At 43.4% G+C, this 230,686-nt stretch carries 174 protein-coding genes (2 of these 174 running past the window's edge); 60 read left to right on the top strand and 114 right to left on the bottom strand.

The window, feature by feature from the left end:
- Together FSB76_RS24950 and FSB76_RS24945 are read right to left on the bottom strand one after the other, a co-directional pair.
- Nucleotides 1-230 carry the start of a TonB-dependent receptor gene (locus FSB76_RS24950; protein WP_147058244.1) on the bottom strand. Its footprint begins 3,160 nt before the window's first position, so only the first 230 of its 3,390 coding nucleotides appear in the window; its start codon is at nucleotides 228-230; its stop codon lies beyond the left edge, outside the window.
- 207 nt (nucleotides 231-437) lie between these two features.
- Nucleotides 438-1,397, bottom strand: coding sequence for a FecR family protein (locus FSB76_RS24945; protein ID WP_147058242.1), 960 nt, complete (start codon nucleotides 1,395-1,397; stop codon nucleotides 438-440).
- 249 nt (nucleotides 1,398-1,646) lie between these two features.
- Here FSB76_RS24945 and FSB76_RS24940 point away from each other — a divergent pair, with 249 nt between their 5' ends.
- Nucleotides 1,647-4,322: a DUF7133 domain-containing protein gene (locus tag FSB76_RS24940; protein ID WP_147058240.1), complete on the top strand. Its 2,676-nt coding sequence runs from the start codon at nucleotides 1,647-1,649 to the stop codon at nucleotides 4,320-4,322.
- A 202-nt stretch (nucleotides 4,323-4,524) separates the two neighbouring features.
- Here the strand turns inward: FSB76_RS24940 and FSB76_RS24935 are convergent, their stop codons facing one another.
- Nucleotides 4,525-7,092 carry a M1 family metallopeptidase gene (locus FSB76_RS24935; RefSeq protein WP_147058238.1) on the bottom strand — a complete coding sequence of 856 codons (2,568 nt, stop codon included), beginning with the start codon at nucleotides 7,090-7,092 and terminating at the stop codon, nucleotides 4,525-4,527.
- A gap of 869 nt (nucleotides 7,093-7,961) precedes the next feature.
- Here FSB76_RS24935 and FSB76_RS24930 point away from each other — a divergent pair.
- The 6 genes from FSB76_RS24930 (at nucleotide 7,962) to FSB76_RS32375 (ending at nucleotide 14,495) form a co-directional block, all read left to right on the top strand.
- Complete coding sequence (locus FSB76_RS24930) at nucleotides 7,962-8,693, top strand: polysaccharide deacetylase family protein (protein ID WP_147058236.1); 732 nt, start codon at nucleotides 7,962-7,964, stop codon at nucleotides 8,691-8,693.
- 3 nt (nucleotides 8,694-8,696) lie between these two features.
- Complete coding sequence (locus FSB76_RS24925) at nucleotides 8,697-9,776, top strand: glycosyltransferase (RefSeq protein ID WP_147058234.1); 1,080 nt, start codon at nucleotides 8,697-8,699, stop codon at nucleotides 9,774-9,776.
- Nucleotides 9,763-11,052, top strand: a complete 1,290-nt coding sequence (locus FSB76_RS24920) for a glycosyltransferase family 4 protein (protein ID WP_147058232.1) — start codon at nucleotides 9,763-9,765, stop codon at nucleotides 11,050-11,052. Before FSB76_RS24925 ends, FSB76_RS24920 begins: the two co-directional genes overlap by 14 nt.
- A gap of 2 nt (nucleotides 11,053-11,054) precedes the next feature.
- The gene (locus FSB76_RS24915; RefSeq protein WP_147058230.1) at nucleotides 11,055-11,948 is read left to right on the top strand and encodes an aminoglycoside phosphotransferase family protein; all 894 of its coding nucleotides are present in this window, start codon (nucleotides 11,055-11,057) and stop codon (nucleotides 11,946-11,948) included.
- Nucleotides 11,949-12,027: 79 nt separating this feature from the next.
- Complete coding sequence (locus FSB76_RS24910) at nucleotides 12,028-14,127, top strand: ATP-dependent nuclease (RefSeq protein ID WP_147058228.1); 2,100 nt, start codon at nucleotides 12,028-12,030, stop codon at nucleotides 14,125-14,127.
- Nucleotides 14,128-14,327: 200 nt separating this feature from the next.
- Nucleotides 14,328-14,495, top strand: coding sequence for a hypothetical protein (locus tag FSB76_RS32375; protein ID WP_192910098.1), 168 nt, complete (start codon nucleotides 14,328-14,330; stop codon nucleotides 14,493-14,495).
- Between the two features lie 271 nt (nucleotides 14,496-14,766).
- On the opposite strand, the gene FSB76_RS32260 is transcribed toward FSB76_RS32375, so the two are convergent.
- The 12 genes from FSB76_RS32260 to FSB76_RS24855 all read right to left on the bottom strand — a co-directional run bounded on the left by FSB76_RS32260 (nucleotide 14,767) and on the right by FSB76_RS24855 (nucleotide 28,610).
- A complete protein-coding gene (locus tag FSB76_RS32260; RefSeq protein ID WP_158642978.1) occupies nucleotides 14,767-14,925 on the bottom strand; it encodes a hypothetical protein in 159 nt (52 codons plus the stop codon).
- 2 nt (nucleotides 14,926-14,927) lie between these two features.
- Nucleotides 14,928-15,392: a DUF6934 family protein gene (locus FSB76_RS24905; protein WP_147058226.1), complete on the bottom strand. Its 465-nt coding sequence runs from the start codon at nucleotides 15,390-15,392 to the stop codon at nucleotides 14,928-14,930.
- Nucleotides 15,393-15,955: 563 nt separating this feature from the next.
- Complete coding sequence (locus FSB76_RS24900; RefSeq protein ID WP_147058224.1) at nucleotides 15,956-17,137, bottom strand: NRAMP family divalent metal transporter; 1,182 nt, start codon at nucleotides 17,135-17,137, stop codon at nucleotides 15,956-15,958.
- A complete protein-coding gene (locus FSB76_RS24895) occupies nucleotides 17,138-17,899 on the bottom strand; it encodes a LamB/YcsF family protein (RefSeq protein ID WP_147058222.1) in 762 nt (253 codons plus the stop codon).
- Nucleotides 17,880-18,893, bottom strand: coding sequence for a 5-oxoprolinase subunit C family protein (locus FSB76_RS24890; protein WP_394349419.1), 1,014 nt, complete (start codon nucleotides 18,891-18,893; stop codon nucleotides 17,880-17,882). Before FSB76_RS24890 ends, FSB76_RS24895 begins: the two co-directional genes overlap by 20 nt.
- Nucleotides 18,894-18,928: 35 nt before the next feature.
- On the bottom strand, nucleotides 18,929-19,645 hold the full coding sequence (pxpB, locus tag FSB76_RS24885) for a 5-oxoprolinase subunit PxpB (protein ID WP_147058218.1): 717 nt from the start codon (nucleotides 19,643-19,645) through the stop codon (nucleotides 18,929-18,931).
- Nucleotides 19,646-20,035: 390 nt separating this feature from the next.
- Nucleotides 20,036-21,754, bottom strand: a complete 1,719-nt coding sequence (locus FSB76_RS24880; protein ID WP_147058216.1) for a tetratricopeptide repeat protein — start codon at nucleotides 21,752-21,754, stop codon at nucleotides 20,036-20,038.
- Between the two features lie 137 nt (nucleotides 21,755-21,891).
- Nucleotides 21,892-22,482, bottom strand: a complete 591-nt coding sequence (locus FSB76_RS24875) for an RNA polymerase sigma-70 factor (RefSeq protein ID WP_147058214.1) — start codon at nucleotides 22,480-22,482, stop codon at nucleotides 21,892-21,894.
- Nucleotides 22,483-22,660: 178 nt separating this feature from the next.
- A complete protein-coding gene (locus FSB76_RS24870) occupies nucleotides 22,661-25,198 on the bottom strand; it encodes a phosphocholine-specific phospholipase C (protein ID WP_147058212.1) in 2,538 nt (845 codons plus the stop codon).
- 102 nt (nucleotides 25,199-25,300) lie between these two features.
- The gene (locus FSB76_RS24865) at nucleotides 25,301-26,425 is read right to left on the bottom strand and encodes a TIGR03364 family FAD-dependent oxidoreductase (protein WP_147058210.1); all 1,125 of its coding nucleotides are present in this window, start codon (nucleotides 26,423-26,425) and stop codon (nucleotides 25,301-25,303) included.
- Between the two features lie 82 nt (nucleotides 26,426-26,507).
- Nucleotides 26,508-27,839 carry a DUF5690 family protein gene (locus tag FSB76_RS24860; protein ID WP_147058208.1) on the bottom strand — a complete coding sequence of 444 codons (1,332 nt, stop codon included), beginning with the start codon at nucleotides 27,837-27,839 and terminating at the stop codon, nucleotides 26,508-26,510.
- A gap of 192 nt (nucleotides 27,840-28,031) precedes the next feature.
- Nucleotides 28,032-28,610 (bottom strand): helix-turn-helix domain-containing protein, encoded by a 579-nt coding sequence (locus FSB76_RS24855; RefSeq protein ID WP_147058206.1) that lies wholly within the window; start codon nucleotides 28,608-28,610, stop codon nucleotides 28,032-28,034.
- A gap of 267 nt (nucleotides 28,611-28,877) precedes the next feature.
- On the opposite strand from FSB76_RS24855, the gene FSB76_RS24850 reads away from it, so the two are divergent.
- From FSB76_RS24850 to FSB76_RS24825, 6 genes are all read left to right on the top strand, one after another.
- The gene (locus tag FSB76_RS24850; protein ID WP_147058204.1) at nucleotides 28,878-29,462 is read left to right on the top strand and encodes a phosphonate degradation HD-domain oxygenase; all 585 of its coding nucleotides are present in this window, start codon (nucleotides 28,878-28,880) and stop codon (nucleotides 29,460-29,462) included.
- 180 nt (nucleotides 29,463-29,642) lie between these two features.
- Nucleotides 29,643-32,939 carry a SusC/RagA family TonB-linked outer membrane protein gene (locus tag FSB76_RS24845; RefSeq protein ID WP_147058202.1) on the top strand — a complete coding sequence of 1,099 codons (3,297 nt, stop codon included), beginning with the start codon at nucleotides 29,643-29,645 and terminating at the stop codon, nucleotides 32,937-32,939.
- A gap of 13 nt (nucleotides 32,940-32,952) precedes the next feature.
- On the top strand, nucleotides 32,953-34,527 hold the full coding sequence (locus FSB76_RS24840) for a SusD/RagB family nutrient-binding outer membrane lipoprotein (protein ID WP_147058200.1): 1,575 nt from the start codon (nucleotides 32,953-32,955) through the stop codon (nucleotides 34,525-34,527).
- Between the two features lie 72 nt (nucleotides 34,528-34,599).
- Nucleotides 34,600-37,350 carry a phosphoesterase gene (locus tag FSB76_RS24835; protein ID WP_147058198.1) on the top strand — a complete coding sequence of 917 codons (2,751 nt, stop codon included), beginning with the start codon at nucleotides 34,600-34,602 and terminating at the stop codon, nucleotides 37,348-37,350.
- 59 nt (nucleotides 37,351-37,409) lie between these two features.
- The gene (locus FSB76_RS24830; protein ID WP_147058196.1) at nucleotides 37,410-38,225 is read left to right on the top strand and encodes a glycerophosphodiester phosphodiesterase; all 816 of its coding nucleotides are present in this window, start codon (nucleotides 37,410-37,412) and stop codon (nucleotides 38,223-38,225) included.
- A gap of 228 nt (nucleotides 38,226-38,453) precedes the next feature.
- Entirely contained in the window at nucleotides 38,454-39,845 is a 1,392-nt protein-coding gene (locus FSB76_RS24825; protein WP_147058195.1) for a Gfo/Idh/MocA family protein, read from the top strand.
- Nucleotides 39,846-40,084: 239 nt separating this feature from the next.
- Here FSB76_RS24825 and FSB76_RS24820 read toward each other — a convergent pair whose 3' ends face one another.
- From FSB76_RS24820 to FSB76_RS24790, 7 genes are all read right to left on the bottom strand, one after another.
- On the bottom strand, nucleotides 40,085-41,698 hold the full coding sequence (locus FSB76_RS24820) for an IS1634 family transposase (protein WP_147058193.1): 1,614 nt from the start codon (nucleotides 41,696-41,698) through the stop codon (nucleotides 40,085-40,087).
- 390 nt (nucleotides 41,699-42,088) lie between these two features.
- Entirely contained in the window at nucleotides 42,089-44,398 is a 2,310-nt protein-coding gene (locus tag FSB76_RS24815; protein WP_147058191.1) for a glycoside hydrolase family 3 N-terminal domain-containing protein, read from the bottom strand.
- A 485-nt stretch (nucleotides 44,399-44,883) separates the two neighbouring features.
- A complete protein-coding gene (locus FSB76_RS24810; RefSeq protein WP_147058188.1) occupies nucleotides 44,884-46,905 on the bottom strand; it encodes an HRDC domain-containing protein in 2,022 nt (673 codons plus the stop codon).
- Between the two features lie 624 nt (nucleotides 46,906-47,529).
- Nucleotides 47,530-50,712, bottom strand: coding sequence for an error-prone DNA polymerase (locus tag FSB76_RS24805; protein WP_147058186.1), 3,183 nt, complete (start codon nucleotides 50,710-50,712; stop codon nucleotides 47,530-47,532).
- A gap of 3 nt (nucleotides 50,713-50,715) precedes the next feature.
- On the bottom strand, nucleotides 50,716-52,218 hold the full coding sequence (locus FSB76_RS24800; RefSeq protein ID WP_147058184.1) for a Y-family DNA polymerase: 1,503 nt from the start codon (nucleotides 52,216-52,218) through the stop codon (nucleotides 50,716-50,718).
- A complete protein-coding gene (locus FSB76_RS24795; RefSeq protein WP_147058182.1) occupies nucleotides 52,211-52,939 on the bottom strand; it encodes an ImuA family protein in 729 nt (242 codons plus the stop codon). The genes FSB76_RS24800 and FSB76_RS24795 overlap by 8 nt, the downstream gene beginning before the upstream one ends.
- Nucleotides 52,940-52,944: 5 nt before the next feature.
- Nucleotides 52,945-53,322 (bottom strand): hypothetical protein, encoded by a 378-nt coding sequence (locus tag FSB76_RS24790; RefSeq protein ID WP_147058180.1) that lies wholly within the window; start codon nucleotides 53,320-53,322, stop codon nucleotides 52,945-52,947.
- A 393-nt stretch (nucleotides 53,323-53,715) separates the two neighbouring features.
- On the opposite strand from FSB76_RS24790, the gene FSB76_RS24785 reads away from it, so the two are divergent.
- Nucleotides 53,716-54,324: an alpha-ketoglutarate-dependent dioxygenase AlkB family protein gene (locus FSB76_RS24785; protein ID WP_147058178.1), complete on the top strand. Its 609-nt coding sequence runs from the start codon at nucleotides 53,716-53,718 to the stop codon at nucleotides 54,322-54,324.
- 733 nt (nucleotides 54,325-55,057) lie between these two features.
- Complete coding sequence (locus FSB76_RS24780; protein ID WP_147058176.1) at nucleotides 55,058-55,987, top strand: hypothetical protein; 930 nt, start codon at nucleotides 55,058-55,060, stop codon at nucleotides 55,985-55,987.
- A 6-nt stretch (nucleotides 55,988-55,993) separates the two neighbouring features.
- Here the strand turns inward: FSB76_RS24780 and FSB76_RS24775 are convergent, their stop codons facing one another.
- The 6 genes from FSB76_RS24775 to FSB76_RS24750 form a co-directional block, all read right to left on the bottom strand.
- Nucleotides 55,994-59,332 (bottom strand): FG-GAP repeat domain-containing protein, encoded by a 3,339-nt coding sequence (locus FSB76_RS24775; protein ID WP_147058174.1) that lies wholly within the window; start codon nucleotides 59,330-59,332, stop codon nucleotides 55,994-55,996.
- An 8-nt stretch (nucleotides 59,333-59,340) separates the two neighbouring features.
- Nucleotides 59,341-62,643 carry a VCBS repeat-containing protein gene (locus FSB76_RS24770; RefSeq protein WP_147058172.1) on the bottom strand — a complete coding sequence of 1,101 codons (3,303 nt, stop codon included), beginning with the start codon at nucleotides 62,641-62,643 and terminating at the stop codon, nucleotides 59,341-59,343.
- A 73-nt stretch (nucleotides 62,644-62,716) separates the two neighbouring features.
- A complete protein-coding gene (locus tag FSB76_RS24765; protein ID WP_147058170.1) occupies nucleotides 62,717-64,264 on the bottom strand; it encodes a RagB/SusD family nutrient uptake outer membrane protein in 1,548 nt (515 codons plus the stop codon).
- 10 nt (nucleotides 64,265-64,274) lie between these two features.
- The gene (locus FSB76_RS24760; protein WP_158642977.1) at nucleotides 64,275-67,187 is read right to left on the bottom strand and encodes a SusC/RagA family TonB-linked outer membrane protein; all 2,913 of its coding nucleotides are present in this window, start codon (nucleotides 67,185-67,187) and stop codon (nucleotides 64,275-64,277) included.
- 567 nt (nucleotides 67,188-67,754) lie between these two features.
- Entirely contained in the window at nucleotides 67,755-69,326 is a 1,572-nt protein-coding gene (locus tag FSB76_RS24755; RefSeq protein WP_147058166.1) for a DUF6377 domain-containing protein, read from the bottom strand.
- 274 nt (nucleotides 69,327-69,600) lie between these two features.
- Nucleotides 69,601-70,590: a LacI family DNA-binding transcriptional regulator gene (locus tag FSB76_RS24750; RefSeq protein WP_147058164.1), complete on the bottom strand. Its 990-nt coding sequence runs from the start codon at nucleotides 70,588-70,590 to the stop codon at nucleotides 69,601-69,603.
- 425 nt (nucleotides 70,591-71,015) lie between these two features.
- On the opposite strand from FSB76_RS24750, the gene FSB76_RS24745 reads away from it, so the two are divergent.
- From FSB76_RS24745 to FSB76_RS24705, 9 genes are all read left to right on the top strand, one after another.
- Complete coding sequence (locus tag FSB76_RS24745) at nucleotides 71,016-71,657, top strand: DUF6377 domain-containing protein (RefSeq protein WP_147058162.1); 642 nt, start codon at nucleotides 71,016-71,018, stop codon at nucleotides 71,655-71,657.
- 44 nt (nucleotides 71,658-71,701) lie between these two features.
- The gene (locus FSB76_RS24740) at nucleotides 71,702-73,054 is read left to right on the top strand and encodes an MFS transporter (RefSeq protein WP_147058160.1); all 1,353 of its coding nucleotides are present in this window, start codon (nucleotides 71,702-71,704) and stop codon (nucleotides 73,052-73,054) included.
- Between the two features lie 51 nt (nucleotides 73,055-73,105).
- Nucleotides 73,106-75,058: an amylosucrase gene (locus FSB76_RS24735; protein ID WP_147058158.1), complete on the top strand. Its 1,953-nt coding sequence runs from the start codon at nucleotides 73,106-73,108 to the stop codon at nucleotides 75,056-75,058.
- A 140-nt stretch (nucleotides 75,059-75,198) separates the two neighbouring features.
- Nucleotides 75,199-76,053: a universal stress protein gene (locus FSB76_RS24730; protein ID WP_147058155.1), complete on the top strand. Its 855-nt coding sequence runs from the start codon at nucleotides 75,199-75,201 to the stop codon at nucleotides 76,051-76,053.
- A 607-nt stretch (nucleotides 76,054-76,660) separates the two neighbouring features.
- Nucleotides 76,661-77,842, top strand: a complete 1,182-nt coding sequence (locus tag FSB76_RS24725; RefSeq protein ID WP_147058153.1) for an acetate/propionate family kinase — start codon at nucleotides 76,661-76,663, stop codon at nucleotides 77,840-77,842.
- A 9-nt stretch (nucleotides 77,843-77,851) separates the two neighbouring features.
- Nucleotides 77,852-80,236 carry a phosphoketolase family protein gene (locus tag FSB76_RS24720; protein WP_147058151.1) on the top strand — a complete coding sequence of 795 codons (2,385 nt, stop codon included), beginning with the start codon at nucleotides 77,852-77,854 and terminating at the stop codon, nucleotides 80,234-80,236.
- On the top strand, nucleotides 80,236-80,643 hold the full coding sequence (locus tag FSB76_RS24715) for a hypothetical protein (protein ID WP_147058149.1): 408 nt from the start codon (nucleotides 80,236-80,238) through the stop codon (nucleotides 80,641-80,643). Before FSB76_RS24720 ends, FSB76_RS24715 begins: the two co-directional genes overlap by 1 nt.
- Before the next feature lies 1 nt (nucleotide 80,644).
- A complete protein-coding gene (glgP, locus tag FSB76_RS24710; protein ID WP_147058147.1) occupies nucleotides 80,645-82,297 on the top strand; it encodes an alpha-glucan family phosphorylase in 1,653 nt (550 codons plus the stop codon).
- 128 nt (nucleotides 82,298-82,425) lie between these two features.
- Nucleotides 82,426-83,586, top strand: coding sequence for a L,D-transpeptidase scaffold domain-containing protein (locus tag FSB76_RS24705; protein WP_147058146.1), 1,161 nt, complete (start codon nucleotides 82,426-82,428; stop codon nucleotides 83,584-83,586).
- A gap of 40 nt (nucleotides 83,587-83,626) precedes the next feature.
- On the opposite strand, the gene FSB76_RS24700 is transcribed toward FSB76_RS24705, so the two are convergent.
- The 6 genes from FSB76_RS24700 to FSB76_RS24675 all read right to left on the bottom strand — a co-directional run bounded on the left by FSB76_RS24700 (nucleotide 83,627) and on the right by FSB76_RS24675 (nucleotide 92,160).
- The gene (locus FSB76_RS24700; protein ID WP_147058144.1) at nucleotides 83,627-84,712 is read right to left on the bottom strand and encodes an efflux RND transporter periplasmic adaptor subunit; all 1,086 of its coding nucleotides are present in this window, start codon (nucleotides 84,710-84,712) and stop codon (nucleotides 83,627-83,629) included.
- Between the two features lie 160 nt (nucleotides 84,713-84,872).
- Nucleotides 84,873-87,872: an efflux RND transporter permease subunit gene (locus FSB76_RS24695; RefSeq protein WP_225976303.1), complete on the bottom strand. Its 3,000-nt coding sequence runs from the start codon at nucleotides 87,870-87,872 to the stop codon at nucleotides 84,873-84,875.
- On the bottom strand, nucleotides 87,869-89,266 hold the full coding sequence (locus tag FSB76_RS24690) for a TolC family protein (protein ID WP_147058142.1): 1,398 nt from the start codon (nucleotides 89,264-89,266) through the stop codon (nucleotides 87,869-87,871). The genes FSB76_RS24695 and FSB76_RS24690 overlap by 4 nt, the downstream gene beginning before the upstream one ends.
- 90 nt (nucleotides 89,267-89,356) lie before the next feature.
- Complete coding sequence (locus tag FSB76_RS24685) at nucleotides 89,357-90,196, bottom strand: chromate resistance protein ChrB domain-containing protein (RefSeq protein ID WP_147058140.1); 840 nt, start codon at nucleotides 90,194-90,196, stop codon at nucleotides 89,357-89,359.
- A 164-nt stretch (nucleotides 90,197-90,360) separates the two neighbouring features.
- Nucleotides 90,361-91,053 carry a TapB family protein gene (locus tag FSB76_RS24680; protein WP_147058138.1) on the bottom strand — a complete coding sequence of 231 codons (693 nt, stop codon included), beginning with the start codon at nucleotides 91,051-91,053 and terminating at the stop codon, nucleotides 90,361-90,363.
- 156 nt (nucleotides 91,054-91,209) lie between these two features.
- Nucleotides 91,210-92,160 (bottom strand): helix-turn-helix transcriptional regulator, encoded by a 951-nt coding sequence (locus FSB76_RS24675; protein ID WP_147058136.1) that lies wholly within the window; start codon nucleotides 92,158-92,160, stop codon nucleotides 91,210-91,212.
- Between the two features lie 130 nt (nucleotides 92,161-92,290).
- Between FSB76_RS24675 and FSB76_RS24670 the strand changes: the two genes are divergently transcribed.
- From FSB76_RS24670 to FSB76_RS24660, 3 genes are read left to right on the top strand one after another with little or no spacing between them, the layout of a single operon-like run.
- Entirely contained in the window at nucleotides 92,291-94,357 is a 2,067-nt protein-coding gene (locus FSB76_RS24670; protein WP_158642975.1) for a TonB-dependent receptor plug domain-containing protein, read from the top strand.
- A 36-nt stretch (nucleotides 94,358-94,393) separates the two neighbouring features.
- On the top strand, nucleotides 94,394-95,002 hold the full coding sequence (locus tag FSB76_RS24665; RefSeq protein ID WP_147058132.1) for an HmuY family protein: 609 nt from the start codon (nucleotides 94,394-94,396) through the stop codon (nucleotides 95,000-95,002).
- A gap of 53 nt (nucleotides 95,003-95,055) precedes the next feature.
- On the top strand, nucleotides 95,056-95,979 hold the full coding sequence (locus FSB76_RS24660) for a DUF6607 family protein (RefSeq protein ID WP_147058130.1): 924 nt from the start codon (nucleotides 95,056-95,058) through the stop codon (nucleotides 95,977-95,979).
- 156 nt (nucleotides 95,980-96,135) lie between these two features.
- Here FSB76_RS24660 and FSB76_RS24655 read toward each other — a convergent pair whose 3' ends face one another.
- From FSB76_RS24655 to FSB76_RS24635, 6 genes are all read right to left on the bottom strand, one after another.
- Nucleotides 96,136-96,924 carry an HAD-IIA family hydrolase gene (locus tag FSB76_RS24655; protein WP_147058128.1) on the bottom strand — a complete coding sequence of 263 codons (789 nt, stop codon included), beginning with the start codon at nucleotides 96,922-96,924 and terminating at the stop codon, nucleotides 96,136-96,138.
- Between the two features lie 238 nt (nucleotides 96,925-97,162).
- Nucleotides 97,163-97,720, bottom strand: a complete 558-nt coding sequence (locus FSB76_RS24650) for a 2OG-Fe(II) oxygenase (RefSeq protein WP_225976302.1) — start codon at nucleotides 97,718-97,720, stop codon at nucleotides 97,163-97,165.
- Between the two features lie 592 nt (nucleotides 97,721-98,312).
- Entirely contained in the window at nucleotides 98,313-98,618 is a 306-nt protein-coding gene (locus tag FSB76_RS24645; RefSeq protein WP_147058126.1) for a hypothetical protein, read from the bottom strand.
- A gap of 733 nt (nucleotides 98,619-99,351) precedes the next feature.
- A complete protein-coding gene (locus FSB76_RS24640; protein ID WP_147058124.1) occupies nucleotides 99,352-100,023 on the bottom strand; it encodes a DUF3800 domain-containing protein in 672 nt (223 codons plus the stop codon).
- Nucleotides 100,024-100,026: 3 nt separating this feature from the next.
- The gene (locus FSB76_RS32255; protein ID WP_158642974.1) at nucleotides 100,027-100,167 is read right to left on the bottom strand and encodes a hypothetical protein; all 141 of its coding nucleotides are present in this window, start codon (nucleotides 100,165-100,167) and stop codon (nucleotides 100,027-100,029) included.
- Nucleotides 100,168-100,259: 92 nt separating this feature from the next.
- On the bottom strand, nucleotides 100,260-101,453 hold the full coding sequence (locus FSB76_RS24635) for an FRG domain-containing protein (protein ID WP_147058122.1): 1,194 nt from the start codon (nucleotides 101,451-101,453) through the stop codon (nucleotides 100,260-100,262).
- Nucleotides 101,454-102,215: 762 nt separating this feature from the next.
- Here FSB76_RS24635 and FSB76_RS24630 point away from each other — a divergent pair.
- Genes FSB76_RS24630 through FSB76_RS24620 form a run of 3 tightly spaced genes read left to right on the top strand, consistent with a single transcriptional unit; the run spans nucleotide 102,216 to nucleotide 109,841 of the window.
- A complete protein-coding gene (locus FSB76_RS24630) occupies nucleotides 102,216-104,948 on the top strand; it encodes an AAA family ATPase (protein ID WP_147058120.1) in 2,733 nt (910 codons plus the stop codon).
- A 10-nt stretch (nucleotides 104,949-104,958) separates the two neighbouring features.
- Nucleotides 104,959-106,179 (top strand): exonuclease SbcCD subunit D C-terminal domain-containing protein, encoded by a 1,221-nt coding sequence (locus tag FSB76_RS24625; protein WP_147058118.1) that lies wholly within the window; start codon nucleotides 104,959-104,961, stop codon nucleotides 106,177-106,179.
- On the top strand, nucleotides 106,176-109,841 hold the full coding sequence (locus FSB76_RS24620) for an AAA family ATPase (RefSeq protein WP_147058117.1): 3,666 nt from the start codon (nucleotides 106,176-106,178) through the stop codon (nucleotides 109,839-109,841). Before FSB76_RS24625 ends, FSB76_RS24620 begins: the two co-directional genes overlap by 4 nt.
- A 5-nt stretch (nucleotides 109,842-109,846) precedes the next feature.
- On the opposite strand, the gene FSB76_RS24615 is transcribed toward FSB76_RS24620, so the two are convergent.
- From FSB76_RS24615 to FSB76_RS24595, 5 genes are all read right to left on the bottom strand, one after another.
- Nucleotides 109,847-110,827, bottom strand: a complete 981-nt coding sequence (locus FSB76_RS24615) for a nucleotidyl transferase AbiEii/AbiGii toxin family protein (protein ID WP_147058115.1) — start codon at nucleotides 110,825-110,827, stop codon at nucleotides 109,847-109,849.
- Nucleotides 110,828-110,829: 2 nt separating this feature from the next.
- Nucleotides 110,830-111,549 (bottom strand): DUF6088 family protein, encoded by a 720-nt coding sequence (locus FSB76_RS24610; protein ID WP_147058113.1) that lies wholly within the window; start codon nucleotides 111,547-111,549, stop codon nucleotides 110,830-110,832.
- A 230-nt stretch (nucleotides 111,550-111,779) separates the two neighbouring features.
- A complete protein-coding gene (locus FSB76_RS24605) occupies nucleotides 111,780-112,736 on the bottom strand; it encodes a hypothetical protein (protein WP_147058111.1) in 957 nt (318 codons plus the stop codon).
- Nucleotides 112,737-112,969: 233 nt separating this feature from the next.
- Complete coding sequence (locus FSB76_RS24600) at nucleotides 112,970-113,569, bottom strand: hypothetical protein (protein ID WP_147058108.1); 600 nt, start codon at nucleotides 113,567-113,569, stop codon at nucleotides 112,970-112,972.
- Nucleotides 113,570-114,007: 438 nt separating this feature from the next.
- Nucleotides 114,008-114,985: a DUF4238 domain-containing protein gene (locus FSB76_RS24595; RefSeq protein WP_147058106.1), complete on the bottom strand. Its 978-nt coding sequence runs from the start codon at nucleotides 114,983-114,985 to the stop codon at nucleotides 114,008-114,010.
- 281 nt (nucleotides 114,986-115,266) lie between these two features.
- Between FSB76_RS24595 and FSB76_RS24590 the strand changes: the two genes are divergently transcribed.
- On the top strand, nucleotides 115,267-116,970 hold the full coding sequence (locus FSB76_RS24590; RefSeq protein WP_394349441.1) for a hypothetical protein: 1,704 nt from the start codon (nucleotides 115,267-115,269) through the stop codon (nucleotides 116,968-116,970).
- Nucleotides 116,971-116,997: 27 nt separating this feature from the next.
- Here the strand turns inward: FSB76_RS24590 and FSB76_RS24585 are convergent, their stop codons facing one another.
- Nucleotides 116,998-117,153, bottom strand: coding sequence for a hypothetical protein (locus tag FSB76_RS24585; RefSeq protein WP_225976301.1), 156 nt, complete (start codon nucleotides 117,151-117,153; stop codon nucleotides 116,998-117,000).
- Between the two features lie 543 nt (nucleotides 117,154-117,696).
- A complete protein-coding gene (locus FSB76_RS24580; RefSeq protein WP_147058102.1) occupies nucleotides 117,697-118,734 on the bottom strand; it encodes a hypothetical protein in 1,038 nt (345 codons plus the stop codon).
- Between the two features lie 124 nt (nucleotides 118,735-118,858).
- Here FSB76_RS24580 and FSB76_RS24575 point away from each other — a divergent pair, with 124 nt between their 5' ends.
- Nucleotides 118,859-119,542, top strand: coding sequence for a hypothetical protein (locus FSB76_RS24575; protein ID WP_147058100.1), 684 nt, complete (start codon nucleotides 118,859-118,861; stop codon nucleotides 119,540-119,542).
- A 91-nt stretch (nucleotides 119,543-119,633) separates the two neighbouring features.
- Here FSB76_RS24575 and FSB76_RS32860 read toward each other — a convergent pair whose 3' ends face one another.
- From FSB76_RS32860 to FSB76_RS24550, 5 genes are read right to left on the bottom strand one after another with little or no spacing between them, the layout of a single operon-like run.
- The gene (locus tag FSB76_RS32860; RefSeq protein ID WP_147058098.1) at nucleotides 119,634-120,410 is read right to left on the bottom strand and encodes a C40 family peptidase; all 777 of its coding nucleotides are present in this window, start codon (nucleotides 120,408-120,410) and stop codon (nucleotides 119,634-119,636) included.
- Between the two features lies 1 nt (nucleotide 120,411).
- Nucleotides 120,412-121,155: an N-acetylmuramoyl-L-alanine amidase gene (locus tag FSB76_RS24565; protein WP_147058096.1), complete on the bottom strand. Its 744-nt coding sequence runs from the start codon at nucleotides 121,153-121,155 to the stop codon at nucleotides 120,412-120,414.
- On the bottom strand, nucleotides 121,152-122,435 hold the full coding sequence (locus FSB76_RS24560; RefSeq protein ID WP_147058094.1) for a hypothetical protein: 1,284 nt from the start codon (nucleotides 122,433-122,435) through the stop codon (nucleotides 121,152-121,154). Before FSB76_RS24560 ends, FSB76_RS24565 begins: the two co-directional genes overlap by 4 nt.
- A 2-nt stretch (nucleotides 122,436-122,437) precedes the next feature.
- Nucleotides 122,438-122,854 (bottom strand): glycine-rich domain-containing protein, encoded by a 417-nt coding sequence (locus tag FSB76_RS24555; protein ID WP_147058092.1) that lies wholly within the window; start codon nucleotides 122,852-122,854, stop codon nucleotides 122,438-122,440.
- Nucleotides 122,844-124,037 (bottom strand): YdcF family protein, encoded by a 1,194-nt coding sequence (locus tag FSB76_RS24550; protein ID WP_147058090.1) that lies wholly within the window; start codon nucleotides 124,035-124,037, stop codon nucleotides 122,844-122,846. The genes FSB76_RS24555 and FSB76_RS24550 overlap by 11 nt, the downstream gene beginning before the upstream one ends.
- A 321-nt stretch (nucleotides 124,038-124,358) precedes the next feature.
- Here FSB76_RS24550 and FSB76_RS24545 point away from each other — a divergent pair, with 321 nt between their 5' ends.
- A complete protein-coding gene (locus FSB76_RS24545; RefSeq protein WP_147058088.1) occupies nucleotides 124,359-125,141 on the top strand; it encodes a hypothetical protein in 783 nt (260 codons plus the stop codon).
- Between the two features lie 80 nt (nucleotides 125,142-125,221).
- Here FSB76_RS24545 and FSB76_RS24540 read toward each other — a convergent pair whose 3' ends face one another.
- From FSB76_RS24540 to FSB76_RS24520, 5 genes are all read right to left on the bottom strand, one after another.
- Entirely contained in the window at nucleotides 125,222-125,443 is a 222-nt protein-coding gene (locus FSB76_RS24540) for a hypothetical protein (RefSeq protein ID WP_147058086.1), read from the bottom strand.
- A gap of 123 nt (nucleotides 125,444-125,566) precedes the next feature.
- Nucleotides 125,567-126,040, bottom strand: a complete 474-nt coding sequence (locus tag FSB76_RS24535) for a PH domain-containing protein (protein WP_147058084.1) — start codon at nucleotides 126,038-126,040, stop codon at nucleotides 125,567-125,569.
- A gap of 17 nt (nucleotides 126,041-126,057) precedes the next feature.
- A complete protein-coding gene (locus FSB76_RS24530; protein ID WP_147058082.1) occupies nucleotides 126,058-126,690 on the bottom strand; it encodes a hypothetical protein in 633 nt (210 codons plus the stop codon).
- On the bottom strand, nucleotides 126,690-127,472 hold the full coding sequence (locus FSB76_RS24525) for a DUF4099 domain-containing protein (protein ID WP_147058080.1): 783 nt from the start codon (nucleotides 127,470-127,472) through the stop codon (nucleotides 126,690-126,692). The genes FSB76_RS24530 and FSB76_RS24525 overlap by 1 nt, the downstream gene beginning before the upstream one ends.
- 5 nt (nucleotides 127,473-127,477) lie before the next feature.
- The gene (locus FSB76_RS24520; RefSeq protein ID WP_147058078.1) at nucleotides 127,478-128,734 is read right to left on the bottom strand and encodes a zincin-like metallopeptidase domain-containing protein; all 1,257 of its coding nucleotides are present in this window, start codon (nucleotides 128,732-128,734) and stop codon (nucleotides 127,478-127,480) included.
- 326 nt (nucleotides 128,735-129,060) lie between these two features.
- Between FSB76_RS24520 and FSB76_RS24515 the strand changes: the two genes are divergently transcribed.
- A complete protein-coding gene (locus tag FSB76_RS24515) occupies nucleotides 129,061-129,681 on the top strand; it encodes an ankyrin repeat domain-containing protein (RefSeq protein ID WP_147051753.1) in 621 nt (206 codons plus the stop codon).
- A gap of 9 nt (nucleotides 129,682-129,690) precedes the next feature.
- A complete protein-coding gene (locus tag FSB76_RS24510) occupies nucleotides 129,691-130,101 on the top strand; it encodes a bleomycin resistance protein (RefSeq protein ID WP_147060806.1) in 411 nt (136 codons plus the stop codon).
- 1 nt (nucleotide 130,102) lies between these two features.
- Here FSB76_RS24510 and FSB76_RS32855 read toward each other — a convergent pair whose 3' ends face one another.
- The 7 genes from FSB76_RS32855 to FSB76_RS33005 all read right to left on the bottom strand — a co-directional run bounded on the left by FSB76_RS32855 (nucleotide 130,103) and on the right by FSB76_RS33005 (nucleotide 135,047).
- Complete coding sequence (locus FSB76_RS32855; protein ID WP_147051752.1) at nucleotides 130,103-130,318, bottom strand: GDCCVxC domain-containing (seleno)protein; 216 nt, start codon at nucleotides 130,316-130,318, stop codon at nucleotides 130,103-130,105.
- Nucleotide 130,319: 1 nt separating this feature from the next.
- The gene (merTP, locus tag FSB76_RS24500; RefSeq protein WP_147051751.1) at nucleotides 130,320-130,922 is read right to left on the bottom strand and encodes a mercuric transport protein MerTP; all 603 of its coding nucleotides are present in this window, start codon (nucleotides 130,920-130,922) and stop codon (nucleotides 130,320-130,322) included.
- Entirely contained in the window at nucleotides 130,919-131,305 is a 387-nt protein-coding gene (locus FSB76_RS24495) for an ArsR/SmtB family transcription factor (protein WP_225976300.1), read from the bottom strand. The genes merTP and FSB76_RS24495 overlap by 4 nt, the downstream gene beginning before the upstream one ends.
- A 202-nt stretch (nucleotides 131,306-131,507) precedes the next feature.
- Nucleotides 131,508-132,521 (bottom strand): site-specific integrase, encoded by a 1,014-nt coding sequence (locus tag FSB76_RS24490; protein WP_147051750.1) that lies wholly within the window; start codon nucleotides 132,519-132,521, stop codon nucleotides 131,508-131,510.
- A complete protein-coding gene (locus tag FSB76_RS24485) occupies nucleotides 132,508-133,437 on the bottom strand; it encodes a tyrosine-type recombinase/integrase (RefSeq protein WP_225976299.1) in 930 nt (309 codons plus the stop codon). Before FSB76_RS24485 ends, FSB76_RS24490 begins: the two co-directional genes overlap by 14 nt.
- Nucleotides 133,438-133,483: 46 nt before the next feature.
- A complete protein-coding gene (locus FSB76_RS24480; protein WP_147051748.1) occupies nucleotides 133,484-134,761 on the bottom strand; it encodes a site-specific integrase in 1,278 nt (425 codons plus the stop codon).
- Nucleotides 134,762-134,843: 82 nt separating this feature from the next.
- Nucleotides 134,844-135,047: a hypothetical protein gene (locus FSB76_RS33005; protein ID WP_394349440.1), complete on the bottom strand. Its 204-nt coding sequence runs from the start codon at nucleotides 135,045-135,047 to the stop codon at nucleotides 134,844-134,846.
- Here FSB76_RS33005 and FSB76_RS32755 point away from each other — a divergent pair.
- Nucleotides 134,955-135,143, top strand: a complete 189-nt coding sequence (locus FSB76_RS32755; protein WP_262713488.1) for a hypothetical protein — start codon at nucleotides 134,955-134,957, stop codon at nucleotides 135,141-135,143. The genes FSB76_RS33005 and FSB76_RS32755 overlap by 93 nt on opposite strands.
- A 56-nt stretch (nucleotides 135,144-135,199) precedes the next feature.
- Here FSB76_RS32755 and FSB76_RS24470 read toward each other — a convergent pair whose 3' ends face one another.
- The 12 genes from FSB76_RS24470 to FSB76_RS24415 form a co-directional block, all read right to left on the bottom strand.
- The gene (locus FSB76_RS24470) at nucleotides 135,200-135,637 is read right to left on the bottom strand and encodes a hypothetical protein (protein WP_147058076.1); all 438 of its coding nucleotides are present in this window, start codon (nucleotides 135,635-135,637) and stop codon (nucleotides 135,200-135,202) included.
- Between the two features lie 5 nt (nucleotides 135,638-135,642).
- Complete coding sequence (locus FSB76_RS24465) at nucleotides 135,643-136,056, bottom strand: hypothetical protein (protein WP_147058075.1); 414 nt, start codon at nucleotides 136,054-136,056, stop codon at nucleotides 135,643-135,645.
- 29 nt (nucleotides 136,057-136,085) lie between these two features.
- A complete protein-coding gene (locus tag FSB76_RS24460) occupies nucleotides 136,086-138,107 on the bottom strand; it encodes a type IV secretion system DNA-binding domain-containing protein (protein WP_147058073.1) in 2,022 nt (673 codons plus the stop codon).
- A 73-nt stretch (nucleotides 138,108-138,180) separates the two neighbouring features.
- A complete protein-coding gene (locus tag FSB76_RS24455; protein ID WP_147058071.1) occupies nucleotides 138,181-138,666 on the bottom strand; it encodes an RsmD family RNA methyltransferase in 486 nt (161 codons plus the stop codon).
- A gap of 14 nt (nucleotides 138,667-138,680) precedes the next feature.
- Nucleotides 138,681-144,218, bottom strand: a complete 5,538-nt coding sequence (locus FSB76_RS24450) for a DNA methylase (RefSeq protein ID WP_147058069.1) — start codon at nucleotides 144,216-144,218, stop codon at nucleotides 138,681-138,683.
- Between the two features lie 3 nt (nucleotides 144,219-144,221).
- The gene (locus FSB76_RS24445) at nucleotides 144,222-144,473 is read right to left on the bottom strand and encodes a hypothetical protein (protein WP_147058067.1); all 252 of its coding nucleotides are present in this window, start codon (nucleotides 144,471-144,473) and stop codon (nucleotides 144,222-144,224) included.
- Nucleotides 144,473-145,309 carry a DUF4138 domain-containing protein gene (locus FSB76_RS24440; RefSeq protein ID WP_147058065.1) on the bottom strand — a complete coding sequence of 279 codons (837 nt, stop codon included), beginning with the start codon at nucleotides 145,307-145,309 and terminating at the stop codon, nucleotides 144,473-144,475. The genes FSB76_RS24445 and FSB76_RS24440 overlap by 1 nt, the downstream gene beginning before the upstream one ends.
- Before the next feature lie 2 nt (nucleotides 145,310-145,311).
- Nucleotides 145,312-146,493 carry a conjugative transposon protein TraM gene (gene traM, locus FSB76_RS24435; protein WP_147058063.1) on the bottom strand — a complete coding sequence of 394 codons (1,182 nt, stop codon included), beginning with the start codon at nucleotides 146,491-146,493 and terminating at the stop codon, nucleotides 145,312-145,314.
- A gap of 4 nt (nucleotides 146,494-146,497) precedes the next feature.
- Nucleotides 146,498-146,917 carry a hypothetical protein gene (locus FSB76_RS24430; RefSeq protein WP_147058061.1) on the bottom strand — a complete coding sequence of 140 codons (420 nt, stop codon included), beginning with the start codon at nucleotides 146,915-146,917 and terminating at the stop codon, nucleotides 146,498-146,500.
- Nucleotides 146,895-147,509 (bottom strand): conjugative transposon protein TraK, encoded by a 615-nt coding sequence (gene traK, locus FSB76_RS24425; RefSeq protein WP_147058059.1) that lies wholly within the window; start codon nucleotides 147,507-147,509, stop codon nucleotides 146,895-146,897. The genes FSB76_RS24430 and traK overlap by 23 nt, the downstream gene beginning before the upstream one ends.
- An 18-nt stretch (nucleotides 147,510-147,527) precedes the next feature.
- Entirely contained in the window at nucleotides 147,528-148,691 is a 1,164-nt protein-coding gene (locus FSB76_RS24420) for a plasmid transfer protein (protein WP_147058057.1), read from the bottom strand.
- Nucleotides 148,691-149,422, bottom strand: coding sequence for a hypothetical protein (locus FSB76_RS24415; protein WP_225976298.1), 732 nt, complete (start codon nucleotides 149,420-149,422; stop codon nucleotides 148,691-148,693). Before FSB76_RS24415 ends, FSB76_RS24420 begins: the two co-directional genes overlap by 1 nt.
- A 288-nt stretch (nucleotides 149,423-149,710) precedes the next feature.
- Here FSB76_RS24415 and FSB76_RS24410 point away from each other — a divergent pair, with 288 nt between their 5' ends.
- Nucleotides 149,711-152,614, top strand: a complete 2,904-nt coding sequence (locus FSB76_RS24410) for a hypothetical protein (RefSeq protein ID WP_147058053.1) — start codon at nucleotides 149,711-149,713, stop codon at nucleotides 152,612-152,614.
- 174 nt (nucleotides 152,615-152,788) lie between these two features.
- Here FSB76_RS24410 and FSB76_RS24405 read toward each other — a convergent pair whose 3' ends face one another.
- The 14 genes from FSB76_RS24405 to FSB76_RS24335 form a co-directional block, all read right to left on the bottom strand.
- Nucleotides 152,789-153,463: a hypothetical protein gene (locus FSB76_RS24405; RefSeq protein WP_147058051.1), complete on the bottom strand. Its 675-nt coding sequence runs from the start codon at nucleotides 153,461-153,463 to the stop codon at nucleotides 152,789-152,791.
- Nucleotides 153,460-154,128, bottom strand: coding sequence for a hypothetical protein (locus FSB76_RS24400; RefSeq protein ID WP_147058049.1), 669 nt, complete (start codon nucleotides 154,126-154,128; stop codon nucleotides 153,460-153,462). Before FSB76_RS24400 ends, FSB76_RS24405 begins: the two co-directional genes overlap by 4 nt.
- Entirely contained in the window at nucleotides 154,125-154,778 is a 654-nt protein-coding gene (locus FSB76_RS24395; RefSeq protein ID WP_147058047.1) for a hypothetical protein, read from the bottom strand. The genes FSB76_RS24400 and FSB76_RS24395 overlap by 4 nt, the downstream gene beginning before the upstream one ends.
- Nucleotides 154,744-157,542: a TraG/VirB4 family ATPase gene (locus FSB76_RS32540; RefSeq protein WP_225976297.1), complete on the bottom strand. Its 2,799-nt coding sequence runs from the start codon at nucleotides 157,540-157,542 to the stop codon at nucleotides 154,744-154,746. The genes FSB76_RS24395 and FSB76_RS32540 overlap by 35 nt, the downstream gene beginning before the upstream one ends.
- On the bottom strand, nucleotides 157,520-157,828 hold the full coding sequence (locus tag FSB76_RS24380) for a plasmid transfer protein (protein WP_147058045.1): 309 nt from the start codon (nucleotides 157,826-157,828) through the stop codon (nucleotides 157,520-157,522). Before FSB76_RS24380 ends, FSB76_RS32540 begins: the two co-directional genes overlap by 23 nt.
- Complete coding sequence (locus FSB76_RS24375) at nucleotides 157,828-158,136, bottom strand: DUF4134 domain-containing protein (RefSeq protein ID WP_091151819.1); 309 nt, start codon at nucleotides 158,134-158,136, stop codon at nucleotides 157,828-157,830. Before FSB76_RS24375 ends, FSB76_RS24380 begins: the two co-directional genes overlap by 1 nt.
- Nucleotides 158,137-158,225: 89 nt before the next feature.
- Entirely contained in the window at nucleotides 158,226-158,519 is a 294-nt protein-coding gene (locus FSB76_RS24370) for a DUF4134 family protein (protein WP_147058043.1), read from the bottom strand.
- 1 nt (nucleotide 158,520) lies between these two features.
- Entirely contained in the window at nucleotides 158,521-158,814 is a 294-nt protein-coding gene (locus tag FSB76_RS24365) for a hypothetical protein (RefSeq protein WP_147058041.1), read from the bottom strand.
- Nucleotides 158,811-159,074 (bottom strand): hypothetical protein, encoded by a 264-nt coding sequence (locus FSB76_RS24360; protein WP_147058039.1) that lies wholly within the window; start codon nucleotides 159,072-159,074, stop codon nucleotides 158,811-158,813. The genes FSB76_RS24365 and FSB76_RS24360 overlap by 4 nt, the downstream gene beginning before the upstream one ends.
- Nucleotides 159,071-159,406 carry a hypothetical protein gene (locus FSB76_RS24355; protein WP_147058037.1) on the bottom strand — a complete coding sequence of 112 codons (336 nt, stop codon included), beginning with the start codon at nucleotides 159,404-159,406 and terminating at the stop codon, nucleotides 159,071-159,073. Before FSB76_RS24355 ends, FSB76_RS24360 begins: the two co-directional genes overlap by 4 nt.
- Nucleotides 159,403-160,032, bottom strand: a complete 630-nt coding sequence (locus FSB76_RS24350) for a ParA family protein (protein WP_147058034.1) — start codon at nucleotides 160,030-160,032, stop codon at nucleotides 159,403-159,405. The genes FSB76_RS24355 and FSB76_RS24350 overlap by 4 nt, the downstream gene beginning before the upstream one ends.
- Before the next feature lie 17 nt (nucleotides 160,033-160,049).
- On the bottom strand, nucleotides 160,050-161,471 hold the full coding sequence (locus tag FSB76_RS24345) for a relaxase/mobilization nuclease domain-containing protein (protein ID WP_147058032.1): 1,422 nt from the start codon (nucleotides 161,469-161,471) through the stop codon (nucleotides 160,050-160,052).
- Between the two features lie 29 nt (nucleotides 161,472-161,500).
- Entirely contained in the window at nucleotides 161,501-161,911 is a 411-nt protein-coding gene (locus tag FSB76_RS24340; protein WP_147058030.1) for a plasmid mobilization protein, read from the bottom strand.
- Between the two features lie 168 nt (nucleotides 161,912-162,079).
- Nucleotides 162,080-162,991, bottom strand: coding sequence for a CHC2 zinc finger domain-containing protein (locus FSB76_RS24335; RefSeq protein ID WP_158642971.1), 912 nt, complete (start codon nucleotides 162,989-162,991; stop codon nucleotides 162,080-162,082).
- 497 nt (nucleotides 162,992-163,488) lie between these two features.
- Here FSB76_RS24335 and FSB76_RS24330 point away from each other — a divergent pair, with 497 nt between their 5' ends.
- From FSB76_RS24330 to FSB76_RS24315, 4 genes are all read left to right on the top strand, one after another.
- A complete protein-coding gene (locus FSB76_RS24330) occupies nucleotides 163,489-164,295 on the top strand; it encodes an SDR family oxidoreductase (RefSeq protein WP_147058026.1) in 807 nt (268 codons plus the stop codon).
- Between the two features lie 98 nt (nucleotides 164,296-164,393).
- Entirely contained in the window at nucleotides 164,394-164,960 is a 567-nt protein-coding gene (locus FSB76_RS24325; RefSeq protein WP_147058024.1) for a hypothetical protein, read from the top strand.
- 358 nt (nucleotides 164,961-165,318) lie between these two features.
- Entirely contained in the window at nucleotides 165,319-166,206 is an 888-nt protein-coding gene (locus FSB76_RS24320; protein ID WP_147058022.1) for a polysaccharide lyase, read from the top strand.
- A 667-nt stretch (nucleotides 166,207-166,873) separates the two neighbouring features.
- Nucleotides 166,874-167,377 (top strand): hypothetical protein, encoded by a 504-nt coding sequence (locus FSB76_RS24315; RefSeq protein ID WP_147058020.1) that lies wholly within the window; start codon nucleotides 166,874-166,876, stop codon nucleotides 167,375-167,377.
- Between the two features lie 26 nt (nucleotides 167,378-167,403).
- Here FSB76_RS24315 and FSB76_RS24310 read toward each other — a convergent pair whose 3' ends face one another.
- From FSB76_RS24310 to FSB76_RS24285, 6 genes are all read right to left on the bottom strand, one after another.
- The gene (locus tag FSB76_RS24310) at nucleotides 167,404-167,796 is read right to left on the bottom strand and encodes an Arm DNA-binding domain-containing protein (protein ID WP_147058018.1); all 393 of its coding nucleotides are present in this window, start codon (nucleotides 167,794-167,796) and stop codon (nucleotides 167,404-167,406) included.
- Between the two features lie 707 nt (nucleotides 167,797-168,503).
- Nucleotides 168,504-170,081 carry a RagB/SusD family nutrient uptake outer membrane protein gene (locus FSB76_RS24305; protein WP_147058016.1) on the bottom strand — a complete coding sequence of 526 codons (1,578 nt, stop codon included), beginning with the start codon at nucleotides 170,079-170,081 and terminating at the stop codon, nucleotides 168,504-168,506.
- Nucleotides 170,082-170,105: 24 nt separating this feature from the next.
- Nucleotides 170,106-173,300: a TonB-dependent receptor gene (locus tag FSB76_RS24300; RefSeq protein ID WP_147058014.1), complete on the bottom strand. Its 3,195-nt coding sequence runs from the start codon at nucleotides 173,298-173,300 to the stop codon at nucleotides 170,106-170,108.
- 139 nt (nucleotides 173,301-173,439) lie between these two features.
- The gene (locus tag FSB76_RS24295) at nucleotides 173,440-174,474 is read right to left on the bottom strand and encodes a FecR family protein (RefSeq protein WP_147058012.1); all 1,035 of its coding nucleotides are present in this window, start codon (nucleotides 174,472-174,474) and stop codon (nucleotides 173,440-173,442) included.
- A gap of 77 nt (nucleotides 174,475-174,551) precedes the next feature.
- A complete protein-coding gene (locus FSB76_RS24290; protein ID WP_147058010.1) occupies nucleotides 174,552-175,091 on the bottom strand; it encodes an RNA polymerase sigma factor in 540 nt (179 codons plus the stop codon).
- Nucleotides 175,092-175,290: 199 nt separating this feature from the next.
- Nucleotides 175,291-176,160 (bottom strand): carbon-nitrogen hydrolase, encoded by an 870-nt coding sequence (locus tag FSB76_RS24285; protein WP_147058008.1) that lies wholly within the window; start codon nucleotides 176,158-176,160, stop codon nucleotides 175,291-175,293.
- A 244-nt stretch (nucleotides 176,161-176,404) separates the two neighbouring features.
- Here FSB76_RS24285 and FSB76_RS33000 point away from each other — a divergent pair, with 244 nt between their 5' ends.
- From FSB76_RS33000 to FSB76_RS24250, 7 genes are all read left to right on the top strand, one after another.
- Nucleotides 176,405-176,932 carry a DUF420 domain-containing protein gene (locus tag FSB76_RS33000; RefSeq protein WP_147058006.1) on the top strand — a complete coding sequence of 176 codons (528 nt, stop codon included), beginning with the start codon at nucleotides 176,405-176,407 and terminating at the stop codon, nucleotides 176,930-176,932.
- Nucleotides 176,933-177,008: 76 nt separating this feature from the next.
- Nucleotides 177,009-177,608 (top strand): RNA polymerase sigma factor, encoded by a 600-nt coding sequence (locus FSB76_RS24275; RefSeq protein WP_147058004.1) that lies wholly within the window; start codon nucleotides 177,009-177,011, stop codon nucleotides 177,606-177,608.
- A 230-nt stretch (nucleotides 177,609-177,838) separates the two neighbouring features.
- On the top strand, nucleotides 177,839-179,050 hold the full coding sequence (locus FSB76_RS24270) for a FecR family protein (protein ID WP_147058003.1): 1,212 nt from the start codon (nucleotides 177,839-177,841) through the stop codon (nucleotides 179,048-179,050).
- A gap of 153 nt (nucleotides 179,051-179,203) precedes the next feature.
- Nucleotides 179,204-182,758, top strand: coding sequence for a SusC/RagA family TonB-linked outer membrane protein (locus FSB76_RS24265; protein ID WP_147058002.1), 3,555 nt, complete (start codon nucleotides 179,204-179,206; stop codon nucleotides 182,756-182,758).
- A gap of 19 nt (nucleotides 182,759-182,777) precedes the next feature.
- Complete coding sequence (locus tag FSB76_RS24260; RefSeq protein ID WP_158642970.1) at nucleotides 182,778-184,412, top strand: SusD/RagB family nutrient-binding outer membrane lipoprotein; 1,635 nt, start codon at nucleotides 182,778-182,780, stop codon at nucleotides 184,410-184,412.
- A 57-nt stretch (nucleotides 184,413-184,469) separates the two neighbouring features.
- Nucleotides 184,470-187,277, top strand: coding sequence for a M16 family metallopeptidase (locus FSB76_RS24255; protein ID WP_147058000.1), 2,808 nt, complete (start codon nucleotides 184,470-184,472; stop codon nucleotides 187,275-187,277).
- A gap of 1 nt (nucleotide 187,278) precedes the next feature.
- Complete coding sequence (locus tag FSB76_RS24250; RefSeq protein WP_147057999.1) at nucleotides 187,279-187,545, top strand: hypothetical protein; 267 nt, start codon at nucleotides 187,279-187,281, stop codon at nucleotides 187,543-187,545.
- Between the two features lie 162 nt (nucleotides 187,546-187,707).
- Here FSB76_RS24250 and FSB76_RS24245 read toward each other — a convergent pair whose 3' ends face one another.
- A complete protein-coding gene (locus FSB76_RS24245) occupies nucleotides 187,708-187,983 on the bottom strand; it encodes a hypothetical protein (protein WP_449406755.1) in 276 nt (91 codons plus the stop codon).
- Nucleotides 187,984-188,131: 148 nt separating this feature from the next.
- Here FSB76_RS24245 and FSB76_RS24240 point away from each other — a divergent pair, with 148 nt between their 5' ends.
- The 7 genes from FSB76_RS24240 to FSB76_RS24210 all read left to right on the top strand — a co-directional run bounded on the left by FSB76_RS24240 (nucleotide 188,132) and on the right by FSB76_RS24210 (nucleotide 194,260).
- Nucleotides 188,132-189,031, top strand: coding sequence for an MBL fold metallo-hydrolase (locus tag FSB76_RS24240; protein ID WP_147057995.1), 900 nt, complete (start codon nucleotides 188,132-188,134; stop codon nucleotides 189,029-189,031).
- 100 nt (nucleotides 189,032-189,131) lie between these two features.
- Nucleotides 189,132-190,007 carry a helix-turn-helix domain-containing protein gene (locus FSB76_RS24235; protein ID WP_147057993.1) on the top strand — a complete coding sequence of 292 codons (876 nt, stop codon included), beginning with the start codon at nucleotides 189,132-189,134 and terminating at the stop codon, nucleotides 190,005-190,007.
- 173 nt (nucleotides 190,008-190,180) lie between these two features.
- Nucleotides 190,181-190,792: an NAD(P)-dependent oxidoreductase gene (locus FSB76_RS24230; RefSeq protein WP_147057991.1), complete on the top strand. Its 612-nt coding sequence runs from the start codon at nucleotides 190,181-190,183 to the stop codon at nucleotides 190,790-190,792.
- A 200-nt stretch (nucleotides 190,793-190,992) separates the two neighbouring features.
- Nucleotides 190,993-191,457 carry a hypothetical protein gene (locus FSB76_RS24225; RefSeq protein WP_147057989.1) on the top strand — a complete coding sequence of 155 codons (465 nt, stop codon included), beginning with the start codon at nucleotides 190,993-190,995 and terminating at the stop codon, nucleotides 191,455-191,457.
- Nucleotides 191,458-191,486: 29 nt separating this feature from the next.
- Nucleotides 191,487-192,464, top strand: coding sequence for a type I glyceraldehyde-3-phosphate dehydrogenase (gap, locus tag FSB76_RS24220; RefSeq protein ID WP_147057987.1), 978 nt, complete (start codon nucleotides 191,487-191,489; stop codon nucleotides 192,462-192,464).
- Between the two features lie 142 nt (nucleotides 192,465-192,606).
- Nucleotides 192,607-193,197 carry a TetR/AcrR family transcriptional regulator gene (locus FSB76_RS24215; protein WP_147057985.1) on the top strand — a complete coding sequence of 197 codons (591 nt, stop codon included), beginning with the start codon at nucleotides 192,607-192,609 and terminating at the stop codon, nucleotides 193,195-193,197.
- Nucleotides 193,198-193,294: 97 nt separating this feature from the next.
- Nucleotides 193,295-194,260 (top strand): quinone oxidoreductase family protein, encoded by a 966-nt coding sequence (locus tag FSB76_RS24210; protein ID WP_147057983.1) that lies wholly within the window; start codon nucleotides 193,295-193,297, stop codon nucleotides 194,258-194,260.
- 163 nt (nucleotides 194,261-194,423) lie between these two features.
- Here the strand turns inward: FSB76_RS24210 and FSB76_RS24205 are convergent, their stop codons facing one another.
- The 6 genes from FSB76_RS24205 to FSB76_RS24180 all read right to left on the bottom strand — a co-directional run bounded on the left by FSB76_RS24205 (nucleotide 194,424) and on the right by FSB76_RS24180 (nucleotide 208,185).
- On the bottom strand, nucleotides 194,424-196,115 hold the full coding sequence (locus tag FSB76_RS24205; RefSeq protein WP_147057981.1) for a right-handed parallel beta-helix repeat-containing protein: 1,692 nt from the start codon (nucleotides 196,113-196,115) through the stop codon (nucleotides 194,424-194,426).
- A 145-nt stretch (nucleotides 196,116-196,260) separates the two neighbouring features.
- Nucleotides 196,261-197,346: a glycoside hydrolase family 43 protein gene (locus tag FSB76_RS24200; protein ID WP_225976296.1), complete on the bottom strand. Its 1,086-nt coding sequence runs from the start codon at nucleotides 197,344-197,346 to the stop codon at nucleotides 196,261-196,263.
- Nucleotides 197,347-197,356: 10 nt separating this feature from the next.
- Nucleotides 197,357-199,051: a hypothetical protein gene (locus FSB76_RS24195; RefSeq protein WP_147057979.1), complete on the bottom strand. Its 1,695-nt coding sequence runs from the start codon at nucleotides 199,049-199,051 to the stop codon at nucleotides 197,357-197,359.
- A gap of 176 nt (nucleotides 199,052-199,227) precedes the next feature.
- The gene (locus FSB76_RS24190; RefSeq protein WP_147057977.1) at nucleotides 199,228-200,679 is read right to left on the bottom strand and encodes a RagB/SusD family nutrient uptake outer membrane protein; all 1,452 of its coding nucleotides are present in this window, start codon (nucleotides 200,677-200,679) and stop codon (nucleotides 199,228-199,230) included.
- Nucleotides 200,680-200,690: 11 nt separating this feature from the next.
- A complete protein-coding gene (locus tag FSB76_RS24185) occupies nucleotides 200,691-203,774 on the bottom strand; it encodes a SusC/RagA family TonB-linked outer membrane protein (RefSeq protein WP_147057976.1) in 3,084 nt (1,027 codons plus the stop codon).
- A gap of 235 nt (nucleotides 203,775-204,009) precedes the next feature.
- Nucleotides 204,010-208,185, bottom strand: a complete 4,176-nt coding sequence (locus FSB76_RS24180) for a hybrid sensor histidine kinase/response regulator transcription factor (RefSeq protein WP_147057974.1) — start codon at nucleotides 208,183-208,185, stop codon at nucleotides 204,010-204,012.
- A 584-nt stretch (nucleotides 208,186-208,769) separates the two neighbouring features.
- Between FSB76_RS24180 and FSB76_RS24175 the strand changes: the two genes are divergently transcribed.
- A complete protein-coding gene (locus tag FSB76_RS24175) occupies nucleotides 208,770-209,723 on the top strand; it encodes an AraC family transcriptional regulator (RefSeq protein ID WP_147057971.1) in 954 nt (317 codons plus the stop codon).
- Between the two features lie 240 nt (nucleotides 209,724-209,963).
- Here the strand turns inward: FSB76_RS24175 and FSB76_RS24170 are convergent, their stop codons facing one another.
- The 6 genes from FSB76_RS24170 to FSB76_RS24145 all read right to left on the bottom strand — a co-directional run bounded on the left by FSB76_RS24170 (nucleotide 209,964) and on the right by FSB76_RS24145 (nucleotide 221,690).
- Nucleotides 209,964-212,273 carry a GH92 family glycosyl hydrolase gene (locus tag FSB76_RS24170; protein ID WP_147057970.1) on the bottom strand — a complete coding sequence of 770 codons (2,310 nt, stop codon included), beginning with the start codon at nucleotides 212,271-212,273 and terminating at the stop codon, nucleotides 209,964-209,966.
- Nucleotides 212,274-212,515: 242 nt separating this feature from the next.
- Nucleotides 212,516-213,943: an alpha-L-fucosidase gene (locus FSB76_RS24165; RefSeq protein ID WP_147057968.1), complete on the bottom strand. Its 1,428-nt coding sequence runs from the start codon at nucleotides 213,941-213,943 to the stop codon at nucleotides 212,516-212,518.
- 71 nt (nucleotides 213,944-214,014) lie between these two features.
- Nucleotides 214,015-215,226, bottom strand: a complete 1,212-nt coding sequence (locus FSB76_RS24160) for a DUF4998 domain-containing protein (RefSeq protein ID WP_225976295.1) — start codon at nucleotides 215,224-215,226, stop codon at nucleotides 214,015-214,017.
- Between the two features lie 20 nt (nucleotides 215,227-215,246).
- On the bottom strand, nucleotides 215,247-216,488 hold the full coding sequence (locus FSB76_RS24155) for a DUF4959 domain-containing protein (RefSeq protein WP_147057966.1): 1,242 nt from the start codon (nucleotides 216,486-216,488) through the stop codon (nucleotides 215,247-215,249).
- Between the two features lie 19 nt (nucleotides 216,489-216,507).
- Entirely contained in the window at nucleotides 216,508-218,421 is a 1,914-nt protein-coding gene (locus FSB76_RS24150; RefSeq protein ID WP_147057964.1) for a RagB/SusD family nutrient uptake outer membrane protein, read from the bottom strand.
- 23 nt (nucleotides 218,422-218,444) lie between these two features.
- Complete coding sequence (locus FSB76_RS24145) at nucleotides 218,445-221,690, bottom strand: SusC/RagA family TonB-linked outer membrane protein (protein ID WP_225976294.1); 3,246 nt, start codon at nucleotides 221,688-221,690, stop codon at nucleotides 218,445-218,447.
- A 696-nt stretch (nucleotides 221,691-222,386) separates the two neighbouring features.
- Between FSB76_RS24145 and FSB76_RS24140 the strand changes: the two genes are divergently transcribed.
- Complete coding sequence (locus FSB76_RS24140; RefSeq protein WP_147057962.1) at nucleotides 222,387-223,286, top strand: AraC family transcriptional regulator; 900 nt, start codon at nucleotides 222,387-222,389, stop codon at nucleotides 223,284-223,286.
- Nucleotides 223,287-223,315: 29 nt separating this feature from the next.
- Entirely contained in the window at nucleotides 223,316-225,589 is a 2,274-nt protein-coding gene (locus tag FSB76_RS24135) for a GH92 family glycosyl hydrolase (protein ID WP_147057960.1), read from the top strand.
- Between the two features lie 34 nt (nucleotides 225,590-225,623).
- Here FSB76_RS24135 and FSB76_RS24130 read toward each other — a convergent pair whose 3' ends face one another.
- From FSB76_RS24130 to FSB76_RS24115, 4 genes are all read right to left on the bottom strand, one after another.
- On the bottom strand, nucleotides 225,624-226,217 hold the full coding sequence (locus FSB76_RS24130; protein ID WP_147057957.1) for a TetR/AcrR family transcriptional regulator: 594 nt from the start codon (nucleotides 226,215-226,217) through the stop codon (nucleotides 225,624-225,626).
- Between the two features lie 375 nt (nucleotides 226,218-226,592).
- Nucleotides 226,593-227,213: an FAD-dependent oxidoreductase gene (locus FSB76_RS24125; RefSeq protein WP_147057955.1), complete on the bottom strand. Its 621-nt coding sequence runs from the start codon at nucleotides 227,211-227,213 to the stop codon at nucleotides 226,593-226,595.
- A 163-nt stretch (nucleotides 227,214-227,376) separates the two neighbouring features.
- The gene (locus FSB76_RS24120; protein WP_147057953.1) at nucleotides 227,377-227,955 is read right to left on the bottom strand and encodes a hypothetical protein; all 579 of its coding nucleotides are present in this window, start codon (nucleotides 227,953-227,955) and stop codon (nucleotides 227,377-227,379) included.
- Nucleotides 227,956-228,587: 632 nt separating this feature from the next.
- The gene (locus FSB76_RS24115; RefSeq protein WP_147057951.1) at nucleotides 228,588-228,959 is read right to left on the bottom strand and encodes a nuclear transport factor 2 family protein; all 372 of its coding nucleotides are present in this window, start codon (nucleotides 228,957-228,959) and stop codon (nucleotides 228,588-228,590) included.
- A 131-nt stretch (nucleotides 228,960-229,090) separates the two neighbouring features.
- Between FSB76_RS24115 and FSB76_RS24110 the strand changes: the two genes are divergently transcribed.
- Nucleotides 229,091-229,447, top strand: a complete 357-nt coding sequence (locus FSB76_RS24110) for a winged helix-turn-helix transcriptional regulator (protein WP_225976293.1) — start codon at nucleotides 229,091-229,093, stop codon at nucleotides 229,445-229,447.
- Between the two features lie 196 nt (nucleotides 229,448-229,643).
- Entirely contained in the window at nucleotides 229,644-230,321 is a 678-nt protein-coding gene (locus FSB76_RS24105) for a hypothetical protein (protein ID WP_225976292.1), read from the top strand.
- A gap of 170 nt (nucleotides 230,322-230,491) precedes the next feature.
- On the opposite strand, the gene FSB76_RS24100 is transcribed toward FSB76_RS24105, so the two are convergent.
- A protein-coding gene (locus FSB76_RS24100; protein ID WP_225976291.1) for a winged helix-turn-helix transcriptional regulator crosses the window boundary here: on the bottom strand, nucleotides 230,492-230,686 show its 3' portion. The gene runs 99 nt beyond the window's last position; 195 of the gene's 294 nt are visible here — the last part of the coding sequence; the start codon falls outside the window, past its right edge; it ends in the stop codon at nucleotides 230,492-230,494.

The raw sequence follows: 230,686 nt of genomic DNA, 5'->3' as shown, positions 1-230,686 counted from the left end.
GCGTAAGCAAATTTAATATGTTTATCGGCCGATATTTTATCGAGCGCATCAGAAAGCCTTGCATTTTTGAGCTTCAGCGTAACCGAAATCTCCAAAAAGCGTTGGCCAAATGAATCATTTGCAACCGCCGAAAGGCACATGAAGCAAACAACAAAGCAGGCGAGCGAGGTAAATTTCATTAATATTAATACATAACGAACTACTCCATTTGAAAATAGAGATATATTCATAGATTTGAGATAATTAAAGTGTTTGAAATTGAGTGCTTTGTTCTGAATTGGACCTCGAAACGTTGCACTTATTAATACGCTGCATTTTAGTAACCCTGTTCAAATCCCTTTGATCAGGGTTTTTTGTATGTATTTATGTTGTCATGCTCTTCTATTTAGGTTAGCTAATAATTGGTTATATTTTGGATTAATTGGTTTATTTTATGGTTAACAGCCTTTGCCTTTAAGGTGGTAGCCCCCCTTATCTTGTATCGCCTTACCTTTAACAATTTTTGATAAAACCTTCATTACGGTTTCCAACGATTTGTTGGTCAGGTCGGCTGTTATTGAACATCTCACCAGGTTGATATCTACATCAACTTTCACATTGAAGCGATGCTCAATCGTATTTATCACCTCTGGCAGCGGCATGCGTTTAAATATCAGGTCGCCGCTTTTCCACCTTACCAGTACATCAACATCAACCATTTCGGTTTTAACGGCCTGGTTATTATCCTTATTAAATATTACTTCCTGGGCGGGGGTTAAGAAAATAGTTTGCGATTTTTTGGCATTGTTAGCCACCGCTATTACACCTACCTTACCGCTCAACACATCCACCTTCACAAAATGATCTTCGGGATAGGCTTTTATATTAAAGCTTGTGCCCAATACCTGGGTGCGTACAGCGCCGGTATGAATAATGAATGATTGATGATCATCATGCGCTACATCTAAGAAAGCTTCACCTGTTAAAGTAATCTCGCGGCGGTCGCCCCGGAATTTATCCGGATAGGTAAGTTTACTGCCGCTGTTAAGCCATATTTTGGTGCCATCAGCAAGGGTTATATTTACAATTTTGCCATTGGCCGCCGTAATTTGTTTAGTGGCTATAGGCGAAACATAGTTGAGGATATCATTACGGTACAAATATGCCGACAAGCACAAGCCGGCAAGCAGCGATGCAGCAACCAACCATTGTTTGGTTAGGGTTTTGATTTTGCCGCCGCCATCAATTTGAGCGGCAATACGGTTGTATACCTTATCGCTGTTAAATTCAACACCATGATGGTTTGCTTCGGGTAAGTTACCCAAATCCAATTCGTCAAAATACTGATTTACGATTTCTTCCTGCAAAGATTGGTCTTTAGCAGAGACTTGTTTTTTCCTGAAATTAAACTTTCTCATGGTTTATATATGCAGGATGCATTGAACATACCCTACCCCCCAAAAGAATTTGATTTTTTTTAAGCATTGTTTAAAATCAGATTTTTCCACCTCGTGCCGGGAGTGTTTTACAACCATAGGTTCTGCCCACTCATTTAGGTTTAATTTATCCTCACAAATTAATTTGAAAATAATTGTACCTATACTTCAACTAAACACATAGATTTATCTTTTGATTAACCTGCTTATTCAAAACCAATTTACACACCTATGCTTAAAGTTTCCTTCAACCTTATTTTTGTCATTATTTTTTTAGGTATGCTTAGCTACTTAGCCGGCACCATGTTTAATCCCGAACCCGGTGGGCCTAAGCCAGCGTTACAACATCAAAAAAACGGTAACATTAACCCGCACCCGGATACATTGAAATGGCCTGCCGATTTAACGGTGAGCACATTTGCAGGGCCAGAACTAACACCAAGCCCAGCCTGTATTGCTGCAGCGCCAACAGGCGAGGTATTTGTTGGTGTGGATATGATAGGATCGTTGGGTAAAACACCGGGCAAAGGAAAAATTTTAAGGCTGGTAGATAGCGACAATGATGGCAAGCTTGATAAGCATACCGAATTTGCCGAAGTAGATGATCCGCGGGGAATCCTGGTAATGGGCGACCAGGTTTTTGTAATGCATACTGTGTTTTCAAAAGAAACCGGCAAAGCTACCGGCATGAACCTGGAAGTTTTTGAAGATAAAAACAGGGACGGCATTGCCGACGGACCAGCAAAGCCACTTATTGAACATATCAGCAATGCGCACATGCTGGCCGAGCGGGGCACCGACCACGCGACAAACGGTATACGGATGGGCATTGACGGCTGGATTTATATTGCCGTTGGCGATTTCGGCTTTCATGACGCCACCGACCGAAGCGGCAAAAAGCTGACCATGCTGGGCGGTGGTATTGTGCGGGTACGGCCAAACGGAACCGAGATGGAAATTTATACGCATGGTACACGCAACATTTATGATGTGGCCATTGACCCTTACATGAATATTTTCACGAGGGATAATACCAACGATGGTGGCGGCTGGAACATCCGTTTTTCGCACCATATCCAATCGGCCGAATATGGATACCCGGTATTGTTCCAGCATTTTACCGATGAGATTTTACCGGCGCTGGTTGATTTGGGCGGAGGGTCGGGCACAGGATCGTTGTTTATGGACGAACCTACCTGGCCGGAAAAATACAACCACGTACCCATGACTGCCGACTGGGGCCGAAGCGAACTGTATATCAACAGGGTAACCGCCGATGGTGCCAGCTTTCAACAAAAGGAAGAAGAATTTATCGCATTACCACAAATTACCGACCTTGATGTAGATGGTTCCGGCCGGCTTTATCTTTCGGCATGGGATGGTGCCGGCTACTCCGGCGACCCAGCCAAAGGTTATGTGGTACGGGCTGTACCCCGCAACTGGAGCTATAAAGCATTCCCAGACCTTAAGGCTGCTTCGGCAACCGAATTGGCTAACTACCTTAAATCGGCAAGCGCGGTAACCAGGCTAAATGCATCACAGGAATTGATAACCCGCCCGGCCGATGAAGCAGCCAGGCTATCGCTGGCCGTTGCGACTGATGCAGCCTTGCCACTGTATGCCCGCGTAGCTGGCGTATTTACCTATGCCCAAACAACAGCCGAAAAAGGCGTACCTGCATTGGTGCAACTAACGCAGGATAGCAATTTAAGAGAATTTGCTTTAAGAGCCCTGGCCGACAGGAAGCAAAGTATACAAAACGTACCGCTGGATTCATTTTTGGCCGGACTGAAAGACCCTTCCGACCGTGTGAAGGCTGCGGCTATAGTGGGCCTGGGCCGTATTGGCAACCAGGCATCGGCACAGCCCTTATTAGCAACACCTGTTCCGGCCAGCTTTGTAGCACCGGGCAAAAATGAGGAAGGCCCGCATGCCAAACCCAATTCGGCAATCATCCCGGCACATTTGGCGGTAAGGGCCCTTGTTGGTTTAAACGCTGTTAATGATTGTGTTAAAGCTATCGGTACGGCCCATTCAATCCTGGCATTATGGGCTTTAAGGTATATGTATGATACCAAAGCGGTTGATGGTTTAATAGCATCGTACTCAACTGTTAAGGACGAAAAAACAAAAAAGCAGATACTGGTAACCCTGTCTCGCCTGTACAAAAAAGAAGCTGATTATGATGCTTCGTGGTGGTGGGGCACAAGGCCCGATTCGCACGGACCAATTTACAAGGGCGTTACCTGGGATGCTTCGGCCCGGATTGCCGGGTTTTTAAAAACCGAATGGACAAAATCAACTCAGAAAGGAAAACAGTTTTTTGCCGATTTAAATGCCCGCCATCAAATGGGGATTGCAGCTTTTGGCGGCGAAGAAAAAACCGAGACCACCAAAGAAGTGAAGATAGACCTGGCAAAAATTGCCAACAAGAAAGGCCAGATAGGAAAATCATCTATTGAAGATATCATGCTGATGCTTGCAAAAATAAAGGGCGACCCTTTTAAGGGAAAAGTTCTTTTTGCCCGCCAGGGCTGTATAGCCTGCCACAGTTTAACCAGGGCCGAAAAACAGAAAGGCCCGTTTATGGGGCAGATAGGTTCGATCATGACCCGGCAACAAATTGCAGAATCTGTTCTTAAGCCGAATGCATCCATCTCACAGGGCTTTGCCACGGTAATGATATCCGCAAAAGGCAACAAGAGCTATATGGGCTTTATTACAGAAGAATCGGCCCGCAAAATAGTGATGAGGAATATTACCGGCGACGTTTTTACAATTAATACCGCCGACATACTGAGCCGCAAAGAGCTGAAAACATCCATGATGCCAACCGGCCTTGCCAACGCACTATCATATGATGAGTTTGCCTCCCTCGTTACTTTTCTTTCGCAGCAAAAAAATTAAACGGGGTTGAGTGGGTGGTGGTGGTCTTTTATGTTGATTAAATTTATGTCCCCTCAGGGTCTCTCGGAGAGGACCCTGAGGTACCCAATCATCTCGCATAAACGCGGCTTGGGACTTGGGACTGGCTTTGTATAACCGCTGGATCCTCTCCGAGAGACCCCGCGGGGACAGGAAACGGACAGTCCTAAATCCTCATTCAAAATCAACGCCCCAATATCCCCTGCGCCCGATACAAATTATCTGTAGCCTGTAGTATTTTATCCTTCAACTTAGGGTTATAATCAGGATGCTGCTGCAGAAAATCGCGTACAATTTGATAAGCCCCCTTAGTCTGATAACTCCCAAACACCGCGCTCAGCCACGATTGGGGGAAGAACACATCGCCGGTACGCTGAAGCTCTTCAAGCAGTTCCAAACTTTTGGGCAGGTATTTGATGGAGGTGCTTTGCCTTAAGGGATGGTTTAAATAGCTTAAACCCGTGGTAACCCAGGCCTCTTTTGCCCTGTTTTTACGATCAGCCAGGCTGTTAAAAAAGGCATCGCGTTCCTGCACATTCAGCGAGAGGGCCGGCATCAGGAAAGCCAGCCTGTTTTTGCGTTCGGGGTTGTTGATCCGGGCTTGCTGTTGCTTTAATACCGAGGTAACAGTATCGCTTTTCAGGGCTATGGAAAGGGCCATGCCTGTATAATCATCTTCGGCCAGTTTAACACCGGCGGGCGGCTTTTGGGTTAGCCATACCTGGTAAATACGGCGTTTAGCTTCGGCATTTAAATAAACGTTTTGGTAAGCGCCAAACAGTATTTTCTTGTTATTTGGCGCTGTTTGCTGTTCCATGGCCTGCCATAGGGTATCCTCCAGTTCGGTGCTTAAAATCAACCGGTCTTTGGGCAGCGTAAAGGTCCAGAATATGCTGGTAATATAGCCGGTAAGCAGGCGCAGGTTCATTTCATTTTTTTCGATACTGATGCCGTGCAGGTAAAGCTTTAATAGTTCAGCCGGTTTAAAAGCACGCCTGGCCAGCATATTCTCGTACCCGTTAATATACGCCGAAGCCCGTTGCAGCGGGCTTTCCAAATTAAACAAGCTGCCCGTCATCGCCTTATCCGCCGGGAACAATCCATAGCCCATGCCGTCTGCATTAAATAAAATGAACAGCGGCTTCGCCAAACCCGCAGCAGCATTTAGTACAATTTGCCGCGCGTTCATGTTCACCGGGATAATTTTGCTGTAACCCGGATACACCAACGTGATGTTAAATACCTGCTGCCATATACGTGGCGCGCCAACTTCAGGATGCTGGCTGATGTTAAAAACGCCGATTTTACCATCACTGTAGCTCACTTTATAATCAAACACCGGCCTGCCGGGTTGGCTTACCCAAACCTTGTTCCAGGTGTACAGGTTGGCGGTGCTGTATTTGCTCAGGATGGCAATCAACTGTGGCCAGGTAGCATTGCCGTACGCATATTTTTTCAGGTACTCGCGGATGCCTTGCTGAAAGTTGGACTTCCCCATCATGCTTTCCAGCTGGCGCATCATAATGGGGGCTTTGTGGTAAATAATATTGCCGTAAAGCGAACCCGCATCGTGTAAATTATCAAGCTGCTGCCTAATTGGGTTGGCACCCATGGTGCGGTCAATCCCGTAAGCTGCCGGGTAATGGTCCTGCAAAAATTTAAGGTTAAAGGTTTCGGTGCCCATTAGTTTTTCAGTCACCTTATCGGCCATAAAGTTGGCAAACACCTCCTTCATCCACACATCGTTAAACCACTCCATAGTCACCATATCGCCAAACCACATGTGCGCCGTCTCGTGCGAGATTACGTTCGACCGGGCGATAAACTGATCTTTGGTAGCACCCTCATCCAAAAACAAGGCCGAGGCCTTGTACTGCACCTCGCCCGGATGCTCCATCCCGCCGAACTGAAAATCTGGTATGGCCACAAAGCCCACTTTTTGAAAAGGGTAAGGTATCCCCGTCCAGCTTTCTAAAAAACTGATGGCATCCCGGTGGGCTTTAAAAATAGAATCGACGCTTAACCTGATCTGGGTAGAATCTGTTTCCCTGTGCAAAAATTCGGCACTACGCCCGCCTATCACCTGCCTTACATCAGCATACGCGCCCGCGGTGAAAGAAAACAGGTAGGTGGGCAATTTATCGCTGGTATTAAAAACATAACGCTTAAAGTCGCCCTCATCAGTTACATCCTTTATGCTGCCATTGGCCAATGCCTTCCATTCCTTTGGCACCCTGAGGCTTAATTTAAAAATAGCTTTCAAATCCGGCTGATCAAAACAGGGGAAAACCGTACGGGCGCGGTCGGGCACAAACAAAGCGTACAGATAATCATCATTACGGTTTAATGATCCATTACCGGCCACAAAATCAATCGTGATATCATTATGCCCGGCCTTTAAATATTTAGTATCTATAATGATATGTTCGTCCTTCGCCTCAAAAGGGATTGCCGCCCCCTGGGCCAACTGCACATTTTTAATGTGCTGCGCATCCTGCTTAAAATCAATTTGCAGCGGCTGACCAGCATTTTTTAAATCAAATGCGATATGCGCCACACCGGCAATATCATCAGCCCGTTTCAACGGCACCAAAAACGACAGCTCATACTCCACATTACTGATTACCGAATGCCTGTACTGCGCCAACCCATAAGATACCCCCGTTTCAACAGGCACAGGTTTAACCCGCTGCTGTGCATATACCACAACATTTAAGCTCAACAAAAACAGTATCAGTTTGTATAATTTCATATGGTTGGTTGTTTTGAGTTTTGGGTTCTGAGTGTTGAGTCGAAAGCTCCCCGCTGTTCGAAGGTCTCGGACTTCTAACCACAATGCCCCCCGTTTCTCCGGCTGAAGAATTATTACCGCCTCTGCCCGATAGTTTTATTGTATTCATTTAGTATTGCCGGTCAAAACCTTATCATTCAATAGCCGCAGAATATAGGCATAATGGTGCGAAACCGGAGAATCGGGCAGCGAAGAATTTTCACCTTTCGCCTTTTACCTTTCACCTATTGTTTTCTGTCTCATATCTCAAATCTAACATCTCATATCTATCCAGGGCGTTCCCGCTGGTAGAAGCGGGCCTGGCTAAACGCTCATACTACACAGGCATTAGGCGCGAGGCCGGTATCCGCTAATATCTAACGCGGAGGTGGGGTGATTGTGGGGTTAGGGGTTACAATAATATTGTGGTTTGCATGCGGGCACACAAGCCAAGGGCTTGCGACAACAGAGGATATCCAAGCCAATCACTATTATTATTTATCACATAATAAAAAAAACACAATGTTTATTATCAATTAATTACTTATTTTAGTCACACCTAAACGATACAATTATGAAACTAAAATAAGCAGGAAATAATATTGGCTTTTTTAAAAGCCACTTCTACGATCTATAAGATCTTGCGGATAACAAATTTACACCTGTCGAAATAACGACATATACGCTTTGAGAATCACCTCCTATTCTATCCATACAGGATAGAGACTTAGCTAAACAGGTGCTCTTACTATATACCAAAGGCTTTAGAATTTGCGCTGCTGAACCTACTGTCGGTCATATAAAGGGTGTTATTTTTATTATGTTATATACAATATATAAATCTTGAACAAATGATATTTACGACAAGTTGGGATGATGGCGATGTTAGTGATTTTAAACTACAGGAATTAATAAAATCTTTTGGTGTTAAAGGTACATTGTATATACCTCAAATATCAAATCATAGATCGCTTAATGATAATGATATTAAAGAGTTATCAAATTATTTTGAGATAGGAGCACATACTATAACACATCAAAATTTGATAAATGCAAGTAATTCGGAAATTGAATTCGAAATCTCCGAAAGCAAGAGTTACATAGAAAACATTATTGGAAAAAAGTGTGATGTGTTCAGCTATCCATATGGGCTATTTAATTCCCAAATTGAATCGCAGGTAAAAAAGAGTGGCTTTTTAAGGGCAAGAATAGTTAATAAAGATTTTTGTGAAGGAAGTATTTTAAACAACTTTCATTTGCCAACCACTATTCAAGTCTGTAGGCATACAAAATACTTAACTGCTAAATTTAACGCCTATCAGTCTAATGTAAATTCGTTAGCGAAGCTATTTTCAAATAAAATTCAAACGTTTAAGTTGAACGAAAGGGGTGAATATAGTTGGTTTGAAATTGCAACTTTTATTTATTCGTTGGTAAAACAGAGGAACGGAATATTTCATTTATGGGGACATTCTTGGGAGATAGAAGAACAAAATTTGTGGGGTGACCTTAAAATGTTCTTCCAGTTTGTTGCAGAAGACAAAGATGTTGTATACACGACTAATAGTGGGCTTTTCAAATAACTTATGGAATTAATTTACATATCAGGATTGTATATGCCGGCTTCTGGTGGTGCAGAAATTAGTATGTATACATTAATTAAAACGCTCTCCTTGAAGGGGTTCATTTTTCATGTAATTACAAAACATATCCAAAACGATGATTGTAGATTTGACAAAAAACATAAAAATATTATTGTTTACAGGGTAAATAAAAAAGATGAAATTGAAGGTGTTTTTAAGAAAATAAATCTAACAAGCCCAGTAAAAGCAGTATTAACCCAAAACTCCTGGTCTGAAATAGCCATTAAAATTTGTCAAAAATATAATTGTCCTTCTATTTATTTCCTAAGGGCGCCATTCGGCGAATTGGATATATCAAAAACAGGCGAATACAATTGTGATTTTATTATTGCCAACTCAATAGCTACCAGAAACTATATTATTGAAAAATTTAAGAGACATGACGCTTTAATTATTCCGCCTTTAATAAATCCAAATGACTATTTGGTCTCATCCAATTCTAAAGAATATATAACCATGGTCAATCCCATCCAAATGAAAGGCGGAGATATATTTAAGCAAATAGCGCTTGCACTACCTGACAGGAAATTTCTTGCGGTAAAAGGATGGTCACATTTAATGCATAATGACAATTGGAACCTTAAATTATTAGAAGACTTATCAAGCGGGATGGGGATTATCAATGATCCTGTCTTTGACATTACACGTTTCGATAAGGTGAGCAACGTAACGTTACAAGAGTCGACCGAAAATATGAGAGAGATTTATTCAAGAACCAAGTTGTTAATAGTGCCATCGATAACCCCAGAAGGAGGCCCCAGGGTTGCCTTAGAAGCAATGATGAATGGCATTCCTGTAATCGGTTCAAATTCGGGAAATATGGCTTTAACAATAGGATCTGGCGGTATAATAATAAAAGACACGTTCAATATCGACAGTTGGGTTGAGGCAATTTGCAAATTCGACAATAAAGTCTTTTACAATGACTTATCAGAAAATGCAAAATCCAAAACTAAAATAAATATAGAGGCTGAACTAGTTGAATTTGAAAACGTGTTGAAAATTATTCATGGAAAAAATTAGGATAGGGATTTTTGTTGAAGGAACCTTTTTGCCATCATTTGAAGGGGCGACACAAAGGTTCGTCGCTTTGGCCGAAAATTTATCAAAAGCAAATTTCGAAGTTGTCATATTACATTGTTATAGGGGTTGGTCCGACAAGAATATTATCAAGGATCAAAATTACACGACTTATTTTATTCCTCCAGATACTTTTTATAATGATACTCTTACAATAGAAGGCATAATTAAATCGGAACATTTGGAAATAATTTTAATGAGCAATTATGAAATGGTAATGCAAATTGGCTATCCTTTAAAGCGGCGCATTTACAACTTGAAATTGATTTTTGAGGTTCATGATATTAGCTACGACTATAATAGATCATTTAATCCTACAGATGAAAAAAATGAAAGAGAAAAAAGGTTCGAATATTTAGCTTTTAATGTTGCAGACATATGCATATGTTTTAACGGATACGACAAGGCTAGGATTAGTGAAATTTTACTTGAATTCAATAATAATGAATACGACGAACTAAGTAAAGTAATAGAAATACCCTTTGGAATTACTCATAACAAAACAAATTTTGTGGAGATAAATTTAAATTCAAAGAATATCATATTTCTTGGTAACATATATCACACCCCGAATTCAATTGCTTTGAAAGATATATGCTTCAAAATACTACCGGAAATCAAGAACTATGATTTAGCAATCAGGTTCTTGATTGTGGGTGATGTTCCAGATTATTTAGCTAAAGAGTGTCAGGACGAGCATATTCTTTTTTTAGGCAAAATAGAAAATTTAGAAAATGTATTCAAGGACGCAATTCTGGCGATATGTCCAATTTTTTATGGCGCCGGAACTAAAGTAAAAATGCTGGACTACTGCCAAGCTGGAATGCCTATCTTATGCAGTAGCCAATCTTTACGGGGCATAATAGATAACGAGAAAGACGGATTTGATTTTGAAGTTGAAGACGACATTGAAAAATATGCAGTTAGAATATTAAAAATTTTAGGTTCTCCAAAAAGACTTATGGAAATGTCTGTTAAAACAAAAAAATATACGGAAAGGCAATCCTGGTCTAACATAATAAGACGTTTCAATTTGGCAATAGAATCTTGTACAGTCAATAAAAATCCCGAAATATCTGAAGATGATAAGATTTTACTTAAACAATTGAATCCGTACTTTTTAGAATATTATTATCGATTAAATAGATTTAACGACATAAAAATCGAAAAAATTTATAAGGGTGGTTTTGGAATGATTACTGAATTAACTTTTTTATAATCATGAATAGAGCTAAATACGAAAGAATATTTAAGGAAAACTATCCTGAAATTGTGGTTGAAAATTTTATTTATTTAAAAGAATCCTACGACTATATTACATTTGAAGTCAACAGATTGATTATTATTAAATTTTCAACTACAGAAATTGAAGGCAATATCCCATTCGAAATTGATTTATTATCAAAACTAAAAGGCCAACTTCAGATTGCAACACCGATATTAAACTACAATTATAAACCTGGATCTGACTGTAAGTTTATTGGCTATGAAAAAATTCATGGTGGGCACTTTGATCATAGAAACGAAAAAAATATAAATGAAAATCTATTTATCTTGAGCAAATTTCTCCGAGATATATCTTTACTAAAGAATCCAGATTATCAAAATGAGGAATTTGTCACTAAGTGGAAGAAAGGTTGTAATCATCAAGTGAACGGTATTCGATTAAAGGCCTTCAAGACTATTCCAAGTCCGTATAAAAAAGAAGTCGAAAAAATCATAGAAGAAAATCATCACAAAATCATTGATGATGATTTCACCCCCAAATTAATCCATTCGGATTTAAAACCCGAGCACCTTATATGTAATTCCGAAAATGTTGTTGTCGGGATTATTGATTGGGCGGATGCACGCTTTGGAGATATCACATACGAGTACGCAAGGATTTTGATTGAATTTGGTATTGATTTTTATAAAAAGTTACTAACTAAAAATGCGGCCAAACTATCTATTATCGATGTCAATAGAATTGCATATTATTCGATATTAATTTCTTTCAATAGTATTTTAAATGAGATAAATTATCGCAACGATAACATTCCGGGAAGAGGGCTACAAAGACTGCATACAAGCTTAAATACATACGATGAAATACGAAAGTTTGGAATTTACTAAAACTATTATGTCGGTATAATACCAATGCGCGCCTCCTTGAGGGTTATCGCAGAATCTTTGAAGAAATCTAACACCTTGCATGAACCATATTAGAATTGCAGATCAGCAAAAACGACCAGAATATTTTAAAGATGAGCTGCCTATTATCTTTCTCAGCGGCGTCAAGGATATCAATATCATCATCGGTGCTAACAACACTAGGAAGAGCCGTTTTCTCCGGGCCTTGATCACTCAGGAACAAAAAGCTGTCTTTTTATTTGATGGAAAATTGAACGAATATTGCTTAGAAGGAATCAGACTGTTCGATGAGACAGTTCAAAAGCATCCAACATTACCGGAGCAGAAAATCGCCATAATAGAATTCGCAGCGGAATCCGAAGATAATGCTTATCAATTAGTTAGAGCTTATTTCAACCATAAACCAGGTTCACCAAACGAAGTTGATTTTTTCCAACTAAAGGTGAGTATTACGGAAATTCTGGATTTATTGAAGTCAGTGGGTTCGCAGGGACAATTCAATGAAATGTTAGCAAAAATCAAGCGCCTCTATATGAGCGTGTTGCTACTAGAAGATATCTATCAAAAACTAGAAAGATATCAGGGTAAAAACATGATTCCCACAAGTATTAAACCCTTTATACCGGGTATTATCCATAAGATCACAGGTATTAATCTGGGAGATCCCATTCCTGAATTCCGGTTAAAGTTAGATTTACTGATTAAAATCAGGACCTGGCTCACACCTTTACCCGAAATCGGATTTATTGAAAGCTACGCTGTTCCGCTGATCTTTATACCTGTATTGCGCACTTCACGAATGATTCCAGGAATACAAACGGACACATTTGAAAAAGCTATCCGGGGGCAGCATTTTAATAAAGACATTTCAAAGCTCAGTATCGAAACGGGGCTAAACCTCTATGATAAAATCGGCCTGGCGCGCAATGGTAGCCGTAAGGAGATCAGAGCATTCAGCGCTTTCGAGAAATTTATCGGTCGTGTATTTTTTCAATCAGAGGATATCCATATTATCGCACATCGTTCGAAGATTGAACTTGATAAGATCATCAAGATTAGCCTGCCTAATGAGTTGGAGGACATTAGTATTCATGACCTTGGCGATGGCATACAGGGCGTGATCAATCTTCTTTTTCCAATTTTTACGGCGGAAGTCGGCAGCTGGGTTTTTATTGATGAGCCCGAAAATCATTTACATCCCGGCTATCAGAATATCTTTATTAGAGCTTTAGTTGATGAGCCTTTTATCAGGAATAAAAATTTGCGTTTTTTTATAAATACACATTCTAATCATATCTTATCTGAATCCTTGTTAAGCGCCGATGATTCAGAAATATTTGTATTCAGCCGAAGGGATGAATATTCCTCGACCATTAACTCATTCAGTGGCAATGAGTATAGCACTTTGGAAATGCTGGGCGTATTTAACACCTCTGTACTGATCAGCAACTGTAGCGTGTGGGTGGAGGGGGTTACGGATCGCCTGTACCTGAAAGCATTTTTATATGCTTATGCCAATAGTTTGCCGGCGGATGCTTTCATTCCTGTTGAAGGACTACATTTCAGTTATATTGAGTACGCGGGAAGTAATTTGCTGCACTATAATTTTGATGTAGAACATAGTAACATAGAGGACAATGACCTTGTACATAAGATTAAAGCTTATTTCATCAATTCCAATGTTTTTTTGTTAGCTGACTCTGATTTTAACGAAGAAAAGCATCAAATGTATGAGGCTATCGACCGGGGGAATTTTGTGTATTGCCAGACGGTTGTTCCAGAGGTTGAAAATCTATTGCCCGATTTGATATTGAAAGACTTCTTACTGGAGGAAGTAAAGTGCCATGCACAAGAAGTGGAAGCGGCTTTCCAGATGGAGTACGGACAACCGACCATTGGAGATTGCAAGAAAAACCAGAAACTCGGAGATTGTTTTAGTGATAAATTCACTTATCAAAAAAGGAAGCGCAAGTTTACTGCTGACGGTACTGGCGGCACTTTATCTCCTGCCTATAAAAAGGGGCTAGCTGATTTTGTTCATCGAGAGATCATGAATAAACGGATTAATTGGAAGACTTTACAGGCATCCAAAGAACTTGAAGATATAGTCGTTAGATTATATAATTTCATTGTTAGTAAAAATGGCAAGGGTGCCATTTAATATTTTTGACTTTTTTTGATCCCTCGCTCCCCCGCTGTCGCAAGCGTCCCCGGCTTGTGGCCCGCATGCTACGTATATGCCCGGTTCAACCTGCAAAGGGCACATCGTAGCAAGTTGGGTCATCAAAAAAAGTAAACAGCCCAGTAAAGGCAGGAAATAAAACGTTAAATTTGGTTATACGAATAAAGAAAGGAGTTATTATGCCAACCGTTAAGAAAGTGATTGACGAAAAAGGTTTTTATGGCGATGCTATTATTAGCGACAAGGTTAAAGACCGCAGCAATGATCCTTACTTTGTAAAAAAAGCCGAAGAAGCCAAAGAATTTTTACGCAAGCACCCCCTGCCAGATCATTTAAGAAAGAAATAAGCATCAATAAAAATGATAAAGAAACGAGGTTGGCCCAGAAAGGGTCAACCTCGTTTTTGTGTAGCACGAGTTTCACCTTATTATTCAATAGTCACAAACTATTGGCATAGTCACCCGAAGTCGGAGAATCGGATAGCGGAATAGTACCCAGCGCCGGAGTCGAACCGGCACGGTTTACTCCGTTAACTAATTCTGCAACTTTCACAGCTCAGTGCTTTTTATTGCATAAAAAAAGCCGGCAAGCCAGCTTTCAAAATTATTTTAGCTTTAACTATTTTGCGTATTTTTCCGGTACAGGAAACTTCGCAAGTGTTTCACGCGCCTGTTCTGTCTTTTTTATCACATTCGGCGAATTGCTGTAATCTTTAACTTTAGCATTTTCGACGTTCGATGTGTTTTTTTCAGCTATGTAATGTGTATTTCGTGCCATATCTACACAAATATAAATTTTTTTTTTCTGTTTGCCAAGAATGCTTTATAGTTAACATTTTTTTGAAATTGCTCCCATCCATTAGGCCCCAATCCTTTAATTTCAAATTCCTTGTTAATTTCCTCAAGGTTTCTGGTGATACCCATTTGGTAAAGCCGTGTCCTTGCTGCACTGCTACCTTCTGCGTAAATGAGATGGTTTCCGTTGATATCGCAAAAATCATGAATCGAACTGGCAACTGTAGCTAAAACCTTATCTCTATCCTGGTTATTACTTGTTATTGCATCATCAATATCACCGGTTTCTTCATTAACATCTCCAAATGCAAGATTGTAAATCAAAAAAGGTTTTGACACAGCTTCACTAAAAATGATCATTTTTCTGATCTTTCCGTTAGGGCCGTCGCTATAAAACTCATAATTGGTAAAGTTATCGTTAGGTGTGTAATCGTATTTAGGCAGGTTCATAATTAAAGAATACCAAATCTATAAATAATAAGAATAATCATCGGTCAACTTAACTTGATAAATACTATCGCCGCTGTTCGAAGCCTCCGACTCGAACCATTATGCCTGTTTCTCCGACTACAGGATTATTACCGCCTTTGCCAATATATTTATTAGTTCATTTGAGCAATTGCCCGTCCATCACCTTATCATTCGATAGTCGGAGACTATTGGCATAGTCATCCGAAGTCGGAGACTTAGGATAGCGGAGGACTTGTATCGGTCAACAACTGGCACAAATATGTGGAAGCGCCCAAATTGCGCTATCAGTTTAGTGTTAACCATGACAAAATACAATATATTGACTAACAAGTACTTATAATATATATTATCTGAAATGTGTTAAGTTATGTTAACCCGACAAGATGCGTTTGCCCCGATCATTCGATAGTCGGAGCATCGACATAATCATCCGAAGTCAGAGAATCGGACAGCAGATTTTAAGTCTTAAGTCGCGAGTCTGGAGTTGAAAGTCGAAATAACTCTAACTATTAACTTAAGACTTCCGACTTAGAACTTAAGACTCACCACCCCAACATCTGCCCTATCGCCCCAATGCTCATCCAGGTCATGGTGCCAACTACCAGCACGCCTAAAATGGTAAGCCATAAAGGCTGTTTGTAGGATGCGATGATTTTTGACCGGTAAGCCGCGACCAGCATTACGCCCAGGGCAATGGGCAATATAAAGCCGTTGATGGCCCCTACTACCAACAGTGTTTTCACCGGTTTGCCTATTGCTAAAAATATACAGCAGGATATGATAATGAAGCCAATAATAATCCCGCGGTTCCATTTCAATATCAGCGGACTAAAACTCCTGATAAACGAAACCGATGTATAAGCCGAACCAACTACCGAAGAGATCCCTGCAGCCCAGATGATAACCCCGAAAAGTTTATAACCCACCTGCCCCGCAGCCAGTTGAAATATAGAGGCTGCCGGATTAGCGGGGTCGAGCTTGCCACCGGCGGTTATAACACCCAAAGCAGCTATAAACAATAACAACCGCATCAGCGATGCCAACCCTATAGCACTTAAAGCCCCCCGGTTAACCACCGGCAAATTTTGCTGACCGGTTATTTTTGCGTCCAGCAGGCGGTGCGCCCCGGCAAAGGTAATGTAGCCGCCAACTGTGCCGCCTACAATGGTTAGCACCGCGGTAAAGCTAAACTGCGTAGGGTTTACCGCCCGGATGGCCGCCTGGGCCAGCGGCGGGTTGCTAATGTAAGCTACGTATAAGGCCAGCGCTATTTTGAGGCAACCCATGCATTTGGCAAACAAATCCATCGCCTTACCCGATTCTTTATAAATAAAAATACCAATGGCTACAATGGCGCTCATGACAGCCCCCTGCCCTACGCTTACGCCAAACAGCACATTGAGGCCCAACCCAGCCCCCGCAATATTGCCTATATTGAACGCCATACCACCCAAAAACACCAGCAACGAAATAAAATAACCCAGGCCCGGAAAAACCTGGTTGGCAATATCCTGAGCTGGCTTACCGGCCACGGTAATAATACGCCAGATGTTTAGCTGGGCAATAGCATCCAAAACCACAGACAGCAATATCACAAAACCAAAGCTGGCACCCAGCTGCGCCGTAAATACAGCCGTTTGCGTTAAAAACCCCGGCCCGATAGCCGATGACGCCATCAGGAAGGCGGCACCCATTAAAACACTCCAGTTGCGCTGTTTTTTCATTTAACGCGACGGTGCTATAATGCTTATGCCTTCGGCTTTCAGTTTCTCGTTTATCTTTTTGGCAAATTCAACGGCATGCGCGCCATCACCGTGCAGGCATAGCGTTTCGGCTTTAAGGCCGATGGTTTTATTATTGGCCGATATCACTTGCTGTTGCTTTACCATCATCAGCACCTGGCTGATAGATTGCTGCTCGTCGGTAATCAGTGCGTTGCTCTGGGTACGCGGGGTAAGCGAACCATCGTCCTGGTAGGTCCGGTCGGCAAATACTTCGGATGCGGTAGCTAAACCCAGCTTTTTGGCCCAGGTAATCATTTCGCTATTGGCCAGCCCGTATAATATTAATGACGAATCAAAATCGTGCACGGCTTCGGCAATGGCTTTGGCCAAATTAACATCTTTAGCAGCCATATTGTATAATGCCCCGTGTGCCTTTACATGGTGAAGTTTGCTATAGGCCGCTTTAACAAAGCCCGATAGGGCGCCTACCTGGTACAAGGTCATCTGGTAAGCCTCGTTTGCCGATATTTTCATTTCGCGCCTGCCAAAGCCCTGCAAATCGGGCAGGCCGGGGTGCGCGCCAATGGCCACGCCTTTTTTTACCGCCATGCCAACGGTATGCTGCATTACTTCAGGATCCCCGGCGTGAAAGCCGCAGGCTATGTTGGCCGATGTAATGTAGTCCATCAGTATTTCGTCATTGGGCATGGGGTAGTTGCCAAATGCCTCGCCCATATCGCAGTTAAGGTCTATGCTTTGCATGGTATTGTTTATAAAATTTGCATTGCACAGCAATGGTTAGCTGATGCAATTGTTGTTCACGTTCAATATACAGCATTTCTGCTTCACGCCGGCTTATCTCTTTAAAAAAAATGGAGTCGCCTGGTTTAAGCTGGGCGCATAAGGGCATATCCACTGCCGCAACCTGGGCTATTCGGGGATAGCCCCCGGTGGTCTGGCAATCGGCCATTAAAAGCACCATGCCGCCGCTGCCCGTAACTTGTATGGTGCCCGGCGTTACGGCTGTACTTAATAATTCGTCCTTTTTGGCACGCTCTAAAACCGCCCCTTCCAAATGGTACCCCATGCGGTTACTTTGCCTGCCGATGATGTATGGTGCCGACAAAAAAACGGCAATGCTCCGGCCGTTAAACCAGCCAAATTCGTTGCCCGGTACCACCCTTATCGTTTTGCGACCCGCCGGTAAAAGCAGTTGCCGGGGGATGTTCCAGGCAGGATAAAAAAGTGTATCATTTGTATCATTTTTTTGTAGCTTTTGTTTGAAATTTTGCACTATTTGTTGTGCATTAGTGGTTAATTTGTCATCATTTTTGAGCGTATCACCACGTTTCAAGGTCCGTCCTTCCAGTCCGCCAAAACCGGCGGTCAGGCAGGTGCTTTTGCTTCCCAAAATTCCCGGCAGGTCCCAGCCTCCGGCAATGGCCAGGTAGGTGCGACTGCCCGATGGGTTGTTTGTTAGTTTTATATTTGTTCCCGATGGGATAAAAAGGGGGCGCTCTGGCGGTAATACTTGTTCGCCCGATTGAAATATCGCCCCATCTCCAACATAAGCAATCAACAAGCCGGTTTCGGCAATAAATTCTGCATCAGCATAGGTAAATTCAATTACTGCGGCATTATCGCCGTTTCCCACAGCCTTATTAGCAATACGTGCCGATAAGGTATCCATGGCGCCCGATACCGGCACCGCCTGCGAGAGATATTGATAACGCCCCATATCCTGTATGGTGCTCATTAAACCGGGTTTTAATATTTTGATCTGCATACTAATCACCTGGCTGCTAATCTGTTAAATTCTCTTTCATCAACAGGCTTAAAGATCACCGTATCCCCAGCCTTCAATAGTGATGGCTGCTGACGGCCCAGGTCAAACAAATTCAAAGGTGTTTGACCGATAATTTGCCAGCCGCCGGGGGTTTCCAGGGGGTACACCCCTGTTTGCTGCCCGGCTATCCCCACTGCCCCGGCGGGGACCAATGGCCTGGGTGTTGCCCGGCGCGGTGTGGCTAACCGTTCATCCATTCCGCCCAAATAGGCAAAGCCTGGCACAAAGCCTATCATATAAACTTTATAGGTAGCAGCACTATGTAATTTTATTACATCATTGATATTTAACCCGTTAAAACGGGCTACCTCTGCCAAATCAGGACCAAAAGTGCCGCCATAACATACTTCGATAGTCACTATATCCCCCTCGGCTGGCTTGGTGGGTGTCATTTGAAGGCTCAAATCATTGAGGTATGCCGATACCTTTTCAAAGCAGCTGGTCCCAGGTAAATCAGTTTTGATTACCAAAACAGGGTCGTAAAAAACAGTTAGGGTAGCGTAAGCCGGCACCGTTGTATTAAACCCCGGAAATGGCTTTTGATATAGCAATTTATTTAAACCATTAACCATGTTTAATAAATTTTCAGCAATTTGTTGCCCAAACTCAACGGTAACGGCTACTTCGCTTAAGTAATAAATTTTAAGGGCTCCGTCGGGCATGGATGTATTTGATTATAAAACAACTGAGCTTTATTTGGATAAATCTCGGCAATACCGCTTACAGTTGCAATTATACACTGCTATTCCCTGAATTTATATGCGAAGGTACCTGACCATCTTAATTTCAGGTTGGCATCAGTAGCCTAAAACAAATTTGACGGCGGAATGAGAATTTCACCTTACAGATTTGCAATTACGATAGATATTTTGCAATTTGCTGATCTTACTTGGGGCTGACATCCTGTCGGCCTCTTTGTGATAAGGTTTAGGTTTAAAGTCCCGGCGGCGAGCGCTTAGGGACTTTTATTTTTTTGGTAATACCAGTTCAAATGGCGCAGTACCCAACAGTGATTTGAGGCGCAAAAAGGGCAATTACTTGAACTTTCCGAGTTAATTCATAAACACCGAACCCGTTGGCACCACATCTGCGTGCGAAAAAGAACGGAGGAAACCCGATTTATATTCGGCCAGGTTTTGTTTATGATTTTGCGCTTTAATACTTTGGTATAACCCCAATAACGACCAGCCATTGCCAGGATTACGCACCAGGTCGGCCCGGTAAACCTCTTCGGCCCTGACGTTATCATCATTTTTTAAAAGATATGCACCCAAAAACTGCCTGGCTGGAATTGGCCACTGCGCGGGCTCGGAGTAAATCATATGATCTTCCACCGTTATGGCTTTATTAAAGCTGGCTATACCACTTTCGTATTTATTCTGTGTTAATAAAATAGCGCCTTCTAATATATTTTCGGCTATGGTAGCACCTTCAAGCGCTGTATTAAAAGGGATATCTCTTATTTTTAAAACTGGTGCGTTAATTTTATCGCGTATTAACCGGAGCTGACGGTTTGCCGAATCAGCTTTGCCTGTGTAAATAAAAGCCAATCCTTTTGCAAAACTATGGAGTATTTGCGCGTAAGTCCAGCCGGCGGCAGGTGGGTTATTATCCTGCAATATTTCGTTCCATTTACCCAGGCGTACCATAGTAATCACCGGCATCATGTATAGGTATTGGGTATAACTATCTGCTGCTGTTGGCTTAATGCTGTTGCGGCAACGCATTGCAACCTCCATGGCCTTTTCATACATCCCCCCGCTAAATGCGCAATAAGTTTCTACAGCGTACACATGCGGAACCGACTTTGCGAGGGGCATATTTTTCACCATCGAGGCATACAGCGCCGAGCTTTTGGCCGACTTTTCGTTGGCATCAACTCCCTGGAAATATAACCCATTGCGTTGATAAACGTGGCTGGCCATATGCACCATATGCCCTACCGCCGGGAAAAGCCGTTTTAAAGCCTCGGCATTGGCCATAGCCACTTCAGGATTATGGGATGCTTCTGTTAGATGAATGTAATAATGTAACGCGGCCGGGTTATTAGGTTTTTCTTTTAATACGCCTTTGCATAAATCAACCAGTTCGGGTGTCCATTCTTTCGCCAGTCCATCGGTGGTCCAAAAATCCCAGGGGTGTATCAGCATCATGGCATCTATGTACAGCATTTTCATATCCACATCTGTGGGATATGCAGATATAAGTTTCTGCATGCCTTGTGCATAAACTTTTTCGTCATGCGTTGGTTGATCTTTTGCCAACGGATATCTTAAATTCATGACTTTGATAAGCGCTTTTTCCTTTTCAGATGCGCTACCGGCTGTTGCATTTAACTGTTTTAAAACTCCAGGTAGCCCCTGCGGCACTTTATAAAGATGAACCGCATTATAGTAAGGCCCCATAGCTAAAGCCTGGCCCCAATAAGTCATCGGCGAGGCCGGATCAAACCGGGCAGCTTCTTTAAATGACGCCAGCGCTTCCTTCATATGATAGCTATAATACATAGTTAAGCCCTGGTTAAAATAAAACTGAGCGCTATCATTATGCGTTGATATGGGGTAGTTATAATCGCCCCATCCTGGCAGCCTTATCATATATTTTCCGCCGGCGGCTGTATCAACGTTATCAATAGGGCTAAATGATCCACAGGTAACCGGGTAGCTCTTTTTTGTAATTATTTTGCCGGTTGATTTATGCACCTTAAAGGCAAGCAAACAAATCCCAGTTAATAGAACAGGGAACACAAAAAAAAGCGATACCTTTTTCATTGTAGTTTTTTTAACAGACGTGAATTATAACAGGTAACCGGTAAAGTTTGTAATTGGAGGCCGATAAAAAGCCTGGCTACTATCGATACTAACAAATTTAAATAATAGTTTTTAAATACCCGCCGAATGAATAATCCCTATTGCATCATATAAACCATTAACAGGGCAATAACCGATGGCAGGTAATCTGTTAACCCAGTACGCAAAAAGCGCAAGGCTATGGTTATCTGATTTTCGACAGTTTTTATGGAGATGTTTAGCCGGGAGGCTATCTCTTTATTGGAGAGGTATTCTTTACGGCTTAGCGTGAAAATCTGGCGGCATTTTTCGGGCAGCAGGGCCACATTGTTTTCCAGCAACTGGCTAATGTCGCTTTGTAACAGTTTACTGTCTGCTGTGTATTTTTCTATCAGTTCTTCCACAACTTCCAAATCAAGCGTGGCCTTTTTGGTGCGGATGTAATAGATAACCCGGTGCCGGATAGCCACCTTCAGGTACGCTTCGAGCGAGGTAATGTTAAGCTGGTGACGCTTTGTCCATAGGGCAATAAACAACTCCTGGACCAGGTCCTCGCAAACATCGCGGTCGCGAAAAAGGTTGTAAGCAGCATGGAATAGCTTGGCCGAATATCTTTTGTACAGCATTGCAAATGCCTCACGGTCATCCAGCCTTAGTAAATCTAATAATTTAGCATCGGGCCACATTTGATATTCCTCGCCTGGAAGCATAAATGGACTGTAAAACGGTTTCTGAATTGGATAGGCATAATTACAAGATTATTTTTAAATAAAAAATTCTTTTTTGTTTCGGGCAATTTTCAGGGTAGCAAAGTTGGCCTGCCCGCCCATAAAAAACCCGGCAACTTAAAAAGTTACCGGGCTAAAAATAAACGTACAAATGAAATTTTTAAACCATTTTGCCCATCAATGGATCGCTAAAGCTATGTTTACCGGTTTCCACCCGGCCGGCATATCTTTTTTCGAAAGCGTGTGCCCCGGTTACTTTTATGCTGAAATCATACCAGCCATGGCTTTTGGAAAGGTCAAGAACTAACACGCTTTGACCTTTTTTATTTACTGCAACTTTATGGTTATTGGTTTTATAACCATGATCGGTTACCTGCACACTGTAGGCCTCATCATGACTTAAATTGATCATTTTTAACGCGATGTTGGCTTGCTGATAATCGCAGGCCACATCCAGCAGTGGATCAGCCGCGTTGCCTTTATATTCGCGATAAAAACCGTTTGGCCCGTATACACGCAGGTGGTATTCGCCATTCTCAAATTCGTGTAAAGGCCAAACATCTGCAAGGCTATCACCGGCGGTTAGCGCGTATGCCCAGGTACGCAACGGCTCCATTTTTTGCGGGTCTTTAAAGCTGGCATATTTATCGGGCGCATATACATTAAACGGCGATCCCAAAGCTTTATCGCCAAACAACTGTTTGCTCGCATTAAATTTTATCCCGAATGATTTTTTATCGGCACTTAATTTCCCATCAGCATACAACTGGTATGGCAACGCCGATGATGGTTTGATACCTTTTTCCTGCTGCGGCATGTAAGGGGACGCATGCGGAGTTTTATTAATCAGTGCTATCTCTTCGGCTGTCAGCAACTTATAATCTGTTGGCAGTTTTTTAAATTGAGCTTTATGGATGCCTTCTAAAAACACCTCCCTGGCCACAAATTCAGGATTAGGAATGATTTCACCGTTGTACGGACGGAATGTGGTTGAAAGATCGCCACAAACCGTACGGCGCCAATTGCTTATATTAGGTTCAACAACTTTTTTACCGGTTTTATGAGTCAGGAATTTTTCTAAAAACTGCAGGGTTGATGTATGGTCAAAAACCTCCGAATTTACCCAACCGCCCCTGCTCCAGGGCGAAGCGATAACTAACGGCACACGGAAACCAAGCCCAATAGGGCTTTCGCGATCAAAAACTTCGGGGAAGTTGTTTCTTGCCTTTTCCTGTTCGTAGGTTACAAACTCAACGCTGGTATCAATCCCTTCCGATACCTTGCCTGTTCCGGCTTTATGCGGATGCGGGGCTGTAAAGGGCGGTACATGATCAAAATAGCCATCATTTTCATCATAAGCTAAAATAAAAATGGTCTTTTTCCAAACCTCGGGGTTTTGGGTTAATATATCCATTACTTCGGATACATACCAGGCTCCATACCAGGCCGAACTGGGATGATCAGAAAAATGCTCGGGTGCCGATAACCAGGAAACAGTGGGCAAATGGTTGCCTTTTACATCTTCCCTAAACTGGTGTAATACATCGCCCTTAGGCACCAGTACCTCACGCTCGGTTCCATTATCATTATATTTTAACGGGCTTAGTGTACGGTAATGCGGATCGTTGGTATTGGTTACGAAACCCTTCTGATGAAGATTTTTTTCGCGTTGAGATAACGTGGCAAATTTACCGGGATCAAGGCTGGCCATGTCTTTTTTAACACTCTCCAGGTCGCGGCGCTTTTGTTTAAGCTGTTTTTTAAGGTGATCGATATGCGCATCGCCAACCGGTAAGGCGGCAATTTGTTTTTCAATCGCATCTATCTCCCCGGGTAAATCCGTTGATTGTTTTTGCAGGTGGGCGATGTGCTTATCATACAATTTAATATTATACTGGCCAAAAAATTCCAGCGCATTATCCTGAAAATTCGATAACCAGGGGTCTTCCTCGCCAACTAAACCGGTATCTATGGCAATCTCGTTTTGATAGTGTTTCCAGGAAATATCATGGTCTTCCAAACGCTCGGGAAACGTACCCCAGTTGAGCGTGCCGTAATCCATATCATCATTCCAAACGTGTGCCAATGAATTTTCATGCTGCTCGGCGCGGATGGTACCGCTCCAAAAATATAACCTGTTGGGGTTGGTACCGGTTAAGGCCGAACAAAAATTCTGGTCGCAAACGGTAAAAGCATCGGCAAGGGCATAATAAAAAGGAATATCCTCACGATTGTGGAACCCCATGGTTAAAGGCATGTCTGAATATTCTTTGATACTGTTGCGTTTAACATTCAGCCACTGATCAAACTTGCCATCGTTACGGGCATTTACCTGGTTTGCCCAGGAATGCGGCAACGAACTCATCCACGTGGCTTTTGTATTTTTAATATCCAAATGAAAAGGCGCATAAGTTTCGCCTTTATGGTTTGATTGCAGCCAAACCTTGTTGTTATTGGGCAAATCAATAGCTCTTGGATCATTGTAGCCACGTACACCTTTAAGCGTACCGTAGGTATGATCGAACGAGCGGTTTTCCTGCATCAGGATCACAATGTGTTCGGCATCAAGATAAGTACTGCCCGGCGCTGGGTTAATGGCCATGGCCTTTTGAATAGATTCGGGCAAAAGGCTTGTTAATCCGGCCGCTCCGGTTAGCAAAGCCGCTTTTTTAAGGAAATCCCGTCTTGAATCGAGCATAATTATTAGGTTGTATGTTATACGTGAAATTTCAGGTTGTATGTTATACGTATTACGTTGTACGTGAAATGCTTAAATATAGTATTGTTCATGAACCATCAACTATGATCTGGCTGCTATCACCTGCTCGCATAACCCTAATGAAAGGGTCATCCCGTTGCCGCCAAGGCCATTAATTATGGTTACGCCCGGCTCCACATCAACAATAAGTTCGGTTGCACCATTGGTCATCTTTGGTAGTATTCCGTGCCATGATTGCAGCAATTGCCAGTCCTTAAAATTAGCAAAGGTATGTAAGTAGCCTGTTATCATTTCATTAATAAACGCCTTATCAAAAGGATCATGCACCAGGCCATACTCGTGCGAGTCGCCGATGGTTAGTTCGCCATTGCCGTTTTGCGAAGCCATTACATGGATGCCCCATTTCAGCTGTGTAGCGTATTGCTCCTGGTAACGTGCGCGCAAGGCCGGTAGCGAAGCAGCAACCTGGAAGCCGGGATAGTGTATCATAGATAAGCCGCCACAAAGCGATGGCCCAATGCGCCAGCCATCAGGCTGGCTCACCAGCCGCATCATTTGCAGCTTGCATTTGGTAATATCCGTTTGAGCAAATAACTCCGGGTAAAGCGTTTCAAAATCGGCACCGCTGCAAACGTAAATTTCGTCGGCTTCCCAGGTACTTTTTCCTGAATATACTTTTGGATGCTCAATACGGCTGATGGCTGTATTCCAATGGAATTCAACACCATATTTATCGGCCAGGTATGCCGCTACCTGCCCAACGGCTTCGCGCGATTCGATGATCATTTCTTCACCGCTCCATAAAGCGCCTTTTAAACCATCGGTATTAATTGCCGGCGATTTTATGAATGCTTCGCCGGGGTTAAGCAACGCGCAATCACGATGTGCCTGGTTGACTTCTACATATTCTTGTATCACCTGCAGCTCATCATCATGGTAAGCCAGGTGCAGGGAGCCAACTTCATCATGCCATATTTTAGCCTCGGTACAAATGGTTTTCCATATACTGCGCGATAGCATGGCACGTTCATACATGGGCCCGGTAGCCTGCCCTATTGGCCATATCATCCCAAAATTACGGATGGATGCACCAACCGCGCGCTCGTTACGTTCAAATACGGTTACTTTATACCCACGCAAAGCCAGTGCCCGCGAAGTGGCCAGGCCAACTATGCCCGCACCTATTACTATTGCTTTTTTGTTCATTGGTTCAATGGTTCATTAGTTCATTGGTATGGCAGGTTGCCTATCGCCGCCAAAGCTTATTAATTACCAGGGGCGTTGCTCATTAAATCATTTGCAGCAAATCGTCGCTGGTTTTTGAATTTTGACTTTTTAATTTTGACTTATCAGCTTTAGCACTTTGTAAAAAATACAGCAGCGATAATACACCACATATACAGCCTACTACAGCCACTATCATTACACCTTCTTTAAAAAACTGCCCCCAGCTGATATTTGGACGGCCCAGCTCTTTCACCAGTAACACGCTAACACTGCCAAGATATCCCACAGAATCGGCTACATACATAATAAAGCCAACGTTACTTTTGTAGTGGAACGACGCTATCATCCGTTCAAAAAACACGGCATTATAGGGTACATAACCCAAATAAAGGCCCAACCCAACCATAATCATCCATACAGGCGCAGTGATCATATGTGACGAAAAAAGAATGGTCGACCCGCCTACTAAAATACAGCCGCCAATAATCATTACATGGATGATACTAAATGCAAGCAGATTTCTTTTTATCAAAATAAGCAAGCTCATGGCAACAAGTACCACAACTGATATCTTAATATCGGTTGTGGTAAATATTGAGTTGTCTTTAACGCCCAAACTGGCCCAAATCTCAACCTCGAAATTATCGCGCACATCGCGCATAATGGTGAGCAAAACGTAAACAATAAGGGTTAGTATAATACCTGGCAAAAAACGTATAATAAATTGCTTACGCTCATTCGCATTCATCGGCACCCGTTCGGCCCGCAATGCCCTGTCTTCCGGGGTGGGCGGCGGTATCAATTCCATGCAGCCTACAAAAAACAGTAGTGGAAGTGCAAATACAGCTCCGGTTAAAAAAGGCATCAGGTATTCATTAACATGGAAACCGGTTATCAAGGTGCGGCCGACTGTTTTTACAAAACCCGAGGCAAATATCAGGCTGATAGATAAAACCGATGCCATGAATTCGGTGGAGCGGCGGCCTTCAAGGTACCCAAAAACCAAACCCCAGATTAGCCCAAGTGGAAATCCGTTAACAAAAAGAAAAATAATATTCCATGGCGCAGGCACAACAGCAAAAGCAAGTAGTGCCATCCAGGCTATACCTATTAAAGCTAAAATATAACGTGCCCTATTTTTGCTATTTACTTCGGCGATAAATTTAATACCGTAAAACTTGCTGCACATGTACCCGATAACCTGCGCAATAACCAACCAAACCTTATAATCTACATGGAAGTATTGCTGACCTGTAAACGTACCGGCGGCAAATGCTTTCCTGAACGAATACATACAGCTGTAGGTACCAAACGCAGCAACGGCCGCCATTACCGACATCAGCGAATAAGGCCATTTGGCTACCCTGGCTCTTAACTGTTCTATTAATACCATGCCTGTTTATTGATTAATCGAATTACAAATTCAAATGTTTAGCAATACTAAACTTATTTCATTAATGACAAACTAAGTTTATGTTAAGGTTTGGTTAATATCAATTTGAGAATTTGAAGATTTGAGAATTTGAAAATTAAACCCAATCAGGCAATTTTCAAATCTTCAAATTCTCAAATTTTCAAATCAAACTCACTTCTTTTCCTCAAAAAAATAAACTACCAGCATGCTTGCTGTGTTAGTGCCCGGATTTTTAGGTGTGTGCGGTAAGCGGCCATCAAACAGCATCGAATCGCCCTGGTTTAGTAGCACCTTGTAGTCATCAAAATGATACTCCACATCGCCGCTTAAAATATATTTATATTCAAAAGCTTCGGTGGTAACCATTGGCCGCGATGAACCGGGCATAAGGTCGAGCACAACAATATCAACTGTTGACCGGCTGATGGATTGCGTAAATATCCTGTGGTAATGAAAACCCGAAGCATGTTCTTTTTCAAAATGCTCGTACTCGTTTTTACGTTTAATAAGTACCGGAAAATAATTACTTTTCGACCGGATATCTTTAAAAAATTCGTTCATATCAATCTCCAGCGCTTTAATAATATCTATCAGTACGATGAGTGATGGTATGGTACGGCTATTTTCAATTTGCGATATCAGTCCTTTACTTACGTTGGCGCGTATGGCCAGTTCCTGTACGGTTATATTTTTTTCGCGGCGGCGTTCCTTTATCCGGTTACTGATTTGTATCAGTATGTCTTGTTCCATTTTGTTTAGTATTGGTAAACATTCGCAAAGTAAAAAAAAATGTTAATCCCCCCAACCCCCTGAAGGGGGAGCTTTTGAATTGCATGGTGCTTTGCCCCCATTATTATAATAAACTTGACTGTTCACTTTTTGGTATCTTATACATAAAACAGATAAAAAACCTATCAATCAAGATGTTCCCCCTTCAGGGGCCCGGGGGCTTTTTTCACAAACATTTAATAATATAGTAACCTCAATCGGCTTAATTTGCATTTAAAACCTAACAACATGGCATATTCTGCATATAACCCCCAGGCAGTGGTGAAAGAAGTATTTTCTCTTTATGAAAAATATGGCGACGAAGATTATATAGGCGAACCTGTTTCGCAACTGGAGCACATGTCGCAGGCGGCAGCCCTGGCTAAAGCCGAGGGCTTTGACGACGAAGTAATACTGGCTGCTTTTTTTCATGACATTGGCCATTTATGTGCCGAGGACGGCGAAGCCGAAAGTATGAACGGCATGGGCAATGTTGATCACGAACAAATTGGCGCCGATTTTTTGCTGGAGCGTGGTTTTTCCGAACGGGTTGCTGCCCTGGTGCAAGGACACGTAATTGCCAAAAGATACCTCACCTTTAAATACCCTGAATACTACAACCGATTATCAGACGCCAGCAAAGCTACCCTTAATTTCCAGGGCGGCGTAATGACTGCTGATGAAGCCGCCGACTTTGAGCTAAACCCTGATGCTGAGCTGATTGTAAGGCTCAGGTACTGGGACGATATGGCCAAAGAAATGAATACACCTGTTGATAACATCGACTATCTGAAGAGTATTGCACTGGCTCATTTACAACAGGTTAATCCCTAATAGCAATGTGTTAATTTTCTATAAAGGGCATGTGATATTTTCATTACAAAAACTACCTGCTTAACACAGGGTAAACAAAAGCTTAAGTATAGCTTAATACTAAATTGGTTTACTAATAATAAACAAAGTTTAGCATTGCTGTATGAAAAAAGCAAATGTTTCACCCTTAAATTTTAGCAGATGAATAAGTTTTACCAGAGATTAAAAACCGTTATTACGGTTTTGTTATTTTGTATTGCGCCATCTATATTATTAGCTCAAAGCAAAATAAGCGGTACAGTTACCGACGAGAACCACTTACCTGTACCCGGTGTGAGTGTACGCATTAAAGAACAAAACAAAGGTACGGTTACCGATATTGAGGGCCGTTACATTATTACCGCCAGCCAGGGCCAAACATTATCATTTTCGTTTATCGGTTACACTACACAATCTGTTGTGGTTGCCGATAAACTGATCATAAATGTGAGCCTTACAGGCGATTCTAAAACTTTGAACGAAGTAGTTGTTACCGCCCTTGGTGTAAAAAAAGAAACCAGGCGCGTAGGTTACGCCACACAAACCGTTCAGGGCGATGCTTTAACTACAGCGCGCGATCCAAACCCTATCGCCGGTTTGATTGGTAAAGTTGCCGGTGTATCGGTAGGCCCGTCTGCCGAGTTATTGGGTAATCCAAACGTATTAATCCGTGGTAACCAGGTATCGTTATATGTTGTTGATGGTTTCCCTATCAATACAGATACCTATAACATCAGCCCGGATGATATTGAAACCTATACCGTATTGAAAGGCCCTGCCGCTGCGGCGCTTTATGGCAGCCGCGCACAATATGGCGCTATCCTCATCACCACCAAAAAAGGCGATAAAAACAAAAAAGGCTTAACTGTTGATATTAACAGCAGTACCGTATTAAACTCGGGTTTCCTGGCTTTCCCACGTACGCAAAACACATTCGGACCGGGTGAAAACACCTTTTACGAGTTTGTTGACGGTAAAGGTGGTGCACCAGGTGGTGTGGATGGTGACTATGATGTTTGGGGGCCTTATTTTAACGGTCAATTAATTCCGCAATATGATAGCCCTATTGTTAATGGTGTACGCCAGGGTACCCCATGGATAGCCCGTGGTAAAAACAACCTGAAAAACTTTTTAAAAGTAGGTTCGCAAACAAATAACAACGTTGCATTAGGCGTTGTAGGCGATAACTACACAACCCGTTTTTCGGTTTCACAACAACACCAAACCAGCTATATTCCTTCACAATACCTGAATATAGCCAATGCCAACTTATACGCTTCATTTACGCCAACGCCAAAATTGACGTTTGAAGGTAATATTGATTTCAACAGGCAATCAACTGACAACTTCCCCGATGTTCAGTACGGTCCTAACAGTATCATCTACAACATCTCGATTTGGACAGGTGCCGACTGGGATGTTAACGCACCTGATATTAAGGCCATCTGGCAGCCAGGTAAAACCGGCGTTCAATCGCAGTTTGAAGAATATCAGCGGTACCATAACCCATATTTGTTAACTCAAAAATGGACCCGTGGTCATTACAAAAATGACACTTACGGTTATTTGGGCGGTACCTACAAATTTAACGACAACCTGAATTTAAGGTTACGTTCGCAAATTGATACGTATAACATTTTACGTACTGAAGACCTTCCATTCTCGGCCCACCCTTATGGTCGTGAAGGCAACCAGGGCGACTACCGCGAAGATCGCCGCGATTTGTTTGATAACAACACCGAGTTGATTTTGAACTATAACTATACCATTAAGAATTTCTTAAATCTTTCGGGCTTAGTAGGTTCAAACCTGCGCACCATGTCTTATAACTCAAGCTGGGTATCCACAGATTATTTGAACGTGCCCGAGGTTTATGCTTTCAGCAACTCAAAAAACCCTATACAGGCTACAAGCTTCCAATCATCTGAGCGTGTATTTAGTTACTACGCTTCGTTAGATGCATCTTTTGGTAAATATGCTACCCTATCTGCTACCTATCGTAGCGATCATACCAGCGCATTCCAGGTGCCAACTACCTACACTTATCCAAGTGTATCGGTTGCAACTGTAGTTTCAGACTATATCCCGCTGCCAAGTGTAATTTCCTTCCTGAAATTACGCGGATCATACGCAAACGTAAAGGCTGATGCATCAAGCTCGACAATTGGCCCCGCCCCTTTCAGCTCTATTACCGCTTTTGGTGGCAGCACAGGTGCTTCATTGTTTAACAACCCGCTGGGTTATGGCTCTACTTATACATCGCCATATAACGGCCCTGATTATTCATTGAACACATCTTTCCAAACCAGCAAGCCTTACAATAGCCAAACAGCAGGTTATGCAACAGATTACCTGTATGCCAACAATATCAAAACATCTACCCGTGTAAACTACGAAGAAGGTTTTGATATTAAATTCCTGCAAAACCGCTTAGGCTTTAGCGCCAGCGCGTTCCAATACATTGACGGACCAAGGATTTTCCCAAGTGCAATTTCAACAGCCTCTGGTTATACCACGTTATATCTAAACGCGCTAAAAACCAAACGTTCTGGTTATGAAGGATCATTAGAAGGTACCCCGGTTAAAAACCTTGGTGGCTTTACCTGGAATATTTTGGTAAACGTTGCCAACAATAAAGAGGTATTTAAAGAATTGCCTCCCGGCCAAAATGGTACTTACTTAGGCTACTATAGTGTAGGCGACCGCACCGACATATTGCGCGGCAGCAAATTTTTAAGGACAAAAGATGGCCAGATCATCAACGACGCGGCAGGTAAGCCACTTTCAGTTGGCGGGCAGGTATTAGGTCACGAAAATGCTAACTACAACTGGAGCATTGCCAACAAAATCCGTTACAAAAACTTCAGCATGGGCTTTCAGTTTGATGGTGCTGTTGGTGGTGTTATTATTGATTACATGCACAATAAAACAATGCGTGGTGGTGCTAACATCGAAACCGCAACAGGCGCTTTAGGTGATGCCCGTTACCAGGATTGGAAAAACTTTGGTGTGGCAGGTTACAACGGTACCTATGTAGGCCCTGGTGTATATGTATCAAACGTTGGTAGCGATGGCAAGCCAGTTCCTATCAACCTTGATTCAAAAACAGGTGCTATTCTAAATTACAGTGCCTTACAGTTTTCTAATAATAAACAAAAGGCGTTTGTACAGGATTACGTAAGTAAATATTACAACGTAGATGAGTCAAACCTGATGGATAAAACCTTCACCAAACTACGCGAAGTAACTTTTAGCTACGATTTCCCTAAAGCATGGTTGCAAAAAAGCTTTATCCAGAAAATCTCTGCATCGCTTTACGGCCGCAACCTGTTGTATTTCTACAAAGACAAACGCTTTAAGGATGTGGATCTTGACCAATACAACGGTGCCCAGGCTCAAACTGTATTACAGTCGCCAACTGTACGTAGCTATGGCTTCAACTTAAATTTATCATTCTAAACTACAGATGAATATGAAAAAGATATTTAAAATTTACTTACTGCCGGTATTCATGATACTGACAGTAACCAGCTGTAAAAAGAGTTTCCAGGAATTAACAGTTAATCAAAACGTACCAAACTCGGTACCTGCTTCGCTCCTTTTAAACGGCATATTAAACAACATTGCCGAATTTCCGGATGGATCAAAGGAAATTTACGGCCAATACTATATTTACAACTACGATTATTACGGTAACAACCGTTATGATTTTGGCAGCGGCGATAATTACTATACTACACTAAAAAACGTTGTAGCAATGGAAGATCAGGCTGTTAAAGCCGGTGCCCCGGCTGTTAATCCATACAGCGCTTTGGGTAAATTTTTCAGGGCTTACCTTTTTAGCAAAATGAGCATGGAAGAAGGCGATATCCCTATGACCCAGGCTTTACAGGGCGAAAAAAACCTTACACCTGCTTATGATACTCAAAAAACGGTAATGACACAGTCGTTAGCATGGTTAGAAAGCGCTAATGCCGATATGAGCTCGCTGATTGCATCAGGCAACACCACTTTTGCAGGCGACATTTACCTGGGCAATAGCCTGGCCGCATGGCAAAAAGTAGTAAACTCGTTCAGGATAAGGTTATTGGTACAACTAAGTAAAAAAGCCGGCGATATTGATGTTGCAGCCCAGTTTGCTACCGTTGTTGGCAACCCGACCAAATATCCTGTAATGACCAGCGCTGCCGATAACATGCAATACACTTTTTTAGTGCCTACCAATTACTATCCGCAAACACCTGATAACTTTGGTCAAAACGGTTCAAGGCAAAACACTTCGGCTACTTATATTGGTTTATTAACAAGCTTACAAGACCCGCGCGTATTTGTAACCGCCGAGCCTGCCCGTTATAATGTTGATAACCTGCACCAAAGCCCTACGGCGTTTTCGTCATTCATCGGTGCCGACCCAGGATTGGATTTAGGTGACATGTACAACAATGCCGGCTTGCAGAAATATTCATTCCTGAACCGTAAACGTTATTACTCTACCTTTACCGGCGAACCAAGCATCCAGGTTGGCTACCCGGAACTGATGTTTAACATCGCCGAAGGTATTAATCGCGGCTGGGCAACCGGTAACGCCGAAGATTATTATATCAAAGGCATCCAGGCATCTTTTGCTTATTACAGCATCCCAACAGGAACAGGTACTTTCACAGCCTCTTTCTACCGTCCGGGATCAACAAGTACTGCAAACCCGGCAAATTATGACAACTATACTATTAATGTTGATTGGGCTAACTACTATGCACAGGCCGGCGTTAAGTATACTGCCGATGCTGCGGGGCTTACCAAAATATTACAGCAAAAATACCTGGCGTTGTTCCGCCACTCGGGTTTAGAGGCCTACTACAACTACCGCCGTACCGGTGTGCCAACGTTTACAACTGGTCCGGGTACAGGTAATAGCGGCCGTATAGCGTTGCGTTTCCAGTATCCAGGTTCTGAGCGTACTTCAAATGCTGTTAATTATAACAAAGCATTAGCCGATCAATATAGCGGCAATGATGACATTAATGGTAAAATGTACATTCTTAAATAAAAATTATTAACCTCAACTTTGCAAAGGCCCTCATCAAACGGGGGCCTTTGTTTGGTTAAAAACAATTTATCTATGCCAGTTAAAAACAAGTTTCTTTTATCATTAGCAATGGGCATTGGGCTTATGCCTAACGCCTTTGCCCAAAAGCAGCAGGTAAACATTTTACAGGTGCCGGGGATTGATCAATACTGTAAAATAGATACTGCCGGCGTATCTGTTTTACCCAGCGGCAGGTTAATTACACCCGCCGGGCAAACCATTCGCATAACGCATGATCCTTTTGGCTTATCTGTATCGCCCGATGGCAAAAAAGCGGTAACGCTGCATAATGGTGTTATCACCCTTATCGATATTGCCACTATGGGCAGCCTAAGGGTACCCTCATACGATAAAAAGATAACTTCCCCTTTATCTAACGGTTCGTTTTTGGGTGTAGCCTTTTCTCCCGATTCAAAAACATTGTACCTGAGTGGTGGCGATAATGGCGCTGTGATTGTGTACGATGTTGAAAAGTTCATAAAAACCGATTCGCTATCATTAAATGGCCGCGTTGGCGATAAAGATTATGACGACAGCTTCACATCCGACCTGCTATTTAATGCCGATAAAAATGAGTTACTGGTGCTGGACAGAGGAAACTTCCGCATGGTGCGGATTAACCTGGCAACAAAAAAAATAACCGCATCTGTCAACGTAGGACGCCAGCCATTTGGCCTGGCTTTAAGCCCCGATAAAAAAACGGCTTTTGTGGCCAACGTGGGTATGTATTCCTACCCGCTAATAACCGGTGCCACCCCTAAAAATGCCGATTCGATTATGATTTCCAGGCACCCTTACGGCGATAACACTAAAGAATCGCGCGAAGGAACTATCGTTGAAGGCCGAAAGATTCCCGGTGTTGGCAGCCCTTCCTCGCCCGAGGCCATGAGTGTTTTCACTATCAACCTGGCCACCAACAAGGTAATCAATAAATTCAAAACCGGCCACCAGGTTGGCCAAATGCTGGAAGATGCCGAAGTAACCGGTGGTGCAAGCCCAAATTCAATAGCTGTTGGCAGCCAATATGCCTATGTTACCAATGCCACAAATGACAATATCACCATTATCGATTACAAAAATCATAAGCTGCTGGGCGATATTCCTATTAAAGTTGATGCCCGTATTGATAAATTCCGCGGGTTGTTACCTTTCGGCATCAGCTTAAGTAAAGATGAAAAAACGTTGTACGTAGCGCTTTTAGGCTTTAACGCTGTTGCTGTAATTGATATCCCAAGCCAAACCACCAAAGGTCTTATCCCAACCGGCTGGGGAACATCAAGGGTAAAGTTATCGGCCGATGAAAAAGAGCTTTATATTACATCGTGCCGTGGTTACGGCGCAGGCCCCAACGGCGGCCATGGTTTTGTTGCCCCGCCGCAGGGCACCTACATCGGCGATATTCAGTTAGGCACTTTTCAAAAAGTTACCATGCCCGATAATGCACAGCTGGCTTCGTATACTCAACAAGTTATCAGTAATACTTTCATAAGTAAACCGGCTGCTGTCGCCACCGGCAACCCATTACCGGTATTGCCAGGCGCTTCGTCTACGCCCATCAAATACATTGTATACATTACCAAAGAAAACCGCACTTACGACGAGGTTTTAGGGCAAATGAAAAACGCCAAAGGCGATAGCACCCTGGCACGCTTCGGCGTTCATTGCGAATATACTTTGCCAGATGCTACCCGGATGCAGTTCCCAAACCTGAATGTATCGCCCAACCATATTAAGGTAGCCGCACAGTATGCTTTTAGCGATAATTATTATTGCGATAGCGATGCATCTATACATGGCCACCACTGGATGATGGGTGTTATACCCAACGAATGGGTGGAAGCCAACTCCAACGTAAGCAAAACCGCTAAACTGTTTTCAAATGCCCCCGGCCGCCGTTTTCCCGGTTCAACCGGGAGTATGGACCCCGAAGACTATGCAGAAACAGGCGGCCTGTGGGAAGCCCTTGAGCGCAAGCATGTAGATTTTTATAATTTTGGTGAAGCCAACGAAACCGCGCATGTGCGCGAAGAATGGGAAGATACCAACACCGGTGCAGCCCATATTGTTATGGTGCCAATGCAAAAAGCACTATACACACGCACCAGCCATAACTACGCCGGTTTTAACACCAACATTCCCGATCAATTCCGTGTTGAGCAATTTAAAAGTGAGTTTACCAAAATGTGGATCACCGGTAAAAAGAAAATGCCTTCGCTGATAACCATGCAGGTTCCTAATGACCACGGAGCCGATATAAGGCCCAAAGACGGCTACCCGTACAGGCAATCGTACATGGCCGATAACGACCTGGCTGTAGGTCGCATGCTCGATTTTCTGTCGCACACCAAATACTGGAAAAACATGCTGGTGATTATTACCGAGGATGATCCGCAGGGGGGCGTCGATCATGTGGATGCACACCGGTCTATCCTGATACTGGCTGGTCCGTATGTTAAAAAAGGCTATGTAAGCCACACACACGCCAATTTTGGTTCGATATTAAAAACCATTTACAACGTGTTGGATGTACCCTATGTAAACCAGTACGATGTTACGGCAACCTTATTACAGGATTTTTTTACTGATAAGCCCGATTATACCCCATATACTTTTATACCAAGCGATACGCGTGTATTTGATACCAAAAAGGCGATGGCGCGTTACAGCAAAAACACCAACTGGCGCAAAATAAAAAAAGGCGTTGATATGGACGATGAAGACCGTGAGCGCAACGATCATTACAAGCAAAAAGGCAAAAAAACATCGGGCACAATAGTTAACTAACCCTTATTAGCCAAAAGCCCGGTTAAAACCGGGCTTTACTATTTACTAAATCAATAATCATGAATTTTTCGTTTATCACCATCATAGCCTTTATAGCAGGCCTAACCTCGTTTACACCAAACCCTGCCCCAAAATCAAAACATAAGTTTATTGTAGCTGCTCATCGTGGAGACCATGTCATCTACCCCGAAAACACCTTAGCAGCGTATGAGGAAGCCATCAGGAACGAGGCCGACTATGTAGAGATTGACCTGCGCACTACTAAAGACGGCGAGTTGGTGAGCATGCACGACGGCACCATTAACCGCATGACCGATGGCAAAGGCAATGTTAAAGATTTTACCCTTGATGAACTGGAACAGTTAAAGGTAAAAAGCAAGGATACCACAGATAAAACCGTATACCGTATCCCTACCTTTAAGCAGATACTTACAGCCTGCAAAAACAAGATCAATATTTACCTTGATTTTAAAGCCGCCGATCCGGAACAAGCCTACCAGATGATAAAACAATATGGCATGGAAAAACAAGTACTGGTATACATTAACAGCGCTACCCAGTTTACCGGCTGGCGTAAGGCAGCACCAAAAATGCCCCTGATGCTAAGCATGCCCGATAGCATTAAAACGGTGGCGGCTATGGAAAGTTTTATCAACAAGTATCAGCCCGATATCCTTGATGGCTCATACAATCAATACACCAGTGAGATGGTAGCCCTTGCAGCCAAATACAACATCCCGGCCTGGCCCGATATCCAAAGCGCCGGCGAGGGCCCGGCTGACTGGAACAAAGCGTTAGAGAAAGGCCTAAAGGGTCTGCAGACAGATCATCCTGCCTTATTAGTAAAATTTTTGAAGGAGAAAGGGCTGAGATAACATACTAAAGCGGATTGAAAAGCTCACAAAAAAACGGCAACAAGTACAAAAGTTTATTTGTTGCCGTTTTTCATTAACCACCATCGATTTTCAGCCCTCCTTAACAAATTAAGGATTAAATAAATTTTGGTTGCATTTTAGTTTTGGTTTGCTAAATTGCCTCTTGCAAACCTATGTAACCGCGCCTTGCGGTTTGTACCAATATTATTTAAAACTTAATTTATTACCATGTCAACCGATCGCAGAAAATTTATTAAGCACCTGGGTGCTTCCGTTTTGCTTACTTCGGCTACGCTTAATAGCCTGGCCGCCAAAGAAGAAAATGAACTCCGCATCCTGAGTGCCGAAAAGCGCGTGGGGCCCAATGATAAAATCCGGATTGCAACCATCGGCATGGGCATTATGGGTTTTGCCGATACCAGGGCCGCGTTAACCGTACCCGGTGTTGAGCTGGCCGCCTGCTGCGACCTTTACAAGGGCCGCCTTGACAGGGCTAAAGAACTTTACGGATCGAGCCTGTTCACCACCGGCGATCATCGCGAAATACTGGCCCGCAAGGATATAGATGCTGTAATTATAGCAACCAGCGATAACTGGCACAGCCAGATAGCCATTGATGCCATGCGCAGCGGCAAAGCCGTTTATAGCGAAAAGCCCATGGTACACCAGATAAGCCAGGGCCTTGCCGAAATTAAGGCGCAGCAGGAAACAAAAATGGTTTTCCAGGTTGGCAGCCAGCGGGTAAGCAGCATTGCCTATAAAAAGGCAAAGGAGTTATATGAAGCCGGTGCCATTGGCAAAATCAACTCTATCGAGGCATCTTTTAACAGGCAAAGCGCACTTGGGGCCTGGCAATACACTATTCCGTTTGATGCATCGCCACAGACTGTAGATTGGGCAAGATTTCAATCAAACGCCAAACTGAAATATGATTATGACAGCAAGCGTTTTTTCAGGTGGCGTAATTACCGCGAGTATGGTACCGGGGTTGCAGGCGACCTTTTTGTTCACCTGCTAAGCGGCATACACTTTATAACCGGCTCCAAAGGACCTGAAAGAATCTACTCAATCGGCGATCTGGCGTACTGGAAAGATGGCCGCAATGTGCCGGATGTAATGAGCGCGGTAATCCACTACGGCGAAACCAAAGAACATCCTGCCTTCCAGGTAACCCTACGGGTAAATTTCATCAGTGGCGAGGGCGATCATAGTACCACCAAAATAGTAGGTTCGGAAGGTGTAATGGACCTGATGGGCGACGACAACTTTTCTATCCGTAAAAACAAAATGCCGGTAGCTACAGGCATCGGAGGCTGGGATTCGTTATCAACTTTTACAGAAGCTCAGCAAAAAGCGTTAATGGACGATTATAATAAACGATTCTCGCAGGCAGACCAGCAACAGCCCACGCTACCGGGCGAAAGCTACCGCGCCCCGGAAGGATACAATGCATCAAATGATCACTTTGCCAACTTCTTTGATTCTATACGTACAGGCAAACCAGTTGTAGAGGACGCCGTGTTTGGTTTCCGGGCTGCAGCCCCTTGCCTGGCTTGCAACGATAGCTATTTTGAAAATAAGGTAATTAAGTGGAATGCGGAAGAGATGAAGATAGTGTAGGTATAATACCTACCATAAAATACTAAAATTGCATTTTAATATTTCATGGTAATCCAACTGGCTAAGGCTATAAGTGTTTAAAATAAACCATTTTAAACACTTATAGCCTTTCGCCTTAATCAACAACCGGCAATTAAGCCTATCTATATTCCAGCTGCTTTTTCCTGAGTTTGACACGATTTTTGGTTAAATATCTGATAGTCAATTAGTTTATGTTTAGCTTTTCGCAATACATATTTTTATAAGTAATTGACTATCTGTCGATTATGAAACATATCTGGTAATGGCCGGGCGGCGATCACTTTGAGCAGGGCGGCAGTTTCGGTAGTTTGCTTCGAGCGGAGGTAATATTGTTGGCCTGCCTGTTCCACCAGGCTAAGCTGCATTTTGTCTAATGTCCGCCTGATCTCATTTTCTGAAAGCGGCGTATTGTTCTTTTTGAGTTGATTGCTTAAAAAGATTTGAAAGGTATAAGCCATATAACACAGGCAGATATGTCCCTCTATGCGCTGATCTGTCCAGTGGAACATGGGCCTGGTTTCCAAAAAGCTTTTAAAGGTGCGGAAAGCGTGTTCTACCTGGTAGAGGTGTTTGTAATGATCGAGTATGATACCGGTGTCCATATCTCTTACATTGGTTGCGATTGCAAGGAATCCATCATACTGCTGATGCCGCTCAATCTTTTGCTGGTCGAGCAGGTATTTCTCTTGCTGGTCATTTTTAAGAAAGTAATGTGATGCTTTCTTTTTAAGTAATGACGGGTTTTGCTGCATCAATTCTGCTTTGGTTACCCGCTCTTCCCTTTCCTTGCGGTCTTTTTCTGCTCTGCTGGCTGACCATGTACCGATTATCAGGCGGTCTTCATATTCAATAGCGGTATACTTTACAATCAGGCTGCGTTCCTCATTCATTATCCATTCCTTGTTGTAGTTTTTCAACTCGAGTAAAGGTTTCTGAATAGCATGGGGAAGCATTTTAAGTTTTTCACCCAGGATATACTGATAACCCTGATTTTCGGTTAGTTCCTGGATATTCTCTTTGGACAACATGCCGCGATCAGCCACTACGATAACCTGGTCCAGTTGGTATCGCTTTTTTAATGAAGAAATAGCCTCTTTAAATGTATGGCCCTCGAACAGGTCTCCTTTGTAGACCTGGTAGCCCACCGGCTGTTTGTCCTTATCGATAAGCAGACCCAGCAGTACTTGTGTGTTTCCGATCTTGCCATCTTTAGAAAACCCTTTCTGCCGCAGGTGACCTTCCGTTTCCTGTTCGCTTTCAAAGTAGAAGGTCGTTACATCGTAGAACACTACATCCAGCCGCTGGTTGAAAAGGTCGCGCCCGGTTTGATAGATCCGCTCCTGTATCTGCTCCTTCCAGTCCGCCAGTTTATCCAGCGTCCGGTACAGGTGGTGTAGCGGAACCTGTTCCAAACCAATGTACTCTGACTGGTTAAAGAAAGTCCGGCGCTTGCTTGCCGGCTCGTTCAGCCGTTCGCATAGCATCAGCAAAATGGTGTTGACTAAAGAAAACCGAAGCTTTGCTTTCTTACCGATGCGGTCAAGCAATTTGTCCAGTTTATACCATGAAAGTATGTGCTTGCAGGCCAGTACGTAACCGTAGTTATAACGTCCCTGCTCGGTAATGCCATTGCCGGTCAGCTCTTCGGGGGGGCCGCCCATCGCCTGGTAAAGCTTAGTACCGAGCCGTTTAAGGGATGCTATCTTCTTGTCATCGAGCTTGCCCAGGTTGGCCAATGTGCGCATTCGTGACACGCCGGACTCGTCCCGGTAAGATTCTACAATCCGAACGTATTTTTCGCCGTCTTTCTGATCGATTTTTAAGGTCGCCATTGTGCTTGGTTGCACAAATTACGCCGTTTTCGCACCACCAGTCAATAGTGGTTTTCGCAATACAAATTTTCAAAATTCACCTAAAAACCACTCCCATTTGCCCGATTCGCACTTTTTTGACCTTTAGGTGTCAAACTCAGGAGGACGCCGTGTTTGGTTTCCGGGCTGCAGCCCCTTGCCTGGCTTGCAACGATAGCTATTTTGAAAATAAGGTAATTAAGTGGAATGCGGAAGAGATGAAGATAGTGTAGGTATAATACCTACCATAAAATACTAAAATTGCATTTTAATATTTCATGGTAATCCAACTGGCTAAGGCTATAAGTGTTTAAAATAAACCATTTTAAACACTTATAGCCTTTCGCCTTAATCAACAACCGGCAATTAAGCCTATCTATATTCCAGCTGCTTTTTTAGCACCACATTATCGGCAGCTTTTGCAATCATTACATCAAAGGTACCCGGCTCGGCAACCAGTTTCATTTGCCTGTTCCAAATTGCTAAATCCTTATAGCTAATGGTAAAATTCACCGTTTTTACCTCACCCGGGGCAAGGGCAATTTTGCTAAATCGGGTTAAGCTCATTTCGGGGGTACTTATCGAATTTATTTTGTTGCCCAGGTACAACTGCACCACCTCCTTTCCGGTAACAGCTCCGGTATTTTTTACATCAACAGAAACAGTTACCTGTTCATTTTTGCTAAATACCAGTTTAGATACCTTTAAATTATCATATTGGAACGAGGTATAACTTAAGCCGTAGCCAAAAGCAAACAAAGGATCAGTTGACGAATACACATAATCCTGCCCCGGTTTTTCAATGGTGCCATGCTGGCGGTTAATGCCCTTAGCCGAATTAACGTAGTTATAAAATACCGGGATATGCCCTGTTGATTGAGGTACGCTCATGTTTAACCTGCCGGATGGATTTACCTTCCCGAAAAGAATATTGGCAATGGCAGTGCCGCCTTTTTCGCCGGGGTACCAGGCTTCTAAAATAGCCGGGATATTTTCCTTTTCCCAACTAATACTCCATGGTCGCCCGTGTACCAATACCAATATTACTGGTTTGCCGGTTTTATAAACCGCCTGCAACAATTCGCGCTGAACACCTTGCGGGTTAATGTCGGTTACGTCGTAACCCTCGCCGCAGGTAAAAGGGTCTTTAGGCTCGTTACCCGGCGCCTGCCCGTTCCAACCCACACCCGACCATACTACGCTGGTTGTGCCAAGCACCACAACAACCGCGTCGCTTTCATTGGCAGTTTTTACAGCCTCGTCAAAACCGCTTTTGTCCAGTCCGGATAGCTCGCAGCCTTTGGCATAGTTTACTTTTACACTGTTGCCTGCAAACTGCTTTATCCCCTCCAAAACAGTAACGCCCGACAGGTTATCGCGGGTAAAGCTATAATCGCCATATTGCACTTTATTGGCATTAGGGCCAATAACAGCTATCGATTTCAATTTGCTGATATTTAAAGGCAACAGGCTTTTTTCATTTTTTAACAAGATGATAGACTCTTCGGCTATTTGCTGCGAGAGTTTGATATGTTCCTCGGTGTGTAACCTGCTTTTAATGCGTGCAGTATCTGGCAGCGGCTTTTCAAAAAGGCCTGCTTTAAATTTCATGGTCAGGATACGGGTTACGGCGGTATCTATCTGCGCTTCCTTTATTTTACCACTCTTCACCAGTTCAATCAGATGGCTATATACATCCGGGCGTGAAGCTTCCAGGTCTACCCCGGCTTTGATTCCCAACAGTGCCGCATCCGAAGCGGTTTTGGCCACCTTGTGAAAATTATACAGTTGACTTAAGCCGCCATAATCCGAAAAAACATAACCTTTAAAATCCCATTCCTTACGTAATATCTGTTTCAGCAAAAATTCATTACTGTGGGCCGGGATGCCATCAATCTCATTATATGACGGCATAATAGCCGCTATGTTGGCCTCTTGTACTGCTGCCTTAAACGGCGGCAAAAACATTGATCGCAGCTCTCGCTCGCCAAGTTCAGATGGGGCAAGGTTAATACCGGCAATTGGCTTGCTATAAGCCGCAAAATGTTTACCGGTACACACTACTTTATCAAAGGCAAAGCTTGTTTTTGTTTTAGCCGGATCGCCCTGCATGCCCCTTACAAATGCCGAACCTAACTGGCCAACCAGGTACGGGTCTTCGGCAAAGCATTCCTCTACCCGGCCATAGCGGGCATCCCTGATCAAATCAAAAAGCGGCGAAAGCGCTTCATCAACGCCCGATGTGGATGCCTCGTAAGCAATGGTGGCGCCCATTTGCTCAATCAGCGCCGGGTTCCAGGTACTGCCCTGCGCTATTGCCTGGGGGAAGGTAGTGGCGCCGGCCGATAGTTGTCCATGTAAACATTCGCCAATTTGAATAGGCGGGATACCCAGCCGGGTATGCTCACGCGAATATTTCTTAGCCGCAATGGATTGTTGGGCAATATCATAAACATTGGTAAAAGGGCTCTCCAATACGCCGTAAGCAATTTTGCTTTTGCTTGCCTCGCTTAGCGACGACATGCTCATTTGCCCCACTTTTTCTTCCAGGGTCATCCGTTTTAACAAATCGGCTACGCGGGCCTGTACAGGCGCTTTTGGATTCTTATAAAGCTGCGCCTGAACACCGGCAGATAAAATTAAAGCAATGGGAATAATGGCAAATATCTTTTTGCTGACCATTTTTAAAGAAGTTTGTTTTTTTTATAGATGTAGTTATTGGAAGATGGTGCTTATTATCATTCTTTCAATAACCTAAGATACTTCAACTTTATTAATCTGAAAGTGTTTTGTTGGATTTCCGCAAGTAGCGTTTCTGCAGGAATAAACTTGGTTAAAGCCTCCTGATTCTATCTTTTTTTAGGCTCCCACGCGCCTGGCTCTTTTCAAATAAAAAATGTCATTTCGAAACGAGGTACGAGTGAGAAATCTTCGACACCCTGCATCACGACCAGCCCATCGGGATGCAGGGTGTCGAAGATTTCTCCTCACCCCCTGCGCGCAAGCCCCTTCTGGCTCGCTCGAAATGACATTTGGTTTTATTAATTGATCAAATCCAAAGCCGTGGGTACACGGTATCCTTTAAAAGGACGGTAAAGCAAACCTGAACATACCGGCTTTTGCAAAGCCATAAAACCTTATCTATATCGAGTTTAAGACCTTTCTTTTTAAAACAAGTTTCCCTGCTCCATTTCGGCGCTCAATGTTTCCTGCAGATAAGACCGGATCATGGCGATGAGCTGCGGGCCATATTGTGTTGCTTTTTGCGGGCCTACCCCCTTTATGGCCCCTAAAGCTTTGATGGTTGGCGGCAATTTTTCGGCAATGGCCGCGACTGTTTTCTCGGATAACACCATTCCCGGCATTATATTTTCCTTCTCAGCCGCAGTATCCCGCCAAGCCATTAACTGGTCAAAAAGCTGTTGATTTGGCTTTTCATTCAGCGCCTTCACGTAAGAGTTTGATTGATCTGAACCGGCCTGATCTTGTGCCTTTCGCTTTTCTTCAAGATATGTAGTAGCGATAAACGTATTTTGGGAAAAGTGGTCCATTAACGCGATTCTGGCCATCATCCATTGAATCAGTTTATCTGCTTTTGCTGCTTTGGTTTCTTTATCTTTAGATAAACCCATAAGCACCGGGATTTGCTGATGGAGATTTCCAGTGGCTTCGGTAAGTTTATCTTTGAAATACATGGCCGCCTTTTGGATGCGTTCGGGCTGATAAGTGGCTAATTGCTGGGATAGCTTTTCGGCCACGTTAAAAATATCTTTTTCCATATCGGTCGCCGCCTCTTCAAATCCGGTAACCCGGTTTTGCAAACCATTGAAGTTGAACAGTTCGGCCAGTAACGACTGGCGATATAGCTCCCGGTCGCGCTCCAGTCTTTCCTCATCCGGTTTAAGGGATTTGGCCTGCTCATTAAAACGGGCAACGGCGGGGTCGCCAATAATATTATTTGCAGCAATAGGGTTACGCAATACCATGCCCGACAGTGTCCGGCAGCGACTGAGCGCTACGTATGCCTGCCCGTGGGCGAAAGCTTCGCTTACATCAATAATGGCTTTGTCAAAACTCAGGCCCTGGCTTTTATGAATGGTGATAGACCAGGCCAGTTTAAGCGGGATCTGGGCAAAGCTGCCGGCATTGGTCTCGTTAATTTGCTGATCTTCCAGCTGGTATTTAATATTGGTCCACTCCAAAGCCTGTACAGCAATTTCGCGTTCTTCCTGCCCGCAGCGTACAAATACTGTATCGGGCTCTATCCGGGTTATTACCCCTATTTTGCCATTATAAAAAAGCTTTTCGGCCGAGCTATCGTTTTTAACAAACATTACCTGGGCGCCTGTTTTAAGCTTCAGATTGGTTTCAGTAGGATAAGCATCCTTCGGAAACTCCCCCCGGATAGTGGCCACAAATTCAAACTCCTGCCCTTCCAACGCCTCTACAAATTCGTTATTCAGCTGCTGGGCAATGGAGTTGTGTGTAGTAAGGGTAATGTATGGTTCCGCAGCCGTGGGGCGAAAACCGGGCTGGTGCCGGGCGTTCAGCAACTGCAGGTTACCGGGGCTGATGGTTTGGTTACGCACCTCGTTCAAAATATCAACAAAGACCTGTTCCTTTTGCCTGTACACATGATCGAGCTCGATTTTTACATAAGGTGCTTTTTGCATCACCAGGCTGCTGAAGAAATATGGGGTGCTGTAATAACGGCCTAACATCATCCATTCCTCATCGCGGATAATTGGGCTTAGCTGCGACAGATCGCCTATGAGTAAAAGCTGTACGCCGCCAAAAGGCTGGCTTGTACCTTTCAGGTTACGTAGTATGAGGTCTATCTGGTCAAGCACATCGGGCCGAACCATACTTACTTCATCAATGATGAGCAGCTCCAGGCTGGAAAGCAACTCTTTTTTCTCAGGACTATAATGCATCTCGGGCCGGGTATTCCCTGCCGGGATAATGGGCCCAAAGGCTATCTGGAACAGCGAATGAATAGTCATGCCGCCGGCGTTGATAGCAGCCACACCGGTAGGCGCCACAACAGCCATTTTCTTTTTTGATTCCTGCCGTACACGCTGCAAAAAAGTGGTTTTACCCGTGCCTGCCTTACCCGTTAAAAAAACAACCGTATTGGTTGTCTCCAGGTAATCAAAAGCCATCTGCATTGCCGGGTTTGTCTCGTTCATATTTTCGGTTGCAATGTTAATATAAAATTCAGTTGAGTCAAGATATTAAAGCCAGGAATTATGGAAAACGCATATAAACAGGGTTAACATAACTTAACACATTTTAAAAAAATAAATTATAAGTAATTGATAATTAATACATTATAAATAATCATGGTTAACACTCAATTTCAGTTAACAAACAACTTTTTCCAGGAGCATTTAGCGTTTGTAGCAATGGCGGTTTTGAACGCCGATCACGACTCACCCGGCCGACGCTGCACCGGGCCACCCTCTCTGCGGCTGCGCCGCAGAGAGGGTGTAGCTCATTTTTTATTGGCTTTTGTTTTATATCTTCTGTCTTTCCTCTCTTTCTAAGCCCCTCTATGCGACGCAGTCGAAGAGAGGGGAAGACGGGCGTAGCCTCGTCAGGGTGAGTCGTCACCGCCATGCGATACCAACATTCCATTATCTGTAAATTAATTTGAACACATCTTCATATTTATATAACCGGGCAAGCTTGTAGTGTTCAGCTGAAAGCTGAAACCAGCCATTTGTCACGGGTTACAACCCCGCGACGGATTAAACCCCGCGGCATTTTTGTCTTGACTCTTGATTCTTAACTCTTGACTCTCTTTTTAACTTCTATTTAAAATTCCTGCCTTTGTGAAAAACCTCCTTAACCGGCGTAACCGGCGAGGTTGTTTCATCGCTGCGCGATAAGGTTAACACCGGCAAATCTTCGGTTTGGGCGGCGGTAAGGCCACGCAATAAGGGTGACAGGTTAAAAAAGCGGTGCGCTATCACGTGGATCACCAACCCTTCTATCTGCAATTTACCCTCCACCATCAGCAAGCGGGCCTGTAATATCTCCTTACGGTATTTATCAAAGATCTTTTCAAACGCCACCAGGTTGGCAAAGCCGGTTTCGTCTTCAATCGTTATAAACAAAATGCCTTTGGCCGTACCGGGGCGCTGGCGTACCGTTACCAGGCCGGTAACTTTAACGGCATCGCCATCTTTTAAATTGACCAGCTGGCCCGTGGGGGTTACTTTCAACAAATCCAACTTCTCACGTACAAAACTAACGGGATGCGCTTTTAATGATAACCCGGTAGATGCATAATCCTGCACCACATGCTCGGCCTGGCTCATTAAGGGTAACGTAACCTGGGCTTCCATCGCGCTTTCGGATGGCTGGCCGGCAAACAGGCCGATGGGTTTATCATTCAACGCGGGTACTTCCCATAAAGCTTCACGCCTGTCAAGGTTCAGGGAACGGAAGGCGTCGGCATCGGTAAGCTTTTCAATGGCCGCTTGCGGCACACCGGCATCGCTTAGCCGGCTGATGCTGGTATAACCACTCCCGCGACCGGCTATCAGCGCCTGCATATCGTCCTCGCGCAGGCCGTTCACCTGCCTGAAGCCCAAACGTACCGCACAAAACTTACCGTCTTTTTCTTCCAGCGTGTTATCCCACATGGAGTGGTTTACATCTGCCGGGCGTACAATTACCCCATGCTTTTCGGCATCAATCACTATCTGCGCCGGCTGATAAAAACCCATAGGCTGGCTGTTAAGCAACGCAACAGCAAACACATCCGGGTAATACCATTTAAGCCATGAGGAGATGTAAACCAAATGCGCAAACGAAGCAGCATGGCTTTCGGGGAAACCATAGCTGCCAAAGCCCTCCAGCTGTTTAAAAATACGCCTGGCAAATTCTTCTTCATATCCCTTAGCCATCATTCCGGCTACCAGTTTATCGCGAAAATTACTCACCAACCCTTTGGCTTTAAATGTAGCCATACTACGGCGTAACTGATCAGCCTCCGCAGGTGTAAAACCGGCTGCATCAATAGCGATTTGCATTGCTTGCTCCTGGAAAAGGGGCACTCCGCAGGTACGCCCTAATATATTCTCTAATTCGGGAGAGGGAAACTCAATAGGATCTATTTTATCCCGCCTGCGTAAATATGGGTGTACCATATCACCCTGAATAGGCCCGGGACGTACAATGGCTACTTCTATCACCAGGTCATAAAACTCCCGTGGTTTTAATCGCGGCAGCATCGACATTTGCGCGCGGCTTTCTATCTGGAAAACGCCAAGCGTATCGGCCTTGCATATCATATCATAAACGGCCGGGTCATCCTGCGGTACGTTGGCCAATGTCAGTTCCTTTCCATAATGCTGCTTAACCAGGTCAAAAGCTTTACGGATGCAGGTAAGCATGCCCAGGGCCAGTACATCTACCTTTAAAATGCCCAGGTCTTCAAGGTCGTCTTTATTCCATTCCAGTTGGGTACGGTCTTCCATCCGGGCATTCATTACGGGGCATATATCCGAAAGCTTGCAGCGCATAATTACAAAGCCGCCCGTATGCTGCCCTAACTGCCGGGGAAAACCCATCAGTTCGTCAGTCAGTTGCAGTACTTTCGTCAACAAAGGATCGTCGGGATTAAGCCCCTGCGAAATAATGCGTTCGCGGTCAAAAGCCTCTTCTCTGAAATCCCAGATAGCACCCGCAAGCCGGCTAATGGTATCTACAGAGATCCCCATCGCCTTCCCCACATCGCGGATGGCCCCTTTATGTCGTTCCTGCGTAACGGTGGCCACAATTCCCGCATGTTCGCGGCCATAGGTTTCATAAATCCATTGGATAATTTCTTCCCGGCGCTCGTGCTCAAAATCAACATCCACATCCGGCCATTCCTCCCGCGAATCGGACATGAAACGCGAAAACAACAGGTTTGATTTGGCCGGGTTAACGGGGGTTATCCCCAAACAAAAACAAACCGCGCAATTAGCTGCCGAGCCCCTCCCCTGGTGTAGTATTTTTAACTCTTCGGCCTTTTGGGTGTATTCAAAAATTCGTAAAAAATAAGGGGCCAGCTTTCGTTTCTCAAAAAAATCAAGCTCAAACTGGATCTGTCCCTTTTGTAATTCAAATTCTGCTTCGGTAAACATTTTTTTGGCACCGGCCCAGGTATGGGATGCCAGGTGTTCATCTGCCGTTCGTCCATCGGGACTAATCCACTCCGGCTCCAGGTATTTTAAAGTATCTAACGAAAAATGACAGGCATCGGCAATTTCCTGGCTACGTGCCAGGGCATCGGGATATTGCTTAAACAAGCGTTCCATTTCTTCGATGGGTTTCAGGTGCCTTTCGGCATTGGCATGCAGCCGGAAGCCCGCATTGTGAATGGTACATTTTTCGCGCACGCAGGTTACCACATCCTGTAATTCGCGCCGCCCGGGCTCATGGTAATGCACATCATTGGTAGCCACCATAGGGATGGTTAACTGCGAAAGCCGGTAAAAGCGTTTGGCATCATCGCCATGGTATGAACGTGTTGCGGCTATATACAAATCATTACCCAATGCAGCCTGGTATTCCTTTAAATCCTGCTTAAATGAATCGTCAAAATCGAACCGGGAGTTTAATTCACCAGGAGGGATCACTATAAATTTAATGCTTCCGGCATGCTCAAATACATCGTTTTTATACAATTCGCATTGCCCTTTTTCGGTACGCAGGTTACCCCTGGTTAGCAAAGCGCACAAACGCCCCCAGGCTGTAATATCGGTAGGATAAGCCAGCAGACTGGGGCCATCAACCAAATCGAGCCGGCAGGCGGGGATAAAACGGATGCCTGTATCTTTTGTAGCGGCATACCCACGCACCACACCGGCTACGGTATTACGGTCGGTAATGGCAATGGCGTTGTAGCCCAGCTTTATGGCTTCTTCTACCAGTTCGCGTGGATGCGAGCCGCCGCGCAGAAAGCTAAAATTGCTGGTAACCTGTAATTCTGTGTACTTCATAACCTATGCAAAAAAGCCATGAATAAACCATTCGTTAATTTCGCCCTCCACGTAATGCCCCAGCCGAAAGATCCAGTAGCGCTTACCATCTTCATCCTCCACATGGTAATAATCACGGCGTTCGCCGTTTTCAAGCCACCATTCGCGCTCAATGCGTTCAGGGCCATCAGCCTTTTTAATGTTGTGCACCTTATCCTGGTAAATAAAAAGCATGGGCGGATAATCGGGCACCAGCGATGTTACATGTACAGGCTGTGGCCGGGCCAAAAGTTGTGTGGGCCGTGGCCGGCTGATGCGCCAGTCGGTAGTGGATTTTTCCATTATGGTAGCAGCTTTTTTTACAGAACGCTCGGGCCAGTAATGCTGGGCCGGCAGGTAGCGGTGAATAACATTGGTATTTATTTTCCCGGCAATCCTGTCCAGCAGCTCGGCTACGCCGGTATCATCCAGGCCGCCAACCTCGCCCCAAAGGCGCTCTTGTACCGGATCGGCATCATCTACTTTGGGGGCATCCAGTACAAAAAGTTCGATACCCAGGGCGGGTTCTATCGTGGCTATTTTAAGCTCGAATAATTTAAAAAGATGCTCCACATGGTACGATGCACGGTTTGTACCTATCTGCACCTGCTCTATCTTACCATCCACCCGGTAGCACTTAAGTACACCTGTGCGCAACCCTTTGCCATCCTGTTGCAGTCGTTTACACATGCCTTCCAGTAATCGCCTGATCGCTATCTCTATCCCGGTGGCAGTATTGATGGGTTCCATGCATGGCAGGCGCTCCTGGTAGGGTTCAACGGGCTGTAATAATTGCATGGGTTCATCCTCGTTGCCCAAAGCCTGGTTAAGCCGCAACAGCAAATGCTCACCAAACCGCCGGCGTAGTACCGACCGTGGCATGCGGATAAAACTGCCGATGGTGCGCAGGCCCAGCTTTTGCAAACGATCTGTAATAACAGGCTCCAGCCGCAAGGCCACCGGCGGTAATGGCAGCAATGCTGTTGCCTGCCCGTAACTTTCAATAATGGGGCTCAGCCTGCCAAAACGCGCAATGGCCCAGGCCGCGCCAATACTATCGGCCATGGCGGCGCGGGCATCGTAGCCCTTGCTTCTTAATTTCAGCACTATCGTTTTCAAGTATTCCCGCTCGCCGCCCCAAAGGTGGGTACAGCCGGATACATCAAGGATCAGCCCATCGGGCAAATCAATGGCGATAATGGGCGTATAGCGGATGCACCACTCACCCAGCGCATGTAATAATTTGGCGGCACGGTCGGGTTGTTCATCTATCACCTGCAGGCCAACTATTATAGCTTTGGCATCGGCAGCAACCATGCCTGCTTTTACACCATGAACTTCGGCGGCACGGCTGGTTGCAGTAATTACCATACGGCCATGATCTTTTATCGCAAAAACAAAAGGCACATCTTTCAGTTCCGGCTGTTTCAGGGTAAGCCAGTCGGTAGTTAAATGACGAAACCATATGGACATAAACCGCTTAGGCATATTGCTGGTATGCTATTTCTGTTACCGCCTTCTCTTCAATAACCGGTACAAAATGGCCAGCCACCCATTCCACCTGCCAGCAGCCGGGGTTGCCGTTACGCGCTTTTAAAAGTTCCACCTGCCAGCGCGGGAAACCTACGCCGGGTAAATCATCTTCCAACTCGCTGGGCAGGTGCGTTATTTGCCAGCGGGATACACAGGCAGTGGTACTTAGTTTTTTAGCATCGGTACGCAACACAAAACCGGTAACCTTGCTGCTTTCAACCGCCAGCTGCAAACGGCGCGACTGGGTAAAGGTGATGCCCGGTAACTCGGCAATAACGGCTGCCAGGCCATCGCATTTCAGAGCTTCTTCGGTGGCCCAAAGCAAATCTTTTTCGCGCTGCAGGTCTATAAATATCACCCGCTCGGGCGGTACGCCAAATACTTTAAGCGCAGGCGGAAAAACCATACGCGCTTTGCTTATCCATAAACAAACCCCATTATGGCGCATCAATTGGGCCAGTATGCCGCCAATAAAACCGCTGGTAGCCGCGGCATGTTCGGGTTCGGTAGTTAAAAACTCATGCACCGCACCTACCGGAAAAATCCCGTTTGGAAAGGCAGCCTCGATAGGCCCCAGGCCAAAGCTATCGTCGGCCCCGGCAATGGGCGCTTTAAAGCCCTCCCACAATAAAATATCTTTTTTTAGCTGGCTGATAATATCCTTTTTTGTTTCCATGAGTTTCAGTTTAAAGTTGGTTCACGAAAAACAGGTATAAATAACCCCATATAAACCGTTAAGTGCACTACCATGTGCCTGCTGATGGCCTGCCCAATTTCCTGGATGGCCTGTACACTTAACGGGCTTTCATAATCAGCATTACGCGGGTCAGTTACAGGCTCAAAATAACGTTGTATATCGTCGTCCTGTACACGGGCGTTACGGTCGTACCATTCCCCCTGCTCCAGTTGCAGCATCATGGTGACAAACTCCCGGCCGTTATAAAACTCGATGATAAACTGCGGCGCATAGGGCAAATCCCATTGCTCAGGCGGCACCTCGTCCACCTGTATCCGGGTCATGCCCCGGCTTAGCTCCACATCAATATAAAATTCTTCCATCAGAAACAGACTACAAATCTAATGCTAAAAATATTAGCATTTTAATATCTTTGTAAAAAAAATTTAGCACAGAAGGGACAATGACGTATATCGCATGGCGGTGAAGACTCACCCGGCGAGGCTGCGCCCGCCACCCTCTCTTCGGCTTCGCCGGAAAGAGGGACTTGAAATTTTATCATTTGCTTTTTTGATAAACTTTTGATATTCAACGCTAAAGCCCCTATTTCCACCGCAGGTGAAGAGAGGGTGGCGGGCGCAGCCTCGCCGGGTGAGTCTTAGTCAGCCTTCATGCGAATGTTTCTGCAAATTTTAGTGCGAAATGGATAGTACAAAGCAATAACCGTCTGTTTTATATTTTTAGACAGATCTTCTTAGCAAAAATTGGAGGTTGATATGGAACAGCTATGTTTTTTTCCCGAGGCCGGGCAAAGTAAGGGCCTGCCCATCCATTTATTAGATTACCGCCCCGGCCTTTTTAATGAGCAGGAAAGCGATAGCCTGCTCCAAAAGTTTATTGCCGAAACGCCCTGGAAACAGCGGATACAAAGGATGTACGATAAGGATGTGCTAACCCCGCGCCTTACCGCCTGGTACGGCGACCCGGAGGTTTATGACTATGCTTCCCTAACTCAAAGCAAACCCAATTACTGGACGCCCGAACTGCTGATGATTAAAAATAAAATAGAACCATTGGCCGGCATCCAGTTTAACAGTGTATTGCTCAACTATTACCGCGATGGCAACGACTCGGTAGCCTGGCACAGCGACCGCGAAGATGTACTGGGTAAAAACCCCATCATCGCATCGGTAAGTTTTGGGCAGGTACGAAGCTTTGATATCCGCAGCAAACAGGATCATCATGAAAAATATTCGGTACGGTTGGAGCATGGCTCTTTCCTGCTGATGAAGGCCGGATTGCAGGAGCATTGGGAACACCGTATAGCAAAATCTGTAAAACCAATGAAAGCCAGGGTTAATTTGACATTTAGGGTGGTGATATGATTTTATATTTTTTGTAGAGACGCATACTTGCGTCTCTAAGTTCATTTATTTTGAGCCAGCATTTTTCAATTTCTAATTGAATATTCTTTTTCCTGATTTCTCTGCAATTTTGATGGTTAAATTCTGTTTCCAAATCAACAATCATTTCCCTATACTCTTTTAACCCCTTTTTAAACGATATATCCTCGATATTTTGAGTTATAAGAAAACTATTAAAAAACAAAATCCCGGAGATATAATAATGCAAATTCTCTGAATTGTTTCATCCTTGATTAAGGCCGATAAGCTTTCAAGTCCGGTGGTAATAGCGGTTACAGCCGCTTTAGGGTTATTAATAAAAATATTTGCCATTAAAAATCAAGAGCCTGCTTTTTTCTTCTGATGTTAAATGCCTGTTGACACTGTTAATTTTGTCGCTTTTTATAAAAGTGATCTCGTCAGAAGTTAGAATCCTAACAATCTCAATTATCGCAAGTATAAGGGGCAATCCTAAACAAACTATAGCTATAGAAATCAATATTCAGGGTTGCATAATCGTAGCTTTTAAGTCCTATACAAAGGGAAGTAATTATGAAAAAGTTTTATAAAAAACTGATTTATTCAATTTTATCATAATTAAGAGCACAGCAGCCTAATAGCATTGGCCTTATTTAATATGCCGCTGCTTATTTACGTTTCAAATGCCGCACATTGATCCATTATTTTTAAATTTGGATGCCCTTTTATAACCCAAATGAAGAAAACCGTACTGATAATTTTAGCTGCAATTGTAGTTATTGCCGCCCCAATATATTTGATAATCCCGTCTACCTTAACTGTAAGTAACCAATTAACTGTTGAAGCATCTGATGGTGTGGTAGCTAAATTCCTGGTACACCAACATCGATGGAAAAAATGGTGGCCCGGTACAAAAGTTAACGACAAGCAGTTTGCTTATCAAGGCGTACAATTTACCATTAATAAAACCACCAACAGCGGCGCAAATATTGATCTGCAACAAGGCAATTTCAAACTCGATGCCGATATCAGTTATTTAGCCGAAGACTTCGCGGCCAAAATATCTTTGCAGGCACAAAGGCAAAGCAGTATGAACCCGGTAAAAAGGGTTATGGATTATTTTGCAGCGCGCGATCTTCAAAACAAAACAGGGCAGGTTTTAGCCCGCTTCAAAACATTTTTAGAAGATCAGAAAAATGCCTACGGTTATAAAATTTATATAAATAAAGTTACAGACCCATTTTTACTTACAACAACCGCAAGCGCTGCTACCTACCCCGATATGCAAAGTATATATAGCAGTATCGAAAACCTGAAAAAGGAAGCTATAGCCAAAGGGGCCAAAATGACTAATTTCCCGATGCTGAATATCACCCAGGTGGGCAGTAAAGAATACCAAATTAGCTATGCTATCCCAATTGATAAAAAAATAACCCCAGGTAAAGGATCGGTTATCAACAACCTGGTTATGGGTGGCAACTTGCTGATAGCCGATGTAAAAGGCGGCCCCAATACAGTGAACAATGCATTTGAAGAAGTGAGGATTTATATGAAAGATCATAAATTGATAGCCCCTGCCATGCCTTTTGAATCGATGGTGACCGATAGGTATCTTGAAAAAGACACTTCAAAATGGGTTACCAAAATTTACTACCCCATATTTTAAAAGAGATTATGGGGTTACTAACATCAACCTGCCATCATAAGTAACAATGAGGTAATTGGTAGACATGGCCCTTTTTATAGTGCTGATGTACGGGAGCTCCTGGAAATTAAAGGCCGCGTTTACCATATAGCCGGGCGCCGAAAACTGTTTTTTATTTTTATCATAATGTAGACCAACCAGGCCTAAAGCGTCGTATTTGCCTTCGTAAGGCACTACACCCCAAAAGTTGCCGTTCAATAGCAAATCCCCGGCTTTATTATTTGCACGCATAATGGAGCGGATGGGCGCCTGCTGGTATTGATAAGGCAAAACTTCAAACTTGGTGGCATGCAGCACATCGCTTACAAAAATACTGCTGAACTGATTTGCGGCTAAACGGTTTTCTTCGTCCAGTTTGCCTTTAAATATTTCGGCTGTGGTTTTATCGGCCATTTTTTGGTAGCTCAGCCATTCCTTTTTCAGATACGGCAATTCCTGCTCCAAATCGTTTTTAGGGCGAAATGGATAGTATAACCCTTTTACACAGTAGGATAATATTAAATCGTTTTTACCATCCTTATCCAAATCATCATTGTAAGCATATAAAGGCTGTTCTGGCGATACATTGTATTTATTGTTGGTTCCCCAGTTTCCGGCTACCAGGTCGGCTTTACCATCGCCATCCACATCGGCTACCATTACTGATTGCCACCAGCCTTTTTGGTTATCCAGCACCGGCGATGAAAATTTATTCAGTGTTTTACCATCATTTAAAAATAGCTGTATTGGCTGCCACTCGGCAGTAATTACCAAATCGGGTTTACCATTGTGGTCAACATCGGCTGTAACTATGTCTGTTACATACTGGATAGCAGTAATATCGTTGTATTGTTTATCATGACTCACCTCAAAATTCCCGTTACCCTTGTTAATCAAAATGGTCGACGGTCGCGGTGCGGTATAGTTGGTATAAGAAATGCTACCCGTTAATAAAACATCACTCCGTCCATCTCCATTAAAATCAAACACGGCTATTTTAGCAGTTTGATTAACTATTTTGGGTAATGCCTTATACTCAAACTGGAAATTTCCTTTATTGATGTACAACCGTGACGGCAGCAGCTTATCACTTTCCTGGAAAGGGTGATTGGTGCTGATCACCAGCAAATCGGGTTTACCGTCATTATTAACGTCGGCCCAAACAGCCTGGCCATCACCGTAATCTTTAACCTGGTTAAATTGCGGCACCACAACTTTGGTATACCCTCCGTTTTTATCGCCCACAAGCAGGTATTTTTCCTCGCCGGCAAAGCCGCCCACGTAAATGTCATCAATACCATCACCATTAACATCGGCCACAGCAACAGCAGGTGTGTGCGGCAAATAAGTATGCGGCAATAACGAATAGTAATTAAAATCGGGCGTATCAAAAGGCTTTAACCTTGCCAGCAACTTAGCCTGAACCGGCGTATAATCAAAGGGTTGCTTATTACTGATAAACGTATTTATTACCGACGACACATCACCCGTTGATTGCGTTTGGGCGCTATCAAATTTCATTACCGTTTTAGTCCCTGGCTTAAAATCCCTTACCAGTTGCCAGCTGTTATCCGGCCATACCACCAATAGCTCTTCGGGTTTATCGTTAGGCAAAAAAGTAAAAAGCAACTCGTTGCTCAGGTTACTGGCGTAGGCATTACTGGTTTGAATTTCCTGGTGATCCAGCTGCTTACCCGATTTCAGGAAAAACTTTGTACCAATACCATCCGGATTGGCTTTGGTATATTTAACAGCATATTTCAAATACGCCGGCTTATCTTTTCCGCTACCTTCCATGGTGGTATTATTGTAAATGTAGGCTTGTTCATCCATGTTGTTGGTTACAATTTCCAGGTCGCCGTCATTATCCAGATCCACGGCTACCGAGCCGGCAGAGATAGACGGCTTTTGCATGTCGTTGTTAAAAGAGGCGTCGGTAAACTTTAACAGGTCATCGCCATGATAAAAAAAGTTGTGTACGGCACCATCAGGCATCATGTTGATCTTGTCTTTATCAAATACCCGGCTGGCCTTATATTCCCTCATTACATCAGGGTTGCCCAGGTATTTCAGGTAATCCATATCGTTAAGCCGTTTTTTTATGCCGTTGCTAAAAAACATATCCTTGCGGCCATCCATATCAAAATCCTGTACCAGGGGCGACCATGTCCAATCAGTAGCCGATACGCCACTATACAAACCCATATCAACAAACTTATTGCCGTTACCAACATTAAGCTGCAGGCAGTTTTTTGAATACTGGTAGTAATAGCCGGCATTAACCTCCTGGTTGTAAATATCCAGCGGCTCGTCATTAATTGTCGACCGTAGCGCTTTCAAATCCTCGGGCAACATATCGGTAGTCAGCACATCCAGGTGCCCGTCTTTATTGATATCGCTGATGGTATTACCCATCGAGAACAAACTGGTATGGCCAAAAGCGCTTTTCAGCTGTTCTTTAAAAGTGCCGTCGTGCTGGTTGATGTAATAATAATCCTGTTCAAAAAAATCGTTGCTTACATAAATATCGTCCCAGCCATCATTGTTCAAATCGCCAACACTAAGGCCAAGGCCATAACCTATCGGCGCGCTGTAAATGCCCGATTTGGCAGTAACATCGGTAAAATGCCCGTTATCGTTCCTGAAAAGATGGTCGCCTGCATCATGGCTGTATTTAAACCTTAAGGTCGAGTCGCCGTAGGTATCATTACTATGTACCGAGGAGGTGAGCAGGAACATATCCAGGTCGCCATCTTTATCATAATCAAAAAACGAGACCTGGGTGGAAAAACCTGCAAAATCCAACCCATATTTGGCAGCAGATTCTGTAAAGGTCAAATCTCCGTTGTTGATATAAAGCTGATTTTTACCTTTAAAGCCTTTGTAACCGGACACTACCGATACGTAAATATCTTTAAGTCCATCTCCATTGATATCAACAACCGTTACGCCGGTTTTCCAGTTACCCGTGCCGGCTACGCCCGCTTTGGCTGTAATATCTTCAAATTTTAAATTGCCCTTGTTAAGATATAGTTTATCGGAACCCTGGTTAGATACAAAATACAAATCCTGCAGGCCATCGTTATTAAAATCGGCAGCGGCTACGCCGGCACCGTTGTAGAAATACAGATAATCGAGAATATTAACCGAATCGGAAACTGTATTTACGTTAACAAAATTTAACCCGGTTTTATCGGCCGGTAATAATTTAAAAACACCCTCGCCTGCCTTATTAGGCTTGCAGGCCGATAGCAAAACCATCCCGATAAAACAGCTCCACAACAAAAACTTCGCCGGCAATGATTTGTATATTTTGTAAAACAACATTTTAAATATTAACGGAGTTTATAAGCTTTTAAAGGTTCGTCATTGATGCCAAACAGGTAGTATTTGCCTCCCGATGGATTTTTGATAACCAGCGACGACCGCACCTGCCCACGCAAATCAAATCCTGTTTTTACCGGCGGCAAATAGGTAAAGCCATTTTTGTTAAATTGATAAACCAGGCCGCGGTTGGCATCAAGCCGGCCTATTTCGGGCTTAAAGCCATAAAAATTGCCGGCTAAAATTATTTTGGTATTGCCGGCGCTACCCATATCATCGCACAAAATGGTGTTCACCATTGATAATTGAGCATCGGCAGGCAGCAATTTGCAGGTGAATTTTTTGCCGTTATTTAAAAATACGGCCGAGGCCAAAAAGTTCATTTCATGAATTTCGGCACCTTCCAGCATTTCGGGGGTAAATACCTCGTTAAAAGGTTTACCTGCATAATCCACATATTGTAAAAAGCGTTTTTTCAATATAGGCAGTTGGCCAACCAAATCGGGTTTCATATGAAAAACATAGCTGACATCATCACTGCGGTACATAGATGTTACGCATTCTTTTGTGCCATTATTATCAAAATCTTTAATATAAATCTTCATAGGCTCGGTAAACGAGGCCCTGAACTTGGAGTTTAATCCAATGTTGCCGCCAATAATATCCAGATGGCCATCGCCGTCTACATCGGCTACTTCCAGGCTGCTCCACCAGCCCTTGTAATTTGCCAGTTGGGTATCTTCGGTAAATTTGCCCTTATGGTTCCTGAAAATGCGGATGCCCATCCAGTTTCCGGCTACGATCAGATCCGGGTAGCCATCTTTATCCAGGTCGGCCCATTTGGCCGATGTAACCATCCCCAATTTGGTATCCGGCCCTAATACCGAGGCAGATACATCGGTAAAATGGCCATTACCATCGTTATGAAAAACATATGATTTTGGCGAACAGCCATAAAGCCCGGGCACACTCCTGCCCCCAATAAATAAATCGGGGTGGCCATCGGCATCATAATCTGCCGATATGACCACCGACGCGTTAACCCCTGCATGTAGTGTGCGGCTTGCATCACGATGGAAGTTTCCTTTGCCATCGTTTTCATAAAACCTGGGGAAATAAACCGGCGTACCGGCTTCATCGGCATTGCCCCCTACCCCTATGATAAGGTCCTGGTCGCCATCACCATCAAAATCGGCAAATACAGCACCGGCATTTTCAAGGTAGCTTTGTTTAGCCAAATCATCGGGGATGCTTTGTTTAAAGCTGCCGTTTTTTTGTTGTATGTAGATAGCCGCCGCCCCGTTTTTGGAACTGCCAAAATAAAAATCAGTTAAGCCATCGCCATTTACATCGGCGCTTGCCATGTAAGGGTTTTCGGTTGATAACATTTGCAGCATCAGCCGCTCGTTGTCAAAATCTATAAAATCATCCTCTTTATGCCTGGGGATGCTATCAAACACAGCTTTGGTTACATCGGCAAATAATGATTTGACTACCGGCTTGTTCCAGTTATAGTTCAAATTTGCATCAGTTTGCTTACAGGTATAAACCCTATCGCCTTTAATATTTTTAATTAGCTGATATTTGCCGCCCGGCCAAATGACCTGGAGCGAATCAACCTGTTTATATTTGCCTGTACCTATAGTAAGCAAATTGGGCGATGTGCAGCTTTGAAAACCACGGGTGGGCTGGTTGTAGTAAATAAGCGCACTGCCTTTCATAAAGGCTTTGATGGTTGTGCCCACACCAAAGGTATTTAACCCGGTACCTTTTAGCTTTAGCTGAATATGATGATTGCCATTTTTTTCGGCATTACTTTTATAAACGTATACAGGCATGTTTACGTTATTAACCACCAGGTCGTTATCGCCATCGTTATCCAGATCGGCATAGGCGGCGCCGTTGCTGAAGGATGGCTTATCTAAACCAAAATCGGCAGCTTTATTGCTAAATGTAAGGTTGTGGTTATTGAGATAAGCGTAATTTGACAAGGGCGTTGATACCATTTTATCTGTAAAATCCTTAAAATCAAACTTTTTACGACCTTCGGCTATTTTGGCCATGTTATCCCTATTGCCCAAAAATTCGATATAATCCTGATCGGTAAGGTCTTTGTAAATGCCGTTGGAGATGAAAATATCTTTCCAGCCGTCGTTATCCATATCAAACATCAACGCTCCCCAGCTCCAGTCGGTAGCGGCTATACCCGAGTAAAAAGCAGTTTCGGAAAATGTTCCGTCGCCATTATTTACCTGCAGGCAGTTTTGCATATACTGATTGTAATAACCATCGTGCTGTTTGGCCTTGATTACATCGTACGATTCAAACGAGGTCATTTTTTTGAGGCGCTTATCGCCTTCGGGCAGCATCTCGGTAGTAAAAATATCATACTGCCCATCGTTATTAATATCGGCAATGTCCGATCCCATCGAGGCCAGGCTCAGGTGGCCGGTCTCATTTTGGATATCCTCTTTAAACGTTCCGTTTTTTTGGTTAATGTAGAGGTAATCGCGTTCAAAAAAATCGTTAGATACATAAATATCAGGGTAACCATCCTGGTTAACATCGGCCACAGATACGCCAAGGCCAAACCCTATATCGCTTGAAAAAATACCGGCCTGTTGTGTTACGTTGGTAAAATGGCCGCCGTCATTACGATACAGGCGGGCACCACCCAAGGGGTCGACAACCTCGCGCAGGTTTTTGCTAAAATCAAAAGAGCCAATTGGCCTGAATGAGTTATTCAACACAAAGCAATCCAGGTCGCCGTCGTTATCATAGTCAAAAAATATGGCCTGGGTTGATAATCCATTATCTACCAGGCCATATTTTTCGGCCTCTTCCTTAAACGTACCATCGTGCTGGTTAATAAATAATTCGTTCCCTTTTTCTTTGCCACGGGCGTTGCCGCTGTGGCAAACATAAATATCCAGCCATCCATCACCATTAATGTCAACCATAGTTGCGCCGGTGCTCCAGTATTTGGTGCCTTTCACCCCAGCTTTGGCCGTAGCATTTTCAAATTTCCAGTTGCCTTTGTTTATAAAAAGCTGGTTGCCCCCGGTATTTGAAGTGAGGTAAACGTCATTAAGCCCATCGTTATTAACATCGCCAATAGCAACGCCGCCGCCGTTATAATAATTACGGTAGCTAAATACATTGGTACGGTCCTTATCGGTTAACTGGTTTATAAAAGTTATGCCTGTTTCATCATTGGGTTGTAACGAAAACAACGTGTTTTTTTGACCACCGTTACAGCTCCATAATAGAAAAATTCCTGCAAAAACAAAAGACCACTTTTTAAATAGCATCATATAATTGGCAAAAAACAAACGTAGCGGAAATTTTCCGCTACGTTCTGTTATAAATCAAATAAACCCCAATATATTAATAACCTGCGTTTTGTTTAAGGTTAGGATTGGTATCCACAGCACGCTGAGGAATAGGGTATAAAGTTCTTGTTTTATCGGTTTTGTTAGGGCGTTGATCAACCGGGTCATTGAATTTTTCGAAACGGATAAGGTCATTCCTTCTCCATCCTTCATAATACAGTTCGCGGCCACGTTCGGCCAATAAATTGGCTGCTGTTAATGAGCCCAATGCAGTTGCGCCACGTGTTGTTCTTAAATTATTAACAATACCCAAAGCTGTTTGGCCGTTAGGATCGGTACCGCCACGCATAATAGCTTCAGCTTTCATTAATAGTACATCAGAGTAACGTAAAAGGATGTATGTATTAGTTGCATAATCATCATTTACAGAACCATCAGGTTTAGGCTGAGGGAAATATTTAATAACCCTGATACCTTGTGCCTCGGTTGAGTAATTTAAGTTAACATCCGGAGTAAAAATCAATGGCTGACCACCACGTTGTTTTAAGGCAACATTGCCCGGACCGTATTGCTGGCCGATAAGGAAACCAGTTCTTAAACCATTGTATTCGGTTAATTTTGGATAAGTACCACCAATACGCTCATCGCTGGCCTCAAAGCTGTGATAAAAATCGGCAAGGGTTGTAAAACCGTTCCAGCTGCTTGGGCTTTGGTTGTAGTGCATACCCATTCTCCAACGGTTGTGGGTATTTGCCGGCGCATTTGTAGAGGTATTAATACGGCCGAAGATGATCTCGGTACTTAATGTGGTGTTATCCCATGAAAAGTTATCAAAGTATTTACCAGGGCCATTTAAATGAAAACCTGCGGCAGTTACCGCGTTGCAATAGCCTATTACTTTGTTCATATCCGCAGCATCAAAAGTAAACGGACCGCCAACGGTTGTTGCTTTGTATACAGCTTTATTAAGGTAAACCTTGGCCAAAAGCGCCTGTGCAGCGGCTTTACCGGCATGGCCAATGTCGGTTGGTGTGCCAAGATTAGCTTCTGCAAATTCCAGATCTTTAATTATAAAATCTGTTGCTGCGCTACGGTTATAAACTGTAGGTATTGCATCTACCGAGCCAGCTGGATCTCTGAAAGGTGCCTGGCCATAAAGGTCAACTACTTCAAACATAAAGTAAGCCCTTAAAAAGCTGGCTTCGCCTTTTACCTGGTTGGTTACGCCAGATGCATTGATAACCTGTGTGGCGCGGTAAACACCTGTGTTCAACTCGTCCCAGGTATCATTTACCTGGTTGTGGAAGGCATCCCAGGTATGCGTGTGCAATTTACGCCATGTTCCAAAATCGCCCCAGTCAGTTCCCCTTGTAGGGCCCATCATTTCGTCTGTTGGGTGCTCTTGCAATGCGTAAGTATTGGCCTGGTTTGATTGTCCGTTTAATTGCGAGTATACGCCACCAAGGTCGCCAGAAGATCCATTACTTGCCGCCCTAACTTCCTTTGAACCATAAACCTTTTCATTCAGTTTTGTACAACTCATTGAGGCAAGCACAAGTGCTGCCAGGCAGGTTGTTCCAATTTTTATTGTTAATTTTTTCATATCAATATTTTTAAAATCCTGCATTAATTCCAAAAGTGTAGGTACGTGCCTTTGGATAGCCGGTATAATCAATACCTCTTGATGGCACGTTGTTAATTTGTTTGTTAACGTTAATTTCGGGATCAAGTCCTTTGTAGCCTGTAATTAAAGCCAGGTTTTGTCCGGTTAAGCTAAACCTAAGCGTTTTAAATATCTTGCTGTTTTTGATAGGGAATGTATAACCAAGGTTAACGTTTGATACACGTAAAAAGTCGCCTTTTTCTAACCAACGGGTTGATACCTGCCCAGAGTTTAACGGATTTTCGTTGGTGAAAGCAACATCACGCGATACGTTGTGGCCAGTAAGCAAGCTACCTCTGTAGAAGTAAGCATTGGCTGTGTTATCATACACGTAGAAACCGGTAACCGCGTTTAAGAAAACGCTTAAATTCCAGTTGCCATAAGTAAAGTTATTGGTTAAGCTGGCGGTAAACTTAGGAAGCGCGCTGCCCTGCAAAGTCTGCACGTCAATACCATTAGGATAAATACCAAAACCATCTTTATCTAACCCGTTGTATTGGGCCACTTTAAATGTGAACAATGGATAGCCGTTTTGGATAACCTGCGAGAACGCGCCAGAAAGGCCCTGGCCGTTGATAGCACCTGTTTGTACAACACGACCTGTAAAGTTCTGAACATTGTTTTTCAGGAACGTCATGTTATAATTAACATCCCATTGGAATTTTGGACCTTTAACTGCTTCAAGGTTTAAGCCTATCTCTAAACCTTTGTTAATAACGTTTCCTGGTAAGTTGATCCAGATACCGGGAGCTGCCGTTGGTTGCGGGAATGCATTGAAAAACAAAAGATCTTTAGTGCTTTTGTTAAAGTAATCAACAGTACCTGATAAACGGCCGCCAACGATTGTGAAATCAATACCAGCGCCGTAAGCAGTGGTTGTTTCCCATTTCAAGTTAGGGTTAGGGAAGTAAAGCTGGCTGCTGTTGCCTGCCAAATCTGTCTGGAATACAGACAACGACTGATAAGCCGGGAATTCCTGGTTACCTGTTTTACCGTAATTTAAGCGCAAGCTTAAATCATCAAATAAGCTTTTAGGAGCAAAACTTTCATTAATGATTTTCCATTTAAGTGCCAAAGCCGGGAAAGTAGCATATTTATGGTTCGCACCGAATTTAGATGACCCATCGGTACGTACTGTAGCAGTCAATAAATACTTGTCTTTATAGGAATAATTTAACCTTGCATAATATGATTGCAGTTCAGACTTGGTTGTATCACCAAAAAGAGGAAACCTGTCTTTAAAATCATTCATATTTTTAACCAATACGTTTTTTGTAGAGGTTTGGGTTCTGATATCAATAAGGCTTTTGTTGTTGAATACCTGGTATGAATAACCGCCTAAAATTGTAAATGAACTGTTATCGCTCCATTTCTTTTCGTAGGTTAAGGTTTGCTCAGTGATCTGGCTGCTCAATTTCACAGTTTGCAAATCACCCTGGCCAATTCCGGAAATTGAAGGAACTGTTTTGCCCCTGATGGTGCTGCTGCTTGTATAACCCTGAATAGTTGGGTCATAAAAGGTAGTGCGTTTTGCCAGCGAATAGTCGTTACCAAAAGTACCGCGGTAGCTTAAGCCTTTGGCCAGTTTTACAGTGATGCCTATGTTGCTGAGTAACCTGTTAATATTGTCGCTGTCATAAGTGTTATTCAACATATCAACCGGGTTAAGGTTACTGCCGTCAAAGTAATAAGTACCGTCAGCATTCTTAATCGGGTAGGTTGGGTTAAGGCCAATTGTAGCGCCAATTAAACTACCCTGGAAACCAGCATCGTTGGTTACCGGGGCATATTGATTTTTCACATTTGAACCTGCCAACGTAAGGTCTAATTTTACTACATCTTTAAATAACGACTGGTTGGCGTTTAAGTGACCGGTTAAACGTTTTAAGCCGGATTTTTTGATGACACCGTTTTGGTCATCGTAACCAAACGAGGCCCTGTAGCTAAAACCATCTTTAGCACCGCCAAAACCAAGGTTTATGGTTTGCGAAACGGATTTGCGGAAAATCTGATCCTGCCAGTTGGTATTTGCACCTTTGTTAATGGCATTAGCATCAGCGCCCACACCGGCAACAGCCTTCAAAAAGTCGGGGCCATTCAGGATATCATAACGGCTTGCAGTGGTACTTAATGAAGTATTTTCTGAAAACTGGATACCTTGTCCTTTACGGCCTTTCCTGGTGGTAATTAATACCACACCGTTGGCGCCACGTGAACCGTAAATTGCCGAAGCCGATGCATCCTTTAATATAGAGATGTTTTCGATATCGTTAGGGTTCAAAAATGATAGCGGATTCCTTGCAGATGACATACCAATAGGGCTTGAACCGCTTGAGGCAGCATAAGTATCATTTGATACAGGCACACCATCAATTACATACAACGGATCATTACCGGCCCTTATTGACCCGGTACCGCGGATATTGATAGAAGCTCCTCCACCAGGCTCACCGCTTGACTGGGTTACTGTAACGCCGGCAATACGCCCTTGCAGCAATTGATCAGGAGTTGAAATAACACCTTTGTTAAAGTCTTTAGTGCCAATAGATGCCACAGAACCTGTTGCGTCTTTTACCTTCTGGGTACCATAGCCAATTACAACTACTTCATTTAATGATCTGCTTGTAGTTTCAAGGCTTACATTAATAGATGTGCGGCCATCGAGGTTTACCGTTTGGCCAACGTAGCCAATGTAGGAGAATTTAATTGCGGTAACGTTACCGGCAACAGATAATTTGTAATCACCATCTGCGGTTGTAATGGCGCCACCCGTAGCGCCTACGGCGGTTACCGATACTCCCGGAAGTGCTGATCCATCTTTCTTGTCAGTTACTTTTCCTGTAATAACTTTATTCTGAGCCATTACTGCGGCTGAGAAAAAGAGAAATACAGCAAAGAAACATACTTTGAGTAAGTGTTTAAATTGCATAATTACTGAGATTTAGTTGAATTGGTTTAATTAACTGGTTTAGACTTTTTTGGTTTGACAAAATAACCCCTCAATTAGTCGCCGGCATATCTTAAAGTATTTTTTTAATCGAGACCTTGGTAAAAATACTTAATTAAACATTAAAAAATCTCGTTTAAAACCAATTAACTCGGATTCACCTGAGAACTTAACTAACAATACCTGCTACTGAAAATGTAATGGTTTATAATATTACACCTGAAAATCTTATGCAATTTAGTTATTAAAGCAGTAGAAAAATGTGATGTGGGACACAAGATTGGTAAAATGTATATAATTTTAAATTTATATAAATATTTTCGACGTTTTTATTTTTCAAATACCTAATTATCAGATAATTAAAAAAACTCAAGTGGTAAAAAATATAAAGTTTTTATTACCTCTATTTTAACAAAATCCGGTACTAAATTATCTAAAAACTACTTTTCAAACTTTATAAATGAATATTGAAGCATCAAAAAATTAGCTGATGTCAAAAGGTTTGATATTCATGATGCGTTGCTCAAATTGTTCGGGGTGTAATGATTTGGCTTTGATGCGCATTTTATAAACGTAGATGGTATTCACAGAATATTCTAATATTTTTGCAATAGTATCGTTATCGGCAATACCCATTCTGATAAGCGCGAATATTCTTAAATCGGTGTTCAATAACTCATCCTCCTGCGGCCAAATCTGATCTTTTTCGTCAAACAGACTGTTAAATACATTGATAAAATTTGGAAATATTTTCACAAAAATATGGTCAAAACTATAGTATAAACTCTCACGCTCTTTTTTAATATCTATATTGTTGATAAGCGAGGTAATGGCATCATACTTTTTCATCGATATTTTGGCCTCGATAGATACCTTCAGGTTCTCAAGCTTTAATATATATCCCGATATCGCTTTAAAAAACTGCCCGATATATTCTTCCTTAATTTTGGCGTCAACCAGCAGCTTACCGTTTATATCGTTAAGCTGTACATTTTTCCCTTCAATTATCTTTTCTTTAGCTTTTAGTTTTTTCAGTTGTTTTACAATCATCACCAGGAAAAACACTACTAACAATGCCAGGGCAGTTAATGTAAGCAGCAGTACAAGGAAGCGGTTCTTTTGGTGTTCCGAATTATTGAGTTCGGCGGCGGCTATAATTGGTAAAATCGACCCAATTTGTATTTTTCGCTGCCTTGCGCCATAAAAATCGGCATCTTCTTTAGCCAATTGTATAAAGCTGTAAGCATCTTTTATATTGCCCTCTTTATATAAAAGATCGGCCAAGGTATAAAGTGCAACCGTTTCTCGGGTAGATGATTTAATATCGGCGATGGCTGATTGAATCATCAGGTTAATGCCCTCTTCTTTTTGATTATCCTGTAAGTAAATCATCCCCAATGAGCAGGAAACCATTGCTCTTAAGTGCATGGTTATCACCATATCTTTTTCAAGCAGCTTGCCAAACCAAATTTTACCCTGAATGTAGTTACGCTCCTGTAGTTTTTGTAAACCCAACAGGTAATTACGGCTCACAAAATCGTCGCCGCAAAAAGATATTGCCGAATCAATAGATTTGTTACCGGCTGTAATGTAACCGGGCGTAAAATATTTATCGTTGCTATAATTAGCTATATCGTAATAACACCTGCCCAAAAAAAAATAATAGTCAATTTTGGCCGGATTCTCCAAAACCTTAACATCAACCTTGTGCAAATAGTCAAAAGCTTCATGAAACATGCCCGACGACAGCAGGATGAATGCCATTTTTACATAGCTATAATACTCCCCCTGCTTATCGCCCCGCTGCTTACTTAAGGCTATCATCTTATCCACATAAACATAGGCCGAATCAAACTGGTAACCCTTATACTCGCTGTAAATACTGTTTAATGTAGAAAACTGGGCGTCATAATCATTTTTGGATAGCCTCGATCTGTATAGTTTCAGCTTATTAATCCGCAACTCTTTAGTGTGCTCATATGTGCTTTTTTTTCCAATCTCGGTTTTTAATTCTTCAAGTAAATTATTTGTTGTATCAGATGCAAATGTTGACAAAGAAGTTATTAACAATAAGAAACAGAAAAAATACTTCATGCTTATATAATTCAAAGGTTTAAACAAATTGGTTAACCAGCCCTTCACGGAGCAATATTCACGTAAACTGTAACCGTATAAAAACAACTCCGGTACAGGTTTTCTTTTATTTTACTACTATGAAATTGAAATTACGGGTTTATATCTCAAAGATATATAAAGGAGCAGTCTTTACGGCTTACTTTATTAACATTATTAAACCCTACCGGTGTATTAGCACTGCCGCTACAGCCTGTTAAAGCGAACCTCCCTCTACCAGAGTGGAGTTAATTTTGATCTCATGTGTCCCGGTATTTCCGGCTATGCATGCCATCATTTTTACAAAAGCACTTTTTGCCAGTTTAAAGCCGCTGGTTTCAATATAGGTAATTTGCGGATAATAAAATGTGGGCACCTGGCCTTCACTTATAGCTATAATACCTACGTCATCAGGTACCCTTAACTGTAAGGTTTGCACAGCTTTCATCACCCCTATCAATATCTCGTCGCTCATGCAAAATATGGCATCGGGCTGTTGCCGGGCTAACTTACTCATGACAACCTCAAAAGATTCATTTATTGAGCCTGCGTGATAAATGGCTAACCTAACTTCGGCATTTGCCACCCTCAATGTTTCGGTGAAAGCGCTTAGTCTTTTTTTGGTGATGGATAGCTCTTCATTTCCAAAAACGCCAAGGATGTTTAGCTTGTTTTTGGCTATCAGTGTTTTAGCGGCTATGGCGGCTGCCATTACATCATCAACGCATATTTTTATACAACTTTCTGCTGCCGGCACTTTATCAAAAAAAACAATTGGGATTGGATGATCGCCTTGTTTATAAAAGTTGCCTATATCTGTGGTTTTGGTAGTTACAGAAATAAATATGCCCGAAACCCTCCCCTGTCTGCACCTTTTAAGATTTTGCTGCTCTATCAGCGGGTCGTCGCCAGATTGCAACATCATTAACGAATAACCATACAGCCGCACTTCTTCTTCGAGTGAGCTGATGAATGACTGGTAAAAATCATTAGCAATGGTGGGTATAATTACTGCCAGTTCCTTGCTTTGGTTGGTCCGCAGGTTAATGGCGTAGGTATTTGGTTCGTATTCGGCAACGGCAGCAAGCTCTTTAACCTTTTGCCTGGTTTCTTTTGAAATATCCGGATGATCTTTAAGTGCCCGCGAAACTGTTGAGATACTTAAATTAAGCATCTCGGCAAGTCTTTTTAAAGTTATATCAGGCATGGGTTGGCTGTTGGTAATCGGCAATTAAAAGTAGTACATTTTTTCGGTTTCAATTTATCTATATCCTTTAACATTTAAAACAACACTTATGTGCCGGTTCTGTACACTCATCCAACATTATGATCTGGATTTTCTTAACTATTTTTCAACAACAAACATTATCGCAAACGTTTGCAGGCTGTTGCAAACCTTATTCTGGTTGTAGTGCGTATAAAACCTGAAAGCTAAATCTTACTTTTAAAAAAGTATTACCAATTATAACCTGTTACCTTTTTGCCAGCTAAATTACCAAAGACATGAGCATATATCATACTGCCTCCGTTTTTTCATTTTTTTGCTATACTTATCTTTTTGAAATAAGCGGAATAGCTTTTTTAAAAGATATACCTGCGTTTATAATTCACCTCCCCTCAATATATACCGTTATGGCTGTAGCCCTCACGGTATCGGTATTGATATCAGTTGCCTCTATATCCAGAGTTTTTATATTATCAAAACAAACAAAGTTGCAGCAGGATATTATAGCAGGGCAGCAATCGCGGCTACTTACCTTAAATGAAATAATAGAACAGAACGGCCAAAGTAAAGCCGACCATATAGGCCACTTTGTTTGCCTGGTATCTGACTATATTACCAAATTTGAAAAGCTGCACCGAAGTATAAAGCGAAATACCGACGTAAAAACCTACCGGGAAATACTTCCATTTTTCAACGAAACAGATATTAAACAAGAACGCAAATTGCTTTGCCGCGACTTTGACAAGTACTTTTTAAAGGCCTTTCCCAATTTTGTTATGGAATTTAATGCGATGCTGAAAAAGGACGACCAGATATGGCCAAAACGCATTGGGCAGTTAAATACCGAACTGCGCATTTTTGCCCTCATGAAACTGGGCATTTCCGATTGTGAAACGATAGCAGGCATCTTAGAATATTCGGCCAATACCATCTACGTTTATAAAATGCGCATCAAAGCCAGGCTTAATGTGCCTGCCGATGATGTAAATGGCGTTCCTTTGTTTAAAGCTTCATTTGATGAAGCCGGACGTTACGTTAAATCTGCTTAAAAATGCTATACTCTTTTCAACACCACACCATTTAACAAACCACCATGTCCATTTTAAAACCCCGTTTAAGTTTCTGGCAAATCATTAATATGAATGTCGGTTTTTTCGGCATCCAGTATAGCTTCGGGCTTCAGCAAACTGCTATAAATCCCCTATATACTTTTTTGCATGCCAGGCCCGAAGATCTGCCACTGCTCAATTTAGCAGGACCAATGACGGGGCTACTCATCCAACCGCTTATTGGCGCCCTTAGCGACAGAACATGGCATCCGCGCTGGGGCAGGCGTAAACCTTTCTTTTTAGTTGGTGCCATTTTTTGCAGCCTTTGCCTTTTTGCGTTTCCCTTTAGCAGGGCGTTATGGATGGCCGTTGGCTTACTGTGGATATTAGATGCAGCCAATAATACCGCTATGGAACCTTACCGGGCATTTATAGCCGATAAGCTGCCCGAAAAGCAACGAGCCTTTGGCTTTTTAACTCAAAGTTTTTTTACAGGCCTGGGTATTACCCTGGCCAATTTATCGCTTGGTTTTTTCAAAAACATCATATCGGGCGGTACCAAAACCAGCGACGGGCAATCAGGTATCCCCTACTGGGTTTTCGGGTCGTTTTTTGTCGGCGCAATCTGCTCTATAATCTCGGTGGTTTGGTCGGTAACAACCACGCCCGAGATTCCCCCTACTGAAGCTGAACTGACCGAACTAAGGAGCAGAAAAAAGGGGCTTTTTGAACCTATAAAAGAAATTTTTACGGCTATTAAAGATATGCCCGGCATTATGTGGAAACTGGCATTGGTATATCTTTTTCAGTGGTATGCCATGTTTTGCTACTGGCAGTTTGTATCGTTAAGCATAGCAAAATCGGTGTTTCATACCACGCCCGATGGTAATAAGGAGCTGTATGAGCAGGCTGTAGTATGGGCGGGCAAAGTAAACGGATTTTATAATATAGTTACCTTTTGCTCGGCGTTCGGTTTGGTTTGGCTTGCGCAAAAATTCAGCGCCAAATATGTGCATATTGGCTGCCTGCTCATGGCTGGCATAGCCTTGTTGGTATTCCCACATCTTACCGACAAAAATTTGTTGTTTGCGCCAATGGTGGGTTTTGGTATAGCCTGGGCCAGCATGATGGGCGTACCTTACATTATGGTAATAGGCAGCATCCCCAAAGAGCGTTATGGCGTTTATATGGGCATCATCAACATGATGATTGTTGTACCTATGATATTACAAACCATCAGCTTTGGCTTTATTTACAAAAACTTCCTGGGCGATAACCCATTAAATGCCATCACTTTTGCAGGAGTATTGCTATTAATAGCAGCTGCAGCCACTATACGCATTAAAAAAGATACCATAACAGATGATGTAATAGTACCAGCTGGGGCCGGGCATTAATTATATCTACAATCTGTTTTATCAACTTATTTTGGATAAAAATTTATAATCGTGTACAACCATCAATTACATCAGCGGGTTAATAGCATTTTAAGCCAATACAACCTTGACATAGCCGGCAGCGACAATGCATTTTATATACGGTTGATGACCAGCGCCGATACCATCCGGGAGCTTTATCAGGAGATTTATAGCGGGCATACGACCGCTGCGCCAGTATTCGAACAACTGTTTTTAAATATTATCAAGGCTTATTCGGCCAGGCCTGCGACGTTTAAAAACAAAGACGAAGCAAAGGTCGCAAAGGATAATTGGTTTTTAAGTAACCAAATTACCGGCATGAGCCTTTACGTGGATAGGTTTTGCGGCACATTAGGCAACCTGGGCAATAAACTGGCTTATTTTGAAAAACTGGGGGTAAACTTTTTGCACCTGATGCCCCTATTTGAAAGCCCGCCCGCCGCAAGCGATGGCGGGTACGCAGTATCCGATTTCAGAAGGGTAGATGAACGGTTTGGATCACTGGCCGATTTAAAGCGGCTGCGCCGGAAGATGGACACCAAACAAATGTACCTCATGACGGATATTGTGCTTAACCATGCATCCAACCAGCATGAATGGGCATTAAAGGCAAAAAATGGCGACCCTAAATACCAGGACTATTTTTACATGTATGATGACAGGGCAATTCCCGATCAATACGACCAAACCATGCCCGAAATTTTCCCGGAAAGCTCGCCGGGAAACTTTACTTACGTACCGGAGTGCAATAAATGGGTAATGACGGTGTTCCATCATTACCAGTGGGATTTAAATTATAGCAACCCCGCTGTATTCCTGGAGATGTTGGATATTGTGCTTTTTTACGCCAACCTGGGTGTAGATCTTCTGCGGATTGACGCACCCGCATTTATCTGGAAGCAACTGGGTACCAATTGCCAAAACCTGCCGCAAGCCCACATATTGTTGCGCCTTATAAAGCAATGTGTGTTGGTAGCCGCGCCGGGGCTGGCGCTGCTTGGCGAAGCCATTGTGGCCCCCGCCGAGATTATGAAATACTTTGGCAATGGCCGGTTTGCCGCTAAAGAATGCGATTTTGCCTATAATGCTACCCAAATGGCACTGCAGTGGGATATGCTGGCAACCGGCGATACCCGTGTAATGCTTGCCGCGCAAAGCCAATTACAGCAAAAACCATACGGAGCCTCGTGGATTACCTATACCAGGTGCCATGACGATATTGGTTTGGGTTACGACGATGAAATGATCAGGAAAGCCGGTTATGACCCATATCGGCACCGCCGCTTTTTGCAGGACTATTATACAGGCAATTTTGTGTCGAGCCCATCTGCGGGTGCTCTATTTTCGGCTAATCCCCAAACGGGCGATGCCCGCATCAGCGGCTCGCTGGCTTCATTATGCGGCCTTGAAAAGGCTATAAAACGTAATGATACAGGAGCAATAAACACGGCCATTCAAAAAATTTTACTGATGCAGGCGCACAGCTTTTTTCTTGGCGGCATACCCATGATTTTTTATGGCGATGAGGTAGGTTATACCAACGACTACTCCTATTTAACCGATGAGGCTAAAAGCTATGATAACCGGTGGATGCACCGCCCGGTAATTGACTGGCATAAAAATGAATTAATAAACAGCCCTGATACAGTTGAAAATATTGTTTTTTCGGGCACCCAAAAGTTAATTGCCATCCGCAAAAAAATACCCGCCGTGGCCGATCATAATAACCTGGCCTGGTTTAAGCCATATAACATCCATGTAGCGGGCTACTCACGGGCCTACGAGGGACAAGTATTTTATGGGGTATTTAACTTTAGCAACGAAGTATGTTACCTGTCTTGGGCAGCCTTTGGCTTAAACCAGGGTAATATCACGCAGTTAACTGATCATTGGACCGGCAAAGATTACATTGTTAGTAATAGTGACGAGCACCTGATAATTGAGCCTTTCGGTTTTCATTTAATAGAGGCTTTACAAGCTTAATCCAGCAATAATTTGCAATACTCATTGGTTAAATTGTTATTTCATTTGATTTTGTAGCAACTATCACCTTGTAGTGTGACCATCGTCATGCTTTTGCCTCAATAAATCAGCCAATTTTACTCCCGGTTAAACGGCAAAAAATGAAAACAATATTAATTCCTACCGATTTTTCAGAGAACGCCCGGCGTGCAGCCGAATATGGCTACTATCTGGCCAAACAAATGAGGGCAAACGTATTACTGTGCAACGCGGTTATTATCCCGGCAGAGATACCCCAAACGGGATTTACGGGTTGGCTTGGGGGAGAAAGCGAATTATTGATGGAGGATAGTACAAATGAGTTACAGCGCTTAAAAGCACATCTTGAACTCATTGACCGTACGGACACCTTTAGGCCGCAAGTGGGTTATTTAAACGACGCTGGCCGGGTTGCAGATGTGGTGAACACCAACTGTGCCGCCGCCGACGTTGCTCTGATTGTTATCGGGAAGCACGCCGCCAGCGGTTGGAGTGGCTTTTTATTGGCAAACCACACCAACGCGCTCATCGATGCCGCCAAAAAGCCGCTGCTGGTTGTTCCGCCCCAGGCACCTGTGGAGATGGTTAAAAAGATTGCTTTCGCCACTGATTTTAACAAAATAGGGAAAGACATTAAATCGATATACGAACTGATAGCCTTAGCCAGGCCCATGAATGCCGAGATTCTGCTAACCCATGTTTATACCGAAAAGCACCATTCTCCTGCGCTCCAGTTATTGATAGATCAGCTACTTACCGAACTATCAAACAAAGCCGACTACCCGCACATTTATTACCGCGCATTAGAAGATACCACCGCCGAAAGGGGCCTCACCTGGCTTTGCAAACATGGGCAGGTAGATATCCTGGCTATGAACCATGGTCCGTATAGTTTTATTGATGATATTTTAAATTTAAGCCATACACAAAAGATGGCTGCCCACCTATCGGTTCCCTTAATGGTTTTCCAGGCGTAATTGGTATGGAAGCCAGTTCACTAAACAAAACGCTGCCTGCAATCCAGGCGGCGTTTTGCTATTTACGGTCAGGAAAAACAACTTTTACCACCAGGGCAAACGCGCCTGATTGGGTTAACATAACTTAACACATTTTAGATATATTTTTTATAAATATTTAATAATCAACATTTTATATTTTATCATGGTTAACATTAAATTGGTTGTGTAATGCAGAAGCATCTAGTATTGGTACCTGTTGCCGGTCGGTACAATTTCCTTTGGTACCTGGATCATTCAACCACAATCAGCCAATGAAAACACGGTATCGTTAAATGCTTACATCTTCCCGACTCTATAACCTTATTCCGTTAGCGATTATTAAATAACAGCTTATCGCAGTTAGTATTTAAACGCGTTTGCCATGCTTCTACCTCCTTAACGTTTACCACAAAATTCTATCACAAATAGACCAGGAAAATTCAAAACATTTCAAAAGTCATTGAGTCGTACCTAAGAATGTGATACACATCACTATTTATGGTTAATGACCGTCATTCCTCACGCCGGTAGTAAGGTATAGCTTTGCATAGTAGTCTAATTTAAAACTGCATGATTAAAAATAAGTATGGCGGCCTCCTCAAATACTTTTCTGTTAACCATTAATTGCGGTTCATCAAGCCTTAAATTTAGTTTGTACCATGCAGGCTCACTCCAGCAAGAGTTATCGGGCAGTGTAGATGCCATTGGCACGGCATCAGGTAAACTTGTAATAAGCAAGCAGGAAAAACCGTTGCCAGGCCAGTCCGGCGGATTTAAAAACCTGGATGCAGCAGTAAAAGCCGTAATCCGTTGGATTAAACACAGCCAGTATAACAATAACCTGCTGGCTATAGGGCACCGGTTGGTACAGGGCGGGCCAAACCACAGGGCGCCGCAACTTATAACAGACGATTTGCTAAAAACCCTGCACCAATATGTTTACCTGGCCCCCAACCATTTGCCCGATGAAATTAAAAATATCAAAGCTTTTCAAAAAGCTTTTGCACAATTACCACAGGTAGCCTGCTTTGATACCGCCTTCCATGCTGATATGCCCGACGAGGCTAAATATTACCCCCTACCCAATAAATACCGGGAGCAAGGCCTGCTGCATTATGGCTTTCATGGCCTTTCGTACGAATACATTATCCAAAAACTGGCTGCCGATGGCATTAATGTAAATAAGCAAAATATCATTATTGCTCATTTGGGCAACGGCGCAAGCATGGCCGCGGTAAAAAACGGCATAAGTGTAGAAACTACTATGGGCCTTAGCCCTATTGGCGGCCTGGTAATGGGCACCCGTTCCGGCGATCTTGATCCCGGTGTTGTATTGTTCCTGCTGAAACAGGGGCGGCTTACCGCTATGCAGCTTGATACCCTACTCAGTAAACAATCGGGATTAAAGGCCATTGCCGGCAAAAGTGACATGCAGGAATTACTAAACATGGCAGCCAATGATGCCAAAGCCGGTGCTGCAATTACCACTTTTTGTTACCAGGCGCGCAAGTTCATCGGTTCGCTGGCAGCGGCCATGGGCGGGTTAGACCTACTGGTTTTTACCGGCGGCATAGGCGAGCATTCTGCCGTTGTCAGGGAAATGATCTGCCGCAACCTGGATTTTTTAGGCATCCGCATCAACGAAAAACTGAACAACCAGCACAAAGAAAACATCGGATCGTCAACAAGTAATGTTAAGGTGATGGTACTAAAAACCAACGAAGAAGCAATAATAGCACAACATACACAAACCATTATTTTAAAATAAAAACCCGCCATGGAAACCGAAATATTAAACATAGAACAAGCCGAATTATCGCCCGAACTATTAAGAAAAATTCACGCCTACTGGCGCGCCGCAAATTACATATCGGTAGGGCAATTGTACATGCACCATAACCCCTTGCTGAAAGAACCGCTTAAGCTGGAGCATGTAAAAAACATGCTGCTGGGGCATTGGGGAACTACACCCGGGCAAAACTTTATTTATACACACCTCAACCGGATCATTACTCAATATGATCTGAATATGATTTATGTTTCGGGGCCTGGGCATGGCGGCCCGGCTGTTGTTGCCGGCACCTACCTGGAAGGTACGTACACAGAAGTTTATCCTGATATTACACAGGATGAAGAAGGCCTGCGTAAACTGTTTACCCGGTTTTCTTATCCCGGCGGCATATCCAGCCATGCTTCGCCGCAAACACCGGGCTCTATCCACGAAGGTGGCGAGCTGGGTTATTCCCTTAGCCATTCGTTCGGCGCGGTGTTGGATAACCCGGATTTGATTATTGCCTGTGTTGTAGGCGACGGCGAAGCCGAGACTGGTCCGTTGGCTACGGCCTGGCATTCCAACAAATTCCTTAACCCGCTTACCGATGGTACAGTATTGCCAATACTGCACCTGAATGGTTACAAAATATCTAACCCTACGGTTTTAGCCCGCATTACCCACGAAGAGCTGGAACAACTGTTCCGCGGCTATGGCTGGAATCCCATTTTTGTGGAAGGCGAAGATCCGGAGCAAATGCATAAGGATATGGCGATGGCGCTTGATTACGCGGTTGACCGAATTAAGCAAATAAAATATGATGCGGAGCAACCTAATAGCCTTCGCCCGCGCTGGCCGATGATTGTGTTACGGTCGCCCAAAGGCTGGACTGGACCTAAGGAGGTGGATGGTCATAAAATTGAAGGCAACTTTAGGGCTCACCAAATCCCGCTTGCGGTTTCGGCAAGTACGCCGCCCGAACATTTGCAAATGCTGGAAGACTGGATGAAAAGTTATCGGCCCGAAGAGCTATTTGATGAGGATGGCAAGTTGGTGCCCGAACTGGCCGAACTTGCGCCAAAAGGCGACCGCCGCATGGGTGCCAATCCGCATACCAATGGTGGCAACTTATTGCGCGATTTGCGTCTGCCCGACTTTAGGGATTATGCTACCGTGGTGGAAAGCCCCGGTGTTAACGGCGAAGGTGATACTTACGTAAGCGGCCGCTTTCTGCGCGATGTGATCAAAGCAAACCAGGAAAAACGCAACTTCAGGATATTTGGCCCCGATGAAACGGTATCAAACAAGCTGGACGCTGTATTTGAAGTAACCAACCGCCAATGGGGTGCGCCCGTCATTCCGTATGATGAATTCCTGGCAGCAGATGGCAGCGTAATGGAAATGCTGAGCGAGCACCAATGCGAAGGCTGGCTGGAAGGCTACCTGCTTACCGGAAGGCATGGCCTGTTTAATTGCTATGAAGCCTTTATCCATATCGTCGATTCGATGTTTAACCAGCATGCCAAATGGCTAAAAACAACGCTCGAACTGCCCTGGCGCAGGCGCATCGCATCGCTTAATATCCTGCTAACATCTACCGTTTGGCGGCAGGACCATAACGGATTTACCCACCAGGACCCGGGGTTCCTTGACCATGTAGTAAACAAAAAAGCCAACATTGTGCGGGTTTATTTACCACCCGATGCCAACTGCCTGTTATCGGTAATGGACCATTGCCTGCGCAGCTATCATTATGTAAATGTTATTGTTGCAGGTAAACACCCGGCACCACAATGGCTTAATATGGAACAGGCTGTTGAACATTGTACCCGCGGTATAGGTATCTGGAATTTTGCCAGCAACGACCAGGAGACCGAGCCTGACGTAGTAATGGCCTGCAGCGGCGATGTACCGACATTAGAGACACTTGCAGCAGCTTCGATTTTACGAGAACACATGCCCGAACTAAAAATAAGAGTTGTTAACGTGGTAGATCTGTTTAAACTTCAAAAAAGCACCGAACATGCCCACGGCCTTAGCGATAAAGATTATAACGCGTTATTTACCACCGATAAACCCGTAGTATTTGCTTTCCATGGCTACCCATGGCTTGTACATCGCTTAACTTATAACCGCGCCAACAATGTGAATATGCATGTGCGGGGTTATAAAGAGGAAGGCACCATCACCACCTCTTTTGACATGACGGTACTTAACGAAATGGACCGCTTTCACCTGGTGATGGATGTGATTGACCGCCTGCCGCAAACAGGCAGCAAAGGCGTTTACCTTAAGCAGCAGCTTACAGATAAGCTAACACAACACAAACAATACATTAAAGCCAACGGCAAGGATATGCCCGAAATACTTAACTGGAAATGGAAACAATAATGCAAGAGATAACCGTTAAGCCCGATATGCATACTTATTACCGCAGCTATCGCGTTGATAAAAATGACACCGGTATAAAAATAATACCTGCAAATGATTTTAAACCAAATAATAGGCGATTGATAGCACGAGACCATGCCGCTTATACTTTACAGCCAGGTTACGAGCAATATTATCAAACTACCGATTTGGTAAAAGCCATGGAAAAAGCAAAAGAAGGTGCGCTGGCATGCATCGAGGCGTTGATTGATCAGGGCGAGACAGGCAAGGATGCATTGTTGCAATACCGGATAGACCATTATGAGGATTTGCATGTAAACCTTGTTGATGCCAACATCCAATTGGTTGAACAGGAAATAACAGAGGATAGATATTTTAAATGGACACCGTACAGGATTAAGCCTTAATATGCTGAGTAAACAAGAAATATTTGGCTACGAGCCGGATCAGAAATATAGCAAACCAGTCGCCTATTTTTCGATGGAATTTGCAGTTGACCAGGCCTTAAAGATCTATAGTGGCGGATTGGGCTTTTTGTCCGGTTCGCATTTAAGGAGCGCTTACGAGCTGAAGCAAAACCTGGTAGGCATAGGTATGCTGTGGAAATACGGTTATTATGACCAGATTAGGGACAGCAACGGCTTTATGAAGCCGGAATTTATTGAAAAGCAATATTCCTTTTTACAGGATACAGGTATAGTTTTTACCGTACAGGTGCATGATGCTCCTGTACATGTTAAAGCCTGGTTATTAAAATCGGAGACATTTGGTACCGCCCCCATATTTTTATTGAGCACCGATATCCCGGAAAACGATGAGTTATCAAAGTCGATCACCCATATATTATATGATTCAAACGAGGCAACCCGGATAGCGCAAACCATTGTTTTAGGTATTGGCGGCGCTATGCTGCTGGATATTTTAAACTTTGAACCGGATGTTTACCACATGAACGAAGGGCATTCCGTATCGTTAAACTTTTACCTGTACGCCAAATATAAAAGCCTGGAGGAAGTAAAGAAACTGGTGGTTTTTACCACCCATACACCCGAAATGGCCGGTAACGAAGCGCATAGCTACGGATTGCTAAAAGAGATGTCGTTTTTTTATCATTTGCAGGAGCACGAGGTAAAATCATTACTGGGGATGGATGGCGAAAATTTTAACTACACCCTTGCAGCTCTTAAATTTTCGCGTAAGGCAAATGGCGTATCTAAACTTCACGGCGAGGTAGCGCGACAAATGTGGGGCAATAATGCAGGTGTTTGCGAAATTATATCCATCACCAATGCTCAAAATAAAACCTATTGGCGGGATGCTGCTTTAGATGACGCCATTGCTACTCATGATGACGAAGCCATAATTGCCCGTAAAAAAGCGATGAAGCTTAAGTTGTTTAGCGTAGTGGCAAACCAGTGCGGCAAACTTTTTAATCCCAACGTGCTTACCATTGTGTGGGCGCGGCGCTTTGCGGGATATAAACGTGCCGACCTGGTGATGCAGGACTGGGATAGATTTTTGACCATCGTAAGTAATACCAGATACCCCGTTCAATTTATCTGGGCCGGCAAACCGTACCCGGAGGATGAAAGTTCTATCGCCTTGTTTAACCACATCATGGGGCGTGCCCGCCCATTTGCCAATTGCGCCGTGCTTACCGGTTATGAACTGCATTTATCAGCTTTGTTAAAAAAAGGGTCAGATGTGTGGCTCAACAATCCCCGGATGTACCGCGAGGCATCGGGCACCAGCGGCATGACTGCAGCCATGAATGGTAGTATTAACCTATCCATCCCGGATGGCTGGGTACCTGAGTTTGCGAACGATCAAAAAAACTGTTTCGTAATTCAGCCTGCATCCAACCAACTGCAGGTACAGGAAAAAGACAGCCAGGAAAACAAAAACCTGATGGATATGCTGGAAAAAACGGTATTGCCCATGTATTACGACAATCCGGGCAAGTGGTTAGGGATACTTAAACAGGCTGCCGCGGATGTGGTACCCGCATTTGAAGCAGGTCGGCTTGCCAACGAATATTATGAGAAAATGTATAAGGTGTAATCGGGTATCTGTATATTAGTTATCAAATTGATATTGTATTTGTGCGCTATATCAGTTTTCGCGATGACAGCCATCACTAACAGTGGTGCAGTTTATCCAGACCTTTGTAAGGCTAATACCAATTAAAGATGCAGAGATACAAATGCTCATTTTACTTTTCGGCAGCTATAATGTCTTTATTAGTGCTATTGGGCGTTGTGGCAAACGCAACTGCACATATCACCGCCAAAGATACATCTATAGCAGCCTCTGTAAAAAACCAATTGGCGGTACACCGCAAAGAATTATATTTCCCCAACAGTGTTCAACGCTTTTACCGGCAAACAGGCTTCAGGCTGGCTTGGATAGCGCCCGACACCGTTAAAACTCATGCTACCGATGCTATGTTGCTGCTTGATTGTGTAGTTACGTACGGGCTAAAACATGCCGATTATCATCCCGATCAGTTATTATATGATAAGCTGAAGTTACTCAGATCAAGCTCAAGCCCCGTTAGCAACAGTCAAAAAGCAGTGTTCGACATCCTGTTAACCGATGCCATACTTACTTTTGAAAACAACCTGCATTATGGCCGGCTTAACCCGAATTACCCTGCTGCAAAAATCGACTCGGGAATTAAAAACGGATTTAATGCCGAAAAGGTGCTGATTAACGCCCTTAAAAGCCAGCAATTTGAAAAAGAGATTAGCAAAGTGCAACCTCAAACCAAAGCTTACGCCTCATTAAAGCACCAAATGTATTTGATGAAAGGGCTATATGAACTGGATTGTTACGAATTTAGCGTAGCCGACGTGCAACGCGTAGCCATCAATATGGAGCGCCTGCGCTGGTACAGCACCAGGAAAAAAACATCTGTAGATATCAATATCCCTTCAGGCATATTAACTGTACATACCAAAACAGGCGATCAATACTTTAAAATAAAAATAGACAAGCCGGGCATGGATCTGTTGGCAGCAGGCCTGGATTATTCGGCTATAAATATCACCACCAATAAAGGGCAGATTTTTTTACAGATAAGCAAGCCTGCATATCAAAAGCCGGGAGAGTTAACCATAAACCCGGTTGTTAACCATACCAGGCAGGATACCACCGCTATACCGGTTACCGTTTCGCGCGGGGCCAAACTTGCCGCACAGTTATCAAACATCGGCAAAAAACAGCCCTTGCCGGTATCGCTAACTTACCTCACCTGCGATATCCGCAACGGGCAACTGGTTACCTATAAAGATATTTTTTATGCCGACGCGCGACTGAAAAAAGCCTTGTATAAAGTTAGCAAGCCTTAATCACTGAACGTAAATTGCTACTCAGGAACTACATTTTTAACTATTGCTTCACCTGCACGGTTGTGCCTTCTTTCAGTTCCTCATTAGCCTGCGCCACCAGTTGGTCGCCGGGTTTCAAATCGCCGGCTATCTCTGTTTTTTCCTTGCCTGTGAAACCGGTTTTTACATCTACCCATTGGGTTTTTCCGTTTACTACCCTGATCACAAACTTTCGTTCCTGGGTAGATACCACTGCTTTAAACGGCACCAGGAAGCCCTCTTTGGGACGGCTGACCGGCAATACTATTTGGGCGAACATGCCGGGTTTTAGTAAACCGTTAGTATTCGGGAAGGTAAGCTCCCAGGTTTCGCTGCGGGTTTGAGGATCAATGGCATCTGATTTACGTGCCAGTTTGGCTTTAAACACCTGGCCCGGATTGGCCGATACGGTAAAACATGCTTCGTTATCTTTTAGCGTGGTGGAATTATATGCCTCGGGCACGGCCACATCAACCCTTAACGACGAGTTGTCTTCTACACGAAACAGCAGCGTTTTACCGGTATTATCTACAAAATCTCCTTTAAATATGTTCCTGGCGGTAACCACACCGTTAAAAGGCGACCGGATCACCAGGTAATCTTCTATCGCTTTATTGGCCTGGGTAGCCGAACGGGAAGCCTGGTATACGGCACTATCCGTCCGCATTTGGTTGCGCGCAATCTCCAGTTCGTTATCAGCAACGGCGCCGGGCGTTTGCGCAGCTTTTAATAACCTTAAATAAGTTGATTTGCTGGATTCATATTTAGACCGGGTGCCCATGCTGTTACTTTGGCTTTGTGCCTGTGCAGCTTTCAATTCAGGAGCATCAAGGATGCATAAAACCTGGCCTTTGGTAACTTTTGAGCCTATATCAACTTTGACCTCTTTTACATAGCCCGGTGTGCGGGCATAAATATTGGCGCGATCGAAAGGAATAATTTCCCCGGTGAGGTTCAGTTTGTTGGTAATGGGTTCCGGTTTCAGCGTTAACAGTTTAACCACCGGCTTCTCTGGCAGGCCCTGCGGCGTTGTTTTTTCAACCGGATTACCCCCGCAAGCCGACAGCAAGCAAGCCGGGATTATGAATATATATTTTATAACTTTCATGATTGATTTTCGGTTAAGGATTGATATTTGCTTTGCGGATCATCCGGATCTAAAGAGATAACAGGTACAGGCCGGTTGCCGATGGAAAACTGGTATATTAACGGTAAAATAACCAGGCTGGAGACGATGGAAAAGATAAGGCCGCCTATCACGGCTGTGCCTAAGGGCGATGTTTGCCCCCCCCCTCGCCTAAGCCTAATGCCATTGGCACCATTCCGGCAATCATCGCTAAGCTGGTCATCAGGATGGGTCTTATCCTATCTTTAATTCCCTGCAAATAGGGCTCCTGTAATTTTTCACTTCTATATTTTTCTGCCTGCGTCACAAACAGGATGGCATTGGCAACAGCCACCCCCACGGCCATAATACAGCCCATATAAGATTGTATATTCAGTGTTTTACCACAAATCCATAACAACAGCAGGCTCCCGGCTAAAATCCCCGGAATAACCGAGATAATGACCAGCGATAACCGGAACGACTGAAAATTTACCGCTAACAACAGGAAAATCACCACAATAGCCAGCAAAATACCGTTCTGCAACTCCTGGAAAGTTTGTAAAAAAACTTCGGCCTGGCCCGGCTGCTGTATCTTCATGCCCTCGGGCAGTTTGCCGGTTTCATTAATGATCTTATCGATATCGTTAATGGCCGGACCCAGCGCTTTGCCTTGCAAATTGGCGGTAATGGTAATAAAGCGTTTTTGATTTAAGCGGTCAAATTCGCCTTCGGTATTGCCCATTTTCCAGGTTGCTACATCGCGCATATAAACCTGCTTACCGTTATTGGAGCTCAACAAAATATTATCCACCTGTGCAGGATCATTCATCACCAACTCAGGTATCTGCACCTGTACCTGGTAGGCTGTCCCGGCGGCTTTATCAACCCAATAATTGGGCTGCGTAAAACGGCTGGATGAAGTTGCCGCAGCCAGCGATTTCCCGGCATCCTCAACAGTAAGGCCTAACTGGCCCAGCTTTACCCGGTCAAATTCAATTTTCATGGCCGGGTAACCTTGCGGGGCGCTATAAGCCACATCGCGCAGGTAAGGCAGGGTTTTCAAACGTTCAATAATCTTTTTCCCAAACTGGCGGTCCTGTGCCAGGCTTTTACCTAAAACCTGTACCTGTATAGGGGTACCCGTTCCCTGGCTCATCACCTGACCCACTAAATCGGCAGGTTCAAAAGAAACATGCGCTCCGGGCATTTGCTCACTTACCTCCTGGCGTACTTTTTCCCTGAAATCGTCCAGTTTAATTCCCGAACCTGATATAAATTTAACCTTTAGCAGTGCCTCTTCGGGCCCGCTCGTCCACAGATGGATAACGCTAACCGGGTAACTTGAGCCCACCAGGCCAACATAGGCCGATGAAATGGCAATTTTATTACCGCCCGACAGACTATCAACCAGGTGCAGCAATTGTTTTGTTTTTGCTTCCGTCCGTTCAATACGCGTTCCTTCGGGCAACCTCAGCCTAACCTGGAACTGCCCGGCATCAACCTTGGGAAATAACTCTTTACCTACTGTTAAAAAAAGCAGCGCCACCAGGCTAAATGAAAGTATGAGGTAAACGGGTATCAGGATGTTTCGGCCCGGCGAAAGCCGGTTAATCAGCCTTCCATGTCGTTCTTTAAAACGGGCCATGCGCTTGCCTTCTTTTGCGGTTTCGGCCGGCTGGTCTTTAAACAACCAATTGGCAACAACCGGCACAAAAGATTGCGACAACAGGAAGGAGGCGATCATGGCAAAACCAACAGCCAGCGAAAGCGGCAGGAACATGGCTTTAGGAATGCCCGACATAAAGAAAGCCGGGAAGAATACCGCCAGGATACAAAGGAGGATTAACAATTTAGGCAAAGCAATTTCTTTACAAGCTTCTAAAATGGCCCGTCCCTTCAGTTCGCCCTTTTCCTGGTGATGGTGTATATTTTCTATCGTTACGGTGGCTTCATCTACCAAAATACCTATGGCCAGTGCCAGGCCGCCAAGGGTCATGATATTGATGGATTGCCCAAAAAGTTTGAGGCAGATAACTGCCGACAGCAATGCCAGCGGGATAGTTAAAACCACGATGAGCGAACCGCGCCAGTCGCGCAGGAATAACAATACCATGAGGCCGGTGAGCAAAGCGCCCAGGATGCCTTCCGTTATTAAGCTTTTCAATGAATTGATAACATAGCCCGATTGGTCAAACTCATAGCTTACTTTAATATCAGGGGGTATGGCGGCCTGCATATCCGGCAAAGCAGCCTTCACTTTTTGAACCACATCCCAGGTAGAGGCATCGGCCCTTTTGGTTACCGGAATATAAACCGAACGTTTGCCATTAATTAACGCATAACCTGCTGTAATATCAGCTCCATTGTCCACCTGCGCCAGGTCATGTACATACACAGCCGGGCCACTGCCCGTTTTTACCGGGATATTACCCAGGTCCTGGATATTATCTACCACGGTATTTTGGGGGGCAATGAGCATCTGGTCGCCCACACGCAGGTTGCCTGCTGGCAGGATAGTGTTCCCTTTGGCAATTGCTGTTACCAGTTCTTCGGGGCTGACACCGTAACTACGCAATTTATTCGGATCTGCTTTAATCAATACCGAACGCTGGTTACCGCCAAACGGCGGCGGGGCCGAAACACCTGGCAGGGTGGAGAACATGGGCCGCACCTTAAATAAAGCCAGATCTGATACCTCGCCCAATGACCTGGTGGGGCTGCTGAAAACCAGCTGGCCGACCGCCACACTGCCCCCATCAAAACGGGTTACAAAGGGCGATACGGTACCCGGCGGCATAAATGCCCTTGCGCGGTTCACCATTGATACAACTTCGCCGGTGGCCTGCCCCATATCGGTGCCTTCGTAAAAATTCAATTTTAATAAAGTAACCCCCTGGATGGTTTTGCTTTCGACAGATTTAATGCCGGTTACATACAAAAAGTGGTATTCATAGTAGGAGGTTACAAAACCTTCAATCTGCTCGGCAGATAGCCCGCCATAAGTTTGCGCCACGTAAATGGTGGGGGTACCCAGCTTCGGGAAAATATCTACCGGCATGGTACGTATAGATACCACTGCAAAAAAAACGATGGCAATAACGGCTACAACAATGGTGACCGGCTTTCTTAATGAGGCGTATAAAAACTGGATAATGTTCATTTGCCGTATTGATTTAAAAACAGGTTCAGGTTGCCGCTATAGGCCGCTTCATTTAATAATGCCCGCCATGCACTGTAATAAGCGATGCTAACTGTGGCTGCCGACTGAAATAATAATTGTTGTGCCTGTATCACATCATAATAATTAATAAGGCCCGACTTATATCTTGATTGAATGCCCTTGTAGGTATACTCGGCAGAATGTAATTGCTGCGGGGCAAGTTGTGCCGATTGCAGCGCCCTTTGAAAGTTGGAGGCTGCAATTTCTTTTTGGGTATTTAGGTGCAATTCCGTTTGCAAAAGTTGTTCACGGCTTGATGCGGTAATAAGTTCCTGTTGTTTCCAAAGCGGTCTCTGCCTGAAAACTTCCAGTATCGGAAAAGCAATTTGTGCTCCCACCCCATAATTATACCGCTGAAAACGCCAGCCGTCGCCGGAGTTTACCGAACCATCGGCACCAATGCTCGATCCCCGGCCATAACCGGTGCTCCATAAGGTTAATTTGGGCAGGATGCTTCGCTTTAATGATTTTAACGCCAGTTCATTGGCATTTACGTTGGCCTGTCCCAATTGCACTTCGGGGTGGTTGGTTGTTATTGTATCGGTTAAAGCAATTACCGGTAGTTTTTTAAAAAGTGACGTATCAACCGCCAGGCCGGCGGGTAAATGGCCACCTACAAGTTCTTTAAGCGCTATCAATGTAGAATCCTGTTGCCTTTCAAAAGCAATTAGCTGCATTTGGGCCCGGGTATATTCCGATTGAAAGGACGAAGAATCGGTTCCTGGCCGTAAACCGCTTATCACCAGGGTTTGGGCCTGTTTTAAGTTAAACGCTGCCTTATCAATATTTGACCGGTAAACTTTAATCAGATCGCTAACCAGCAAATAATTTAACCAGGCGCCAATTACATTTACCTGGTGCTGAAACAGGGTTAAGTTCTCGTCCGCCTGCCCGTATTTCAATCTACCCTTAGCCAAATCAACCTCGGCGCCACGCTGGCCAAAAGTAATAGGTTCCCATTGTAGGTTAAGCGAGGCTGCGCTCCCCGGCACACCGCTATAATCATTACCCTTACTTGGCGGCCCGCTGATGGGTGTAATAAATTGCGGATAAACCATACCGGTGATGTTGTTGGCGGTTGCATAATCTACCTGGTACGATGCATTCAGCGACGGAATAATACCATTCTGCTTATACTTTACAGCGTATTGCAGTGCCTGGGTTTGCAGCTTTTTTGCTTTTATCAAAGGATAATTAGCCGTTGCAGTATGCAGCAGGGAATCAAGATAGGGCTTACTTTGCTGCCCCAAGGTTTGCCTGGGAAGTAAAAAACAAAAAAGCACACCTGCAAGCATGCAGATTTTTGGAAACGCGGGTAAATTGGGATATTTCATAGCTGGAAATCCAGTGCTGTAAATGTAGGCGCAATACTATGGCAATTTACCACTTTAAAATAGAACAGATTTTACCGAATAGAATCTGCTTTACTTTTTCACCAGGTTTTTTTTGTATTCAGACGCTCTCATCCCCATTTGCTTTTTAAATATCCGGTTAAAATGGCTTTGGTCCGAAAATCCGGTGAGGTAAGCAATCTCTGTTAATGAGTAATCGGTGGTTTCCATCAGGTTTATTGACTTTTCGATACGCATTTTACGGATATAGTCGCCGAAGGATAAATTTTCGAAGTACCTTGAAAACTCCCGCGACAGGTAGGCCGGGTTAATCTTCAGTTCTTCTGACACCTGTTGCAGGCTCAGGCTCATATTGGTATCAATTTGGTCCTGGATCATCTCCTTGATCTCTTTTGCCCACGCGGGCGCTTTTTTTGAGCCTTGCTGCTTCAGGTATTTATTAAAAACTTCCAGTAAAATGAATTCTACAGGCTCCTGGATATGTTTTTGCTCGTACAGGTATTTAGCCCAGGTGTATAAACCATCGTAAACTTTGATGCCCAGCTCCAGCAATTCGTGGTCGTCCGGGATGTTTCTTGATAATCCTAAAAAAATAGCCGACAAACCCGCTGCCTGCGGGGCAAAATCATGCCTATCCGTATCGGCACCGCGTACAATGGCGGCTATACGGTCGAGTGCGATATCCTTAAGCTGATGTTTCTTTATAAAATAATCAAAGCTGCACTGGTCATCGTAATGCGTGTACTCCACACCCGGAATATCAAAGGGAATAGCGTTCAAGGTCGCGGCCTGCGAAATTACCTGGTCTACCGGTACATAAATAATTTCGGCATCAGGGTCAATAAAGCGTTTAATAAGCCAGGGGCAGGCTATACGGTCAATCTTCGGATGTTGGCGGGTAATCCATTTCATTTCGTTACCAAAGTTAGAAATCTAATCCTTTTTACAGCAACAGATTCCCTGGCGACTATCCGGATATAATCGTAACAAATTTGTTCAAATCATCAAGAACAGAAAAGAAAGTGGTTGATACTTATTCGCTGCATCTGCAAAATAAAGGTACCGCTGATGTTTGATTAGTTGATGGACTCCAGCGTCATAGTACCCATCAGCTTACTATTTTTATTATAGGTTTCTGACTTTACAAAACGCCCCAGTTTTGGAGCAAACCACTCGGTTACTTTTATCCGGAAAGGTATACTGATGCCCGCCATCTTTACCGTGGTCGTAGCATCGTAAGCTATTTTAAAGCAATCAAAAGTACCTGCGCCTGTGGTTACTGTCTCGGTTGCTTCTACTTTGCGGTTAACAATGTCCATTTGCATCTCCCCTTTTGCTGCGCCGCCATTGTTCATGTTGATGGTTACCGATCCATCATCAAGAGTTTGCCCAGTTTTAATATCGGTCGGATAAGTAAGGTACCTGGCTTCGCCGCTCACCTGTATATCGCCGTATTGCTTCATGGAGGCAGCAGGGATAAACGATTTCATGTCAATTTTGATAACATTACCGCTGCAAATCATCTCCGAGTCGCCGGTGCCCATAACTTTGCCATTATGATCGCTGATAACAGCATGCACCGCCACCGTCGATGCATCTTTTTTGGTGCTGGTGTAAACCGCGGTCATTTGTTGCTGTCCCCTGGCATCGTGGTTAATATAGCTAAGTTTTTTGCCGTCGACATTGTTGATGAACTGGTTGCAGGTTTGCGCGCTGGTTGTATGCATGCCAACAGCAGTACATAACAGCAGGATGATTAATTTTTTCATAACATGTATCAAATGATTAAACCAGAAGTAAATATCCTACCTAAAGCACAGATATACAATCGTATAAATACGTCAACACAATGCGGCAGCTACGTAATTTGAGTACTTTAAAACGATGTTCCGGAGTATCCACAGGCAGGTTCTGAAAATGTAGCTTTAATCAATCAACGAAAGCAGAAAAACAAACAAACTTAAAAGCTTATTAATTTTGCTGGGCAGGTAACCAAACTTTTTTTTGAATGCCGCTGTAAAATGGTGAGCGTTTTTATACCCTACTTCAAAGGCTACTTCCCTTACCGGTTTCCCGTCTTTTAAAAGCAGTTTTGCTTTGTCCATCCGCAGGTCGTACAAATAACCAAAAACCGTTGTCCCCAAAACTTCTCTGAATCCTTTTTTTAGTTTAAAATCGTTAAGGCCTACTTTATGCGCAAGTTCAATCAGCGAACAGGGATTTAACAGATTTTCCTCCACTATGCTTTTAGCCTGATAGATCCGATCCAGGTCATGGATTTTTAAAAATGATTTGGCCGGTTGGCCGGCTAAAGCCGCTACCTGTTCCAATTTAAGGAAAAGTAACTCCAGCGCCTTCGCTTCAAAATAAATATGATGATTCCCCTTTTTATCAATATTACGCATTATACCCCTAATAACCTGACTCATTTGCAGCGTGGTTGGTCTGCTTGTTTGAAGTAAATTCAACTGTCCGGGGTTCATAGGTAACGGCATACTCTTTTTTAAACTATCGCCCACGAAACAAACCACGAAGAGTAACAAGTTACCCTGCAGGGCTGCCTTAAATTTTAGATGCCCAGGCGAAAAAAAGCAACAATGTTCTGCTTCACAAAATGGCAGACGCCCTAAACCTGGTTGAGATTGTCCCGATAAAGTAAACACCATCATCAGGCATTGGGTGTCAACCTCCACCGTAACCGGGTATGTTTTATTACCCTCAAAATCAACCACAAAGAAGCGGATATTGGCCAACTCTATGGTTACAATCCTGATACTGCCCCAGCTCCCGGTTTGGTTAAATACAGCTTTTTCCCTTGTATGAGTATTGAATTGGTAAACATAATCATCCGATAAGGCAGAAGTGATCCTGATCATTTTAATCCGTATAGCGTTTGTTAAAATCCCGCTGGCGTTATCATACACCTAAGAAATCTTTCAAATTTGCATCATTATTTTTAATTAGTCTAAATAAATGCAGATAAAATATATCCTTAGCGTTTTAGTTATGTCATTTACAATCAAGATAGCTTATGCGCAAGGGCCGGATACATTAACAAAGGATACAACGAACACCAGGCAGCTGAAAGAAGTTGTAATCACGGGTACCCGCACCCAAAAAAGCCTGCAACAGGTGCCAATACCAATTACCCGCGTTACCGCCGATGAGATAAAAAAGAAAGGACTGGTAAGGCTCAACGAAATTTTGGCCGAGCAAACCGGGATGACCATTTTAGATGACCCGCACGGCCAGGGCATACAAATCCAGGGCTTTGATCCTGCCTATACCATGATTTTAATAGACGGGCTACCTTTAATTGGCCGCAATACGGGTATCCTGGAGCTTTCCAGGATACCCATTAATAATATCGACCGGATTGAAATTGTAAAAGGCCCTACATCTTCCCTGTACGGCAGCGAAGCGATGGCCGGGGTTGTAAATATCATTACTGCCGATCCGGCGAAGGGAATATCGGGCGGGGCAGCAGTTAGGTACGGTACCAATAATACCGCAGACCTTAGCTTAAATTCGGCCTACAAAAATAACCGGTTCTATATTTCGGGCTTTGCCAACCGTTACAGCAGCGGCGGTTATACATTGCAGCCTTCATCGGGCCTGCCTACGGTTTCCCCCTTCGCGGGCTATACGCTTAATGGCAAATCATATTACAAAATAGATGATAGAACAACCATCAAACTTTCGGTAAGGTATTATACCAATGATCAGGATAGCAGGTACCTGGTTGATAACCGCTATGCTGCGGGTACGGGTACCGAAAAAGATTTTAATATAGCTCCCGTGATTACTCATCGATTTACCGATAAGCTACTATCTACCTTACAACTTTACCGCTCAACCTATAAAACCAAATCGGATGTAAGGTATGAGGATGACCAGTCTGTATATGACCAGACCTATTTTAACCAGGCCTTTAACCGTGCCGAACTGCAAAATGATTACGCTTTAAAGGATAACCTGAAACTAACCGCCGGGGCGGGTGGCCAGTATGAAACGGTTGAAGCTACACGGTACACCAAACTACAATCGTTCACATCGGGCTATGGATACTTCCAGGTCGACTGGCTGCCGGTAAAAAAGCTGGATATTATTGCCGGTGGCAGGTATGATTTGCACAGCGTTTACAAATCGCAATTAAGCCCCAAACTGGCAGCAAGCTATACGCTTAGTCCAAAATTTACGGTATTAGGCTCAGTTGGTAAAGGGTATAAGGCGCCCGACTTTCGCCAGCTTTATTTAAACTTTACCAATGCCGAAGTTGGTTACAGCGTTTTTGGTTACGAAGAAGCGAGCGCAGGTATACAGCGCTTACAACAGGCCGGTCAAATTGAAACCATATTGATAGATGCCGCTACGCTGAAAAGTTTAAATGCCGAAAGCTCCACCGCCTTTAATTTGGGTTACCGGTACAAACCCACAGGAAAACTTTATTGGACAGCCAACCTGTTCCGTAACAATATTACCAACCTGATAGAGACAGCAGCCATAGCCATAAAAACCAACGGCCAATCTGTTTTCTCCTACTTCAACCTCAATAAGGTTTATACGCAGGGTATTGAAACCGACCTGAGCTACCAGGTATTGAAGTCGTTACAGGTGGCGGCTGGTTTTCAATACCTGGAAGCATATGACCAGGAGGTTTTGGATCAGATAGCTGCGGGTAAGGTTTTTACCAAAGACCCCGAAACCAATCTTACTAAAATTATTAAAAGAAGTGATTACGGCGGTCTGCTCGGCCGGTCAAAATACACGTACAATATCCGTGTAAACTACCAGGAAAATAAAACAGGTATCAATGCTTCCTTAAGAGCAATCTATCGCGGCAGATACGGCTATAAGGATACCGATGGAAACGGCATTGTAAACCGAGATGACGAATACACCAAAGGATACGTGCTGGTTAACGCATCGCTATCCAAACCTTTACTAAAAGATGCCATCAGGGTACAGCTTACGGCCCAAAACCTGCTGAATTATAAAGATGCCCAGGTTATTCTTAACCTGCCAGGCAGGCTTATCTACGCCGGGATAGCCTATAATTTTATTAAAAAATAACACACAAATTAAATAACCATTCAAATAATAAAACACATGAACAAATTCACAACTTTATCATTGGCATTAAGCAGTGCAATCATTTTACTGGCATCATCATGCAGTAAAAACAGCGACAACGCCACTCCTGCAGTAAGTAAGCTCAGCACAAAAACAGTTACCGATCTTGACGGCTCAACAACTAACGTTTATTACAGCCTTTCAACCGGCACACAAATTACCGGCGCCGATACGGCCACTACCAAATGGGACATTAAATTTAAGGGGACAAGCATATTTATAAACGGCGGTACATCAGGCACCGGAACCACCCAGGCCCAGATAGTAAGCAGCACTTTTGAAACTTTGGCTGCCGCGCCAACGGCCGGTTATAAAACAGATGCAGCGGGTACCCCAGCCATATCGGGATGGTATACCTACACGGCCACCACCGAGCCACAGCATGCCATCCTTACCGTGCCAGGGAAGATCATCGTAATTAAAACTTCGGCGGGTAATTATGCCAAGGTTGAAATGATAAGCTATTACAAGGGCAACCCAAACACAACAACTGCCGAATTTGCCAACCTTGCCACCAGGCCCGCATCGCGCTATTATACCTTCCGTTTTGCTTACCAGGGCGATGGTACAACCAGTTTACAATAGCCACAGGCCACCCTAATTACAAAAAGAGACAAATAAAACAACTTCAAATCATCATGAAAAAACAAATATGTTTAACACTGGGCCTGCTGATACAGGCTACAGCCGCCCTTTACGCGCAATCAAAAACAGAACAGGACCGCGCGGCCATTCGGTCGCTCGGCGGCTATTATAAAGTAACTTTTGACTACGCGGAAACCTTCGCGCCTGATACTGCTTACAAAAATCATCCTAAATACCATGCCTCTGGTTATGAATGGGCAGTGGTTGAGGAAGAATCGCCCAAAAAGATCGTGATCCAGCATATCCTGGTTACCGGTGATACTTCTGTGATTAAGCATTGGCGCGAAGATTGGGTTTATGAAGAAAATAACCTGGTAACGTTTGATAAGGACAACACATGGAAAAAAGTAAACCTAAAACCAGCCGAAGTAAAAGGCCGCTGGGTGCAAAAAGTATTCCAGGTTGATGACAGCCCACGGTATGAAAGCTTGGGAACCTGGGTACATGTTGATGGCAGGCATGAGTGGCACAGCGAATGTGATGCCCCCCTGCCCCGCCGGGAATTTACCAAGCGCAGCGATTATAACGTACTCAGAAGAGGAAACAGGATTTACCTGACCGCCAACGGGTGGATGTTTGAGCAGGATAACCAGAAAATTATCCGTTCTGCCACCGAAGATAAATTACTGGTACGCGAAAAGGGCTACGAAGAATTTATCAAAGCAGATGAAAGTAAATTTAATTACGCTAAAAGCTGGTGGAAAACCCGGAAATCTTACTGGACATCTGTAAGGCAGGTTTGGGACGATGTTTATGCGCAACATGCACAGGTAAAACTAAAAGGAAAAACAGATGGAAAGCTGCTATACGAAAGGCTTTTTGACCTGGCCGACCAGTCTGCAAAAGAAAAATGGGATACCGCCAAAAATAAATTGGAAATCAATAAGGTTATCGAAAATTACCTGGAAATCATTTAACAAACAAAGTCCTGCGCTTACCGCCAGATTTATCCGGAAATGCGGTAAGGCAGGCACCAATTTTTCAAATTCGGCAGCATAAATATTAGTTATTGCTACCCAAAAAGCAGGCATCGGGAGCGTCATGATTAAGCCCCCGACGGCGTGCACCAATATTTAACCGGGAACTTTATCCCACCATTTTAACGGAAATTTGATTTCGTCTACCGAGCTTGCAACCATATCCGGCTTAAATGCATAATGCGCAAGCCTGTCTTTAGTTGAGATCCCCGACAAAACCAGGATGGTTTTATAACCCATTTGCACGCCTCCCTGTATATCGGTTTCCATTGTATCGCCTATCACCGTGGTTTCCGCTGTTTCCAGCCCCAGGAATTTACGGGCCGACCGCATCATTACCGGGCTTGGTTTGCCGGTAACAAAAGCCTTTCGGCCTGTGGCTTCTTCAATCATCGCGGTAGTTGCTGCAATGCCTAAATTGTTCCATCCTGGTTTTTTAGGGGAGGGATCGCGGTTGGTGGTGATAAATTTGGCGCCCGCCAAAATCATGTCTACCGCGCGCTGAACCATTTCTAATGTAAAATTGCGGCCTTCGCCCAAAACAACAAACTCCGGATCGGTATTTACCAGCGTAATGCCATTTTCATGCAAACTGCTTAATAAACCACCTTCGCCTAAAACATAGGCCGTGCTGTTAGGGCTTTGATCACCCAAAAACTTGCCGGTAGCCATAGCACTGGTATAAACATGCCTATCTTCCACCTCAATTCCCAAACCCTTTAATTTACGTACAACTTCCAGGCTTGTCCGCTGGCTATTGTTGGTCATAAAAGCAAAAGGGATATCACTATCAATTAAATATTTGATAAATTTATCCGCACCGTATATCAGTTCCTCACCGCTATAGATAACACCATCCATATCGATTAAAAGTCCTTGTTTCATATTATATTTTTTTAATTATAAGTAGTAAGAAGACTGGCTTCCATATATTCAAATATACGATATTAATAACAATGTGATTATTTTATTAAAAATAACATAACAATTTTATTTATTTATTAACAATTTATTAATATAATAAACTTTAGAAAAGCATTCCAACATATCGTGCGCCTTCAATTTCTAAAGAATTTGTGATATAGATTAATTGCCTTTGTGGCCTGCTTTGCTGACTTAACGGTCAAGCTTTATTCTCCAGGCGATACATGATGTCGGTACGCAAAACGTATTTTGTACCTTCTGTTACCGGCCTGCCTTCGTGTTCTAAATTGTGTAAGAAAACGAGAGCCAATCCCTTTTTGGGTTGAATAGTTATATCACCAAAATTCGTCTCACCTCCTTCATAATTTTCATTTAAATAAATCATAAAGGTATAGTAGCTTGCTTCGCCATTATTTCTGATATAACTTTGATCTCTGTGGCGCTTAAATTCCTGACCGGGCTGATACTTATAAAATCTAAAAAGTTCATTTAAGCCAACAGCTTTACTATACCCAATTTGGTTAGGTGCAAATGGCTTTAGTTGTTGCCAAAGTATGCCGGCAAGCTCATCGTCTTTATAAATAACCCTATTGTTATTACGAACCGCTGTAACAACTTTTTGTCCGCTCCCCGTTTCAATGGTTGCAGGCTCGTAACCTATCGCCTCAGTTTTAAAAATAAAGTCGTCACACGCTTCCGGCGTCCAAAAATCTTCAATTATGAAAACATCACTTGTCAAAACACGGAGTTGCATCATGTGTAGGTTTACTTTCAGCTTATCGTTTAAGGTTTATGGCAGCCTTTTCGATGTTCAAATATAGTATAAAAGTTTATCGAAACTTTACCTTTTATCCCCAAGCCCACTGTGCAAATGGCGGGTAAAAAGGCATTAAATAAGAAAAGCCTTCTTTCGAAGGCTTTTCAGTGAACCCGGCTGGATTTTGTTCGAACCAGTTTTTCGATATTCTGAGGACAATTGCAAGTTTAAAAAACCCTGATACAATATAGCTGTTTATTAATTTTCGCTTTTAACGAATTAATTTTATTTCCTATTCTACATAGGGATGGCGTTTTTTTCCAGGCAGGAAAAAGCTATTGTAATTCTGGGTAGTTTGTATATACACGAAAACCACACGAGTTTTTTACCCACTTATGGAAAGTTCCAAAGCATGTTTGAACCAAATACTTTACTATCTATATTTCTGATCTTTTGTTTTTGTTCTGTCCAGAAGTGGCTTTTTGTAATGTCGGCCCCAGAATTTTCTAATAGAAGGCCCCTGTAAACTTTCTCTGTCGCCAAAATGGCCGGATAAGTAATTTTTCTTTCTTTCCGTTCAAACGAGATCATTTTACTGCCTGTCGTAAAATGCCCCATCTTGGTCTGAGTATATCGCAAAACTTTTTGCAAATTCCATCTCGGTCAATTCAACAGTTTTCGTTGCGTTTAAATAAAATGGCGCAGTGGGATCATAGGCGCTTTTTGGAGCTAATCCAGGCCTATTAAGCAATCCATCAAAGCGAGATTTTATCGCCCGGGGGGTGACAGGGTTTAACTTGATAAACGGATGCATAATTCCTGCATTATAACACGCACCCGGGCAGGGAGGATGATAAGGTTGATCCGGAACATGCTTGAAATAAATTTTACTCACCATACGGCAATTTTATAATGAATAAATCTACAAATTTGCATTATGGACGCTAACTTATCTACGTTGCCCGAAGTCACCTATGATGCAAGGAATAGGCGATTTTCTCTTCAACTCAAATCTGATATATGTGATCTTTTGTTAATTGATTATCTCGATGATAGCGGACTCATAATCTGTCATCCCCAAAAAAATGAACTGGATAAATTCAGACTGCTGCTGTCGAATATTATCGTGCAGAGCAAAAAGACAAGATCAAACGATAAAATAATAAAAGGGATTATCCTGTTAATCCTTGTTTGCTTGGTTGTGTTGTTTAAGGATCTTATAATATCGAATTTTGCATTTCTTAAGTTGCCTATATATGTCATTACGCCACTTTCAGGTGTATTTGCCTTTTATATTATTTACATTAATTATATGCATCCCGACTCAAAGTCTATTGAAGAACGGTTGCAACTACTGGAGATACATCAGCGGATCAAGGATGAATTTTCATGTTGATCTTACCTGAAGATATTTGTTATTTGATCATCCTACGCGAAATAGCTACATATAGGCATAGTCGGCAAAGATCCTACATATAGAAAAACAATATTCAAAGCGATCACCAGCTGCAGTATCTGTCAGTATCTATCGGAGTGTTTAGGTCCGTACATTTAAATAATAATTTATTAGACATAAAGATAGAGTTAATCAAATCTATAATCGCCGCAGGATTATTCCATTGAGAAAAATCTCAGGCTTTGTTTATTTTTTTCCAAAACGGATAAATGCCCGTTTCCTTGCGTTTTTGAATTTGATAATCATCATAATCGGCTTTTGTAAAATCTTCCCCCATCAGTACGTCCACGCTTCCTGAACCCAGATTACCCCGAAAGATTGAATTAACCATTCCCATTATTTCCACATCAAATTCCGTTCTCTGTTCTTTGATCGCGATGAGTTGATTCCGGTTCAATACAAAAGCAAAAAAATCAGCTACTTGGATTAATAAAAACTCATGAGAAGTTTTGAATGTAGCGATATTCTGATTCATCAATTCACTCAGACGGTCAATAACGATGAAGTGCCCGCTTTTCCTTAGACCTTCGTCAATAAAAATCTCAAACATATTCCGAAGATTGTATTCTTCAGCAAATATTTTGATCCGCATAAATATAAATTCCAGCGCCAACTCATCTAAGCCGCGGTTTTTCGGGTCGCGCAATCCGTTTTCATCCATGGTCCGTGGCGTCATCGTTTGGATAAAGTAAGGCAGGTTATACCTATTTATCAAAGCCGTAAAATCTTTAAAAATATTTTTCACTGTTTCAGTATCCAAACCCCGATAATCCTTACGCCGATTGATGAGGTCGGTAAAATGAAATTCCGGTAAAGGCCGACCACCTCTTCCGTATTTATACAGCAATTCTCAGATGCCTTCCAATAATTCCTCTCTAATATCTGCGGCTATCAAAACTGCAACATAAGTTTTCCGATCACTTTTTAAGGTGAATGATTCACTAGCGTTACCTGGCGAACCCGTATCATCGACAACAAAAATATGTTTCATTAAATTCAATTTATGGTCTAGTGGAAATCGACCCTTAAAAACCTATTAACACTTTCGTTTTATAAACATCGAATTAGTAGCTAATGCAATAATCAAAAATCATATTCGACAAACCCATTCAAAGCACGATTATTTCCCTTTGCTTTTAAAACAGCATCATAAAACTGATCATCCCCTCTACCTGGGAACAAGTACTCTTTGGTTGGCAACCCCTGCGAATCAAAATCTTTGTTAAGGTGAAACACGGCATATAAATAGCAAGTGGCTTCGTTAAAGTTATCGAAAAGAAAAAATGGCAAGGCGCATTGTTGCCTGACAGGCCTTAATGGATGCAAATGTTGTAATGAAGTCAGATTTTTGATGATATCCTTTGTTGAGGTAATTGTCGGTATTCTAAAGTAAAAACAGTATATCACGCCTTCATGTTGCCCATCTCCGACAGGACGATACTGGGCTTTTCCATTTGTTTGCATTTCAAATCGTTGCGTTGCAAAGAAACATGCGGTTTTGTAGTCGAAAGTAAGATCTAAACCAGTCGTGTCAAAACCATAATGTTGTGAAACAATTGCCAACTCGGAGTTATATTCAGCATTTGCTTTCAATTGCCACCACCGCTCATAATAAGCTTGCTCCGCCGGATCAGTACTATCAATAAGTTCATTGGCAGAAAAGTATCCGTTCCGTTTAAAATAATTGCTTGGTATTTGCTGATAATCATTTATGCCGTGATAAATAATATCGTCTGCATCTCCAGTTGAGAAAACATCTTCAAGATCGGCATCAATTTTTCTTTTATTGAAATTTGATTTATATTTCCTCCAACAGCCGGGTATAATCAGTCGTTCATCACCATTCTCATTGCTTAATGTCGGATTTGAGAATTCACGCTTTACTGTATACTCATTTCTTTGTCCTCTATAGCTAAAATAGCCATTATCGAGATAATACTTACTACGCTCGTCAGCGGAAAGAATTTCGGAGATTTGTTCGATCTTTGAAATGTAATATTCTTGAGGTCTTAAAGCGATTGACGCCTCAATTCCATAATCTTTAGAACGCAAAAGTATATCTGTGTTAAATTGCCCCCTTAATGCGAGAGAAGCACCATAAAAGCTATCAAATATTTTGTTTGGCTCCCATTCGACCATGTAATAACCTGACCTACACAGCTGCTCAATCGTTATTTCCTTCACTCCTTTTTGACGAAGTTCAAAACATAATAGATTTTGTTGTTTACGATAACGGGTTTCAAAGGTATCGGGTGAGTTGCGGGTTAAAAAAGTCATCAATAAGGCGAAAATAAATAATTACACAATCCTATCAACGCTATATAGTTTTGCTGACTTTAGATCGGCTACTGTTGAGTGGAAATACCTCAAAGGTAGCAAACCAACTCATTAATTGCCGCAATTTCAATTCACTACGCCCAACGATAGCTCATTGATATCTTCAACTACTATGAACAATGGCCGCCAGCAGGCAGTCTGAAGAAAAAATAACTAATGATACCCTAGGTGGAAATCGAACCTTAAAAAAGGCAATCCAATCCTTCGTTTATTAATAAAATAGACTAAATTAAAAATCAGCACAAAATTTAATCGGTAAATTTCGAACCACTTTTACTGCTTGTTAATAACTTGCCTATGAGATTCTTATGGGTAAAAAAAAGGAAACAAGCAACTTTGGTTGTTTCCTTAAGGTCCCGCTGGGATTCTAACAAATTGAGATAAATCACTTATTATCAATATGTTATGTCATTAAATTTAAGACGTATACCGCGAAGTATACCGAATTATTTAGATCAATTTGATGCTGTATGAGAACGTTAATACCCATATATACGAATTATTTATGTATTAAAGAAATTGATTTTAATTAAGATTAAAATTCACGAATTGGCAACCAACCAGCTCGATTTATTTCTTACAACTTTCACTTATAAAAGGGTATTTATTAATATTTTCAATTATCAATTTTTATGGATAATTTATCTTTAATATTGTAAATCAAAACTTTATAAACTGTAAATAACCTTACCTAAATTTATCATGAGTAATGCAATAAATGAGTTAATCAAACTCAATTTTGACGAGCGTGAATGGATTTGTGAACTTAGGAACAAAGTCTGTGAGCATGGCGTCTTATCCGAAGATGATGTCCAAACAGCATTCGATAAACTGAATTCTGACATTAAATTATCTGGTATTGTATTACCGGATACTACAGGTACTACAGTCGCTGCAAATAAAACATTATATAAACTTTATGAAAACACTAATGCCGCTGGTCTTTATGATAATAAACACATAACGTTCAGCCCGAGTTTTACCCTCATCTACGGCAAAAATGGAAGCGGAAAGACGAGTTATTATAAAATCCTGAAGGATGCATTTCATAGTAGCCAGGATATTATCGGCAACATTTACCAAGTCTCGGCAATACCATCAACCGCTAAAATAGATTTTGTAGACAAAAAGAAACACCGGGCAAATCAGTTGAAAGGAATTACGGCCGGGTTTCCTGATCCAAGTGCGTTTACCATCGAATGGTTGGCTGGTAAGCAAAACCCATCTCATATAAAATTCTGCGACGACCGGATATTATCCAGCTCACTTTCGAAAAAAGATTCTGGCTGGAGTGTAGATCGTTATAAACTTGGATATTATGATACTTTGCGCTCATCGGTAGAAGAGGTCGAAAAAAAGTACAATGAACACCTGACAGGATTGAACGCCCGATACTCAGAAAATTTTGAGATACTAATTAAGGGTTTAAAATCGGATGCAGAAAAATCTATAAAGAAGTTCTTGTTAGCCAATAAAGATGTCGTTAAACCGCTGACAGATAAACTCGAAGAGTTATCTAAATTGACTTTAGAGACGGATCATTTAATCAAGAAAGGAGACTTACAGCGCACTACCAATATGTCGGTTGAAGACTTAACCGATAAGATTGACCTTGCCACGATACGTTCTAATGCAATCGTTAAAATTCAGGCCTACATTGACGAACTAATTTCGATCTACAAAGAAGTTAAAGCAGTAAATGATCGGATTGAACAGGTTGCAAAACTCAAGAAAAGTCTGGATTTTTCTAAATTCAACCAATTTAAACTACTCTTTGACCCACAAGTCAATAAGGACAAGTACGTAGAATTACTACAAAAGATCGCTGAAACCGCCCTGACCTTTGGTTTTGATAATTATCCGGATGAAGTTGAGAAATGCTTCTATTGTAACCAGGAGTTGCCCGATGAAAATAAATCATTAATAAAGGATATTCATCAGCTTATTGACAATGAAGTAAATAAGGAGATCACTCAGTTACAAACTTTACTGAGGCGATATCAGAGTAAAGTCGATAAAATGCTTCAAACCAAAGCTGAATTGATAACTATTGCTTCTTTAGGGGAAATCTATCAGACAGCAGACCAGGCAATGATAGATTTTGGCCAATGGCAAAATCAAAGATTTGATCCCACTGAACTTAATCTTCTAAAAATTGATTTGGATGACTTAAAACCAATCCATGTAAATTTTGAAATCATAGTGATTCAATTAAATGATTTGCTTGATATGGTTCAATCAGAAGGCTACGTTATCCGGCATGACCTTGGGGATTTAAAAGGAAGATTGCTCGCTATCGAAACTTTGAAAAAGGAAGCCAGAGAAAATCTTGCCTTATTAGAGGATAAAGAATTTTGTGTAAATCAAAAAGTGTTGATTGAAGGCCTGCTCAAAAGTTTGGAAGATATTAAAACCTGTAAAAAATCAGGTAGCAATTTCCAGTCCTATAAAATGAAAATTTCAAAGGATAAAGGCCGTGTAGAAGAAGAACTTATCAGGAACAATTATTTGCAGTCTTTCAACAAAAACCTTGCGTATTTCGAGATCGCCCGGCGGGATAATATCAAACGTCCATTTTCTAATCCGGTTGGAACCAGCAAAATTGATGCAAAAATTGAGGCCAATAATAAATCATTTTCAGTATCTGCTATACTCAGTGAAGGCGAAGCAAAAGTGTACTCAATTTGTGATTGGTTAACCGAGTTAGAATTCGATGATAAAGAGATTCTTGTTTTCGATGATCCAATTACGTCGCTCGATGATTCCAACATTTACAAAGTTGTTGACAAAATAATTGACCTCAGCAAAGCATATCAAGTAGTCGTGTTTACACATAATTTCGAATTTTATCACCGCCTTATACAAAAGTCACTAGGTAGTTCATCTATGCACAAAGCAAAATGTGGGTTGTGTGAACACAGTTCCGAAGCAGACCAATGTGCTGGAAAACTACCAGGTTCCACAGGAATTCATAAGTGTGCGACCTATTATATAATCGAACACGCACTTCAACCAGGAATGGTTAAAGAGGAAGTAATATTCATGACTTTAGATTGGGAAGAACGAATTAAAATAATCAGAGATAATTTAATTGCCGGAGATATTACGCAGGCAGATAAGCATTTAAGGACGACAATTAATAATTTTTTTGAAAGATTTGTACTAAACGACATTAAAAGGCAAGTTTATAGAAATAACGACCTTATTAAAGAATGGAGGGGTATGCGTGATATTAGCGAGGTTGACTATAACATATTGATGGAGGTGCACAACAAGATTTCAGCTGAAGGGACAATTCATGAATCGAGCCCCGAGGTACGGACAGCGTTGGATGTACGAGGGTATATTGCGGAATTTAATAAAGCAGTGCGCGCAATAAACAATATAAGGAGTTTTAATAACCCGTCTGCGCCAGCCCCAATTGCTGAAATATAATCAAACTTAAATGAGAATACTACATACAGCAGACTGGCATTTAGGTAAACGAATGGAACAGTTCGACCGGACTGAGGAACATCAGGATTTCCTGGACTGGTTGATCGACAAACTAAAATCAGAAAAGATAGACGTCCTGATAGTAGCAGGTGATATTTTTGATTCCGGTGCACCCTCAAATACCGCGCTTGAACAGTATTATCATTTTCTAAGGAACGTAAAAGATACTGATTGTCATGATGTGGTAATCGTCGGGGGTAACCATGATTCCATTAGCACCTTAAATGCGCCCAAAGCGCTGCTGAAATATTTTAACGTGCATATTGTGGGTGGTGTGCCGGAAATTTTCAGCGATCAAGTAATACCCATTTACGATAAAAATAAACAAATAGAACTGGTGATCTGTGCCGTCCCGTTTCTTCGTGACAGGGATATCCGGCTTTCCATATCGGGCGAGACAACTTTAGAGCGAGAAGCGCGGATCAAACAAGGCATCGTGGATCATTACCAAAACTTGGTTGAACACATTGCCGTTCATAAAGACAACAATATACCGGTTATAGCAACCGGACACCTTTATGCGGCCGGGGCCAGTACTTCAGAAAGTGAAAAAGATATTCATATAGGCAATCTCGGGCAGGTAGCCGGGGACCAATTTCCAAAAGAATTCAATTATATCGCCCTGGGGCACCTGCATCGGCCACAGAAAGTAAATAAAATGGACTATGTGCGTTATTCCGGTTCGCCTATACCATTGAGTTTTTCGGAGAATGACGACCGCAAACAAGTGGTCATTATTGAATTTGGCGGTGGGGCAGTTAAAATTGAAGAGCTTGAAGTGCCCTGTTGCCGCCGACTGGTACGGATCTCAGGAACACTTGATAGTGTCCGCAGCCAAATATTAATTCTGGAAGATGAGGGCCTAAAATACCCCTCCTGGATCGAGTTGAAGATCGAAACTAACGCATTTATTCCGGACCTGAATGAACAACTGGATAAGCTTAAAACCGGCAAGCCCTTTATCGGGCATTTTTTTCCGCGGCAATTATTGATCAGGCCTTCACAACAAATACAGCAGCTTACCACCGAGGCGATGGCACTCAATGATCTTGATCCAAAGTCGGTATTTCTTAAGAAATGCGAAGCCGTTTACGGCAATACGAAGCAGCCGGAACTAATTGCTACATTCCAGGAGGCCCTTGAGGCATTACAACAGGAGGGTGACTTATGAAAATCCTGAGCGTCAAATTTTTAAATCTAAATTCACTGAGCGGAGCTCATGAAATTCGTTTTGATAAAGCTCCATTTACCGATAGCGGATTGTTTGCGATAACAGGTCCTACTGGTGCGGGAAAAACGACCCTGCTGGATGCGATCACCGTTGCATTATACGGGAGGGTACACCGGCATGAGAAGGACGTTGAAGAAACCATGTCGCGCCACACAGCAGAAAGTTACGCTGAAGTTGAATTTGAAGTAAAGGATAAAATCTATCGTGCAAAGTGGTCACAAAAACGAGCACGTGGTAAAATAGACGGTAATTTGCTCGGTGAAAAGATGGAGCTGTCGGAGGTGTCAACAGGCAAAATCTTGGGCGACCATACGCTAAAAAATACTAAGGCAGCCATCGTTGAACTTTCCGGGCTGGATTATCACCAGTTTCTTCGCTCGGTAATCCTATCGCAGGGCGATTTCACCAAGTTCCTGAAAGCTAATGAAAATGAGCGCAGCGAATTACTGGAGAAAATTACCGATACCGGAATTTATTCCAAAATATCCAGTTACATTTTCATAAGGCAAAGAATTGAAAAAGAGAAGCTTGACAGTCTAACGGAAAAGCTAGAAGATACCGTAGTGCTGTCGGCCGAGGAACTCCAAAGCCACCACGCCAGACTAACCGAATTGGGTATTAACGAAAAAAATCAAAAAGCGGAAGTTGCAAAGATCCAAAGCCAAATAACCTGGGTAGCTGCTATTAACAACTTGACAAAGAATGTCGAGCAGCAAGTGGCGGAATTGTCCGAAAAAGAAACCCTGCATATAGAAAAACAAAAAGACTTTCACGCCCTAACCCAGCATGAACTGGCCGTGGGGTTCAGACCCCAATTGATAGAGATCAAAACTATCAGGGAGCAGGCCGATGGCATTCATTCGGAGTTAGGCAAGTTAACTGATGCGTTACCGGGTTATCAAGCATCAGCAGAAACAGCGTTGTCCGAATTGCAATTGGCCGTAACCACTGCCGGACAAGCACAAGAGGAATTGACTGCGAAAGGGCCTTTACTGGAAAAGATAAGCCGAATGGACACCGGTTTGCAGAGTTTATCCCGGCAAGTTGGGCAACTTAAAATTTCCGTACAACAGGCCAAGCAAATCGTTGATGATCTGAAATTTAAAAAGGAGCAGCGAGTGCTGACCGCCGGGCAACTGGTCGAACAGATTTCCCAGTTGGAAAATTGGTTGCTTGAAAACGAAAAAGACAAAGGGCTGGAAGCCAGTATTGCCACGTTAAAACAATATCAACAGCGCTTAAACGAACAGGAGACAGGTATCCAAGGTCTTATCGCTCAAAAAGGCCAGGCTCAACTGGCAGAGCAAACAGCATTGCATCAGGCGGAACAGAACGAGGCCGAAATTACAAAGTACGGAAAAGAGCTGAAAGAAAAACAATTGCTGGTCGATAGCCTAACCATAGAATTGGGCAAAGTATTAGATGGAAAGACACGGGAGTCTATAGCAGATGATTGCCTACAACTGCCTTCTATCGTGCAATTATATGAGCAGCAACACCGTACAGCGATAAATTATAATAACTTATTAATACAACGGTATGAATTAACCAATGCTATTGCGAATTTAAAAAGCGGTGTTGACCAAAAAACATCCGCTTTGAAAACCCTGGAGAGCGAATATAAGAGCGCCAAAGAACAACTAGCCGATCTCCGGGAATTAGTTCTCATCCAAGAACGTATCCATAAATATGAGGCCGACAGGGACACTTTGAAGGATGGTGAACCATGTCCGCTTTGCGGCGCAGTTCATCACCCCTATATAACTGATCAGGTGGGAGCCCGGATCACGCTGGCAGAGCAAAAACGAAACGACCAGGAAACCCTGGTCAACAAACTGTCGCAACAGCTACAGGACGCCGCTTTAGCGCTTAATACGCAGGCTGTGACAATGTCAGGAAAGGAAAAGGAGCTTACTGGTGTCAGCGGAACGTTAACCGCCTTGCAGGATGAATTTTCAGTCGATAATGTCAAATTGCCTACGTCTTTAGCTATTGATAAACCTGAAGAAATAATTGTGGTGATATCGGCAAAACAAAAACTTCTGGACGCACTCAAAAACCAAATGTTAACGGTTGGAACTACTGAAAAGCAATTACAAACGGCACAAAATAGTTATGCAACTGCCAAGCAAAAACTTCAGGACGCTCAAGGTGAGTCCTTAATGATAGCAGAGAGAATAAACCGGTATCAGGCGGAATTGGCGAGGGTAGCTGATTTGCTTGTCGAAACAAATCAAAAAAGAGAAAGCGTCCGCAGTTTGATCACAAATCTGCTTCAACCACTTGGGCTATCTATTGAAGAACCCCGGTCTGAACAAATCCTGATCAACCGGGCCGCTACTTATGCAAAATCCACCCAGGATGTACAGCAACTTCTGGTACAACAATCGGCGTTGAAATCAGAGATTGCAAGTATTGAAACAACCTTAAACATACGTCAAACCGAATGGGAAACTGCTGGCGGTAATCTAAAATCGGAAGAAAATCAGCTACAGCGAAAACGCTCGGAGCGAACTGGTTTATTTGGTGATAAAGACCCTATCGTTGAAAGAAGCCGACTTGAACAAGCGGTTAGCGTCGCAATAAAACAAAAAGACACCGCTCAGGAAAATCGGCAGCATAAAAAGCAGCTTGCCGACCAGACCGCCGGTAGAATCGCTGAGGAAAAAAATGAACATGCGTCGCTCCTCAGTAAATTGGAAAATTTGAACACAAACTTACTGGCACTTCTTAATGAAAAAGGAATAACAGACATCTCCACGCTGCAAACCTTATTCTTACCGGCGGATACAGCGGCGCAAATAAGCCAGTTGCAAAAAGAGCTGGAATCGAGTATAGGAGGCTTAAAAGGGCGTATAGCGGCAACGAGCAAGGATCTGTCACATGAAAAAGCAAAGGCACTGACGGAAGAACCAGTTGAAACGCTTACAGAAAAGCAGGAAGCCCTTGATATACAACTTTCATTGTTAAATCAAGAGATTGGGAAGCTGAAACAAGTCCTGCATAATGATAGCTTGACGAGGGACAAGTTCACCGAGATCGCAAAGCAAATCGAGATGCAAAAATTAGAATTTACTCGCTGGAACAATTTAAACGCCATGATCGGTTCCTCAGACGGTAAAAAATTCAGCCGTTTCGCGCAGGGCCTGACACTTACCCGCCTGACCGATCTCGCCAATTTACACTTGCAAAAGTTGAGTGATCGCTATCAAATATTTAAAAGCACTGAAAATGACCTGGAGTTATTAATTGTAGACGGTTATCAAGCTGACGTCATCCGGCCGATGGCCAGTTTATCAGGAGGCGAAAGTTTTCTCGTCAGCCTGGCATTGGCGTTAGGGCTTTCGGACTTAGCCAGCCATAAAGTACAGATAAACTCTTTGTTCATTGATGAAGGCTTTGGCACACTTGATGCTGAAACCCTTGACATTGCGATCACCGCGCTGGAAAATCTCCAGGCGAAAGGTAAATCAATCGGAATCATTTCTCACGTGGAGGCCTTAAAAGAGCGTATTGGGACCCAAATACAATTGAGCAAACAGCCCGGAGGTGTAAGTAAAATCAAGGTAACTGAATATGGTAAGGAATTATTTGAGGCGTAATCTTGTTAAACACCGATGTTCCACTTTACAGATCCCAGCCGCTTTGCTATCTTCTGCAAGGTGGCGATTAATTCGGCTTCTTCCGGCAGGCTACCGGTCACTAAATCTTTAAATGTCGTCCGGTAGGGATGGCGGATCGCCGCCCAGGTCGCTTCTGACTCGGCGTAGATAATGGCGTTTTGCGGCGGGGCGCTTAGCCAGCCGTTGTTATTCTTGTAAGTCAAAATATCATCTTTGCCGACCATGTTCAATAACTTATCAAACTCTTCTGAATCAAAAAAGGCGGCGACGGCTGCATCTTTCAGCAACATATGTATATCATAAACGTGCCTGATCTTTTTAGCGAGGTCTTCATAAGGTTTTTCGGTGTATGAAAACCTGACCAGGCTCATGATCTTTTCACAAATCGTGCGCTCTTTAGTCAGCACTCTCACAGTGAAGGCCTGTAACCCATATTCCTCGATCAATGCCTGTTGCCCATTGCTTCGCATCATTTCGGCAATAAAGCTGCTGACTTCAGCGGTAGTATAAGGCTCGAAGTTACCAAGCCAGGTGGCTTCAACAACGATGTGTTCGCGGATCTGCCCAAACTCGCCTTTGAATTCCCCTTTGGCATACGCATGTGCCGTTTTTCGGTTCATACCCATCTTGCGGGTAATTCCCTCGACTTCGATCTCTGGCATGACGGTGCCTACTAAGTTGGTCAAGTTCCTGATTTTCGTTTTAAGCTGGTTATCACTTTCGCCCTCATGCCGCAATACGACCAGGTCGATGTCCTCGGAAAAACGTTCGATCAACTTATAGCATTTGGACAGTGCGGTTCCTCCCTTAAATACGGCCTCCTTTCCGATTTCAGATTCAAAAATGGTTTTTAACGCCAGCGTGACCCAGTAATCCTTTTCAACATAGATCTCGGCAATCTTCATTTGCTGGGCGGTCGCAGTGATCGCGTCTTTAAACAGTTCCGGGTTGTTGTGCAAGGTCATGGTCAGGCGATATTCCAGGTGGTGTTGTTTGGCAATAGGGTCGTGTTCAGCCCGAACTCAAAAGTACTGAGTGGGTTAAGGCTCTTACGCAGGGCGTTAAGGTCTTCCGTGGGGCTAACAAGCTCCATCAAAGCCCCTGCCAAGGCCCTTACGCGGGGCGGATATTTTAAGGCAAGTTTCTTAAAAAGCTGGCGGTCTTCCAATTTACCGATGCCATCCTTTAACAACCGGACCGCTGCTTCCTTGTTGAGGTCGGGTATCGTTTTAAAGTCTTTGATGGCGTCGAGGTATTCGAGGTAGCGGTAATTATCATCATTGATATCTGCGTAGCTTTTGATGGATGTCACCTTCTGGTTACCCAGCGTCAGTTCCAGGCGCTTATCGCGGGTAGCAATTTTAATGTTTTTAGGCACTTGAGTGGTCAGCCCCATTCGGTTATACAACAGCGTCCCGGTAATGTATGCGATTCTTTTCCCGGCTGAAAACAAATAGGGCTTCAGGAGTTCCTGCTCATCGGGTTTCAGAATACCGAAAGCAGAGCGTTTGGGCTTGTAAAACAGCCCGGTTGAGGCGCGTGTGATCAGGCCGTTTTTGACCAGGCGTTCGATAGCCTTCGTCGCGGCAGTATATTCCTCGCGTTCTATCGGCAGTTCCTGGTAGCGGAAGGTGCTGCCGTCGGGCATCCCGGCAATCTTGTCTGCAATTTTTTCGGCTACTTTCATTTTTTTAAAAATTCTCGCAGATCAAAGTTACTTTTTATTTTTCAAATGTCAAGTAAACCGCACGGAATACTTGACATATAATTAATAACTATCAGGTATTGATAAATGCTTGTACTTTATTTTATATTTTATAAGGATGTTATTAGTGATACTTTATTAATGATATTATTAAAGCAGTCCAATTGCCGTCGAAGTAATGCTGTAGTAATGCTGAATTAATGTTTCCTTTATTAAGGTGCTGTTGCACTCGCTTTGATCAATGCTTTCAACTTTGCCCGCGCATCCTGTTCAATCGCGGCATTCCGATCCCTTTTGATCTTGGTATTATTCCTAAGCAACAATTGATGCACAGCTTCCGGAAGTTCCGCTGTTGTGTAGCGAGTTGACACATAGATCCGGCGGTTATGAGCGAGTTTACCCGTAATAAAACCCCTGGCCAGTAATTCGCTCAGCAGCTTATCGATCTGGTAACGCTTGCTATAGGTATCGTACATCGCTTTGATGCCCGCTTTTTTGAGCATTTGGGGCAGCAGATCCTTTTTACGCGCTCCGGTCATTCGTGTTAAAATATAATCCTTTGTTGTACCTACCAGCTCCTTATTGCCGATTATGCTTTTGATGCTTAGAAATGCCCTTAAAAGATCAATCTCGTAAGGCGTCTTGGTTTTGCGATAAAACTCAAACATCATATTGATGCTCATCATCACGGTGACATCACGGCCGCCCTTTTTCTCCCAGTCATCAATAGCCCGTTGCGTTTTCGCTGCAGAGGCCATCATGACATCAATATCACCGCCGTTCAAATTCAATATCTTCATCGCCTGCTGCATCTGCCAGTAATCGATACAAGCCTGCCGAAAGTCCTCATCCTGTTCACCCGCCTGCGTAAATTCATCCATACCCGTTTCCGGGTTAAATTCCTGCCCGTCCCCGGTAAACCCGTTATAGTCCTCATCAGGAATAAAAGCTTCTTCTTCAGCCAGGAAATTAATTTTGCGGAGTAAGGATGCGGGTAAAGCCCCACGGTAGTAAGCATAGAGCACCTGCCGGTAAACCGTCGACAGGTCGGCATATTCTACCATCCGGGCGAATTTGAAGATTCCGTAATCAAAGATCTCGTCCAAATTGCCCGGAAGCCCTGAAATGAGATATAAAGGAAAGGGTATATACTTCGCGTCTTTCGCCATAAATAAATATCCCCTGGGAATGCTACATGCAAAATTGATCGCCCTAACGGATAAGCTAAAATACTAAATAAAAGAGAACCAAATATGTATAGACCCATACCTGCTATAGGCGCTTGATCAATGGCCGTCATGAGGGAGACTATTTCCATCCTTTTGACGCTTATTGTGTTTACGCTGCCGATCCATTCAATAAAAAAAGCAAAATAAGGTGGCTTTTGACAGTGAAAGAGACGTTAAAAAAGCGTCAGTTGCACCATGCCAACCTGTGCTTTATCAATATCGCGCAGGGTGGCCAAGATGACTGGCTGTTTATCGTTGGTGGTATCGGTACTGCCGATCTTTTTCGTCATCATAGTTTTTAATTCGTTCAATGCATAATTGAGCACGTCTTGACGGCTTTTAAATTGTTTACCGTAAACGGATAGGCCAAAGCAACCACCGGCAACACCATAGCTGTAATTCATACCAAAAGTCCAAACGTGGTTCGCACCTCTACCAAGATAGATCAAGCTGTGATTTCCATAGCGGCTGGTATCACCAAATATTAATTCTTCCCTATCTAAAAATAGAGGTCTTGTAGACCAGTCGTATTTATCAAAGCTGATTTCAGTAAATCCGAATTCTAACCCTTTACGATAGGCATAAACATTCATGGTGATGGTGCGGAATGAATCACCAAAACTACGGAACCAGTCGAGTTGAGTTTGGTTCTTTGCTTCGATAGCAGTGATTATTTCCTGAAAAATACCTCTTTCATAAGGAACCATGTGGTTATCCGCGATGTAATCGGTAATTTGATTTTTTGATTGAAGATTTAATACCAGGCTTTCCATAACATTACATTTTAGTTTTTTAATGCAAGGGGTTTAAAGGCGCGGTGCGCAGTTGTCAAGGGCCCGGCCGGTGCGGGGTTTCATAGACCCTTGACGGCGGCGCAGGGGGCTTTACCTTTGCAGAATAAAAAACTGAAATGGTTTGGAAAGCTGGTTTGATCCAAACAAATGCTAATAGCATAATTACGGGACAAAGCAAGTCCCTGCCTACCGGATGGGCGCGCAGGGTCGGCCAGGCATAGCATAGTGGTCCGATCCGGGTGGTGCGGCAGGAATACGGCAGGCTGGGTCTTGCTGTGCGGCTTGCGGTCTGGCGAATGGCAGTGAGCGTGACCGCAGGCATGGAAGCATTAGCGATGGCAGCGGCATCCTTTTTAGGAAAAAAGATACAGCGGACAGCGCGGGCCGGAGGCAATGCCCAAACCGGGACTTGCTGGACTACTGAGAAAATTGCTGGTTGTGCAGAGTAATCATCGCTGCGATGGCATTCAGCGTCTGTCGAGTTTGCGCTAATACATAGCGGCTAAAATATTGAAGGGAACCCTGATTTACCTGGTTGATAAAATTTGCATTAACAGGCCGGTAGTGTAACCGTTTGTTCAGTAGGTTGCTGGGTAATTCCTCGTCATTTACCCGGTCGCTGATCATCAGGCAAAGTAAAGGGGTTAGCGGGAAAAAAAGTGTGCAGTCGGCCAGTTTGATATTATTAATCCTATCCTGACTATCGACACAATAACCGGGATTATCCGTTGTGATAAAAGTTGAAGACAGATCCGATTCATGTAATATCCATTTAGCCCGAAGTAATTTGGAAGCGGCGGCATTGATCACACTGTCCGGGTTTCTTTCCCGGTCAATTAGGCCCGTCAAATGAATCATCTTGATAAAATCAGGGTCTTCGGTTGCTCTTATTCTCACAGATTCAATCGTGTCCAGAATTTCCTGATCGTTGGCATTAGGGTAATGTTTGCGTGCGTCATAAACCGTTCGGATCAAATCTTCGCTAAATATCTTTTGCAACATCCGCTGATGTTGTTCTCCGGAATATTCATCACGGATGTATTTGTTCCTTAACTTCATGGAGATTAACCCTTTGATAAACACTTCGGCTTCCGCATGGGATAAAGAAATACGGTTTTTGATCTTGTCCAGCGTAGCGGGGTACTGATTTTCATATTTCCAGAACAGTTCACGTTCAATAACCAATGGATCTTCTTGATTGAGGTGCTGGAAGGTTGGTGGAATTTGCATGTCCAAGGTATAATAATCAGGAACATAGCAAATTTGTGCGGGTGATTTGGATTGTATATAACCCCGTTTCCCGTATTTAAAGAGTTCATTATTGAGCGAGAACAAATTGCCGCCGGGGTTTGCAAATTCATTCATATAACACCTGGGGAGGTAATGCTGGTCCATACGTAAAGATGCGGTTTTTAATAGTTAATTTTACATTCTATACTTTATTACCAATGAAATCAACAGCCGAAATATTGCCAGCTAACAATTCTGAAAAAGTGTTGCGGAGTTACCTGGAAACGGAAACAAGCTACGCTTTGCTTGTCAATGGCCGGCGGGGAATAGGGAAAACTTTTTTCCTGAAAAATAAATTTTTGACCCAAGCCGCCAAAGTAAAGGTTTATCATGACCAGTCAAAATACTATAAACCGGTATATGTTTCCTTATTCGGGTTGAGCACTATGAACGAGGTCTATACCCTGATCGCACTGGAGCTGCTGCCCATCTTGAAAGGCAAGACTGTAAAGATCAGTATGGGTATCGCTAAGATGTTTATCCGCGGCCTTTTGCAATATAAAAGGGCCGGTAATATTGACGATTTCCTGAAAGATATCTCCCGATTGTCCAAAACCGCATTGGAAATGAAAGAACTTGTGCTCATTTTTGACGACCTCGACCGGTTGCCGGGCACGGTATCTATTACTGAATTCGTTGGGTTTGTGAATTCCCTAGTCGAACATGATAACAATAAAGTGATTGTAATTGCTGATCAGGACAGTATTACCGACCAAAAAAATTACCTGGCGGTAAAAGAAAAGACCATCGGGACAACGGTTGAATTCACGGCGGCATTCGACAATAGTTTTGATCAGATTATCTTAGAGAAATACAAAAAAGCCGGCTTTGAACCTTATTACAAATATTTGCAGGAATTGAAGCCAATGATCCAGGAATTGTTCTACGCTGCCGCATCGACCAATCTGCGTACCTTGATTTATTTCCTGCAAACTTTTGACAAGATTTTCCATGATGTTTTTTACGAACTGGGACTTGATAAGAATAGTCCTGATGAGTTAAACTTCTTTAAGCTGCAGGAGATCGCCAGGTTTGCCGTCAGTGTATGTATAGAATTTAAAAGTGGCAGTATCAGTTACACCAACACACAGGGTATTGATGAGGTAGCGGCCATTAACGCTCAGCTGACCCAGGATTTTTTGCGAAAAGCATTTTCAGACAATATGCGGCGATTGAATGATCCATCGGCGTCCAAAGTGGAAAAGGAAGATGAAAAATCTTATAAGGATGAATTTGTCAACAAATTTTATAACAATAAAACCTATCATTTTTACCCATCGATCTATCGCTTTGTGACCGGTGGTGATGATTTTGATAAGGAGGAATTATTAGCAGACCTGAAAGAAAAAATTGACGACCGCCGTCAGAAAATCTACCGGCAAGATGAGCTACTGAACGCCTTGGGCTACCCGCACTGTTATGATCTTGGCAATGAAGAACTGCGCAAGCTGACCGCTGAAATGTATGAATTCGCTTTACAGGGGCTTTTCTCACTGGACCGTTATCTTTCTGTATTTCACTTTTTGGAACGCTTTCCGGAGATATTGGGCTATGACCCGAAAGAGGTGACTGAAAAATTAAAAGCCGCCGTTCGGGAACATGCAGGGAATTTCTTTTATGTACCTATGCTGAAAGAGCATTTCGGGGTAAAACCGGATCAAAGAAATTACGAATACTTCAGGGACCTGTTCCAGGTTTTAAACGAAGTTAATGAGCAGGTCAGCAACGCTATAGGGCGAAAAAATGACACGGATCTTTTTACGGCCTTCTCGCAAGACCCTGATAGCTTTTACAAGGCCGTACATGAACAATATTCGGACAGGCCCATCCTGGCGAACTGGGATTTTGATGCCTTTTATATCCGGTTCCAGGAAATGACTAATAACCAGCTGCGTGGCTTTTCTACTTTTCTAAAGAACCGCTATTTAGTTTATGAATTGCCTCTGTGGACTGAACGTGAATTCTTTGAACTGCTATCGAAAAAAGTTAATGAAAAACGAGAAGGCGAACCTACCCTTCGCGATATAATACAGGAAGGCTTATCAGAAATAGTGGATCAGATCTTACAAAAACCGGTCATCACGAATTGAAAATCTAATATTTGGCTTAATTTTACGCTAATGGCCGTTACTGTCTTTCACCACAAAGCCTTCTTCAACTGCGGGTTCTTCCGCAGCGCTCCACTCATGTCCGCATTCCGGGTAAACCAATAGGCTTTCAAGTACATATGTATAAGGAGATTGGCAGATCGGGCAAGGTGCGAGTTCAGTCATGGAATAATTTTATTGAAAGTGCGAAGGTAACAAACGCAGCTTAGATATGCGGCTCCTGGCAGGTCTCAATAAATATGGCGGGGGAATATGATGAGATCGAACTGCTCATCTTTAAGCATCGGTTTTCATCTTCGACCTGGGCACCCCATGTCTGGGTGAGGTCAGGGCCAAAGACCTAAAGGATTATGTCGGCAAAACGGTGCGATGATCGGGAGTTTTGTGACGGATAAACCGGTACATACCATCAAACAGGAAACGATGTTTTTCGGAGCCTGGCTTGATGCCTAAGTCAACTGGTTTGATACCATTCATTTCCCGCAAAGCTTTCAGTACAGACCGTTCAAGGAATGCGGCTGTTACCTGATCCAGGGCAAGTTCATTGAAGAATTCGGCTTTCAGTCGTTGGAGGTCAGCCGCTGTGAGCGTTTGCCTATACCCGACCGGAGGACCAGGCGAATACCCGCAGGGCTATGGAAGTACGGAAAATACCTGGCCGGACTGGCAGCGGGTGGCTTAGGGATAACCTAAAAATAAATTAAACCACTAATCATGCATGGATTTGTAGGGCTCGTAATTCACAATCGTTTTCATGATCGCATCATGCATTGCTTCCGGCGTGTACCTGCGACCCATTGGCCCCTCGTTATCCGCGATGGCCACCATGATTTTCTTTTTGATCTCTCCACCCATTGCACCGGCACCCACAAACTTTTTGTGCAGTGCATCACAAATTTCGCTTACTGTTTTTGTAAAATCTTCCACCCAAAATTCAGCGCCCTCGCGGTATGCTTCATCAAAAACATCGTTGCCTGCGGAGAGCACTGACTCACCCTGCTGGCAGGTATTCGTCTTTGCTTCTTTACGCAACTTTTCCAGTCCTAAAAAGGTCTGCACTTCCTCTGATTTTTTATTCGGATCTACCGTTAAAAATACGGCGAACTCCCCAATCAGCATTGCATAGGGAACGGTGTTTTCATTCTTCATAAGGACTTTAGCCGTGTTTTTGTTGGTGTAATTTAAACAGCGAATCAGCTCGTAGCTGATCCCCGTAATTTCCTTGCCTAATTTTTCGGTGTATGCCGGGATATCTGTCGCGTCCAAGCCGCCGTCCAGGATGATCCGCAGGTGATATTCATCGGTTTCATCCAACTTGTAAGCCTTTGTATCCGTTACCGACATTCGCCAGAATATGGAGCACCAAAACAGGAAAGCGAGATAACTGTCTTCGGTGCTTGTATAGTTCCCTGTGCTGGTTTTTTTTAACGTTTGCGCGTACGCGCTTTCCAGGTTTCCGAGCCTCATTTCACAAGCCGTGCATAATAAGTCATCGACGATCAGCTTGCTGCGTGATTTTTCCAGCTCTTCTTCGGTCAGTTCGCCGAACACTGGTGCCAGGCGCTCGGGCAGGACGGAACTACCGAAATAGCCCGTTACATAACCGCCACTTAACTCAAAGCCCAGTTCCAGTTCACGGCCCGGGCGGCCATCGACATTGTCAATTTTTTTCATCAAAAAATGCGGGATCAGGTGGGAGCCTTTTTTATCGGCGTCGTTTTTATGGCAAAGGGCACAAATTGGCATCGCAGCAGGATTTAAATCATCGCGGGCTGATAAAAACTATCAGGGTACAAAGATACCCTGCAGGCAGAACCCTGACCACTAAAATCGACCGCTAATATGCGGTGTATTGTTTATTTTTGTACGAATGAGCAATTTACCAACAAACCACAACGAAAACAGAAGCCTGAGCCACCAATTTTCCGATGAGCTTTTAACTCCAGGCATCGATCTGGGGATGGATTACAGTGAAATTTTCATTGATGACCTGATCGATAACCCCGCACTAAAAGAGATACCCCTGGTAAAGTCGGTAGTCGGCGTGATTAAAGGTGGGATCGCCGTTAACCAGTTCTTCTTTGCAAAAAAGCTATTGACTTTTATTCAAACTTTCAATTCCGGCCAGCTTGATCCGGAGAAAAAACGAAAATTTCAGGACAGGATCAATACGGATGACAAATACCGAAAACGGGTCTGTGAGCAGGTCATGATATTTGTTGACCGCTTTATTGAGATCAACAAAGCTAAAATCTCCGCAAATGTGTTTAAGGCCTATGTGGAGGAAAAGATCGCCTACGAACAGCTGATCTCCTTAAACATTGGTTTAGAGAACCTCCACCCCGATTCTTACCTGTTCATAGAAAAGCTGTCACATCAGGATTACCGGGTTGACGAAAACAATCCTCCGGCAGACCGGGACCATGATGGCGAGGCGCTGCTGGCAACCAGCGGGTTGGGTGCAAGACACTCGGTTTGGTCCGCCGGCTTCAGGGTGACGCCAGACGGGCAAATGCTGTGTGAGTTCGGTATTAAGCCAGTGATTCATCCCTGACTGGTTAATAGCTGGCCGCCCGGCAGCACTGGGGCAATACATAAAAAGTCAATATAAGCTGAAAAAAATGATATCGGGAGCGGGTTCCTGGTTAATTATCGTCGGTGAAAAGACGTTTAATCGCAAATATATTGTTTGAATGACTTTGCTCATCACTATGAAAAATACCATTGGGGGTTATCTTGTCTATGCGTACTTCACCTGACGCATGGATGATCCTTTCGCGGTCGGCTAACATGCCTACGTGAAACACCTTGCCATTACTGGCAAAGAAGACCAGGTCGCCAGGGCTGCGGTTTTCAAAATTCACGAGTTCACCCTGTAGCACCTGCTGTGAAGCATTCCTGGGGAGTTCAATCCCGCAAAGCATGAAAACAACCTGCATAAAGCCTGAACAGTCAATGCCAAATGGGGACCGACCGCCCCATAGATATGGAACCCCGAGATAATCTTTTGCCAGTGTAATTGCCCGGTCGGCGCAAGCGCCGTCATATTCCTGATAGACCTTACCATCATACTTAAAATTATAGCCATCAAGCGATAAGTATCCATCATGAAAGTTTGGAAGTACAGCGCCCCGAGGTACCAAAATGCGTCTTTCCTTAGATTCAGCCCAAGCAAATAAACTTTCTGCAATTACAGGTTTTTCTACAGCAGGAGGATCGCCGACGAATGATAACTGCTTGCTATCTACCCAGCCGCCATAATGATCAAACAGGCCGCTGACCTTTATCCAATTACCCTTTTCTTCAAGAATTTCCACCTGTTCGCCGAACAATAAACAGGTATCCAATTCGGATGTGTCCGACGGCATTACCCGTACAGGGATCACAGAAAGTTTAGCTGTAGCGAATTTTTTATTTTCCATTTTATTTCGGAGTTAATTCAGCGATTTTACGGCGACAAGCATGTTCGACCATGGGCAGTGATTGGCCGTTTGCAAGGAGCGACATGGACATCTCCATTGTCGCACTGATCAAACGCCAGAAATTGACATTCGCATCTCTATTGGTTGCCAGCGGCTCCAGGTCCAGACAAGATTCAAATATGGCGATCAACGCAGGCGGAACGCAAACAACGCCCCGGCGCTCGAATGACTCAAGGCCGTAGCATTCAGAAAAGACCCTTGACCAGTTAAATTTCACACCGGGATCCACTTTTCCCCGAAAACCGGCGATTTGCTCATGCCCAAGAATCGATGAGGCCGATCTCAGATTGGGGTAATATTCCTGCAATCGCTTGATAAGTCCGAGAAGCGATTGGTACTGCTGCTCGGTATAATCGAGCAAATTTCCGTTTGGGTTAATGATTTCTACACCTATGCTAAATTTGTTAAATCCGCTGAGAATTTCATCCTCCTGCATCCAGTAACTCGCCCCACAATGATTAGCCTGGTAAGTGATACCTGATGATGTTGGTATCAATTCGTCTATTGTTCCATCAAGGTCCAGCACGAATTGAACGGATACCTGGTCGAATTCCAGTGGATGTTCAAAGATATACTTTGCACGCTGGTAATCCCCAGCTGTATAATGGATGATCAGGAATTTAACGTCGCCAGCATTAAGCCGTTTGCTTTCATCTGGCTGATTAATAATTATCCGGGTGCTCATGTCTTATTTGAATTTTTATCGAGCGCATGCTGAAAGATCTCGAACATGAAATTTTTTACCTTTTTCTTACGTATTAGTGGCAAATCATCATCGGGAACAGGCTCTTTGTATTCTTCTTTGTCCCGGTCACTCCTTTTTTTATTGATCTTGTCGTCGCAGTGGCTCATCAGATCATAAAATGATTCATCCCCAATTATAACGACATTTTTTGGCTGCTTAGCGGTGATGTTGTTTCTAAAAAAATAACGTTCCACTTCCAGAGCCGTTTTAAAAATATGAAAGGTGGAGGTCACAATGATCAAATCATATGCTGCTATACTTTCCAATTTCTGTTCTTCCTGGAGCAATTCATCATAAAAATTGGTCATTACTTTCCCAATGTTATCTCGGGTAATATTTCTTTCGACTGCAATTGCCGCGTCCTTATCTGAATTAAGGTAAACGCTCTCATTAGGATGATCTTGCAAAACAACATTTATCTGCCGATAGTGATCAGCGTGAACGAAAAACCCCTCCTGTTTAGGTTCTATTTCCATAAAGTTTCCACAAAAGGTGCTAACTTTATTTGCTGTATTGAGACGCTGAACCAGGATCTGGTAATATTCATCATCAGCGATATTTCGAGCTTTTTTAGATTTGAAGTTCTCCGGACACGCCCCTAAAACATAAATCAATGCCTTGTTGTCCGGGAAAAATCTATCCACCAGATCTTTTAGCTGGGCACCGGAACTAAATTGCTGATAATTCAGATTTGACATCAGGCTGGTAAGATATTGCTCTAAAGGTCGCCTGATATTATTATGGATACAGCGATTGAACCATAGCAAAGCGAAAGAGGAAGCCATAAAGTCAGGAATGAACTTTTTGTCAAAATCAGGCAGTAATGAGAACCTACTCATCTTATCGTCATAGACTTCCTTACTGTAATTAAATATGTTTAAGAGCGGTTCAAAGTTGATCTTACCTTCGAATCCCTGAAAAAGTTTCAGAGTTAAAAGATATCTTTCAAGTTGTTGTACAGGATTTCCCTGCTCGGCAAATTCAAACCGCATATCCTTGCAAAACTGATTAAACTTTTCCACGTCATCTTCTAAGCCGTTTTCGATCACTTTCAATACATCGCTGGGAGACGACGGATAAGGGACATCGCTGTCAAGTTCTTTATTTACTCTTCTGATATAGACCTGATTTTCTTTAAGAACAGCTACGGCACGTCGTATGATCTCGTAAAACTCTTTGTGTTTTTCAAGAAGGTAATTGCTTTTTGCAAAAAATATCATAACTACTCCTCTGCGGAAACGGCCCAGCACGACCCCTCATTACCGTCTGAACAATCTGCAAAGGCAAACTGCATTTCAGTTTTGAACAGGTAACGATAAAGCTCTTCAGACCTTTTTTCCGCTGCTTTTATTGTTTGATTTATTTCGTTTGATGTCTCATATACGGGCTGATGATGCAGGAAATTGCCAAAAATACCAGTCGTGTCTGCCATATAGCGTCTGGTATCCAGAATATGCTCGTGCCAGAACCAGTCAGCCGGAATATTAGGAACAATTCTCTCTCCTGGAAAAACAGCTACCATTGTTAGAAACCGTTTGTATTCCTGTTCCGCCGTTTCAATGGCTATTTCTGCTTTACCTGCCGCTGTGATCTTTTTTCCGATTGCAGACAGATTCAACGCCGCGATCTTATTTATCATTTCGAGGGGTAATGTCTGTTCGCCGTTTATTAGTTGCATATTTTTCATGGATATGACTCGATTTGAAATTTCTAAATAATGTATTGTTAATCAATAATTTTACTTCGTGCTCCTGTTCGGCGGTAAAAATGATCTGGGGATGATCTGTGCCGATAAGGTACAGGTCAGCTGTGGCACAGCGTAATTTTTTTGTCAGGGTGCGAATTGAGTCACCGCTATTTTTTTCATAGCCGGGCAGCTTTTCGAGGTAGTCCCTCAATTTTTCAGTGATTTCCAGCAAATGCGGGCTGGAACTGATCAGGTACAGGTTAATATGCCTACCTTCCGGGGATAAATGAGGGAATACGTCGTTTTCAACGATATTGAATAATCCAGTGATGTTTGCAGCCGTGTTTCTCGATTCTATCTCGGTTATTATCTGTTCGGTGGCAAAGGTCTCAGGAAGGTTTTTTTTTGGTTTCGAATACACATCCAAAAAATAATTGACTTTGCTCAGCAGCAGATTTTTCATCATCAGCGATTCATTCGCAAACTGCACCTTGCCTTTAGGACTTGCGCTATTATTCCATCCTGATAAAATGACCACATTGTTAGCGAATTTTTCTTCAGTTCCGTTCATTAACAAGTCAGCCAGCACGACCGCAGCTGTATGAACCCGATTATCGAGCATGGCGATATTCTGACAGCCAAACACAAAAAAAATATCCATTGAATCGTCATTATAACCTTTAAAAACGTCATTGACAGACAGCGGATCACTGAAATCACCGACTATCCCTGTCGGATCGATTTGCCAGTTTTTACTATAGAGGTGATTGGTTTTGTTCTCTTGGGTGTCCTTCGTTTTTTCCTGGTCAGCATCCGTTTCGGGGTTGCTGATAACCGGCGACAAGAAACATAAAAATTCAAACTGCTCCTGCTGTAAGTAGTTTCTGACCATCAAAAATGTGTCAGAAAGGAATCTTTTGTGGCCATAGCCTTTGGAAAAAAGTTTGCGGTAAAGTGAGGCGATCTGATCGGAGAAAAACCGATATTTTTCTTCCCTTTCAATTGCCATCACTTTTTCGATCTGGCCGGTATAAAGTAAATAATCAAATAATTCATCAAAGGAAAAATGGCTTTTTGTGCCTTCCTTAAATTTTTCCGGAGAATCAATTGGCTTATCCTGCCATTTAAAAATCATAATTGAAACGAGATAGGTTTAGCATATAAAGCTAAGCAAATAAGCAACTTAATATCAAATTCAAAGGATAAATATTGAAAATATTTATTAGGAAGGGCAAAGCATTATACTACTATTTGAAAATATAAGGTGATACTGATTAGTGTACTGGCATGCCCGATGTATAAGCCGCCCGTTAATAGCCAGCCATCACACGTTTCACCTCCAGGCTAATGTTATCCTGTTTACGAACCGTTATTTAAATATTTGCAGTGCCGAATATACGGTACCGTTTTCGTTAAGGGTATCTTTGTAGCACTGTATCATTCAGGCGATAAACACATGACAAAATTTGACGGAAAAGAGGCTGGTATCACGGTGGTAAGATCATTGTTCAGCGCGGTACCTTTTGCCGGGGGCGCGTTGAACGAAGTGTTTTTTGATTACCGAAGCCGGGTAAAACAAAACCGGATTAACACGTTTTCGGAACTGCTTTCCGAATTCTTCCTGGAACATCAGGAGATTGACCCAGAGAGTTTAAAAACGGAAGAGTTCAGCGATATTTTTGAGTCGGTAGTGCGGCGGGTGGTAATGACCAAATCAAAACAAAAGCATGAACGTTACCGAGATGTGCTGATCCAGCATATTTACGAGCCTCATAAGAGCGCGGAGAATGCAGAGACTTATTTGGATCTGATCAGCGCTTTGGATGAGATGGCCATCAGGATATTGTCGGAGCATGCGCGATTTTCAGTTGATTTTGCGCGGCTGGAAGTGGAGTGCATGAAGGCGGATTCCAGGTCACGCCAGACCCAGGAAAAGATCGATAAATTAAAGATAAGTCACCCGGTAGATGACACGGCGATAGCGGCGCTTCAACCGCAGCTGGATGGGGAATTAAAAGCGGCGGATACGATCAGGCAGCAGATCACGGACCGGCAGGAGTTCAGAAAAGCGGAGTACTTTCAGATCAGCGCCTCGGAATTCTTATATTATAAACAAACGCTTTATGCCAAAGGCTTACTGATCGATAAGGGTTTTGGTACGTTTGGCGGTAGCCAACCGTTTACCCGGATGTGGACCACGGATTTTGGAGATCAATTTATCCGGTTCCTGCTGGCCTGATAAACACTGTAATGATGGGAAGGACAAATTAACGGAAGGAAAAATGAGGAAGGGGGCGTAATTATTATAGCCCCCTGATACTAAGAACGTCGCTGCTGGTAGCGCATGTAGTTCTGAAAGCTGCGTTCCATTTCGCGGCGCTCTGCGTTCTTTTTCGTCCGGCGAAAGGCGCTCCAGATAAACAGCGCCCAAATGCCAAAGCCGACTGCATACAATAGCAGTGGTGTTTTGGAATATAAGGCACCCATAAAAGCACCGGTAGAAATGAAACAGGTAAAAACCAAATAAACAAACGATTTCATTACAGTAAAATGATCGGATTTCCTTACTAAGCAACCTCGAGCAAATTGGCAAAAATACCCTCATGTTTTATACTTAAAGATACTAATTTAATTAGTTATTAGAAAGAATTTTAACAAAAAAGTTTAATTGATCTCGTAAATTTTATTGTTCAGCCGGGCCTGCTGCACATATCCGCGCAGGGTATCTACGAGGTCGGAGGCCGGAATTCCGCGCAGCCAAACAATGGGGTTTTCCGGGTCGGTACTTTTCAGCGTCAGGTTCATCAGCCCGCAGACCTGCAATAAAAACGGCTGCGTTAAAATGTAATCTTTCACACGATATAACTCAACCTGGTCGGTGCGCTTAAAAAAGATCCCCCGCCTGATGCGGATGATCTCCGGCGTGATGGTATAACAAATATGGCGGATAAACCAAAAGCGGTAAAGCCCGAATGCAGCCGACAGTAAACTGATCCACACCAGCCCCGGCCAAAAGCGCCAGGCCAATAACAAAAAGCCCAGGCTGCACAGCATAAACGCCATGACATGCACAAAGGCGAAAACCGCCGCCGGACGGATCGTGATCACCTGCGGCTCATCAATAGGTAAAGTTTCCATAAAAATTAAAAGATTAATCAGATCAAAAGCCCGGCTTCCGCCTTCAGCTCGTCAAAAAAAGTATTATACACTTTGGGTTTATCGGTTGCCACGCCAAACCGGACACCAGCCGCCTTCTCAAAAGCAGCAAGGCTGAATTGTTCCTGGCTGAAAGAAAAATGATGTTGCCGGAAACTAACTACAACCTGTTCACCTTCGCCCAAATAAACCGACAAAGTCCAGCCCTTTATTGCAGCCGCCAGCTTCACATCAGCCATCCGCCCCAGGACATCCAGCCCAAACAACAGCCTAAAGGCTTTACCTTCCAAATGCGCCCTGATCCACAAAACCTGTGCATCGCTAACACCAGCCCCTAAAGCCAAAAACAATAAGTTTTCGGTTTGCGGAAAGGTGGGCAGCTTCTTATTCAGCCAGGAAACCGCATCGAGTGCCGAAGCGGACAGGATAACCAGGCGGACTTGTGAAAATTGCAGGTTACCTGCCAGCCAAAACGTGTCTGTTACCGGCACCTTATGAAAAGCAAAGCCAAATTGTTCTGCTTCCGCGCCGTAAGCAAAGACCAGGTTACCCAAAGCATCTGAAGTATAAAAAGGCCGGAAGATTCGCTGTACTTCCGGCCTTATGCCCAAACGGGTCAGGTAAGGGTGCATCAGCGGCTGATCGTTTCGGAAATCTCCTCGTCGGTATCGTTTCCCGGCTTAACTGTCGGGGCAGCCTGTTTCGCTTCCGCTTCGGAAAGCTTCTCCATCGCTTTATGAAAGTTCCTGCCGGGTTCCTTATGCTGCGGCTTATTAAACAGCGCATTCAGCCCTTTGAACAATACATAAGAAACACCGCCGTCTATCAGCACCGAAGCGATCAAGGCCAAACGGTCGGCACGGATGGCCTGCTTGTCTTTAGCTGAAAACTGGATGGTGGTACCGTCTTCGGTTTCGACTTCTTTTCCTCTGCGGTAATTTTTCTTTTGCTGCTGTGTCAGCGGGATGCCGTTAATTTCATCCGGTGGAAAAATCTTGCCGGTATCGACGGTAATAAACTCATTGGTGTCCTTATCAAATTCGACCAGTACTTCGCGTTTATCACCTTCGCCGTCACTAATGGTTTTGACCACATTCACCGCTTCACCTTTTTCCAGGCTTTCAATTTCGGTATCGGTTAGGTATTCCGGTCCTTCGGCAAATTTATAGATCGGATGAGCTAAAAGTTCCACACCGCCGCTTTCATTGCGGCGAAGCGATAGTTTCGCATCCAATGCCGGGATATGCAAACCCTGCTGTTCCAGATTTTCCAAACGCAGCATATCCGTCCGGCGACCATTCAGCAAAGCCGCCAGGTCGTCATCATCGATGTGCAAGACATTCCAATCGGCCAGCCCTAATTTTTGAAGTTCCTCCATCGGGAGTTCCTCCCTTTTGAATTGTTGTTTGATCATCGCTTTTATCGTTCTATCTGGTATTGTTCATCCAGGAATTGTTCAACGGCCTCGGTTTCATGATAAGCAGCTTCTTCAGCGGAAACACTACGGCTGGCAGCAACTTCCTGTGAGTTATTCCGGGCATCCAGCAACTCGTTAAACAGTACATCTTTGGAACTCATTTTGAACTTGCGCTCACTGCCTAAATCCTGCATCTGGTAAATGTTATTCTTCTGGGCCTTAATCACTTTAAACTCGGTGCCATTATGAGGGATGACCTCGCCTTCGGTTAGTTTGGTGGGATCGATCTTTGGCGTATCGATTTGCGTTTCCGCTGCTGTGCCGATCTCATTCGCATTCGCCGACTGCTGTGTTTGTTCAGCTTCCTGTTTTTCCTCGATCTGCTGCTCAAAGCCTAATATATGATCCACGATCTTTTGCGCATCTGAGGCCGCTTTGAATAATTCGGAAGGCTCTTCCTTCAGGACTTGTGCCCAGGCATTGACAAAGCCCTCGTGGTAATTGAGGTCGTAGGGCAGGTTCAGTTCTTTGCTTAATAACAAAGAGGCCAGGTTCGTCCGCAATTCCTCGCGGATCATGACAAACTCACCGGCCTCGCCTACCAGCGGGCGATTCAGCCTGTCTTCGGTAGCCGTCCAGTGCGCCAACTGGTGCAGCGCTTCGGCATAATATTGTTCCGGGCTGGCAAACTGCTCCATTTCCGGGATAATGATCGCATCTAACTGGCGGTCATAGAACATATCCTCGCCGCCATTTTCGATGACGGCTTTGCTGTTATCCAGGATAACCTGCGCCCTTTCAGCGGGTGAAAGGATGTTAGGTTCCTTTTCCCATTTTTGAATATTGCGCATCTGCTCGCCGTTGAACAGCCAGGCATCGACCTGTTTAGGTTCATCCAGCTTGATGCGCTCGGTGCGCTGCTTGCCGTTCTCTTTTAAAACAGGTTGGCCTTCACCGTCCACCATTTTCTGGTATTCATAATTGGACATAAACTGGATTAGTGTGCCGGTCGCGCCTTTAACTACCGCCGTATGGTTACGGTTAGCCTGGTTAGAGGTGCCCCAGCGCGGGTCGTCCCGCTTCTGCATTAAAAGGATCAGCGCCGACGGCCCGGCATAACGGTGGCCGCTTTCGATGTTGAACGGCAATGCCGAGTTTAAACTGTTGTTTGGCCGTTGAAAGATAGAAGTTCCGGCTTTCAGGTCCGCGATCATTTTTCCTGTGATCTGTTCGGACAGGGGTTTAAAAGGTGTACTCATGGTTTTTCCTTATTTAATTTGTTAATTGATTATTCATTAAGCCCCGCAGAAAATGCAGCGGGTTGACAGGAACCTGTCTATAGCTGACGCTGAAGTGTAAATGCTCGCCGGTCACCCGGCCGGATGAACCGGTGTTATGTGAAGTTTTACATAATACCGGTTATGTAAAGCCTCACGTTATGTAATGAAATGGGGTTTAAATCACTTTTCAAAGCGTACTCGTGTGATTTCGCTTTACATAAATTTTTAGTATTTCAACCATTCGCATTTATTGCTACTCAATTCAATAAGTAATATTTTTTAGCTTTGAGATAAACAATGCGACGATGTTGGCAAGCCAGTTATTCAAGTTAGTTACCCAAGGAGATCTTCAGCAGCTAAGGGCTGTACTTGAGGCTGATCCAAGTATTGCCAATACCGGCGTTCCATGTAGCGACGCTCAGCCGGAGATGAAAGGGCATCCCCTTCATCGGATATGCGACGTAGTATTTGCCGGCGCAATCACTGATGAAAAAGCAATTGAGATCGCAAAAGTGTTGTTGGAGTTTGGGGCAGATATTAATGGTTACAAATCGTCCGGCGACCAAAACACACCACTCATAGCGGCCGCCAGTCTTCACGCTGAAAAGCTGGGAATATTCTATATTGAACAGGGAGCTGATATCGTTTATGCAGACCAAGATGGAGCTACCGCGCTGCATTGGGCTGCTTTCTGCGGCCGTGATCAGTTGGTCGCTGCTTTAATCGCTAAAGGCGCAAACATCAACCAACAGGATACCACTTTCAATTCTACACCAATAGGCTGGGCAGTGCATACTTTAACTTCCGGCGATAGCGGTAACCAGCATAATCAAATAGCCTGTATTCACTTGCTTTTGAATGCCGGGGCAGATAAGGCAGTTTTGGATGCGGACACGCTCGCATACATCAAGACATTAACGGCTTAATAAACCATGATAGACTTCAAACAAAGCATTCCGGCTTTACCTGTCGTAAACATTGCCAAGGCAGTAGCATTTTATGAAAGTAAAATGGGTTTTAAAGCGCGTTATCAGGAGGACGGCTTTGCCATCTTAGTTCGGAATAGCGTTGATATCCACCTTTGGGCAGCTTGTGACCAATCCTGGCGCTACAAGTTCTGGCTCGTTTTCCGGCCAATCAGTTGTGGTGCGGAAAGTTTCTTAGCGGGAACCGCCAGTTGTCGAATACAGGTGACCGGGATAGATGAGCTTTATAAGGAAATGAAAGCAACAGGCGTGATCTATAATGCCGAAACGGTAGTCGAAGACCAATCATGGGGGCACCGGGATTTCCCTACGCTTGACCTGCATGGCAACCTGATCACTTTTTACGAGATCGTCAAATAGCTTATCCGCAGCAGGAACTCCCTTGCTGTATCGGCGGACATTTCACCGTACCGTAACTGCAAAAAACACAGCAATCACCAGCCAGCGGCTTTAGGGTCGTTTTGCAGGCCTCACATTCATAAAAGTACTGGCAGGCATTGGTAGGCATTTCTTCCTCTTTCTGAAAGCCACAGTTAGGACAGGTAATTACTGAATTAAGTTGGATGGTCGCAGCCATGTTAGTTTTGTTTAATAAGGGTTGGCTGATAGCCTATTTCTTTGATCTTATGATCGATGCTGTCCGCATTGGTTTTATCAGGATCGTATTGAACGATGGTTTGTGCCTTTTCAAATGAGGTGTTGGAGGAAGTTACACCGTTAAGGCTCATCAGCGAGCCGTCAATATGTTTGGTGCAATCCGCACAGCCCATGCCTTTTATATTCAGCCTGATCGACTTAAAGTTGCTTTGCAAAGCAACAGCAGTTGTTTTTGGAGGAGCCTTGTAGAATAGCGCAGAATAATAAGGAAAGGCGGTCAGTACAGCTGCAAACACAGTCACGATCAGCAGGAACTTTTTGGATTGCCAAATGGAACGGCTTGTAGGTGTACAGCAATCTTTTTCTTTTTTCGGCGTAACTACCAATTGCTGGTACCAGGCAAATGCAAATACCAGTACCGTGATACCGATCAGGTAAGGCCGGTAAGGCGCTATCCAATTGAAATAAGTAGCGGCGCCGCTTAATCCGCCAAAGATGGCCAGCAAGGGTGCGATACAGCAAAGGGAGGCGGCTATTGCGGCAATTATTCCACCAATCCAGCCTTTTTGAGTTGCTTCTTTCATGCTTTTGCTTCGCTTAATGGTTCCTGTATGATCTGGAAGAATGGTTGCAACAACGTAATTTGAACAGGGTTAACCGAATAAAAAACAGTTTGCCCGGATTTGCGCGAACAGATCACGCCGCCATCCTTTAGTTTACGCAGGTGCTGCGATACGGCCGGAATCGTCATGGTAAGGATATCACTTAAATCGCAGGGACACAGTTCCTGCTCCTGTGCCAAAAGGAATAATATCTTTAAACGGACTTCATTACCTGCTAAGGCCACGACCTGTGCAAGATCAGTAAAAGCCTGCTGATGTGTTTTCACGGTCTCCCGGCAGTTTTTGATCTGCCCGCTGTCCGCAAATATTCGTGTGCAACTATCCATGGCAGCAAATATAAGCATTTAAGCAATTGCTTAAATAACAATTTCCTGTTCTCTCATCAAAATAGGAATTTTGCAGTTGTTGGAACTCCTGTGCCTGCTATTATCGTTACGCATAATCGTGCTTTCCAAAAGGGTGTTCACATTATTAAGGAATGAAGGGATGCTGTACTAAAGCACCCCTTCATTAATACCCTCATCACTTACACTTTCTACAACATCGTTAGAACTTTTTAAGCCAGGTTAACAGATTGTCGTCCTGTGTCCATCGGGGTTTTTCATTCGGACTGACATTAACATATACTTTTTCGATGGCTTCGCGTTTTTGTTTGGAATCGGCCCTGGCATAGATTTCAGTGGTTTGGATAGAGACGTGCCCAAGAATATCACGAATGTAGACCAGATTGACTCCAGCCTGAAGCAAATGCATTGCCTTTGAATGCCTTAGAGAGTGGCAACTAATCTGTTCCGGTATCAGACTTTGATTCTGTTTCCTTGCAATTGCAGCATATTTATTAAGGATGTGGTTAAGGCCTGCGCGGGTAAGTTTATCTTTTCGACTGTTAAAAAAGAGTGGATACATATTGGCCGAGTAATCATTTAACATATGCTCTTTCATATAGTGAACGAGATGTTCTGTCTGCGCATCCAGCATCGGTATTATCCTTGCCTTATTGCCTTTGCCAATAACTTTGATTGTTGGGGGTTTGTTAAACCTGATCATCGATGGCGTCAAATCGATGATCTCCTGTACACGTGAACCAGTATCATACATCAAGGAAAGGAGTGTTAAGTCACGTCTTCCTCTGATCGTAGTGATATCCGGTTGTTGCAAAAGGAGTTTTATTCCGTCAATCGTTAAGTAGTTCATTGTCTCCTTTGGGGCATTTTTGAACTTAATAGAAAGTATTTTTTGGCTTTCATGCATATGCTCTAAACTTTCAAGCTGCAAATACTTATAAAAGGAATGAATAGCTGCTAAACGTGAGTTTCGTGTTGCTCCGCTGCATTTTCTTTCTTTTTGAATCCAGTCCAGAAATTGCAAGATGGTTTCCTTAGTGATTTTATCGAGTGTAAGTTTTTCGATTTTTATATGCAACTTTTCTTGAGTGAACTTTAACAATAAAACGAATGTGTCTCTATAGGCAGCAATAGTATTGCCGCTGGCACCTTTTTCACATGGCAAATACCGCGATATGAAATCGGAAATGTATTTTGAAAAGTCAGTCGGTTTCATAGTTCTTATATTTAGGAAATACATCCTGACAGATCAGATTCACATCTTTGATTAGATCAGGGTAAATGTGCTTGGTTAATCGTACATATTGATTGGTTGACTCAAGGGACTGGTGCCCCAGGTATGTCGAAAGTATAGGCAATGAAACATACAAATCGATCCCGGATTCGGCCATATTAGCGAGTGAGGTAACTGCAAAAGTATGTCTGAGGTCATGAACACGAGGACCCTGGTACATTCCAATATAGGGTATTCCTGCCTGCCTAAGGCACCTTCTAAACCAAACACCTACTGTTGCAGGAGAAGGCTGACTGCCATCAAGTTTCACAAAGAAATACTCAAAAGACCTCCTGCGCGGCATTTTGTTTCGATAACTTATATAGTGTCTGCAAGCTTCCGCTAATGTTTCAGATATGGGAACTATCCTTTCTTTGCCATTTTTGCTATCCCGGACGCGTAAGTAATTTTCAAGAAGGTTAACGTCTTCATTTTTTAAAGCCAATGCTTCGCCTATCCGTATTCCGGTGCTGTACAATGTCCTGATTAATAGCGGCAGGCAGATCAAAGCGCAACTCGTGCAGGAATTTGCAATCCTTAATTTGTCAGATGCTTCAAATAATGCGTTAACTTCAAAAGGTGAATAGATGTGCGGAATAAATGTTGTTTTTGGAGGCGGCGGTAGTTTGGGTATATAAGATTGGATGCCAAAACCACACAAAAAAGTCGAAAAATGATTAAGACAAATTGCTCTCTGATAATGGTTTCTTGAAGACTCATTGAGGGTCTTTTTTATCCAGAGATCTGCAAATTCCTTTGATATGCCTTGTGTAATTTGACCGCTTTCGGTAGCAAGAACATCAATTGATAATAATAATTTGGCATCTTTTACAAACTTAAAGCCAAGTTTTCTTTTCATGGTGATGAACTGTTGTATATGGTCGCTATATACACTATTATAATCCTTAGTCATAAAAAGCACCTCCTTTCTGCTCGTAGAAGTCGATAGCTACAGGTGGGACATCGAGCACACACTGCTTCATGGATTTGAAATCTATTCGTAGATAATATCGGGTAGATTCAGTGCTTGCATGGCCGAGCACTTCCGAGATTACAGGAAGAACAGTGCTTTCTTCGAGCATTCTGGATACAAGGCTATGACGCAGTGCATGAGATCCGGATTTCCTTCCTTTTGTATCAATTCCAGATTTGACGAATGCCGCTATAACCGTGTCAGAAACTAAACCACCGTCGCATTTTCGTCCATATGGTGGTTTTTCTTTCAAAAAAACGTAAGGTTCCTCTGAGTTACGCCGGCCATACTTTAAATAATCAATAATAGCGTTACCGACATCCGGTAATAAAGGGACAACCAATTCCTGTCCAGTTTTATATTGATTTATTTCGATAGTCGATTTCGTCCATTGCAGGTGTTCAAACTTTAAATTGGCTATATCGGAAGCTCTGAAACCCAACCTGACAGCCATAAGGATCATGGCATAGTTTCTTTTGCCTATCGCACTCGACCTTTCTATCGACGAGAGTAATTGTACAATTTCCTTTTCCGAATAGGTTGACGGCAGTTGTGGCTGACTGGCAGATTTATAACTGGGTATGCTAACAGAATAGTCAATTCCTAAAAGCTTTTGTTCAAAGGCATACTTAAAAAAAGCCCTTAGCGATGAAACTGCGCCACCCCTGCGACGACCTTTAATACTTCGCGGGTCACTTAAAAAAAGAAGGATAGTGGCAAACTCAATGTCTGCGATGGTTGCAATATTGGCTTTGTTGCAAAACTTTAAGAACATTGAAAGGTAGTTCTTATGGGTTTCAAAAGTATCCCCTGACCATCTACATTCCGTTCGCTTGTATTCCAGAAATGAGACGAATAGATCGCCGATTGGACCGTTAAGTATAATCTTAGGTTTGCCTGGTTTGAAGGCGTTCAGTTTAATACTAATACCGCCTTTTTCGGCAAATTCTGTTAACGTCTTAACGCAATTATAGACGCGTTTTTCGCTCTCTGAAAGCTCGAATTTATTTCGGCCTCTCAAATCGTCAGCAAGGAATTGTTTTTCTACTTCTTGATTATAGGTCCTGATTCCGTTTAAGCCCATAAATGATCGGACTCGTCTCCAATACCTTGTGTATTCATCAATCGTCCTTTCGCTAAGGTCAAATTGAGATTCCAGGTAACGTGTCGCATTGGACATTAATTCATTAAAGTCCCTGATGTGTTCCATATTACAACTATTTAAATGTGAATAATTGCAATAAAACTCAGGAATTATTATGTAAAGGAATCAGGGAATGAGTATCTATAAATCAGGTTGTTATAAGAATACTATACATATTAATACACTTTGCATAACCCGTAATGCCCAATGGGGTACAGGAGTTCACGGAATCGCCGGGCATTACAAAGACCTGCGATAAATGGCCGTACAGCAAAGTAAAGTCACCGCTTGCCAGGCGGATATGCACCCCCGTCAATCGGTCATAGCCGAGAAAATCAATGCGGCCCGGCATCACCGCAAAAACGGTATCATGCCTGGCCTGGAGATCAACGCCATAATGAAAACAGAACCGCCCGGTGACGGGATGAACCCTGTAACCATAGCCTGATGTTATGGCCAGGTGCCGCAGGGGCAAAGCCAGCAAGCAGCAGTAAAATAATTTAATCACCGTCCGTATTGATTAGAGATGTCGCGGGAAATTTGATCTTTTAAAATTTCGACACATAAGTTTTGAATCGCTGGGTGATCACGGGCAGTTTGCATGGCTTTGATTTTTTCAGTCACATCGCCATAACGCACCAGCAGCTCCACACTCCGCAATGCCTTGAATTCCCCGGACGTCTTATCCTGTAACAGGTTCACGAGGTTATCCTGTATTTGATCCGAAGGCAGAAAAGTAAACAAGGCATCGGCGGAAAAAAGCCCGACCTTATCCCGGAAGTCAACATAAATATTATCAAGGGCGATGTCGGCTTCGCTGATCACGCCGACCTGGTTGCGCTTGCCCAAAGGATCAGCGAAGAGTTCAGGATGCACAAATACCACCTCGCCCCGCAGCTTGTCGTTTGCGCCGAACATTTTAAAGAAATCTAAATCGTTCATGTCATTCAGCGGCTCAAGCTATAATCCTGCTTCAATCCCAGTTCTTCTTCCAGCGAAGCCATGCTATATGCCAGTACCACAGGGTTATCGCGCGAAATTTCAATAGCCTGCCGGTGATTTTTTGTTAAGTTGGAATTGGCCAGCATACCTACCCTCAACAGGTTTTTAAAATCCTGCGCATTCATTTTCAGGTGATCCTGCATGGTGTCAAAATGAATACTGCTGGGCTTTTTCAAAACCAACAATGCATCGGCTGAAAACAAGGCCTGCCCCTCGTTGCCAAAGCTGACGATGACGTTATCGTTTTCGATCTTTGCGGAGGCAATGATGCCGATCTGGTTCTTTTTTTCGGTGGGGTCGGTCAATAATTGAGGGTGTAACAGCACTAAGGTGCCGGAGAGTTCGTCGTGTTTGTTCATGGGAAAAATGTTTTAAAAATGAGACTGGATTACTTAGGCTGAGGGATCGGCTTCATGCTGCCTTTGGGCAGCACCTGTACCTGCGGGATCGGTTTGCGGAAACTCTCGACAATGGCATCGACCTCGCTGTTAATGCGCATAAAGTTTTCGCGCAGGATTTCCTCTTTGCGCCCTGCAAAATCATAATAGACGGGTAAGTCCCGGTAACCGGCTTCTTCCGCGCTCAATTCAGCCGCGCTCAGATTCACCTTGCAGTTGATGGCCGAAGTTTCAAATTTACCCGTGTACACTTCCTGGACATCTGCAGCGATCAGGCCGACCATTTCCCCCGTATTTAAGGAAGCCATTTTACCAGCCGGGATCAATGGCTCCAGCTTTTCCTGCAAGGAAGTCGATGTTTTATTACGGTCGATAGACAGGCTTTCGCCAATTTGTTTATTTTTACCAAATATGCGTTCCAGCCAGTCCAGGGTCTCCTTATTCCTGACCGAACCGGCCAGTACATTGCCGACAACCGCAGTGATAGTTGCCGCAGTATCTTTCCCGTAGTGTTGATTAAATTGGGGTAATTCCTGCAAACCCATCAAAATTGCCACCTTATTCGATCTCGCAACTGCTTGCAGGTTGTCAATTTTATAAATATATAAAGTTGGAATTTCGTCAATGATTAAGGCCGACGGCAGATTACCCTTGCTGTTAATGAGTTTTGTCAGCCGGTTCATCACTACGGAATAGCAGGCCGAATTGATATTTTGTGTGCTGGGGTCGTTGGCTAATACGACCATACCCGGAGTATCGTTATCGGAGATTTTTAAATTGAAATCGTCACCGGAGAAAACCCAGAAGGTTTCCTTTGTGGCCAAACGCGATATAAATATTTTAAGCGTGCCGATCTGACCTTCCAGTTGCGGAAAAGCTTTAGCCACATAGGCCGTTTTGAAAGGAGACAATAAAGAAACCAATTCAGGTTCCGAAAAGAGGGTATTAAAAATATCCTCGTAAGAATGGTTCAAAAATGATAGTACATGCGGTAAGCTTGAATATTTACCACCGGCATGTTTACTGAAAAAGTACACGCAAGCCGCTAAAAAGTTAACCGCAGACTGTGTAAAGAACTGGTCGCTGCCGCCGCTCTTGTCGCCCTTCTTCATGGCTTCCACCAATCCCTCCGCACTTTCGGAAGCATCCGCCAGGGTCTTCAGATAATCATTCCGCCAGGGGTTTGTCCGCCTGCTTCGCTCAACGTCATTCAGGTTAATCACATGAAATTCATGCTTTTTGCACTTGCCCCGCTGTTTTGCCAGCAAATAATGGTAATAAGCGATCTTTCCTAAATCCGGAAATTTGTAATCATAAACACAGCAGCAAAATTCCTTCGCGATCAATTGCCGTATAAAGGGGTTGACAATACCAAAGGATTTGCCGGACCCCGGCGTACCAATTAAAATCGTAGCCCGGAACGGGTTTACGATGTTGATCCACCCATTCCGGACTTTTCCCTTGAAATAAAACAACATCGGAATGTTGACGGAATAAGGCGTAACCACCGGCTTGACGGGCTGCATAAAACTTTCGCCCTCGACATTCCAGATATCCTTGCCCAAACCGGAGCGGATCATCTTGGAAACATTATCCATGGAAACGCTGATCAGGATAGCCCCGACCATTGAACAAACCATATAGCCCAAATCCCACCAGCTTGTAAAGGAAAAGGCAAAAGCGCCCACCCGGCCATACAAAAAGGCCGCGCCAAAAAATAGCAAAAGCCCCAAAGCCAGCGGGTAAAGGATATGCAGTTTCGGGTCAAGTTCCTGCTTCTTTTTGGCTAAGGTGCCGATGCTCACCAGGCAGATCAAAAACAGCGTCGCCAGCTTACTATACAGCAAGTTGCTGTAAATAAGCACATGGCTCAGCTTTTCTATCGGCCCATAAAAAAAGCCCCAGAACGGGGCTTGCTTATAAACAAAGATGGCGGCTTCGAGCGCAATGGACACATAGATGAGGCATTGCATAAAACCATGAAGCTTATGCTGCTCGTGGGTTTCTTCCATATAATTTATTTTTTAAAGGCAGTCAGGAGGGCTGACGCCGTTCTTCCATAACAAAAATTGAAAACAATAAAATTCAAGGGTTAAAGCGTTCGATACTTGCAATCGTATCATGGATCGCGCCGCCGTGACTAAACAAGGCAATGCGCTCCAGCGAAAATTTCCTACCCGCCCCCATCACGATGGAGTGATAGCCAAAGGTGATTACGATACCGTCCGGCGACAGGCAGCGGGGTATTTCGTCTTTCAGTTGCCGGAACGGGCTGCAAATATTGCCTTTGTACAACTCCATGCTTTTCCGTAGTGCATAGGGAGGGTCAAGTAAAATCGTATTAAACATTTGGCCTGACCAGCTTCGCAAAAGTTCTAAAGCATCGAGATGATAATCGGCAGGCATAACCGGATCAAGGTCGTTCCTAACCTCATCCACATTGAGCAACGTCGGGCCTGCAAACAGGTTGAGCACCCGGCCTTCGCAGCGCTTTTCCACCCATTGCCTTACCGGTTTAACGGAAAAAGTATAGCGATGCAGAGGGCTGCGGTAATGTTCAAACTGCACCATAAATAAAGGACAAATTATCGCGTTAAGTCTTCTGTAGAGTAATTGACACCTAAAAGGTGTGCACGACGAATCATCTGCAAGTTTTCGGAATGGTCGAGAGTATCGGTTTGGGTTTGTTCTTCGGTGAGTTCTTCAGCATGTTCTTCTTCGGGCACCGACTTCATTTGCGTTTCCCTGATCTTGGCTGCGATTTCCTGTTCCAGCCTGCGCAGTTCAACCCTTAGTTCAACCAGTTCCTGTTCCTTTTCAAAGGTCTTTTGACTGAGTTCCGTTAAGGTCGGAACCTCTGTAAGCAGTTCGGTTTGCTCTTTTTCATATTTTTCCCGCAAGCCGGTGACCTTATCAATCGCATTCAGAAAATAGCGGGCGGCCAGCTTTGAATTATCTATGTTAGGGTTCCCGCCATTGCTCTGGTATTTAATGCCGCCCGGCCCTTCGGCGAACAGGTGGTTTTGCATCCGGTATTTGAATAAACCCTGGTCCTCATAACCCTCCCGCTGCTGGCGGATATAAAGGTTAAACCCGTATAAAGTCCCGATTTGTTTTTCCTCGGGTTCGCCTTTACCGGGCTGCCAGCCACGGTAGAGCGCGATGATCTTATTGCCCAAAGCTTCGGCATCCGCAGATGGAAAATCGGTCAATTGTATAGGATTAAGCTTATTGCCCTCTTTGTTATGCTTTAACTGGGAATTGTACAGGGCTTCGTCCTGGAACAGGCTATCCATCGTGCCTTTGATTTCGCCCAGTCTTTTCTCGGCAGCTTCCAGGCTGTAACGGTTACGGGCGACTTCGCGAAAATGGGCCGATTTCCAGCCCTCCAATTGCGCTACTTTCTTTTCTACCTTTGCCTTTTCCAAAAGGGTGGTGTCGCCGGAAAGGATGGCGATGTATTCGGAGAAGTTCATGCCGCTTTTTTCATCCAAAGCACCCTCATCAAGGGTGCGCACATTCAGCTCGCAGTTCTTCATCTGCGAAATAAAGGTCTGCTTGTTTTTGAGCAGATTGAATTTATAGGCATCCAATGATTGCTCAACGCCATAAATAAAGTTCAACACCTTATTATCGTAGAACTTTTTCGCCAGCCAGTTCCCTTGCCGTGCGCCTCTTCCATCGCGCTGCTCAAGGTCGCTCGGACGCCAGGGCGTATCAAAATGGTGCATCGCCAATACCCTTGCCTGCACATTGGTTCCCGTACCTAATTTTTCGGTGCTACCGATCTGCACTCTTATTTCGCCATTGTTCATCATCCGGAACATCTCCGGCCGTTTCTTGTCCGGCCAGTCATGGATAAATGAAATTTCGTGGGCCGGGATATTAAAATCATTGACCAGTTTGGTCTTCAACGCATCATAAATATTGAACTCATCCGGTTTAGGGGTGCCGATGTCGCTAAAAATCAGTTGGGTTCCTTTATGAGGTGTGCTTTCGTGATAGATCTCGGCAACCTTGCGGGCACAAACATTCACTTTGTTATCCGGGTGGTCTTCATATTCCGGGTCGATCAGCCGCATATCCGCCGACATTTTCTTGGCGTAATTGGTGGCTATCAGCATCCGGGCATTATCTTCCTCGGCAGTAAGGCGCGGGCGGCCCAATAAGGTCGCGTCGCCTGTTTCCGCAAACTTCATCAGCTTTTTGATAAAGTCCTGCTGGTCGGGTGTCGCGTGAATGTTTACTAATGTTTCAGAAAGCTCCGGCTTATCGAGGTTTATATGTTTCGCCGTTTTATAATCGGTGATTTCGTTATAAAAAAGCGCCAGTTCAGGTACTTTGATAAAATGGCGAAAGCGTTCTTTAGCCGTGATCTGGTTGGTGACCGAAAACTCAAAGTCGGTTGTCTTCTTGGCAAATACCGCTGCCCAGGCATCAAAGTTGCTGATGCTTTGCCGTTCGAGTTCGTTTGGCCGCAGGTATTTGAAGATCAAATACATTTCGGTCAGGCTGTTCGAGATCGGTGTTCCCGATAAGAAAGTTACACAAAGGTCAGCATCAAACTTTTGCTGTAAAGTCCTCACCGCAAATAGCATATTCAAAGCTTTTTGGCTGCCATCCTGGTTGCCCAAACCAGCCACGCGGTTATGCCGGGTGGTAAAGGTCAGGTTTTTGAACTTATGAGATTCATCGACAAAGAGGTGGTCGATATTCATTTCCAGGAAGTTGATGCCGGAATCCTTTTTATTTTCGAGCGTGTATAATACACCCTCTAATTTGGCTTCCAGGTTCTTCTTACGCAGTTCCAGCCCTTTAAGGATCGAGCGCGAAACTTCGCCGCCCAGGGATTTAAGGGTATCAAGGTCGGCCTGAATATTATCCAGCTCGGCTTCTAATATTTCCTGCTGAACTTCGGGCGACTGCGGGATCTTGCCGAACTGGTCGTGCGTCAGGATGATACAGTCCCAATTATTATTCTTGATCTGGTGAAAGAGCGCCTGCCGCTTGACCGGCGTAAAATCATTTTCGCCCGGTGCCAGTATTTTTGCCAGCGGATAGGCCTTCCGGTAAGTATCGGTGATCTGCCCGATGTTAGCCTTGAGTGCCAGGATCATAGGCTTTTGTACAATGCCCAAACGTTTCATTTCCTGCGAGGCAACGATCATGGTCAGGGTTTTGCCTAAGCCCACTTCATGGTCGATCAACGCGCCCCGGTTCTGAATGATGCGCCAGGCGGCATTTCGCTGCGAACTGTACAAATCTTCGATGCCCAATGCCTTTCGGTCAAGCCCCGGAAAAGCTAAATGACTGCCGTTATATTCCCGCAGCACATAACAGTTGAAAGTTTCATTGTACAGCGCTTCTATTTTGTTCTTTTCGCTGCCCGGCAATTCTCGCAGCCATTCTTCAAAGCGGCTGCGGATCGATTCGATCTTCTGGTGTCCTAACTGGATGGCCTCGTTGTCCGGCAGCCTGACCGCTGTATCACCCGAACCTACCTTATAGCTGAAATAAGGACTGGTGTTTTCCAGCGCATGTTCCAAAAGCGCCGCGCCCTTCATTTTGATGCCGGACTTCGGCATGATCGCAAATTCCTCGTCGGTTTTGGCATTGCCATTTTTGTAGCTGACCTTAAAAGCATCAGCCGAGGAAAAATATTCGATATGCGTGTCCAGGCCAAACAGGTCGCTGGCAAATTGCTGGTAATAGCTCACCGGCATCCAGCGTTCTCCCAGGTTAAAATCCAATAATTCAAAGGGTATCTTTTCCGGCTGCACCCGCCTGATCGCTGCCAGGCTTCGTGCAATTTGCAAATCATCGGGATGCGCCTCGGCTGCCCTTTCCGCCAGTGCTAATTTTTGCACCACATTACCGGACAGGTAACTATCATTCGTTTCCCATGTGCTGTTGATGGGGTTCATCAATATTTTGCCGTCAAGCTGACGGATGATCGCGAACTCATCCAGCCCGGTCATGGTGCTCATATAGTCGAGGTCAACGATACCCTTATCATTTAGGCTACGTGCCAATGCTTCGGTCGGATCATCGGTATGCAGGTTTTCTTGCTGCGGGAATACCGGGCCAAAAAAGATATCGGCTTTGGTCCAGGCTTCGTTTTCCCGGCGCTCCAATGATGAGAGCACCACGAAACCCAAAGCGGCATCCTGTAATATCCGGTTCCGGTTGTTTCCCTTATTCAGGTCTCCGTATTTGCCGGTAAAGCTTTCATAGTTCCGGTTGAGTATTGACCGCAAGTGCGGCTGCACCTGTAAAGTTTCCGCTTCCTTCGCATACAGTTCCATATAGCTGTCGCGCAGACCAATGTATTGCCTAAAAAAAGGGAGGTCGGTTTGCTGATCAAATGGCTGGAAATCTGCCTGCGCGTTCTGGATCAGTCCGGTCAGACCGGCTTTGCCTTCATGGATCACTAAGGTATCCCGCTTGTAAAACGGTTTGATGGCGGTAAATGGCACCGGCCTGTCAGGCAGCAGTTCAAAAGCGGGTTCCAAACTGCGGTCGCCTTCGTAGCGGAAATCATGGCCGAAATATTTCAGTTTTGCAGATAAAGCTTTGAGTTCATAGGTCAGCGTATTGCCCCCGACCCATTTATTGGAAAAATTCAGCTCCTTGACATTGCTGAATAACTTATACAGGTATCGGCCGGATTGTTTCGCCTGTGCGGTAATCAAAACAATACTGTCATGGTCGGGCCTGGTGGTAGTGCGGATAGTGCTGATCTGCCTGCCGGTTGCCGGATCTACGAAGGCCTTATCCAGATCAGATAAATAACCCTGCGCCTGGTCGTTATTCAGGGTCGGGGCGTCGAACAGACCCAATTGTCCCTGACCGGAAATTGCTGAGGCCTGTACTTCAGGCATATCCAGAAAAGTAAAAAACCGTGCGTTCGGCACGGTTTTACTTTCAATTTTGCTTTTCGATTGCTCATCAGCCAACCGCTGCTGTAAGGCTTTCCAGCGGTCCAAGTCAAAGTTTGCAGCTAAGCCTTCGGCTACCTGTTCCATGAGCGGCTGCCTGATTTCCTCCAGCGGGCCTTTCTGCCAAATCCGCTGGCTTGGCTTGCCGTACTGGTTTTTGCCTTCCCCTATGGTATCGGCCAAACGCAGTTCCGGGTGCCGGTCGATATAAGCATTGACGGAAAATTTACCAAAGCTATTTTCCTGCTCGACGGTATCGATCAGTAGTAATTCGGTTGGGGTAAAGGCTTCTTTGTTGTCGTTCTTCTGAACCAGCAGCAAATGACTCGGCGCTTCCGTGTTGGCTGTATCCTTCATCAGGTTATCCGGCAAAACCGACAAGCTGATAAAATCTGCCGAAGTAAACACATGCTTGCGCCCCAGTGTATTGGAGGCCGTATTTAAGAAAGCATCTGTCACCAAAAATGCCAGCATTCCGCCGTCTCCTAATTTATCCAGGCCTTTGGCAAAGAAATAATCATGGATCTTGTTGGTTACCGCGCTGCCCTGGTAGGCCGGATCGAATACCTTGAAATTACCAAACGGAATATTGCTGGTAATAAAATCATATTTGCCTTTTTCGTCCGGGGCTGTTTCCTCAAAACCACGAACCTGAACGATATTGTTTACCGGCAAAGTTAAGGCGAGCGCCATCAGCACCTTGCCGGTCAGGATGTCCTTTTCGACCGCGTTGACCTCCTGCAAATCAGGGAAGGCTTTGAGCGCTTCGGTGATGAAGATACCCGCGCCGCTGCTCGGCTCATACAAACGATGAGGCATAATGCCCTGTTGCTTCATGGCCGCATATAAAGCAGCAGGCAGCAACTCCGGTGTGTAAAATGCAGTATCGCTGCTGCTTTTAACTGCATCAACGGCCGCCTTGTAATCGGCAGGCGATAGTTTTTCCTGCAACAGTCCGTGCAGCTCCACCATCATCGGGTGCAGGCGCAGGTCATTTGCAGAGGCGTTCTGCTCCACCCAGGTTTCCACCGGCCCCGCGCCAAACAAGACCGCTTTTAAACCGCCGAAACCCGCATAGCTTTTCAGCACTTCAATTTCTTTATCGTTGTAGCTTTCCTGTCCGGATAAGGCAATACTCAGGGCCGCGATATTACCGGCCAGTTTTTTTGAACTGTTAAAAGCCATGATCTATTCTCCTTCCAGGTATTCGGCAATGGTGCCGGTAACAGCGTAGCGCAGCAGGCGGCTGTCCTCGCTTTCGGGAAAGCCGAACTCATCAAACAAGTACTTGCATACCGCCAGCAAATTCAGCAGCTCATAAATGAGGATGCCGCTGACATGAAAAGCCAGGTGGGTTTGCTCAAATTCCTCCTCGAAGACTTCTTGCAAATAATCGTAGCGCTCGCGTTCGTCCGGCTCCAGTAGCTTTAATGGGTTCATCAGATGGGGATTGTATCCGCATCGAGCACGTCCTGGTAAGTGATATTCAAAGTGATCACCCGGCCGGAAATCTGCTTTTCGCTCAATTCGATATGCAGCACTTTATTTCCGGGGAAGGTGATTTTCTTCAGGACAATGATGTTGCGGTAGGTCTTTTGAAAAAACGGGTTGGTAAACAGGATGAATTCGGGCTTAAGTTCCACAGACTGGACATTGGTGGCCTTGGTGATCTTTTTATCATCGATGTGAAAACGGAAGTCTTCAATATTGTAGGCCAGGTTCGTTTTGTTCCGGTAACCCAGGTCGATAAATACATAATCCCCGGCTGTATAGATATGATATAGTTCCGCTTTCAAATCGAATGCCTTCGTTTTTTCAATAGCCCGCCCCGGCCGTTTACAAAAGAGGTTGAGCGCCATTTGCTTTAACTGGTTTTGCGAAAGCCCGATACCCGAAATATCCAGCGGATGAGTGTTGCCGGGGTCAATCGCAATTTCCGTTCGGGCATCCCTGGCCGTGATCGAATCCGCCCTGATCACATGAAATTGGGTAATAAATTTTTCGCCCGCAATAGTAATAACCGCATCTGCCGAATTCACCGAATCTTTTAAGCGGATGCGCAGTACATTTTTAAGCGGCAGGTCGCCGATGACCGATTTTGCCGAAATGTCCACGTACTGGATAGGTTCCGGTGAGACGAACTGCACCGATACATTTTCGGGCAGGTAGACAATGGGCAAAGTGTTCTTTTTAACACCCTCGGCGAATGGCGTTAATTGGGCATAGCTGTGCAGGCTTGCCATAAATACGGCAAGAAAAAAGTGTAATCGTTTCATGGTTAGTAGTGTTGCTGCGCTTTTTCCAGCGCTTCGTTATCGATTAAATAGAGATAGGAATTGTATTTGATTTTCGCCTTATCCTTGCGGATCAGCCCGGCAATGGCGGATGAAGTGGATTCAAACATTTTGCTGGCGGTGCTCATCGCAAACTGACTGGCCACCGAGCCGGTGCCGCCGCCGTCAATGGTTACGCCCTGCACGGTATTGGTGCCGAGGTCTTTGGTAAAATCACGGAAAGCCGATTCCGGCACATAAAGCCCGGAAAGCCCGTCGAGGTCGTACACCTGCAATTTCACCGGCAAAATCTTATTTTCATACAAAATGGATTTGACCGTCAGTTCCACCCGCTGCCCGGAAAATCCGGTGATCAGCGCATATAAATAGGTTCCTTTGGGGATGCGGTAATTCCCGGCATCAATATCATCCAAAAGCCGCAGGCGGATACGCGAACCGGCATAACCCGTCAGGTTCTCATCGATCACAACTTTAATAAAGTCCGGATGTTTTTCAGGCAGCACGGTATTAAATTCCGATGGTGAGGCATCTGCCAGCTTCACCGCTAATTTCGGTTCGGCGGCTTTTTGCCCGGCCATTTTAGCCCGTGCGTCAGCTAACTGCCGTTCGGCTTTGACCGCCGGATCATTGGCTTTGTTCATACTGTCAAGGTAAGCCATTTGCTGCCGAAAGGTTTCCATCGGGTCTTTGACCTTTTGGTCATTGGATGCCCTGTTTTCAGCGGGACGGCGGTTTTTTAATCCGTTCAGCGCTGCCAACATGGCCTGGTCATTATTAACAGGCTGCTTGTGCACCGATGCGCCTGCCGGACTTTGCGCGTACTTGGCTTTCATCGCCTCATTGATCGAATCCAGCATTTTCTTTTCCTTGTCTGAATAGCTGCTTTGAAAGGCCGGATTGCTTGTTTTCTCGGAGGGCAATGGGTTAACGGCGGTCATGCCATCACCTTCTTTATAGGTATTTCGATAAGCATCCAGCTTATCTTCCAGCTGTTTCTTTTGTACATCGCCGGAAACCTGGCCTACGGAGGTGTTAATCCCGCTCACTGGCTTATCTTCGGCCTTTTTTGCGGCAAAACCGCTATGGTAAACAAAGAAGAACAAACACAAGAAAGGCAGCAAGATCAGCGGCAGGATGTATTTGGGTTGTTTTAAATTGATTTGCATAATGCTAATGGGGTAAAGTGAGACGGATGTGCTGCAGGCTATCGAGATCGCGCACCAGGGTGATGCTGTCAGATTTATTCAAAACTTGTTTAGCAGTAATACTATCTACCTGCCGTCTTAAATGAATAGTTGTCTTTAGCGCCGCACCTGCTGCAAGGATATGATCAAAACCGCTGTTCAAGACTTCGCTTTGCGGCTGGGCCTTTGCCTTTTCAGGCGGCACCATTTTAGGATGCAACAATACCGCCAGCACAGCCGAAGCCAATAATAGCGCCGTCATTAAACCAAACAGCAAGCGCGGATATTTGGCAGCCAACTCCTGACTGAACCGGCTGCCTTTACCCGCATAGGCCGAAAATTCCTTTTTAAATTCACTATACAGCGTATCCCTGGGATCGCGGTTAGAACGTATTCTTCTGAACATTTTCGAGGTCTTTGTTTTCAAGTGTTTTCCAGTTCACAATGAGCACCCCATGCGGGTTATTATCGCTACGGGGAATATCTTTCAAATATCCCTCGGTAATCAGCGAACGGATGACCGTCGAACTGCGGCGGTCGATCTTCAGCTTGCCGAAATAGCGGAAATATCGCCTGGTCATATCCAATGAGATTGAATCCGTTTGCAGCGTAATGACCGAACTGGAGGACAGAATGGAGTTGAAAAAACCATTCTCCTTCAAATTATTGTACTGGTCAACGCCCGATTCATCCACGAGGTACATCGCTTTTTTTAGCTGGTATTCGATATACTTATCATCCGGCGTCAGCGAAAAGAACAGGGCATGAAACAGGTCGATGTCGGCCCGGTACTCGGCAGGTCGGTTGACCTGCATATCCGTTTGACCAGCCTGTAATGGAATACCATTACTCAGGATGTAAATGCTTTTGCGGGCATCGCTGACCTGGCGGTAAGCATATGAGCAGCAAATAGCCGACAAAACGATGGAGGTCAAAAAACTGCCCACAGCTACCCAGGTCGCCAGCCTTATTTTGGCTTCGATATTTTTAACGATCATAAAAGGATGGGAAAAAGGTTAAATGAAACTGCCGACGATGCGGGTGGCACCCGCCATTGTACTGGCACCACGGCCAAAGTTGGAAGCAGCAGAGCTGATACCGGATGTAGAAATGATCCACGTAGAAATGCTTGGCACGGTGAACATACAGATCGCGCCAATCACAAAAACAATAATCACGGTGCCAAAGGATAAAATACCGTTACCGGCAAAAACCGCCAGTTTCGCCATATCCGCAGGCGCTCCGGTTTTACCCACCAGTTCCTGGTACTTGCTGATCTCCGAAGTGAGCGCATATTGCTGCATCAGCCCGCATAAATACATGATGAGGTAGGCGATCCCGGAATACAAATTGACCGAAACAAACCGGGCGACCCAGGTGCTGAAACTATCGCGGAAAGCAGGTAAAATACTGACCGTCACCGAAAACGGGCCGAGGATAATAAGGATCGAGGAATAGATAATTTGAATCATAAAAATTATGTACACAGCTATCCTAAGAATCCAGATGCCGAGCAATTCCAACAGCTGCGTAAAAAGCAATTGCATCCCGACAGTAAGCCGGTTCTTCAATTCCAATAACGGTGACACTACATCGGCAATGCCCTGTTTGACCGTACTGGTCACGGTGTTCCAGGCCTGCCCGTACCAGGTATCGCTTTCCTTTTCGGCAACATCGGCCTGCGCCTGGAAGGTATAGAGTGAATTTGCGACCTGCAGCATCAGGTTAGCGCGCGTAAAGCGCAAACCGTCTACATCGCTCTGCACGCTGTCAAACATTTGCTCGGTTTGCTGAGCAACTAAATCCGTGGGGAAAGCAACCATTTTCACGAACCCGCCCCACCAGATAATGATCATCGCTAAACCAAAAGGCCGTAACAGCGGCATGATCTCCATACGCTTATCGCCCACCATCATTTCATAACTCTTAATGGCAAAGAAGATGATCATAAAAATCGCGGCCAGTGCCTGCGCATCCGATATAAACAAATCGAAATGTGTCCAGATCGAATTTTTGAGGCCCTTTAAAAATACCATAACACCGCTTTCATAGACGGCATCGCCCTGCAAATATTGCAGCGACTTGCGGCTGATCATCGTATCGACAGTCGCTGTCTGGGTAAAGCCTGCCGTTCCCCATAAAAGGAACAGCAGGCATAAATACAATAATTTCTTCTTCATCAGTATTTTGCGTTTTGAAGTATTTTATTGGCAATCTGCACATCGCTGTTAGGCGTCCAGTTAGGAATGGCCACCGTTCCTTTTTGCAAGGCCTGCTGATGTGCCGCCATATCCAAAGTCATTTGCGCGGTGGAAGTACGGATTGCCCAAACGGATGACAGGTTCTTGTACTCATTCAGCATCCTGTAATAAGCCATGATCCGGGAACCGCGATCCATATCGGATGAACGCGCACCTTTCAGCCTTTCCTTTAATTTATCCAGTTCACCCGTGTACCAACCGTAAAGGCCTTCGGAAACCAGCTTGCCGCTGACCTGCGGTGATAAGCCGCCTAAAATAGACACCGGCGAATAGTTCAATAAAGGATTGAATTGCTGCTTATAGTATAGCAGCCACAAAGGGTCGACATCTGATAATAAACCAGATTGGGAAGCTATTTGTGATAGCGCTGTGTTCCTGGCCGTATCTGATTGCAGCTTATAGCGATTATCGATCCCGTTCATCGTAGCGACCAAGGCCAGTCTTTGGGTTTGCTGACCGTTGGCACTCAAAGGGCGGATGTCCGTCTTATGGTAATTCGGATCAAAGAATCCCCAAACCAGCCAGTAGTAAGGGTTCAGGCTTAGGAAGCCTTTTTTGGGGTAGAACTTGTTCTGGTCCCATTGCTGGAACACCATGCGCTGGCTTTGGTTATACACCGCATCATCCTTGATGAGGGATTGGGCGAACATGCGCCCGCAACCAAGTAGGCACAGTAAAACAATGCTTATTTTTTTCATGAAATAGGGTTAATAAAAAAGGCAACCGGGTGGCTGCCTTGCTAATTTTAAAATATACTATGTATGTGCCAATATCAATATGACGGATCCAGGTTTAACGACGAACGCAGATTGTCTTTAATTTTATTAAGTTCCGTCATACTGCCGCGAACATTGGTAATAAAAGCCGCATATAATTGTTTTGCTTCGTTTATTTTTCTATCTTGTCTTAATTCATAACCATCTTATCATCAATTAAATATGGCAAACACCCAAGTAGACTTCAACCTTATTGACTCGCTTAATAATTACCTAATCGTTCAGGATTACCTCGATGAGATTCTGATCATGGCCTGGGACCTTTCTTTGGATCCACTCAGCCTGCCCAACAACAAAAGCCTGACCATTCTGGCCTACAACCTGACCTTGTCGGACAACCTTGCACTGGATCAAAAAAATATATTCTTATTGGTAAACCGGTTGGTGCTGAACAATGCGCCGACCATCAGCACCGGCACTGACGGCAGACCATTCGGCGGCGGACCGAAACTGAATGACAAGCCGTGCAGCACGGTCAAAATAGGTCCATCGGGCGACAACTTTAACACAGCATTGCAGGTATATGAGGACGCCCAGCCGGACGGCGTGATGAATGGCCGTAAAGCTGGCAATATTGTCCTGAATGTTGCGACGATAAGCGGCGACCTAACACTGAGCGCTAAAGGCGGGAATGGCGGAAAAGGACAAGCCGGGGCAGACGGCCAGGTAGGCTGCGATTATGAATTTTCTGAATCTATACCGAACCGTTTACCCGGAATCTACAGGCATGAAGCAGAAAGCGGCGGTTTGGGCGCTATCGGCGGATGGGGAGGAGACGGTGGTAATGTTACGCTGGCTTTTGCGGATCCTCAAGCGATCAATCAGGTCAGCCTCAATGTTTCCGGCGGCCAGCAGGGTGACTATGGTAATGTCGGCCAACCCGGGCAGCACGGTGGCAGGGCGTACCAAGTTTTTTATTACGGCTACGATCATGGTGAACCCATGCCCGTAACCCAGCCTTACCCTCCATCAGGGCCCGCGCCAGTAGTACCCAACCCGGTTAATGACAACCTACGCGGCGGTAAAGCCGGGTCGGTATTTTATGAAGAAAGTGCTGCTTACAATCGGTACCTGCCTGTGGAGTTCGGCCGTTTGCTGATGCTAAAGGCGGAGGCTCTTTATCTCAACAGCCGGGAGGATTTTACCGAGTGTGTCCAGTTATTGACCTATATCATGCAGATCGCGCCGACTGCCGGCGCCGGCTTAACCGGTAATAACCCGGATTGCCCCTCATTATACTTGCAGGATTACAGCACTGATCGTGCCGCCTGGGATGCGCTGGCTTTGAAGGCTGCATCCTTCCTACAGCAGATCGGCCTGGGCCTTGATATTTTCGGTCACGCACCTAATTATGTGCCAAACCTGACCATGTCCTTCCTGCAAACGAATTTTGCCCAAGTCAGCAACCTCATCGACGGCTTTGAGGATTTCGTCAAAGACTTATTGAACCGCCAGGAAAACTTGCAACTTACGGTTGCCAGCAGGGAGATATCGGTCAGTCAATACGACCGGTTACTCAGTGGCTACCAGGACCAGATCAATAGCGGCCAGACTGCGCTCATCCAGCAAAGTCAGGAAATCGAACAGCGGTTGACTACTACCGAGAAATTGAAAACAGATCTGTTCTTTGACGACCAGGAATTCCGGCAAGCGGTAAGAGATGCATCTGGGGGGTGCGGGCTTCCGGAGGTCATTCAGTGTGTTTCTGCTATCGTAACGGTCGGTACGGCAGCCGTCGGGTTATGGGGCGTTTCTGTGGGAGCTTTCGGTGCGGTCTCACATATCATCAGCGGGATTAGTGCCGTGGCGGATGCACCGGAACTGTTTATGACCGCAATTGGTAGTGAAGGAATCATCAGCGGCGGAATCAAGGATTTGCGAAAGGAGATCGCCACAGGTGAGGATGATATCAACACGATCAAAAATGCGTACAACAGTATCCCCGGTGTACAAGACCCAACTCCAAAATCACTGCTGGGTGTGGACGTAGCAACCTTCGACAAATCCATTGATAAATACCTGAACCTGCCCGCTGCGAGGAAATACAAAAAGGATTTCCATGATTTCCTTGACTACGTGGAAGTTACCAATCAAAAACGAATCCAGTTAACCGCAGGCGTATTGAAGATCAATAAGCTTTATCAAGATAAACAGGCCGCCATCACCGAGCAGAATAAGCTCAAAGGCGATATCACTCACGTCATCGGGCAACAAATGTCGTTAAGCGCCAAACAAGCGGTGACCGATCTCTATTTTCAAACGAAGTGGGACATCATTCGCCAGATCTATCTGCAGAACAGAGCCATGGCCTATTTGAATCCCGCCAGCAATCAGATTCAGACGTATTACGATACCAGCACACGGACGCTACTGGCGGAAGTTTTCCGCAAGAACTCAGAATACTTGCTTTCCCTAAGTGCCGTGCAGTATCAACGGATGTCTAATGCAGATATTCAAAGCCCCTATAGCTTGTCGCTAAATCCAGCCAATGATAAAAACCTGGTGTCCGCCACTTTCCTGAACTCCTTTCTAGCAGGCGAGGACGATGGCCTCGGTCATCGTGACCACATACTCCATTTCAACATAGATACTGTGAAGCTCGACAGCCATGACCCCACCAGCCAAAAACGGATCAGCGATCTCCGCGAGGTGTTTAAATATGTCAAAAACATCCGGGTGACAGGTGTCAAAGCCGTATTCCGTCTTGGCTCTGCAATGCCAGGCGAATTGACCTTCCGGCTGACCCACCTGGGCCGTTCAACTATCACCACGCAGCCGAATTTTCAGGAGCCGGTGGTATTCGTGCACCAGAATGCGATCGCCGGGCCGCTGCACACCGCGCTTGACACCAGCTCCACTGTCAGCTCCTTTTCAACGCTTGAAATCAATAACCTGCTCGGCATAGAAATGGGCACAGACGTCGCCTACCGTTCCGGTGTGAGCCCCTTCGCCTCCTGGCAGCTGCGAATCAACGAATCTGATAATCCGGGAATAGATGTTCCTGCCGTACTTACCAAATTACAGCAAATTGATTTGTATTTCTCATACTATTATGAAAACGCGTAAGCCGTCGAGTAAACAACCCAGGGCTGCCTATTAGGTAATACTGGTTTGTTTATTATGGGTGCGGCAAAAACTGACCCATTTAGGAAGTTAGATTGATTGATCAAAGAACAATTAATAGATTTCTTTGGTCTCGCTCTCGCAATTTTGTAAATCGCGAATCGCTGGGATTGAATATCAATTTTGCTTTAAGTATTTGGCATTTTTGATGATCTCTTCGACAAAATATTTATCCTTATTGATGAAATCCTGCCAGGGATTAATCGTAGCCATGATGCCGCGCTGTTTAACCCAATACATCGCCCGCCAGGCCCCGTACGCCAGCCCGTCCAATATCTGTAGCGTGGTTGTGACCTTTTTGAGCAATTGATCGCGACCATTATAGTCAGCGAGTATATTGTCTCCCGATTTCAGCACATAGGTTGAAACTTCGCTGACCAGCGCCACAGACCGAACTTTCATTTCGTTGGCGATATTGGTCGCGAATAACAATAAATAAGGGTCGGACTTGCCTAAAGCCAGGGCCTGGTTCAGATAACTGATCATATCGGCGGTAATGGTCGCCATATATTTGACTTCCAAACCATCCTTTAAAGCGGAATTAACATTCGATAAACCGTTATAAATCATTTCTTGCGCCAGCACTACCGAACCCACGTTGGTATTCAGGTCCTCGATGTTATTATTTATCTTTCCGAGATACTGATTATGGGTTTGCTCTGCGCTCATCCTAACCGCTTGGTTGGCCTCTACTGATACGAGATATTTTTCGTCCAATACGTATTGCTGTGCAGAAGCCGATAGCTTAATGCAGAAAGCAAAAAGCACGAAAAGAAAGATTCGCTTCGTCATTGTTTAAGATATTTGGCATTTTGGATGATACTTTCGGCTACGTTTTTGTCCTGGTCGATATAATTCTGAAATGGATTGATGGAACGCAGCAAGGAATTAAGGCTGGAATAGGTCAGCGTATTGACCAGTTTACCGGATAGTTCCTGAATCTCTGAAAGCTGCATCAGGACGTAATCAAATAAAAGTTTCCGGTCGGATGCCTTCATCTGGTTGACATCGCCAATCGATAAAGTCAGGCCGGTGACGTAGCCGATTAGGCCCTGCGCTTTTTCAACAAACTCGATCTCGGTCTGGTAACCTAAAAAAGCGAGAGCCGGGTTCTTTTCAACGAGGCTGATGATCTGAGCCTGGTAGCTCACGATCTGCTTTACCTCCGGCGTGGCGTAAATGCCGATGTCGGCGATATTGATGGCCGTGCCCAAAGTATTGTACCTGTTTTGTAAGGTGCGGTACATATTCTTCATTTTAGTAAGCAGAGTTAGATTGACCTGTTCATTGGCAGTTACCGTTGCCTGGTTGTTCCTGGCTTTTACCTGCTGTGTGTGCTCGGATTTAGATTGATCGATCAACTGATGGATGCCGGCAATGTCAAGGGTGCTTTGCTGGGAGAAAGCGGAAAGCGGAAAGCCAAAAGCGCAAAGCAGAAAAAAGGGTAATTTCTTCATTGCTTCAGGTATTTGGCGTTGTTCAATACATCGTTGGCGATCTGGACATCCATATTTTTCCATTCTGACCAGGGATTAAGCGAGGCCCATATCCCGCGCATTTTGGCCCAGTACATCGCCCGGCCCATGCCGTAAGCGATGCCGCGCAGGATCTGCATTTCGCTCTCGATGTGGTTCAGCAGCTTACCCCGTTCGCCTGCGTCCATTAAATTATTTCCGCCTTTGAGCACAAAGGCGCTCACATCAGCAGACAGTGTCACTGCCCGCGTCTCAAATTCCCGCGCGCCTTCTTCGGCAAAAAGTAATAAGACCGGATCAGATTTGGCGATGGTTATCGCCTGGCCCACATCGTTCACGATATCTGTCCCACAACTGGCGATCTCTTTAATGGAAGTGAGGTTATTGATGACTGAAGCCACCTGGCTCAAACCCTTGTAGATTTTATTTTGCAGGTCGTTGACAATTACCAGTTGCCCGGTTACCGCCAATTGGCCTTTTTGAATCAAACTTAAATTGTTGTTGATGGTATTTAACTGGCCGTTGATCACTGCGCTGTTAACAGCGATAGCTGCCGAAGTGGCCGGGTCGACCACGACTTCCTGCGCGAAAACGGTTTTACACAGCAATACGGGCAGGAGGATAAGGAGCATTAATGTTATCTTCATAGATGTCATAGAAAAAAGGATGATCGATTTGGTTAATATGGCTGACAAACTGTGCGAGGGACAGTTTACTGGCGTGAAAATCATTGACAAAAAGGTCTAACGCGTGCTGGTACTTGCCAAAATATTCGATGTAAACTTCGAGTGCCGATTTCTCCGGCTTCTCCGTGGAGAAAGTCAAATACTGGTGCAGGCTGACCTCTACGCCATAAACCTCGCCAACCGCGCCGCGCCGGATATATACTTCTTTAAAGCGCCCGCGTCCCTCGGTATTCTCCAACTGGTTAATAGAAAATATCTTTTTGCGCTCAGTTTCATTGATCGATAAGAGCGAAGCAATAGCCCCATAATTATCCTTGAACTTGGTTTGATCCAGCAGGCAGATGGTGTCCGAATTGTTAATAATGCTATCTTTAACTACCGCGTTACTGATGATGTCGCCTAATTCCTGTGTCACCACAATGGCCTCTCCCCAGAACTTTCTAACCGTTTTGTAGAGGTAAAGCAGGTACGAAGCCATCAAAGGGCTTGCAATTGCTTTCCATGCCTCTTCGACGACCAAAGCCTTTCGGCGTGATGACCTGAAGCGCATCTTCTGGATAAATACGTCCATGATCGCCAATGTAACGATTGGAAAGAGAACGCGATTTTCCTTCACGGCGTCAATTTCATAGACGATGAAGCGCTCGGTAAACAGAGAGGAATCGGTCGCTTCGTTCAGGATCTGTGCAAATTCGCCGCCTTTGTAAAACTTCTTCAACACATAGCGGAACTCATCCATATCAAAAGGAATGCGTTCTTCCTGCTTGATCTCTGGGATCTTCCAGAGCGCGAATTCATAAAAACTGTTGAAGTTTAACTGTTCGATATGCGGCTTACCTTCGGCTTTCAGGCGGCGCAACTGTTCTTCCTTAACGGCCTGGTGAAACTTTTCATCATAGGCCGCGCGGAATGGATTAGCTTCGTTCGGGGTTAAAGTGTCGCCGGAATGCGTGAGTGCATCCACTAAGGCCTGGTCATCGCGCGGTAGTTCACCGGCCAAATCATTGTCCAGCACTTCAATTTCAAATTCGGCAAACGGCGTAAAGCCGCTACCGCCCTTCATTTCTTCCAGCACTTTTTTTCGGATCGCGCACTGATCCTTTTTGGAGATTTGCGGCAGTTCTTCCTGCTCAAAGTATTGCAGGTAATAAGCATTGATCACATTGCTGATGACATCCCGCTCGACCTGGCTGAAAACTCCGTCCGCACCTTTCCAAAGCAGGCCGACGAGTGTGATCAGGAAATCCTTCTTTTCAATATTGAATTCTTCCACTGTGATCTGGAAGGGGTTCATCGTGATCGGCTTTTTATCAGTATAGGTAATATACTTGCCCTTGTAATAAGCGCATAAGCCGGAATAAGAATGGCCGGTATCCACAATGACCATATCCATATTGAACAGCATATACTGTTCGATCAGGCTATTCATGAAGAAGGATTTACCAGAACCGCTGGGGCCCAACACGAACTTGTTCCGGTTATTGATCCGGTTAGTCCGCATCGGGAGATCGGCTACGTCAATACCTACCGGTACGCCCTGCCGATCCGTAAAGCGTACCAAAAAATCGGACGGCTCATCGAGCGGCATCGACTCTTTTAGAAAGAAACAAACGGCGGCATCGCAGGTGGTCAGGAACCAGTCGTAATCTTTCAGTTCCACCGCATTACCCGGCAGGGCGCAGCGGTAAAGTTCCAGTTGGTTATAGCCATTCTTGCTGGCCATAATACCCAAACCAAATAAGGCGCTTTCAATAAAATTGGCCGCTTTCTGTATTTTGTCCTGCTGTGCTGCCAGCACAATATTAAAATGGCAGTTGACCAATAACTGGTTCTCCCGTGCAACATCATTTAAGAGCAAATCAATGTCCTCGACACATAAAGTATTGGCCGGGTCTGGTATGCCGGAGTGCCGTTTCTTTTTCAGTTCCAGCTTTTTGAGCGTCATGAATTGGCTGGGTATATCAATGACCTGGTTAAACAGGATTACCTCGAAATCGGGCACCCGGAACAGGAACGAAAGAAAATCCACCGGGAAACCCCGCAGGGTTTCCTTTTCATTCATTTCGATGTGCGTACTTACCGATGGCGGCAAATCCACGTTATCGATATTGATCAGCGGGATATTGCGGATAGCGCGGTCACCCATTTTGATCTCGGTATCGTTCGGCGCGAAGTTGTTGAGCACGATATGCTCCGGCTTAAAGTCCATCGCCAGGAACTGCATGATCAGTAAATTGAGCTGCTGCTCTATCAGGATCACGGGTGCCGTCTTTGCGGCAACCAAAATGTCCATGACTTTGTCCAACTGCTGGCTGAAATCACGCAGCGCCTTTTTATCAAAAACATAAAAAGCGCCCTTGCGTACCTGGCGGGTCAGTGTGATATAGGTATTGACCTTGATATAATCCCGCCCGGCAAAATGTTCATTGTATTTCTGCTGCAAATACTCGCCGCCATCTTTGAGCGGGTATTCTTCCTTACTGATCACATCTGATTTTTGCAGTAAATACCCATCGCCAATGATCTTGACCACGTTGATCATCAGCGCGTGGAACTCATCGTAAGCCGCAGAGGATGCCGAGAAGCGGGTAACTGGGTTAGTTATTTGAATAACCACCGAACATTCGCCGCCTGCACCGACTAAAATATCGATACCATTATAATGGTCGATACCGATATAGGGAATGTTAAAGACTTGTTTTCCGGCCATAACGAGAGAGATTTTTGAAGTTGACCTGGTGAATGAATATGCCCGTCGGGCGGGCTTTGATATGGAGGCCTTGTTTCTGTTTGGCGGCGATAAAGACAAGCCCGCCTGCAACGGCGGCGATCAGGACGATCAGGCCCAGCCACATATTGACCAGCGCCATTGTTAATGCGCCCAGTACCAGGCCTGCCAGCAAAGAGCCAACACCCCAATAGATATACTTGCCTTTAAACCCACGGTATACGAGGGGCCTTTGCAGCCCCTTGTATACCTGGAATTGCCTGGCCATTAGGTGAGGCCAAAGAAGGCTTTGATCACGACGGCGGAAACCACAAGGAACACACATGAGCCGCCCCATCCCATTAACTCTTTGTTAATATCCTGGTCGCCGCTGTTCCATTTGGAATACACACGGATCGCGCCGACAATGCCGACGATCCCGCCGATCACCAGCGTCACATTGGTTACCGGGGCGACATAGGTTTTAAGGGAGGTGGTAGCGGAGTTCAGGCCGGTTACACCGTTCTGGGCAAAGGCGGATGCCGTGCCCAGGGCAAGGACCACGGCTGTGGCCCACATTTTTTTGATTTTGTTCATTTTAGGGGTATTAAAAATTAGATGAAATAAAAAAGGCGGCCCCCGAATCATCGGGGAACCGCCGGGGTTATGGAGGGGTATTAAAGAACTTAGAGGCCAAACACGCCACGCAGGAAAGCCCCTGCCAGCACCATAAAAAAGGCAGCAAAGAACCAGACGGCTACCTGCTCGTCAATGCGCGGATGCCCCATTTGCCAGTTATGGTAAATACGCACCGCGCCGATAATGCCAAACACGGCGGCCAGCACCAGCGAACAGTCCATCGCGGAAAAGAAAGTCGATCTTAAATTTTGCTGCGCCTGCTGCATTTCCGAAATGCCAGGCTGCGCGCCTGCGCCCAATACCAGCAGGCAGCAGCAAAAAGTCAATAAAAATGCTTTCATATTAAAAGCTGACAGAGCGTGTATAGATGATGGCTTCCTGTTTGGCCAGGCGAAAGAGATCGGTGATCGGCACCCCACCGGAACCGATCACTTCATTTTTGTTAGGGGATTTTGTTGGCTGTACAGCCTGGGCCGCCAGCTGAACCGGCGTGACTTGTTCGGAAAAGGTCAGTTCATGCGGATTTCCGCTGGCTACGTCCTGCCGTTTGCTGTGCGCCAGGTCGGTCAGGATAACGATCAAATAGTAAAGGCCATAGCCGCCAGCCAGCCAAAGTAAAAAATGGGTCCAGTTCATGTTTTGAGTTGTTTTAAGAATTGGTCGATAGCCAGCCGCAGTTCCGGGTGCTGTTTGAGCAGGTCGCTGATGGCAAAGGCCATCACTTTGGTAATGTCAATGCCTGTAGCCAGCTTGAGCTGGTTCAGGATCACAACCGTATATTCATCCAGCCGGATATGCACGACGCTATTATGGTCGCTGTTATCATAGGCCCTGATACGGTCCAGTATTTCATTGAAGGCCGGGTCGCGCTGCTGGCGAAGGATTTTTGGGTTCATAGCTCGAAGTTGGCTAAGTGTGCTTTGATTAATGATTTGAGTTCGGGGTTCTGCTCGAATAGCTGCCTTATAGAAAAGCAGATCAGGCGCGTCACCTCTATGCCGGTGGCGATCTTCAGATGATGGATCATTTGCGCAGTTTGCGCATCCACCCTTGCATGGATCAGCGTTTTGTTGGCACTGACATCGAGATCGCGCATCAATGAAACGATCTCCGGGATGTCCGGCGGCTTTGCTGATTTGGGTTTAACCACTTTTACCGGCTTTTCCGGCGTATCCGGTTTGGCCATCTTACTCCTTAACTGGTCGGCCAGCGTTTTGATCTCGCTCATAAATAAGGTTGGATAAAGTCTTTAAAAACCTGGTCGAAAACCGGCAGCAAAAGCGCCTGCACGTTTAGCGGCGTCTGGAAAGTATTGGTGCGCTGAAAATCGATACGGTCGGCAATCGCTTCAGTTACGTGGCCTAATTGGTTCAGCTGTTCATTCACATCCGCCTTGATCTCGTACTTGACATTGGCCTTGATGCGGTTGGGTACAAATAATAAATGCACCTCCGGGTTAATCTTCTTCAATACCAAAGCAAAAGGGATCGTTGAATCAAAGCTAAACTCATCATAGGCAAATGGACAAATCGCTACCTGTGCTGCTTTAAAGACACCTATCAAACCATCATCATCCAGTTTGCCCGGCAGGTCGATCAGCACAATGTCCTTTGGATTATCCCGGATGGTGTCCGCCATCATTGGAAAGTCTGACAGCCCAAATGCCAATACCTCGTAAGGCTCAGCGTTCTCCAGTATTTTTGCTTTCTCGAATTTTTGGGAAATCGACTGCTGGTAATCCATATCCAGCACGGTGACTTTGCACTTTTTATTTTGCGTGAGATAATTGGCCAGCAAAAGGGTGAGCGTGCTCTTTCCGGCACCGCCTTTCTGGTTCCCGATAATAATGACCATAAGATTTGTTTTAATTGTCAGCGGAGATTGGTTCTTGCTTTTTTCTTTCGGCGGCGCTTCATCCCTAATACCGCATCATCGTCTACGTCTGATGCCAGGTTGATACCGGGAAAAGCCGGATGCTGTCGTTGCGGTTGTTCGGTGCTAAAGCGATTGGCTAACACCTGCTTCTGCTTTTCATTTAGCAGTTCATTCGTAATAATGAATACACCAGCTGCCGGATCATGCAGGGTAAAGCCATCTTCGTTTTTAATTATGACCAGGCCCTGGTGCTGTAAACCCTGCGTCAGATCAGGGTAATTGTACATCGCCGCTTTTAATAATGCGGCATAGTAGTTCAGTTGGTTCGTGTTGTTTTCGTAACGAACCCGTGGCTTTTCTTTTGCCGGGCTTTCGGAAACGTGCTTGGCTAACAATTCCTTTAAAGGCATGATCTCACCACCCTTGAAAATATTTTTACCGGAATGATCGATCACGGAATAGCCATAAGGCGGCTTATCGCCGGAAGCGTGAAATATCAGTTCGACCCCGAATTTGACTTTCATAATAGCGGCAAATTCAGACTGGTAGCCTTTTCGCCCATTCTCTAAGGAGGTGTCATGAGCGGCTGCATATTTATGGAACCAGGCCTTTAATTGTACCTTTCGCTGCTGATCGGCATCCTTGCTCAGTCTTTCCGTGACCAAATTTCGGTCGATGGTTTCCTGTAACTTCCCGAATTTGATCACCTCGTAAAGCCCGTCCCGTTCCCGCAATACATAGCCCTTGCTATCCAGGATCATCCGAAACTGCGCTTCATTGGCAAACCGGAAAGCCAGCGCATTTTCAATATCGCTTTTAGCGTTATGTTTGGCATCAATACCCAAAACGCGGTTCAAAGTCTCCACCGCCCGTATCTTTTCAAAGCGGTCGCTGATCTTTTTACCAGTGCGGTCGATTCGTGCGGTCACCAAATGGACGTGATTATTGGCGGTATCCTTATGAAAAATGATCAGGTAGGGTTGTTTTTCATAACCCATTTGCGCCAGCCATTCCTCGCCAATGGCGGTCAGCTCGTGCTTGTCATAAGTGCGGCCTTCTGCTGAAATCACCACATGGAACTGCGGCCGCTTGACATGCTTATTCATAGCCGATACCATCGCCAGGTGATTTTTGTAATCCTCCGGGCGCACGTTCATTAGGCTCTGCAAAGCGCCAAAGTTCGCCACCTTCATCAACTCGCCCTTATTTGCATCAACCTTATCAGTATTATAGCTAACAGCGGGAAAACCACCGGCAGGCGGCAGGATATGGACGATCATAATTTGTTCTTTGTAAACTTGTGTATTCGGAACTTTTTCACTGCGCACAAATTCACTGCAAACAAGTGCACTAAAAACAAATTCGGCCTGAACAAGTGCGGTGCAAACAAATTCGCTCCAACCAAATTCGTTGTGCACAAATTCGCAGCAAACAAGTTCTCACTGAACTAAACGCCGGTCATCCGGAATACTTTGCGCAGGCTGACATCCAATGCTTGTTGATTTTTGAGGTATTGCTCAAACAAAACATTAAACCGCTCGATCACAACAGGCGATAACATACCTCGCTTTTTCAGGATATTCGCATATTTTGCCAGCTGGTTAATGTTATTGCCGCAGCGTCCCATCTCGGCACCCAGCTGATCCAGTAAAACGATCAGTTCCTTTGCATTCACGACCAGCAAACCGGCATTGCTTAATAGCCGCTGCCTGACCAACTCTGTTTTGGTCAGGCCCAATGTTTTCTCCAACTCACAGATGATAGCATATTCGTCTTCGGTAAAGCGGGCATCAATCTTTTTGCTCCTTTTACCGGCTATCATCTGCGGCCTGCCCTTTGTTCTGCCTCTACCATTCATCAGAGTAAACGAGTTGCGAGTTTACGATACTCCCTGGTCTTCGCGTAGGTACGGAGCGAAGTCCAGGGCAAGATTGCGACTGGCTGGCAAAAAACGAGCGGAGCGGTTTTTTGTCGGACAGGAGCACATCTTGCAAGGGGAAAGACCAAAAGGGAACTTGTTCGCTTTTCAGCGTTCCAATTGATAACTTCTTCGCTCGGCGACGATCAGGTCGTTGTAATCGTTGTAATCTTTATAGATACCTGAACGGTCGATTGCCCGGGGGATGGCGGCCTGGAAATCAAGGGTGGCCTGCCTGCCTGATGGGTCATTGTCAAAATAAAGCGAAATGTCCTGGAACTCCTGTGCTTTCACTATGCCTACCTGAAGAAGGGAAATGGAATTTAAGACCAGTACGCTGTCCGGTGCGAACTTGTTCTCTGTGAGCCAACTTAAATAATTAAAAAATCCCTCGAAAACCGATAGTCGTTTTTCCGAGTTGGGGATAAAGCTAATGGCTTTGTGACCTAAACAACCTTTGAAATACAGGTTGCGGATTTCCCATGCTCCCTGTTCGTTTTGCCAACCTGCTGCAAAGAACTTATTCCGCTTTTTATCGTCATCCTCTACGTAATAATAAATTTCTTTGAGCCTACCTTCCGCCACTTGACCCACGCCCCGGCTTTCCAGGTAATTCAGGATGGCGGGATTGCTGCCGAGGTCTTTAATATCCAGTATCTCATAATTGGGTGCTTTTTCAACAAGGGGCTGTCGTTTATAATTAAGCGCCGCAGATAAAACCGAAACAGAGCCATCGCAGGTCAGTGCGATCTTTTCCAAGACTTCCGGGAAGGACAGACCTTTCCAGTACAGCAAGCCAAAATCGATGATGTTGCCGCCTTTACCTTCGCCAAAGTCATACCAGGTGCCCTGTTTATCGTTGACAGAAAAAGAGGGCGTGGTATCAGAATCGCGTAACATACTTAAATAAAGTTGTTCATTGCGAACGCGCTTGACCGGCACATAACCCAGGTGTGTTAAAAGGTCTACAAGAGAATAATTTTCCTTGATCTCGCTGGCTTTTAATTGATGATTTTCCATAATTTCGAGCATAAAAAAAGGGGCACTATGGCCCCTTCAGGTGTTTATATATAATTCGGAACTACTCACGTCGTATTCTACAATACGGCCTCTCGGCTGCCAATGCGCGTTCGCTTTGTTGATATTATCTCAGCTTCGCAAAATTTCCATTTTTCAGGTGGATAATGCTTTGTTCCCCGATGTCAAAGACCGTAGAATCAGGAGAACTTGTTCTTGCCTGATCGACGGTACAAAGGTTCGAAGGGTGCATATTTTTACCGGGGTCCTTAAAGGGTCTGACCCTTAAATAATTATTAATGAATTGATTATCAATAAGGTGTTCTATAGTAGGAACAGGAGCATTTTTAGTGGCAACTGCACTGAGTTCTGTCAAATACCTTTAAAATCTACAAGATTTGCTTTGAAATTTACAGTCTCGCAACGTCCAATAAACTGATATTTACTGTCAAGGATAAGCTTAAATAGTGAAACCAAATTCACCTTAAAGAGATATACTAATGGAAAAAGTAATTTTTATCACCGGCGCGTCTAAGGGATTTGGACGTGTTTGGACAGAAGCTGCTCTGGAAAGGGGTGACAATGTAGTAGCTACTGCAAGAAACATAAGTGCTTTAGATGATCTTGTCAAAAAATATGGCAACTCCATTTTAACATTACCCTTGGATGTTACTAGTAGAGATTCGGCCTTTAATGCGATTCAGCAAGCCTATTCACATTTTGGCAGGCTGGACGTCGTGATAAACAATGCTGGATATGGACATTTTGGAGCAACTGAAGAAGTATCAGAAGAAGAGGCACGTGCTCAGATGGATACCAATTTTTTTGGTACGCTGTGGGTCACGCAGGCGGCGTTACCGGTAATGCGAAAACAGAAAAGTGGTCATATAATTCAAATTTCCAGCATTGGTGGAGTCATAGCCCTTCCAGTTTTAGGAATTTATCATGCATCTAAATTCGCAGTTGAAGCATTCTCTGAATCACTTGCTGCTGAAGTTGCTGAGTTAGGTATAAAAATTACACTGGTAGAGCCGGGTGGATATGAGACGGATTGGCTTGGAACGTCATCTAAACAAAGTAAACCACTTGAAGCTTACGATCAAATTAAAGAGAGTTTTAAAAAAGTAATGGGCAGTCAAAGTTTTGACCCTAAGAAAACCGGCCCAATAATGTTAAAGTTGATTGATGAGAAAAACCCACCGTTACGACTTTTACTTGGTGACGTGTGGCCAATTCTAAATCGGGTTTATGAGGACCGCAGGAAAGTTTGGGAAGATTGGCAGGATCTTTCTATTTCCGCTTCATAAGGATACTTTAAAACTTACGCAATTATAAAATATCGTGCTGTCCTTTTTGACTGGTTTGTCGAATTTAATAAAACTTAAAAATCATTAAATAAATATTTATGGATGTAAATCAGATAAAAGAATCATCGGTTGGCCACTGGGAAAGTATCGCTCCTGAAATCCGTCCAAGTAGCCTTAAAAATGAAGAGGGGCTATTGAAACCGTTTTACCTGACCCGGAAATTTACCCTCAATGAGGATGACACATTTGAACTTATTGTCACAAACCTTGCTGATCCTTATGGTAAAGTTCTGATAGCCAATATGGCAATTAGAGGGCACATTGAATGGCTCGGCGATCATCCGATCGCCCCCGGAGCCCAGAAGGTTAATTTTACTGCTGATATCTCTTATGTCGTTACTCCCAAAGCTCAGGGATTTGCTGACGTGCTTAATAAATATACGCAATGCTTTGCAGAGTGGAAGGTTGACGAAGGACAGGATATTATAAGAAAGGCTTTTCCACCGTTTGGATTAGCAGAAGGGCAACTATTTAAAGAGTACGACCTGACCTATGTTTTAGGTGATCTTTTATTTTGGGGAGCACGAAATGTTGACGGAAGAGGTTTTGATATAGAAGAAAACCGTCCCACGAACCTGCAAATTCCCTTACTAAGACAAAAGTAATTGAAATACAACTACCGGAGCGAAAGAATTTCAGCTATGGTGGCCAACCCAGGTATTAGCCCCTGATTAAGTCCTATATACTTGTGGGGCTTTTTCATTGAACTTATTTTACTGAATATATCGCCGATGACTGAACCGATTTAAGAAGGAGGTAAAAAATAGGGTATCATCTTTAAGAGAATGTTATTCAACAAGTTGCCTGTAGCTATCATACGACTTACCGTAAACAGAGAAAACTATTTTCCACGCTGGAAGAAAGGAGACTACAGTACTGATGCGGCTAAGTCTAATGCGAGGGTAATGTAATTTGTTTACGTTTAAAATAAACCAATTTATAACCAAAATTTATTAATCTATCATGAAATCATCCTTATTAAAAACCAGCCTGTTCACTCTGGTTGCAATGGCGCTTTTAGGCAGCTGTAAAAAAGACGAGAGCGTCGCTCAAAAACCCGAACTACCAAAAGAAGAAGCGGTTGCAGCTTCCAAACAATTGTCAGTAAACGCTATAAATAACACGTGGACCATTAATTGGGATAACAGGGCCAATGGAGCTAATTATCCGCAAAGCCTCGCTAATGCCGACTTTGGCAATACAAATACCTGGTACGGACAAGGCGGCGCATATACAACCAATGGCAATAACAGTGTTGGTGTCAGAGTAACTCTGGTGCCTAATTTGGACGATGGCGGCGGTTTGATCTCCAATACTCAACTCGGTAACGGAACTGCCTATGAGGCCGACTATGACGTTAAGTTTCACAGCCAGTTTAACTGGGGAAAAGGCGGAAAAGTTGGCTTCGGTTTTGGTATAGGCGACCACAATACGGGGGGCGACCCAGGATGGGATGGTAATGGAGGGACGCTCCGCCTGATGTGGTATAATAGCGGCTCGCGCGTGTTTTTCCAACCTTACCTTTATTATAAAGATCAACCGGGAACATTTGGTGATACTTTCGGACGATCATATCCAAGCAGCGGCTCTTTGAATAAAGGCCAGTGGTACCATGTACATCTTTATATCAAAAGCAATAGTGGCAGCAATACAAACGGCCATGTTCAGATCGTTATCAATGGTTCGATTATACTTGACCAGGATATTCGCTGGACCACTAATGATGGTAAACGATTAATAGATCAGTTAACCTGGCATACCTTCCGTGGCGGTAATGACTCATCGTGGTGGACCAATACAACAGATTATATTTACTATGATAACCTGGTTATTCATCGTATAAGCAGTTAAAATCATATCTCATTATCTGCCAGCAAAAGGGTTTGCAATTGCAAGCCCTTTTGAGTTTTTAAAAGAGTATATAAATATTTTTATTGGTAAATTGGCAATTTGAGGGATTTAGATAGCCTTTGTAAACATCTTGAGGCAAGCCCCCTGCTCCATAAAGATTTGACCCCGAAGTTTTAAGGAATTACGATTATTCAGCAAACCTTTTCGCCATTCTTTTTTTTGCGTAGCACTTTTCTTAGAGTGGCTCGAACTTATTTTCTTGTAAAAACAGAAGCAAAATAACGAAGCCCACTTTTATTTGTTGATTGGAATATAGTGGGTAGATGTGTAGCTACTTTATTTAGGCGGTTCGAGCCCAGTCTAGGGGGCCTGACGTATCATTATATATTCCGGAGCCCTTGATCAATGCATTCCGGAAAAGAGTTCAAGTAGTTACGGTAGACTTTGACCGTAGAGTGTTCGGCAAACCTGTTATATTGCTTAAAATCATAAATGATCTGCTGATAATATTGAGAGAATACAACATGCTTCTGATAAAGTTGCGCGTTTCGTCTCATCCCTATCATATTTCGCGCAAAGCAAGATATATGATGAGGTGTGTGCGATGAAATTCTCTAAATAAGGGAAAAAAGACGATGTTAGTATTTTAAGAATCATTAAATAAATCATGAAGATATTAGAGAAAGCAGAAACAATACTCGAGTATAAAGTGAATGCTGGTCTAGAGGGGATGAGTTTGGCAGCTTCCCATGAATACACTAGTAGTTATGATTGGCGTACTACGACCACTGGCTCTTACATTTTAACCAGGCATTTTAAGTTTTCCGCAAATGTCAAAGAAAGCGATATCATGTTGATTTTTTACCAAAGTCGTCTCGAAATTGAAATTAATACGGAAAATGAGGAAAAAGACATCGAGGAAATTGCACTTGTGGTAAAAGAATCTGATAAAACTATGGTTGATTTTATAACTAAAAACAGCCTTTCTTATTCACCTGTAATTGGTCTAGAATATTACAATTTTGAAGAATTTCCGTTTATCAGCGTGAGGAATAGCTATCAAACACTTAAGAGTTTACCAGCTTTCGACGAAGAAACCGATGAGGTTAAAAAAATGAGATTGTTTATGTCGAAAAAGGGACAAAATCTTAATATTAAGTTCAAAGATTGAAGTCCTATCAAAATACCAAGACAGGTTCATTTCTCCAATAATATCGACACTTCTCCGAGATTTTCCACATAAGAAGTGTCGATAATTTCCATCAGATATCGGCTTTTTTCTTCTTTGCCCGTGAATTGATCTCTTAAACTTTCGGCTGTGATGATTTTTCCTGCATCTACTAAAGTTTGATGTGCCGCTTTTACCTTAGTTTGTAAAGATTCTAAGTATTTATTCAGTGCCCGGATGTCTTCTTTTGTCCCTATCCCCTTTCCGGCACGGGCATTCCATCTTGTAGGGTCACATTCTCTGCCAGCTGAAATTTCTGCACGTTTGCCGTTCACAGTGATACGCATGTAGATAGCGACAGTACCGTCCTGGTAATTTTTTTGCTTCTTTAAATAAAAGAGCAAATGGAAGTTGATTTTCATAATAACAAGCTTTAAAAGTTAAACAAAACTAGGCTTGCTATCTTCTTCTGTCAAGATGTTTAATTTTTGAACATGTTGACTATCAATTATTTGAATCGAATTCGGTGAGTAGTTATTTCCCATTTTAGTACTCACCGAATTGCTCACTTTTTTGTAGTGAATTGGTGCATAAAATGGCGTTTTGGCTATAAAGAATAACCCTGCAAAATTTTGATTTTCAGGGTTTTACCTTCTTTTGTTATTGATCTTAGTAGCCCGTAGGGGAATATTACGCTCAATACAGGCTTTTGGAGAACACATTTAGAAAAGCCTTCAATGTATTTCAAAACACCTTACTAACCGGGTTCCTGCATAAGCCTGAAAAATGGCTTCGTGAATATTTTATCGTTTTCACAGAGAGTTTTTTTTAAGTAGTCATCCGATCATTGCTAATATACGACCTGCCTTTTTTCACTTTGAGAACGGTTGGTTAAGCAAATTAATTTAATGTTATATATCCAACTAAAAATCTGAGTATTTTCTATGTATTAGTTTAATAAATACATCATAGAGGACAATTTTGATCCTTCCATTTTCCAGGCTGAAATCTATCACCTTCTTTTCAGGACTGACAATTTTGCGGTATTGAAGTTTTGTAGAATCGCAGTAAGACTAAAAAGCTGCCCCGAAAACACGGGACAGCTGAGTTTATTAAAAAGGGGGTATTATTAATAACCGATATTCTGTTTAAGCTTTGAGTTGAGAATAAGCTCGGCAGATGGGATTGGGAAAAGGCGTTTGTTAACGTCCTTATCAGTTTTGTAACCCCATGACTCTTCATATTTGCCAAAACGGATCAGGTCGTTTCTTCTCCAGGTTTCCCAGTTTAGCTCACGTGCGCGTTCCTGTAACAGGTTAGGCAGATCAACGCTGCTCCAGGTAGCTGCCTTGCGTTTAGCCCTTAACTGGTTAACCAGCGATAAGGCGGTTTCGCCATTGGTTACATTAGCACCTCTTAAAATAGCTTCGGCTTTCATCAGTATTACATCGGCATAACGGAAAACCGGTACGTCGTTACTTTGATTACGGTCGGTAGCGGTAACATCAGGATAGTATTTGTTATTGCGGATGCCCTTGGCTTTGCCCAGCTCATCGCCGCCAACCTCGAAGGTAGGTACATCAACCAGGGTAAGGTCGGGTGTAAAGGTTAACTGGAAATCAACCGGGGCTGTAGGGTCGGGGCCGCTGTATGACGCGTCCAATCCTTTTTTAGTGGTTTTAATGATGATGGGGTTACCGGCAAAATCATATTGCTTACCGATAAGCCAAAGGCTGGTACGGATATCGTTAGGATCGTTAAACTGCGCGTAGTATGATGGGATAGTGCTGCATGGGTTACTTAAGCGGTATGATAAACCATATTTAGCCTGCAGGGCCGGGTGCAATGAATACCAGCTAAACTGCTCAGCCTGTGCCTGCGCGTGATCATAAGGGATAGCGAAAATGAATTCTTTAACCTTAGGGCCGTTGTCTGGGTAAAACATTTTAAGATAATCATCCTCCAAACTGTATTTGCCCGATTGCATGATGTTATCACACATTTTAACGACATCATTATAGCGGCCTGTGCCGGTGTAAACTTCGGCATTCAGGTACATTTTAGCTAATATGGCATAGGCGGTAAATTGGGTTGGCCTGCCGTAAGTGCTTTGATCAACTACGATGCTCAGGTTTGGGATTACCTCGTTCAACTCTTTTTCAATAAAAGCAAAAACATCTTTACGGGCGGTAGTAGCAGGTTTATCTGCAGATCCGAATGAGGTTACTACGGGTATATTACCGTACAGGTCCATCATAAAGAAAAACACCATGGCACGGGTAGCCCTCAATTCGGCAATGGTAGTAGCTTTGGCGGCGTTATCTGGCGATGTAGCAAAAGTAGCGATGATGCGGTTACAGGTACTGATGGTACCAAAGCCCCATGTCCAGGCATCCTGCACCTGTGGCAGGTCGGCATTCCAGCTGTGATAATGCAGTTGTTGATAGCGGCCGCCATCGCGCCAGCCACCGGCCCTTGCAGGCATAATAGCCTCATCGGTACTCAGGGTTTGCATTTGCCAGTATGATTGTGCAAACGATCCTCTCAACTGTGCGTAAGCCGCTCCCGAAGCCAGGATAAACTGCTGCGGTGTTGTAGGGAAATTTTTAGGGGTTAATTCGGTTTCAACAGGCACATCAACTTTGGTGCATGATGATATAGTGATGGCCGCAAAAAATATGGCGCAGTATTTATAAATAGTCTTCATGTTGATCTTTTTATGGTGTATGATTTAAAATGATGCACTTAAACCGAACAGGAAAGCTCTTGTGCGCGGGTAATAATTTTTGTTATCGATGCCCGGTGTAAGCCCGCCTGATGAAATCTCCGGATCGATCCCCTTGTAGCCGGTTATAACCGCCAGGTTATTACCCGATAGATATACATGCAGGTTGCGGATGCCCGGGGTAAATTTTGGAAAAGTATAACCAAGCGTGGCATTGTCCAAACGCAGGTATGAGCCGCTTTCGATATAACGATCAGAGTATAAATAGGCATTCACATCTTTAGGCGATTCGTTGGCCGATGATGCGGGCAGGTTGTAGCTCCTCACATCGCTTGTACGGTTCAAATCGGCAAGGGTAGCGTTCAGGATTTTACCGCCAACCGAGCCGCGCACAAATACATTAAGATCAAAGTTGCCATAAGTAAAGCTGTTATTGAACCCAAATACTAATTTAGGCTGCGCGTTACCGGCATAAAAATAATCTTTGGATGTTGGAGTGGTGGTAACGCCGCCGCTACGGCTATAAAACTGCGATACGCCATTGGCATTTTTACCTGCATATTTGTACAACAGGAACTGGCCAACCGGATAACCCGTTTTCAGGATTTGTACCTTGTATCCTGATTCGCCCTGGCCGCCCGGTTCTGCCTGTGGAATGGAATCAAGCTTAAAGCTGCTGTTTGACAGCGATACCAGCTTATTCTTGTTGTGTGCGATGTTAACAGAAGTATTCCACTTGAAGCTGCTTGAAGCTACGGGCGTAGCATTAATGGTAACCTCGTACCCTTTGTTAGAGATTGAGCCCACATTAGCCGTTAAGGTACCTACAAAATACTGAGTGGTTGATACCGGGTAAAAGTAGATCAGGTCGTTGGTTTTTTTATCATATGCTTCGATAGTTCCGCTCAACCTGCCGTTAAATAATGAGAAATCCAGGCCTAAGTTATACATGGTGGTTTTTTCCCATTTCAGATCAGGATTGGCATTTTGCGAAGGGCCGATAGAGTTGGTGAACACGCCGTTATAGTAAAAAGCACCTGCCGAACCATATTTGATCTGCGAAATCAGCGGGTCAAAGCCCAGCGAGTTACCTGTGATCCCGTAGCTGGCCCTCAGTTTCAGATCATTAAACAAATGCTGGTTTTTCATGAATGATTCTTCAATGATTCTCCAGCCCAATGAAGCCGAAGGGAAGGTTCCCCACTTGTTGTTAGCCCCGAACGCCGATGAACCATCGCGCCTTAATGATAACTGCACCAGATATTTGTTATCATAGCTGTATTTCGCCCTGCTGTAGTATGATATTAAACGCAGTTTTTGATACAGGTTTGGTCCCCAGTCGGTCCTGAAATCGCCGGCAGGTGAACCAAGGCCAATATTCAGGTAACCGATATCATCAGTAGGGAAATTACGGTTGTTGGCCTGGAAGCCGTCGCCGTTTACATCCTGCTGTAAGCTGTAACCTGCTAACACGTTAATGTCGTGCTTGCCTGTGGTTTTGGCATAGGTCAAAAAAGTTTCGCCTACTTTACGGGTGTTTTCAAACGACGAACGATAAGCTTCGCCATGAACGCCCTGATCAAGGGTATACTGACTGTTGTAGTAGGATCCGCCGTTAACCTGTTCATTTTGGGTTGACAGGCTGATGTTGTAAGTAAACCCCAAAGGAAGCTTCAACTCGGCGGTGGCATTTATTAAACTCAGTTTACTTTTGGTTTTTTGATAGGCATCGGCCAGCAAAGCCGCAGGATTATAGTACTGTATGCGTTGCAGGTTTTCTGTGTAAACCCCGTTTTGCATTACCGGTACCGTTGGCAGGTAACGCAGCATGTTATACAATACAATGTTTTGATTGGGGATGATATCTGAGTTACTGGTAGCATTGTTTACCGATAAACCCAGTTTTAAACGGTCATTAAAAGCCTTTTGCTCCACCGCCATTTTAGTAGTAAAACGGTTGAGCGCACTGCCTTTCAAAATACCTTTATCATCAAAATAATTAACCGAGGCGCTGTACGTGGTTTGATTAAAACCACCTGTAAGGGCTACGTTGTGGTTTTGAGAGTAAGCTGTGCGGCTTACCTCTTTTTGCCAGTCGGTATTGGCTCCTTTTTGATCAGATGGATCAAGGGCCAGGCCGTTTTTACTAAGGTAGTCACTCAATTGTGAGGCATTCATCATTTTAATGCTGTTGGCAATTTTTTCAACACCTGCATAGGCATTGTATGATATAGCGGTTTGGCCGCTTTTGCCTTTTTTAGTAGTGATGAGGATTACGCCATTGGCTGCACGTGTACCGTAAATAGCGGTTGCAGATGCATCCTTTAATACATCAATAGTCTCAATATCATCGGGAGCTACGATCCTGTAATCGGCACCGGCTACGCCGTCAATGACATAAAAAGGCTCCTGTGCCTGGCCGGTACGCAGTGTTGAAGGGCCGCGTAAACTGATTGACGGACTTTCATTCGGGTCGCCGGAGCGAGTGATATTTAAACCGGCAACTTTACCCTGCAGCAACTGGGCCGGGTTACTCAATGCGCCTTTATTAAAATCTTTATTTTGAACAGATACGATAGAGCTGGTAAGTAACTTGCGTGATTGTTTACCATAACCTACTACTACCACTTCTTTTAACGCGGCCTGATCTGGTTTTAAAGATACATTGAGTGTGCCACCCGAAACTGCAAGTTCCTGCGACTGGTAACCGATGAATGAAAATACCAAGATATTGTTTTCAGCAGCCTCAATATGGTAGCTGCCCGAGTTGTCAGTTACGGTGCCATCGGTGCTGCTTTTGATCCTTACCGATACGCCAGGCATAGTTTCACCTGTCTGTGCATCGATAACTTTGCCGCTAACCCGCAAGAGCCTGGCGGTGGTCTGTACATATATGGTTTGGTCAACCCTTTTGAATGATAAACCAGATTGTTTGGCAATCTTTTTTAATACTTCGTCAACAGGCTGGTTATTTTCAGAAAGACTGATCTTTTTGCTAAGCTCTGCCTCTGTCGCATTGTGTATAAAGCGTAAACCGGTTTGTTTTTCTATTAAAGAGAATACTTCCTTGATGGATTTTTCGGAAACATTGATGGTACAACTGATAGAATCAGATGGGCGGTTTATATTGGCTGCACTGACTTGCAAAACCGTGCACGTCAAATAAATCGCACTTAAAAGCGAGAATATGTATTTTTTCATATTTTTGAGATTGTTAATACTAAAATGAATTGGGTCCTTTGGCGAGGACCTGATTACGGAGCAGGTGGTGTGATCTGATCATACTGCCTGTTTTTGTTTTATGCTTTCTTTATTTCATTAAGTTTTACCTTTCTTGTGTTTAGTTACATTTACCGGATATGATCATGGTATTGCCCTGCATTTTCCATGATATATCCGAAACCATTTTGATCTGCTCCATCACTTTACTTAGCGGGATATTATCAAAAGTGCCTTTCAGCTTGCAGCGCAGCAAGGTGCTGTCTTCCAGTTGTACAGGTACGCCGTACCACCTGCTCAGTTTTTTTGCGGCATCGGTCCAGCTATCGTAGTTAAATACCAGTTTATTTACCTTCCAGCCGGTAATATCTTCGATTGTAAAATCGGTCACATGGGCCTGATGATCATTTTGGGAATAGGTCATTTGTTTACCGGGGTCAAGGATGATGCGTTTGGACGGATCGTTATTTATATCCACCTGAACCTTGCCCTGTATCAGAGAGACAATAATATTGCTGTCGTTTTGGTAGGCCGATACGTTGAAATGTGTACCTAATACCTGGGTGGCAACCTTGCCGGTATGCACAATAAATGGCTTTTGCGGATCTCTTTTTACATCAAAAAACGCTTCACCATCTAAATAAACTTCACGCTTCTCATTGTCGAAGTTGCCGGCAACTCGCAGTTTACTTGCTGCATTGAGGGTAACAACGGTACCATCCGGAAGATCGATCTTTTTCATTTGGCCCGCAACCGTATGTGTTTCGATGAGGGCAAATGTGCCGGCTGGTTTGTTATTTATTCGGGCGTTATAGAACCAAACAACTCCGGTTAATATCAATACCGATGCTGCTATTGCCAGTACTGGCCTTAGTTTTACAATTTTGGGATTTTGGTCCGTGCCTGTGACTTTTCTTGGTGCCGTGTCCAGCTGGTCTATTTTCCTATTGAGGCGATACAGCGCGTCATTAGCCCTGTTACCGTTATTGGGAACCGGCTTTCTGGCCGACCAGATCTCGGCTATATCTTCAAATGCTTCAGAAAAATCCTTATCCGTTTGAACCTTTTGCAGCAAATACTGGGTCTCCTCCTCAGTTATTTTCCCCTCCAGGTAGCCTATGATCAATAAGTAATGATGCTCATCCATGTATGCCATTTTGAGGTAAGTGTCAAAAAAGGCACAATCTGATTACATGATTTTACGATTTAATATAATGGTAATATTGATGTTGATTATTTAACAGAAAGCAGGCGCTTCCTGAAATAATTTATAGCGCGGTAAATATGGGTTCTGACCGTGTTGACGGAGATGTTTAAAATTTCGGCAATTTCATGGTGCTCAAGCTGGTGCTGCCAGTTCATTAAAAAAACGACCTTACCCTGTTCCGGCAGCTCCTCTGCAAATCGTTCGATCATTTTGAGGCGTTCTTTTTTGACCAGTATTTCATCAGGGTGAAGGTGATCACTTATAGCTTGGTCCGACGCATATTCTTCAGGCAATAACTGTAATTTTTGGTTTTGACGCTTTAAAGCATAAACCTTGTTTTTTACAGCGCCGTACAAGTATGATTTCAACGAAGTGTGAATATACAGGCGTTCACGTTTTATCCAAAGGTCCAAAAAAACATCAGCAACGATGTCTTCCCCATCATCGTCACCTATACCTAAAAACCGGCAAAAATCCGACAATAATGGGTAATATCTTAAAAATAAGGAATCAAATGCTTCCCTGTCATCCGTTTTAACTTTCGACAGTAACTCTATATCCTCCATTTATCACTTTGTCAGTTAGGCAATTATATAACAAAGCTGTTACAATACTCCGCTTTGTAAATTAAGTTATTGTTAAAGTTTATATATGCGAAGAGTGGTCCACCACAACTCATAAAGATTGCTTCCGGCATACAGACCTTACATTTTCAACTTTCCAATTGGGGATTGCATTGTTTCCTCGTAACAACGTGTTTTTTAATTACTCATCGTCAAGAAATATTTTGGTAATTGGCTGATAAGAATCAATACGGCGATCCCTCAAAAACGGCCAGTGAGTACGATAATAATCAGATTTATCAAAATCCAATTCCTTTACAATAACCTCTTCCTGATCCTGAGTTGTTTGATGAATAATAACACCAAACGGATTCGCGAAGAATGAACCTCCCCAGAATTTTACACCAGCTTCATCGCCTACACGATTAACGCTTACCACGTGAATACCGTTTGCCACTGCGTGCGAACGCTGGATGATTTGCCATGCGCTGTACTGCTCAACATTGGTAGCTTCATCCTGTGTGATATCCCAGCCGATAGCAGTTGGGTAAAACAATATATCGGCACCCATTAATGCAGTAATTCGGGCTGCTTCAGGAAACCATTGATCCCAGCATATCAGCACGCCAACACGAGCAAATTTAGTATTGAATACTTTGTAACCCAGGTCTCCAGGGGTAAAATAAAATTTTTCATAAAAGCCCGGATCATCGGGGATATGCATTTTGCGGTATTTCCCCAGATAGCTACCATCAGCATCAAGCACGGCAGCGGTGTTATGATAAACACCATGTGCGCGTTTTTCAAACAATGAAGCAATAATCACTACGTTAAGCTCGCCAGCGACTTTTGATAACTCATCGGTTGACGGACCGGGGATAGCTTCGGCCAGCTTAAAATTATCGTAGTTTTCTTCATCGCAAAAATAAAGGGTGGTAAAAAGTTCCTGTAAACAAACGACTTGCGCGCCGTTTCTTGCAGCTTCCCTTACTTTAGCAATTGCTTTTTGCAGGTTCTGCTGTTTATCAGCAGTACAAGTCATTTGAACTATACCCACATTTACTTTACTCATTTTCCTGATTTTGCCAATTAAAGATCACTACTACTCGATTGATGCCATTGTAAATTTCAAAGGCGTCAATTCAAAAATCAACGTACACTTATTTTCAACGGCGTTCGGCAGCCATTAGAGCTATAAAAATATAAAAAAACCATAAAAAACATACTAAATAGTATGTTTTAATTTATATTTGACATTTTAGTTCTCCTGATTTTTATTCAAAAACATATTTATGTAGGTCGCAAACAATTGAAAAATGTCAATCAAAAATTACAAAACACTCACTTGGATCTTAACAATTGCCATTAACGGCTTAATCGCATTGTCCTTCTTCTTGCCCAAATTTAGTTCCCTAAAAGCCTATAATTTTTCAGTGTTACCACAACTTAATGCGGTACTCAACGGACTCACTTTTATTTCACTAATTTTTGCTTTGATTGCCATTAAACGAAAGAATATGTCCATTCACAAGCTATTTATATTCTTAGCTTTTTCCTTCACTTCCTTTTTCCTAATCTCATACTTAATATATCATTTCACTACGCCTTCAACCAAATATAGTGGAAGTGATCTTTTTAGATATATCTACTATTTCATTTTATTAACTCATATTCTTCTTGCTATCATAATTGTACCACTGGCGCTAATATCGATTGGCCTTGGACTAAATAATAAAATAGTGGAACACCGCAAAATAACCAGATGGTCAATGCCGATCTGGCTATACGTAAGTTTAACTGGTGTAATAGTCTACCTGATGATATCCCCTTTTTATTTAAAATGATAATGGTTAAATCAAAAAGGAAGGATCCAGATTACTCTGGGAACCCTTAATAAATAAAGAAAAGGATTAATAATTAATGGTTAACACACCCCGAAATAATAAAAGTATTGAAAGCGATCTTTTTATTCGCCTGACTAAAGGAGATTCCTCCGCATTGGAGGATCTAATGAAAGCATATTTTCCTATGTTGTGCCGTTATGCCGAACATTTTACACATGACCCGTCTATGGCAGAGGATATTGTTCAGGAATCATTTATTCGTTATTGGCAGTCAGGCGGGGCTTTTAAAAATTTGGACGGTGTTAAAGCTTTCCTATTCACTGTTACTAAAAATGGAGCACTAAATTCGATTAGGGGACGGAAAAGGGAAGAAGATAAATTATTAAATGCAGCTCGTTTGGAAAGCCTTGCCGTTGATAGCATCGATGGTGAAATCGTGAAACTTGAATTCCTGGCAGAGATTAACCTTTTTGTTCAGCAATTGCCTGAAAAAATGAAAGAGGTTTTCCTACTGAGTTTTGAGGAAGGGCTAACTATCGAAGAAATATCAAATAAGCTTAACATTAGTCGTAAAACTGTACGTAACCAAAAGTATAATTCCTTAGTATTACTCCGAAAACAATTTGGCCATCTTGGAATTCCGCTACTTTTGGTCATTACAAAAACACTGAAATAATTCGCCGTTTCAAAATATCGGTTGGTCCTAAAGTTTTGGGAGAGCTCACTCAACAATCAGGTGTATTAGTCTCATCTATGCTTCAAATGAATTTATAGTCCGACAGCATAATAAGTATTTTTTTCCCGGGTTGTTAATATACACCGAAGTAATTTTTTCAAAAAAGTATAAATCGTTCTGGGACAAAGGCCTATTGCCGGTGTTTTTATTAAACTAAAACACCCAAGCCCTTGAAAAGTAAAAAATACGGATCAGATTATTATATATACATAGGCCACTTAATCTATAGGGAATTCGAAGGAGATAAATTATCGCCCAATGAGCAGGAAGACCTCCTGGATTGGTTTCGGGAAAGTGAGGATAGCCTTGTCCTTTATAACGAACTTAAAAACCGGAAGCATGTAATTGAAAACTTGAATGAGCTAAATGCGCAATACAATACCGAAAAAGCGATTCATCAGGTTTTTGCTGCTCTCGGAATTAATGACGGTAATAAATTTCGATATAGAAACCGATTTCGTTTTCAAAAAGCAATTGCAGCCGCCGCAGCAATTCTCATCTTTATTGGAGGTGGCATTTTCCTGTTCAGGCAAAGTTCTCACAATGCAGGAAAACAGGAGGCTTTATTAAATTCTTCTAAGGAAATAACAAATCACAACAAGGCCATACTTACCCTCGCAAATGGCAGCAAAGTTATTCTTGATTCAGCCAAAAACGGACAGGTAAGCAAGCAGGGTAATGCTACAATAATAAAACAAAACGGTAATCTGCTATATCATAAAGGCGTTGGTGATGATCCCGTTGTATATAATACACTAACTACGCCAAAGGGCGGCCAGTTTCATATAGTTCTTCCCGATGGAAGTAACGTATGGTTAAACGCCGCTTCATCGATTACCTATCCTACCGTTTTTAAAGGAAACGAACGCCGCATTAGACTTACTGGAGAGGCTTATTTTGAAGTAACCCATAACAGGCTGCGTCCATTTATCGTTAGCTCCGGCAGTACTGCCATAAAAGTGCTTGGAACAAAGTTTAACGTAATGGCCTATTCTGATGAAGCTCAGCGACGCACCACACTCGTGGAGGGTCGAGTTGATGTTAGCAACGGCATTTCCCATCAAATAATTCGGCCAGGACAACAAGCCATTACCTCCAACAGAAGTCCGTCCGTTATTATCGACGACAAAGCTGACATAGAGGAGGCACTAGCGTGGCGTGAAGGATTTTTCAAATTTAAAAATACCGATATCAAAACGATAATGAGGGAAGTCTCCAGGTGGTATGATATCGATGTTGAATATACTGCTCCCAATTTACCAGACCACTTTGGTGGCAGGATTGATCGGAAAATTAAAATTGAGGATCTGATAAAACTGCTGGAAGGAAACGGGATATATCACTACCGGCTAGTTGGCCGGAAACTATATGTCCTGCTGTAACTAATGGTGAGAAACGATCCTGGATTATTTATAAAGGGAAAATGAATTGCCTGGAATAATGCATTAACATCTTCAGGAGATTCGCTTTAGCAAAATAACTGACCTGGAAAGTGATTGCCAGGTGAATAACGAATAAAATCAACTCTAAATAAAATGAGATTAAACCCTGATGGGAAACAGCTTCCCGTAACGCGCGCTGCAGATTGGCGGCGGATTATTACATTTCTTCTGACATTTGCATTCCTACAGGTTGCTGCGAGCAGTCGCGGACAGCACATCAACCTTTCCTTAAAGGGTGTCCCTCTTTCGAAAGTTTTTGATGAGATTTCGAGACAGTCGGGGGTTTCCATTATTTATAACGAGGATCTCCTAAAAAGCGTGGGTATGGTTTCTATCATAGCAAAAGATTTAAGCATCGAAGATGCCATCTCTCTTGCAGTAAAAGGCAAAGGCCTTAAATACCAGGTTGAGGGAAAAGTTATATATATCCAAAAAATTGACGTCAAAGAAACTTCTTCTCAATCCCCTTCCAACCAAGACCAATCAAATGATAAGGTTACTGTCAGAGGAACGGTGAAAAATGAGAAGGGCGAATTAATTGTTGGAGCCACGGTTCAGGTCAAAAACTCCCAGCGGGTTGTCGTTACAGATGAAAAAGGAAACTTTGAAATTACGGATATAGATGATAATGCAATCCTTGTCATTTCAAACGTAGGAATGGCATCCCAGGAAATAAAAATCAAAGGGATAACAACTTTTAATATCATTATGCATAACAAAGTAAGTACGCTCAATGAGGTTGTTGTAACTGCTTTTGGTGTGGAAAGATCATCAAAGGAAATAGGCTATAGTACAGCCACAGTTAAGGGAGAGGACCTAACGAAAGGTAATACGGGTAATTTACTCAGCGGATTATCAGGGCGTGTATCAGGTTTAAATATTGCCACCCAAAGCGCTGATATGACACCACAGATGCAGGTATTGCTTAGAGGTATCCGGTCTTTCTCAACCACAAGTAATAACCAGCCTTTATTCATCCTAAACGGATCGCCGCTTTCCTTTGGCTCTGACCAGAATTCGGCAAATTTAATTCTTGACTTTATCAATAACATAAACCCTAACGATATCGACAAAGTAACTGTACTTAAAGGAGCGAATGCAACTGCACTATATGGCCCGGAAGGGGTTAATGGAGTAATCATTATCACTACGAAAAAAGGCCAAAAGGGTAAGCCGATCATTAATTTCCGGAGTGCGGTAACTTTTCAACGCATTGATTACAGAGCGAACAAATACGAACAACATGATTACGGAAGTGGAACAGGACAGGTAGACCAGAACGGAAATGGCGTATTCAGTGGAACTGCAAACAACGGTTGGGGACCAAGATATAACGGAAGCCTGGTTAAAATTGGCCGTCCTGACGAAAACGGACAATTCCAGGAGGTGACCTATAATCATAAAAATGACTATCGTCAATTCTTCAATGTTGCATCTACCGTCCAAAACAATTTGTCGATTTCCCAGGGAGATGAGAATTCAAATTTTTACCTCGGAATGGCCTATAACACTCAGAGAGGTGTTTTGCCGGGGGATAAGCGCAATACAATAAACGCGTTTTTAGCAGCTGGCAGAAAGCTGGGTATTTTTGAGGCACAATACCAGGTAAATTTCGCACGTGAACTGAGCGATTTAGGTCCGGAGAATTTTGGCCCCTCTGGCCCTACCTATATTCCTTTTTCAAAATACAAGAATTATACAAATTATGAGTGGGCAGATAACAATCATTATTGGTCCGACGCGGACTACCAAAGTCCATATCAGGCCATTGCAGGTGATCGATCCCATAAAACTCAAAATTCCGCGGTTATCAGTTTAAGCTTGACGGCTAAGCCATTACCATGGCTCACCATACGAGACAATCCCGGTATTGTTCTAGCTAATATTTATTCCAAACGTACTACAGCACCGGTTAATTTCTCAGATTGGGCAAAACAGAACGGTGGCTTTTTTAGGAATTTTGACCTTCTCGCGAGGCTAGATGAAGACAACCTGACAAATTCCTCAGTTAATAACCAGTTGTTGATTACAACTCTTAATAAATCAGGGGATTTTGATTTCAGAAATTTGATCGGTAATACGATTGACGAAAACCGTTATAAAGATGTTAGCGGTCAGTCCAGCGGTTTGTCCATTCCTGTTTACAATCTTGCATTTTCTGCCCAATACCCAAATGCCACTGAACGCTATGTACTTTCACGCCGGTATTCTTTTTTTGCATCATCCTCCATCGGCTATAAACAAAGAGCATTTCTCGAACTTACAGCACGCAATGACTGGGACTCCAAACGGGCTGCAGCGGGAAGGGGAAAAGACCTTTATATAGGCGGTAACGTATCTGTTTTGATGAAAGAATCGGTAAAGGCTTTGCAGCGCCTGTCTTGGTTATCTTTTTTGCAACTCCGTGGCGCTGTCACGACCACTGCAAACATGAATATACAACCTTTCCAGTCTGAACGAACTTTAGAAACGGCGGCTTATTATAACTATCCTTACACTACTCCGTCAGGCGGCGGATTAGTCGGGTTCAATTATATTCCAGGAAATCCTAACCCGAACCTGAAACCTGAGAAAATTTTAAGTCTGGAAGGTGGTTTTGCGGCAAGGTTATTTAAGGATTTCCTTTCCATCAATTTCGCCTGGTATTGGCAACACAACAATGGTGTGATTACAGAGTCGGGTACATCCTGGCTTAGTGGTTCGCCTACCATTGACAATCTGGGTGTACTGAATAATACCGGATATGAGGTTGACCTTAACCTGAACTCCATTTTAAAACATCCAAACGGTTTTGATATTAATGCCGGTTTTCACATTGCCATGAATAGTAATAAAGTGATAAAATTAGCGCCGGACTACAATGGAGTCTATGTTGTTTCGCGTCCTGGAGGACGAGACGGATTAATGGGTGTAGTCGCACGCGAGGGGCATCAGGCATTTGAATATTGGCTATATGATTACAAAAGGGATGCACAGGGCAGGGTCATCATCGATTCATCCACCGGCTACCCCATCTCAGACCTGCAAACCCCAGTCTATAAAGGAACGACGACCCCCAAATATGTTGGAGGGCTTACCCTGAATTTTACCTATAAAAAATTCGCCTTATCAACGCTTAGTGAATATAATATCGGAGGTCAGCATTATTTCTCCCGTGCAGAAAATATGACCAGAGCAGGTCTTCACGTTCTGACAGAATATAACGGCCGTCAATCCTTTGTATTCCCGAATTCGGTTTACCTGGATGCTAATGGGAAATCTATACCGAATACCAGTATCAAAACATTGGATGCTAATAGCTTCCTGTACAACACTGTTGCAAATGCGAGTGCAAATTTTTTAACCAATTCGAGCTTTTTCAAGGTGAAGGAAGTAGTTCTCAATTATGAACAGATTGTCAAGAGTAAGACGATCAAAAAATTGAATATAGGGATATATGGACGAAATCTATTCAACTTCTATGCAAAAAATAACATATACGGCGACCCACAGCTTATAAAGGGACCAGGCAGGTTCGACTCTGACCCTGTAGCGAGTAATTCAGTATATGGGAATAATTCGCAGGGAATAGCTCCCAACGCGGGTTCAAGCAATAGTACCCCTTCAGGCGTACTAGAGTATGGCGTTATTCTATCCACTAATTTTTAAATCCCCAAAATTCGAAATCATGGCTACAAGAAATAAAATTTTCATTACATTAATGCTTCTCGTTGGTCTGCTGGCCGGAAGCTGTAAAAAATGGGTCGATGTTAATTATGACCCTTCGCAGGTGAGTGACCAAAACGCTACACCTGACTATATTTTGCCAGTGCTATTCACTAAGATGGCCCTCTCAGTGGATAATCAGAGTGGAATGAACGAATGGATGGGGTACTGGGCCTGGCCATATCACGACGCCAACGATCCCCAGACTACTTACGACATTCAGGATGTCTCCAAATTTCCTGGCCTGGAAGACCCATTTATCAGCCTCGTATTGTTTGAACAGAATTCAAAGAAGAACAATCAGCCATTTTATTGGGGCATTGCGAAGTTTTTAAAAGCCTTTTACTACAGCAACGCCGTTGATATATATAATGATATCCCGTATACCGAAGCCTTTAGATCTGACATCCGAACCCCACGTTATGATAAGGGACAATTTATCTATGAAGATTTGATGGTTCAGCTTGACAGCGCCCTTACCCTGATCAAGGGTGCACCACAGGGAAATGCGCTTCATATAAGTGATGCGGATATCATGTGCCATGGCAATAAAGATAAATGGTATCGCATCATAAATACCCTTAAATTGAGGCTCCTGATACACCAGGCTAACCGCAGCGAGCGTCAAACTTATATTCAGAAGGAAATTGCCAAGATCGTACAAAGTGGCTATGGTTTTTTGCAAAGTGGCGAAGATGCGGATGTTAATCCCGGTTATACCGATCAGAAGCCTTCCATTTACTTCCAGTGGAATTCAGCATTTGACGTTACTGTCAGAAATTATACGTCCTCCAATACTTACGGACTTCTGCCGGCATGGACGAGGGCTTGTGCAAATACAACAGCTATGGATCTCTTAAAGGGCAACAGAGATCCCCGACTCCAGTTTTTTTATAACCCAATTACTACGCCATTGCCGCCAGGGGCCAATGAACCTTTCGTACAGCTGGATTCCGCATCCTACAGGGGTAATCGTTTTGGCTTAACAATAGATCAGGGAATATACCCTTATCAGGGAAGTGACTATGTGTCACAAGTTGGTGGAGTCCAGACAAGGGGCGTAATTGTTAGCCCTTTATCAACCGGAATCATTAAAGGCTATAATATGAATGATTTTATTATCACCAGTGTGGAAAGTGCATTTCTCCAGGCTGAGGCTGTACAGCGGGGTTGGCTTGGAGGTAGTGCAGAAACAGCCTACCAAACGGCAGTAAAAGAATCTTTCCGATGGCTAAACGTCGGCGGGAACAATACAAATCCACAACTTTCGGATGATATATTCAACAAATGGTACGCTGATGAATCTGGTCATGGAAACAGCAATGTATCTTGGAATGCCGCCCCTGACAAATACAAATTGATCATGTTTCAGAAATACATGGCGCTAAATGGCATCAATCCGATAGAATCCTATACCGATTATCGTCGTAACGGACGCTTCCCAGCAATTCCTGTTTCTTATAACAACCTGAAAATAAATAATAATATGCCAATTCGATCTCCTTATCCATATACAGAGTATGCACAGAATGCAGAGCACGTCAAGGCCGAGGGGGATATTAACATATTTACTAGCAAGATTTGGTGGATGCCATAATTTGTAAATTATCTGGTAACACAAATTTTAATCTTTGAGAATTTCAAATTAACAAATATGATCTTAAAAAAAAGCTTAAGAATACTAATAGGGCTATTTGCCTTAACTGCATCTGCCACTCACTCAATTGCCCAGGAAAATCGTAATGCTTTGCTGCCGGTAGATCCATCGCTAAGGTTTGGAAGACTGTCTAACGGTTTTACCTACTATATTAAGCGCAATACAGTTCAGGAAAATAAGGTGATAATTTACCTAATTAACAAAGTGGGGTCCATATTGGAGAACGAAAAACAGCGTGGACTCGCGCACTTCCTTGAACACATGGCATTTAACGGCACTGCCCATTATCCGAAAAATGAATTACTAAATTATCTCCAAAAGTCAGGTGTCCGGTTTGGCGCAGACCTGAATGCTTTTACTGGCTTTAATGTTACCGAGTATCAACTGCCAATTCTTTTAAAGGACAGTAAGCAAATACATGACGCATTACAGGTAACCCGTGACTGGGCGCAAAGTGTCACACTGGACGACGAGGAGATTGAAAAAGAGCGTGGCGTGATCATGTCGGAAAAACGTTTGCACAAAGGTTTAGAGCAACGCATTGAAGATAAGACCGATTCCCTTACTTATAACGGCTCACTGTATGGCGACCGCGCGCCAATTGGACTGGAAGAAGTTATCCTTCATTCTGACCATAAAGAAATTAGAGACTTTTATCACGATTGGTACCGCCCTGATCTACAAGCGCTTGTTATTGTCGGGGACATTGATGTAAACCAGGTTGAAAAGGAAATCAAAAGCCTTTTTAGCGATTTGAAAATGCCAGGTCAACCTAAGCTTAGAAAAGAGATTGGTATTCCGTTATTAGGTAAAAATCAATTCTTGGTAGTTACAGACCCGGAGATTAAACAACCGGCGATGGATGTAACAATAAAGTTCCCGCGACTTGTTGTAAAGACTAAAAGCGACTACATTGAAGGGTTATCACGTAATCTTATTTCGATAATGTCCAACGACCGTTTTAACGAGATTATGCAGTTACCTAATCCGCCATTTTTATCTGCAGGTGTACAGATTGGTGGTTTTGAAGGAGGTCTTGATATATTGACTGGAGGAGTTACCACTAAGCCCGGTGAGCTCGAAACAGGTGCTCGCGCCTGGTGGCATGAAATGTTGCGTATGAAAGTGCAGGGATTTACAAAAACAGAACTGAGCCGGGCAAAGGAAGTAATCCTGGCGGGCCTAGACAACCAATATAAGGACCGCGATAAACTTGGAGCAGATGTTTTTGTAGCAAAATATGGCGACCAGTTTTTAACCGGCGCGACAGCTATGGATATAGAGGCAGAAACAAAACTGGCTAAATCCGCACTGGATACGCTTGGGGTTACCTATGTTAACGATCTTTTCAAAAAATACCTTAAAGATACAGACCGGGATATTATCATTAAAGAGGAAAGTAATCAGACTACAGTTTCCGAATCAGAAGTAACGAGATGGATTAACGAAGAGGCATCGAAGCCATTCAAGCCGTACGAGGATAAAGCATTACAACGTACGGCCCTGATAGATAATAAGCCTTTAGGGGGGCAGATCGTTAACGAGCGATCTTTACCTGATGTTGGTGCAACAGAGTTAAAATTGAGTAATGGTATCCGTGTGCTACTAAAGCCAACAAAGATTAAGAATGACCAGCTTTTATTTAACGGGTATAGCAAAGGCGGTTTATCCCAGGTAAGTGATGCGAATTTTTATTCGGGAAATTTGGCAGCAACGATAGTCGGCGCCAGCGGAGCCGGAAACTGGTCAGCGCTTGAATTGAACAGATGGATGGAACGTAATAACACCAATGTCAGCCCATATATTGACGACAATTACCAGGGGATTGCCGGTTCTGGCGAGCCTTCCAAACTGGAAGAAATGATGCAATTGATCACCCTCTATTTTACTAATCCGCGGCGAGATCCGATAGCCTTTAATAACTTAATGCAGCAAGTCAAATCTTCAATAGAAAGCAATGCTTCAATACCTCAGGCCATTTTCTCCGACACCGTAAAAACAATTTTGGGCGATCACCAATTCAGAAAATCGCCAATGCCTTTGCAAAGGATCGATGAGGTCAATCTGGATAGAGCTCTCGAAGTATACCGCGACCGATTTAAAGACGCCAGTGGTTTCACGTTTACCTTTGTTGGTAATTTTGATATCGTCAGTTTAAAGAAACTTGCGGCGCAGTACCTCGGTTCTTTACCAGCGCTCAATCGTCAGGAAGAAGTCAAAGACCTACATCTGTTTTACCCGACCGGGCGGATTGCAAGAAAAGTCATCGCAGGTAGTGAATTACGCGCAACAGTAGTACTTGGGTACCCGGGAAGGTTTGATTTCAGTATTGAGTCCAATCGCCAGATGGATGCGATAGCTAAAATATTAGAATTTCATTTAATCAGCCACTTAAGAGAGGATGAAGGTGGTATTTACACGGTCAACTCTTCATTGCATTCAGTTCAATATCCAACCGGACAGTATTTATATACCATTAATTTTGATTGTGACCCCGAAAATGTAGAGAGCTTGATCCTTAGTGCAAACAGTGAAATTGCTTCACTAAAATCGAACGGCCCCACCGACGATGATGTTGAAAAGTTTAAAGCGGAATATAGGGCCTTCATGGTCCAGGCCTTCAATGACAACGGTATCTGGCTTGATTACCTAACCAACCAACTCCAGATCAAAGGAGAACCGGGGCCGGTTGATATCTCCGCAAGGCTCAAATTAATAACTAAGGAAAGCCTGCAGGCTACTGCCCAAAAGTATTTCAACAGTAATAACTATGTTAGGATAATACTACTTCCGAAAATCAAATAACGTGAAATTTAAAACCAATAAAATTATGTTACAAAAGTTAATCATTCCCGGAGCGTGTATCGTATTGATCAGCTCGGTACTATGTTACAAATTCGTAACCCCAGAACAAAAGCAACCTGTAGTTGTTGAAGTAGGACCAGCCCCTACCTTAGATACTACTAAGTTTAAGATCGTCAAACCTTCAATTGTTAAAGGTCGTCATCCCATCGAAAATAAATCAGGTGGTGTTACCGGGGTGAAACCTACAACGGGCATAAAACCCAAGTAAAATTAGGGGCGGACGTAGCACAATGTTTATGCTACTAGCATTGTAGCGTATTTTGTGACAAAGGGAAGTTAACATACTTCCCTTTTTTTGTATTCAATTAAATTTATCCCGATTTAATTTTTAGCTTTTTCATTTTTGAATTCAATTTTGAAGGCTGGACATTCAGAATTTTAGCGGGCCTCCCTTGCCGGAGATCCGGCCATTACATTTTTTTAATGCCACAATACTATCGTCAAGATAGACTTCGGCAATGGATCTGAAGTTCGCCCTGTTCCCATTATTTACGCGTTCCAAACTTATTGCCTCATCCGGCAAATTAATCTTGGTAATGATTTCGGTATGACTTAATATAACACGCCGTTCAATGAGGTGGAACAGCTCCCGGATATTGCCTGGCCATGGATAATTCAGCATTCGCTGCAAAAACTTTTTTATCACCCAACCAATTCCATAACCTCCTCATTTAGCGGCGGAAAAGTATCATCGAACCGCCTATTTCAACCTTTTGCGAGAAGACCTTATGATGCAATTTTGTCTTGCTAAAACAATAAATAAAATGGATAGCAAAATTTTAAATCCCATCATAATGAAAACAATTAAATATGTGTTTGCAATTTTAGGCTTAGTTGCAGGCATAACCTGTTTTTCAGTTCAGGCACAAACTGTTAAAAGTTTTAATGGTAAAGACTTAAAGCTTAGTTATTACAATTCGGCCGAGGCCAATTTTGGTGTTAGCTCCGTACTTGTCAGCGGCAAAACGGATGCGATCCTGTTTGACGCACAATTTACGGTGCCCGATGCGGAAAGGCTGACCGCCGAAATTAAAAAAAGTGGTAAACACCTAAAAGCGATTTTTATCAGTTATGGTGACCCCGATTTTTATTTCGGTCTTGAAGTCATAAAAAAGAGTTATCCTGATGTGCCTGTTTATTCAACAGCGCCGATCATTGAGCACATTAAAGCTACCTATAAAGGCAAATTAGCCTACTGGGGAAGCGTGTATAAAGATGCGGTACCCAAAACAGCTGTTATTCCAACAGTCTATACCAAGGACAAACTGACCCTTGAAGGTAAAAAGCTGGAAATCGTTAAAGTGCAAGGTGCGCCTGCCCGTAGCTTTATCTGGATTCCATCGGAAGAAGCAGTGATTGGTGGTATCAACGTATTTGGCAATGATTTTCATCTTTGGACCGCCGATGATGCTACGGAGGCTAAGCGCGCACTTTGGATAAAAGCATTGGATCAAATAGCTGGTTATAAGCCGGTAATCGTCATTCCAGGGCACTTTGGAAGCAAAGCTGAACTGAATTTAGCTTCGGTAAGTTTCACTAAGGCTTATTTGCAAACATATAGCCAATTACTAAAATCAAATAAAACTTCACAATCATTGATTGCCTCACTTAAAGCGAAATACCCAAACCTGGCATTTCAAACTGCGCTCGAGCTGAGCGCAAAGGTTAACACTGGCGAAATGGCGTGGAAATAACCGGAGTGTTTGAGCTTTCTCTATAATGAATTATTTATAACGATGTAAAAAAACATCCTGCCGGTTATCTTTGATAAAAGACTGAAAGAAATCCCGATCAATGCCGGCAACTATAAAAAAATATGAATTCAAGGAAGGCTTACCTCACGAATTTGAAATTCTTGATTTGGAAACGCTATTCAATTTTGCATCCGATAAATTAACGGCACCGCACCGGACTGGTTTTTATCACATCATTTGGTTTGAAAGCGGCGAGGCTGATCATTTGGTTGATTTCAATCCGGTTCATGTTTCGGCTAACACTATTTTATTTCTCAATAAGGACATTGTGCACCGCTTTGACCCTACAGGAAATTTTGCGGGAAAGATGATCCTATTTACTGATGGTTTTTATTGCAGAAACGAACAGGATGCAAAATTTTTAAAAAGTTCAGTACTCTTTAATACCATTCTTGGTACAACCCAGATCCATATTGAGGGCAAGCTTATTGAGGTGTTAAACGAGCTTGTTGGTTTGATGAACGAGGAAGCTGAAAAAGGTAAAGACTCCAGGCAGTCGGAAATTATACAAAATTTTCTACATAATTTCCTGCTGCTTGCTGAACGTGAGCAGAATAATCAACCTGCCAATGAAACCGCCAAAGGCTCGGATTATGACCTCGTATTATTATTTAAAGATTTACTTGAACATGGATTTCTGCAACGCAGATTGATTAGTGATTATGCCAGGGAAATGTTTGTAACGGAAAAACGGTTGAACCAGGCAACATCAAAGATATTGGGAAAAACTGCAAAAGATGTTACTGACGACCGGATGGTTTTGGAAGCTAAGCGCTTGTTATCACACACGTCTAAAAGCGTTAAAGAAATTAGTTACGGCCTTGGCTTTGAAGAGCCTACAAATTTTATAAAGTATTTCCGGAAACACAATGGTCTGACGCCGATTGAGTTCAGAGAGAAATATGCAATTGAATAATCAAACGCTGAATGGAAATTTCCAATTGGCAGTAAAATAAAAGACCGTAAAGTTTTATAAATGGCTATCGGCTAAACCCTGGCCCTCCGTTAACGAGGATCGCAATACGCCGATCCCCGAATGCTCCGCCGCAATTTATAGACTCATATTTCAATTAATAAACAATTAAAAAAATGAAAATAGCAATTATTGGTATATCGGGAAATGTTGGCCAACGCTTATCAGCAGAGGCCCTAAACCGTGGTCACCAAGTGACCGGTATCGCAAGGAACGTAGATGTAGTTGGAGTTAAAGGCAACCTAAAGCTCGTAAATGGAAATGCAGCTGATTCGGTAGCACTATCCGAAATATTGAAAGGCCATGATGTTGTAATAAGCAGCCTTAAATTTGAAACCGCTGACCCGAACAAATTGATCGAAGCGGTGCGCCTATCAGGCGTAAAACGTTACTTAGTTGTAGGCGGGGCTTCCAGCCTTAATTTCAAACCTGGCGTAACAGTTTTAGAATCCGGCCATGTACCTGACTGGGCAATCGGGGAAGCGAAAGCAGGTGTTCGTTTCCTGGACATACTTCACGATGTAAATGATGTGCAATGGACATTCCTTAGCCCCTCGGCGTTATTCACTGAAGGAGAGCGTACCGGAAAATTCAGGTTAGGTAAAGATGATCTACTCATTGGAGAAAACGGAAAAAGCTCGATTTCTTATGAAGATTTCGCGATAGCACTGATTGACGAAGTGGAAACTCCTAAACACCAGCAGTCCCGGTTTACTGTTGGATACTAACTTTCGGTGCTGGCCACGGAATAAATCCTGTAGTGAAAGTGCCAAACCAATGGCGCCCTTATTAACTTAGAGCGGAAACTGGTTCAAAATCGAAGTCAGTTAAATTGCAATTTAACAGGATATGCTAATAACCAAAAACATACCATATAGTATGTTTTTGGTTATATTTGCTTCAGTCTTTTATAAACAATTAACATACGATGTACTCAAATCTTTTGGCCATACATTCTTTAATTCGCTGGATTATAGTCGGAAGCTTATTCTTTTCCATTTTTCGGGCCCATTATGGTTGGTTGCTGCAAAAACCATTTACCCGCTATGATAATTTGGTAAGACACTGGACGGCGACAATCGCGCATATTCAGCTTATTATCGGCCTATGGCTCTATATCATTAGCCCAATCGTGGCGTATTTTCTGGGACATATCAAAACGGCCATGCAGGAAAGAGCAATCCGATTTTTTGGCATGGAACATATTACCATGATGCTGATCGGCATCATAATAATCACGGTCGGCTCCGCCAAGGTCAAACGAGAAACGACTGATAAAGAAAAGTTTAAGACAATAGCCATTTGGTATACCGTTGGGGCGCTTGTTATTTTAAGTTCAGTGCCCTGGTCTTTTTCACCTGTGGTTAGCCGTCCCAATTTCAGACCCTTCTAATTAATCAATCCATATAAAAATCAATAAACATGAAAATTGCAATCAATGGCTTTGGCCGCATCGGCAGAATGACGCTTCGGGCCTTACAAAACCATCCTGACGTGGAAGTTGTAGCCATTAACGATTTAACCGATGCTGCGACGCTTGCTCATCTGCTGAAGTACGATACGGCCCATGGTAAATTTCCTGGTGAAGTATCATCTGAAAAGGATGCCATCATTGTCAATGGAAAACGAATTGCCCTGTTAAGTGAACGCGAACCACAGAAACTGCCCTGGAAAGCCCTTGAAATTGACGTTGTAGTCGAATCCACCGGGAGGTTCACCGACAGGGAGACTGCCCATGGACATATTCTTGCGGGAGCAAAAAAGGTGCTGATCACTGCCCCGGCATCAGGTGGCGTAAAAACTATCGTTCACGGTGTGAACAATAAGCTGATCGGTGATGATGTGATCTATTGTACCGCATCATGTACGACAGGGGCTATTGCGCCGGTGCTTACCGTTTTGGAAAAAGAATTCGGTATCCTATCAGGATACATGGTTACCGTTCACGCCTTTACTGCAGACCAGAACCTGCAGGATGCTCCCCACAAAGACCTGCGCAGGGCAAGAGCGGCGGCTTACTCGATCATCCCGACTTCAACCGGTGCTGCCAAAGCAATTGGCGACGTTCTTCCGGAGCTTAAAGGAAAACTTGATGGGTACGCCTACCGAGTTCCCGTTATTGATGGTTCAATAGTGGACCTTTCAATTAACTTAAAGCGTGATGTTACCATCGAAGAAATAAATAGTGCACTTAAACATTACGCTGAAAATTCGCTGAAAGGAGTTTTGGAGTATACCGAGGAACCATTGGTTTCTTCAGACATTCTTGGTAATACGCATTCCTCAATCGTGGATGGCAGCCTCACTAAAAACATCGGTAATTTAGTTAAGGTCGTTGCCTGGTATGACAATGAAGTTGGTATCTCCAATCGAATCGCTGAATTGGTATCTATTATATAAAAAGCACATAAGACAGTATTGATGCTGGTTCGACGGCAATTCATGCGCTTAGTTGTTCGTTACAGCACCAATACTTATTATAGGCCCGATTTGTAATAACACGTAGTCCTCGTTATGTTTGCAACATACTAACAGGTAGGTTATGGGAAAGGCACAGGAAACACGCATGGTTATTTTACAGAAGGCGTTCGAATTGATCTATGCGAACGGTTATAAGACCACCAGTATCGATCAAATTATAGCCACAACACAAGTTACAAAAGGTGCTTTTTTTTACCATTTCAAAACTAAAGATCAGATGGGGGTTGCCATCATTAAAGATCTTTTAATGCCCAGGCTCGCGGAAAATATCCTTAAGCCTTTGCAAACCGACCGAAACCCTTTAGAAGCAATATATCAGCTGATAGAAAGTCTCCTGACAAAAAATGATTTTTTAAAAATCGAGTTCGGTTGCCCTGTTGCCAACTTCACCCATGAAATGTCACCATGGAACACCGATTTCAATAAAGTACTTAAAGATTTGATCAGCCAATGGACCAAAGCCATGACGGAGACTATTGAAAATGGAAAAGGGAAAGGATTTGTACGGAACGATGTGGATGCCGGTCAGGTTACCTTATTTGTCCTCTCCGGATATTGGGGAATTCGGAATTTCGGCAAACTAAAGAACACAAAAGCTGTCTATAAGGATTATTTAATAGCATTGAAAAGCTATTTAAATACCTTGCAGTAAATTCAAAGTATACCAATCAGACTATGCCGGACATCAGATCCAATGCTGTAATGGGTTATCCAAATCTGGCTGTTTACACATCTTGTAACTTATTTATATGAAAGCGTTAACATTTTCCAATTTTGGCGATCCAGGGGTTCTTCAATACCTGGAGATCGCCCCACCTGTGTTAAAGGCCGGAGAAATACTGGTCGAGATGAAAGCTATCGGTCTTAACTTTTCCGATACCGAAAGACGCAAGGGAAATTATCATCTATTGGGTAAACCTCCGTATATAGCCGGTTATGAAGGCGCTGGCATTGTTGCAGATAACAATGGCCTCCCCGGCTTTAAACCTGGCGACAGGGTAAGCTTTGGCGACGTGCCCTTTGCCAATGCTGAACTGGTTGCCGTTCCGGTAACGCATGCCATTCCTTTACCTGCCGAAATAAGCTTTGATACCGCCGCAGCTATACTGTTACAAGGCATGACCGCACATTACCTGGCGACAGATAGCTATCCGGTTAAGCCGGGCGAAACTGTATTGTTGCATGCCGTAGCCGGTGGCGTTGGTCAGCTACTTACACAGATATGCAAATTGCTGGGTGCAAAAGTTATCGGCCTCACATCATCCGAGGCTAAAAGAACAACCGCCCTGGCAGCCGGAGCCGACACAGTTTTTTTATATCAGGATGATTGGAAAAGGCAGGTTTTGGAATATACCGGAGGTAAGGGTGTACACGTAACCTATGATAGTGTAGCGAAAACCCTGAATGATAGCCTCGAGGTAACCCGGACATTGGGTACGGTAGTATTGTATGGCAAAGCCGGAGGATTACCGGAGCCCCCACCATCTTTAGAGTTGCTGATGGATCGCTCACAAACCATTACAGGTGGCGACCTCTGGAGTTACCTGGATTCAAAAGAGGAGCGGATCAAACGATCCGGGGTATTATTTAAGTGGATAAGCTCGGGCCAGTTGGTATTACAGACTCCCAAAGCTTTTAAACTGGCCGATGGCAAATTGGCGCATGAGTATATGGAAAGCAAGCAAAGTACCGGGAAGATCATTTTAATTCCCTGATCAATAAGTTATTTTTTGCTGACTGATCATTATGAACAAATCTCCGGATCTAATTTATTGCAAAATCGAGCAGCAATCGAATCCTGAATTGGGTTAATAAAATAAAGAAAATCGATAAGCTTGAGAACAAACAGCAAAATTATACGATACTGATACTTAAGCTCTAAAGCTTATATCCGCAAGCCCCAATATCTGGTAATTTCTCATTTGGCAAACTTAATCCATTGTAATTGATACCAGGTGAATTTAAACCAACCTGTCGCCGATCGATTCCGGCATTTTTCAATAGTGAACCCCTGCTTAAATTGAAGTTCCTAAGTGTGTTGGGGAAAAAAAGACCGCTTGTCGCGGCATTGGCCGGGCTATCAAACAATGGGTCTATATTATAACCATAATTATGTCCTTTTAAGGCTTCACTAACCCCGGATGACTGTAATTCACTGAGTGAATAATACATCTTACCATTTAAAGACACCTTAAATCCTCCACCGGAATTATAATAATCATTATTCAAAAACCATCCGCCTTGTTTAACAATAACGATGGCAGAGTCCTTTTCAGTTGAGTAAAAAACATTATTAAAAAATCTGTTTCCGACGTTTCCATCTACGACCTGTACGCATGAGCCGAAATTATAGCAAGTATTATTATAAAAGACATTGTCGTTGCAGATGCCGGTATTTGCACCGATATAAATAGATGAATAACCATTTTCTCTACCATCTGATTTGCTAATATTATAACGTATGATATTATGTGAAGCATTACCACGAGGATTTCCATATTCCCACAGCAAAAAACCGGCTCCGGCGTTATCATGGCTGTAATTGTACTGCATGATGCAATTTGTTGTACCACCATCAAGATCAAATCCATCTCCATCGACCTTTGACGTCGACCCATTGTGAAATGCTTCGTTGAATTGAAATAAGATTTCCGTTGAATCCCAACACCAGATTGCGGCAGGACCGCCCTTTATATTGGTGTTATTCCATCCATTATCCCATGCCATATTGTGTTCGATGATACCGCCTCCAGCGCTTCCGATGACAATGCCATCTCCTGTATGGTTCCCATTCCCCGGTTTATACCCTAAATTTCGGCAAACTCTATTAAAGCCAATGTATACATTACCGAATGCGTAGTCAGTGCTTCCTGGTTTGGCCTGATAATTCACAAGCGAAGAAATTCCGGCAACGCTGTTATCATGAACGTTATTAGCATATACAATCAGATTGCTGAATCCACTATTACTCTGATCTATCGGATTAGTCAAGAATTGAATTCCCGCTTTAAAAAAACCACTGATATCGCAGTTTGATACATAACAGGTGCCCAACACTACAGCTCCTGGTAAGTCATTCCTGAATTCGATACCACTGCCGCTATTGCCATTCTGCAACTTTTCATTAAATCCACCTCGAATGATCAGGCTATCTACCCAAATGTTAGATTTATCAAGCACGTATATTCCAGTGCCCAACCGAGCATCTATAATGGCCTTGGTTTTTCCATAGCTACTATATCTAATGTATTGACTATCTGCACCGTTACTGCTTGCTATTAGATTCCCAATGAAAACGTGGCCGCCTTCAAAGAGAATCTGATCGCCCGGATTGAATTTAGTGGCGTTCACCTTTTGTATCGTTTTCCATGGGCGCAATCGCGAATTTCCCTTGTTGAAATCGCTCCCGTTGGGACTAACAAAATATATTGTTCCTTGAGGCTTTTGAATCCGGGATAAATACTGGCGCGATATACTGCTAAGCCCGGATTGGCTTTTGAATCCAAAGGCAAGATTTCCACAATTGAAAATGAGATAAATAGCACAACAAGTCCGTAACAGCCTGCTCATAATAAAAGTTATATATTAATTAAAACAATCCCAAAACTTTGCTCTATATGAGCAAGACAACAACCCAAGAATATGATCTTGCCGTTGTATCTAATCAATACCAGGCTAACCCGTCCTTTAGTTGGGTTCATGCTCCAGAATACACCTAATTCTTCCATTTGATTTTTACTGAATTTCCATCAACTAACATGGGCAACCAAACGTACCCGGACTTTTCCAGGTCAGTCATATTCCAACGATCTGCCATAAAAAGATATTTTCCCTTTCCTAAAGGCAAAACGAAGGTACCCTGAGAATCATAAGTAGTTTCAGACTTAGCTCCGTAGCAAGGATTGCCAATTAGGCTCCATTTCCCTAAAGGATTGCTCGTCCTGGCACATAAGGCTTGATTAGGGGACCAGCCGGTTGTCCCGGAGGTGATCAGGTAATACTGTGAACGGAATTTAAACATCGCAGGAGCTTCGCGGTTCAAACCAACAAATATCCTTTTATCTGCCTTGGTAGTTGTCAAATAATCCTCACTTAGCTGGCAAACATGCATTGTAGAATTATTCTCGGAACTATAGATAAGATAAGCACGTTCGTTGGAGTCTTTAAAAAGTGTCATATCCCTTGACTCATTGCCATTGGGAAGAAAACTACTTTTTAAAGTAAACGGGCCCGTTGGCTTATCACTTGTTGCAACACCAACATGAGCAAAGCTATAATCATTTTTGTCAAGGTGCATCCACATTACAAATGTTTTGGTTTTGCTATTGTAAATCACTTTAGGCCGTTCAATAACCCTGCTTGTATCAATATTGCTTTGAGGATCATCTGTTACAGGTGACAATACCACGCCTTCATATTTCCAATGTATTAAATCAGAAGAAGAATAACAGGAAATCCCGCCAGCCGGCACTCTGTAATCCAACCAGTTTTGACCAGGGACCAATGTTGTTTTCCCCTTTTTGATTTCACCATATAGGTAATATTTATTGTGATAATCCAATATCCCTGCCCCATGTGCGTTGATTGTATTTCCCTGATCATCTTTCCATTTACTTTCCAAAAAAAATAAACTATCCGGTTTAGCTTGTGCGTACACCGTGTCTGTCGGTAGAAAAAAAACGGCAAAAAATAGAATAGTAAAAAAACTGGAATTAGTCTTTATTTTCATATTAGCATGTATACTTTTAGAATTCGGAAGATTGGGCAATGTTATGCCGGATTTAAGTAGCAGCTCTAACATTGCCCTTTTTTTAATGGTATTCACTTGCGCCAATATCATAAGCGCCCCCATTTGGGATACCTAACCCATTAAAATCGTAGCTTCCCGCATTCCAACTCCATGTGGCCAAATTAAAATCTGTGTTGATCATCGGAGAACCACTATTTAGTTTGAAATTGCTCAATGTATTCGGGTATAAATTGCCAACCGTTCCGGCACTTGAAGGACTATTAAGTGAGGGGTTTACATTATAGCCATAGCTGTTCCCGTTCCAGGTTTCGCTCCAATTTGAAGCTCGCAAACTGGCCAATGAAGTAAAGACATTCCCGCTGATGTTAACATTGAATCCACCGGCAGAATTATAATAGTTATTGTTTAAGAACCATACGCCAGATTGGGTTGAAACAATCGATGTATTTGCCTGGGTGGAATAAAATATATTATTTGAGAAGATATTGTTTACATTGCCGCCATCACCCTTTACACAAGGGCCGGAATTGAAACAGGTGTTATTATAAATATAATTGTTATTGCAATTATTTGCACTTGCCCCAATCTCAATCGAACCATAGCCGTTCCTGGCCCCGTCGTTTTTACTAATGTTGTAACGAATTGTATTATGCGAGTTATTTACACGTGAGTCTCCAAATTCCCAAATTAAATATCCGGCACCCGCGTTATCGTGACTATAATTGTACTGCATGGTGCAGTAGGTAGCGCCGCCATCCAGGTCAAAACCATCGCCATCAATTGCGTTTGAACCGTTGTTGTATGCCTCGTTATATTGAATGTAAAGGTTTGTACTATCCCAGCACCAAATCGCAGCGGGCCCGCCTCCTGAATTAGTATTATTCCAGCCATTATTATACGCAACGTTATGCTCTATGGTACCACTTGAAGCGTCTCCTATCACAATCCCATCGCCGGTATGGTTGCCGTTACCTGGTTTATAACCTAAATTATTATAAACATAGTTATAGCCGACATATACATACGGAAAGGAGTAACTCGTACTCCCCGCAGACGGCGGATATCCTCCTATTGACGATATTCCGGCAATAGCGTTATCACGAACATTATTGAAATAAGCGATAATTTGACTGAACCCGCTTTGACTATTATCACTTGGTGCCCCCAGAAATTGGATACCTGCTAATTTGAAGCCACTCACATCGCAATTGATAACCTTGCAGTAACCTAATATTACTCCCCCGGTTAAATTATTTAAGAACTCTACACCGTATCCATTGTTGCCGCTCTGTGAAGTTGCATTGAAGCCGCCATAAATTATTAAGCTATCGACCAAGACATATGATTTATTGAGCACGTATACCCCTGTACCAGTACCCGCATTTATAGATGCTCTGCCTGTACCATAACTTGCATATCTTACATATGAGCTTGATGAACCACTGCTGCTTGCAATGATATTTCCTGCAAAGGTTTGTCCTCCCTGAAATAAAATCTGATCCCCGGGGCTATACGTTTGTGAATTAACCTTAGAAATCGTTTTCCATGGAGCAGACGGCGAAGTACCGTTGTTGGCATCATTACCAGAAGGGCTTACATAATAGGTACTTCCCGTCGAAGACAATTTAAATTTGTCCTTGGAAGATACTGGCCCACTATTCGATGCGTTGCCGTTTGGAATAGGGGAACTTTCCTTTTGGCAACCAAACCCTATCCCTGCAATAAGAACAAAAAGAAAATAATTTTTAATTTTCATAGTAGATTAGTTTAATAGAGGTTAATAAATAATTGTTTTTTTACTGTTATTACGCCAAGGTTATTGGGGCTTAATAACAACCGCTGGCAAAAAGAAAAGCCCGGAATTGCCAAGGTAATACAAGGAGCAAACTATTTAATTTGCCCCTTGTGCTTCATTTTGGCTATTAATAATACTTAAAGGCCTGGGTTCAAATTCAGATCATTTGTTGGGAGCGGTAAAGTATATTTTGGTGTTCCGATAATTGGAATTTCTGCCGGATCCCTGGTAGCGATTATCTGGGAAAGTGTCTGCAGGCGAACAATATCGAACCAATGGCAAAATTCTCCTGCAAACTCCCATGAACGCTCCTTAATTGTTGCGTTAATAAAATCGGAATTTGAGAGTCCCGACAAATTTGGCAACCCGGCTCGTGTGCGGATTGAATTGATACAACTATATGCCTGGCTATTAGCACTTGATTCACTCCTTGCCTGTGCTTCAGCGTAGATCAAAAGTACCTGCGCATATCGCATTAAAGGTGTAGTTCCGCTTGTCTGCCAAATAAGGGCATTGTCCGGAAGCCTATATTTTGCATAGTAGGGATGTTTTACTGCATCATTTTGCCATGGCTCAGTCCCACCACCCGGAAGTACAATCGTAGTGTGGAAAGTGACATCTTTTCTTAAGCCTGCCGGGAAATTATTAAAAAAGGTAAGTTCAGGAAAAAAATCGTCCCATCCGCCTTCATCTGACGGCATACAAGAATTGCCAAAAATTGAATTGGCATGGTTCCAGTCGCACGACCCACAGGCATGAAGTGTGAACACCTCTTCCTGGCTTGCCGTTCCGGTCGCTAAATTGGTCCAGAGACCTTTAAGATCTGGTACCAAATCGAAGCCATAATTTACTTTATTATCAATTACCTGTTTGGCTGTTTGTGCTGCTAAGGCATATTTACTTTGGTTATTGATCGGCCAGCCGCCTTCAGTCATATAAACATCGGCCAATAGCGACAAGGCGGCACCTTTTGAAGCCCGTCCTGTTTGCAGTGGCTTGTCAGCCATCAAATCTTTTGCCGATGACAAATCTTTTTCTATGAGCGCATATACATCTGCCGGGGGACTGGACTTGATCTTTAATAAAGAAGCTGAATACTGCTCAGAAGTCAGCAACGGTATGTTGCCCCAAAGCCTAACCAGCCAATAATAATTGAAAGCCCGGAGGAAGTACGCTTCGCCCAGAATTTGTTTAATAATAGCCTGGTCTCCCTGTGTAATTTGATAATTATTAATGATGTTATTTGCCCCCTGTATCGCCTTATAACAACCGGACCAAATAGCAAAGGAGTTCCCATTAGTACCTTGTACATTAAACTGGTCATATTCTCTGAAGCTGGCCTTATTACTCGCGGGATGCGTCGTAAATTCATCTGAGCCCATGAGTACGCCAATGGTTGAGGAAAAGGTGAAACCCTCGACGAAATTCATTTGCATTGGCCTGTATGCTCCAACAAGAGCTGCCTGTAACCCGCCAACCGTGTTTAAAGCGTTACCGCCCGCGACTTGTCCGAGGGGATTTTCCTGCAGCGATTTTTTGCAGCTCAGCAGCAGGAATAGTGTGGTTATAAATATCGAAAATCTTTTCATCTCTTTGTTTTTTAAAATTTCAAGTTAAGGCCGGCATTAAATATTTTGGAGTTGGGATATGTTCCGTAATCTATACCTTGTGATACGTCGCTGCCAGATGTCGAATTGGCGGCCTCTGGATCAATGCCCTTATATTTGGTGATTGTAAACAGATTTATGGCTCCCACGAAGACTTTCAAATAGACATTCTTAATTGTCTTTTTTGGGAAGGTATACGAAAGGTTTACGTTTTTGACCCTAACGAAGTCGCCTTTTTCCATGAACCTGGATGATACAAATAAATTACTGTTGGTAGTACTGAACGCTGGAATATTTGATGACTCGTTAACACCTGGTTTATAGCGTTTCAAAATGTCAGGGTTGGTTGCCTCACGAGCATCGGAGTTGGCGGTTATAGACGCAGCATAGGTATAGTCAAGTTTATCGAAACCAAGCAGCGACTCTACAAACACGTTCATTGACAGGTTTTTGTAGGTAAATGTATTATTCCAACCCAGCGACTGCTTTGGCAGACCATTCCCAATAATGCCGTAAACAGGAGATGTAGACCCCGAGGCTGTAAGATACCTTGAGTCACCTGGTTTTGCCCCAAACTTCGCTGCTTCAGCCACCTGGTCGGGTTTCCAGGTTCCTAAGTAAGTAACTCCCCAATAAGAGCCAAGGGAATATCCGGGTTTGACAACGAATTCAGGTTGAGGTGAAAGTCCGGACCCAACATTTCCAACTGGAAATATCTGAGGTTGGTCACCGATGTTTTCAACTCGGTTCTTCAAAAAAGAAACGTTGAAAGTAGTTGTCCAGCTGAACTTTGTAGTTCGGATCGCCGTTGCATTTAAACTGAGGTCCACCCCTGTGTTTCGAACGCTTCCCACATTACTGATTATGGTACCACCGCCGGCATAAGCAGGTAATGGCAGGGCAAGCAGAAGATTAGAGGTATTCTTAATATAATAATCGGCACTGATATTTATACGCCCTTCGAGAATACCGGCATCGATGCCGATGTCTTTTTGTTTGGTCGTTTCCCATTTAAGGCTCGGGTTGGCCGCATTCCCGAGCACGATACCAGGGGTGATCGAGCTAGAGGTAAAACTCGAACCTGCATTGTAATTATCACTAAGATACGTGGCTAATGTTGCATAGGGCGAAATAGCCTGACTTCCGGTTTTTCCCCAGCTTGCCCTTAACTTCAATTCGTTAAATAAATTTAAATTTTTGATAAAATCTTCGCTAGAAATTTTCCATCCAACGGCTACAGAAGGGAATATACTTTCCTGATTGTTGCCTTGAAACTTAGATGAGCCGTCACGCCTTATAGCAGCCGTTAGTAAATATTTGTCTGCATACGAATAGTTAACCCGCCCAATCAAAGACACAATAGTTGACTGAGCATAGTTAGCATTGGTAGAGAAATTGGAGGCTAATGAAAGATTGTAGAAGGTAAGATTTGGAAATGTAAGCCCGCTTGCCGCTGCGCTAAAACCATTGGCTGTGTTGCGCTGCACTTCAAATACGCCTGTGGCATCCAAATGATGACGGCCTTTGAAATCGTGGTTGTAATTTAAAGCAGTTGTTGTCTGGAGATTCGTGCTCTCTATCGATTGACGCCCGGCGGTCGCTACACCAGCATTGATACTTTGGCCAACATAGTTTTGATTTTGATAATTTAAATAATCAATGCCTCCTAATTCATCTAGTGACAAATCTTTAGTGAAATGGTAATTGGCACCTGCAATGATGTTGGCATGTGTATTCAAATCTTTATTGGTTTGATCGTAAGCCAATGCCAGTGGGTTTTGAAATATCGAGCCTACGGGATCAGTAGCTGTAAAATTACCGGAGGCATCTCTTGCTGGTGTTGTTGGTGCCCAGGCTATCGCTTGTTCTTCAGGAGAATTTTTGCCGGATATGTTAGTATTTAGGTTCTCCCGACGGTCACCTGTGATATAAAAACGCACGGTTAATTTGTCCGAAACTTTTGAATTGATATTGGATCTGAGCGCATATTTTTTATAGCCCGAATTAACAACGGTGCCTTGTTGATTCAAATAATTCGTCGAAATAAAATAATTTGTCGAAGCATTCCCTCCTGTGAGAGACAAATCGTACTGTTGTCCGAATGCTCGCTTATAAATCAAGTCCTGCCAGTTGGTTCCGCCGTTTGCCTTAAAGGCACTCAGTTGGGCTGCCGTGAAGGTTGGTTTCACATTCGTTGCGATGTCCCTTTCATTGACCGTATTAGCAAAATCATAGGCATTTAGCATAGGGAACTTTTTAATAACGGCAGAACTTGACAATGCTGAAGAAAAACCTATTTGTATTTTATTGGCATCTCCTTTTTTTGTCGTAACAAGCACAACACCGTTGGCACCACGGCTTCCGTATAGTGCTGTTCCTGACGCATCCTTTAACACCTGGATAGACTCGATATCGTCCGGATTTAATGTATTGAAATCAGCACCTACGTAACCGTCAATAACATAAAGTGGATTGTTGTTACCGAGGATTGAGTTAGACCCTCTTATGCGTATGGTAACGTCCCCGCCTGGAGCTCCTGAATTATTAGAAACTTGAACACCAGATACTCTGCCCTGCAAAACTTGGTCAAGGCGGTTCACTGGCTGGTCTTTATAGTCTTTCGGGCTGATACCTGAAACCGAGCCGGTAACATCGCTTTTCTTTTGCGTGCCGTAACCGACAACAATGACTTCATTGAGTTTCTTATCCATAGGGAAGAGGGAAATACTAATGGTAGTTTTTCCATTTAAATGGATTTCTTGATTGGAATAGCCGACGAAAGAGAACACCAGTACTGCGTCATGCTGAACTTTGTTAAGGACGAAGTGTCCTGCATTATCCGTATTAGTTCCAATAGCAGTTCCCTTGATCGATACAGTAACCCCAGGGAGTGTTTGTCCGTTTTCGTCTCTCACCGTGCCTGCCACATTTCCGGTCTGAGCAGTAGCTCTTGTGATAATAGTAACCGCAATTAAGATTGTCCATAAGGCGACAATAAACTTTTTACTGCTTATCATTTTCTGCCGCCCTCGCTTCAACGGCGGGCCGCCGTCAAGTACATGTAATAGTTTTCTCATAAAAAAGGAATAAAAATGGTTTGATAATTGGTTATAATACCCTCATCGCAGGTCAACCGGATGAAACGTCCGGTAGCCATGAGATGATGAACAAAGTGACAGAAAAAATGCCCCGGAGCGTTAGCCCTATCGTGCATGTTTGATGCCCGATAATACATTTCTACTGAAAAAACACGTTAAATTGTAGGTAGATGGAGAAATTTGTAGGCTTATTAGCATTATAGGGCCTGACCCTCTATTTCTTAAGCGATTGCAGAAAGTGAGAAGGCGAAAGGCCAAATTCTTTTTTGAACGCTCGCGAAAAATAGGAATTGCTGATGAGTCCGATACGGTCAACTACTTCATTCAATGGCACATCCTCATGCGTCATGATATAAGCCGCCTTCTTTAGCCGGATGGTCCTGATAAATTCGCCAACTGATTGTCCGGTCAATCCCTGAATCTTCTGGTAGAGTTTTGTGCGGCTGGTGAATAATTTCTTGCACAGGAAATCCACGTCCAGATCCGGCTCCCGGATATTGGCCTCTATTATCGACAATAATTTATCTATAAACTCTTTGTCCTTTTCCGTAGCTACCAGCTCAGAGGCATCTGCGTAATAATCTTTTTTATATCTCAGTCTGAGCTTATTTCGCTGCTCAAATATGTTATTGATGGACAGTAAGAGCAATTGGGTACTGAAGGGCTTGGAAAAATAGTGGTCGGCCCCCGACTCCAGGCCTTCTATTTTGGATTCAAGAGCATCTTTGGCTGTCAACAGCATAAATGGTATATGGCTGGTTTCGAAATTTTGCTTGATTAACTTACAAAATTCAACTCCGTTCATGTTTGGCATCATCACATCGCTGATGATCAAATCTGGCATGATTGAGTTGGCCAGCGAAAGTCCAGCTTTGCCATCTTCGGCCTCGTATACATTGTAGTACTGAACCAGAATATTCTTGAGATAAAACCTTAACTCCTCATTATCTTCGGCAATAAGAATGCTCATAGCGGCAGTATTTTTTGTAAATGATTCAAATTCATTGCCAGGTTTAGCACCGTCAATGAAATGAGGAGTCGATGTATTAACTTCAATTTTCTCCAGGTAGTTTTCTGATTGCTCGTTGAAATTCGATTTCTTCTCCGAGGCGCTGTAATTGATTTCTCCCCAGGGCAAGCCTATTATAAACTCTGTTCCCTTACATCGGGCGCTGTAAACAAAAATGTCACCTTTGTGTAAGAGTGTAAGACTTTTGACCAATGCCAAGCCGACTCCAGAACCCAGGTGACTGCCACTAATTTTATAAAATCGGTCAAAAATTTGGCTGATAGATTCTTCTGAAATACCAATTCCGTTATCGGCAATGCGAAAGAACACATATTTCTCAGCGCGGTATTCGCTCAATAAACTGAAGCTCGTACTATATAATGGCTCGAAATACTGTAGATCAAAAAAAATCTCAAGGGTCACTTCACCGCCTTCAGGAGTATACTTGAAGGAATTGTTTAACAGATTGAAAAGAATCTTCTCGATGATATGAAGATCTAACCAGTTTGAAGTATCCTCTGCAACAGCGTTTTTTACAATAAAGTTGATCTTTTTGTTAGTGGCCAACTCACGGAACTCTTCTGCCGTTTCATTGATAAAGCGGGAAATAGGGATATTTTCAACATGTAACCGAATAACACTTTCTGCAACTTTACGGAAATTCATTAGTTCGGCTATTAAATTGACCAAGCGCTTCGCATTCCGGTACATCAAGTTATACGACTGACGTAACTCTGAATGATCATTCTTATTAATCAGGTTTTCCAGAGGTCCCATTATCAATGTTAAGGGTGTCCTGAATTCGTGAGAAATATTTGTAAAAAACTGAAGCTGTTGTTGGAAAAACTCTTCTTTGTGATGATGAATCTGTTCTTGATTTTTTCGCTCGGCGTCGCTAAGGGCTATTTCACTTTTCAATCTGTAGAATCTGCCCTGGTAGACATAAATGCCGATTAGCCCTGAAAGAAAACATAAAAAATATACCGCTTTTGCAATACCCGTTTCCCACCACGGAGGGGAAATCATAATTAAAAGCGAGGCAGCAGACTTACCCCAGATACCGTCACTGTTAGTCGCTTCAACGACAAAATTGTACTTTTTATAGTCCAGGTTAGTATATGAGGCGGTGGGGTTCTTTCCATCAGTATATCGCCATTCATTATCGAAACCGTCCAGCTTATATCGATATGAACATTTAAGAGCATTGGCGAAGTGCATGGACGAAAAAGAAATTGCAAAGTAGTTTTGGTCATGGTCAAGGGTAATTTCTTTTGCAAATGTCACTGTTGTGTTCAGATCATTATCAGGGTTATAGCCTGCCTCATTTGTAAAATTTCGGTTAATGACAATATCCGTCAGCTGGGGAGACGGATGAATTCTGTTTAGTTTTATACTGTCAGGATAGAAATAATTAAGGCCATCTATGCCGCCAAAATATAAGCGTCCGTCTTTGCCCTTGAACGACGCGCCTACCTTGAAACTGTTACCCTGCAAACCATCATTTTTATCAAAACGGGTTAAATCAGATGTAGCGGGATTGAATTTTTCCAGACCGTTTCCACCCATCCAAATATTCCCTTTGTTGTCTAACTCTATTGCCTCAACGTCGTTAAATACCCCCGAGCTTTTCCCATACCATCTGATTGAAAAAAGGTTTCTGCCTTTTAGGGTTATACGATTAAGGCCACCTCCAATGGTGCCAATCCAGTAAGTGCTATCGTTTTGTTTTCTTATGGGGTAAGTATAGTTCGAGCTTAACGAGTGTAATCGATCATCATTTTTTACTTCATACTGATATTTTTCAAGAACCGTTCCTGTCTTGTCGATTATTAGCCGGTTCAAGCCTTTTGCGCTGGAAACAGTGAGCTGAGGTAAATGGTCGTCCGCTAGAATGCAGAGGCCAATTCCCTGATAAAGATTTCTTACGTGATAAAAACCCCTATCGTCACGGTAAATACATCCAAAACCATCAACAGCCCCGCCAAACCAAATATTACCGAAGCAGTCAACCGAAAGGGCATCAATGATATGTGTAGGAAATTTTTCAGAACCCGGCAGGTGTAGAATTCTATCCCTTGCTTTAGAAAGGACATCGATGCCATTGTTGGTTCCGACCCATAAGTTTTGTGCTTTGTCCAACGCCAGCGAGGTAATTTCATTGCTTCTTAGTTTAATTGCCCCATTGGTTGCTGCATACTGAGTAAACTTTTTTGTCGGTAAATCATAACCGTTTAAGCCGCTTTCGTTTGTTCCTATCCAAACTTTGCCGGTACTATCTTCTAAAACAGCACGAATGTGATCCCCAGACAGTGTGTTGGTAGATTCCGGGTTATGTTTGAAAGTAAGAAAAGCTTTCCCGTTCAGATCACAAAAATTCACCCCCCCTCCATAGGTGCACAACCAAAGACAATCGGTTCGGTCGATAAATAATTTATCGATGTAATTAGTATTGATACTATTGGTATAACTTTTATTGGTGATCAGATTTTTTAGGCTTAAATCGCGGTTCAAATAAAATAAGCCTTTATCTGTACTCACCCAATAATTGTCTTTTTTATCTTGTAATACATCGGAAATAATAGCCTCGTTCGGAGTGTTAAAAGAATTCGATATGCCCAAAGCGTTGGTGTCCTGCAAAAGATCTTTTTGGGGTAGGTTTATGGAATAACATCTAGAATTGGAGATTAGGATCAGTTGATCATCCCGGTTGGAACTTATTCCGGTATAACGAATACTATTTAATTCAGTTTTTGCGAGATTTATTTGTTTGGTCTGTAACTTGCTGGATAATATCCAAATCCCTTTACTGCTCGATAACCAAAGGTTATGATTTTTAACAGAAACCATATCGGTAAATCTAACCTTCGCCGGCGTCAAAAGATGAATTTCGGAAAGTAAAGAGTCGTTTATTCTAAAGATTCTTAACTTACCTCGAAAAATTCCGGCAATAATATTACTCCGGACCATCTGTAAACGGTTGCAGCTATCCAGGTTAGGCGTATTAGGCCCGAATTTGATTTTCATAAACTTAGCCTTAACTGGGTTAAAGCAGGCTATTCCATTATCAGTGCCTAGCCAGAATCTCGCATCATTTTGGATGCAGATATTTCGAATCCTGTTATTGAACCCATTGCTCGATGAGTCGCTGCTGTTATAGAATCGCTTAATGGCGTAACCATCATACCTGTCTAAGCCAAATAATGTAGCTACCCAAATAAACCCGCGCCCGTCTTGTTTAATGTCTTTTGCATCCGTATGCGATAGGCCGTTATCAACTGTCAAATATGAGAATTTCAGTTGGGCCTGCTGTGCATGTAAGTCACATGCCAGCAAGGTGACAGCAAACAGCCAGATAAGAACTTTGGTTTTCCGGAGAAACATATATCCTTCAATAATTGTATTTAGGGCCAGTCAGAATCGAGGGGGGATGATTCTGAACGATTTATAATCAATAGTTTTAAGCCGTCAGTTTTTAGAAAAATTTTCCTCCAAGAAGTAATTAAATAATAATTAACAGTGACTTCGATCAAATTCCTTTGGAACCATTAGCCGTTTTTTTTATATAAAATCCGCATTATATCAAAGTTAAAATACTTTGGTATAATGCATTCATTTTGCGGGCAGGCTCGCCTTTTATTACGCTTGATACCGAAAACGAACATCATATAAAAAAGTGCATATCATATTGATACAGGCTAGTTGTTTCCTTCACGCCTTATAGTTTTTATTAGCTCCCTTTTAATGGTAAGTAGCCGGCGAAATGCACGCCATTCCAGTTTTATTTGAATTAATTGGTTGTTGAATTGGTCTCTTAGGTTTGGCCGCCTATTAAGGCGTCCTGGGTAAACCGTTAGGTCAAAGATAATATAAAGGCATACCACTTAGTATGTTTTTAAGCATTTTTTTTTACATTTAAAGTTCTAATATGGCTAAAAAAGCTACGAGGATTATCAATATTCGTTTAAATGAAAAGCAAAAAATTAAAAGACGCCGAGTCAAGTATACCATATCTAACCGATTTGATAAGCTTTTACAAACATGTCAATGCAAAGCCACCGCTGCATGCTGATTTTGATGTTAGGGAACTTGATCCGGAGGTAATGAAATCTTACGATTTTGTAGCTAAGCCGTTTCGGCATTCTTTCTACTGCATTACTCTTTTCATGCAAGGAAACGCACAATTAAACGGAGGCTTTTGGAAAACAAACCTAAGTCGCCCGGCGTTGTACTTTAAAACACCTTCGCAGGTCGTATCTTGGTCAAAACCTGAACGTTGGCTGCAAGAATATTTCATCGTTTTTACAGATGCGTTTTTACGGGCCAATCCAATTCTTGCTGAGTTAATTTTTGACATGCCTTTTTTCCATCTCGAAAAGGCAATACCTTTTGAAATAGACTCGCAAGAAGTTGATTTACTATCAGGTATTTATCGACAGGTACTAATAGAGTATCATTCATCTAACCAAGATAAATTTTCCCTTATTACGTCGTACGTGCATACACTGTTACTTCATGTGCGCAGGCTCTACAACAAATATTCGGAAAACGACAGAGAGCTTATAGACCATATCTCAGACCGCGAACATTTGTTGATAGATAACTTCCGTAAACTGATAAGAAAAAGTATTACAAATGGAACCTTCAATGAATATCGGAAACCACTACAGTATTTTGCGAAAGAGCTATCTACACATCCTAATCACCTGAATGCCGTGATTAAACGGCAAAAACAAAAAACTGCAATTGCTTTCCTGCATGAGCAAATTTGCATGGAAGCACAATCAATGCTGAACCAGACAGATCAAACCATTAAGCAGATCGCTTTTATGCTCGGGTTTTCCGATTCTTCGCATTTTGGTAATTTTTTTAAAAAGCAAACTGGTAAGACTCCTGCAACATACCGCGAGCAAAATGTTTAGTTTGTAATAACAATTGATTAAGTACCTAATGCCGTATGCGAGTTGTTGTTAGGTAAATGTCTTAAAAAAACGAATGTAAGCTTCCAACTTGAAGTTAACAAAAAATAGCTGAGTAAATTCCGATAAGCTGGCTATACTTATTTTTTGTTCACTCACCACGCTTTGGAAAACTCGATATCTGTACGGTTTAAAAGCATTAAAAAGTAATAGGTAATAAATCATCGCTAGGTTCAAACTGTTTCAATTTCGAATCCCCCACTTTTTCGATGGCACTGGTCCCATAACTAATTCAAGCCGGCCTCCCGCTGCTATATCTTCGAAGTCAATGTAACACTTGTTTAAAGATTTGCCATTCAATCTGGCACTTTGAATGTATTTATTTTTTGCTGAATTATGCATTGCGGTTATAGAGAAGGTTTTTCCCCTGGCATACCGCCTGTCCAGTTTGAAACTTACCTTGTCGAATATTGGACTGGTGAGTTCTTGCCTTGTATCTCCCGGGCAGACGGGGTGAATGCCACTTGCCGCTAATACATACCACGCAGACATCTGGCCGACATCCTCATTTCCCACAAGTCCCTCTACGGAGTTAGCATAAGCATGATCAATTATTTCCCTCGTCCATTTCTGGGTCAACCAGGGGGCACCAAGTCTGTTAAATAGAAATGGAACATGATGGACAGGTTCATTTGCATGATTATAATAGTTATTCCAGATCATGCTCTCAGGTGTTTTTATAAACATGCTGTCCAAGTCAGCAACAGCTTTTTCTTTTCCACCCATCAATTCCGCCATACCATCGACATCATGTGGGACGAACCAACCCTGCTGGTAAGGATTACTTTCCATACAGCCGTATGATTGAGTTAGTCGGCCTTCGACGGGCCAGGTTTCCCAAGTACCATCTTTCAGTCGCGGCCTGAACCATTTTTTTTCAGGATCGAAGGTATTGCGGTAGTTAGCGCTTTTTTCTTTATATTTTAAATAATCTGCATGATGATGTAATCCATTCGCCAATTGGGCGATGCACCAGTCGGCATACGCATATTCCAATGTTTTTGCGATTCCGTTGTCGGAATAGGTATAGCCTTCCTTTCCATTATCAAATTCCTTGGCGGTGCTGATACACAATTGATAGGCTTTAGGTATATCAAAATTGCGAATCTTTTTCGCATAGGCGTCCGCAATCATGGAGACGGCCGGGTTGCCAAGCATACATCCGCTGTAAGCATTCAAAAATTCCCAACGTTCCAGGTAGCCGGCTTTTTTTTCAACTGCCAGGTTAACAAGAGAATTGATCATATCGTTAACCAACGCAGGGTTAATGATCGTTTGAAGGGGCATCTGACTGCGAAAAACGTCCCACCCACTGAAAATAGAGCGTTTTTGAAAGTGGGCTTGCAGGTGACTTTTACCGTCACCACCAGAATATTTACCATCTACGTCGCTGACGATCCGTGGATCGATCATCGTATGGTACAATGCAGTGTAAAAAATAGTTTTTTGCGTTTTACTTCCACCTTGAACGGTTATTTTGGATAAGGCGTCATTCCATAATCGCTTCGCAGCCAGGTGCACATTGTCAAAATCCCAGCCGGGAATCTCAGTTTCCAAATTTAACCGGGCACCTTCCACACTTACCAGGGAAATGCCCGCTTTCAGCAATACTTGCTCATTGGGCTTTGTTGCAAAGCTGGTGTAAAAACCTAAATGTTTTCCTTGCTTCTCCGATACTCCAGGCAGTATCCTGGCGTTTGCGATCACTTGCTGATATTTTTCGCTGGTCACATCCTCTAGTTTTCGTGTCCACCCTTCGGGAATATCGGCACTCCATACGCCGTAATTTTTTAACGGCTTACTGAACTGTGCATAAAAGTATATGGTGTAATCAGCTTTCCCGTCACCATTACCCCATCCTCCACCATCCGGAGTACACTTCATCCAGCCTTCAATCGTATGGTCATCCACCACTTTAACCTGTTGCAGCGTGGAGGTACCGCCAACCCGCCGGGCAAGGTCAATTTGTATTCTCGAATCGCTATGCCCTGGAAATATAAATCTCAAAATTCCACTATGCGGAGCTGCAGTCATTTCGGCTCGAATATTGTATTTGTCCAACGTTACCGCATAGTACCCTGCTTTAGCCGATTCAGTTTTCTTGGAAAATAGCGATCTGTAGCCTTCGTTCGGTGCGCTGATCTTTCCGGCAGAAGTGTTCAATTTACCGGTTGCAGGCATTACTAAAAAATTGCCCAGATCGCCATACCATCCTACGCCACTCATTTGGGTAAATGCAAATCCCTCTATGCTGGTATGCTCGTAGCTGTATCCTGATCCATTATCTCCACCAGTAATAGTGTTTGGGCTGACTTGTACCAGGCCATATGGTGTAGTCGCGCCGGGAAAAGTCTTTCCAAGCCCGTTGCCTGTGATATCACTGCTGGTAGTAGCTCCTATAAACGGATTTACATAACTTACGGGAGACTGGGCCTTTAACAAGTTGAAAGCAGTCGAAAACAATACGGCTGTTAAGATTGATTTGTATGTCATAGAATAACGATCGGATGATATAATATTGAACTTAGCATGCCCATGATTGGACAATCTTCGTAATGGAAAACAGGTCAGGAGCAGGCAAATGAACAGTAACCATATGCAAACCTAATTTTAATATACTTTCAAATCCTTTGTTTTTTCATAAATGTCGGTAACTGTCAATACATTGACATTAATGATGCTGTTTATTTATAAAGTCAATGTTAAAATGGTGGGCGATATTTACTGAATAAGGCCTACAACGGGTTGTTGTAAACACCAACTTCCGCGATGCTCGGACGTTCGTTATAACTTTCGATATCGATACGAACCTTATCACCTTTCACTTGTTTAAACCGGTTTACCTTAAATCTGTTTAAATTCTCGCCTTCATACAAAGTTCTCCATATCGTTCCATCAAAATAAGTTAATTTATATTTTTTGATATTGGAATTGCTTTCAAATAGAACAACCGTATTAAATTGCTGGCCAGGTTTTAAAGTGATCTCGTACCAAGGATGTTTTACGTTTGGATTAGAAAGCCATGATGACCCAAAATTATCATCATTGGCGAAGTCCATAATATTCGAATCATCACTCCAGCTGGAATTGACAGGTGCACGTTTAGCAAGATTATGTGATATAATTGGCGGACCAGTCTCGGCTATCGGGGCGACCGGACCGTCATTTTTCCAACGAGTTCCTATTTGTTTTAAGGCGGTCAGTGCATTATCATCAAACAAGCCATCCCTGTTAGGGGCAACGTTTAAAATAAAATTACAGCTGGCTTTATTAAGTGGTACCAGCACTTCTTCGATCAATTTATTTACATCGCGTACCGGGGTAAAAGGAAAATCTGTCTTCCAGAACCAGCTGCCCTGAATGGGTAAACAAGCCAGGGCAGGCATCTTGTTCGTTTCCTGAGATATACGTTGGCCTGCACCCATCTCATAGGTTTTAATATCTGTATAATATAAACCTTCCGCAGGGTACTTGGCCCCGTTCAGATCCATTAACAGACAATTAGGTTGCAACGATTTGACCAATTTGTAGATTTCATCAAATGGTACATCGTCATAAGAGATTCTAGACCATGGAGCATCCCAGCCATCAATAATCAAAGCTTCAACAGGCCCATAATTGGAGAGTAATTCGGTTATTTGCTTTTTAACCATGTCGATATGCTGTGGCTGGATTGAATTTGGGCGCAGGCGGTGGTGTGTGTCTAAAATGGAGTAATACAACATTACCTTTAAACCTTCGTCGCGAAAAGCCTTAACATATTCTTTAACCACATCTCTTTTCAGAGGACTGTTCATGACGTTATAATTCGTGCTTTTAGTGTCCCATATACAAAAACCGCTGTGGTGCTTCGTGGTTAGACAGCCATAGGTCATGTTGGCTGATTTCGCCGCTTTTGCCCATTGCACGCAATCCAGCTTTTTGGGGTTAAAATCGGATGCCGGTGTTTCGGGATCAGGCCAATCGGCATTTTCGTAGGTCGGAATGTTGAAATGAATAAACATTCCAAAACGCAGGTCAACAAATCTTTGCTGCAGCGTGGAAAGCGGTAACCTGACTTTAGATATGCTTTGCGCACTGACTGAAATGACGTTGCCAGTTACGAAAAAGAAGAGGATGCAGAATATTGCGCTTAATTTTTTTATCAGGAGATGGTTTTTCATCTGTAAAGGTCTTGTTATAGAAAATAAAAATTTAAGATAATAGGAGCCCCCATGTGGAGGCTCCGTTCATATTATTGCTTGTTCCAGAATGTCAGTTCACTCCAGTTGCTAAGGTTACTGTTGTCGATGGTTTTGATAACTCTTATCCTTATGTAGCGAACGTTAACCGGATTATTGGTGATATCAAACCTGACTGCCTGTTTACCGTCATCCGTCCTGATGCATTCTTTGAGCATGGTCCACCCTTTTGAAGCCATTTCGGCGCTCCATCCGGCATCGGTACTTTTCAATTTAGTCGCGGCGTTGGCAATGTCAGCGATTCCCCAAACTTCAAAATCTACCGGGTTATGGTCGCTGCTACGGCCGGTCTCTTCAATTCTCCCCAGGTTGTCATAGATCTTTCCCATATCAAATGTGAAGGTATGGGGAAGCTGCATATCATTTGTATGAAAGATATTCGGATAAGCCTGGGGACCAACACTTCCGTCCCAGAGCTTGCTTAAGCTTGTTCCATAGTCTGCGTATACGTCATTGGGAAGGGAGGCATCGTCCTTGAAAAGAGACTTGTCGCATTGGACATAGGAGTATATCCTCGGGAAACTGTCAAATTTAGACACTGTAAAAACGTCAATCGCGCCTCTTTCCGGAATAAATGAAGACTGATAAGTGATTGGGCTTGCCAATTTATAACTTGGCAGTGTGATTGAATTGACCTTCGGCAAGAGTTCAGCTTCGGCCGACTCACCCTTTGCGTTCGTATACTTGATAACGGTCTTAATGTTTATCGTATCCGGGGCGATGAAGTTCAGCGTGAGCGAGCCATCGTCATTAAGCGTGTATGGATTCAAGGCATCATATCCCCGGTTCAGCAAGTTGGATGCATAAATGGGACCATAAACTTTTGCGTTATTGACTTCAACCGGCACAGATCTATTCCCCTTTGCATCACTGGAGTAAATGGTAAAGGAATAGGTATATTCAGATAACCCCTTGATTACCGCACGGACGGTGTCAGTAGGGCCATTTATATTTATGATAGCCGAATCAGATTTATTATTATAATAAATGATGTATTTGGTGATACTTGGATCGGTACTCGATTTCCATTTTAGGCCGATCTCCAGATTGCCTGGCTGAACAATTACTTTTCCGACCGCGCCGGTATAAACCAGTTCATGGTCGCCCAGATATTTTTTAAAATCGGTTTGTTGATTATTTTTTCCGCAACCACTTAAGGCAATCATGAAGGTCGCTGCGACCAGAACATGAATAAAGCTTTTCATTTTCATTGTTTTAATAATGATTATTGGGGTTGACCATAAAGTGAAATTTCCATAACATGCGCGATATCACCATTTTCCCAGTTTTGGGAAACAGATAATCTTATAAAATGAATGGCAGGATCTGCTATAGAAACATTGAAATTTACGCCTGCCAGCACAAAGGCATTATCTGCCGCATTGTGGTTGTTTGGGGGTAAGCCGGAAGGGGGATTAGGGTATCGGAAGTTCCCCAGGTTGATCCAATCGCCCACTACAGTTCCCAGCGGTGATGAAAGGGGCAGCTTGGCATCATTCGGAAATGCAACATTTGATCCCCATAATGTAAATGTTTTGGGATTGCCATGTGCGAATGCGTAAACGACTTGTCCGTCATCAGGTCGCTCCCAGATTACGAAACGGCTCAATTTATAACTACGTCCAACGTTGAAGCTTGTTACAAAAGGCGGCGTTTGCCCAGGCAATGTATGCCATCCGTCTGAGCTTCCATCAGTTCTGCCATCCCATAAGTTGGAGGTTACCCATCCATAGCCGATAGGCGTGTCTGACGGTAATTTAAAGGTACTGAACTGACTTTTGTCCAGCAACACTTCCAGCAACGGGCTTAGGTTTCTTTTCAGCGTGTCCGATATATTGCCAAATTTATCTGTAACGTAAACTCCGAAATCCCGTGAATCGGTACTATAGCCGCGTAGGGAGTAATTGATCGTATCCGTATTGGTATAATGCTGATCTTCCACTTCCATCTGGTGCGTTGACTTGTTAAAGGCGGTGACCACCAAACCGATGTCCTTTTTAAAAAGATTCAGTGATTTTACATTAACGCCTCCAAAGTCGGCTTGTAACGCGAGCGTTTTACTAACTATTTCATAAACCGGAGTTTTGGGGTGTACTGTGACCATTACGGGGTCTGAATAGACATTGGCACGAGTGACCGTGTGCAAAGTGACCGTGTATTCCTGGGCTTTCGCAAAACCCTCGACGTTTATAGTATCGCTGTAATAAGACGATTTTGTTTCCCTGGTGACACCATTCCTGATCTGATAGGTGGCCAATACATATAATATATTTTCAGAATTCGGCAGATCATAGGTAATAAATGAACCACCGTTATAATCATCGACTTTGACATTGGTCACAACGCCTGGTTTCGACTGATCTTTAGAAATTGGCACATTATAGCCGTCGTTACGCTTGCAGGAAGATATGGCGGCCATTATTATGCTAAGCATAATCAATAATGGTATGTTGTTAGTTTTCTTCATGATTTAAAATCTTTAGATGTTACCAGTTTAAGTTTTGAACCAGGTTATTGTTGCTTATTAAGTCATCAGCAGCAATAGGCCACATATAATCCCTGACGTTAAAGACGGGCGTGAGCAATGTACGGGGACGATAATAGTTAGTTGCGGTGGTTTCATAAACATTCCATCCCTGGAGCGGTTTGCTTAATACCTGTTGCAATTCCTTCCAGCGGCGCAGGTCCCATCCGGCCTGGCCTTCAAAAGCGAGCTCTATTCTTCTTTCCTGATGAATGATCTGGCGTAATCCATCCTGCGTGGCATATTTAGTCGGATTCTTTGAATAATTGGTCCAGGCCTCCACCACACCTGGCAATCCGGCCCTTTGCCTTACTTTGTCTAAATAAGTTACTATTGATGCGTAAGGTTTTCCTTGTTCGTTTAACGTTTCTGCATATAAAAGATACAGGTCTGCAAGTCGTACAAGCGGCATATGGTAATCTTCTATTGTGTAACCATCATCATGTACTGTGAGATAATTAACGAGTTTTTTAGGCCAATATCCGGTAACGTTGATGCGAATATTATCTTTAGGACCGGCAAGTGACGTGTTACCTTTTGCCTGTACATAATAAGCCCCTTCAGGCGCAAAGTTGCCGTTACCATACCATATCCCCCCGTCAAAGGCTATATCCGCATAGAACCTTGGTTCACGGTTAAAATGTGCCTTAACCGTTTCGTAACCTTTACCGATATAAAACCTGTTGGCGGCGTCGCCCGTCCTGATATCGTAGCGGTTAAGATAGTCCCAGGACTTATCTTCATTAATTGGTACTCCTTTATCCGTGTAGAATAATTCCTGCTCGGATATTGGAACGGCAAAGGTTCCGGGAAACGTAATATTGGCGGCGGACTTGGATGTTAATCTTGGCCCACAATGGGGTTGATAACCAAAATTCCCATTTAACGCCCAGATCAATTCCGTATTGACATCCCACTTTTCTGTAATTGCAGTTTGTATCGTAAGCAATTCTTTTAACGAATCGGTGAGATTGGAGGGGATATTGGCGGGTGGATTAAATTTATGAAGTTTGATGCCATTTATCTCCGCTACATTAATGGCGTCCAGGCACGCTGCGGAAGCTTTGTCCCATTTTGACGCATCATATGTATTACTAAATAATAGCTGACCGTCCTTGTTTTTTATACTTACGTAATCGGGATTGCCGTTGAATAACGGGCTCGCTGCAGTGGCCAGAATTTGTGCTTTTACAGCAAGTGCGATTGGTTTTGTGATTCGCCCTAATTCTTTTGCCTGATTTTGGATGACCGGTGGGAGATCCGGTGCAGCTTCATCCAATAACCTGACCATGTAATTGACTACCGAATCAACGGGAGCTCTTTTAATTTTCACTTCCTCTGCAGACGCGTTGATAGGTAGGTTTTTATCTACAATTGGTATGGAACCGTATAATCTGAATAAGTAAAAATGATAGTACGCTTTCAGAAACTTTACTTCAGCTATCCATCTTTTTTTTTCGGCAGCACTTAAATCCACTGGTTTATCGATATTTTCCAGCATGGTATTACATTGTCTGATTGCCTTAAATGTAGCCTGTCCACCATTATTGCCGTCCCAGTTGTTAATGCCTGGATTCTGGCTGCTTTGTGTTCCACGAATCAGGTTAAATCCAGTAGCATCGATACCTGAATTGTCATTCAGATCAATAGGGAAGATAATCTCTGATGATGTAACAAAACCTACATTATATTGTGGCAGCGTATAACGTTGCAATTGAGAATAGCAGGTGAACAGGTAATTTTCTGCTTCATTCCTATTTCTGAATGCATAGTCGATAGTACCTACATTATCAGGAGTAACGTCTAGATATTTCTTGCATGAAATGCACGAAACTATCAACGATACCATAAACAGATATTTATAATAAATTTTCATTTTTTTGAGTTAAGTTGTTTAAACTATAAATTGATATTCAGTCCCACGTTAAACACCTTCTGAACAGGATAGGCAAAGGCGTTGCCCCCCTGTTCCGGATCCCAAAGTTTGAAAGGGCTCCAGGTTAGTAAGTTTAAACCATTGAAATAAATCCTGGCTTTTTTTACGTTCAATGCCTTAGTAATTCTTAATGGAAGTGAGTAGCCGAATTCAACTGATTTAAGCCTCAGGAAACTACCGTCACGCAGCCACCATGTACTTGCCTGCCTGTTGTTCTCAATAATACCTCCGTCGGGGCCTAAGCGTGGGTACAAGGCATATAAATTCTGATTGTCTTCCGACCAGTGGTTATCTGCAAAAGCCTTTAACAGTTGTGTATTGCCGGTGTAGTAGCTGTCGGGACTTTTTATGAATGGCGCAGTTCGCGCCGGATCAATAAAGAAGGAAACTTTTGCCTGCCCCTGGAAAAAGCCGGAAAGGTCAAAGTTCTTGTAAGTTGTGGTAAGGCCAAAGCCATATACGATCTGAGGTATTGTGGGATAGCCTATATATGTCTGGTCGGCTCCGTCCAACTTACCGTCACCATTCAAATCCCTGTATTTGATATCGCCTCCCTTAGGTTGAGTTCCACTTGAGCTAAAGATCTGCTTCGGCGAGTTTGCCGCTTCGTTATCATCTACAAAAAGCCGCTCCGCAATATAGCCGTACTGCCGGTTAAGTGGCTGTCCTAACAGATAACGGGATGCCTCCAACCAATGAGGTTCTTCAACCTGGGTAAATTTGTTTTTAGAATATGTAAAATTACCTCTTAGGCCGAAAGAGAAATCTTTTCCGATATTTTGGGAGCCGTCGACCTGTATGTCTATTCCCTTGGAGTTGACCTTGCCGATGTTGGCTGCTATTCCGGCTTCAAGCCCTAATGTTGGTTGCACACTTCCCCGGTTCTGGAGAATGTTATATTTATTGTTATTGTAAATCTCCGCTATGAAATTTATCTTCTTTTTCAACGTAAACTCCAGGCCTATGTTGGTCTGCTTGGATGTTTCCCAGGTTACGTCGTCATTTTCATAGCTATTGATACTGACGCCATTGTGTGAATAACCATTATTGGTACCAAAAGATGCAGAATTCCCACCGTTCAGATTCACATCTGAAAGATAAAAGAAACGCTGGCTGCCGATCTGATCGTTCCCTACCAATCCATAGCTGGCCCTTAATTTGAAGCGATCAAAAACATTATACAGCTCGCCCCAGAATTTTTCGTCCGATATAATCCATGAAGCTCCGATGGTCGGAAAGAAACCGAAGCGGTGATTTTCAGAAAAACGTTCAGAACCGTTGTAACCGAAATTAAATTCAAGATAATATCTTCCTTTGTAAGCGTAAGTAGCTCTTCCTGCGAGGGTTTCATTACGGAATGGCAAGGAATCAAATAAACTTCCGGCATTGGCATTTCTGGTCTGTTGCTGCGTGCCGATCAATGAAGCGCTGATATTATGATTCTTTGCGAAAGTTCTGGAGTAATCCAGAACGCCCTGCAGGTAAAGAAACGTGCTAAGGGAACTACCTCCGGGAGAATAGCTCAGGTATTCCCTTGCCTGACCAGGCTGGTCATTGATCCAGCGTAAAGTATACTGATTTGTGATTTTATCATAATTATCGTAGGTATAATAAAAGGGGTCGTAATGCATCTCTGACTGGAAGCGCGCGTACCTATTGGTACTGAAGATGGCGTGGAAATTCAAACCGGACGTCAGAAAATCCAAATTTTGATTTAACTCCAGTTGCGCCAACATTCTGGATTCTGAGAAATTTTGATGACCGGAGAGCAGATTGGCGTATGGGTTGATATATTTATAATTACCTATGCCGCTAGCTGCCGCTGTATTACCAAATAAAATATGTTTGGTATTTAAATTTGCTGAGTCTGCTGGAAAATATGCGGGAAAATCAACAGGGCTGGTATGCATCACCAGGTTGTAGAGGTCGGTTGAGAGCGATGCGTCATTTGTACGTGGACCGTTATACTCATTGAAATTGCCTGACAGACGAACGATAAGTTCCGTTTTACTTGTCAGGTTAATATTGACGTTGGAACGAAGCTGGTAATTCTGAAATTTGACATTATTATTGTTGTTATTCCGGATATCGGTCCTGAGTATCCCGTTATCATTGTCGTAGGAGCCAGCAACATAGTATCGAGCCACACCTCCTCCTCCTTGTATGCTCATATTCCCCCGCTGTGTACTGGTACGCTTTTTAAACAGCATGTTAAGCCAATCGACAGCCGGATAAACGTATTCATTGCTGCCGGGCGCATGGTTGATGGTATTCTGGGTGTTAATTATCTGGTTCTCTGTATAAGGAAGCGGATTTAAGGGATAACGTGTTCGGGTGGCTTCATTAGAAAGCCGCATATAGGTGATGGGGTCCGCCAATTCAAGGTTCTTTACCGATTGTGATGAAGAGTTTTCAATCCGGACATTGATCTGTGCTTTGCCCGCTTTGCCTTCCTTTGTTTTAACAAGGATTACACCGTTGCCACCTCTTGCCCCATACAGGGCAGTTGCGCTGGCATCTTTCAGTATGGAGAAACTCTCAATGTCATCCACATTCAAGCGTGCAAGATCGGAGGATGTCAGTTCCACATTGTCGATCAGGATCAATGGGCTTTGCTTGTAGCCGAATGTTGTAACCCCACGGATAAAAAAATTAGCGTTATCAACGCCTGGCTGGCCGCTTGGCTGGTAGGCGATAACACCCGCCACCTGACCCGCCAGCGCGTTTGTCAGGTTACTTGAGGGGATTTTCAGGTTTCCGGGTTTCACCGTCGTAACAGAACCGACCAGGGCCTCCCGCGTCTGCTTTCTGTTATAAGCGGTCACCACAACGTCGTCAAATTGGTTTTTAGCTTCGGACAAAACAATTCTTAAAGGCTTCTGGCCGGCTGTAATCGTTATTTCTTTTGAAATAAATCCAACATAGCTGATTTTGAGTACTGCTCCTGTCTCTGTATCAAGAATGAATTTACCGTTACCATCGGAGGCTGTATTGTTGCCTTTTTTATTGGTAGTCGAAATGTTGGCACCGATAATGGGGGCCCCAACGGTATCTACCACCGTCCCGATGACTGTGATTTTTGTTTGTGCGAATGCATGGTTAACATGCAGGAATACCAGAAGCGGCAAAGTGACCAGGACTGCGATCAATCTCCTGTTTGGTATCTGTGGTTTCGTCAGATGCCGGAACATTTTGTAAAGTTTTCTCATAAAATGAATTAATGGTGTTGAACTGGTGGTTAGAGAATGAATTTTAGGGCGCGGGAATCTTATTCGATCGGGAGGTAAAACGACGACGGCGAGATATCTGTACATCTTAAGTCAACCAGTCCTTAGTCCGTAGCAAAATTTCACTTAGCGGAAAAGACAGGAAAAAAAATCTGCTTTACTCCAAGCCGAATACTTTTAGAGCCTGCGATTTCAGTTGGATTAAATTCGAGTGTAAACGTATTTCATCATATGGTTTTAGGGGTTAGAAATTGGTCTTGTAAAACTAAAGGCACTCCAATTCATAAAAAATGGAGAAAGCCCGGAAAATGATGTAGAATCCCGCCAAAATGTTACTACTGGTTGTTCGAAGTTCTATAGGGTAGTCAAATTCAATACTTTTCGGGTTTTCATACCGTGCAAATTTGATTTTCTGTTTATTAGTCCGTTTGGAACAAATGACCTGGTGGAGTAAGTTGTCTGGGATGAAAAATGGTTATGTGCAAAGTCAGCCGGGTAACACAATGATCGCAGCATCCAGAAAGTGGGCGAAATTGGCATAATGCTGATGAAGGTTTGCAATTTGCTGAAATATTTTGCAAATGCCTGTTATTTAGCCTATAATGGCATCTTTTTAGACACTATTGTCTAAAAAATAGACAACAATGTCTAAAACCAATTATATATTTAATAACAATTATGCTTAGCTATTTAAAAAAAGACGAAGGCTTTGCCATGCACAAAGCCATTAAAATTCCGGGGAAGCTTTTGAAGGGCTATAAGGTAATGGCCCCTGAGTTATTTAAATTATATATAACTGAAATTGGACATTTTCCGAAGGCTGGCGAGGACAGCCACGAAGAGAAAAAAGGATGCAGGGATAACATCCTCATTTACTGTGTAAATGGTGTTGGTCATCTTATTCTCGGCGACAGGAAATATGAATTACACGGCAATGAATACATAGTAATTCCCGCTACGGATAAATACATCCGCTACTGGGCAGACCAAAAGAACCCTTGGTCCGTCTATTGGATTTACTTCACAGGTCCTACTATTGAAGCATTCAACAAAGCCCTGAAGCTTGATGTACTCAATCAGCCGTTACTTATTCATTTTAACGAAAAAGGGCTGGAGCTTTGGACGAAAATCTATGACACCCTTAATCAGAGTCTTTGTTTTGAGCATATCTGCAACGCCAATTTTTGTCTTTACCACTTACTTGCTACTTTTTTATTTCCGCAAAGACACAATCACGGAGTTGGAGACGATCGTGACATCATTACACCAACGATTAACTTTATGCGGCGCAACATCAATAAAAAGTTAAGTGTCGAGGATATGTCTGCAAGCCTTCATATATCTGCGTCGCATTTTGCGTATATATTTAAGAAAGCCACCGGCTCATCGCCGATTGATTATTTCAATCAACTGAAGATGCAGCGCGCGTGTCAGCTGCTATTTCAAGGCAACGACAAAATCAAGACGGTTGCATCTGATCTCGGATATGGCGACCCTTTTTATTTTTCGAGAATGTTTAAGCAATATATCGGTTCATCCCCAGGGCAATATCGAATATCTTCCAAACACGGAGTGTAATTTTATCACAGCTTACGTCAGCAACATTTATGAGGATCTTATTTACTACTGTATGTGTCTATTGTTTATCAATGCTATCTTGCCTTGCCCAAGTTCAGGAAAAATTAACCCGCTATGTTAATCCGTTTATCGGAACAGGCGCGGTGAGCGGTAGTTTGTCAGGGAATACTTATCCGGGCGCGACCGTTCCGTTCGGAATGGTTCAATTAAGTCCGGACACCAGAGCCGAGCCTGATTGGGAAATAGGTTCGGGCTACAACTATAATGATGGCTTTATTGCCGGCTTCAGCCACACTCATCTTAGCGGTACGGGTGCGCCGGATCTTTACGATGTGCTGATTATGCCTTCTACAGGCGCAGAAAAGACCCGCACCGGTGAGCCGAATCAGCCGTTGAGTGGTTATGGATCACGATTTTCGCATAGCGACGAAACCGCGAAACCTGGATTCTATCAGGTCAGACTGAAAGACCGGGATATAAACGTCGAATTAACGGCAACGGCGCATGCTGGCTTTCATAAATACACATTCCCTTTAGGAACGAGAGATCCAAAAGTCGTTATAGATTTGGACCACTCCATGAAAAAAGGTGTTTTTAATTGCCGTGTGATCGCCGCTCAGCTGCACATAGTCAATGATCACGCGATAGAAGGGTTTCGTGTAATCAGTGGCTGGGCAAAACTCAGGAAAGTCTATTTCTATGCTGAGTTTAACAGGAAAATAAGGCGGTCGGATTTATTTGATGGGGGCGACGAATATTTTGATCAAACACTGTTAAATGGTACAGATTTAAGAGCAGTACTGAATTTTGACATTCCCAATAACTCACCTCTTTTGACCAAGGTTGGCCTGTCTACTGTTAGTATTAGGAACGCGAAACAAAATTTGTCACTTGAGATCCCTGACTGGAACTTCTACGGAATTGCTGCAAAGGCGGACGCTGCATGGGAGCGGGAACTTGGAAAGCTCAAGATAGATGGGGAGAAACAAAAAAAGCAAATATTTTATACGGCACTCTATCATACATTTATTCAGCCCAACAATTATGCCGATGTGAACGGGGATTATACCGGGATTGATTTTACTGTTCATAAAGCCAGCCATGGGTTTTACAGTACGTTCTCTTTGTGGGATACCTTCCGGGCTGCTCATCCGCTGTACACACTTTTGCAACCGGAACGGACAACCGCCTTTATAAACAACATGATTACTCAATATAACGATTATGGCTATTTGCCGATCTGGCAACTCTGGGGACAGGAAAATTACTGCATGATCGGCAATCATGCTATCCCTGTCCTGGTTGACGCCGCCTTGAAAGGTCTGCAGGGAATAGATCTTAAACGGGTTTATCAGGCAGTTAAGGGTTCTGCAACGACGGATCACAGGGGGTCGCCGTTCGGGCTATTAAATAAAATTGGCTATATCCCGGAAAACAGACAGTCTCAATCCGTATCACTAACACTGGAAATGGCCTTTGACGACTGGTGTGTAGCTCAGCTCGCCAAAAAGCTCAATCAGAAAGATGACTACCTTTTCTTTATGAAACGTTCGAAATCCTACCGTAATTTGTATGATTCGGAGAGTGGGTTTTTCCGGGCAAAAACCGATGAAGGGGTATGGCAAAAGCCTTTTGATCCACTAAAATACGGAGGCAATGGCGACAGCCCCTATACTGAGGGAAATGCCTGGCAATATTTCTGGTACGTGCCACAAGACATAAATGATCTTATCAATTTAACGGGGGGAGAGAAGAAGTTCCTCGCTAAGTTAGACACCTTTTTTACTTACAATCAGAGAGGAGAAACTAACAATAATGCATCTGGCTTTATCGGTCAGTATGCTCACGGCAATGAGCCGAGTCATCATATCAGCTATCTTTATAATTATACCAGCCAGCCCTGGAAAACGCAGTACTACGTGGCTAAAATATGCAGGGAACTTTATAATACCTCTTCATCCGGCTATGCCGGAAACGAAGACTGCGGCCAAATGTCAGCCTGGTATGTCTTTAGCTCTCTGGGATTTTATCCTGTAAATCCAGCCAGCGGGGTTTACCTGATCGGTTCGCCCGGTATAAAGAAAGCGACCATTCGCCTTCCGCTTGGCAGAAGATTCGAGATCATGACAAATTGGGCAGAGGACAAAATATACGTCCAGTCCGTAAAACTCAATAACAAGCCTTATACCCAATCCTATATCACAGATAAGATGATTAGATCTGGCGGAAAACTGGAATTTGTTATGGGAAGTAAACCGAATCTTAACTGGGGCATTGAGCCGGAAAATAAACCGACAAACTGAAGTGGAGAATTTCGTGCTCTTTTAAATAAAATGATTAATGCTCCAGGCAGTAGGAGTTTAATTCAGTCTTAATGCTTTTAATGACATTGTCCAAGGGAGTGTTAGTTTCCAATATCCGGCAAACCACAACACAACCCTCTACCATGGAATATAACTTGATGGCGAAGTCTTTTGGTTTCAAATCCGGGGAAAGTTCTCCAGACTTTACGCCTGATATAAGGATGCCTGTAAGCATCTTTTGGATAGTAATCATAGCATCCTTAACCATTTTTTTAATCACCGGATTATTATTATCCGACTCGACTGCAAAATTAAATACCGGATGCCCCCCTGTTATGAAGGTATCCGCGGCATTTTTATTGAAGTTCAGGTATGCATAAATCTTGTCCTTTGCGGTTTTAGGGCGAGTGAGTATTTCAGCGTTTTTATCAATAATTTTTTTTAGGAGGAAACCCACCGTTTCTATCGCAAGCGCATCCTTTGTTTCGAAATAGCTGTAGAGGCAGCCTCTAGCTACTTTTGCGGCCTTCAAAACGTCGTCAACAGTAGTCCCCGCTATCCCTTTTTGATTGAAGATCAGTGCAGCTTCGTTTATAATATGTTGTTTGGTATTTTCTGCCTTGCCCATATTTGGTGAGGTAATCCTTCAAAAATATTAAATCTCGCGACTTTTGGCGTTGTTTTTAACGATAATCGATGAAATGAACTGAAATTTAAGCTATGACAGCGGAAATTATCATTAAGAAGGTCCTATGGAAGTTTGTTAAAAGCCGGCCTTTAGATTACGAAATATCGCCATCCCTCATTTCCAATCAAATAATGTATGGAAAACCGGATCACGCGGAGCACAAATATCCAGAAATAACAGTGTTTAAATAAAGCTCCGTAAAGAGAACAGGCGATCTGCTTATAACGCCGGCTTTCGAATTTTGCGTAGCACCATGTTCATGCAACTCCAGATTGTAAGCCTGGAGACAAGCGATAGTCACTAAGTGTAATTCCGCTACCATTCAGGAATAATCCGAAAACCACACGTATTTCCGCTCTTATCCGAAAACCAGAGTTCCACCTGATCTTTCTCCGCTTTGTCAGGCGCTTTGAGAAGCGTCCCGTAAACGACATTGATATTCATTTTTTTTAACATTTCGACCAGTACCACTTCCTTTTCCAGGGTCAAATGCTGAACCAGGCGATCATCTGGCGTTACTATCCATACTTCAACATGGAAGCCAACATGTAACGTCGCAAGTTCGACAGCAGTTTTGCCTCCCCCAACGATCAGTATCGACCTATCACTGAAATTATCGCTATGTCCAATATCTGCCGCTGTCTTCGGCGCATCGTCGGTCAATTCAGGTAACTGCATTTTCTTCACCAATAAAATAAAATGAGTACTTTTTAAAACCAGGGCTTCTCTCAGGGTTTCTACAGACAGGTAATTGTGGTTCATAAAAACAAGGTTCCCCATATAAATTTCCGGCCCTTTACCTGGACGAGAAACATCGAAATCAGGTCCGTTGCCTGGTCGTACCAACGCGGTTTTATAATCCAGGCCTTCCGACTCAAAAGCGGCGTCATAAGACTTACAACCGGAACCGATAAACGTAATGTCAAAAATCTCCATGCAGATTCATAAATTTAGAAAGTGAACAGGACACGGTTTCGAAGAAATATTTTCTGCTCATTATGTCAGCCCGTTCGGTTATCAATATGCATTAATTAGTACAGTAGGGACATACCCTCCATTCGTCAAAAGTGGAACTTTACGGGCCGTCTGATTATGTAGTTTAGAGTAAAGCAGCTTTAATCAATGGAATCTGCAGATTGGTAGGTCTGTTCTTTGGCGAATCAAAAGAACGACCATCTAAATGTCGCATGCCATTGAACAGGAAATCATGGTGAATATAAATAAGGTCATACTCCTTAAATGGTTGACCCGCACGAAGGCCAAATGCTGGCACAGTTTTTCCCAAAACATCCGAAGCTACATTTATTTCCCACGGATCCAACTCAGTTCCTGCGGCCGCATTCAAAGCTCCAGCCAATTTTTTATCTAATATAGTTATAGAGAAAGCAATATCAGCCGTATAATCGATCTCAAAAGCCCCCATTGCAATAGGATGCTTTTTGCCAAACTGAATATGTCCGGCAAGGTTCATTGACAACAAAGGATATGCACCGGTAGGGTCTGCATAGTTGACGAACTTAAGGTTAAATTCATCATCCGCCGGAAAGCTGAATGCTCGGGAACAATATGAAAATTTAGCTCCGCCATTTATATTTTGAGCAGAATTCGGTCTGATTTCTGCGCTGAGGCTAACCCAAGTGGCGCTTCTTATTTCTGTGATGATTTCGTTAATGGTCATAAAGTTTTTTGGTAAGCAATAAAAACACAGCTATAATTGCCCGAACAGCTACAGGATCCGGATAAGGTTTTTCTCGGTTTTTCCTTAAAATGCACATTTTAAAGCTATATCCTTTGAGTAGGAAAAATACCGGTAAGAAACAGATTTGAATTGTAAATTATAAAGTGATACTTGTAAAAATCAAAGAATCATTTATAAGATTACATCATATAGCCACACTATGTTCGTTGATACTGCTCCTCCGCTTCCGATGACGATACCATCGCCTGTTTGGCTAAGAAACTACCCGCTTCGTAAATTTAAACGGGCGGGATTTTTTACTAAACGATTTTATTTACATTAAACAACATTTTGAAAAACAAGTAGTTCTTTAGCGTACAACCCGGGTTCTTCCCTCGCTGAAAAATGATCACCAGATTCCATTATCGTATAACACTACAAATTTACCTGGTCATCGCCCCACCCTTCTGGGGCGATGATCGGCTCTTTCGGAAACTGAGCGACTGCGGTAGGCACATCGATCCTACAGCGGTTGTCTTTTCTATTCCGTTTAACTCCACTGCCTACGTTGTAGTCTTAGATCAAATCTGTTACAAGAGGCAAGAGTTACGGTCAAACTGTCTTGCTTTCGCTTAACTAATTGGGAACATTGAATTGCCGTTTACGGATTTTTCGGCAGGCACTTCCTCCTGCATCACATCCCAGTGCTCAATCAGACGACCATTTTTAACTTTGAAAATATCAACTGCGATCATTGTCTTACCGAGCCAGTTCTTATACCTCCCGTGGATCATCACAATATCACCGTTTTCGGTAATCACCCCTGGTTCGTAACTAAAATCCGGGGGCAAAGAAGGAATAGATTGCTTTACACCATCTGTCCCGTTTGGGAATATTGGATTATGCTGAACATAATCTGGGCTGAAATATTTGTCAAAAGCTGAAATGTCACGGTTAACAAAAACATCTGTTATCGCCGTTAATACTAATTGTTTGTTGTCCATTTTATGTTAAATTAAGTTTCTAAGTTACCTTTGGTTAGTAAAGGTAGATGCGAAACAGCCCCCCAGCAAGAAGGCACCGTTTTGTTAGTCAATAACTTATAAGTTACCTTAGTTGATAATCAATGTTTTATATGGAAGAAAAATTTAAAAAATATTCAGATTGCGATAAATGCCCTGTAAGAACAGTCTTGGATAGGATTGGGGACAAATGGTCCTTGCTTACCATTTCCGTTCTTGGCGAATGTGATAAATTGCGTTTTTCAGAAATTCAAAAGATTCTGGGAGATATATCACATAAAATGTTAACAGTAACGCTAAGGAAACTTGAAGATGACGGTCTGGTGGAAAGGAGGATTTTTCCATTAGTTCCCCCTAAGGTGGAATATAACCTTTCGGAAAGGGGAAGATCTTTGTTGCCTCATGTGCAGTCATTAACTTCCTGGGCGGCCGAGAATATGAATGACATTAAAAATAGTCGTAATGGATAATTTAATACCGCTTTTTGTCTTTTTAAGAAGACTCAAGATTCTTGAGTCCTTATTGTATTCAGAATCTTTTTCTAATAATTAAAAGTTGTTATTTAAACGAATTTGGCAATAGTCTGAAATTATGTACTTACTAGTAAAATATTGACTACTTGTATCATTTGGGTAAAGACCTCATCTTTATTTTAAAAAAGATAGCATGCTCAAAAGAAAAAAGATAGCGTCAATCATGGTGTTATTGTCCCTTGGAATTATACACAACGTCTCGGCGCAGCAAGGAAAAACTAAAACTCAAAACTCAAAAATTATGACAATCGAACAAGTAAAAAAAGTCAGTGTTGGTGAGTGGGTGAGCATTGCGCCAGAAGTTCGTCCAAGTATTGCTAAAGATGCTAATGGTAACACGAAGCCGTTTTATCTGACCAGGACTTTTACTTATTCGCCAGACGGAAAATTTACACTTGAAATGATTAATACCGCAGATCCGTATGGTAAAGTGCCGTTAGTGAAAATTGTGTTAAAAGGACATACTGAATGGCAGGGTGAGCACCCAATTGCACCGGGTGCTCAAAAAATACATTATATAGCTGACGGGGCTTATGAAATTACTCCTTTAATACAAGGTTTTGCTGATGCCATGAACCATGCCGCAAGTACGGGATTTAATAAATGGACCGTCGGTGAGACGCAAAATATTTTAGGAAAGGCTTTTCCTCCATTCGGCCTCGCAGAAGGACAAATTTATGGCGAATACGATTTGATCTATATCGATCACGATCTGATGTTTTGGGGCGCCAAACATGTCGATGGACGCAGCTTTGAAAAGGAAGAAAACCACCCCGACAATTTGCAGATCCCAATGGTTCGGAAGAAATAAACATTTGATCCCGATGAGGGGCGGAAAAATAGGAAGGCTAATTGCTTTCCTATTTTTTGTTTTGAGCCTGTTGGCACAATAGGGAACGGCCGTTGTTAAAAATTAAAGGAATTACGGCGGCTCCTCCGGTTCAAGTCCGGAAAAACATTTATAAGTAGCACCTACTGAGATCAACTAGCTAACGCCGAATCCATTTCTAAATCCTTAACACCCCATTCCTGCATTATTTTAATTACAGGTATTAACGATTTCCCGCGTTCCGTAAGCTGATACTCCACCCTGGGCGGCATTTCTGCAAAGATATGCCGGTCCAAAATATTGTCGACTTCCAGTTCCCTTAATTGATTAACTAACATCTGCTTGCT

The sequence above is a fragment of the Mucilaginibacter ginsenosidivorax genome (genome assembly GCF_007971525.1).
GTDB lineage: Bacteria > Bacteroidota > Bacteroidia > Sphingobacteriales > Sphingobacteriaceae > Mucilaginibacter > Mucilaginibacter ginsenosidivorax.
Note: the sequence above shows the minus strand (reverse complement) of the source record. Positions and strands in the feature narration are given on the sequence as shown.

Coding starts and splice junctions, on each gene's coding strand:
- FSB76_RS24490 (WP_147051750.1), bottom strand. CDS start 132,521: ATGAAACCGACTGACTTTTCAAAATACATTTCCGATTTCATATCGCGG.
- FSB76_RS24760 (WP_158642977.1), bottom strand. CDS start 67,187: ATGGCTCAGAATAAAGTTATTACAGGAAAAGTAACTGACAAGAAAGAT.
- FSB76_RS24815 (WP_147058191.1), bottom strand. CDS start 44,398: ATGGTCAGCAAAAAGATATTTGCCATTATTCCCATTGCTTTAATTTTA.
- FSB76_RS24945 (WP_147058242.1), bottom strand. CDS start 1,397: ATGAGAAAGTTTAATTTCAGGAAAAAACAAGTCTCTGCTAAAGACCAA.
- FSB76_RS24485 (WP_225976299.1), bottom strand. CDS start 133,437: ATGAAAAGAAAACTTGGCTTTAAGTTTGTAAAAGATGCCAAATTATTA.
- FSB76_RS24920 (WP_147058232.1), top strand. CDS start 9,763: ATGGAAAAAATTAGGATAGGGATTTTTGTTGAAGGAACCTTTTTGCCA.
- FSB76_RS24615 (WP_147058115.1), bottom strand. CDS start 110,827: ATGACCTTGCACAACAACCCGGAACTGTTTAAAGACGCGATCACTGCG.
- FSB76_RS24775 (WP_147058174.1), bottom strand. CDS start 59,332: ATGTTGTTTTACAAAATATACAAATCATTGCCGGCGAAGTTTTTGTTG.
- FSB76_RS24495 (WP_225976300.1), bottom strand. CDS start 131,305: ATGCTTATATTTGCTGCCATGGATAGTTGCACACGAATATTTGCGGAC.
- FSB76_RS24315 (WP_147058020.1), top strand. CDS start 166,874: ATGAAGATATTAGAGAAAGCAGAAACAATACTCGAGTATAAAGTGAAT.
- FSB76_RS24595 (WP_147058106.1), bottom strand. CDS start 114,985: ATGGACCAGCATTACCTCCCCAGGTGTTATATGAATGAATTTGCAAAC.
- FSB76_RS24545 (WP_147058088.1), top strand. CDS start 124,359: ATGACAAAATTTGACGGAAAAGAGGCTGGTATCACGGTGGTAAGATCA.
- FSB76_RS24835 (WP_147058198.1), top strand. CDS start 34,600: ATGCCAGTTAAAAACAAGTTTCTTTTATCATTAGCAATGGGCATTGGG.
- FSB76_RS24235 (WP_147057993.1), top strand. CDS start 189,132: ATGCCGGCAACTATAAAAAAATATGAATTCAAGGAAGGCTTACCTCAC.
- FSB76_RS24880 (WP_147058216.1), bottom strand. CDS start 21,754: ATGAAAAAGGTATCGCTTTTTTTTGTGTTCCCTGTTCTATTAACTGGG.
- FSB76_RS24565 (WP_147058096.1), bottom strand. CDS start 121,155: ATGAGCACCCGGATAATTATTAATCAGCCAGATGAAAGCAAACGGCTT.
- FSB76_RS24935 (WP_147058238.1), bottom strand. CDS start 7,092: ATGAAATTATACAAACTGATACTGTTTTTGTTGAGCTTAAATGTTGTG.
- FSB76_RS24370 (WP_147058043.1), bottom strand. CDS start 158,519: ATGAAAGCATTTTTATTGACTTTTTGCTGCTGCCTGCTGGTATTGGGC.
- FSB76_RS24465 (WP_147058075.1), bottom strand. CDS start 136,056: ATGAACAAACACGACGAACTCTCCGGCACCTTAGTGCTGTTACACCCT.
- FSB76_RS24115 (WP_147057951.1), bottom strand. CDS start 228,959: ATGGACAACAAACAATTAGTATTAACGGCGATAACAGATGTTTTTGTT.
- FSB76_RS24150 (WP_147057964.1), bottom strand. CDS start 218,421: ATGAAAATTTATTATAAATATCTGTTTATGGTATCGTTGATAGTTTCG.
- FSB76_RS24555 (WP_147058092.1), bottom strand. CDS start 122,854: ATGATAAATAAGATCGCGGCGTTGAATCTGTCTGCAATCGGAAAAAAG.
- FSB76_RS24650 (WP_225976302.1), bottom strand. CDS start 97,720: ATGATGCAACTCCGTGTTTTGACAAGTGATGTTTTCATAATTGAAGAT.
- FSB76_RS24450 (WP_147058069.1), bottom strand. CDS start 144,218: ATGGCTTTTAACAGTTCAAAAAAACTGGCCGGTAATATCGCGGCCCTG.
- FSB76_RS24670 (WP_158642975.1), top strand. CDS start 92,291: ATGTCATTTACAATCAAGATAGCTTATGCGCAAGGGCCGGATACATTA.
- FSB76_RS24415 (WP_225976298.1), bottom strand. CDS start 149,422: ATGTTCGCCCAATCCCTCATCAAGGATGATGCGGTGTATAACCAAAGC.
- FSB76_RS24375 (WP_091151819.1), bottom strand. CDS start 158,136: ATGAACAAAATCAAAAAAATGTGGGCCACAGCCGTGGTCCTTGCCCTG.
- FSB76_RS24630 (WP_147058120.1), top strand. CDS start 102,216: ATGAGTAATGCAATAAATGAGTTAATCAAACTCAATTTTGACGAGCGT.
- FSB76_RS24795 (WP_147058182.1), bottom strand. CDS start 52,939: ATGGAAACAAAAAAGGATATTATCAGCCAGCTAAAAAAAGATATTTTA.
- FSB76_RS24745 (WP_147058162.1), top strand. CDS start 71,016: ATGGCTGTAGCCCTCACGGTATCGGTATTGATATCAGTTGCCTCTATA.
- FSB76_RS24560 (WP_147058094.1), bottom strand. CDS start 122,435: ATGATATTTTTTGCAAAAAGCAATTACCTTCTTGAAAAACACAAAGAG.
- FSB76_RS24765 (WP_147058170.1), bottom strand. CDS start 64,264: ATGAAAAAATTAACAATAAAAATTGGAACAACCTGCCTGGCAGCACTT.
- FSB76_RS24135 (WP_147057960.1), top strand. CDS start 223,316: ATGAGGATCTTATTTACTACTGTATGTGTCTATTGTTTATCAATGCTA.
- FSB76_RS24690 (WP_147058142.1), bottom strand. CDS start 89,266: ATGAAATATCCCAATTTACCCGCGTTTCCAAAAATCTGCATGCTTGCA.
- FSB76_RS24185 (WP_147057976.1), bottom strand. CDS start 203,774: ATGAGAAAACTATTACATGTACTTGACGGCGGCCCGCCGTTGAAGCGA.
- FSB76_RS24525 (WP_147058080.1), bottom strand. CDS start 127,472: ATGATCAAACAACAATTCAAAAGGGAGGAACTCCCGATGGAGGAACTT.
- FSB76_RS24420 (WP_147058057.1), bottom strand. CDS start 148,691: ATGAAGAAGAAATTATTGTATTTATGCCTGCTGTTCCTTTTATGGGGA.
- FSB76_RS24445 (WP_147058067.1), bottom strand. CDS start 144,473: ATGAACCCATTAAAGCTACTGGAGCCGGACGAACGCGAGCGCTACGAT.
- FSB76_RS24800 (WP_147058184.1), bottom strand. CDS start 52,218: ATGCCTAAGCGGTTTATGTCCATATGGTTTCGTCATTTAACTACCGAC.
- FSB76_RS24330 (WP_147058026.1), top strand. CDS start 163,489: ATGGAAAAAGTAATTTTTATCACCGGCGCGTCTAAGGGATTTGGACGT.
- FSB76_RS24455 (WP_147058071.1), bottom strand. CDS start 138,666: ATGGTGCAGTTTGAACATTACCGCAGCCCTCTGCATCGCTATACTTTT.
- FSB76_RS24515 (WP_147051753.1), top strand. CDS start 129,061: ATGTTGGCAAGCCAGTTATTCAAGTTAGTTACCCAAGGAGATCTTCAG.
- FSB76_RS24730 (WP_147058155.1), top strand. CDS start 75,199: ATGAAAACAATATTAATTCCTACCGATTTTTCAGAGAACGCCCGGCGT.
- traK (WP_147058059.1), bottom strand. CDS start 147,509: ATGATCGTTAAAAATATCGAAGCCAAAATAAGGCTGGCGACCTGGGTA.
- FSB76_RS24790 (WP_147058180.1), bottom strand. CDS start 53,322: ATGGAAGAATTTTATATTGATGTGGAGCTAAGCCGGGGCATGACCCGG.
- FSB76_RS24395 (WP_147058047.1), bottom strand. CDS start 154,778: ATGCTCCTTATCCTCCTGCCCGTATTGCTGTGTAAAACCGTTTTCGCG.
- FSB76_RS24705 (WP_147058146.1), top strand. CDS start 82,426: ATGCAGAGATACAAATGCTCATTTTACTTTTCGGCAGCTATAATGTCT.
- FSB76_RS24655 (WP_147058128.1), bottom strand. CDS start 96,924: ATGAAACAAGGACTTTTAATCGATATGGATGGTGTTATCTATAGCGGT.
- FSB76_RS24310 (WP_147058018.1), bottom strand. CDS start 167,796: ATGAAAATCAACTTCCATTTGCTCTTTTATTTAAAGAAGCAAAAAAAT.
- FSB76_RS24915 (WP_147058230.1), top strand. CDS start 11,055: ATGAATAGAGCTAAATACGAAAGAATATTTAAGGAAAACTATCCTGAA.
- FSB76_RS24535 (WP_147058084.1), bottom strand. CDS start 126,040: ATGGAAACTTTACCTATTGATGAGCCGCAGGTGATCACGATCCGTCCG.
- FSB76_RS24255 (WP_147058000.1), top strand. CDS start 184,470: ATGATCTTAAAAAAAAGCTTAAGAATACTAATAGGGCTATTTGCCTTA.
- FSB76_RS24860 (WP_147058208.1), bottom strand. CDS start 27,839: ATGGTATTAATAGAACAGTTAAGAGCCAGGGTAGCCAAATGGCCTTAT.
- FSB76_RS24170 (WP_147057970.1), bottom strand. CDS start 212,273: ATGACATACAAATCAATCTTAACAGCCGTATTGTTTTCGACTGCTTTC.
- FSB76_RS24265 (WP_147058002.1), top strand. CDS start 179,204: ATGAGATTAAACCCTGATGGGAAACAGCTTCCCGTAACGCGCGCTGCA.
- FSB76_RS24590 (WP_394349441.1), top strand. CDS start 115,267: ATGAACGAGGTCTATACCCTGATCGCACTGGAGCTGCTGCCCATCTTG.
- FSB76_RS24320 (WP_147058022.1), top strand. CDS start 165,319: ATGAAATCATCCTTATTAAAAACCAGCCTGTTCACTCTGGTTGCAATG.
- FSB76_RS24680 (WP_147058138.1), bottom strand. CDS start 91,053: ATGAAAAAATTAATCATCCTGCTGTTATGTACTGCTGTTGGCATGCAT.
- FSB76_RS24895 (WP_147058222.1), bottom strand. CDS start 17,899: ATGCAAAGCATAGACCTTAACTGCGATATGGGCGAGGCATTTGGCAAC.
- FSB76_RS24725 (WP_147058153.1), top strand. CDS start 76,661: ATGGCGGCCTCCTCAAATACTTTTCTGTTAACCATTAATTGCGGTTCA.
- FSB76_RS24940 (WP_147058240.1), top strand. CDS start 1,647: ATGCTTAAAGTTTCCTTCAACCTTATTTTTGTCATTATTTTTTTAGGT.
- FSB76_RS24430 (WP_147058061.1), bottom strand. CDS start 146,917: ATGTTCAGAAGAATACGTTCTAACCGCGATCCCAGGGATACGCTGTAT.
- FSB76_RS24480 (WP_147051748.1), bottom strand. CDS start 134,761: ATGGAACACATCAGGGACTTTAATGAATTAATGTCCAATGCGACACGT.
- FSB76_RS33005 (WP_394349440.1), bottom strand. CDS start 135,047: ATGCCGGGCCGCATTGATTTTCTCGGCTATGACCGATTGACGGGGGTG.
- FSB76_RS24840 (WP_147058200.1), top strand. CDS start 32,953: ATGAAAAAGATATTTAAAATTTACTTACTGCCGGTATTCATGATACTG.
- FSB76_RS24550 (WP_147058090.1), bottom strand. CDS start 124,037: ATGATTTTTAAATGGCAGGATAAGCCAATTGATTCTCCGGAAAAATTT.
- FSB76_RS24350 (WP_147058034.1), bottom strand. CDS start 160,032: ATGGTCATTATTATCGGGAACCAGAAAGGCGGTGCCGGAAAGAGCACG.
- FSB76_RS24335 (WP_158642971.1), bottom strand. CDS start 162,991: ATGGAAAATCATCAATTAAAAGCCAGCGAGATCAAGGAAAATTATTCT.
- FSB76_RS24470 (WP_147058076.1), bottom strand. CDS start 135,637: ATGAACGATTTAGATTTCTTTAAAATGTTCGGCGCAAACGACAAGCTG.
- FSB76_RS24215 (WP_147057985.1), top strand. CDS start 192,607: ATGGGAAAGGCACAGGAAACACGCATGGTTATTTTACAGAAGGCGTTC.
- FSB76_RS24930 (WP_147058236.1), top strand. CDS start 7,962: ATGATATTTACGACAAGTTGGGATGATGGCGATGTTAGTGATTTTAAA.
- FSB76_RS24610 (WP_147058113.1), bottom strand. CDS start 111,549: ATGAAAGTAGCCGAAAAAATTGCAGACAAGATTGCCGGGATGCCCGAC.
- gap (WP_147057987.1), top strand. CDS start 191,487: ATGAAAATTGCAATCAATGGCTTTGGCCGCATCGGCAGAATGACGCTT.
- FSB76_RS24890 (WP_394349419.1), bottom strand. CDS start 18,893: ATGAGCACCATACAGGATATGGGGCGTTATCAATATCTCTCGCAGGCG.
- FSB76_RS24580 (WP_147058102.1), bottom strand. CDS start 118,734: ATGCCAATTTGTGCCCTTTGCCATAAAAACGACGCCGATAAAAAAGGC.
- FSB76_RS24105 (WP_225976292.1), top strand. CDS start 229,644: ATGCTCAAAAGAAAAAAGATAGCGTCAATCATGGTGTTATTGTCCCTT.
- FSB76_RS32540 (WP_225976297.1), bottom strand. CDS start 157,542: ATGGCCGGAAAACAAGTCTTTAACATTCCCTATATCGGTATCGACCAT.
- FSB76_RS24810 (WP_147058188.1), bottom strand. CDS start 46,905: ATGAACGAGACAAACCCGGCAATGCAGATGGCTTTTGATTACCTGGAG.
- FSB76_RS24820 (WP_147058193.1), bottom strand. CDS start 41,698: ATGGCGACCTTAAAAATCGATCAGAAAGACGGCGAAAAATACGTTCGG.
- FSB76_RS24600 (WP_147058108.1), bottom strand. CDS start 113,569: ATGGAAAGCCTGGTATTAAATCTTCAATCAAAAAATCAAATTACCGAT.
- FSB76_RS24925 (WP_147058234.1), top strand. CDS start 8,697: ATGGAATTAATTTACATATCAGGATTGTATATGCCGGCTTCTGGTGGT.
- FSB76_RS24260 (WP_158642970.1), top strand. CDS start 182,778: ATGGCTACAAGAAATAAAATTTTCATTACATTAATGCTTCTCGTTGGT.
- FSB76_RS24380 (WP_147058045.1), bottom strand. CDS start 157,828: ATGGCCAGGCAATTCCAGGTATACAAGGGGCTGCAAAGGCCCCTCGTA.
- FSB76_RS24900 (WP_147058224.1), bottom strand. CDS start 17,137: ATGAAAAAACAGCGCAACTGGAGTGTTTTAATGGGTGCCGCCTTCCTG.
- FSB76_RS24155 (WP_147057966.1), bottom strand. CDS start 216,488: ATGAAGAAAACTAACAACATACCATTATTGATTATGCTTAGCATAATA.
- FSB76_RS24365 (WP_147058041.1), bottom strand. CDS start 158,814: ATGAACTGGACCCATTTTTTACTTTGGCTGGCTGGCGGCTATGGCCTT.
- FSB76_RS33000 (WP_147058006.1), top strand. CDS start 176,405: ATGTCAATCAAAAATTACAAAACACTCACTTGGATCTTAACAATTGCC.
- FSB76_RS24225 (WP_147057989.1), top strand. CDS start 190,993: ATGTACTCAAATCTTTTGGCCATACATTCTTTAATTCGCTGGATTATA.
- FSB76_RS32855 (WP_147051752.1), bottom strand. CDS start 130,318: ATGGCTGCGACCATCCAACTTAATTCAGTAATTACCTGTCCTAACTGT.
- FSB76_RS24305 (WP_147058016.1), bottom strand. CDS start 170,081: ATGAAGACTATTTATAAATACTGCGCCATATTTTTTGCGGCCATCACT.
- FSB76_RS24905 (WP_147058226.1), bottom strand. CDS start 15,392: ATGAACCTGCCTAAATACGATTACACACCTAACGATAACTTTACCAAT.
- FSB76_RS24750 (WP_147058164.1), bottom strand. CDS start 70,590: ATGCCTGATATAACTTTAAAAAGACTTGCCGAGATGCTTAATTTAAGT.
- FSB76_RS24440 (WP_147058065.1), bottom strand. CDS start 145,309: ATGAAACGATTACACTTTTTTCTTGCCGTATTTATGGCAAGCCTGCAC.
- FSB76_RS32255 (WP_158642974.1), bottom strand. CDS start 100,167: ATGAAACATATTTTTGTTGTCGATGATACGGGTTCGCCAGGTAACGCT.
- FSB76_RS24130 (WP_147057957.1), bottom strand. CDS start 226,217: ATGGGCAAGGCAGAAAATACCAAACAACATATTATAAACGAAGCTGCA.
- FSB76_RS24240 (WP_147057995.1), top strand. CDS start 188,132: ATGAAAACAATTAAATATGTGTTTGCAATTTTAGGCTTAGTTGCAGGC.
- FSB76_RS24870 (WP_147058212.1), bottom strand. CDS start 25,198: ATGCTCGATTCAAGACGGGATTTCCTTAAAAAAGCGGCTTTGCTAACC.
- FSB76_RS24530 (WP_147058082.1), bottom strand. CDS start 126,690: ATGCACCCTTACCTGACCCGTTTGGGCATAAGGCCGGAAGTACAGCGA.
- FSB76_RS24180 (WP_147057974.1), bottom strand. CDS start 208,185: ATGTTTCTCCGGAAAACCAAAGTTCTTATCTGGCTGTTTGCTGTCACC.
- FSB76_RS24625 (WP_147058118.1), top strand. CDS start 104,959: ATGAGAATACTACATACAGCAGACTGGCATTTAGGTAAACGAATGGAA.
- FSB76_RS24125 (WP_147057955.1), bottom strand. CDS start 227,213: ATGGAGATTTTTGACATTACGTTTATCGGTTCCGGTTGTAAGTCTTAT.
- FSB76_RS24855 (WP_147058206.1), bottom strand. CDS start 28,610: ATGGAACAAGACATACTGATACAAATCAGTAACCGGATAAAGGAACGC.
- FSB76_RS24850 (WP_147058204.1), top strand. CDS start 28,878: ATGGCATATTCTGCATATAACCCCCAGGCAGTGGTGAAAGAAGTATTT.
- FSB76_RS24275 (WP_147058004.1), top strand. CDS start 177,009: ATGGTTAACACACCCCGAAATAATAAAAGTATTGAAAGCGATCTTTTT.
- pxpB (WP_147058218.1), bottom strand. CDS start 19,645: ATGCCCGACGGAGCCCTTAAAATTTATTACTTAAGCGAAGTAGCCGTT.
- FSB76_RS24140 (WP_147057962.1), top strand. CDS start 222,387: ATGCTTAGCTATTTAAAAAAAGACGAAGGCTTTGCCATGCACAAAGCC.
- merTP (WP_147051751.1), bottom strand. CDS start 130,922: ATGAAAGAAGCAACTCAAAAAGGCTGGATTGGTGGAATAATTGCCGCA.
- FSB76_RS24875 (WP_147058214.1), bottom strand. CDS start 22,482: ATGCTTCCAGGCGAGGAATATCAAATGTGGCCCGATGCTAAATTATTA.
- FSB76_RS24585 (WP_225976301.1), bottom strand. CDS start 117,153: ATGACTGAACTCGCACCTTGCCCGATCTGCCAATCTCCTTATACATAT.
- FSB76_RS24620 (WP_147058117.1), top strand. CDS start 106,176: ATGAAAATCCTGAGCGTCAAATTTTTAAATCTAAATTCACTGAGCGGA.
- FSB76_RS24785 (WP_147058178.1), top strand. CDS start 53,716: ATGGAACAGCTATGTTTTTTTCCCGAGGCCGGGCAAAGTAAGGGCCTG.
- glgP (WP_147058147.1), top strand. CDS start 80,645: ATGCTGAGTAAACAAGAAATATTTGGCTACGAGCCGGATCAGAAATAT.
- FSB76_RS24720 (WP_147058151.1), top strand. CDS start 77,852: ATGGAAACCGAAATATTAAACATAGAACAAGCCGAATTATCGCCCGAA.
- FSB76_RS24400 (WP_147058049.1), bottom strand. CDS start 154,128: ATGAAGAAATTACCCTTTTTTCTGCTTTGCGCTTTTGGCTTTCCGCTT.
- FSB76_RS24770 (WP_147058172.1), bottom strand. CDS start 62,643: ATGATGCTATTTAAAAAGTGGTCTTTTGTTTTTGCAGGAATTTTTCTA.
- FSB76_RS24205 (WP_147057981.1), bottom strand. CDS start 196,115: ATGAGCAGGCTGTTACGGACTTGTTGTGCTATTTATCTCATTTTCAAT.
- FSB76_RS24910 (WP_147058228.1), top strand. CDS start 12,028: ATGAACCATATTAGAATTGCAGATCAGCAAAAACGACCAGAATATTTT.
- FSB76_RS24405 (WP_147058051.1), bottom strand. CDS start 153,463: ATGACGAAGCGAATCTTTCTTTTCGTGCTTTTTGCTTTCTGCATTAAG.
- FSB76_RS24165 (WP_147057968.1), bottom strand. CDS start 213,943: ATGAAAAACCATCTCCTGATAAAAAAATTAAGCGCAATATTCTGCATC.
- FSB76_RS24825 (WP_147058195.1), top strand. CDS start 38,454: ATGTCAACCGATCGCAGAAAATTTATTAAGCACCTGGGTGCTTCCGTT.
- FSB76_RS24805 (WP_147058186.1), bottom strand. CDS start 50,712: ATGAAGTACACAGAATTACAGGTTACCAGCAATTTTAGCTTTCTGCGC.
- FSB76_RS32755 (WP_262713488.1), top strand. CDS start 134,955: ATGGCCGTACAGCAAAGTAAAGTCACCGCTTGCCAGGCGGATATGCAC.
- FSB76_RS24325 (WP_147058024.1), top strand. CDS start 164,394: ATGGATGTAAATCAGATAAAAGAATCATCGGTTGGCCACTGGGAAAGT.
- FSB76_RS24605 (WP_147058111.1), bottom strand. CDS start 112,736: ATGGCGAAAGACGCGAAGTATATACCCTTTCCTTTATATCTCATTTCA.
- FSB76_RS24540 (WP_147058086.1), bottom strand. CDS start 125,443: ATGAAATCGTTTGTTTATTTGGTTTTTACCTGTTTCATTTCTACCGGT.
- FSB76_RS24160 (WP_225976295.1), bottom strand. CDS start 215,226: ATGAAAAGCTTTATTCATGTTCTGGTCGCAGCGACCTTCATGATTGCC.
- FSB76_RS24210 (WP_147057983.1), top strand. CDS start 193,295: ATGAAAGCGTTAACATTTTCCAATTTTGGCGATCCAGGGGTTCTTCAA.
- FSB76_RS24740 (WP_147058160.1), top strand. CDS start 71,702: ATGTCCATTTTAAAACCCCGTTTAAGTTTCTGGCAAATCATTAATATG.
- FSB76_RS24300 (WP_147058014.1), bottom strand. CDS start 173,300: ATGAAAAAATACATATTCTCGCTTTTAAGTGCGATTTATTTGACGTGC.
- FSB76_RS24190 (WP_147057977.1), bottom strand. CDS start 200,679: ATGAAAAGATTTTCGATATTTATAACCACACTATTCCTGCTGCTGAGC.
- FSB76_RS24355 (WP_147058037.1), bottom strand. CDS start 159,406: ATGAGCGAGATCAAAACGCTGGCCGACCAGTTAAGGAGTAAGATGGCC.
- FSB76_RS24230 (WP_147057991.1), top strand. CDS start 190,181: ATGAAAATAGCAATTATTGGTATATCGGGAAATGTTGGCCAACGCTTA.
- FSB76_RS24700 (WP_147058144.1), bottom strand. CDS start 84,712: ATGAAAGTTATAAAATATATATTCATAATCCCGGCTTGCTTGCTGTCG.
- FSB76_RS24780 (WP_147058176.1), top strand. CDS start 55,058: ATGAAGAAAACCGTACTGATAATTTTAGCTGCAATTGTAGTTATTGCC.
- FSB76_RS24195 (WP_147057979.1), bottom strand. CDS start 199,051: ATGAAAATTAAAAATTATTTTCTTTTTGTTCTTATTGCAGGGATAGGG.
- FSB76_RS24575 (WP_147058100.1), top strand. CDS start 118,859: ATGAGCAATTTACCAACAAACCACAACGAAAACAGAAGCCTGAGCCAC.
- FSB76_RS32860 (WP_147058098.1), bottom strand. CDS start 120,410: ATGGAAAATAAAAAATTCGCTACAGCTAAACTTTCTGTGATCCCTGTA.
- FSB76_RS24290 (WP_147058010.1), bottom strand. CDS start 175,091: ATGGAGGATATAGAGTTACTGTCGAAAGTTAAAACGGATGACAGGGAA.
- FSB76_RS24645 (WP_147058126.1), bottom strand. CDS start 98,618: ATGGTGAGTAAAATTTATTTCAAGCATGTTCCGGATCAACCTTATCAT.
- FSB76_RS24660 (WP_147058130.1), top strand. CDS start 95,056: ATGAAAAAACAAATATGTTTAACACTGGGCCTGCTGATACAGGCTACA.
- FSB76_RS24695 (WP_225976303.1), bottom strand. CDS start 87,872: ATGAACATTATCCAGTTTTTATACGCCTCATTAAGAAAGCCGGTCACC.
- FSB76_RS24460 (WP_147058073.1), bottom strand. CDS start 138,107: ATGGAAGAAACCCACGAGCAGCATAAGCTTCATGGTTTTATGCAATGC.
- FSB76_RS24200 (WP_225976296.1), bottom strand. CDS start 197,346: ATGTTAGAGCTGCTACTTAAATCCGGCATAACATTGCCCAATCTTCCG.
- FSB76_RS24675 (WP_147058136.1), bottom strand. CDS start 92,160: ATGATCAGGATCACTTCTGCCTTATCGGATGATTATGTTTACCAATTC.
- FSB76_RS24285 (WP_147058008.1), bottom strand. CDS start 176,160: ATGAGTAAAGTAAATGTGGGTATAGTTCAAATGACTTGTACTGCTGAT.
- FSB76_RS24360 (WP_147058039.1), bottom strand. CDS start 159,074: ATGAACCCAAAAATCCTTCGCCAGCAGCGCGACCCGGCCTTCAATGAA.
- FSB76_RS24635 (WP_147058122.1), bottom strand. CDS start 101,453: ATGACTTTTTTAACCCGCAACTCACCCGATACCTTTGAAACCCGTTAT.
- FSB76_RS24340 (WP_147058030.1), bottom strand. CDS start 161,911: ATGAATGGTAGAGGCAGAACAAAGGGCAGGCCGCAGATGATAGCCGGT.
- traM (WP_147058063.1), bottom strand. CDS start 146,493: ATGCAAATCAATTTAAAACAACCCAAATACATCCTGCCGCTGATCTTG.
- FSB76_RS32260 (WP_158642978.1), bottom strand. CDS start 14,925: ATGGCACGAAATACACATTACATAGCTGAAAAAAACACATCGAACGTC.
- FSB76_RS24410 (WP_147058053.1), top strand. CDS start 149,711: ATGGCAAACACCCAAGTAGACTTCAACCTTATTGACTCGCTTAATAAT.
- FSB76_RS24175 (WP_147057971.1), top strand. CDS start 208,770: ATGAAAAGCAAAAAATTAAAAGACGCCGAGTCAAGTATACCATATCTA.
- FSB76_RS24830 (WP_147058196.1), top strand. CDS start 37,410: ATGAATTTTTCGTTTATCACCATCATAGCCTTTATAGCAGGCCTAACC.
- FSB76_RS24120 (WP_147057953.1), bottom strand. CDS start 227,955: ATGACCATTAACGAAATCATCACAGAAATAAGAAGCGCCACTTGGGTT.
- FSB76_RS24665 (WP_147058132.1), top strand. CDS start 94,394: ATGAACAAATTCACAACTTTATCATTGGCATTAAGCAGTGCAATCATT.
- FSB76_RS24520 (WP_147058078.1), bottom strand. CDS start 128,734: ATGAGTACACCTTTTAAACCCCTGTCCGAACAGATCACAGGAAAAATG.
- FSB76_RS24845 (WP_147058202.1), top strand. CDS start 29,643: ATGAATAAGTTTTACCAGAGATTAAAAACCGTTATTACGGTTTTGTTA.
- FSB76_RS24715 (WP_147058149.1), top strand. CDS start 80,236: ATGCAAGAGATAACCGTTAAGCCCGATATGCATACTTATTACCGCAGC.
- FSB76_RS32375 (WP_192910098.1), top strand. CDS start 14,328: ATGCCAACCGTTAAGAAAGTGATTGACGAAAAAGGTTTTTATGGCGAT.
- FSB76_RS24685 (WP_147058140.1), bottom strand. CDS start 90,196: ATGAAATGGATTACCCGCCAACATCCGAAGATTGACCGTATAGCCTGC.
- FSB76_RS24295 (WP_147058012.1), bottom strand. CDS start 174,474: ATGGCATACATGGATGAGCATCATTACTTATTGATCATAGGCTACCTG.
- FSB76_RS24145 (WP_225976294.1), bottom strand. CDS start 221,690: ATGAGAAAACTTTACAAAATGTTCCGGCATCTGACGAAACCACAGATA.
- FSB76_RS24865 (WP_147058210.1), bottom strand. CDS start 26,425: ATGAACAAAAAAGCAATAGTAATAGGTGCGGGCATAGTTGGCCTGGCC.
- FSB76_RS24110 (WP_225976293.1), top strand. CDS start 229,091: ATGGAAGAAAAATTTAAAAAATATTCAGATTGCGATAAATGCCCTGTA.